This window comes from Plantibacter sp. H53, from assembly GCF_001650455.1.
GTDB classification, from domain to species: domain Bacteria; phylum Actinomycetota; class Actinomycetes; order Actinomycetales; family Microbacteriaceae; genus Plantibacter; species Plantibacter flavus_A.
In genome coordinates this window covers 1-230,686 of sequence record NZ_LWCT01000013.1, presented here as the reverse complement: position 1 = coordinate 230,686, position 230,686 = coordinate 1, and the positions used below count along the sequence as shown (strand labels likewise).

The 230,686-nt window shown below is 69.9% G+C and carries 198 protein-coding genes and 1 tRNA gene (1 of these 199 cut by a window edge); 79 read left to right on the top strand and 120 right to left on the bottom strand.

Annotated elements, in window-relative coordinates:
• On the bottom strand, positions 1-338 hold the beginning of the coding sequence (locus tag A4X17_RS09105) for an FKBP-type peptidyl-prolyl cis-trans isomerase (RefSeq protein WP_064295331.1). It extends 661 nt beyond the left edge of the window; 338 of the gene's 999 nt are visible here — the first part of the coding sequence; the start codon lies at positions 336-338; the stop codon falls past the left edge of the window.
• Between the two features lie 146 nt (positions 339-484).
• On the opposite strand from A4X17_RS09105, the gene A4X17_RS09100 reads away from it, so the two are divergent.
• A complete protein-coding gene (locus tag A4X17_RS09100) occupies positions 485-1,297 on the top strand; it encodes a 1-acyl-sn-glycerol-3-phosphate acyltransferase (protein WP_082916044.1) in 813 nt (270 codons plus the stop codon).
• Between the two features lie 21 nt (positions 1,298-1,318).
• Here the strand turns inward: A4X17_RS09100 and A4X17_RS09095 are convergent, their stop codons facing one another.
• Entirely contained in the window at positions 1,319-1,798 is a 480-nt protein-coding gene (locus tag A4X17_RS09095; protein ID WP_064295377.1) for an OsmC family protein, read from the bottom strand.
• 85 nt (positions 1,799-1,883) lie between these two features.
• On the opposite strand from A4X17_RS09095, the gene gabT reads away from it, so the two are divergent.
• Both gabT and A4X17_RS09085 read left to right on the top strand, forming a co-directional pair.
• Entirely contained in the window at positions 1,884-3,257 is a 1,374-nt protein-coding gene (gene gabT, locus A4X17_RS09090) for a 4-aminobutyrate--2-oxoglutarate transaminase (protein ID WP_064295330.1), read from the top strand.
• Complete coding sequence (locus tag A4X17_RS09085; protein ID WP_064295329.1) at positions 3,254-4,258, top strand: asparaginase; 1,005 nt, start codon at positions 3,254-3,256, stop codon at positions 4,256-4,258. The genes gabT and A4X17_RS09085 overlap by 4 nt, the downstream gene beginning before the upstream one ends.
• A 31-nt stretch (positions 4,259-4,289) precedes the next feature.
• On the opposite strand, the gene A4X17_RS09080 is transcribed toward A4X17_RS09085, so the two are convergent.
• Both A4X17_RS09080 and A4X17_RS09075 read right to left on the bottom strand, forming a co-directional pair.
• A complete protein-coding gene (locus tag A4X17_RS09080; RefSeq protein ID WP_064295328.1) occupies positions 4,290-7,343 on the bottom strand; it encodes an FtsK/SpoIIIE domain-containing protein in 3,054 nt (1,017 codons plus the stop codon).
• A 91-nt stretch (positions 7,344-7,434) separates the two neighbouring features.
• Positions 7,435-8,241 carry a PP2C family serine/threonine-protein phosphatase gene (locus tag A4X17_RS09075; RefSeq protein WP_064295327.1) on the bottom strand — a complete coding sequence of 269 codons (807 nt, stop codon included), beginning with the start codon at positions 8,239-8,241 and terminating at the stop codon, positions 7,435-7,437.
• Between the two features lie 193 nt (positions 8,242-8,434).
• On the opposite strand from A4X17_RS09075, the gene A4X17_RS09070 reads away from it, so the two are divergent.
• The 3 genes from A4X17_RS09070 (at position 8,435) to A4X17_RS09060 (ending at position 11,899) form a co-directional block, all read left to right on the top strand.
• On the top strand, positions 8,435-8,917 hold the full coding sequence (locus A4X17_RS09070; protein WP_064295326.1) for an Lrp/AsnC family transcriptional regulator: 483 nt from the start codon (positions 8,435-8,437) through the stop codon (positions 8,915-8,917).
• A 76-nt stretch (positions 8,918-8,993) separates the two neighbouring features.
• On the top strand, positions 8,994-10,730 hold the full coding sequence (locus tag A4X17_RS09065) for a cell wall metabolism sensor histidine kinase WalK (RefSeq protein WP_064295325.1): 1,737 nt from the start codon (positions 8,994-8,996) through the stop codon (positions 10,728-10,730).
• Positions 10,727-11,899 carry a diguanylate cyclase domain-containing protein gene (locus A4X17_RS09060; RefSeq protein ID WP_064295324.1) on the top strand — a complete coding sequence of 391 codons (1,173 nt, stop codon included), beginning with the start codon at positions 10,727-10,729 and terminating at the stop codon, positions 11,897-11,899. The genes A4X17_RS09065 and A4X17_RS09060 overlap by 4 nt, the downstream gene beginning before the upstream one ends.
• 19 nt (positions 11,900-11,918) lie before the next feature.
• On the opposite strand, the gene A4X17_RS09055 is transcribed toward A4X17_RS09060, so the two are convergent.
• Positions 11,919-12,557, bottom strand: a complete 639-nt coding sequence (locus tag A4X17_RS09055) for a hypothetical protein (protein ID WP_064295375.1) — start codon at positions 12,555-12,557, stop codon at positions 11,919-11,921.
• A gap of 199 nt (positions 12,558-12,756) precedes the next feature.
• On the opposite strand from A4X17_RS09055, the gene A4X17_RS09050 reads away from it, so the two are divergent.
• Complete coding sequence (locus tag A4X17_RS09050) at positions 12,757-14,253, top strand: glycosyltransferase family 2 protein (RefSeq protein WP_064295323.1); 1,497 nt, start codon at positions 12,757-12,759, stop codon at positions 14,251-14,253.
• Positions 14,250-14,627, top strand: a complete 378-nt coding sequence (locus A4X17_RS09045; protein ID WP_064295322.1) for a hypothetical protein — start codon at positions 14,250-14,252, stop codon at positions 14,625-14,627. The genes A4X17_RS09050 and A4X17_RS09045 overlap by 4 nt, the downstream gene beginning before the upstream one ends.
• 64 nt (positions 14,628-14,691) lie before the next feature.
• Here A4X17_RS09045 and A4X17_RS09040 read toward each other — a convergent pair whose 3' ends face one another.
• Together A4X17_RS09040 and A4X17_RS09035 are read right to left on the bottom strand one after the other, a co-directional pair.
• On the bottom strand, positions 14,692-15,645 hold the full coding sequence (locus tag A4X17_RS09040) for a response regulator transcription factor (protein WP_369808451.1): 954 nt from the start codon (positions 15,643-15,645) through the stop codon (positions 14,692-14,694).
• Between the two features lie 55 nt (positions 15,646-15,700).
• Positions 15,701-16,762, bottom strand: a complete 1,062-nt coding sequence (locus A4X17_RS09035) for a glycoside hydrolase family 6 protein (RefSeq protein ID WP_064295321.1) — start codon at positions 16,760-16,762, stop codon at positions 15,701-15,703.
• Positions 16,763-16,979: 217 nt separating this feature from the next.
• Between A4X17_RS09035 and A4X17_RS09030 the strand changes: the two genes are divergently transcribed.
• Positions 16,980-18,794, top strand: a complete 1,815-nt coding sequence (locus A4X17_RS09030; protein ID WP_082916043.1) for a BCCT family transporter — start codon at positions 16,980-16,982, stop codon at positions 18,792-18,794.
• Between the two features lie 9 nt (positions 18,795-18,803).
• Here A4X17_RS09030 and A4X17_RS09025 read toward each other — a convergent pair whose 3' ends face one another.
• Positions 18,804-19,772, bottom strand: coding sequence for an aldo/keto reductase (locus A4X17_RS09025; RefSeq protein ID WP_064295319.1), 969 nt, complete (start codon positions 19,770-19,772; stop codon positions 18,804-18,806).
• Between the two features lie 108 nt (positions 19,773-19,880).
• Between A4X17_RS09025 and A4X17_RS09020 the strand changes: the two genes are divergently transcribed.
• Both A4X17_RS09020 and A4X17_RS09015 read left to right on the top strand, forming a co-directional pair.
• Entirely contained in the window at positions 19,881-20,429 is a 549-nt protein-coding gene (locus A4X17_RS09020; protein WP_231884338.1) for a methylated-DNA--[protein]-cysteine S-methyltransferase, read from the top strand.
• Positions 20,426-21,013, top strand: coding sequence for a DNA-3-methyladenine glycosylase I (locus tag A4X17_RS09015; protein WP_064295318.1), 588 nt, complete (start codon positions 20,426-20,428; stop codon positions 21,011-21,013). Before A4X17_RS09020 ends, A4X17_RS09015 begins: the two co-directional genes overlap by 4 nt.
• A 10-nt stretch (positions 21,014-21,023) precedes the next feature.
• Here A4X17_RS09015 and A4X17_RS09010 read toward each other — a convergent pair whose 3' ends face one another.
• The 16 genes from A4X17_RS09010 to A4X17_RS08935 all read right to left on the bottom strand — a co-directional run bounded on the left by A4X17_RS09010 (position 21,024) and on the right by A4X17_RS08935 (position 35,999).
• Positions 21,024-21,785: a YaaA family protein gene (locus tag A4X17_RS09010; RefSeq protein WP_064295317.1), complete on the bottom strand. Its 762-nt coding sequence runs from the start codon at positions 21,783-21,785 to the stop codon at positions 21,024-21,026.
• Between the two features lie 4 nt (positions 21,786-21,789).
• Entirely contained in the window at positions 21,790-22,065 is a 276-nt protein-coding gene (locus A4X17_RS09005; RefSeq protein ID WP_064295316.1) for a F0F1 ATP synthase subunit epsilon, read from the bottom strand.
• Positions 22,066-22,067: 2 nt separating this feature from the next.
• Positions 22,068-23,534 (bottom strand): F0F1 ATP synthase subunit beta, encoded by a 1,467-nt coding sequence (atpD, locus tag A4X17_RS09000; protein ID WP_064295315.1) that lies wholly within the window; start codon positions 23,532-23,534, stop codon positions 22,068-22,070.
• Positions 23,535-23,581: 47 nt separating this feature from the next.
• Positions 23,582-24,475, bottom strand: a complete 894-nt coding sequence (locus A4X17_RS08995) for a F0F1 ATP synthase subunit gamma (protein WP_064295314.1) — start codon at positions 24,473-24,475, stop codon at positions 23,582-23,584.
• 3 nt (positions 24,476-24,478) lie between these two features.
• Positions 24,479-26,107: a F0F1 ATP synthase subunit alpha gene (gene atpA / locus A4X17_RS08990; protein ID WP_064295313.1), complete on the bottom strand. Its 1,629-nt coding sequence runs from the start codon at positions 26,105-26,107 to the stop codon at positions 24,479-24,481.
• A 109-nt stretch (positions 26,108-26,216) separates the two neighbouring features.
• Entirely contained in the window at positions 26,217-27,014 is a 798-nt protein-coding gene (locus A4X17_RS08985) for a F0F1 ATP synthase subunit delta (RefSeq protein WP_064295312.1), read from the bottom strand.
• Complete coding sequence (locus tag A4X17_RS08980; RefSeq protein WP_064295311.1) at positions 27,014-27,565, bottom strand: F0F1 ATP synthase subunit B; 552 nt, start codon at positions 27,563-27,565, stop codon at positions 27,014-27,016. Before A4X17_RS08980 ends, A4X17_RS08985 begins: the two co-directional genes overlap by 1 nt.
• Positions 27,566-27,595: 30 nt before the next feature.
• The gene (gene atpE, locus A4X17_RS08975) at positions 27,596-27,829 is read right to left on the bottom strand and encodes an ATP synthase F0 subunit C (RefSeq protein WP_064295310.1); all 234 of its coding nucleotides are present in this window, start codon (positions 27,827-27,829) and stop codon (positions 27,596-27,598) included.
• 46 nt (positions 27,830-27,875) lie between these two features.
• Positions 27,876-28,655: a F0F1 ATP synthase subunit A gene (gene atpB / locus A4X17_RS08970; RefSeq protein ID WP_175117868.1), complete on the bottom strand. Its 780-nt coding sequence runs from the start codon at positions 28,653-28,655 to the stop codon at positions 27,876-27,878.
• A 276-nt stretch (positions 28,656-28,931) separates the two neighbouring features.
• Entirely contained in the window at positions 28,932-29,417 is a 486-nt protein-coding gene (locus tag A4X17_RS08965) for a hypothetical protein (RefSeq protein ID WP_064295309.1), read from the bottom strand.
• Positions 29,414-30,679, bottom strand: a complete 1,266-nt coding sequence (locus tag A4X17_RS08960; RefSeq protein ID WP_064295308.1) for an MraY family glycosyltransferase — start codon at positions 30,677-30,679, stop codon at positions 29,414-29,416. Before A4X17_RS08960 ends, A4X17_RS08965 begins: the two co-directional genes overlap by 4 nt.
• Entirely contained in the window at positions 30,676-31,344 is a 669-nt protein-coding gene (locus A4X17_RS08955) for an L-threonylcarbamoyladenylate synthase (RefSeq protein ID WP_064295307.1), read from the bottom strand. The genes A4X17_RS08960 and A4X17_RS08955 overlap by 4 nt, the downstream gene beginning before the upstream one ends.
• Before the next feature lie 73 nt (positions 31,345-31,417).
• Positions 31,418-32,404 carry a glycosyltransferase family 4 protein gene (locus A4X17_RS08950; protein WP_064295306.1) on the bottom strand — a complete coding sequence of 329 codons (987 nt, stop codon included), beginning with the start codon at positions 32,402-32,404 and terminating at the stop codon, positions 31,418-31,420.
• Positions 32,401-34,221, bottom strand: coding sequence for a nucleoside-diphosphate sugar epimerase/dehydratase (locus tag A4X17_RS08945; protein ID WP_064295305.1), 1,821 nt, complete (start codon positions 34,219-34,221; stop codon positions 32,401-32,403). Before A4X17_RS08945 ends, A4X17_RS08950 begins: the two co-directional genes overlap by 4 nt.
• 12 nt (positions 34,222-34,233) lie before the next feature.
• The gene (locus tag A4X17_RS08940; protein WP_071262372.1) at positions 34,234-35,205 is read right to left on the bottom strand and encodes an NAD-dependent epimerase/dehydratase family protein; all 972 of its coding nucleotides are present in this window, start codon (positions 35,203-35,205) and stop codon (positions 34,234-34,236) included.
• Positions 35,202-35,999, bottom strand: coding sequence for a glycosyltransferase family 2 protein (locus A4X17_RS08935; RefSeq protein ID WP_139205496.1), 798 nt, complete (start codon positions 35,997-35,999; stop codon positions 35,202-35,204). Before A4X17_RS08935 ends, A4X17_RS08940 begins: the two co-directional genes overlap by 4 nt.
• 125 nt (positions 36,000-36,124) lie before the next feature.
• On the opposite strand from A4X17_RS08935, the gene A4X17_RS08930 reads away from it, so the two are divergent.
• Entirely contained in the window at positions 36,125-36,763 is a 639-nt protein-coding gene (locus A4X17_RS08930; RefSeq protein ID WP_231884337.1) for an HAD-IA family hydrolase, read from the top strand.
• 22 nt (positions 36,764-36,785) lie between these two features.
• Here the strand turns inward: A4X17_RS08930 and prmC are convergent, their stop codons facing one another.
• The gene (prmC, locus tag A4X17_RS08925; RefSeq protein ID WP_228501986.1) at positions 36,786-37,694 is read right to left on the bottom strand and encodes a peptide chain release factor N(5)-glutamine methyltransferase; all 909 of its coding nucleotides are present in this window, start codon (positions 37,692-37,694) and stop codon (positions 36,786-36,788) included.
• 163 nt (positions 37,695-37,857) lie between these two features.
• On the opposite strand from prmC, the gene cysK reads away from it, so the two are divergent.
• The 3 genes from cysK (at position 37,858) to A4X17_RS08910 (ending at position 41,020) form a co-directional block, all read left to right on the top strand.
• Positions 37,858-38,796 (top strand): cysteine synthase A, encoded by a 939-nt coding sequence (gene cysK, locus A4X17_RS08920; protein WP_064295302.1) that lies wholly within the window; start codon positions 37,858-37,860, stop codon positions 38,794-38,796.
• 9 nt (positions 38,797-38,805) lie between these two features.
• A complete protein-coding gene (gene epsC, locus A4X17_RS08915; protein ID WP_064295301.1) occupies positions 38,806-39,372 on the top strand; it encodes a serine O-acetyltransferase EpsC in 567 nt (188 codons plus the stop codon).
• A 91-nt stretch (positions 39,373-39,463) separates the two neighbouring features.
• A complete protein-coding gene (locus A4X17_RS08910) occupies positions 39,464-41,020 on the top strand; it encodes an ABC-F family ATP-binding cassette domain-containing protein (protein ID WP_064295300.1) in 1,557 nt (518 codons plus the stop codon).
• Between the two features lie 65 nt (positions 41,021-41,085).
• Here the strand turns inward: A4X17_RS08910 and prfA are convergent, their stop codons facing one another.
• The 9 genes from prfA to A4X17_RS08865 all read right to left on the bottom strand — a co-directional run bounded on the left by prfA (position 41,086) and on the right by A4X17_RS08865 (position 52,845).
• Positions 41,086-42,165, bottom strand: coding sequence for a peptide chain release factor 1 (gene prfA, locus A4X17_RS08905; protein ID WP_064295299.1), 1,080 nt, complete (start codon positions 42,163-42,165; stop codon positions 41,086-41,088).
• Positions 42,166-42,274: 109 nt separating this feature from the next.
• Positions 42,275-44,479, bottom strand: coding sequence for a transcription termination factor Rho (rho, locus tag A4X17_RS08900; RefSeq protein ID WP_064295298.1), 2,205 nt, complete (start codon positions 44,477-44,479; stop codon positions 42,275-42,277).
• A 232-nt stretch (positions 44,480-44,711) separates the two neighbouring features.
• Positions 44,712-45,668 (bottom strand): homoserine kinase, encoded by a 957-nt coding sequence (gene thrB, locus A4X17_RS08895; protein ID WP_064295297.1) that lies wholly within the window; start codon positions 45,666-45,668, stop codon positions 44,712-44,714.
• Between the two features lie 65 nt (positions 45,669-45,733).
• On the bottom strand, positions 45,734-47,053 hold the full coding sequence (locus A4X17_RS08890; RefSeq protein WP_064295296.1) for a homoserine dehydrogenase: 1,320 nt from the start codon (positions 47,051-47,053) through the stop codon (positions 45,734-45,736).
• Positions 47,050-48,456, bottom strand: a complete 1,407-nt coding sequence (lysA, locus tag A4X17_RS08885) for a diaminopimelate decarboxylase (RefSeq protein WP_064295295.1) — start codon at positions 48,454-48,456, stop codon at positions 47,050-47,052. Before lysA ends, A4X17_RS08890 begins: the two co-directional genes overlap by 4 nt.
• Before the next feature lie 323 nt (positions 48,457-48,779).
• On the bottom strand, positions 48,780-49,547 hold the full coding sequence (locus tag A4X17_RS08880; protein WP_064295294.1) for a DUF2993 domain-containing protein: 768 nt from the start codon (positions 49,545-49,547) through the stop codon (positions 48,780-48,782).
• 36 nt (positions 49,548-49,583) lie between these two features.
• Entirely contained in the window at positions 49,584-50,165 is a 582-nt protein-coding gene (locus A4X17_RS08875) for a hypothetical protein (protein WP_064295293.1), read from the bottom strand.
• A gap of 115 nt (positions 50,166-50,280) precedes the next feature.
• A complete protein-coding gene (locus A4X17_RS08870; protein WP_064295369.1) occupies positions 50,281-51,951 on the bottom strand; it encodes an arginine--tRNA ligase in 1,671 nt (556 codons plus the stop codon).
• Positions 51,952-52,011: 60 nt separating this feature from the next.
• On the bottom strand, positions 52,012-52,845 hold the full coding sequence (locus A4X17_RS08865; protein WP_064295292.1) for a transglutaminase family protein: 834 nt from the start codon (positions 52,843-52,845) through the stop codon (positions 52,012-52,014).
• Positions 52,846-52,935: 90 nt separating this feature from the next.
• On the opposite strand from A4X17_RS08865, the gene A4X17_RS08860 reads away from it, so the two are divergent.
• Together A4X17_RS08860 and A4X17_RS08855 are read left to right on the top strand one after the other, a co-directional pair.
• Positions 52,936-53,010, top strand: a tRNA-Arg gene (locus A4X17_RS08860).
• A gap of 55 nt (positions 53,011-53,065) precedes the next feature.
• Complete coding sequence (locus tag A4X17_RS08855) at positions 53,066-53,734, top strand: 4'-phosphopantetheinyl transferase superfamily protein (RefSeq protein WP_064295291.1); 669 nt, start codon at positions 53,066-53,068, stop codon at positions 53,732-53,734.
• Between the two features lie 6 nt (positions 53,735-53,740).
• Here the strand turns inward: A4X17_RS08855 and A4X17_RS08850 are convergent, their stop codons facing one another.
• Both A4X17_RS08850 and A4X17_RS08845 read right to left on the bottom strand, forming a co-directional pair.
• Positions 53,741-55,075 carry a M1 family metallopeptidase gene (locus A4X17_RS08850; protein ID WP_064295290.1) on the bottom strand — a complete coding sequence of 445 codons (1,335 nt, stop codon included), beginning with the start codon at positions 55,073-55,075 and terminating at the stop codon, positions 53,741-53,743.
• Positions 55,075-59,079 carry a Pls/PosA family non-ribosomal peptide synthetase gene (locus tag A4X17_RS08845; RefSeq protein WP_064295289.1) on the bottom strand — a complete coding sequence of 1,335 codons (4,005 nt, stop codon included), beginning with the start codon at positions 59,077-59,079 and terminating at the stop codon, positions 55,075-55,077. The genes A4X17_RS08850 and A4X17_RS08845 overlap by 1 nt, the downstream gene beginning before the upstream one ends.
• Positions 59,080-59,238: 159 nt before the next feature.
• Here A4X17_RS08845 and A4X17_RS08840 point away from each other — a divergent pair, with 159 nt between their 5' ends.
• Positions 59,239-60,582: an aminotransferase class III-fold pyridoxal phosphate-dependent enzyme gene (locus tag A4X17_RS08840; protein ID WP_369808450.1), complete on the top strand. Its 1,344-nt coding sequence runs from the start codon at positions 59,239-59,241 to the stop codon at positions 60,580-60,582.
• A gap of 230 nt (positions 60,583-60,812) precedes the next feature.
• On the opposite strand, the gene A4X17_RS08835 is transcribed toward A4X17_RS08840, so the two are convergent.
• Both A4X17_RS08835 and A4X17_RS08830 read right to left on the bottom strand, forming a co-directional pair.
• Positions 60,813-61,643, bottom strand: a complete 831-nt coding sequence (locus A4X17_RS08835) for a DUF3097 domain-containing protein (protein ID WP_064295287.1) — start codon at positions 61,641-61,643, stop codon at positions 60,813-60,815.
• A 119-nt stretch (positions 61,644-61,762) separates the two neighbouring features.
• Positions 61,763-62,509 carry a gamma-glutamyl-gamma-aminobutyrate hydrolase family protein gene (locus A4X17_RS08830; RefSeq protein ID WP_064295286.1) on the bottom strand — a complete coding sequence of 249 codons (747 nt, stop codon included), beginning with the start codon at positions 62,507-62,509 and terminating at the stop codon, positions 61,763-61,765.
• A 255-nt stretch (positions 62,510-62,764) separates the two neighbouring features.
• On the opposite strand from A4X17_RS08830, the gene A4X17_RS08825 reads away from it, so the two are divergent.
• The 5 genes from A4X17_RS08825 (at position 62,765) to A4X17_RS08805 (ending at position 68,441) form a co-directional block, all read left to right on the top strand.
• Entirely contained in the window at positions 62,765-64,834 is a 2,070-nt protein-coding gene (locus A4X17_RS08825; protein ID WP_064295285.1) for a TPM domain-containing protein, read from the top strand.
• 74 nt (positions 64,835-64,908) lie between these two features.
• A complete protein-coding gene (locus A4X17_RS08820) occupies positions 64,909-65,682 on the top strand; it encodes a PspA/IM30 family protein (RefSeq protein ID WP_064295284.1) in 774 nt (257 codons plus the stop codon).
• A 79-nt stretch (positions 65,683-65,761) separates the two neighbouring features.
• Complete coding sequence (locus A4X17_RS08815) at positions 65,762-66,622, top strand: arginase family protein (RefSeq protein WP_064295283.1); 861 nt, start codon at positions 65,762-65,764, stop codon at positions 66,620-66,622.
• Positions 66,619-68,034: an NAD(P)/FAD-dependent oxidoreductase gene (locus A4X17_RS08810; RefSeq protein WP_064295282.1), complete on the top strand. Its 1,416-nt coding sequence runs from the start codon at positions 66,619-66,621 to the stop codon at positions 68,032-68,034. Before A4X17_RS08815 ends, A4X17_RS08810 begins: the two co-directional genes overlap by 4 nt.
• Complete coding sequence (locus A4X17_RS08805) at positions 68,031-68,441, top strand: hypothetical protein (RefSeq protein ID WP_064295281.1); 411 nt, start codon at positions 68,031-68,033, stop codon at positions 68,439-68,441. The genes A4X17_RS08810 and A4X17_RS08805 overlap by 4 nt, the downstream gene beginning before the upstream one ends.
• A 46-nt stretch (positions 68,442-68,487) precedes the next feature.
• Here A4X17_RS08805 and A4X17_RS08800 read toward each other — a convergent pair whose 3' ends face one another.
• Complete coding sequence (locus A4X17_RS08800; RefSeq protein WP_064295280.1) at positions 68,488-68,943, bottom strand: SIP domain-containing protein; 456 nt, start codon at positions 68,941-68,943, stop codon at positions 68,488-68,490.
• A gap of 273 nt (positions 68,944-69,216) precedes the next feature.
• Between A4X17_RS08800 and A4X17_RS08795 the strand changes: the two genes are divergently transcribed.
• From A4X17_RS08795 to A4X17_RS08775, 5 genes are read left to right on the top strand one after another with little or no spacing between them, the layout of a single operon-like run.
• The gene (locus tag A4X17_RS08795) at positions 69,217-70,725 is read left to right on the top strand and encodes an ABC transporter substrate-binding protein (protein WP_064295279.1); all 1,509 of its coding nucleotides are present in this window, start codon (positions 69,217-69,219) and stop codon (positions 70,723-70,725) included.
• Positions 70,722-71,681 (top strand): ABC transporter permease, encoded by a 960-nt coding sequence (locus A4X17_RS08790; protein WP_064295278.1) that lies wholly within the window; start codon positions 70,722-70,724, stop codon positions 71,679-71,681. The genes A4X17_RS08795 and A4X17_RS08790 overlap by 4 nt, the downstream gene beginning before the upstream one ends.
• Positions 71,678-72,589 (top strand): ABC transporter permease, encoded by a 912-nt coding sequence (locus A4X17_RS08785; protein WP_082916040.1) that lies wholly within the window; start codon positions 71,678-71,680, stop codon positions 72,587-72,589. Before A4X17_RS08790 ends, A4X17_RS08785 begins: the two co-directional genes overlap by 4 nt.
• Entirely contained in the window at positions 72,586-73,374 is a 789-nt protein-coding gene (locus A4X17_RS08780) for an ABC transporter ATP-binding protein (protein ID WP_064295277.1), read from the top strand. Before A4X17_RS08785 ends, A4X17_RS08780 begins: the two co-directional genes overlap by 4 nt.
• The gene (locus A4X17_RS08775) at positions 73,367-74,152 is read left to right on the top strand and encodes an ABC transporter ATP-binding protein (protein ID WP_064295276.1); all 786 of its coding nucleotides are present in this window, start codon (positions 73,367-73,369) and stop codon (positions 74,150-74,152) included. The genes A4X17_RS08780 and A4X17_RS08775 overlap by 8 nt, the downstream gene beginning before the upstream one ends.
• 33 nt (positions 74,153-74,185) lie before the next feature.
• Here the strand turns inward: A4X17_RS08775 and A4X17_RS08770 are convergent, their stop codons facing one another.
• From A4X17_RS08770 to A4X17_RS08715, 12 genes are all read right to left on the bottom strand, one after another.
• Positions 74,186-75,139, bottom strand: coding sequence for an oxygenase MpaB family protein (locus A4X17_RS08770; protein ID WP_231884336.1), 954 nt, complete (start codon positions 75,137-75,139; stop codon positions 74,186-74,188).
• Positions 75,140-75,268: 129 nt separating this feature from the next.
• Positions 75,269-76,072: a hypothetical protein gene (locus A4X17_RS08765; RefSeq protein ID WP_064295275.1), complete on the bottom strand. Its 804-nt coding sequence runs from the start codon at positions 76,070-76,072 to the stop codon at positions 75,269-75,271.
• Complete coding sequence (locus A4X17_RS08760) at positions 76,069-77,787, bottom strand: ABC transporter ATP-binding protein (protein ID WP_064295274.1); 1,719 nt, start codon at positions 77,785-77,787, stop codon at positions 76,069-76,071. Before A4X17_RS08760 ends, A4X17_RS08765 begins: the two co-directional genes overlap by 4 nt.
• Complete coding sequence (locus A4X17_RS08755; RefSeq protein WP_082916039.1) at positions 77,784-78,656, bottom strand: ABC transporter permease; 873 nt, start codon at positions 78,654-78,656, stop codon at positions 77,784-77,786. The genes A4X17_RS08760 and A4X17_RS08755 overlap by 4 nt, the downstream gene beginning before the upstream one ends.
• A complete protein-coding gene (locus A4X17_RS08750; RefSeq protein ID WP_064295273.1) occupies positions 78,653-79,744 on the bottom strand; it encodes an ABC transporter permease in 1,092 nt (363 codons plus the stop codon). The genes A4X17_RS08755 and A4X17_RS08750 overlap by 4 nt, the downstream gene beginning before the upstream one ends.
• A gap of 72 nt (positions 79,745-79,816) precedes the next feature.
• Positions 79,817-81,439, bottom strand: coding sequence for an ABC transporter substrate-binding protein (locus tag A4X17_RS08745; protein WP_064295272.1), 1,623 nt, complete (start codon positions 81,437-81,439; stop codon positions 79,817-79,819).
• Between the two features lie 90 nt (positions 81,440-81,529).
• Positions 81,530-83,050, bottom strand: a complete 1,521-nt coding sequence (locus tag A4X17_RS08740; protein ID WP_231884335.1) for an NtaA/DmoA family FMN-dependent monooxygenase — start codon at positions 83,048-83,050, stop codon at positions 81,530-81,532.
• Positions 83,051-83,152: 102 nt separating this feature from the next.
• Positions 83,153-84,583 (bottom strand): amidase, encoded by a 1,431-nt coding sequence (locus A4X17_RS08735; protein WP_064295271.1) that lies wholly within the window; start codon positions 84,581-84,583, stop codon positions 83,153-83,155.
• Between the two features lie 109 nt (positions 84,584-84,692).
• On the bottom strand, positions 84,693-85,274 hold the full coding sequence (locus A4X17_RS08730; protein WP_064295270.1) for a GNAT family N-acetyltransferase: 582 nt from the start codon (positions 85,272-85,274) through the stop codon (positions 84,693-84,695).
• 65 nt (positions 85,275-85,339) lie between these two features.
• Complete coding sequence (locus A4X17_RS08725; RefSeq protein ID WP_064295269.1) at positions 85,340-86,059, bottom strand: uracil-DNA glycosylase; 720 nt, start codon at positions 86,057-86,059, stop codon at positions 85,340-85,342.
• 3 nt (positions 86,060-86,062) lie between these two features.
• On the bottom strand, positions 86,063-86,800 hold the full coding sequence (locus A4X17_RS08720; protein ID WP_064295268.1) for a Type 1 glutamine amidotransferase-like domain-containing protein: 738 nt from the start codon (positions 86,798-86,800) through the stop codon (positions 86,063-86,065).
• Between the two features lie 40 nt (positions 86,801-86,840).
• Entirely contained in the window at positions 86,841-87,338 is a 498-nt protein-coding gene (locus A4X17_RS08715; protein WP_064295267.1) for a phosphoribosyltransferase, read from the bottom strand.
• A gap of 45 nt (positions 87,339-87,383) precedes the next feature.
• Between A4X17_RS08715 and A4X17_RS08710 the strand changes: the two genes are divergently transcribed.
• Positions 87,384-88,922, top strand: a complete 1,539-nt coding sequence (locus A4X17_RS08710) for an MFS transporter (protein WP_064295266.1) — start codon at positions 87,384-87,386, stop codon at positions 88,920-88,922.
• Positions 88,923-88,973: 51 nt separating this feature from the next.
• On the opposite strand, the gene A4X17_RS08705 is transcribed toward A4X17_RS08710, so the two are convergent.
• Positions 88,974-89,750: an SDR family oxidoreductase gene (locus A4X17_RS08705; protein ID WP_197479044.1), complete on the bottom strand. Its 777-nt coding sequence runs from the start codon at positions 89,748-89,750 to the stop codon at positions 88,974-88,976.
• Between the two features lie 204 nt (positions 89,751-89,954).
• Here A4X17_RS08705 and A4X17_RS08700 point away from each other — a divergent pair, with 204 nt between their 5' ends.
• From A4X17_RS08700 to A4X17_RS08680, 5 genes are all read left to right on the top strand, one after another.
• Positions 89,955-91,280, top strand: a complete 1,326-nt coding sequence (locus A4X17_RS08700; RefSeq protein WP_064295265.1) for a bifunctional o-acetylhomoserine/o-acetylserine sulfhydrylase — start codon at positions 89,955-89,957, stop codon at positions 91,278-91,280.
• 285 nt (positions 91,281-91,565) lie between these two features.
• Positions 91,566-92,771: a homoserine O-acetyltransferase gene (locus A4X17_RS08695; RefSeq protein WP_064295264.1), complete on the top strand. Its 1,206-nt coding sequence runs from the start codon at positions 91,566-91,568 to the stop codon at positions 92,769-92,771.
• A gap of 89 nt (positions 92,772-92,860) precedes the next feature.
• A complete protein-coding gene (locus tag A4X17_RS08690; protein ID WP_139205503.1) occupies positions 92,861-94,018 on the top strand; it encodes a sensor histidine kinase in 1,158 nt (385 codons plus the stop codon).
• A complete protein-coding gene (locus A4X17_RS08685; protein ID WP_064295262.1) occupies positions 94,015-95,247 on the top strand; it encodes a hypothetical protein in 1,233 nt (410 codons plus the stop codon). The genes A4X17_RS08690 and A4X17_RS08685 overlap by 4 nt, the downstream gene beginning before the upstream one ends.
• Positions 95,244-95,894, top strand: coding sequence for a response regulator transcription factor (locus tag A4X17_RS08680; RefSeq protein ID WP_056012577.1), 651 nt, complete (start codon positions 95,244-95,246; stop codon positions 95,892-95,894). Before A4X17_RS08685 ends, A4X17_RS08680 begins: the two co-directional genes overlap by 4 nt.
• A gap of 213 nt (positions 95,895-96,107) precedes the next feature.
• Here the strand turns inward: A4X17_RS08680 and A4X17_RS08675 are convergent, their stop codons facing one another.
• The 7 genes from A4X17_RS08675 to A4X17_RS08645 all read right to left on the bottom strand — a co-directional run bounded on the left by A4X17_RS08675 (position 96,108) and on the right by A4X17_RS08645 (position 103,163).
• Positions 96,108-97,409 (bottom strand): MFS transporter, encoded by a 1,302-nt coding sequence (locus tag A4X17_RS08675; RefSeq protein WP_064295261.1) that lies wholly within the window; start codon positions 97,407-97,409, stop codon positions 96,108-96,110.
• A 75-nt stretch (positions 97,410-97,484) separates the two neighbouring features.
• Complete coding sequence (locus A4X17_RS08670) at positions 97,485-97,793, bottom strand: thiamine-binding protein (protein WP_064295260.1); 309 nt, start codon at positions 97,791-97,793, stop codon at positions 97,485-97,487.
• 2 nt (positions 97,794-97,795) lie between these two features.
• Entirely contained in the window at positions 97,796-99,025 is a 1,230-nt protein-coding gene (locus A4X17_RS08665) for a glycosyltransferase 87 family protein (protein ID WP_064295259.1), read from the bottom strand.
• A gap of 89 nt (positions 99,026-99,114) precedes the next feature.
• Positions 99,115-100,656: an FAD-dependent oxidoreductase gene (locus A4X17_RS08660; protein ID WP_064295258.1), complete on the bottom strand. Its 1,542-nt coding sequence runs from the start codon at positions 100,654-100,656 to the stop codon at positions 99,115-99,117.
• Between the two features lie 58 nt (positions 100,657-100,714).
• Positions 100,715-101,602: an FAD:protein FMN transferase gene (locus tag A4X17_RS08655; protein WP_064295257.1), complete on the bottom strand. Its 888-nt coding sequence runs from the start codon at positions 101,600-101,602 to the stop codon at positions 100,715-100,717.
• A gap of 20 nt (positions 101,603-101,622) precedes the next feature.
• Positions 101,623-102,150 (bottom strand): FMN-binding protein, encoded by a 528-nt coding sequence (locus A4X17_RS08650; RefSeq protein WP_157583405.1) that lies wholly within the window; start codon positions 102,148-102,150, stop codon positions 101,623-101,625.
• A gap of 149 nt (positions 102,151-102,299) precedes the next feature.
• Positions 102,300-103,163 (bottom strand): ADP/ATP-dependent (S)-NAD(P)H-hydrate dehydratase, encoded by an 864-nt coding sequence (locus A4X17_RS08645; RefSeq protein WP_064295256.1) that lies wholly within the window; start codon positions 103,161-103,163, stop codon positions 102,300-102,302.
• A 140-nt stretch (positions 103,164-103,303) separates the two neighbouring features.
• Here A4X17_RS08645 and A4X17_RS08640 point away from each other — a divergent pair, with 140 nt between their 5' ends.
• Positions 103,304-104,380: an NADH:flavin oxidoreductase/NADH oxidase gene (locus tag A4X17_RS08640; RefSeq protein WP_064295255.1), complete on the top strand. Its 1,077-nt coding sequence runs from the start codon at positions 103,304-103,306 to the stop codon at positions 104,378-104,380.
• 75 nt (positions 104,381-104,455) lie between these two features.
• On the opposite strand, the gene A4X17_RS08635 is transcribed toward A4X17_RS08640, so the two are convergent.
• The 3 genes from A4X17_RS08635 to A4X17_RS08625 form a co-directional block, all read right to left on the bottom strand.
• Complete coding sequence (locus A4X17_RS08635) at positions 104,456-105,505, bottom strand: hemolysin family protein (protein ID WP_064295254.1); 1,050 nt, start codon at positions 105,503-105,505, stop codon at positions 104,456-104,458.
• On the bottom strand, positions 105,502-106,821 hold the full coding sequence (locus A4X17_RS08630) for a hemolysin family protein (RefSeq protein WP_064295253.1): 1,320 nt from the start codon (positions 106,819-106,821) through the stop codon (positions 105,502-105,504). Before A4X17_RS08630 ends, A4X17_RS08635 begins: the two co-directional genes overlap by 4 nt.
• A gap of 149 nt (positions 106,822-106,970) precedes the next feature.
• The gene (locus A4X17_RS08625; protein WP_064295252.1) at positions 106,971-108,284 is read right to left on the bottom strand and encodes an MFS transporter; all 1,314 of its coding nucleotides are present in this window, start codon (positions 108,282-108,284) and stop codon (positions 106,971-106,973) included.
• Between the two features lie 203 nt (positions 108,285-108,487).
• Here A4X17_RS08625 and A4X17_RS08620 point away from each other — a divergent pair, with 203 nt between their 5' ends.
• Entirely contained in the window at positions 108,488-109,333 is an 846-nt protein-coding gene (locus A4X17_RS08620; protein WP_064295362.1) for a LysR substrate-binding domain-containing protein, read from the top strand.
• A gap of 15 nt (positions 109,334-109,348) precedes the next feature.
• On the opposite strand, the gene A4X17_RS08615 is transcribed toward A4X17_RS08620, so the two are convergent.
• Both A4X17_RS08615 and A4X17_RS08610 read right to left on the bottom strand, forming a co-directional pair.
• The gene (locus A4X17_RS08615) at positions 109,349-109,648 is read right to left on the bottom strand and encodes a hypothetical protein (RefSeq protein WP_064295251.1); all 300 of its coding nucleotides are present in this window, start codon (positions 109,646-109,648) and stop codon (positions 109,349-109,351) included.
• Positions 109,649-109,696: 48 nt separating this feature from the next.
• Positions 109,697-111,136 (bottom strand): GuaB1 family IMP dehydrogenase-related protein, encoded by a 1,440-nt coding sequence (locus A4X17_RS08610; protein ID WP_064295250.1) that lies wholly within the window; start codon positions 111,134-111,136, stop codon positions 109,697-109,699.
• A gap of 146 nt (positions 111,137-111,282) precedes the next feature.
• Between A4X17_RS08610 and A4X17_RS08605 the strand changes: the two genes are divergently transcribed.
• Complete coding sequence (locus A4X17_RS08605) at positions 111,283-115,038, top strand: multifunctional oxoglutarate decarboxylase/oxoglutarate dehydrogenase thiamine pyrophosphate-binding subunit/dihydrolipoyllysine-residue succinyltransferase subunit (protein ID WP_064295249.1); 3,756 nt, start codon at positions 111,283-111,285, stop codon at positions 115,036-115,038.
• A gap of 136 nt (positions 115,039-115,174) precedes the next feature.
• Entirely contained in the window at positions 115,175-116,878 is a 1,704-nt protein-coding gene (locus A4X17_RS08600) for a sodium:proton antiporter (RefSeq protein WP_064295248.1), read from the top strand.
• A gap of 16 nt (positions 116,879-116,894) precedes the next feature.
• On the opposite strand, the gene A4X17_RS08595 is transcribed toward A4X17_RS08600, so the two are convergent.
• Positions 116,895-117,146, bottom strand: coding sequence for a zf-HC2 domain-containing protein (locus A4X17_RS08595; RefSeq protein WP_064295247.1), 252 nt, complete (start codon positions 117,144-117,146; stop codon positions 116,895-116,897).
• Positions 117,143-117,832 (bottom strand): sigma-70 family RNA polymerase sigma factor, encoded by a 690-nt coding sequence (locus tag A4X17_RS08590; RefSeq protein ID WP_079002798.1) that lies wholly within the window; start codon positions 117,830-117,832, stop codon positions 117,143-117,145. The genes A4X17_RS08595 and A4X17_RS08590 overlap by 4 nt, the downstream gene beginning before the upstream one ends.
• Positions 117,833-117,875: 43 nt before the next feature.
• On the opposite strand from A4X17_RS08590, the gene aroA reads away from it, so the two are divergent.
• The 3 genes from aroA to bcp are packed head-to-tail and all read left to right on the top strand — an operon-like array spanning position 117,876 to position 120,784.
• Positions 117,876-119,225, top strand: coding sequence for a 3-phosphoshikimate 1-carboxyvinyltransferase (gene aroA, locus A4X17_RS08585; RefSeq protein ID WP_064295246.1), 1,350 nt, complete (start codon positions 117,876-117,878; stop codon positions 119,223-119,225).
• A gap of 4 nt (positions 119,226-119,229) precedes the next feature.
• Complete coding sequence (rsgA, locus tag A4X17_RS08580; protein WP_064295360.1) at positions 119,230-120,291, top strand: ribosome small subunit-dependent GTPase A; 1,062 nt, start codon at positions 119,230-119,232, stop codon at positions 120,289-120,291.
• A 13-nt stretch (positions 120,292-120,304) separates the two neighbouring features.
• On the top strand, positions 120,305-120,784 hold the full coding sequence (gene bcp / locus A4X17_RS08575) for a thioredoxin-dependent thiol peroxidase (RefSeq protein ID WP_064295245.1): 480 nt from the start codon (positions 120,305-120,307) through the stop codon (positions 120,782-120,784).
• Positions 120,785-120,794: 10 nt separating this feature from the next.
• Here the strand turns inward: bcp and A4X17_RS08570 are convergent, their stop codons facing one another.
• Positions 120,795-121,220, bottom strand: a complete 426-nt coding sequence (locus A4X17_RS08570) for a hypothetical protein (protein ID WP_064295244.1) — start codon at positions 121,218-121,220, stop codon at positions 120,795-120,797.
• Positions 121,221-121,413: 193 nt separating this feature from the next.
• Here A4X17_RS08570 and A4X17_RS08565 point away from each other — a divergent pair, with 193 nt between their 5' ends.
• Positions 121,414-121,662 carry a WhiB family transcriptional regulator gene (locus A4X17_RS08565; RefSeq protein WP_056012627.1) on the top strand — a complete coding sequence of 83 codons (249 nt, stop codon included), beginning with the start codon at positions 121,414-121,416 and terminating at the stop codon, positions 121,660-121,662.
• Positions 121,663-121,739: 77 nt separating this feature from the next.
• Here the strand turns inward: A4X17_RS08565 and A4X17_RS08560 are convergent, their stop codons facing one another.
• The 4 genes from A4X17_RS08560 to A4X17_RS08545 form a co-directional block, all read right to left on the bottom strand.
• Complete coding sequence (locus A4X17_RS08560) at positions 121,740-123,239, bottom strand: sensor histidine kinase (protein ID WP_064295243.1); 1,500 nt, start codon at positions 123,237-123,239, stop codon at positions 121,740-121,742.
• A 140-nt stretch (positions 123,240-123,379) separates the two neighbouring features.
• Positions 123,380-123,715 (bottom strand): Lsr2 family protein, encoded by a 336-nt coding sequence (locus tag A4X17_RS08555; protein WP_064295242.1) that lies wholly within the window; start codon positions 123,713-123,715, stop codon positions 123,380-123,382.
• A 208-nt stretch (positions 123,716-123,923) separates the two neighbouring features.
• The gene (locus tag A4X17_RS08550) at positions 123,924-125,189 is read right to left on the bottom strand and encodes a P-loop NTPase (RefSeq protein WP_064295241.1); all 1,266 of its coding nucleotides are present in this window, start codon (positions 125,187-125,189) and stop codon (positions 123,924-123,926) included.
• The gene (locus A4X17_RS08545; RefSeq protein ID WP_064295240.1) at positions 125,189-125,845 is read right to left on the bottom strand and encodes a hypothetical protein; all 657 of its coding nucleotides are present in this window, start codon (positions 125,843-125,845) and stop codon (positions 125,189-125,191) included. The genes A4X17_RS08550 and A4X17_RS08545 overlap by 1 nt, the downstream gene beginning before the upstream one ends.
• Before the next feature lie 189 nt (positions 125,846-126,034).
• On the opposite strand from A4X17_RS08545, the gene A4X17_RS08540 reads away from it, so the two are divergent.
• The gene (locus A4X17_RS08540; RefSeq protein WP_064295239.1) at positions 126,035-126,331 is read left to right on the top strand and encodes a helix-turn-helix domain-containing protein; all 297 of its coding nucleotides are present in this window, start codon (positions 126,035-126,037) and stop codon (positions 126,329-126,331) included.
• 33 nt (positions 126,332-126,364) lie between these two features.
• Here the strand turns inward: A4X17_RS08540 and A4X17_RS08535 are convergent, their stop codons facing one another.
• On the bottom strand, positions 126,365-126,955 hold the full coding sequence (locus tag A4X17_RS08535; protein WP_064295238.1) for a hypothetical protein: 591 nt from the start codon (positions 126,953-126,955) through the stop codon (positions 126,365-126,367).
• A gap of 147 nt (positions 126,956-127,102) precedes the next feature.
• Between A4X17_RS08535 and A4X17_RS08530 the strand changes: the two genes are divergently transcribed.
• Positions 127,103-127,603 carry an Rv3235 family protein gene (locus A4X17_RS08530; RefSeq protein ID WP_175484438.1) on the top strand — a complete coding sequence of 167 codons (501 nt, stop codon included), beginning with the start codon at positions 127,103-127,105 and terminating at the stop codon, positions 127,601-127,603.
• A gap of 95 nt (positions 127,604-127,698) precedes the next feature.
• On the opposite strand, the gene secA is transcribed toward A4X17_RS08530, so the two are convergent.
• The gene (gene secA / locus A4X17_RS08525; protein ID WP_064295237.1) at positions 127,699-130,527 is read right to left on the bottom strand and encodes a preprotein translocase subunit SecA; all 2,829 of its coding nucleotides are present in this window, start codon (positions 130,525-130,527) and stop codon (positions 127,699-127,701) included.
• 227 nt (positions 130,528-130,754) lie between these two features.
• Between secA and A4X17_RS08520 the strand changes: the two genes are divergently transcribed.
• Positions 130,755-131,375 carry a PadR family transcriptional regulator gene (locus A4X17_RS08520; protein WP_064295236.1) on the top strand — a complete coding sequence of 207 codons (621 nt, stop codon included), beginning with the start codon at positions 130,755-130,757 and terminating at the stop codon, positions 131,373-131,375.
• On the opposite strand, the gene hpf is transcribed toward A4X17_RS08520, so the two are convergent.
• The 5 genes from hpf to mtrA form a co-directional block, all read right to left on the bottom strand.
• Positions 131,350-131,994: a ribosome hibernation-promoting factor, HPF/YfiA family gene (gene hpf / locus A4X17_RS08515; RefSeq protein WP_064295235.1), complete on the bottom strand. Its 645-nt coding sequence runs from the start codon at positions 131,992-131,994 to the stop codon at positions 131,350-131,352. The genes A4X17_RS08520 and hpf overlap by 26 nt on opposite strands.
• A gap of 141 nt (positions 131,995-132,135) precedes the next feature.
• Positions 132,136-132,657, bottom strand: coding sequence for a ComF family protein (locus A4X17_RS08510; RefSeq protein ID WP_197479042.1), 522 nt, complete (start codon positions 132,655-132,657; stop codon positions 132,136-132,138).
• A gap of 275 nt (positions 132,658-132,932) precedes the next feature.
• A complete protein-coding gene (locus A4X17_RS08505; protein WP_157583403.1) occupies positions 132,933-134,666 on the bottom strand; it encodes an LpqB family beta-propeller domain-containing protein in 1,734 nt (577 codons plus the stop codon).
• Positions 134,659-136,350 (bottom strand): MtrAB system histidine kinase MtrB, encoded by a 1,692-nt coding sequence (gene mtrB / locus A4X17_RS08500; protein WP_064295233.1) that lies wholly within the window; start codon positions 136,348-136,350, stop codon positions 134,659-134,661. Before mtrB ends, A4X17_RS08505 begins: the two co-directional genes overlap by 8 nt.
• A 6-nt stretch (positions 136,351-136,356) precedes the next feature.
• Positions 136,357-137,040 (bottom strand): MtrAB system response regulator MtrA, encoded by a 684-nt coding sequence (gene mtrA / locus A4X17_RS08495; protein ID WP_064295232.1) that lies wholly within the window; start codon positions 137,038-137,040, stop codon positions 136,357-136,359.
• Positions 137,041-137,203: 163 nt separating this feature from the next.
• On the opposite strand from mtrA, the gene A4X17_RS19225 reads away from it, so the two are divergent.
• The 5 genes from A4X17_RS19225 to A4X17_RS08470 are packed head-to-tail and all read left to right on the top strand — an operon-like array spanning position 137,204 to position 142,912.
• Positions 137,204-138,739, top strand: coding sequence for a hypothetical protein (locus A4X17_RS19225; RefSeq protein ID WP_157583401.1), 1,536 nt, complete (start codon positions 137,204-137,206; stop codon positions 138,737-138,739).
• On the top strand, positions 138,736-139,404 hold the full coding sequence (locus tag A4X17_RS19220) for a DUF4129 domain-containing protein (RefSeq protein ID WP_064295231.1): 669 nt from the start codon (positions 138,736-138,738) through the stop codon (positions 139,402-139,404). Before A4X17_RS19225 ends, A4X17_RS19220 begins: the two co-directional genes overlap by 4 nt.
• Positions 139,401-140,618 carry a DUF4350 domain-containing protein gene (locus A4X17_RS08480; protein ID WP_139205506.1) on the top strand — a complete coding sequence of 406 codons (1,218 nt, stop codon included), beginning with the start codon at positions 139,401-139,403 and terminating at the stop codon, positions 140,616-140,618. The genes A4X17_RS19220 and A4X17_RS08480 overlap by 4 nt, the downstream gene beginning before the upstream one ends.
• Positions 140,615-141,604 carry a MoxR family ATPase gene (locus A4X17_RS08475; protein ID WP_064295230.1) on the top strand — a complete coding sequence of 330 codons (990 nt, stop codon included), beginning with the start codon at positions 140,615-140,617 and terminating at the stop codon, positions 141,602-141,604. The genes A4X17_RS08480 and A4X17_RS08475 overlap by 4 nt, the downstream gene beginning before the upstream one ends.
• Positions 141,605-142,912: a DUF58 domain-containing protein gene (locus tag A4X17_RS08470; protein WP_064295229.1), complete on the top strand. Its 1,308-nt coding sequence runs from the start codon at positions 141,605-141,607 to the stop codon at positions 142,910-142,912.
• Positions 142,913-142,972: 60 nt separating this feature from the next.
• Here A4X17_RS08470 and A4X17_RS08465 read toward each other — a convergent pair whose 3' ends face one another.
• Positions 142,973-143,839, bottom strand: a complete 867-nt coding sequence (locus A4X17_RS08465) for a LysR family substrate-binding domain-containing protein (RefSeq protein ID WP_064295228.1) — start codon at positions 143,837-143,839, stop codon at positions 142,973-142,975.
• Between the two features lie 98 nt (positions 143,840-143,937).
• On the opposite strand from A4X17_RS08465, the gene A4X17_RS08460 reads away from it, so the two are divergent.
• Positions 143,938-144,333: a DUF5997 family protein gene (locus tag A4X17_RS08460; RefSeq protein WP_056012681.1), complete on the top strand. Its 396-nt coding sequence runs from the start codon at positions 143,938-143,940 to the stop codon at positions 144,331-144,333.
• 3 nt (positions 144,334-144,336) lie between these two features.
• Here A4X17_RS08460 and A4X17_RS08455 read toward each other — a convergent pair whose 3' ends face one another.
• Positions 144,337-145,332 (bottom strand): stage II sporulation protein M, encoded by a 996-nt coding sequence (locus A4X17_RS08455; protein ID WP_064295227.1) that lies wholly within the window; start codon positions 145,330-145,332, stop codon positions 144,337-144,339.
• A gap of 67 nt (positions 145,333-145,399) precedes the next feature.
• Here A4X17_RS08455 and A4X17_RS08450 point away from each other — a divergent pair, with 67 nt between their 5' ends.
• Positions 145,400-146,260: an RDD family protein gene (locus A4X17_RS08450; protein WP_064295226.1), complete on the top strand. Its 861-nt coding sequence runs from the start codon at positions 145,400-145,402 to the stop codon at positions 146,258-146,260.
• Positions 146,261-146,282: 22 nt separating this feature from the next.
• Here A4X17_RS08450 and ahcY read toward each other — a convergent pair whose 3' ends face one another.
• Complete coding sequence (gene ahcY, locus A4X17_RS08445) at positions 146,283-147,773, bottom strand: adenosylhomocysteinase (protein ID WP_064295225.1); 1,491 nt, start codon at positions 147,771-147,773, stop codon at positions 146,283-146,285.
• Between the two features lie 82 nt (positions 147,774-147,855).
• The gene (locus A4X17_RS08440) at positions 147,856-148,065 is read right to left on the bottom strand and encodes a DUF3499 family protein (RefSeq protein WP_369808449.1); all 210 of its coding nucleotides are present in this window, start codon (positions 148,063-148,065) and stop codon (positions 147,856-147,858) included.
• A gap of 107 nt (positions 148,066-148,172) precedes the next feature.
• Here A4X17_RS08440 and A4X17_RS08435 point away from each other — a divergent pair, with 107 nt between their 5' ends.
• Entirely contained in the window at positions 148,173-148,610 is a 438-nt protein-coding gene (locus tag A4X17_RS08435) for a metallopeptidase family protein (RefSeq protein ID WP_064295223.1), read from the top strand.
• A gap of 16 nt (positions 148,611-148,626) precedes the next feature.
• On the opposite strand, the gene A4X17_RS08430 is transcribed toward A4X17_RS08435, so the two are convergent.
• The 5 genes from A4X17_RS08430 to A4X17_RS19215 form a co-directional block, all read right to left on the bottom strand.
• Positions 148,627-150,060 (bottom strand): DUF5719 family protein, encoded by a 1,434-nt coding sequence (locus tag A4X17_RS08430; protein WP_064295222.1) that lies wholly within the window; start codon positions 150,058-150,060, stop codon positions 148,627-148,629.
• Entirely contained in the window at positions 150,050-153,418 is a 3,369-nt protein-coding gene (locus A4X17_RS08425; RefSeq protein WP_082916035.1) for a glycosyltransferase, read from the bottom strand. The genes A4X17_RS08430 and A4X17_RS08425 overlap by 11 nt, the downstream gene beginning before the upstream one ends.
• 111 nt (positions 153,419-153,529) lie before the next feature.
• Complete coding sequence (locus A4X17_RS08420) at positions 153,530-153,859, bottom strand: WhiB family transcriptional regulator (RefSeq protein WP_079002812.1); 330 nt, start codon at positions 153,857-153,859, stop codon at positions 153,530-153,532.
• A gap of 186 nt (positions 153,860-154,045) precedes the next feature.
• Positions 154,046-155,008, bottom strand: coding sequence for a UDP-glucose 4-epimerase GalE (gene galE, locus A4X17_RS08415; RefSeq protein ID WP_064295220.1), 963 nt, complete (start codon positions 155,006-155,008; stop codon positions 154,046-154,048).
• 54 nt (positions 155,009-155,062) lie between these two features.
• Positions 155,063-155,206, bottom strand: a complete 144-nt coding sequence (locus A4X17_RS19215; protein ID WP_153303456.1) for a hypothetical protein — start codon at positions 155,204-155,206, stop codon at positions 155,063-155,065.
• 93 nt (positions 155,207-155,299) lie between these two features.
• On the opposite strand from A4X17_RS19215, the gene A4X17_RS08410 reads away from it, so the two are divergent.
• Positions 155,300-156,280 (top strand): GlxA family transcriptional regulator, encoded by a 981-nt coding sequence (locus A4X17_RS08410; RefSeq protein WP_064295219.1) that lies wholly within the window; start codon positions 155,300-155,302, stop codon positions 156,278-156,280.
• 31 nt (positions 156,281-156,311) lie between these two features.
• Here the strand turns inward: A4X17_RS08410 and manA are convergent, their stop codons facing one another.
• Positions 156,312-157,511: a mannose-6-phosphate isomerase, class I gene (manA, locus tag A4X17_RS08405; RefSeq protein WP_064295218.1), complete on the bottom strand. Its 1,200-nt coding sequence runs from the start codon at positions 157,509-157,511 to the stop codon at positions 156,312-156,314.
• A gap of 196 nt (positions 157,512-157,707) precedes the next feature.
• Here manA and A4X17_RS08400 point away from each other — a divergent pair, with 196 nt between their 5' ends.
• Genes A4X17_RS08400 through A4X17_RS08390 form a run of 3 tightly spaced genes read left to right on the top strand, consistent with a single transcriptional unit; the run spans position 157,708 to position 161,655 of the window.
• Positions 157,708-158,886: an acyl-CoA dehydrogenase family protein gene (locus A4X17_RS08400; protein ID WP_064295217.1), complete on the top strand. Its 1,179-nt coding sequence runs from the start codon at positions 157,708-157,710 to the stop codon at positions 158,884-158,886.
• Between the two features lie 56 nt (positions 158,887-158,942).
• Complete coding sequence (locus A4X17_RS08395) at positions 158,943-160,370, top strand: O-antigen ligase (protein WP_082916034.1); 1,428 nt, start codon at positions 158,943-158,945, stop codon at positions 160,368-160,370.
• Positions 160,371-160,377: 7 nt separating this feature from the next.
• On the top strand, positions 160,378-161,655 hold the full coding sequence (locus A4X17_RS08390; RefSeq protein WP_064295215.1) for an O-antigen ligase family protein: 1,278 nt from the start codon (positions 160,378-160,380) through the stop codon (positions 161,653-161,655).
• Positions 161,656-161,678: 23 nt separating this feature from the next.
• On the opposite strand, the gene A4X17_RS08385 is transcribed toward A4X17_RS08390, so the two are convergent.
• Positions 161,679-163,124 (bottom strand): sugar transferase, encoded by a 1,446-nt coding sequence (locus tag A4X17_RS08385; RefSeq protein WP_064295355.1) that lies wholly within the window; start codon positions 163,122-163,124, stop codon positions 161,679-161,681.
• Positions 163,125-163,309: 185 nt separating this feature from the next.
• On the opposite strand from A4X17_RS08385, the gene A4X17_RS08380 reads away from it, so the two are divergent.
• Both A4X17_RS08380 and A4X17_RS19210 read left to right on the top strand, forming a co-directional pair.
• Entirely contained in the window at positions 163,310-164,230 is a 921-nt protein-coding gene (locus tag A4X17_RS08380; RefSeq protein ID WP_064295214.1) for a polysaccharide pyruvyl transferase family protein, read from the top strand.
• Positions 164,227-165,564, top strand: coding sequence for a hypothetical protein (locus A4X17_RS19210; RefSeq protein ID WP_064295213.1), 1,338 nt, complete (start codon positions 164,227-164,229; stop codon positions 165,562-165,564). Before A4X17_RS08380 ends, A4X17_RS19210 begins: the two co-directional genes overlap by 4 nt.
• On the opposite strand, the gene A4X17_RS18900 is transcribed toward A4X17_RS19210, so the two are convergent.
• Together A4X17_RS18900 and A4X17_RS08370 are read right to left on the bottom strand one after the other, a co-directional pair.
• Positions 165,450-166,562, bottom strand: a complete 1,113-nt coding sequence (locus A4X17_RS18900) for a glycosyltransferase family 4 protein (RefSeq protein WP_082916032.1) — start codon at positions 166,560-166,562, stop codon at positions 165,450-165,452. The genes A4X17_RS19210 and A4X17_RS18900 overlap by 115 nt on opposite strands.
• Positions 166,562-167,623 (bottom strand): glycosyltransferase family 4 protein, encoded by a 1,062-nt coding sequence (locus A4X17_RS08370; protein WP_064295212.1) that lies wholly within the window; start codon positions 167,621-167,623, stop codon positions 166,562-166,564. Before A4X17_RS08370 ends, A4X17_RS18900 begins: the two co-directional genes overlap by 1 nt.
• A gap of 123 nt (positions 167,624-167,746) precedes the next feature.
• Here A4X17_RS08370 and A4X17_RS08365 point away from each other — a divergent pair, with 123 nt between their 5' ends.
• On the top strand, positions 167,747-168,592 hold the full coding sequence (locus A4X17_RS08365; protein ID WP_064295211.1) for a glycosyltransferase family 2 protein: 846 nt from the start codon (positions 167,747-167,749) through the stop codon (positions 168,590-168,592).
• Positions 168,593-168,694: 102 nt separating this feature from the next.
• Positions 168,695-169,975, top strand: coding sequence for a lipopolysaccharide biosynthesis protein (locus A4X17_RS08360; RefSeq protein WP_064295210.1), 1,281 nt, complete (start codon positions 168,695-168,697; stop codon positions 169,973-169,975).
• Here A4X17_RS08360 and A4X17_RS08355 read toward each other — a convergent pair.
• On the bottom strand, positions 169,972-170,964 hold the full coding sequence (locus A4X17_RS08355; RefSeq protein ID WP_064295209.1) for a glycosyltransferase family 2 protein: 993 nt from the start codon (positions 170,962-170,964) through the stop codon (positions 169,972-169,974). The two genes, A4X17_RS08360 and A4X17_RS08355, sit on opposite strands and share 4 nt — an antisense overlap.
• Positions 170,965-171,036: 72 nt before the next feature.
• Between A4X17_RS08355 and A4X17_RS08350 the strand changes: the two genes are divergently transcribed.
• Positions 171,037-172,125 carry a glycosyltransferase family 1 protein gene (locus tag A4X17_RS08350; protein ID WP_082916029.1) on the top strand — a complete coding sequence of 363 codons (1,089 nt, stop codon included), beginning with the start codon at positions 171,037-171,039 and terminating at the stop codon, positions 172,123-172,125.
• A gap of 46 nt (positions 172,126-172,171) precedes the next feature.
• Here the strand turns inward: A4X17_RS08350 and A4X17_RS08345 are convergent, their stop codons facing one another.
• From A4X17_RS08345 to gmd, 5 genes are all read right to left on the bottom strand, one after another.
• Positions 172,172-174,691, bottom strand: a complete 2,520-nt coding sequence (locus A4X17_RS08345; RefSeq protein ID WP_064295207.1) for a glycoside hydrolase family 65 protein — start codon at positions 174,689-174,691, stop codon at positions 172,172-172,174.
• On the bottom strand, positions 174,688-175,515 hold the full coding sequence (locus A4X17_RS08340) for a beta-phosphoglucomutase family hydrolase (RefSeq protein WP_082916052.1): 828 nt from the start codon (positions 175,513-175,515) through the stop codon (positions 174,688-174,690). The genes A4X17_RS08345 and A4X17_RS08340 overlap by 4 nt, the downstream gene beginning before the upstream one ends.
• A gap of 124 nt (positions 175,516-175,639) precedes the next feature.
• On the bottom strand, positions 175,640-176,827 hold the full coding sequence (locus A4X17_RS08335) for a DegT/DnrJ/EryC1/StrS aminotransferase family protein (protein ID WP_064295205.1): 1,188 nt from the start codon (positions 176,825-176,827) through the stop codon (positions 175,640-175,642).
• On the bottom strand, positions 176,824-177,759 hold the full coding sequence (locus A4X17_RS08330) for an NAD-dependent epimerase/dehydratase family protein (RefSeq protein ID WP_082916028.1): 936 nt from the start codon (positions 177,757-177,759) through the stop codon (positions 176,824-176,826). Before A4X17_RS08330 ends, A4X17_RS08335 begins: the two co-directional genes overlap by 4 nt.
• Positions 177,760-177,764: 5 nt before the next feature.
• Positions 177,765-178,829, bottom strand: a complete 1,065-nt coding sequence (gmd, locus tag A4X17_RS08325; protein ID WP_064295204.1) for a GDP-mannose 4,6-dehydratase — start codon at positions 178,827-178,829, stop codon at positions 177,765-177,767.
• Between the two features lie 74 nt (positions 178,830-178,903).
• Between gmd and A4X17_RS08320 the strand changes: the two genes are divergently transcribed.
• The 3 genes from A4X17_RS08320 to A4X17_RS08310 are packed head-to-tail and all read left to right on the top strand — an operon-like array spanning position 178,904 to position 180,961.
• Entirely contained in the window at positions 178,904-179,785 is an 882-nt protein-coding gene (locus A4X17_RS08320) for a glycosyltransferase (RefSeq protein WP_064295203.1), read from the top strand.
• Positions 179,786-179,834: 49 nt separating this feature from the next.
• Positions 179,835-180,572 carry a glycosyltransferase family 2 protein gene (locus tag A4X17_RS08315; RefSeq protein WP_064295202.1) on the top strand — a complete coding sequence of 246 codons (738 nt, stop codon included), beginning with the start codon at positions 179,835-179,837 and terminating at the stop codon, positions 180,570-180,572.
• Positions 180,572-180,961 carry a DUF2304 domain-containing protein gene (locus A4X17_RS08310; RefSeq protein WP_064295353.1) on the top strand — a complete coding sequence of 130 codons (390 nt, stop codon included), beginning with the start codon at positions 180,572-180,574 and terminating at the stop codon, positions 180,959-180,961. Before A4X17_RS08315 ends, A4X17_RS08310 begins: the two co-directional genes overlap by 1 nt.
• 23 nt (positions 180,962-180,984) lie before the next feature.
• On the opposite strand, the gene A4X17_RS08305 is transcribed toward A4X17_RS08310, so the two are convergent.
• The gene (locus A4X17_RS08305) at positions 180,985-182,250 is read right to left on the bottom strand and encodes a hypothetical protein (protein WP_064295201.1); all 1,266 of its coding nucleotides are present in this window, start codon (positions 182,248-182,250) and stop codon (positions 180,985-180,987) included.
• 184 nt (positions 182,251-182,434) lie between these two features.
• Here A4X17_RS08305 and A4X17_RS08300 point away from each other — a divergent pair, with 184 nt between their 5' ends.
• Positions 182,435-184,015: a DUF2142 domain-containing protein gene (locus tag A4X17_RS08300; RefSeq protein ID WP_064295200.1), complete on the top strand. Its 1,581-nt coding sequence runs from the start codon at positions 182,435-182,437 to the stop codon at positions 184,013-184,015.
• A gap of 78 nt (positions 184,016-184,093) precedes the next feature.
• Here A4X17_RS08300 and A4X17_RS08295 read toward each other — a convergent pair whose 3' ends face one another.
• From A4X17_RS08295 to A4X17_RS08260, 8 genes are all read right to left on the bottom strand, one after another.
• Entirely contained in the window at positions 184,094-186,295 is a 2,202-nt protein-coding gene (locus tag A4X17_RS08295; protein WP_064295199.1) for a hypothetical protein, read from the bottom strand.
• On the bottom strand, positions 186,292-186,768 hold the full coding sequence (locus A4X17_RS08290; RefSeq protein WP_157583397.1) for a hypothetical protein: 477 nt from the start codon (positions 186,766-186,768) through the stop codon (positions 186,292-186,294). Before A4X17_RS08290 ends, A4X17_RS08295 begins: the two co-directional genes overlap by 4 nt.
• Positions 186,769-186,859: 91 nt before the next feature.
• On the bottom strand, positions 186,860-188,485 hold the full coding sequence (locus A4X17_RS08285) for a glycosyltransferase (RefSeq protein ID WP_064295197.1): 1,626 nt from the start codon (positions 188,483-188,485) through the stop codon (positions 186,860-186,862).
• Entirely contained in the window at positions 188,482-188,907 is a 426-nt protein-coding gene (locus A4X17_RS08280; protein WP_139205509.1) for a hypothetical protein, read from the bottom strand. Before A4X17_RS08280 ends, A4X17_RS08285 begins: the two co-directional genes overlap by 4 nt.
• Before the next feature lie 43 nt (positions 188,908-188,950).
• Positions 188,951-191,470: a glycosyltransferase gene (locus tag A4X17_RS08275; RefSeq protein ID WP_064295195.1), complete on the bottom strand. Its 2,520-nt coding sequence runs from the start codon at positions 191,468-191,470 to the stop codon at positions 188,951-188,953.
• A 90-nt stretch (positions 191,471-191,560) separates the two neighbouring features.
• Positions 191,561-192,304, bottom strand: coding sequence for an ABC transporter ATP-binding protein (locus A4X17_RS08270; RefSeq protein WP_229939008.1), 744 nt, complete (start codon positions 192,302-192,304; stop codon positions 191,561-191,563).
• Positions 192,301-193,137 (bottom strand): ABC transporter permease, encoded by an 837-nt coding sequence (locus tag A4X17_RS08265; protein WP_064295194.1) that lies wholly within the window; start codon positions 193,135-193,137, stop codon positions 192,301-192,303. The genes A4X17_RS08270 and A4X17_RS08265 overlap by 4 nt, the downstream gene beginning before the upstream one ends.
• Positions 193,138-193,176: 39 nt before the next feature.
• Positions 193,177-195,996, bottom strand: a complete 2,820-nt coding sequence (locus A4X17_RS08260; RefSeq protein WP_064295193.1) for a hypothetical protein — start codon at positions 195,994-195,996, stop codon at positions 193,177-193,179.
• 223 nt (positions 195,997-196,219) lie between these two features.
• Here A4X17_RS08260 and A4X17_RS08255 point away from each other — a divergent pair, with 223 nt between their 5' ends.
• Together A4X17_RS08255 and A4X17_RS08250 are read left to right on the top strand one after the other, a co-directional pair.
• On the top strand, positions 196,220-197,161 hold the full coding sequence (locus A4X17_RS08255; protein ID WP_064295192.1) for a glycosyltransferase family 2 protein: 942 nt from the start codon (positions 196,220-196,222) through the stop codon (positions 197,159-197,161).
• Positions 197,162-197,164: 3 nt separating this feature from the next.
• Entirely contained in the window at positions 197,165-198,082 is a 918-nt protein-coding gene (locus A4X17_RS08250) for an NAD-dependent epimerase/dehydratase family protein (RefSeq protein ID WP_064295191.1), read from the top strand.
• 4 nt (positions 198,083-198,086) lie between these two features.
• On the opposite strand, the gene A4X17_RS08245 is transcribed toward A4X17_RS08250, so the two are convergent.
• Complete coding sequence (locus tag A4X17_RS08245) at positions 198,087-199,301, bottom strand: glycosyltransferase (protein WP_197479041.1); 1,215 nt, start codon at positions 199,299-199,301, stop codon at positions 198,087-198,089.
• A 93-nt stretch (positions 199,302-199,394) separates the two neighbouring features.
• Here A4X17_RS08245 and A4X17_RS08240 point away from each other — a divergent pair, with 93 nt between their 5' ends.
• Positions 199,395-200,348: a lysylphosphatidylglycerol synthase domain-containing protein gene (locus A4X17_RS08240; protein ID WP_064295189.1), complete on the top strand. Its 954-nt coding sequence runs from the start codon at positions 199,395-199,397 to the stop codon at positions 200,346-200,348.
• 32 nt (positions 200,349-200,380) lie between these two features.
• Here A4X17_RS08240 and rfbA read toward each other — a convergent pair whose 3' ends face one another.
• The 3 genes from rfbA to A4X17_RS08225 form a co-directional block, all read right to left on the bottom strand.
• On the bottom strand, positions 200,381-201,247 hold the full coding sequence (gene rfbA / locus A4X17_RS08235; protein ID WP_064295188.1) for a glucose-1-phosphate thymidylyltransferase RfbA: 867 nt from the start codon (positions 201,245-201,247) through the stop codon (positions 200,381-200,383).
• 70 nt (positions 201,248-201,317) lie between these two features.
• Entirely contained in the window at positions 201,318-202,286 is a 969-nt protein-coding gene (locus A4X17_RS08230) for a class I SAM-dependent methyltransferase (RefSeq protein ID WP_064295187.1), read from the bottom strand.
• 4 nt (positions 202,287-202,290) lie between these two features.
• Positions 202,291-202,896, bottom strand: a complete 606-nt coding sequence (locus A4X17_RS08225) for a dTDP-4-dehydrorhamnose 3,5-epimerase family protein (RefSeq protein WP_064295186.1) — start codon at positions 202,894-202,896, stop codon at positions 202,291-202,293.
• Between the two features lie 114 nt (positions 202,897-203,010).
• Between A4X17_RS08225 and A4X17_RS08220 the strand changes: the two genes are divergently transcribed.
• The 3 genes from A4X17_RS08220 to A4X17_RS08210 all read left to right on the top strand — a co-directional run bounded on the left by A4X17_RS08220 (position 203,011) and on the right by A4X17_RS08210 (position 205,676).
• Positions 203,011-203,583, top strand: coding sequence for a GtrA family protein (locus A4X17_RS08220; RefSeq protein WP_064295185.1), 573 nt, complete (start codon positions 203,011-203,013; stop codon positions 203,581-203,583).
• Positions 203,584-203,691: 108 nt separating this feature from the next.
• Positions 203,692-204,543 (top strand): dTDP-4-dehydrorhamnose reductase, encoded by an 852-nt coding sequence (gene rfbD / locus A4X17_RS08215; RefSeq protein WP_082916026.1) that lies wholly within the window; start codon positions 203,692-203,694, stop codon positions 204,541-204,543.
• Entirely contained in the window at positions 204,540-205,676 is a 1,137-nt protein-coding gene (locus tag A4X17_RS08210) for a glycosyltransferase family 1 protein (protein WP_064295183.1), read from the top strand. Before rfbD ends, A4X17_RS08210 begins: the two co-directional genes overlap by 4 nt.
• A gap of 26 nt (positions 205,677-205,702) precedes the next feature.
• Here A4X17_RS08210 and A4X17_RS08205 read toward each other — a convergent pair whose 3' ends face one another.
• Together A4X17_RS08205 and purE are read right to left on the bottom strand one after the other, a co-directional pair.
• Positions 205,703-207,082 carry an LCP family protein gene (locus A4X17_RS08205; RefSeq protein ID WP_064295182.1) on the bottom strand — a complete coding sequence of 460 codons (1,380 nt, stop codon included), beginning with the start codon at positions 207,080-207,082 and terminating at the stop codon, positions 205,703-205,705.
• A complete protein-coding gene (gene purE, locus A4X17_RS08200; RefSeq protein WP_082916048.1) occupies positions 207,079-207,600 on the bottom strand; it encodes a 5-(carboxyamino)imidazole ribonucleotide mutase in 522 nt (173 codons plus the stop codon). Before purE ends, A4X17_RS08205 begins: the two co-directional genes overlap by 4 nt.
• 145 nt (positions 207,601-207,745) lie before the next feature.
• Here purE and A4X17_RS08195 point away from each other — a divergent pair, with 145 nt between their 5' ends.
• A complete protein-coding gene (locus tag A4X17_RS08195; protein ID WP_064295180.1) occupies positions 207,746-208,849 on the top strand; it encodes a VIT1/CCC1 family protein in 1,104 nt (367 codons plus the stop codon).
• Between the two features lie 131 nt (positions 208,850-208,980).
• Positions 208,981-211,074, top strand: a complete 2,094-nt coding sequence (locus tag A4X17_RS08190) for an acyltransferase family protein (RefSeq protein WP_064295179.1) — start codon at positions 208,981-208,983, stop codon at positions 211,072-211,074.
• A 212-nt stretch (positions 211,075-211,286) separates the two neighbouring features.
• On the opposite strand, the gene A4X17_RS08185 is transcribed toward A4X17_RS08190, so the two are convergent.
• The 5 genes from A4X17_RS08185 to mvk are packed head-to-tail and all read right to left on the bottom strand — an operon-like array spanning position 211,287 to position 216,811.
• Entirely contained in the window at positions 211,287-212,480 is a 1,194-nt protein-coding gene (locus tag A4X17_RS08185; RefSeq protein WP_064295178.1) for a hydroxymethylglutaryl-CoA synthase, read from the bottom strand.
• A 59-nt stretch (positions 212,481-212,539) separates the two neighbouring features.
• On the bottom strand, positions 212,540-213,607 hold the full coding sequence (locus tag A4X17_RS08180; RefSeq protein ID WP_064295177.1) for a hydroxymethylglutaryl-CoA reductase: 1,068 nt from the start codon (positions 213,605-213,607) through the stop codon (positions 212,540-212,542).
• Entirely contained in the window at positions 213,604-214,821 is a 1,218-nt protein-coding gene (locus tag A4X17_RS08175; protein ID WP_064295176.1) for a phosphomevalonate kinase, read from the bottom strand. Before A4X17_RS08175 ends, A4X17_RS08180 begins: the two co-directional genes overlap by 4 nt.
• Complete coding sequence (mvaD, locus tag A4X17_RS08170) at positions 214,818-215,876, bottom strand: diphosphomevalonate decarboxylase (protein ID WP_064295175.1); 1,059 nt, start codon at positions 215,874-215,876, stop codon at positions 214,818-214,820. Before mvaD ends, A4X17_RS08175 begins: the two co-directional genes overlap by 4 nt.
• Positions 215,873-216,811, bottom strand: a complete 939-nt coding sequence (gene mvk / locus A4X17_RS08165) for a mevalonate kinase (RefSeq protein ID WP_064295174.1) — start codon at positions 216,809-216,811, stop codon at positions 215,873-215,875. Before mvk ends, mvaD begins: the two co-directional genes overlap by 4 nt.
• A 389-nt stretch (positions 216,812-217,200) precedes the next feature.
• Here mvk and A4X17_RS08160 point away from each other — a divergent pair, with 389 nt between their 5' ends.
• Together A4X17_RS08160 and A4X17_RS08155 are read left to right on the top strand one after the other, a co-directional pair.
• Positions 217,201-222,783, top strand: coding sequence for a glutamate synthase-related protein (locus A4X17_RS08160; RefSeq protein WP_231884332.1), 5,583 nt, complete (start codon positions 217,201-217,203; stop codon positions 222,781-222,783).
• Positions 222,784-222,806: 23 nt separating this feature from the next.
• On the top strand, positions 222,807-224,639 hold the full coding sequence (locus tag A4X17_RS08155) for a sulfite reductase subunit alpha (protein ID WP_082916047.1): 1,833 nt from the start codon (positions 222,807-222,809) through the stop codon (positions 224,637-224,639).
• A 118-nt stretch (positions 224,640-224,757) separates the two neighbouring features.
• Here A4X17_RS08155 and A4X17_RS08150 read toward each other — a convergent pair whose 3' ends face one another.
• Positions 224,758-225,903, bottom strand: a complete 1,146-nt coding sequence (locus A4X17_RS08150) for a 5-(carboxyamino)imidazole ribonucleotide synthase (RefSeq protein ID WP_064295173.1) — start codon at positions 225,901-225,903, stop codon at positions 224,758-224,760.
• Between the two features lie 129 nt (positions 225,904-226,032).
• Positions 226,033-226,590, bottom strand: a complete 558-nt coding sequence (locus tag A4X17_RS08145; protein ID WP_231884331.1) for a PH domain-containing protein — start codon at positions 226,588-226,590, stop codon at positions 226,033-226,035.
• 101 nt (positions 226,591-226,691) lie between these two features.
• Here A4X17_RS08145 and A4X17_RS08140 point away from each other — a divergent pair, with 101 nt between their 5' ends.
• Positions 226,692-227,504 carry an EI24 domain-containing protein gene (locus A4X17_RS08140; protein ID WP_064295171.1) on the top strand — a complete coding sequence of 271 codons (813 nt, stop codon included), beginning with the start codon at positions 226,692-226,694 and terminating at the stop codon, positions 227,502-227,504.
• On the opposite strand, the gene A4X17_RS08135 is transcribed toward A4X17_RS08140, so the two are convergent.
• Positions 227,488-228,279, bottom strand: coding sequence for a biotin--[acetyl-CoA-carboxylase] ligase (locus A4X17_RS08135; protein WP_064295170.1), 792 nt, complete (start codon positions 228,277-228,279; stop codon positions 227,488-227,490). The two genes, A4X17_RS08140 and A4X17_RS08135, sit on opposite strands and share 17 nt — an antisense overlap.
• Before the next feature lie 139 nt (positions 228,280-228,418).
• On the opposite strand from A4X17_RS08135, the gene A4X17_RS08130 reads away from it, so the two are divergent.
• Both A4X17_RS08130 and A4X17_RS08125 read left to right on the top strand, forming a co-directional pair.
• Complete coding sequence (locus tag A4X17_RS08130) at positions 228,419-230,020, top strand: acyl-CoA carboxylase subunit beta (protein WP_064295169.1); 1,602 nt, start codon at positions 228,419-228,421, stop codon at positions 230,018-230,020.
• Positions 230,017-230,268, top strand: a complete 252-nt coding sequence (locus A4X17_RS08125; protein WP_083397471.1) for an acyl-CoA carboxylase subunit epsilon — start codon at positions 230,017-230,019, stop codon at positions 230,266-230,268. The genes A4X17_RS08130 and A4X17_RS08125 overlap by 4 nt, the downstream gene beginning before the upstream one ends.
• The last annotated feature ends 418 nt before the right edge of the window (positions 230,269-230,686 follow it).

The window sequence follows — 230,686 nt, the reverse complement described above, 5'->3', positions numbered from 1 at the left end:
GCGCCGTAGGCGGTCTGCGCGACGATCGAACCGGTCACGGCGTTGTAGATGGACATCTCGACGAACGTCGTGTCGCCGGGATCGATCCGCTCGCCGTCGCCCTTCGCCACGATCGTGCGTTCTGTGGTCTCTGCGGAGAGCGTGCCCTTGGCGAAGGTGACCTCGGGGATCGAGCCGAAGTCACCGCTCACGTTGATCGCCTTGGACGCCTTGCCTGCGCTCGTATCGGCGCACTCCCCCGGGCTGGCCAGCGCTTGCGACTGCGACGTCGCCGAACTGCACGCGGTCAGCGACACGAGGGACGCGATGACGGCCAGAAGGCAGAGGCTCTTGCGCACAGGGGAACTTTCGGTCGTTGCTGAGGGGTCGGTCCAGTCTCACCCACCAGGCTCCATGCTGGCTGACAGCGCGCCGAACATCCTCGGTGCACCGGCGCGCGTCAGTATGCCGGGTCGCGCATGCGTCGGCGGGTACAGTCGTGCGCATGGCCGATGAGGAGCAGACGCAGCGACGCGCCCAGGAACCTTCCGACCAGGCCACCGTCGAGCCGACGACGGCCGACACGGTGGCCACGCCCTCGAAACCCGGTGTCGTCTACTACTTCGGACGAGCCGTCCTGAACACGACGGCGAAGCTGCTCTACCGCCCCAAGATCATCGGCCGGAAGAACGTCCCGAAGCGTGGGCCGGTCATCCTGGCGAGCAACCACCTCTCCTTCATCGACAGTATCGCGATCCCCATCAGCGCCCCACGCCGGGTGCAGTTCCTGGCGAAGTCCGACTACTTCACCGGACGCGGCCTGAAGGGCTGGGTCTCGCGCACGTTCTTCACCTCGATCGGCGCTGTCGGGGTCGAACGTGGTGTCGGGCAGGCAGCGCAGGAAGCCCTCGACCAGGGACGCCGGATCCTCGAGAGCGGGGAGGCCTTCGCCATCTACCCCGAGGGCACCCGGTCGCTCGACGGACGGTTGTACCGCGGCAGGACCGGTGTCGCCTGGCTGGCACTCACCACGGGTGCGAGGGTCGTCCCGGTGGGGCTCATCGGCACCGACGACCTCATGCCGGTGGGCACGACGATCCCGAAGTTCAAACCGGTCACGGTGATCTTCGGTGAACCCATCGACGTGAGCCACCATGGACCGGCGACCTCAGGACGCGCCAGACGCAAGGCGACGGACGAGATCATGGCGGCGATCCACGCCCTCACCGGCCAGGAGCTCGCGAACGCCTACAACGAGTCGCCGCCCGCCGACACCGTCGAGCGCATCAAGCGCGCCCTCCGCCCCGAGCGGCTCTGAGCCGCGGCATCGTCCCGTTCCTCAGGCGGTCGCCGCGACCACGATCATCGGCTCATGACGGACCGGGAAGTTCACCGAATTGGCGATGAAGCACAGCTCGTTCGCGCGGGCGTGCCCGGCTCGCGCCGCCTCGACCATCGATGCATCGGCGACCGTGACCTGCGGACGCAGGACCACCTCCGTGAACGCACCGCTCCCCGCGCCGTCCTCGACCATGGTCCCGACGGCGTCGTCCGTGTAGGCCGTCACCACGACACCGAGGGTCACGGCGACGTGCAGGTACGACAGGAGATGGCACTGCGCGAGGGCCGCCAGGAGCAGCTCCTCAGGGTTCCACCGACCTGCGTCGCCGCGGAACGGTTTGTCGGCCGAGCCCTCGAGGTCGTGCTTCCCGGCGGCCGTCACCGTGAGCTCCCGGGAGTAGTCCCGGTACCCGCTCGTGCCCGTCCCGAGGTCTCCGTCCCAGCGGACGCCGATGGTGTAGTCGTGGTGGCCCGTGATCATGCCACCAGTATCCCACTGGCCTCTCCACCGCGGCCCGCGTTCGCGGCCCCGCTGTCGGGAGGTCGCGCTACGCTGGAGGACTATGACTGACACGCTCGACACCACGGACCAGACGACCGCCTCCGCCCCCAGCGTGACGCAGGAGCGTCGCATCGTGACGGCCGTCCCGGGCCCGCGCTCACAGGCGCTGCACGCCCGCCGGACCGCAGTCGTGTCCGATGGCGTGTCGAGTGTCCTCCCGGTGTACATCGAGCGCGCGCACGGCGCCATCGTCGTCGACGTCGACGGCAACCAGTTCATCGACCTCGGTGCCGGCATCGGCGTCACCACCATCGGCCACACGGAGTCCTCCGTGGTCGACGCCGTCCAGGACCAGGCGGCCGACGTCCTGCACACCCTGTTCACGATCACCCCCTACGAGGAGTACGTGCGCGTCGCGGAGCTCCTCGCCGAGCACACCCCGGGCGACTTCGCGAAGAAGTCGGTGCTCGTGAACTCGGGCGCCGAGGCGGTCGAGAACGGCGTGAAGATCGCCCGCAAGTACACCGGTCGGCGGGCTGTCGCGGTGCTCGACCACGGCTACCACGGTCGCACCAACCTGACCATGGCGATGAACTACAAGGCCGCCCCGTACGCGACCGGCTACGGCCCGTTCGCCGGCGACGTCTACCACGCCCCCAACTCCTACCCCTACCACGACGGCCTGTCCGGAGCGGCGGCTGCTGCCCGCACCATCGCCTACCTCGAGAAGCGCATCGGCGCCACCGACCTCGCGTGCCTCGTGGTCGAGCCGATCCAGGGCGAGGGCGGCTTCGTCGTCCCCGCGGAGGGCTACCTCCCCGCGCTCCAGGAGTGGTGCACGGCCAACGGCGTCGTGTTCATCGCCGACGAGATCCAGAGCGGCATGGCGCGCACCGGCGAGTACTTCGCGAGCTCGCACTTCGGCCTCGTCCCCGACCTCGTGCTGAGCGCGAAGGGCATCGCCGGCGGTCTGCCGCTCGCTGCGGTCACGGGGCGTGCCGAGATCATGGACGCGAGCCAGCCCGGCGGCCTCGGCGGCACCTTCGGTGGCAACCCCGTCGCGTGTGCCGCGTCGGTCGCGGTCTTCGAGTCGATCGAGTCCCGTGGCCTGCTGGCCGAAGCGGATCGCATCGGCGCCACCCTGACGGCGGCGCTGCTCGAACTCCAGGGCAAGTACGACATCATCGGCGACGTCCGCGGCATCGGTGCGATGATCGCGATGGAACTCGTCCAGCCGGGTACCGCCTCGACGACGAAGGAGCCCAACCCGGCCGCCGTCAGCGCCATCGCCGCAGCCGCCGCGCAGCAGGGCGTGCTCGTCCTCACCGCCGGCACCTACGGCAACGTCCTCCGCTTCCTCCCGAGCCTCGCGGTCTCCGACGAGCTCATCGCCGACGCGATGACGGTCATCGATCAGGCGCTCGCAGCACTGTGAGCACGGCGGTCCCCCAGACCTTCGGTGTCTCGGACGCGGTGGAGTTGGCCGTCGTCGAGCGCAGCGGCTTCATCGAGTCACGACACGCCGGGTCGGCGATCGTCCTCGGGCCGGAGGGCGAAGTGCTCGCGAGTCTCGGAGCACCGGACGCACCCGTCTTCCCCCGTTCGTGCCTCAAGCCCTTCCAGGCCATCACGATCATGAACGCCGGGGTGTCCCTCGAGGGCGCTCAGGCAGTGCTCGCCACCGCGAGCCATGCGGGGACCCGGAAGCACGTCCAGGTCGTCCGCAGCATGCTCGGCCGGGCCCGGATAGAAGACTCGGCGTTGCAGTGCCCGGCCGATTGGCCCGGTGATCGCGTATCCCGCGACGAGCTGGTCCGGGACGGCCTCGGCACGAGCCCCCTGTACATGAACTGCTCCGGGAAGCACGCGGCCATGCTGCTCGCCTGCGCGCAGAACGGGTGGGACCAGGCGACGTACCTCGAGCCCGACCACCCGTTGCAGCTCGCCGTCCGCGACACCGTCGAGCGCTTCACCGGCGAGAAGCCCGCCGCCAGCGGGGTCGACGGCTGCGGGGCGCCGGTCTACGCGATCTCCCTGACCGGACTCGCACGCGGCATCGGACGCGTCGTCAACTCCTCCCCCACCTCGCCGTTCGCCCTGTACCGGAATGCCGGCCTGCTCACAGCGGCGGTGCTCGCCAACGGCTGGGCACTCGACGGACCGGGGCGGGCGAACACGCTCGTCATCGAGCGCCTCGGCCTGTTCGCGAAGCTCGGGGCGGAAGGCGTGATGGTCATGTCGGCACCCGGCGGCGCGACCGTCGCGCTGAAGGTCCTCGACGGCTCGCTCCGGGCCTCGACGATCGTCGCCCTCCGGCTGCTCGTCTCGGTCGGAGCGCTCGATGCGGCCGCCGTCGACGCCCTCGAACCGGAACTCGACCTGGCCATCCACGGTGGAGCCGCCGTCGTCGGGCGGATCGCCGTCACCGCGGTCTGACCACCCGGCCGACAGCCTCGGTGCCTTCGGGTCAGGAACCGAGCAGGTCCACACGCATCGCCTCCTGTCCGACTCGCCACCACCAGGCACGGCCGCTCGCGTAGCCGAGGAGCGGTGGGAGTTCACGGCTCCTGGTCACCTGTCGGAAGTCGGCGGCGGAGCAGCCGTGGACCACCAGGTCAGCACCGGCGGTGCTCGGCGGAAGGTCTCGCCCGACGACCAACCGGCCCGACAGCCACGTCTCGGGGTCGACGAGGACGACGATCGCGGCGTCGTCCTCCAGGACGTCGCTCTCGATGCCCGCGACGCCCGCGAGCGGTGCAGACGGGAACAGGTGCGCCGCCGGTTCGATGAGCCGCACGCGTTGCTCCGTACCGGTCGACCGCTGCAGCATCGCCCGGACCGCACCGGTCGCGCGCGTGACGATGACGGTCGCGCGTGCCGGGCTCGGCCGCCAGCGGTGGACCCCGGGCGCCGAGGACGGAGACGCCGGAGACGGTGGAGCGAGCGCGATCTGCACTTCCGCGTCCTGCCAGTGCGCGCGGCCGGCGGGTCGGCGTGGATCGAAGCAGGAGGCGGGTGCGCCGGCGACGAGATGATCCTGCCGATCGGCGAGGCGGAGGACGAGCGTGCTGCTCAGCTGAGCCGAGAACCGGTGGACCACACCGCCGAGCCGGGAGGCGGCGAGGACGACGCTGATACCGCGGCGGCCGCCGTCTCGAAGCAGGCCCAGCAGTGCGTCGCGGAGGGCGGCGCCGTGCTCGTCCCCGGCGGTGGCGAGGAGCGACTCCACGTCGTCGACGAGAAGGAGGGTGCGCTCGGTCGGGCGGAGCGGATCCGACAGCGCCATGACGGTGTCCCAGGCCTGCTCGGCATCCTGGCCGACGCGCTCCACGCGGAAGCGATCGCACGCGCCGACCTCGAGCGTGTCCAGCAGGGTCGTTCGACCGGAACGTCCGGTGCCGAGCACCAGCAGCGAGCCGTCGTGCTCCGGACACCACACCGCGGGGCGTTGCGCCTGCTCCTCGGGGAGGTCCGCGAGGCCGAACACGATGCCCTCCCCGGGAGGACAGTCGACACCGGTGCTCTCCGAGCCTCCGGCACGTCCCGCCTCGATCGCCGAGACGGCATCCAAGGCCAGGCGTGCCGGCAGGGGGTCGAGCCATGGTCGCCGAGGTGCAGGCGCGTCGCGCCACCGCTCACGCACCGCGAGGACGTCGTCGGACGACGTGACCGCGGATTGGAACACGAGTCGTCGGTCGCCGTTCCAGACGATGCAGCGGCCCGGTGTTCCGGCCGGGATCGCAGCTGCATCGGGCACACCGAGGATCGCGGCGCTGTCGGGGCGCGAGGTGACCCGGAGCGAGAGACGGAGCGTGCAGTTCGCGAGGATGGCATCGGCGGCGACCGCCGCCGGACGCTGACTGCAGAGGATCAGGTGCAGGCCGAGCGATCTCCCGCGGGCCGCGAGGTCTGCGAACACCTGATGGAGGTGCGGGCTGGCGTCGAGCAGCGCCTGGAACTCGTCGACGACGACGACGAGCCGTGCCGGGCGATGCTCCGGCAGAAGCACGGGGTCGAGCAGATGCCGAGCCCCGTGTCCGGCGAGCACACGCTCGCGGTGGCGGAGCTCGGCGCGCAGACTCGACACGACCCGGTCCGCCGCTCCCGGTTCGAGGTCGGTCACCATCCCGACCACGTGCGGCAGGGCTTCCACCGCTTGGAAGGAGGCGCCGCCCTTGCAGTCGACGAGGAGCAGGGAGAGCTCCTGCGGCGAGCACTGCGCGGCGAGAGCCGTGATCCAGGTGATGAGCAGCTCGCTCTTCCCGCTCCCGGTCGTGCCGCCGACCAGCGCATGGGGCCCGTCCGCCCCGAGGTCCAGCAGCTGCACGCCCTCGACGCCGGTGCCGACGGCGACCCGGAGCGCATCCGGCCGCCAGTCGGATCCCGCCGGCGGGCGACGGCCCCGCACCGGATGCACCTGCGCGAAGGCGACGTCGGTCGGCAGACTCGAGAGGGCCGGGGACTCCCCCGTCGTGAGTGCGGCTGCGGTGAGCGCCCCGACGACGTGCTCCGCCTCGGCTTCCGCGAGCAGGGTCGGCGACACCGACACGGACGAGGAGGCGCCGGTCCCGTCGGCGAGGACGGTCTGCCCGTCGGCGCCGAGCACGAGCAGGTGTCGGCAGCGGGTGGGGATGAGCTCGACGGTGTCGGACAGGGCGACGAGCACACCGCCGGTCGGTGGGCGTCCTCCCGAGCGCCCCGCGGCGGCCCCGACCGCTTCCCAACGCTCGACGACCGAGACGAGGGTCGTCGGGTCCGCCGCGCCCCCGTCGCGCACCGGCTCCACCGGGTCCGAGACCGCGCGGTGCGGGAGGTCCTCCAGGAACGCCCAGGTGCGGTCGTCGGGAGCCGCGGGGTCCCCGGAGAACTGCGCTGCCTGCGGCGGGAACTGTCGGGCGAGCTGCAGGAGGATGCTGCGGGCCACCGCGCGCGCGAACACCTTGCCACCGACGATGCCGATCCCCTCGACCGCGTCGACCACGACCGGCGCCTCGGACAGCCGTGCCGCCCACGCCCACTGGTCGTCGTCGGCCCCGGCATCCACCCGGACGGCACTCTTCGTCTCCCCTCGCCCGATGCAGACGAGCGTGCGGCGGGCCTCCGGTACCCGCCACCTGGCGCGATCAGGTCCGTCGAGGACGTCGAGGAGCCGACCGGCAGGGTGGAGTGCTCGCAGTTCCTCGCGTTCCTCGGCATGCGCTCGCGCGACGTCCTGTTCCAGCTCCTGCGTCGCAGCGTCGTACGCCGCACGCGCCCGTCGTCCGCGCCGCCGTCTGGTCCAGCGTGCGTCGATGTAACCGGCGACGGCGATGAGGGGCCCGAGCGCGGCGAAGACGAGGGTCACGGGTGAGCCGGTGATCGCGAACAGGGCGACCGACCCGACGACCGGGGCGAGACTTGCGAGGATCGGGAGCGACCCGTTGGGCGGCTCTGCCGGTGGGCTGGGGGCACGGAGGCGGGCCGACGTCGTCGCGGGCCGGTGCGAGTTGGTCGCGGAGGGCGTCACGTCCGAAGAGCTCATGGCTCCAGTGGAGCACCCAGCGGCCGTGACCGGCTGACGGGACGGTCCGACCGGGCGCGAAGCCCGCGCGAGCAGCGGCTGTGGAGCGGGCTCAGGAGGCGGGCTGCTCGACGCTCTCGTCCACGGCCTCGTCGATCGCCGCGATATCGAGCACGATGACCGAGACGTTGTCGCGTCCGCCGTTGTCGAGGGCGGCACGTAGGAGGAGTTCGGCCGCGTCGACCGGCGTGGCCCCCTCCGTCAGGAAGTACCAGATCCCGTGGTCGGTGAGTTCCTTCGTAAGCCCGTCCGAGCAGACGAGCCATCGGGCACCGGTCTCGATCGGGAAGAGCTCGACGTCAGGTACGGGGTCGTCCGACGGACCGACGGCCCGGGTGATCATGTTGCTGTTCGGGTGGAACTCCGCCTCCTCCGGGCTGATCGCCCCTGCGCGGATCAGCTCCTGGACGATCGAGTGGTCCTCGGTGACCTGGACCAGCTCGCCTTCCTGCAGGCGGTACACCCGGGAGTCGCCGATGTTGAAGACCGCGACGCGACCCTCGCCCTCGTCCGCCGTCAACACGACACCGGTGACGGTCGTACCCATGCCGAGTTCGCCCTCCTCCGCGGTGTCGATCATGTCCGCGACGGCCATGCGCAGCGCGTCGACGAGACCGTCGACGGTGAGGATCTCGGCTCCCTCGGTGGCCTTGGTGAGGCGGTGCGCGACCGCCGCACTCGCGACCTCGCCGGCGGAGTGCCCACCCATGCCGTCGGCCACGGCGAACACGGGAGGGAGCGCCACGAAGGCGTCCTCGTTCAATTCGCGCCGCTTGCCGACATCGGTCATGCCGGCCCACGCGAGTGAGACTCGACGCCCGCCGGGCAGCGTGACGGTCCGTTGCCCGTGCTCGGTCACGTCTGCTCCTCTAATACGGCTGGCGGTGGCTGATGCACCCTCGACGATAGTACGGTACCGGCCGACCGCAGGTCCGCCCCACCCGGCTCGGCGGATTCCGTCCGGGGATCGGCGACGACGGATCCGCACGCCAGGATCGGTCGGGCCTGCGGATCCGCTTGCCGCGACCCGTCTGCGCTGTCATGATCGACGCATGACACGAGCGAGCTCCGATGCACCGGCGAAGGCGGCGCCGCCCGACGACACGTCGAAGGCGATCATCGAGCAGCTCCAGACCGACGGACGTCGCTCCTACGCCGAGATCGGGAAGGCCGTCGGGCTCAGTGAGGCCGCCGTACGGCAACGGGTGCAGAAACTCACGGAGTCCGGCGTCATCCAGATCGTCGCGGTGACCGACCCGATGCAGCTGGGCTTCACCCGGCAGGCGATGATCGGTGTCCGTGTGACCGGTGACACGCGAGTGGTCGCGGACCGCCTGTCCGCGTTGTCCGCCGTCGACTACGTCGTCCTGACCGCCGGCTCCTTCGATCTGCTGGTCGAAGTGGTCTGCGAGGACGACGAGGAACTGATCGCGCTGCTGAACGACGAGATCCGCACCGTCGACGGCGTCTCCGGAACCGAGACCTTCGTCTATCTGCGCCTGCACAAGCAGCTCTACGACTGGGGCACCCGCTAGGGGGATTCTCCCGCGCCAGCGCAAGCCGTCCCTCGTATCACGCTCCGCCACCCCCCGACAGAGGTACGCTCGACCCATGCCCGCGAAGCCGACCGGAGAACGGACTCCCCCGTCCGGCCCGTCGACGTCGGGTGACACCGCCTCGGCACCGGGTCGCGCGGACACCGGCCCCACGAGAACGGGCCCGCACGCGGTCGAGGTCCCCCGACGCGTCGGCCGGATGACCGGCTACAGTGCCTTCCCACAGCTGCTCTTCGGCCTCGCGGTCGTCGCGATCCTGTTCGCCACGCTCCTGTTCCAAGGCGTCGACGACAACTCGGTCCTGTTCTACGTCGGCGTGATCCTGGCGTTCATCGCCACGGCACTCGCACCGATCGTGCCCTGGCACCAGGCACCGCGCCTGCTCATCGTGCTTCCCATCCTCGACATCATCGCCATCGCACTCATCCGGCAGGGCGAGCCACTGATCGGTGCGGGCCTCCTCTGGGTCTTCCCGACCATCTGGATGGCGACGGCCTTCGGCCTCGCCGGCGCCGTCACCGCCATCGTGCTCGTGTGCACGTCGAGCTGGTCCACCCTGGCGATGACACCGGGGCAGATCACGATCGCCAACCTGCCGGCGCTCGTCATCCTGCCGACGGTCCTCGCGTTCGTCGCCGTCTCCACCGCGATGACGGCGAAGCGGACGGAGGCGCAGCGCGTGCTGCTGAACAAGCAGGCCGGCCAGCTCGAGACCGCCCTGGGTCGCGCGCAAGACCAGGAGAGCCGCCTCGCGGAGATCCTGAACGCCGTGAACTTCGGCGTCGTCCGCTTCGACCGCATCGGAGCCAGAGCGATGGTGAACCGGTTCCAGACGCGGCTGCAGGACGAGGTCGGCGAGCTGTCCGACGTCAATCCTGCACTCCCGGTGTGGGCCGAGGACGGACTGACCCTCCTCCAGCCGCAGGACAAGCCGTACATCCGCGCACGTCGTGGTGAGGAGTTCGAGAACCTCACGGTGTGGCTCGGCGCCCCCGGCACCGAGCGGATCGCCCTCGCCCTCACCTCCCGCCGCCTCTACGACCACGAAGGCGGATACGACGGCACGGTGCTCGTCTCGCGCAACGTCACGAGCGAGATCAACGCGATCCGCGCCAGGGACGACCTGGTCGCCTCCGTCTCGCACGAACTCCGGACGCCGCTGACGTCCATCCTCGGCTACCTCGACCTCGCCCTCGACGACCCCGGCCTCCCCCCGCGGGTCGCGAAGCAGCTCACGATCGCCCAGACGAACGGCGATCGACTCCTCGAACTCATCGCGGACATCCTCGCCGCCTCGCGCGACGTGAACCGGACCATGGTGCTCGAACGCTCCGAGTGCGAGCTCCGGGAGATCGTCGACCGGTCGGTCGAGTCGTTGGCGCACCTGGCCGCCGAACGGAGCATCAGCATCGTACGCCACGACGAGGAGACCGTGCCGCTCTTCGCCGACCCGTTCCGCCTCCGGCAGGTCGTCGACAATCTGCTCTCGAACGGCATCAAGTACAACCGCGACGGCGGGGAGCTGAGCGTCGGCGTCACCGCGGAGGGCGACACCGCCTGGGTCATCGTGCGCGACACCGGCATCGGCATCTCCGAGGAGGATCAGCCGAAGCTCTTCGAGCGGTTCTTCCGCTCCGACCTCGTCCGCAACTCCACGGTGCACGGCAGCGGTCTCGGCCTCGCGATCAGTCGGGACATCGTCCGCTTGCACGGCGGCGACCTCACCGTCCACAGCGTGCTCGGTGAGGGCACGACCGCGGTCGTCCGTATTCCGAGAGGCGGCACCGAATGACCTTCGACAGCGAGACCGTCGCGGTGATCAACGCGCTCGTGATCTTCGTCTGCGGCGCCACGTTCATCGTCAACACCTTCATGCGGAAGGACGACGCGAGCGGGCGGGTGTGGTCCGTGTCCTACATGGCCGGGATGTTCACCAGCTTCTCCTACGTCGTCAGCGCGCTCAGCCAGGAGGCCTGGTGGGCGACCGCCGCCGGGAACGGTGGCTACGTGCTGAGCATCGCCGCCCTGTGGTCCGGCGCACGGCTCTTCAACGGCAAATCGAGTCTGCTCTGGGTCTCGCTCGTCGGAACGGCGGTCACGATCGTCGCCGCGCTCGCTGCCGGGCCCTCGGGAGGCCCCTGGGCGGGCGCGCCTGCGACGTTCCTGTGCATCGCCCTGTTCGCGGGCCTCGGCACCGCGGAGACGCTCGTCGGCGCGATGCGGGACAACCCGACCACCCGTGGCTTCACCATCGTGCTCGGCATCGCGTCCCTGTTCTTCGCAGCCCGGCTGATCACACTCCTCGTGGAGGGGCCGGACGGTGCGTTGTTCACGACGCTCTTCGGGACCGTGGCCGCCTCGCTGCTGCTGATCGCGCTCCTGATCGTCGCGACCGTGGTGCTCTCAGTACTGCGTGCGGAGCGGGCCGCGCCGGCGAGCCGACGGCACGGGAGCATCGTCGCGTACACGGGTGACGACGTCCTCCTCCAGGAGTCCTTCGTCCGCATCGTCGAGGACTGGCTGGAGCGGGCCAACTTCCACGACGAGCAGCTCGCGATCCTCCACGTCCGACTCGACGACCTCGATGAGATGACGACGGCGTTCGGAGCGGCGTTCAGCAGCGAGGTCGCCGAGGGGTTCATCTCCTCGGTCCGTCGATACGGTCCGACGCTCTCCGACATCGGCGAGGACGGCGCCGGGTGTCTCCTGATCGCGACCCCCGCGGTGGATGCCGACGTCGCGCTCCAGGCGGCCAAGAGCATCCAGGACGGTCTGCTCGACCACCCGGTCGAGACCACACCGCGCCTGCGCCCGACGGCGAGCATCGGGATCGCGTTGACCGACTACCTCGGATACGACGTCGCCGTCCTCACGCGCGCCGCCGGCGACGCCAGCCTGCGTGCCGCGGCAGCCGGCGGGAACCGCACGGTCCTCGCCTCATCGTCGCCGACGGGCCGCTGACGGCTCCGCGGGACTGCGGTCAGGCGCGCGGGGCGATCGCGATCGTGAGGGTGTCCACCGCAGTCTGCTTCGCATACTCGGCGGACGTCGGCGTCGCCTGCACCAGCAGCTCGTAGGTGATCGTCAAGGTGACGCCGGTCGCCGCGCTGTCCACCTCGGGCAGGACGAACGTCTGGCTGTAGCTGTACGGCGCCTTGATGAGATATCCCGGCGCCACCGTCGACTGGTCGGTGAACGGCGCAGGCGACTCCAGCTGCCCCTTCGGCCCGTGGACCGTCGTGGTCAGCGTCACACGCGACAGGTAGAGCGCCTGGAGGTCGTCGGGGTTGAGCACGCCGCTGAGCGAGAAGCTCACGGGCTTGTTGACGTCGGCGGTCCACGCGTCCATCGACAGGGTGGACCAGTAGTCGACCGTGAGGGTCGCTGCTCCGGCGGTCAGCGTGTGCTTGGCGCTGCCGCTCGCGAGCTCGTTCGTGATGGCGCTGACCGTGGGCCTCGGCGTCTTCGAGGCGCTCGGCGAGGTCGTGGGCTGCGCACCCGGTTCCTCCCAGGGCGGCGTACCGCACGCGCTCAGACCGAGGACGAGCACGGCGGCGGTCGCAGCCTGGAGCACGTGCTGCACGCGCCGGTTCCGGGCCGGGCTGGGGTGGATCGACATGAGACTCCTGACGGGTTTCGGAGGGATGATCGAGTGGTCCTCGCGGGTCCGCATGACCCACGAACTGGGGCCAGGGCGAATCTTGAGGAAATCCTGAGGCGACGCTATCGCATTCACGCGCGAAAGCCGCGCCGAACGCGGCAGAGTTGCAACTGCAGCGCGACCCGCTGCACTCGACCCTCTCGGAACAGGACCCCTGATGTCAGAACTCGAAGCGCGACCGGACAACGCTCGGCCCAACGCCCAGCAGCCTGACCCTCGGTACATTCAGACGCAGCCGCTTCTCGCACCCGAACTTGAAGCGTACGCCAACGAGTTCATCGACTCGGTCAACTCGCTCCCCGAGTACCGCGCGACCATCGGGTGCATCATCCCCGCCTACAACGAGGAGGAGTCGCTGCCGGCCGTGCTCGCCTCCCTCCTCGAGCAGACGCGGATGCCCGACGTGATCCACGTGGTCATCAACAACACGACGGACCGGTCGGTGGACGTCGCCGCGCCCTACGCCGGCCCGCACTCCCGCGTCGACGAGGACGGCTACGAGCAGTTCACCGAGGTGTTCATCCACGACATCGGGAAGAACCCCGACAAGAAGGTGGGCGCGCTCAACTACGGCTTCACGCTCGTCGAGGGCTACGACTACCTGCTCGGCGTCGACGGTGACACGGTCGCCGACCCGACCGCGATCGAGTCGCTCGAAGCCGAGATCGTCTCGGACAGTCGCATCGGCGGCATCTCCGCAATTTTCTCGATCGATGACGAGCCGTTCAAGAAGCAGATCGTCCCGGCGTTCCTCATCGCCGGCCAGCGCACGCAGTTCGCCGCGTTCAACATGCAGAACATGCTCCGGGGCCGCAACATGGCCGTGCTCGGCGGACAGTACTCGATCTTCTCCGTCCAGGCGCTGCGCGACGCCATGGAGCAGAACCACCAGTCCACCCCGTGGGTCAAGGACTCCGAGGTGGAGGACTCGCTCCTGTCGCTGCAGATCAAGAGCGCGGGCTACCTCACGAAGATCAGCGCCCGCGCCCGTGCCGACGTCGGTGGCATGACCACCGTCCGCTCGCTCGACGCCCAGCAGGTCAAGTGGAACTACGGCGCGATCGAGCTCATGTGGCCCGGCCAGCGCGGCGACACCAAAGGACAGCCGCTCCACCCGAACCTCCGACTGCGGTGGCTCGAGAACGCGGAGATGCTCCTCAACATGGTCACGCGCATCCTCTTCGTCGTGCTGCTCGCCGGCTCGCTGTCGATCCACGCCTTCGTGTTCAGCCCGGTGTGGCTCATCCCACCGCTGATCGCGATCCTCCTCAACCTGCGTATCGCGCTGTCGATGAAGAAGCGGAACGTGCGCGACATCCTCTTCGCGGTCCTCGTCTTCCCGGCCGAGTTCTACATGTGGATCCGCATGGGGCACTTCATCCGAGCCTGGTCGAAGTTCGCGTCGAACAAGAAGGTCGACAACTGGGCCGAGCAGGCGAAGGCCGAGCGAGGCTCGGGCAACGCGCACCTCGCGCCGCTCCTGTTCGTCCTCGCCGCCATCATCGCCATCGTCGCAGCCTGGACCCAGCTCTCCCCCGTCGTCCAGTCCACGATCCTCTGGGCGGGCTGGCCGGTCCTCGGCGTCATCACCGTGCTGCAGACGCTCAGCATGTTCGGCAAGCTCATCCGTCGTCAGCGCGGCTACCGGGTGTGACCTCCCCCGACCCGGGCACGGTCGACGCCGACGAACTGCGCAGGTTGCTCCGAGAACTCTCGGGCGACCTGCGCAGTCGTCGTCGCTTCGTCCAGACCTACGTCGAGATGTGGCCCATCCGTCTGGCGCGTCTGCGAGCGGCTCTCGACGCCGACGACGCCGACGAGGCCAAGGTCGTGCTCCTGAGCATCCGCTCCTCCAGCGTCATGCTCGGCGTGATCGGGGTGTCCGGACTCGCGAGTGCCGGGCTCCGGGCGATCGAGCAGGGGCAGTTCGAACGCGCGCGCGAGATCCACGGCGCGCTCGACGAGGTCGGCCGTCGAAGCTGCGACCGGCTGCTCGAACTCGACGCGGCGGACGCGGCGGAATCCTGAGCTCCGGCCACCCGGCGTCGTTCGTCGCCGGTGAGCCTGCGTCGCGGTCGGAACCGCGGCGTTCTCAGTCGTCGGAGGTCATGCGGTAGCCGACGCCGCGTACCGTCTCGATGAACCGCGGCGCCACCGTGCTGTCCGCGAGCTTCCGTCGCAGGTTGGCGAGATGCACCTCGATCGCACGCTTGTCGGCTTCGCTGACGTAGTAGGCCGTGATGTAACTCTCGCCACGGAGCATGAGCGCGAGATCAGCCTTGCTGCGCACCCGACGACGGGACTCCATCAGTGCCTGCAACAGGTCGAACTCGCTCCGGGTGAGGTCCACTTCGGTGCCGTCGACCTCGACGATGCGGGTCGCCGAGCTGAGCTTCAGACCGCGGTGGACGAGCCACCCCTCGCCGTCGTCAGGCGCCGCGGCGGCCGGTTGCATGATGATCGGGACGACCGACTGACCGACGGGCGCGACATGACGCGCGACGGTCTCGTGCACGATCGTGGGGTCGGGCGACGACATCTGCTGCTGCAGCGGCGGCGTGGCGACCTGGGCCGGCGCGGCCGGAGCGGCTGCAGCCGGCGCCACCGCGGTCGGAGCCGGTTGTGCCGGTGCCACAGCGGCGACGGCCGGAGCATCCCCGTTCGCGCGAGGCCGACGGAGCATCGCCTCGATGCGGGCACGGAGCTCGCGCGGACGGAACGGCTTGGTCATGTAGTCGTCGGCGCCGGAGTCGAGGCCCTGCAGGGTGTCGATCTCGTCGCCGCGCGCGGTGAGCATGACGATGTAGGTGGAACTGATGGCGCGGATGCGCTTGGCAGCCTCGAACCCGTCGATACCCGGCATGCTGACGTCGAGGGTCGTGACGAGGGGGTTGTGCGTCCGGACCGCCTCCACTCCGTCGAGACCGTTCGCTGCGGACACCGTCTCGAAGCCGGCCTGCTCCAGGACGGTCTCGAGCAGTTGGCGGATGTCCGCGTCGTCTTCGATGACGACCGCGGTACGACGTTCGCTCAGCTCTTCGGTCACGATGCCCCTACCCGTTCCACCCGTCAGCGACGTGCCGGATGTGGCCGGTCCCGACTCACCACGCGCTGAATCCCTTGGCCAGTTGCACGGCCTGCTCCGGCCACCATACCCCAGCAAGGGGGCCACCGTTGCACGCTCCGTCGCTCTCTCCGGGGGCTTTCACCCAGAGGTTCGCGTCGAGGTGTTCGGCCTGCGCGGTGAGGGGCTGCTGCCCGACCGTCCGGCCGGACGGATTGCACCACTCGCCGTTCGAGCCGCTGCCGTTCCGAGAGGTGTCGATCACGTAATGGGCGCCGTCGAGGAGGCCGCTCAGCTCCTCCGCATAGGCGATCTCGTCCTCGGTCGTGTTGTAGTTGGAGACGTTGGTGGCGAAGCCGGTGGCGTCGGCGACACCGGCCTCCCGGAGGAGCTCGGCCATCTCGGCGGGCGGACGCCAGTCGGAGTGCCCACCGTCGAGGTAGACGGGGACGGTCGCGTCCGCGAACTGCTCGGTCGCGGCTGCCAGTTGCCGCATCCGCGCGGTGCGGTCACCGCAGTCCGGTGCAAGCGCGACGGCATCCGGTTCGAGGATCACGGCGACGCGGTGATCCGCGACGGCGGCGACGATCTCGGCGACCCAGTCCTGGTACTCGTCACTCGACAGCCCACCTGCGGACTGGTTGCCGCAATCCCGCTCCGGGATGCCGTAGACCGTGAAGACCGGCATGGAACCGGAGCGTTCCGCGGACCGGACGATCTCGGAGACGGTGTCCCGGACGGTTCCCATCGGGTAGCGCTCCGGCACGAGCCAGATCGCGGTCGGCTCCGCCGCGAGCCGCTCCGCCGCTGCGAGCTGTTGGGCGACATCGGTCGGGTCGCCGCTCGAACCGCCGCTCGTCCCGGCCGTGGCGGAACTCGTCGGTTCCTCGGTCGCGTCCGCCGGGCCGGCCGCGGCGGCGCGAGCGGCCAGCGAGGACGGATCGACGTACAACTGCGCTCCGTCGAACGGGCCGGCGGCGGCGTTCGGGACACGGCTCACGAGCGACACCGCGAGTGCACCGCCGGCGAGGAGGACGGCGACGACGCCGAGGGCGACGGCCGTCCGGGCACGTCGTCGGTCGCGGGGTGTTCTCGGCACGGATCCTCCTGCATGGTCATCCGCAATTGTGCCCGACATTCCCGCGGTACGGTGTCGATTCCCGCGAATCCGTGCCCCGAGTGGGGGACGGATTCGCTCAGTGGCCGCATGGACGGCCCCACGACGCGCCGAGCTCCGCGAGCGACCCGCCCACTGGGACTGCACACCAGGGCTCCCACCGCAATGTTGTCCGGATCGCCGCTGCTCCCTACCCTTGATGATCGGGGCGACGCAAGGTCGCCCGCCCGGCCCGAGGAGCGCACACGTGAGCACGAAGACCATCCCCACCTCCGACGCGGCGGCCGGTGACGCCCCCGCGAAGGTCATCCCCTGGGTGCTCGGGCCCTCCCTCGTCGTCATCCTCGGTGTCGCGCTGTTCTCGATCCTGCTTCCGAAGCAGGCAGAGTCCGTCTTCAACGCGATCCAGTCCGGCATCATCGGTGGCCTCGGGTGGTACTACGTCCTCCTCGTCGCGGCCTTCGTCATCGTCGCGATCGTCTTCGCCGTGTCGAAGTTCGGCGACATCAAGCTCGGCAAGGACGACGACGAACCGGAGTTCTCACTCCTGTCCTGGTTCTCCATGCTCTTCGCGGCCGGCATGGGCATCGGCCTCGTCTTCTACGGCGTCGGTGAACCGTTGACACACTTCCTCGAGCCGCGTCCCGGCGTCACGGGGTCCGAGCAGTCCCTCGCCCAGCAGGCGATGAGTCAGACGTACCTGCACTGGGGCCTGCACGCTTGGTCGATCTATGCGGTCGTCGGCGTGGCCCTGGCCTACGCCGTGCACCGGAAGGGACGACCGATGTCGATCCGCTGGGCGATCGAACCGCTCCTCGGCAAGCGCGTGCAGGGCGGCTGGGGCAACGCGATCGACACCATCGCCGTCATCGGCACCGTCTTCGGCGTCGCGACCTCACTCGGACTCGGTGTGCTGCAGATCTCTGCTGGACTCGGCTACACGGGCATCGCCGAGCCGAACATCCTCACCCAGGTCATCCTCATCCTCGTGATCACCGGGGTCACGATCTTCTCCCTCGTCTCCGGTGTGCACAAGGGCATGAAGTGGCTCTCGAACACCAACCTCATCCTCGCCGGGCTCCTCCTGTTCTTCGTCCTGTTCGCCGGCCCGACGCTGTTCCTCCTGCGCGAATGGGTGCAGTCGATGGGCGCCTACCTCCAGAACGTGGTCGGACTCACCTTCAACGTCTCCGCGTACCAGGGTGCTGCGGGCGAGGCCTGGCAGTCCTCGTGGACGACCTTCTACTGGGGATGGTGGATGTCGTGGGCGCCCTTCGTCGGCGTCTTCATCGCCCGCATCTCGAAGGGGCGCACCGTGCGGCAGTTCGTGCTCGGCGTCCTGCTCGTCCCGACCCTCGTCACCTTCCTCTGGTTCGCCGTGCTCGGTGGCACCGCCATCATGCAGTCGCTCGAGGGTCGTGACTTCAGCGGTGCCGACGGCCCGGTGGATCTCAACACCGCCCTGTTCAACATGCTCGCAGGCCTCCCCGGCGGATCGATCGCGACCGTCGGCGCCCTGCTGCTGATCCTCCTGTTCTTCGTGACCTCGGCCGACTCGGGATCGCTCGTGATGGGCATGCTCACCACCGGCGGCACGGAGCCGCGGAACCGGGTCCGGATCGCCTGGGCACTCGTGACGAGCCTCCTGGCCATCTCGCTGCTCATCGCGGGCGGGCTCGCGTCGATGCAGACGGCGGCCATCATCACGGCGCTGCCGTTCAGCGTCGTGATCATCCTCATGTGCGTCTCCTCGTTCAAGGCATTCGGCATCGAGGTGCGACGGGAGCAGCGGGCGAAACGTCGCCTGTTCGCCGCAGAGCTCACCGAGAGCGTGTCAGCGGACGTGAGCGAACAGCTGTCCGATCAGGTCTCCGAACAGGTCACGGAGCACTTCGGGACGATGACCGCCCAGCTCGACCTCCGGCAGCTCGCCTCCCCGGACGCCCCGGGAACATCGGCCCCGTCCCCGGACCCGCAGCAGCAGGACCCGAAGCAGCGCCGCTCGAAGGACTGACCAGGCGGCTCAACCGACGGGGAAGCGGTCCGAGATCCAGGCCGCTTCCTCGGCGGTCGGCGACCACGCCGAACCGGCTGCGGCGTTCGCGCGGATCTGCTGCGGAGTGGTCGCGCCGGCGATGACACTCGAGAGTCCGTCCTGGGCGAGCAACCAGCCGAACGTCGCCTCCAGCATGGAGATGCCGCGTTCGTCGCAGAAGGCCCGGTAGGCCTCGATCGCGTCCCAGGGCGCCGTGTCGAGCAGGTGCTTGCGCTGGCGCATGATGCGGCTGTCCGCCGGCCCGCCGTCGCGGGAGAACTTCCCCGTGAACAGGCCGTTGTAGAGCGGGAAATACGGAAGGAAGCCGACGCCGGCGGCGCGCATGGCCGGGAACAGCTCGCGCTCGGCGCCCCGGACGAGCAGGCTGTACTCGTTCTGGGCCGAGATGAAGGCCGGGTGGCCGGCGGTGCGAGCCGCCCAGTCCGCCTCGGTCAGCTGCCAACCGGCGAAGTTCGAGTGGCCGGCGTAGCGGATCTTCCCCTCGTGGACGAGTTCGTCCAGGGCGGCGATCGTCTCCTCGATGGGCGTGAACGGGTCTGGGGTGTGCAGCTGGTAGAGGTCGATCCAGTCGGTGCCCAGGCGGCGGAGCGAACCCTCGACGGCGAGCCGCACGTAGCGACGGGAGCCCTTGGCGCCCCAGTTCGGGATCGGGCTCTCGTAGTCCACATGGCCGAACTTGGTCGCGAGGACGATCTCATCCCGCCGTCCGGCGATCGCCTGCCCGAGGAGTCGTTCGCTCAGCCCGTACTCCCGGCCGTAGATGTCGGCGGTGTCGAAGAGGGTGATTCCGGCGTCGATCGCGGCGTCGACGACGGCTCGCGTGCCGTCCAGGCTCTCGGTGACCGTGCCCTCGCGGCCGAAATTGTTGCAGCCGATGCCGACCGCTGAGACGAGGAGGCCGCTGCGACCGAGTGGGCGATAGCTGAGATCAGACATGCGTCCAGGCTAGCCCGACCGTCCTCCACAGGCACCCGTCGGCCCCCGACGTCACGGTCACGGCCGTGTGACGCATCGCGCCGATCACGGGCTTCCTACGCTCGGTGCATGACCACACACCTCACCGTCACCGATCCCGTACTCCCCTGCTCCGTCATCGCCGAACCGTCCGCCGAGGGCTTCCTCCGGATGCCGACGCCGGTGGGGCGGATCGAGCTCCGCTCGGTCGACGACGCGGTCTCAGCCGTGCGCTTCGAACGCCACGGCCGACTCCCGCTCGACGGAACGGACGAACGCCCCACCGCGGTCCTCCTCGACGCCGCGGAGCAGATCGACGAGTACTTCCGCGGACGACGCACCGTGTTCGACCTCCCGATCGTCACGACCGGCACGCCGTTCCAGCAGGCGGTCTGGTCGGCGCTCGGCGAAGTGCCGTTCGGCGACACCACCGGGTACGGCGCCCTCGCGGCCGCGGCCGGTGCCCCGCAGGGCGGCCGGGCGGCCGGCCAGGCGGTTCGGGCGAACACCATCGCGCTCCTCATCCCCTGTCATCGCGTCCTCGGAACCGGGCGGATCGTGACGGGCTATTCTGGCGGAGACGGACCAGCCACCAAACGCTGGCTCCTCGACCACGAAGGGATCCCGTACCGCCGATGAGTCCAGTCTCCCCGACCATCGTCGGCACCGACGGCCTGACCCGCTGCGCTTGGGCCGGGACGGACACGGAGTACCAGCGCTATCACGACGAGGAGTGGGGCGTGCCGCTCCACGGACAGCGGCAGGTCTTCGAGAAGATCAGTCTCGAAGGGTTCCAGGCGGGGCTCTCCTGGATCACGATCCTTCGGAAGCGACCGGCTTTCCGGGAACGGTTCCACGGCTTCGACCTCGACGCCGTCGCAGCCATGACGGAAGCTGATGTCGAGAGCCTGCTCGATGACGCCCGGATCATCCGGCACCGCGGGAAGATCAACGCGGTCATCGGCAATGCCCGCACCGCCCTCGAGCTGGGCGACGACCTGGACGAGCTCCTCTGGAGCTTCGCTCCCCCGTCACGGCCGGCCCGGTTCGCCCAGTGGACCGAGGTGCCTGCGGTGACCCCCGAGTCCACCGCGCTCAGCGCCCACCTGCGGAAGCGCGGCTACCGGTTCGTCGGCCCGACGACGATGTACGCCCTCATGCAGTCCGGAGGGCTCGTCGACGACCACCTCGTCGGCTGCTGGCGCTCGGAGAGCGCTCCCTGATCCGAAGGGGTCAGACGACGAGGGCGAGCTCGGTCACCCGACCGTCGTCGGCACGGGCGTGGACGTCGAGCACCCACCCGGTCGATCGCGCCCAGTCGAGCAACGAGTCGACATCAGGGTGGTCGACACCGGCCTCCAACAGCGCGCGGGTGAAACGGCCCTTGCCCTGCTTGTTGAAGTGGTTGAGCGCGCGACGGCGGCCATCGTCGCCGACCGTGAGCACGCGCAGGTAGACGGCACCGGCGCGGTCCGGCAACGGCCCGAGCGCCGCGTAGCCTTCCGAGCGCAGGTCCAACAGGACACCCGGGACGGCGTTCAACTCGCGGGCGACGGGCCCCGCCCAGTGCCGCTTGAGCACGAACCCCGGGAGCCTGGAGTCGTGGGAGAGCCGATAGGCCGGAATGGGATCGAGCGCGCCGACCGGGCCGAGCAACGCCGAGTGCACGACCAGGTGCTGAGCGGCGAAGCGTCGGGCGTCTGCTGGGAGTGTGGCGGCTTCGAGCGCGTCGTACAGCACCCCCGTGTACCGGTCGATCGCCGGCATGGTCGCGGACGTCGCCGCCACGCGGTTGCGCTGGACCTCGCCGAGCTGCTTGGGACCGAGCTTCAGAGCCTTCACCGTCGCAGCCTCATCGGCGGCGAGCGACACCAGGGCGTCGAGGCAATCGTTCCGGGACGAGGAGAGCCCTGGAAACCGCAGCAGGGCGGTGTCCAGGGCTCGTCCGTCGCCGCCGTCCCGCTTCGTCTCCGAAGGGGGAAGGAGGATCAGCACCGAATCAGGAGCTGGTCACGAGCGTGGCGTTGCCGGCCACGACGGTGACGGTGTTGTTCTCGACCGACAGGAAGCCGTCTTCAGCGTTCGCGACGATCTTCGAGCCGTCTTCGAGCGTGACACGGACCTCACCGGCGGCGAGGATGGCCAGCATCGGCTCGTGGCCGGGCAGGATTCCGATCTCGCCGTCGACGGTCTTCGCGATCAGCTGGCGTGCCGGGCCCGACCACACTTCGTGGTCGGCCGCGACGACGCTCACGGTCAGAGGAGCGGAGGCCATGACTAGCCGTTCTCCTTCTGGATCTGAGCCCACTTCTCTTCGACGTCGGAGATGGCACCGACGTTGAAGAAGGCCTGCTCGGCCACGTGGTCGAACTCACCCTTGGCGATGGCGTCGAACGACTCGATCGTCTCCTTGAGCGGAACGGTCGAACCCTCGACACCGGTGAACTTCTTCGCCATGTAGGTGTTCTGCGAGAGGAACTGCTGGATCCGGCGCGCACGCGACACCGTGATCTTGTCTTCCTCGGAGAGCTCGTCGACACCGAGGATGGCGATGATCTCCTGCAGTTCCTTGTTCTTCTGGAGGATCTGCTTGACCGTGGTGGCGACGCGGTAGTGGTCGGCACCCAGGTAGCGGGGGTCGAGGATACGGCTCGTCGAGGTCAGCGGGTCGACGGCCGGGTAGAGACCCTTCGACGCGATCTCACGGGAGAGCTCGGTCGTCGCGTCGAGGTGCGCGAAGGTGGTCGCCGGTGCCGGATCGGTGTAGTCATCGGCGGGGACGTAGATCGCCTGCAGCGAGGTGATCGAGTGGCCGCGCGTCGAGGTGATGCGCTCCTGGAGGAGACCCATCTCGTCGGCGAGGTTCGGCTGGTAACCCACGGCGGACGGCATGCGACCGAGCAGGGTCGACACCTCAGAACCGGCCTGGGTGAAGCGGAAGATGTTGTCGATGAAGAGCAGCACGTCCTGCTTCTGGACATCGCGGAAGTACTCCGCCATCGTCAGCGCCGAGAGGGCGACCCGGAGACGCGTTCCCGGCGGCTCGTCCATCTGGCCGAACACGAGGGCCGTCTTCTCGAAGACACCCGCCTCCTCCATCTCGTGGATGAGGTCGTTGCCCTCACGGGTGCGCTCACCGACACCGGCGAACACCGACACACCACCGTGGTCCTGCGCGACGCGCTGGATCATCTCCTGGATGAGGACGGTCTTGCCGACACCGGCACCACCGAAGAGGCCGATCTTGCCACCGAGGACGTACGGCGTCAGGAGGTCGATGACCTTGATGCCGGTCTCGAAGAGCTGCGTCTTCGACTCGAGCTGGTCGAACGACGGCGGCTGGCGGTGGATCGGCCAGCGCTCGGTGATCTCGATCTGCTCGCCGGGCTCGGCGTTGAGCACCTCGCCGATGACGTTGAAGACCTTGCCCTTGGTGACGTCGCCGACGGGCACCGAGATGGGCGAACCCGTGTCGGTGACCTCCTGGCCGCGGACGAGGCCGTCCGTCGGGTTCAGGGCGATGGCGCGCACGAGGTCGTCGCCGAGGTGCTGTGCGACCTCGAGCGTGAGGACCATCGTCTGCTCGCCGATCACGACGCTGGTCTTCAGGGCGTTGTAGATGCCCGGGATCGCGTCGTGCGGGAACTCGATGTCGACGACCGGGCCGGTGACGCGGGAGATGCGGCCGACGGCGCCGGCCTTCACCTCTGCAGCGCCCTGCTCGGCAGTTGCGGTGGGAGTCATGTTCTTCTCTTCTCTGTCTCTACAGATACGTGTGCGTGTTGCGATGACTAGGACGAGAGCGCGTCTGCGCCGCCAACGATTTCGGAAATCTGCTGGGTGATCTCGGCCTGCCTCGCGTTGTTGCGGAGGCGGGTGTAGTCGGTGATGAGCTTGTCGGCGTTGTCGCTGGCCGACTTCATCGCCTTCTGCGTCGCGGCGTGCTTCGCGGCGGAGGACTGCAACAGCGCGTTGAAGATCCGGCTCTCGATGTAGTTCGGGAGCAGCGCATCGAGCACGCTCTCGGCATCCGGCTCGAACTCGTACAGCGGCAGCACAGCGGTGTCGGTGGGCTCCTCGACGCCTTCGACGACCTCGAGCGGCAGGAGACGGACGACCTCGGGGGTCTGCGTCATCATGCTCACGAGGCGGTTGTAGACGATGTGGATCTCGTCGACGCCACCTTCAGAGGCGTCCGTGAGGAACGCCTTGAGGATGGACTCGCTGATCTCCTGCGCGGTGGCGAAGTCGGGGTTCTCCGTGTTGCCGACCCACTCCCCTGCAGCCTGCATCCGACGGAACGTGAAGTAGGCGACGGCCTTCCGGCCCACGAGGTAGTGCGTGACGTCCTTGCCCTGGCTGCGCAGGAGCTCGGTCAGCTCGGCGGCCTCACGGAGGACCTGCGAGTTGAAGGCGCCGGCGAGGCCTCGGTCGGATGCGAACACGACGACCGCAGCCCGCTCAACCTTCTCCGGCTCGGTCGTGAGCACGTGGTCGACGTTGGAGTACGTCGCGACGGCGGACACGGCACGAGTGATCGCACGAGAATAGGGTCCGGATGCCGCCACCCGCGCCTGCGCCTTCTGGATGCGCGACGCGGCGATGAGCTCCATCGCCTTCGTGATCTTCTTGGTCGTCTGCGCAGACTTGATCTTCTGCGTGTAGACCCGGAGTTGAGCGCCCATGGACTAGCGGCGACCCTTCACGATCTTCTCCTGGTTGACGTCTTCAACCGGGAGCTCCTCGACCTGCTCCGAACCGAGGGCAGAGCCCTCGCCCGTCTGGAACTCGAGCTTGAACTGGTCGACAGCGGCATCGAGCTTCGAGACGGTGTCGTCGTCGAGCACGTTCGTGTCGCGCAGCGTGGTGAGGACCTCGGTCTTCCGACCCAGGTAGTCGAGCAGTTCGCGCTCGAAGCGGAGGACGTCCTCGACCGGAACGTCGTCCAGCTTGCCCTTGGTTCCGGCCCAGATCGAGACGACCTGCTCTTCGACGGGGTACGGCGAGTACTGCGGCTGCTTGAGCAGCTCGGTGAGGCGAGCGCCACGGGCGAGCTGACGGCGGCTGGCCGCGTCGAGGTCGGATGCGAACATCGCGAAGGCCTCGAGCGAGCGGTACTGCGCCAGCTCGAGCTTCAGCGTTCCGGAGACCTTCTTGATGCTCTTCACCTGAGCATCGCCACCGACGCGCGAGACGGAGATACCGACGTCGACCGCGGGGCGCTGGTTCGAGTTGAAGAGGTCGGACTGCAGGAAGATCTGGCCGTCGGTGATCGAGATCACGTTGGTCGGGATGTACGCCGAGACGTCGTTGGCCTTGGTCTCGATGATGGGCAGACCCGTCATCGAACCGGCGCCGAGCTCGTCGGACAGCTTCGCGCAGCGCTCCAGCAGACGGGAGTGGAGGTAGAAGACGTCACCCGGGTACGCCTCGCGTCCCGGCGGACGACGGAGGAGGAGGGAGACGGCACGGTAGGCCTCGGCCTGCTTCGACAGGTCGTCGAAGATGATCAGGACGTGCTTGCCCTCGTACATCCAGTGCTGACCGATGGCCGAACCGGTGTACGGAGCGAGGTACTTGAAGCCGGCCGGGTCGGACGCAGGCGAGGCGACGATCGTCGTGTACTCGAGCGCGCCGGCCTCTTCCAGCGCACCCTTGACGGAGGCGATGGTCGAGCCCTTCTGGCCGATGGCGACGTAGATGCAGCGGACCTGCTTGTTGACGTCGCCCGACTCCCAGTTGGCCTTCTGGTTGATGATGGTGTCGATCGCGATCGCGGTCTTGCCGGTCTGGCGGTCGCCGATGATCAGCTGGCGCTGGCCACGGCCGACGGGGATCATGGCGTCGATCGCCTTGATGCCGGTCTGGAGCGGCTCGTGCACCGACTTGCGCTGCATGACGCCGGGAGCCTGGAGCTCCAGTGCGCGGCGGCCGGTGCTGGCGATCTCGCCGAGGCCGTCGATCGGGTTGCCGAGCGTGTCGACGACACGTCCGAGGTAGCCGTCGCCGACGGGGACCGAGAGGACTTCGCCCGTGCGGGTGACGTCCATGCCTTCGACGATCTCGTCGAACTCACCGAGGACGACGACGCCGATCTCGTGCTCGTCGAGGTTGAGCGCGAGGCCGAGGGTGCCGTTCGCGAAGCGGAGGAGCTCGTTCGCCATGGCGCCCGGGAGGCCCTCGACGTGGGCGATGCCGTCAGCGGCATCGATCACGCGTCCGACCTCGGTGGCCGCGGCGGTGCCGGGCTCGTAGGCCTTGACGAAGTCCTTGAGAGCATCCCGGATCTCGTCTGGGCTGATCGTGAGTTCTGCCATCATGTTCCTTTTGGTTGTGGAACCCGGGGGTTCCGAGAGGTGCGATCCGTCAGGATCAACGTCTTGAGTTGTGGAGACCGTCGGGCCGGTCTCCGCGCTGCACGGGCCGTTAGCCGGCCAGTTGCAGACGGAGGTCGTTCAGTCGGGCAGCGAGGCTGCCGTCGATGACGTCGTCCCCGAGCTGCACGCGCAGTCCACCGACGACGGCGGGGTCGATCACCTGGTTGATCTTCACCTGACGGCCGTAGGCCGTGGCGAGGTGGCGCTCGAGGCGCTGGAGCTGCGACGCCTCGATCGGTGCGGCTGCCGTGACCGTGGCGACCGCGAGGCCCTGCTGGTCGGCGACGATGCCTGATGCGTACCGGAGCAGTTCTCCGATCCGACGGTCTCGCGGCTGCCGCACGAGCTGACCGACGATGCTGACGGTCTGCGGGCTCGCCTTGCCCGCGAGGAGGGACGCCGCGAGGGCACCCTTCGCAGCGGACGAGCCGAGCTTGCTGCTGAGGGCCAGTTCGAGCTCGTGGTTGCTCGACACGAGCTTCCCGAACTCGAACAACTCGGCCTCGATGTCGCCCTGCGCACCGGCGGAGATCGAGGCGGCCCGGAGGCCGAGCTCCTCGATGCCCGCGAGCAGGTCGGCCTCGCTGGACCAGCGGCCGGAGACGACGGTCTGCAGCAGGCCGAGCGCCTGAGCGCTCAGCTGGGTGCCGAAGATCCGCTCGACGACGGTGCGCTTGGCACCGGCGTCGGCTGCGGGGTCGCTGAGCGCCGCGCTCAGGTGGCTCGAGCCGCCGATGGCCCGGCCCGCTGCGAACAGTCCGTCCGCGGTGGCCAGATCGGCCCCGGCGCCGAGGGCGGCGAGGGCCTCCTTCGACGAGGCGAGTGCTTCTCTGGTCGCGCTTCCCATTACTTGGCTGCCTTCTCCGACGCTTCGAGGTCCGCGAGGAACCGGTCGACGACCGCCGTGGCCTTCGCGTCGTCGTTCAGCGTCTCGCCGATGACGCCACTGGCGAGGTCGAGCGCGAGCGTGCCCACCTCGGCACGCAGCGACACGACGGCCGCCTGACGCTCGGCTTCGATCTGTGCCTGAGCGCTCGCGGTGACGCGAGCGGCTTCGACCGTGGCCTGCTCCTTGAGCTCGGCGAGGATCGTCTGACCCTCGACACGAGCCTGCTCGCGGATGCGGCCGGCTTCCTGACGGGCCTCGGCGAGCTGAGCGTTGTACTGCTCGAGCGCCGCTTCGGCCTGCTTCTGCGCTTCATCGGCCTTGGCGATGTTGCCCTCGATGGCCGCTGCGCGGTCGTCGAGGAGCTTCTGCACCTTCGGCAGGACCAGCTTCCAGAAGAAGCCGAGGATGATGATGAAGACGACGGCAGACCAGACGATGTCGTAGACCGCTGGGATGAGAGGGTTCGTCGGTGCGCCCTCTTCAGCAGCGATGATCACTGCATCAAACATCTTGCCTCCTTCGGAGATGTGAAAGGGGGCTTAGACGAAGATGAAGTAGGTCGCGATGCCGATGAAGGCGAGCGCCTCGGTGAAGGCGATACCGATCCACATGAGGACCTGGAGACGACCACCCAGCTCGGGCTGACGCGCGGTGCCTTCGATCGTCTTGCCGACGACGATACCCACGCCGATGGCGGGGCCGATGGCTGCGAGACCGTAACCGACCGTCGCGATGTTTCCTTCAAGGGCGGCGAGAACGGTAGTTGCGTCCACGTTTGTTTCCTTCCGTTGGGTGAGACCTGGCGGCTGCCGGGCTCGATTAGTGCTCTTCTGCGACCGCGAGCTGGATGTAGACCGCGGTGAGGAGGGTGAAGACGTAGGCCTGGAGGACTGCGACCAGGAGTTCGAAGAGGGTGAAGACGAGGCCGAAGGCCAGCGTCCCGACACCCATCAGGGCGAACCATCCGCCGAGGTTCACGATGAAGAACTGCGTCGCCGCGAAGAACAGGACGAGGAGCAGGTGCCCGACGATCATGTTCATGAGGAGTCGGAGCGTCAGCGTGAGCGGGCGGATGACGAAGGTCGAGATGAGCTCGATCGGCGTGACGATGATGTACACCGGCCACGGCACCCCGGAGGGGAAGAGGGAGTTCTTGAAGAACTTGCCCGGGCTCTTCTTGATACCGGCGTAGATGAAGGTGACGTAGGACACCAGCGCGAGCACCAGCGGGACACCGATGACCGAGGTACCGGCCAGGTTCAGCCCGGGGATGATGCCCGTCAGGTTCATCGCGAGGACCATGAAGAAGATGGTCGTCAGGATCGGCAGGAACCGGAGGCCGTCCTTCTTGCCGAGCAGGTCTTCCGCGATGTTGACGCGGACGAAGCCGAGCCCCATCTCGGCGAGGCTCTGTGCGCGGCCGGGGACGAGGCGCATCTTGCGCGTCGACAGCCAGAAGAACAGGAGGAGCGCGATCACCGCGATGAACCGGATCAGGATGACCCGGTTGATCGCGAAGGGCGTGCCCTCGAAGAGGATGATGTCGGGGAAGAACTCGTCGATCGACGGACCGTGGAACTCGCCATCTTCGGCGGCCATCGGTGCGATCAGGTGCACGGCGTTAGCGAACAGCACGTATCTCCAGTTTCGGGGGCGTGGAGCAGAGCTCTCGCGGCGACGAACAGGGGGGATGTCTCCTCGCCGCACGCCGAAGCGGTGCTAGTGGGAGGATTCGTTGACGAGTCTAGCAAGGAAACCCGGCCCCGACGAACCCAGGGGTGGTATTCCACGGCTATATTCCGAGGTGCGACCTTCCGCTGTGGCCCGGATACCGGTTCCGGCATGCTCCCGCGCGACCTGGATGTGTCCGCAGCGTCAGCCCTGGTCGGAGTCCTGCGGCGACGCCTTCGGGAGGATGTCGTCCGAGACGTAGGGCACCCGCACCTTCGCCGCCACGACGGCGTCGATCACGAGCGATCCGACGACACCGACGATGACGCTCCCGAACAGGATCGGTGCGTTGACCCACGGCTGGTCCTTCAGGATGAAGCCGAGCACGAGGAAGATGACGAACTTCACGAGCCAGCTGCCCATCACCACCCCGAACAGGATGCCGACGAAGAACTCCTGGCCGGACCAGCGGTTGGCGAAGAGGATGCTCACCGAGGTGATGCCGAGGAACACGAGCGCCATCGCGGTGCCGATGAGCGCACTCGTCAGCCCGCGGGAACCGTCGACGCTCCAGCCGACCACTCCCCCGACGACGGCGATCACGAGCGCGAGGAGCGCGCTGTACCGGAGTGCCGTGCGGAAGACCCGGTTGGCGCTCACGTGCGAGCCGGCCTGGGCGGGAGGAGTCATGGGTGCTGGTCCTTCTTGGCGAGAGAGTCGAGGGTGTCGAGGGTGGCGCCGCTCACGGGCGCCTCGGGGTCGCGCTGCCCGGAGGCCTCGTCGAGCCGATCGTACAGCGCCGACCCGGGAGCCCCCTCAGCGCCGGCGGCCACGCGCTGCGCGAGCCGGTCGGCCCGCCTGCGGCGACCGATCGGCAGGAGCGTGAACGCCGTGCAGGTGACGACGCCCACGGAGACGAAGAGCACGGCCAGCCACGTCGGGGCGGCGAAGAACGCCAGGCATCCGACGGAGATGACCACCGTCCAGCCGTAGAAGATCAGGACGGCGTGCACCTGGCTGTGACCGAGGTCGAGCAGCCGGTGGTGCAGGTGCATCCGGTCCGCGCTGAACGGCGACTTGCCGGCCCGGAGACGACGGAGGACGGCCAGGACGAAGTCGGCGAGCGGCACGACCAGGATGGCGAACGGCAGCAGGATGGGGATGAACGCGGGCAACAGTTGCGTGCGGCCCAGGGCGGCCGGGTCGACCTGGCCGGTCACGGCGGCTGCGGAGGTCGCCATGAGCAGCCCGACGAGCAGCGCACCGGCGTCGCCCATGAACAGTCGGGCGGGGTGCCAGTTGAGCGGGAGGAAGCCGAGACAGGCGCCGACGAGGATCGCGGCGATCAGCGAAGCGAGGTTGAAGTAGTCGCTCGCCCCGGTGGAGGTCACGAGCAGCTGCGTGTAGACGAAGAACACGGTATTCGCGATGACGGCGACACCGGCGACGAGCCCGTCGAGACCGTCGACGAAGTTGATCGCGTTCATCACGAGCACGATGGCGAAGACCGTCATCGAGAAGGACACCCACGACGAGCCGACCGTCAGGCCACCGATGGGCAAGGAGTAGATCTGCACACCGAGCCAGGCGACGAGCCCTGCCGCCATGAACTGTGCGGCGAGCTTGATCATCCAGTCGAGGTCCCACAGGTCGTCTGCGACGCCGATCCCGACGATGAACAGGGCGGCACCGAGGATCGCGAGCACCGGCTCCGGATCGGCGAACACGAGGTCGAAGAAGGGCAGCTGCCAGGCCACACCGAACGCGACGAGGATGCCGATGAACATCGCGACCCCGCCGAGGCGCGGCGTCGGCGTCTGGTGGACGTCCCGCTCGCGGATCGGTGGGTGGAGACCGTACTTCACACCGACGCGCCGCGCGAGGTGGGCGAAGCCGAAGGTGATGCCCGCGCTCACGACGAGCACGATGAGGTACCCGGAGAACTGGTTCATGGTTCGCGCGACTCGGGGAGCAGATCGCCCACCACGTCGCGGATCGCCTCGCGGGAGACGGCTCCGTCGCGCAGGACGACGATCCGTTCGTCGGCCGTGCCGAGTCGGGTCGCGTCGATGATCGTCGACGACTGCTCGCCGCTCTCGCCGCCGTCGAGGTAGACCGAGACCGAATCGCCGAGCATCTCGAGCGCGGCAGCGGCGGACGTCGCGGCCGGTCGGCCGGTGAGGTTCGCCGAGGAGACCGCGAGCGGGCCGGTGTCCTGCAGGAGTTCGAGGGTCACCGGGTTCGACGGCATCCGGAGCGCGACCGTGCCTGCGGTCTCGCCGAGGTCCCAGGCGAGCGACGGCTGGGCCTCGAGCACGATGGTCAGGCCTCCGGGCCAGAACGCCTCGACGAGCCGGTGCACGGCATCGGGCACGGACGCCGCCAAGGCCTCGAGCGTGTTCACACCGGAGACGAGGACGGGCGGCGGTGACTGCCGGGTCCGACCCTTCGCGTCGAGCAGGCGCTGCACCGCGGCCGGGGAGAACGCGTCGGCGGCCACCCCGTAGACCGTGTCGGTCGGGAGCACGACCAGCTCACCCCTCGCCAGGGCCGTCCGCGCCAGGCGCATCCCGGCGAGCAGCTGCGCGTGATCCTGGCAATCGAAGGTCTGCGGCATGTGGTGGGTCCTGGCTGAACGGGGCCGCCGATCGGTGATCAGTCGGCCGGATGATCGGGGTGACGACGCTCAATCATAGCCTCGGGCGTCTTCCGAGCAGTCTGGGCAGGCACAGGTAGACGGCGAGGACGAGCAGGATGCCGAGGACGGCGAGGACCTGGAGGGGCCACGCGCCCGTCGCGACGACCACCCCGAGGATCCCGGTGGCGAGGGTCGCGACGCTGACGACGGCGGTGGACCCGAGGTGGCCGAGTCCACCGGCGGCGAGACGCTGGTACACGTGGCTGCGATGCGCCTCGTGCAGCGGCTCCCCCCGCCGCCAGCGCGCGATGATCGTCGTGCCGGTGTCGGCGACGTACACGAGGACCGGGCCGATCAGCGCGACGAAGGAGATGCCGCTGAAGGCCGCGTAGATGGCGACCGCGACGAGGGAGCCGCCGAGGAGGTAGCTGCCGACGTCGCCCAGGAACATCCGGCGCCGAGCGAGGTTCCACGGCAGGAACCCGAGGAACGCTGCCGCCACGACGAGGCCTGCTGCCGTGACGCCCGGGAGACCGGCCACGGCGCCGAGACCGGCGTAGAACCCGCCGACGACCGCGCCGTGCATCGAGGAGATGCCGTTGACGCCGTCCATGAAGTTCGCGATGTTCGTGTAGGCGACGAGCGCCACGATCCCGAGCGGGATCCACCAGAAACTCGCGGCCATCGAGACGACGAGCACCCAGGTCGCCACGAGTCCGAGCACGACCTGCAAGCCGAAGCGCACCCGGACGGGGAGTCCGCGGACGTCCTCCACGGCTCCGATGGCCGCGTTCACGATCGACACGGCGGCGACGATCCAGAGCGGCAGGCTGTGGAGCAGGACCGCGGCCGTACCGAGACCGACGGCGACCGCGAGCGCGACGCCGATCCCTCCCCCGCGGATCGTCGGGGTGACGTGCATGGATCGGTGGTTCGGGGTGTCGACGACCGCCCGACGGATGAGGATCGGGCGGATGGCGAGCTGGGACAGCAGGCTCACGACGAGCGCGAGCACCCCCGCCAGGATGGCAACCGTCATTGCACCAGGTGGCGGGTTCCGGCGCCCTCGTCGGCGATGGTCTCCCGCCAGACGGCGATGTCGAGGAGTGCCGGGTCGAGCGGCTGGATCCGCGTGTGCGAGACCTTCGGGTGCTTCGAGCGGTCGGCGATCTCGTCGGTGTCGATGAGGACCTCGTGCAGCTTCTCGCCGTGCCGCAGACCGGTGTACACGATCTCGACGTCCTTGCCGGACGCGGCGATCATGCGCTTGGCGACGTCGAGGATCCGGACCGGACGGCCCATGTCGAGGATGAGGACCTCGCCCGGGTCGCCGATCGCGCCGGCCTGGATGACGAGCTTCGACGCCTCGGGGATCGTCATGAAGAAGCGGGTGACGTCGGGGTGCGTGACCGTGACCGGGCCACCGGCCTCGATCTGGGCGGTGAACGCCGGGATGGCGGAGCCACGGCTGCCGATGACGTTGCCGAACCGGACCGAGAGGTACCGTGCGTCGGTCTCCTGGGCGCTCATCCAGGCGGTGAGCTTCTCGGCGATGCGTTTGCTGTAGCCGAGGACGGTCGTCGGGTTCGCGGCCTTGTCGGTCGAGATGTTGACGAAGGTGCCGACGCCCACGGCTCGTGCCGCGTTCAGCACGTTCAGGGTGCCGAGGACGTTGTTCTTCCAAGCCTCGTCGGGGTACTGCTCGAGCATCGGAGCGTGCTTCAGCGCTGCCGCGTGGAACACGACGTCGGGACGGCGGTCCTCGAAGATCTCCATGAGCGAGGGGAGGTCGCGGATGTCGGCGAGCACGACCTCCTTGGTGTCGAGCAGACCGTGTCCGGAGATCGAGAGCTGCGTGGTGTGGAGCCCCGTCTCGTCGCGGTCGAGCAGGACGAGCTCCGCCGGACCGAACTGGTTGACCTGCCGGGCGATCTCGGAGCCGATGGATCCGCCGGCACCGGTGACGAGCACGCGCTTGCCGGTCAGGTACCCCGCGATGCTCTCGACCTGCAGGTCGACGGTGTTGCGGCCGATGAAGTCCTCGACGTTGAGGTCGCGCAGGCTCGGCGCGCTCTCGCCCGTCCCGGGAGCCAGCATCGTGTCGATGGGAGGGACGACGAGCACTCGGAGCTTCGCCTCGTCGGCGCGCTCACTGACCTGGCGGATAAAGTCGTTGTCGACGTCCGCGATGCTGATGATGAGCGCCTGCGCCCCGGTGCGCTTGACGGCCGCCACCAGGTCGGCTCCTGTGCCGACCACGGCGACGGAGGCGATGCGGAAGTTGCGCTTCGAGGGGTCGTCGTCGATGACACCCACCGGGAGGTAGGGCGACTGCGGGTCGCGCATGAGCCGAGGGATGATCGACATCCCGAGCGCACCGGCTCCGTAGACGAGGACGCGCTGCGCCTCGATCGGCCGGCTGCGGCTGTCGACGAAGAGTCGCTTGACGTAGCGCGTGATGCCCATGAAGACGATCGCGAACGGGAACGCGATCACCGTGGTGGACCGTGGAACCCCCCACGCGACGCCGAACACCGCGTTGACCGCGATGAGGATCGCCGTGACGATCAGCGCGACGACGATGAGCTGTTTCGCCTCATAGAAGCTGCCGAAGCTGTGCAGGCCGTGGTAGTAGCTCCACAGGTAGGCCACGACGAGCTGGGCGACCACGGCGATGACGCACAGGAGGACCGTCCCCACGAGGGCCACGCGCTCGTACTCGAGCTCGAACCGGACGAGCTGGGCGACCACGATGGCGAGCACCCAGCACAGTGCGTCGAGGGCGGTCTTCGCGGCGAAACGAGGACCGGGCGCCTGCGTCCATCTACGGGGGGCGTCGGGGAGCGTGGAGGTCATAACGTGTCGATCCTACCGATCGCCGGCTCCGCGTTGGCTGCGCACGGACTGCGCGTCGGGGCCGGGCGCACCGCGCTCCGCGGCGAGGGCTGCGATCGAGGACCGGAGACCGTCGTCCGTCGCCGTCGGCATACGCTCGTGCCCGAGTGCACCGAGCAGTCGGGCACCGGAGACGCGGTAGTCCTCGGTGAGCTTGGCGAGACGCCCGGAGTTGAGCGGCACGGCGGGGACGCGATCGCCGACGGCGGCCGCCAACCGCACGAGGGCCGGTGGGAGCGCCAGGCGACGGACCCGGCGACCGGTGACCTCGGCGATGAGGGTGACGAGGTGCCCCGTCGACACGGGCTCGTCGTCGGCGACGAGGTACACACCCGTCGTGACGGTGGGCGTGTCGATGATGCTCGTGATCGCCCACGTGAGGTTCTGGATCGACACGAAGCTGCGCTCGTTGCGGAAGGCGTCGAGCGGGTACGGGATGCCGCGGGAGAGCAGACCGAACAGGAGGCGCAGGTTGCCCTTGTCCCCCGGCCCGTGCACCATCGTCGGACGGAGGACGATCGTCCGGCGACCGGCGGGCGGCTCGACGGCGAGCAGGAGCCGCTCGGCTGCGAGCTTCGACTTCCCGTACGGGGTCACCGGGTGGGGCTCGGCGGACTCGTCGAGCACGCCGTCGACCGTCGCCTCGTTCACCGCGGCGACGCTGCTCAGCTGGATGAAGGTGGTGGCGTCCGACGCGAGGAAGGCGACGTACGCACGTTCGGCGAGGTCGGTGTTGATCCTGCGGTACACCTCGGGAGAGGCGGTGCCGTCGAGGTCGTGCGCCTTCCCGGCGAGGTTCACCACGACGTCGACGTCCGCGGGGAAGGGCTCCCCCGTCCACCCGCGTAACGAGAACGGCACGACCTCATGGCCGGCCGCCTCGAGGACGGGGACGAGGTTCGTCCCGATGAAGCCGGTCGCACCGGTCACGAGCACCCGGCTCATCGTCCGAACCATCCCCACGTGCGGAAGTACACGAAGGCCCCCTGGATCGAGTACCACATCAGCTTCCGGTTGTGATGCGAGCCCTTCGCGAAGTGGTGGTGGATCGTCGCTCCGGGGTAATACGCGGTCCGGGACACCTGGAGGAAGCGTCGGGTGAGGTCGGCGTCCTCGATGTACATGAAGATCCGCTCGTCGAAGAAGCCGACGCGGTGCAGGGTCGAGGTCCGGAGGAACATGAAGCACCCCGAGAGGTAGGGCACGTCGAACATCGTCTTGTTGTAGTCGTGCGCCGGGTTCTCGTCGATGTCGCGGTACTCGTAGCGGGCCATGCGCTTCGCGACGAGCGGCTTCAGCGGACCGGGCAGGAACCGGCGGGCGAAGAGGTCGAAGACGGAGGGGTTCCGCTTCACCAGGTACTGGAGGGAGCCGTCGGGGTACAGCACCTTCGGCATGACGTGCCCGACCTCGGGGTGCTCGAGCATGAACTCGTGGAGCTCCTCGATCGCCTCCGGCTCGAAGTACACGTCCGGGTTGACCACCATGTGGAACTTCGAGCGCCCGAGGACCTTCGCGATCGCGAGGTTGTGGGCTGCGCCGAAGCCGGGGTTCGAGGGGTTGTGCAGGTACTCGATCCGCGGGTCGTCCACGAGGTCGCGGAGCTCGTCCGTCGGCGAGTTGTCGACGAGGTAGAGCGTCTCGACGAGCGGGCTTCCGAGGGTCGAGTCGATGGCCGCACGCAGCTTGTCGCGATCGTTCCGGTACATGACGATGCAGGCGGTCACAGGACGGTCCACGGTTCACCCTCTCCGGCGGCGGGGACGGCACCGCCGAGGCACGACGGACGTGGGCCCGACGCGCCTGGTCAGTCTACGTGCTGCCCGCGTGCGGTCCCGGGAGCCCGGGGCCGCATACTGGAGTGGTGCCAGAGCGTGTGTTCTTCTTCGACTGCGACAAGACCCTGTACGACTACGACTTCCGGAAACGCCTTCCGGCGCTCTCGCGGTTGACTGGCGTGAGCCAGTACCGGCTCGCGAAGCAGTGGTGGGTCGGCGGGCACGAGGCCGCGGCCAACATCGGCGAGTACCCGACCAGTGACGACTACCTGGCGGTGTTCGCCGAGGTCACCGGATACCCGCTGACCCTCGCGGAGTGGCGCGAGGCCCGTGCGGCGGCGATGACACCGGTTCCCGGCGTCCTGGCCACCCTCGCCCGCGCCTCGACCCTCGGCACGGTCTCCCTGCTGTCGAACAATCCGATCCCGTTCCGGGACTCCTTCGCGCAGCTGGCTCCCGAAGCCGCAGCCCTCCTCGGCGAGAACGACCTCGTGTCCGCCGTCCTCGGAGCGGAGAAGCCGGAGCCCCGTGTCTACACCCGGGCGCTCAGCCGGTACGGCGTCGCGCCCGGTCGCACCATGCTCATCGACGACTCCGCGGCGAACTGCGCGGGTGCCGAGGCCGTGGGGATGCACGCCTTCCGATTGACGAAGGACGCCTCAGGTGCCTTCGACGTCGCGGGACTCGACGCCGCCGTCGACGCGTTCGTGGCTGCCACCCCCTGACCCGACCTCCGGCCGCGACGGGTCAGCGGATCGCGATGGTGGTGCGGTCGCGGGTGGTGAGGTCGCGGTGCGTCGCCGCAGCGTGCCAGCCGTCGGCCGTGAGCAGCTCGCGGATGGCCTGCCCCTGGAGTTCACCGTGCTCGATGATGAGCGTGCCGCCCCGGTGGAGCAGTCGCTGCGCGGTCGCGGACACCTGGCGCACCACGTCGAGACCGTCCGGTCCGCCGTACAGCGCGGCCGAGGGGTCGTGGAGACGCACTTCGGGATCGCGTGGGATCGCGTCGTCCGGGACGTACGGGGGGTTCGAGATCACGACGTCCACCGAGCCGTCGAGCTCGTGGAAGGCGTCGGCGAGGTGCTCGAAGACGACGGTGGCGTTGTCGGCACCGGACTCGGCGAAGTTCCGTCTCGCCCAGATGAACGCCTCGACCGAGTTCTCGGTCGCGTAGATCGCCGCGTTCGGGACTTCGGTCGCCATCGCCAGCGCGATCGCTCCACTGCCGGTGCCGAGGTCGACGCCGATGGGCCGAGGGATCGGCACCGCCCGGAGCGCGTCGATGGCGAACTGCACGACCGACTCGGTCTCGGGGCGCGGCACGAAGACGCCTGGTCCGACCGCGAGTTCCATCGAACGGAACGCGGCACGACCCGTGATGTGCTGCAGCGGTTCACGCGCGGCCCGACGTTCGACCAGCTCGGCGAACACGGTGCGCTCTTCGGCGTCGAGCACGCGACCGGTGATCGCCGCGGCCTGCACGGCACCGCGACCGAGGCCGAGCACGTGTCCGAGGAGGAGCTCCGCGTCGACGTCGGGTGACGGCACGGCCGCGCGGGTGAGGATCTCGACGGCGTGTTGGCGCGCGAGTTCGACGGTCGCAGGGTGGCCGGCTGACGGGGTGTCTGCGGCGGCGGCGGAAGGGGTGCTGGGCATGAGCGAGGTCATCATCTGGGGCGGCCTGGTCGGGTGGGCCGCACCGAGCCTACCCCACCGCCTCGATGCGGCCGCGGGCCGTCGACCCTCCTCGTCACACGGGAGACCGCTGATCGACCAGGTCGTAGGCTGAACCGAGCCCCGTTCGAGGAAGAGGAACACCGTGACCGGCACCGTCTACACCGACATCACCCAGGCCTACGGCCGCACCCCGCTCGTCCGCCTGAACCGCATCGCCGAGGGCGTCGGCGCGACCGTCCTGGCGAAGCTGGAGTTCTACAACCCCGGATCGAGTGTCAAGGACCGCCTGGGCATCGCGCTCGTCGATGCGGCGGAGGCCTCGGGCCAGCTGCAGCCCGGAGGGACCATCGTCGAGTCGACGAGCGGGAACACCGGTATCGCGCTCGCCCTCGTGGGAGCCGCGCGGGGCTACCGGGTCATCCTCACGATGCCCGCCTCGATGAGCAAGGAACGCCGGACCCTCCTCCGTGCCTACGGTGCCGAGCTCGTCCTCACCGATCCGACGAAGGGGATGGCGAACGCCGTGCAGGAGGCGCAGCGCATCGTCGCCGAGAACCCCGGCGCCGTCTGGGTCAGGCAGTTCGAGAACGAAGCGAACCCCGCCATCCACCGACGGACGACCGCGCCCGAGATCTGGGAGGACACCGCCGGCACGGTCGACGCGTTCGTCGCGGGCATCGGGACGGGCGGGACCATCACCGGCGTCGGCGGCTGGCTCCGTGAGCACAACCCCGACGTGCAGATCATCGCGGTCGAGCCCGCGGACTCCCCGCTGCTCAGCGAGGGTCGTGCCGGTGGACACAAGATCCAGGGCATCGGCCCGAACTTCGTGCCCGACATCCTCGACACCTCCTTGTTCAGCGAGATCATCCCGGTCGAGACCGACACGGCCTACGCGACCGCACGACGCCTCGCGACCGACGACGGCATCATCGGCGGCATGTCCTCCGGCGCCGCTGTCTGGGCCGCCCTCGAGGTCGGACGCCGTCCGGAGATGGCCGGCAAGACGATCGTCGTCATCATCCCCGACGCGGGCGAGCGCTACCTGTCGACGACGATGTACGACGACCTGCGCGACTAGGCTCGACGCATGGGAATGCTGTCGCGGGTCCGCGAGGACATCGGTGCCGCACGCGCACACGATCCGGCGGCCCGCGGCACCATCGAGATCGCGCTCAGCTACTCCGGCCTGCACGCCGTCTGGGCGTACCGGCTGCACCATCGCCTGTGGCGGCGCGGCTTCCGCACCTTCGCCCGGTTCGGCTCGCAGTTCACCCGGTTCCTCACCGGGATCGAGATCCACCCGGGCGCCCGGATCGGCAGGCGGTTCTTCATCGACCACGGTATGGGCGTCGTCATCGGTGAGACGGCCGAGGTGGGCGACGACGTCATGATCTTCCACGGCGTGACCCTCGGCGGGAAGAGCCGCGGCGTCGGCAAGCGCCACCCGACCATCGGTGACGGCGTCGCCGTCGGTGCCGGGGCGAAGATCCTCGGGCCCATCCGGATCGGTGCGGGCACCATCGTCGGCGCGAACGCCGTCGTCACCAAGGCCTGCCCACCCCGCAGTCTGCTGCTCGGCGTCCCCGCGGTCGAGCGCCCGCGCGGGAGCGGCGCCCACGGCCTCGCGTTGCTCGATCCCGAGTACCACATCTGATCCGCGAGCGGTGAGGCGATCCGTCGCCCGCGCCTCCCCCGGACGACGAACTCCCGCATCCCACCCGCATCCCGCTCCTCGAGAGGTCCCCATGAGTCTCATCCGCCTGCACGACGTCACCGTCCGGTTCGAGGAACGCCCGGTGCTCCGCGACGTCTTCTTCCGGCTTGAGCCAGGCGACCGGGTCGGGCTCATCGGCAGGAACGGTTCAGGCAAGTCCACCCTCCTGAAGCTCGCGCTCGACCAGCTCCAGCCGGACTCGGGCACGGTGACCATCGAGGACGGGACGCGGATCGGGTACTTCTCGCAGTTCTCGGAGCTCGACGGCAGCGCCACCATCACCGAGGTCCTCGAAGGACTCTTCGGTCACATCCACGCCATCGAGGCGGAACTCGCATCCATCGACGCCGCGATCGCCGCCGACCCGAACGACCTCGACGGGATGACGAAGCTCATCGAACGGCAGGCCGAGCTCTTCGAGGAGATGGAGCGCCAGGACGGCTGGGACTACCAGCGCCACATCGACACCGCCCTCACCACGCTCGGCTTCGACGCCGTGCGCCGGGTGCTCCCCATCGACTCGCTCTCCGGGGGTTGGCGCAACCGCGCGGCGCTCGCGAAGATCCTCCTCGAGCGCCCGGACGTCCTGCTCCTCGACGAGCCGACGAACTTCCTCGACGTCGCGGGGGTCGAGTGGCTCGAATCCTGGTTCGGCTCGTTCCGCGGCGCGGCGATCGTCGTCTCTCACGACCGGACCTTCCTCGACGCCGTGGTCACCCGCATCGTCGAGGTCGAGAACTTCCACCTCCACGAGTACCCCGGCAGCTTCGACGAGTACGTCGTCCAGAAGCAGTTCCGGCTCAAGAGCCTCGAGGCGCAGTTCGTCCACGAGTCCGAACTGCTCGCCTTCGAGGCCGAGGGCATCTCGGACCGTCGCGAGGCGGCCAAGGCCGCCGGGAAGAAGGACCTCTCCTCGCAGCTGGCGAAGATCAAGAAGGCCAGGCCGCCGCGTCCGGTCGACGACATCATCACCGACATCTACGGCGGCCTGCACATCAAGGACACGCTCTGCCGGATCCAGGGGCTCACGAAGGCCTACGGCGACCACACGCTGTTCGACGGACTCGACCTCGAGATCGGCCGCCGCGAACGCATCGTCGTCCACGGACCGAACGGTGCGGGCAAGTCCACGTTCCTCCGGATCCTCGAGGGCGACGAACGCCCCGACGCCGGTCACGTCACGTGGACCGGCGGGGTCCGATACGCGTCCTACAACCAGATGGTCGACGAGCTGGACCTCACCGACACGGTCGCGCACGCCGTCGGCGCCATGCCCGACAGCCTCGCCTTCGCGGCGACGAAGAAGTCGGTGAACCGCTTCCTCGGCATGTTCCAGTTCTCGGACGCCGACCTCAAGCAGAAGATCGGCATGCTCTCGGGTGGGCAGCGCGCCCGCGTCGCCATGGCCCAGTGCCTGCTCTCCGGAGCTTCGGTGCTCCTCCTCGACGAGCCGACGAACCACCTGGACCTCGCGAGCACGCAGGTGATGGAGCGCGCACTCGTGCACTTCCCCGGGGCCATCGTCGTGGTCAGCCACGACCGGTTCTTCGCCGACAAGGTCGCGACGAAGCGACTGCGCATCGGCTGAACGACGAAAGCGCGGTCGTGGTCGTCATCCGAGAGGGATGACGACCACGACTGCGCTCTCGAGTCCTAGTCCTGGTCGCCGATTTCGGCCAGGCGCGCTTCCTCGTCGGCGGTGATCGCCGATTCGATGATCGGCCCGAGCGCGCCGTTCATGACGCCGTCGAGGTTGTAGGCCTTGTACCCGGTCCGGTGGTCGGCGATGCGGTTCTCGGGGAAGTTGTAGGTGCGGATGCGCTCGGAGCGGTCCATGGTGCGGATCTGTGTCTTGCGGGCAGCGCTGTCGAGAGCGGCCTGCTCCTCCTGCTGACGCGCGAGGATTCGGGCGCGGAGCACGCGCATACCGGCCTCACGGTTCTGCAGCTGGCTCTTCTCGTTCTGCATCGACACCACGATGCCGGTCGGCAGGTGGGTGATGCGCACCGCGGAGTCCGTGGTGTTGACCGACTGACCGCCGGGGCCGCTCGACCGGTAGACGTCGATCTTCAGGTCGTTCTGGCTGATCTCGACCTCCTCCGGCTCATCGACCTCGGGGAAGACGAGGACTCCCGTCGTGGAGGTGTGGATGCGGCCCTGAGACTCGGTGGCAGGCACACGCTGCACGCGGTGCACGCCGCCCTCGTACTTGAGGTGCGCCCAGACCCCCTGCGACGGGTCGGTCGCGTTCGACTTGATCGCCACCTGGACGTCCTTGTAGCCGCCGAGGTCGCTCTCGGTGCGTTCGAGGAGCTCGGTCTTCCACCCCTTGGACTCCGCGTAGTGCAGGTACATCCGGAGCAGGTCGGCGGCGAAGAGCGCGCTCTCCGCGCCGCCCTCGCCACCCTTGATCTCCATGATGACATCGCGGCCGTCGTCGGGGTCGCGCGGGATGAGGAGACGGCGGAGCTTCTCCTGGTTGGTCACCAGCAGTTCTTCGAGCACCGGCACCTCCTCGGCGAACGCCTCGTCCTCCTTGGCGAGTTCGCGAGCGGCGTCGAGGTCCTCCTGCGTCGCCTGCCAGGTGTGGTAGGCCGCGATGATCTTCGACAGCTCGGCGTAGCGGCGGTTGATCTTCTTCGACCGCGCGGGGTCGGCGTGGACCGCCGGGTCGGCGAGCTGATCCTGGAGATCCTTGTGCTCGGCGACGAGCGTCTCAACTGATTCGAACATCGTTCTCTTCCTTCATCACCATCATGCGGCACCGGGGGCGAAACGGGACCGACCCCACCCGTTCCCGATGCCGGTGCGGCGCGGGTACGGATGGGGTCGGTCGGGACCGCTAGCGGTGGTTGTTCTCGTGTCCGTGGCTGTGCGAGGTCGGTGCGGGCATCGACTTCTGCATCTGGACGAGGAACTCCACGTTGGACGTGGTCTCCTTCAGCTTGCCGAGGACGACCTCGAGGGCCTGCTGCTGGTCGAGGCCGGCGAGGGCACGACGCAGCTTCCAGGTGACCTTGACCTCGTCGGGGGCGAGCAGCATCTCCTCGCGGCGGGTCGAGGACGCGTTGACGTCCACGGCCGGGAAGATCCGCTTGTCGGCGAGCTGGCGCGAGAGCCGGAGCTCCGAGTTGCCGGTGCCCTTGAACTCCTCGAAGATGACCTCGTCCATCTTGGAACCGGTCTCGACGAGCGCGGTCGCGAGGATCGTGAGGGATCCGCCGTTCTCGATGTTGCGAGCGGCACCGAAGAAGCGCTTCGGCGGGTACAGCGCCGCGGCGTCGACACCACCGGAGAGGATCCGACCCGAGGCGGGTGCGGCCAGGTTGTAGGCACGACCGAGACGCGTGATCGAGTCGAGCAGCACGACGACGTCGTGGCCGAGCTCGACGAGACGCTTGGCGCGCTCGATCGCGAGTTCGGCGACCGTCGTGTGGTCCTCGGCCGGCCGGTCGAAGGTGGAGGCGATGACCTCACCCTTCACCGTGCGCTGCATGTCGGTGACCTCTTCGGGACGCTCGTCGACGAGCACGACCATGAGGTGGACCTCAGGGTTGTTGATCGAGATCGCGTTGGCGATCTGCTGCAGGACGATGGTCTTCCCGGCCTTCGGCGGGGCGACGATCAGGCCGCGCTGACCCTTGCCGATCGGTGCGACGAGATCGATGATGCGCTGCGTGAGCTTCGTCTGCTCCGTCTCGAGACGGAGGCGCTCCTGCGGGTACAGCGGGGTCAGCTTGCCGAACTCGACGCGGGCGCCGGCCTCGTCGACGGACAGGCCGTTGACGGAGTCGACCTTGACGATCGCGTTGTACTTCTGGCGGCTGCTGCTGTCGTTGTCGCGCGGCTGACGGATGGCCCCGACGACGGCGTCGCCCTTGCGCAGGTGGTACTTCTTCACCTGGCCGAGGGAGACGTAGACGTCGTTGGTGCCCGGGAGGTAGCCGGAGGTGCGCACGAAGGCGTAGTTGTCGAGGACGTCGAGGATGCCGGCGACCGGGATGAGGACGTCGTCCTCGGCGATCTCGGGCTCGACGTCGTCGTTCTGCACGGATCCGCGACGCTTGCGGTCACGGTAGCGGCTGCGGCCGCCACGACCCTCGGACTCGTCGCCCGGTGCGCCCTGGTTGCCCTGACCGCCCTGGTTGCCGCGGTTCTGCCCCTGCTGCTCCTGCTTGGCGTCGGCCTTCTGGCCGGCATCGGCGTTCTGGTTGCCGTTGTTCTGGCCACCGTTGTTCTGGTTGCGCCCACGGCCGCGACCGCGACGTCCGCCGGACGACTGGCCGTCCTGCTGCTCGCCGTCCTGGGTGTCGTCGGCGTCCGTGTTCGCGGCGTCGTCGTTCGAGTCCTGCTCGGAGGCGTTCTGTGCGGCGCGGCGCTGCTCGCCGCCGGCCTGCTCGCCGGTGCCCTGCTCAGCCGTGTTCTGCTCGGCGTCGTCGGCGTTGCGGTCGCGATCGCGTCCGCGACCACGGCGGTTGCCGCGCGAACGCCTGGGCGTCTGCTCGGGGGTCGTCTCGTCGGCGCTCTGCGACGCAGCGGTCGCGGCGGCGTCGTCGGACTGCTCGGCGGGAGCCGCGTCGGCCGGAGCGGACGGCGCCTCGGCCTCGACCGGGGCGGGTGCGGCGGCCGGCGCAGCCGGTGCCTCGACGACGGGGGCGCCGACGATCGGGGTCGCGTTCGGGGCGACGGTGGCCGTCGTGGCCCGGCGGGACTTGCGTCGCGCCGGCGGGGCCGCCTTCTCGGCACCGAAGGCCTGGTCGAGCGCGAGGTCGAGCTCGGGCAGCTTGGACTGCACCGGTGCCTCCGGCGCGACTTCGAGCGCGGAGACCGACTCGATGACGTCGGCGGTCTCGGTGGCCGCGGCGTCGGTGTCGGTGTCGGTGCTGTTCTGGATGGTCTGGATGGCTTCGACCAGCTCGCCCTTGCGGAGCTTCGAGGCTCCGGCCACTCCGAGAGCGGCGGCGAGACGCTGCAGGTCGGCGACCTTGAGCGTCTTCGGGTCGGCATCCAGCGAGACGCCCGAGGCGCCTTCGTTGACGTCTGTCACGTGTGTCTTCCTTCCCTTGCGTCGAGACAGAGCTGTCTCGCGCAGGCGGCGATCGCACCGGGATCCTGTGCGGCGGGTGGGTGATGTTCACACGACGCAGAGCCTGTGCGGATAGCCCGGTGCGACGACCCGGCGGAGCGCTGCTCAGCAGGATGGAAACACGGTGGGACCCGAACAGACGCGATCAATTGGTGCGAAAGCGATGATTGTGCGGAATTGCCCCGGAAGCCGGTTACGCCGAAGAGGCGGGGTGGGCCGGGTGCCCTCCCACTGTAGCACCCTTGAAGTCGACCGCGAGCATGAGCGACTGCCACGGGGTGGTGGCGTGCTCGGCGACCAGCGCGGTGGCTTCGAGGCGTCGTCCGGGATCGTCCGCGAGGACGAGGATCGACGGACCGGCGCCGGACACGACGGCGGCGAAGCCGCGCTCGCGCAGCAGCGTGATGAGGGTGTTCGTCTCGGGCATCGCGGCGGCGCGGTAGCTCTGGTGGAGCCGGTCCTCGGTGGCCGCGAGCAGGAGCTCGGGGCTCTGCGTGAGCGCGGCGACGAGGAGGGCCGAACGCGAGACGTTGAACGCCGCATCGGCGTGTGGCACGTTGGCGGGCTGCAGACTGCGGGCGAGCTCCGTGGACATCGTGTGCTCGGGGACGAGCACGAGCGGCGAGACCCCGCGGTGCACGATGAGCTTCTTGTGCTGTGGGCCGTCGTCCGTCGTCCACGCGATCGTCAGGCCGCCGAACAGCGCCGGAGCGACGTTGTCGGGGTGACCCTCCATCTCCGTCGCGAGCCGGAGGAGGTCGTCCGGACCGAGCTCGACCCGACCCTCGAGGAGCCCCTTCGCCGCCATGATGCCGGAGACGATCGCGGCGCCCGAGGAACCGAGGCCGCGGCCGTGCGGGATGACGTTCCGGGCGACGACGTCGAGACCGGGGAGGTCGTGGCCGTAGGCACGCAGAGCGTGCGCGATCGCGGTGATCACGAGGTTCGAGGCGTCGGTCGGCACCTCGCCGGCGCCGACACCGATGACCTCCACGAACACGCCGGGCTCCTCGCGGACCGTGACGGTCAGCTCGTCGTACAGGGCGAGCGCCAGACCGAGCGTGTCGAAGCCGGGGCCGAGGTTGGCGGTGGTCGCCGGCACCTTCACGGTGACGGTGCGTCCGATCGCAAGCGGTTCGGTGTGACTCATAGGGATGCCTGCAATCTGGTGAGAGGTCGTCGAGCGACGCGGTCGGGGGTCGTGCGGTTCGGCACCTACTCGGCTCCTTCGACCCGGAGCACGGACACGACCCGCTCGACGTGGGCGTTCGAGGCGAGCTGCTCGACCGTGGCCGCGAGGGCCGATTCGAGCGCCCGGTGGGTGCCGATGACCAGGGTAGCGGTCGACAGCGTCCCATCCGAGGAGGCCACGGACTGCTGGAAGGTCTCGACCGAGACGCCGCCGTCGCTGAGGATCCCCGCGACCGCGGCGAGCACGCCGGGTTCGTCGGCCACCTCGAGGGTGACCTGGTATCGCGTCGTGACGCGGCCGATCTCGAGGACCGGCAGGTCGGCGTGCGTGGACTCGCCGACACCGGGGCCGCCGGCGACGTGACGACGGGCCGCGGAGACGAGGTCGCCGAGGACCGCGGAGGCGGTCTCCTTACCGCCGGCGCCGGCCCCGTAGAACATCAGGCTTCCGGCGTTCTCGGCCTCCACGAAGACGGCGTTGTTGCCGCCGTGCACGGCGGCCAGTGGGTGCTCGCGACCGATCAGCGCCGGGTAGACACGGGCGGACAGGCCTTCCTCGCCGGTCGTCTCATCGACGATCCGCTCCGCGATCGCGAGCAGCTTGATGACGTAGCCCTCGCTGCGGGCGAGGTCGACCTGGGCCTTCGTGATGCCGGTGATGCCCTCACGGTGGACGGCCTCGACGGGCACGGTGGTGTGGAAGGCGAGACTCGCGAGGATGGTCGCCTTCTGCGCCGCGTCGTAGCCCTCGACGTCGAGGGTCGGGTCGGCCTCGAGGTACCCGAGCTCGCTCGCGACGGCTGCCGCGTCCTCCATCGTGTCGCCGAAGCGGTCCATCCGGTCGAGCATGTAGTTCGTGCTGCCGTTGACGATGCCGAGCACCCGGTTGATGCGGTCGCCCGCGAGGCTCTCCCGCAGGGGTCGGATGATCGGGATCGCCGCGGCGACGGCCGCCTCGTAGTACAGCTGGGCGCCGACCTGCTCAGCGGCGTCGAACAGTTCCGGGCCGTGCGTCGCGAGCAGCGCCTTGTTGGCGGTGACGATGTCGGCACCGGCGTTGATGGCCTGCAGGATGTGGCTGCGCGCCGGCTCGATGCCGCCGATGAGTTCGATCACGATGTCGGCGCTCAGGATGAGCTGCTCGGCCTCGGTCGTGTACAGCTCTTTCGGCAGGTCGACGTCGCGAGGTGCGTCGACGTCGCGCACGGCGATGCCGATGAGCTCGAGGCTCGCTCCGGCGCGGGACGCCAGTTCGTCGGCGTGCTCGAGCAGCAGACGCGCCACCTGCGAGCCCACCGATCCGGCGCCCAGCAGGGCGACCTTCAGTCCGCGGTATTCGATCATTCCGTGTCCAATCCCGCATCGCGGCTGAGGAGGTCGTGCTCGGTCTCGCCCCGCACGATGACGCGGGCAGCGCCACCCGACACGGCGACGACGGCCGGGCGACCGAGGTAGTTGTAGTTGCTCGCGAGGGACCAGCAGTAGGCCCCGGTCGCGGGGACGGCCAGGAGGTCGCCGTCGCGGACGTCGGCCGGCAGGTAGTCGGCGTTCACGACGATGTCGCCCGACTCGCAGTGCTTGCCGGCGATCCGGACGAGCGCAGGAGGCGCCTCACTCACGCGGTCGGCGATCCGGACCGTGTAGTCCGCGCCGTACAGCGACGGCCGGGCGTTGTCGCTCATTCCACCGTCGACGCTGACGTAGCGTCGAACGGCCGTCTCACCCTCGTCGTTCCAGGCGACCACGACGTCCTTGATCGTGCCGACCTCGTAGAGCGTGATGCCGGCGCCGCCGATGATCGCGCGTCCCGGTTCGAAGGCGAGCTTCGGGATCCGGACGCCGTGGAGGTCTGCCGCAGCCTGGACACCGGCGAGGATGTCCGCCGCGAGCTGCTCGATCGGCGTCGGGTCGTCGGCGCTGGTGTAGGCGATGCCGAAGCCACCACCGAGGTTGAGCTCGGGCACGGGACCGCCCTCGAGCAGGCGCGCGTGCACGGCGAGCAGGCGGGCGGCGGATTCGGCGAATCCGTCGGACCCGAAGATCTGCGAGCCGATGTGGCAGTGGAGTCCGAGGAAGTCGAGCGAGGCGTGGGACCGGATGCGCGCGACGGCGTCGGCGGCGTCCTCGAGCGGCAGGCCGAACTTCTGGTCCTCGTGGGCGGTCGCGAGGTACTCGTGCGTGTGGGCGTGGACGCCGCTGTTCACGCGCAGACGCACCGACTGGACCCGGCCGGCGCGCTCGGCCGCGGCGGCGACGCGGTCGATCTCGGTGAGGCTGTCGAGCACGATGGCGCCGATCCCGACACCCACGGCTCGCTCGATCTCCGCGACCGACTTGTTGTTGCCGTGGAAGCCCAGCTGGGCCGGATCGGTTCCGGCGGCGAGTGCGACGGCGAGTTCTCCACCGCTGCAGATGTCGATGCGGAGGCCCTCCGCCGTCATCCAGCGCGCGACCTCGGCCGAGAGGAACGCCTTCCCCGCGTAGTAGACGGCGACACTCGTGCCGCGGGCCGCCGCTTCACGCTCGAACGCCTCTCTCAGCGTGCGGGCGCGGGCCCGGGCGTCGTCCTCGTCGACGACGTAGAGGGGCGTGCCGAAGCGCTCCTGGAGCGTGCGGACGTCGACGCCGCCGAGCTGCAGGAGGCCGTCGGTGTCGCGGGCGGCCGAGGCCGGCCACACGGACGGATCGAGCGCGTTCGGATCGACGGGCTCGGCGAGCCAGTCGGGGGCGAGGGGGTTTCTGGCCACGGGGGTGTCCTGAGTCCTGTTGAGCGGAAAAGGAGGTTCTCGTTGGGCGAGCGGACCCGGTTTGGCCCCTGAAGCACCGATTTGCAGAGCACCGATGAAGGTGGATGCGCACGACCCGGTGGTTGGTGATCCCGGTCGTCCGCACCCATCGCCGCTCGGTTGGAACGACTGTGGTGGAACACGGGCCCGAGGGCCCGACGGCACACCTCACCGCCCGGTCGGAGCAGTGGGTGTGTGGAAAGTCTAGCGAGCCGCGCGTGACCGTGCAGCATCGTGACGTCGGGTGGCCAGCTCCCCTCCGCCGCCGGGTGGCGGGGCGAGGTTCAGTCGCAGCCGCCGAGCGTCTGCAGCGACGCCTCGTCGAGGCGGAGCGTCGTCGACGTCAGGGTGGCGGTCGCCGCCTCCGGCGTCACCGCGAGTCCATCGAGGTCGACCCCCTCGGGCAGGTACTGGGCGACGCAGATGCTCGGCGGGTCGCCCTGCAGGAAGCCGGTCACGAGCGCCCGCAGGTCGATGACGCCGAGGAGCCCGGTGTCGACGTTCACGGACGTCGGCATGAGGTTCACCCGGTCGGCCGTGGTGGTCGGCGCCACGGAGAAGTCGTACGGGATCGTGAACCCGAGGACGGTCGCCTCACCCGCGTACCCGATCTCGTCGGCGCCGAGGGTGAGCGTGCCAGGGAGCCCGGCCGTCTTGGCGAGGTCCGCCGCTCCGGCGGCATCGATCCTGATGGTCGCCACCACCCGACCGATGGTCTGCTCCGGGTCGAGGGGGACCCGGTCCGCGCTGACACGGAGATCCAGCGGGATGCCGTCGACGCTCGCGTCCGGAGCACGCAGGTCGACGTGCTCGAACGTTCCGGTGAGGTACTGGGCGATGACCGAGGCACCGCCGATCGACACGGAGACGTCCGCGTCGACGTCGTCGGGCAGGCTCTGCTCGATCTGCGTCGCGACGCGCTCCTCGGCGACGCCGCGCACGATCGTGTCGGCGATCAGGAACGCGCCGACGAGGACGACGAGCACCCCGACGACGATGACGATCGGAAGCCAGGGACGCCTGCGCTTGCCCGACGGTTGCTGCTCACTCATGTTCCGAGGGTAGCGAACCGTCGTCTCCGGGCCGCGTCAGCAGACCTGGTCGAGCTCGACCTCCGGCATGTCGAGCACCCTGCCACTGAATCGCTCCCAGTCGGCAGCCGAGGTGGGATACAAGGCCGCCAGTGTGAACCCTTCCAGCTCGGTGAGGTTGGAGTCCTCCAGGGAACTCTTCGTCAGGACGTCCGGTGAGATGAACGCCGCACGAACCGGGTCACCGGGGATGACGAACGCCGGCGCGACCGTCTTCCCGCCCTCGCCCCGGACGACGACGGAGAGTGCCCCGTCGATCTGCAGCGTGCTCGTGCCCACCTCCTCGAGCTCGATCTCGAACGGCGCGCACTGCACGGGAGGCGAGACGATGTTCTGGAGGTAGTCCATGGTGCCCACACTGCCGGCGCGCAGGCCGTCGGGGAACTGCAGGCGGATCGAGACGCCGGACCCTTCCGTTCCGAACGGTGCGAAAGCGCGGAGGTCCACGGCCGACGCGGAGGTCGCGCTCGGCGCCGCGGTGCCGGGAACGCCCGAGCCCTGGCCGACACAGCCGGAGAGCGACACGGCCGCCGCGATCACGACGACGACGAGGGACGGGCGGGACGTGAGGCTGCGCATCCTGTCACGCTACCGAAGGACTCGCTCGGACAGCGCACACCGGAGATCGGAGCGAGCGCAGGACCGTTCCCGGGGAACCGTCCTGCGCTCGCGCGGATCTCCTGCTGCGGGGACGCTACATGCGCTCCGGCGCGGAGACGCCGAGGAGCGCCAGCCCGTTCCGGATGACGGTGCCGGTAGCGTCGTTCAGCCAGAGACGCGTGCGGTGCAGGTCGGTGACCGGCTCCTCCCCCATCGGGACGACCCGGCAGCTGTCGTACCACTTGTGGTACAGGCTCGCGGTCTCCTCCAGGTGCCGGGCGACGCGGTGCGGCTCGCGCAGCTGTGCGGCCTGCGCGACGATCCGCGGGAACTCCTGGAGGACGCCGAGGAGCGCCGACTCCGTCTCGTGGACGAGCAGCTCCGGTGCGAAGGCGCTGCGGTCGACCCCGGCCGAGGCGGCGTTGCGCGCCACCGAGTTCGTGCGGGCGTGGGCGTACTGGACGTAGAAGACGGGGTTGTCGTTCGTCCGGCTGCGGAGCTGCTCCGGGTCGAGGGCCAACGGCGAATCGGCCGGGTAGCGACCGAGCGAGTACCGCAGGGCGTCCGTCCCGATCCAGGCCTGCAGGTCGTCCAGCTCGATGATGTTGCCGGCCCGCTTGGAGAGCCGGGCGCCGTTCACGCTCACGAGCTGCCCGATGAGCACCTCGATGTCGCGGTCCGGGTCGTCTCCGGCCGCGCCCGCGAGCGCCTTCAGCCGGTGGACGTACCCGTGGTGGTCGGCACCGAGCAGGTAGATCTTGTGCTGGAAGCCGCGGTCGCCCTTGTTCAGGTAGTACGCGGCGTCGGCGGCGAAGTAGGTGTAGACGCCGTTGGAGCGACGGATGACGCGGTTCTTGTCGTCGCCGAAGTCCGTCGTGCGCACCCAGACGGCGCCCTCCTCGTCGAACACGTGCCCCTGCTCGCGCAACCGGTCCACGGCCTGGTCGATGAGGCTCGTGCCGTCCTCGCCCGTCGCGTGCAGGGTGCGCTCGCTGAACCAGACGTCGAAGTGGACGTTGAAGCGCTCGAGGGACGCGCGGATCTCACCGAGCTGCAGGGCGTAGGCGCGTTCCCGCGCGACCTCGCGGGCGTCCGGACGCTCGAGGAGGTCGGGGATCTCGGCCAGCACGGTCTTCGCGAGGTCGCCGATGTACGCCCCGGGATAGCCGCCCTCCGGCGTCGGCTCCCCCTTGGCCGCGGCGAGGATCGAGTCCGCGAACGTGTCCATCTGGTTGCCTGCGTCGTTGATGTAGTACTCGCTGACGAGCGTCGCGCCGGACGCGCTCAGGACGCGGGCCAGGGAGTCGCCGAGCGCGGCCCAGCGCGTGTGGCCGATGTGGAGCGGGCCGGTCGGGTTGGCCGAGACGAACTCGATGTTGATGGTCTGACCGGCGAGGCTGTCGTTGCGACCGAACGCGTCACCGGCGTCGACGATCACCTTCGCGAGCGCACCCGCGGCAGCGGCGTCGAGGCGCACGTTGATGAACCCGGGACCCGCGACCTCGACCGAGGCGACACCGTCGACCTGCACCAGCGCGTCGGCGAACTCCTGCGCGAGTTCGCGCGGGTTCGCGCCCACCCGCTTCGCGAGCTTCATCGCGATGTTGCAGGCCCAGTCGCCGTGATCGCGGTTCTTCGGCCGCTCCAGCACCACGTCGTCGACCGACACCGCGACCTCGTCGGTGATGCCCGCCGCCTCGCGTCGTCGTTCGACGATCGGAACGACGATGGCGTGCAGGGCGGAGGCGAGGTCTTCAGGAGTCACGAGGAGCGATTCTACCCGGGCGCGTCGCAGCAGCGACACGGCGGTCCTCGGGGGCGACCGTCAGGCGAGCACGACCGCCTGCGCCGGGTCGTCGGCGGGCAGGACGTCGATCAGGGCGTCGATCCGCATGTCTTCGACGGTCACGTTGCCGTGGTGGTTGCTCAACCAGGCAACGTCCGCGGCGTCGCGTCCGGTGGCGATGCGGACGAGCGACTGGCGCGGTGCCAGACCCGTCGCGTCGACCACATGCCAGGCGCCGTCGACGAAGCCCTCGGCCACCGCGTGGAAGTCCATGGGCACGAGACCCGGAGCGTAGACCGCGGCGTACCTGGCCGGGATGTCGAGCGCCCGCAGCATCGCGATGGTCAGGTGTGCGAAGTCCCGGCACACGCCACGCCCCGCGGCCAGGGTCGACACCGCACTGTCCGACACGGTCGTGGAGCCGGAGACGTAGGAGAGGTGTCGTCCGACCCAGGCCGCCACCCATGGAAGCACCTGCAGACCGCCGGAGACCGTGCCGTCCTCGTGCAGACGACGGTGCTCGAGCAGGTAACCGAGCTCGGAACGCGCGAGCGAGAACAGCGCGTCCGACTCGCAGTACCGGCTGGGACGGAGGTACGTCACGGTCTCCAAAGCGTCCACGGGACGCGGCACGGCCTGCCCGACGACCACCGCCTCGTAGTCGACCTGCAATCGGCCGGGCTCGGCGATGACCCGGTGGAGTCGTGTGTCGTCCGGACCCGCGATCTCGGTCACGGCGCACGGGCCGTCCGAGGAGCACACCTGCAGTCGCTCGCTCGCCAGCGGGGTGCCGCCGGCTGCAGCGATGGAGAAGATGAGGTCGGCTCGATCGTGCACCCGCAGATCGAGCGACGCGGTCAGGGTGCGCTGCATGACCTCATTGTTCCACGCGACGGGCGACGCGGATCCCGCACGCCTCCGGTACCGGCGTGGGTCCCGACTCTGGTAGCTTGGACGTGTTCCGCCTTCGTAGCTCAGCGGAAGAGCGCTTCCCTCCGGAGGAAGAAGTCGCTGGTTCGAATCCAGTCGAGGGCACCATCACCATCTCGCGAGGTCCTGCTTCGCATCGCTCCGACTCCGGGACGCGGGGGCCATGCACCGAGCCGATCCCCTGCCGCAGCCGACGGTCCGCTTCCTGCGCTGGGCCAGCGCCGTCGAGCTCGACCTCGCCGGCACGGCCGCCCTGCTGGACGCGCCCGCCCGAGACCGCCTCGACACTTCCTCCGCGACCTCGGCCCGGCGGTTCCTGTTCGGTCGCGCACTGCTCGTGCGCACCGTCGCGGAGACGATCGGCGCCGACCCCGAGCGGATCGAGGTCACGGCGGTCTGCCCGGATTGCGGTCTCGCGCACGGACGACCACGGGTGCGCGCGGGAGGCCGGACCGTCCACGTGAGTGTCTCCCACACCGCCGACGCCTCCGCGGTGGCGGTGTCGACCGAGCACCCCGTCGGTGTCGACGTCGAACGGCTCGACGCGGCCCGGTTCGCCGGGGTCGAAGCCGTCGCCCTCACCCCCGCGGAACGGGAGCAGTGGCAGCGCCTGCCGGACCGACGACGCCTGCGGGCGCTCGCCGAGCGTTGGACGGCGAAGGAGGCCGTGACGAAGGCTCTCGGTACGGGCCTCACGACCGATCCCGCGACGATCGACCTCGGGCCGGATGCCGCACCGCACGTCACCGAGACCGCTGGCCACCGCTTCGTCATCGACCACCAGGAGCGTGCGCCGGGATTCGTCGTCGCGACGGCCCTCCTGCTCCCCTGACCCGGTTCAGCCGACGGGGAACGGCGGGAGCGCCTCCTGGAAGAGCCACGCGTCGAGGAGCGGCTCGACCGGTGCCGGCGCATGTCGATCAGCCGTCCGGACGAAGTCGTCCGTCGACACGCTCGAGTGCCGGAAGGACGCCACCCAGTCACGCAGGAGGTCGAAGAACGCCTCGTCACCGAGCAGTCGGCGCACGGCGTGCAGGGCGATCGCACCCCGCTTGTAGACCCGGTCGTCGAACATGTCCGCGGGTCCCGGGTCGCCGACGACGAGGTCCTGCGGTGCCCGTCGGAGCGCCGCGTAGTGCGCCCGGGCACAGGCGTCGGCCGTCTCAGCGCCCGACTCCTCCGACCACAGCCACTCGGCGTAGCAGGCGAAGCCCTCGTGCAACCAGATGTCCCGCCAGGTGGCGATCGTCAGGCTGTTCCCGAACCACTGGTGGGCGAGCTCGTGCGCGATCAACCGCTCCGAACCGCTGACGCCGTCGACGTGGTTGCGGCCGAACACGCTCATCCCCTGCGCCTCGAGGGGGATCTCCAGCACGTCGTCGGTGACGACGACGCCGTAGGCGCCGAAGGGGTAGGGGCCGAAGGCGCGCTCGAAGCACGCCAGCATGTCGACCTGCTCGGCGAAGTCGTGTCGGAACCGCGCGGTGAGGTCGCGTGGCAGGTGTGCGACGACCGGCACCGTGCTCGTCGCGACCCGAGCGCTGACGGTGAGCCGCTGGTACCGGCCGATCTGCACCGTCGCGAGGTAGGCGGCCATCGGTTCGGGCTGCTCGTAGACCCACGTGGTCCGGCTCGCGCGGGCGACCCGCGACACCAGCTCCCCGGGGGCGACGACCGTGTACGCCGATGACGCCGTGACACTGATCCGATAGGACGACTTGTCCGAGGGGTGGTCGTTGCAGGGGAACCAACTCGATGCGCCGCACGGCTGGGACGCCACGATGACGCCGTCCTCGAGTTCCTCCCAGCCGATCTCGCCCCACGGGCTGCGCACGGGACGGGGCGCACCCGAGTACCGGACGAGCACGGAGAACTCGGCGCCGTCCGCGATGGTGTTCCGGGGCGTCAGCGTGAGCTTGCCCGAGCCGTGCGTCCGCTTCGCCTCGGCCCCGTCGACCTGGACACGGGTGACGCGCAGCGCGGCGAGGTCGAGCGAGAACCGTGTGAGCTCCTCCGTCGCGACGGCGGTGAGTCGAGCCGTCCCGGACAGGGCGTTGCGGTCGACGTCGTAGTCGAGATCCAGCTCGTACCGGACGACGCGGTAGCCACGGTTCCCGCTGGAGGGCGTGTAGGGGTCGCCTGCGCTCCGCAGACGGGCGAGAGCCTCCCCCATCAGGACGCGACCTGGGGCTCCCGGTACTCCGCCGTCGTCACCTCGCGCCACGGGCCGATCGGGTTGCCGCTCCACCGGGTGCCGGCCGGGACGCGTTCTCCGCGCATGACGAGCGAGGCCGGTCCGACCGTCGCGTCGTCGTCGATCCGCGCCCCGGGGAGGATGACGCTGTGCGGCCCGAGCGTGGCGCCCGATGCGAGTTCGACCTGATCCATACTCATGATTCGATCATGGAACAGGTGCGTTTGCACAACGCAGCCCCGGTTGACCGTCGCGCCGTCGCCGAGTCGGACGAGGTCGGCCTCCGGCAGCCAGTAGCTCTCGCACCAGACCCCACGACCGATGCGGGCGCCGAGCGAGCGCAACCACCAGGTGAGGGCGGGGGTGCCGGTGGCGGGTGCCGCGAACCAGGGCGCCGCGACCATCTCGACGAAGGTGTCGGACACCTCGTTGCGCCAGATGAACGAGGACCAGAGCGGGTGCTCCCCCGTGCGGATCGGTCCGACGATCACCCACTTGGCGACGGTCGTGATCCCCGCCGCGACCGCGCCGGCCGCCAGGAGCACGGCTCCGCTGACGGCGATCGCGACACCGAGACCCCAGGTGTCGGCGAACCAGGCGAGCGCGAGGAGCACCAGGAGCGCGATGCCGGTCGTCACCATGACGGGGACGATGCGGCAGAGCTCCCACAGCGCGCGGGCGATCCGGAGCCGGAGCGGCGGGTCGTAGGTCCGGTCGAGATCGGCGTCGGACACCTGCCGCCGGAGTCGCATCGGCGGGCTCCCGAGCCAGGACGAGCCGGACTTGGCCTTCCGCGGTGCGGCCGACAGCACGGCGACGAGGCCGTTCTTCGGCACGTGCATGCCGGGGCCCGCCATGCCGGAGTTGCCGAGGAAGGCGCGCTTGCCGACGGACGCACCGGCGATCCGCATCCACCCGCCACCGAGCTCGTAGGAGGCCACCATCGTGTCGTCCGCGAGGAACGCGCCGTCGCCGACGGTCGTCATCCGCGGGAGGAGGAGGACCGTCGAGGCCTCCACGTTGCGTCCGACCTTCGCCCCGAGCAGACGGAGCCAGACGGGCGTGAAGAGGCTCGCGTACAGGGGGAAGAGGAGGGTGCGCGCGGCGTCCAGGAGCCGCTCCGTTGCCCACACCTGCCAACCGACCCGACTGCGTACCGGGAAGTAGCCCTCGCTGAGACCGAGGCCGAGCAGACGGACGAGGCCGATCGTGCTGATCGCCAGGACGACGAACCACACGAGGGTGGCGATGGGCACCCAGAGGAGCGCGCGCCAGGAGAAGTCGAGCAGGCTGGTCGCGCCCGACGCGCCCGCCGCCACGACCGCCGCCGCCAGCACGAAGGCGAGGAACGGCAGCACCGACAGCAGCGCCGATCCCGCGCCGTACGCGAACAGCCAGCGTCGGCGACGCGGGGGTCGCTCGGTCGGCCAGACCGGTTTCGCCTTACCCACTCGGACGGCGGGCGACCCCGACCACAGGTGTCCGGAGGGGACGCGGCCGAAGACGGACGATCCCGGGGCGATCTCCGCACGCTTGCCGATCCGGGTGCCGGCGAGCAGGGTGCTGCGAGCGCCGACCGTGCTCTCCGCGCCGATGTGGACGTGGCCGAGTCGGAGCGTGTCGCCGTCGACCCAGTAGCCGCGGAGGTCGACCTCGGGCTCGATCGATGCGCGCGCCCCGACGGTGAGGAACCCGGTGACGGGCGGCACGCTGTGGAGGTCCGCGTCGGCACCGATCTTCGCGCCGAGCGCCCTGGCGTAGCTCGAGATCCACGGGGCACCGGCGAGACTCACCGCGCCGACCGTGTCGGCGACGCGTTCGGCGAGCCAGAGCCGCACATGGACCGAGCCGCCGCGCGGGTAGTCGCCCGGGCGGACGCCGACGAGGAGGAGCTTCGCCGCGACGATGGAGATCGCCATGCGTCCGATCGGGGTGATGACCACGAGGAACCCGAGGGCGATCCACCACCAGGAGACCATGGGGAGGTACGGGACGTCCGCGACGAGGCCGAGGACCCGACTGCCGGCGAGCAGGTACACGAGCCACCGGAGTCCGACGAGGATGAGGAGCGGGACACCCAGGAGGGTCTGTGCCCACTGGGTCGCGAGCGGCGTCGGGAGCACGGGGTCCGCGACGGCCGCCCGACTGCGACGCTCGGGGCGTCGGCCGTCGAGTTCGGCGGCCATCGCGCCGAGTCGGGGGTGGCCGTAGATGTCGGCGACGGTGAACTCGGCATCGCGGGTGCGGATGAGCGAGACGAGCTGCGCGGCCGCCAGGCTCCCGCCGCCCAGGCTGAAGAAGTTGTCGCTCTCGGCCGTGACCCGGACCCCGAGGACGGCCGTCCACTGCTCGGCGAGCCACGCGGCGGTGCCCGACAGGGTCGAGGCGTCCTCCCCGTCGGCGGCGTCGAGCGGCCACGGAAGCGCGGCTCGGTCGACCTTGCCGGAGGTGCGGGTGGGCAGCTCGCCGACGACGGCGAGGAGCGGGACGAGCGGTGCCGGGAGCTGCTCACGGAGGGTGTCGAGCGCCCGCTCGAGGGAGAACCCGTCGCGGTCGGGCACTGCGAGGTACCCCACGAGGACGGCGTTCCCGGCGGCGGTGCGCTGGACGGCTGCTGCCGCACCCGAGACGCCCGGCAGCGCCTGCAGGGCGGCCTCGATCTCCCCGAGTTCCACGCGCCGACCGCCGATCTTGACCTGATCGTCCGCGCGCCCCTGGAACACGAGTCCTGCGGCCTCGTAGCGGACGAGGTCGCCGCTCCGGTACGCCCGCGACCACCCGATGCTCGGCATGGGCGCATACCGTTCGGCGTCCTTGGCTGGGTCGAGGTACCGGGCGAGTCCGACGCCGCCGATGATGAGTTCGCCGACGCCGCCCTCCTCGACCGGGACGCCCTCGGCGTCGACCACGGCGAGGTCCCAGCCGTCGAGCGGCAGTCCGATCCGCACGGGCTGCTCGCCGGTCAGCAGCGCGGCGCAGGCGACGACGGTGGCCTCGGTCGGTCCGTAGGTGTTCCAGACCTCTCGGCCGTCCACGGCCAGCCGGGCGGCGAGCTCCGGCGGGCAGGCCTCGCCGCCGAAGATGAGCATGCGGATGTTCTCGAGGGATTCGGCGGGCCACATCGCCGCCAGCGTGGGCACCGTCGACACGACGGTGATGCCCTTCGCGGTGAGCCAGGGTCCGAGGTCCATGCCGCTGCGGACGAGCGAGCGCGGCGCCGGGACCAGGCACGCGCCGTGTCCCCAGGCGAGCCACATCTCCTCGCAGGACGCGTCGAAGGCGACGGACAGGCCGGCCAGCACACGATCACCGGGGCCGAGCGGTTCCGCCTGGAGGAAGAGCCGCGCCTCGGCGTCGACGAACGCGGCGGCAGAGCGGTGCGAGACGGCGACGCCCTTCGGCGTGCCCGTCGAGCCGGAGGTGAAGATGATCCAGGAGTCGTCGCCCGGTCGCGGCGGTTCGAGGACCGGGATCGCCCGGGTGCCCGGGTGGGGTGCCGCACCCGTCGCGAGTTGCACCCGGTCGGGGTCGGCGGCGTCGTCGGCCGGGTCCTCCGTTCCGCGGCGCGAGCGCTCGAAGACACCGCCGTCGACCAGCACGCCGACGACGGCCGCCTCACCGAACACGAGTCGTGCCCGCTCCTCCGGGTCGTCGGCATCGACGGGGACGTAGGCCGCTCCGGTGAACAGGATCCCGAGGATCCCGAGGTAGAGGTCGCGGGTGCCCGAGGCGATCCGGACACCGACCCGGTCACCGCGGCGGACCCCGGCGGCGAACAGCCCGGCCGCGACCCGCTCGGCACTGAGGACGAGCTCGCGGTAGCTGAGCGCGCCCTCCGCGTCCTCGATCGCCGAGGCCTCGGGATGCGACTCGGCAACGTCACGGAGGACGTCGAGGAGGGTGCGTTCGGCCGGTGCGCGCGCGCCACCGAGCAGCACGGACTGCCGCTCGATGAGGAGGGCGGTGCTGGTGTCGGCGTCCATACGCGATCCCCTGTCGTCCGGCTGTTCAGCGCCGCCAACGGTAGGCAGCGCGCATGGACGGTTGGTGAACACCAGTCAACCGCCAGATGTCGTGGAATCGTCGGCGACGCTCCGCCGACCCCCGGCATCCTCGGAGGACGCGCGCCTACCATGGCCTGCATGACCATCGACTACTCCGTGCCCCAGGAACGCCAGCTCGTGACCGCCATCCCCGGCCCCCGATCGCTCGCCCTCACGGAACGGCGCCGCCGGGCGGTGTCGCGCGGTGCCGGCAACCTCGCGCCGGTCTGGATGGACCGCGGCTCCGGCGGCATCCTCGTGGACGTCGACGGCAACCACATCATCGACCTCGGAACGGGCATCGGCGTCACGACCATCGGACACGCCAACCCCGACGTCGCCGCGGCAGCAGCCGAGCAGGCCACGAAGCTCACGCACACGCTCTTCACCGTGACGCCGTACGAGAACTATCTGCGCGTCGCGGAGAAGCTGTCCGAGATCACGCCGGGCGACTTCGAGAAGCGCTCCATCCTCCTGAACTCCGGTGCCGAGGCCGTCGAGAACGCCGTGAAGATCGCGAAGAAGTACACCGGTCGCCGCGCGATCGTCGCCCTCGACCACGCCTTCCACGGACGCACGAACCTGACGATGGCGATGACCTACCGGCCGGCGCCCGAGCGCCTCGGGTTCGGTCCGTTCCCCGGCGAGATCTACAGCGTCCCGCTCTCCTACCCCTTCCGCGACGGACTCGACGGACCGGCGGCCGCCGAAGTGACGATCGACTACATCGAGCGGCACATCGGTGCGAGTGAGGTCGCCGCGTTCTTCGCCGAACCGGTCCTCGGCGACGGCGGCATCGTCATCCCCGCGCCCGGCTACTTCGCGCGCATCAGCGAATGGTGCACCGAGAACGGGATCGTGTTCGTCGCCGACGAGATCCAGGCCGGCATCGGACGCACCGGCGCCTGGTACTCGATCGAGCACCACGGTGTCGTACCCGATCTCATCACGAGCGCCAAGGGCATCGCCGGCGGCTTCCCGCTGTCGGCCGTGACCGGGCGCGCCGAGATCATGGACGCCGTCCAGCCCGGTGGCATCGGCGGCACCTTCGGTGGCAACCCGGTGTCCACGGCGGCCGCGCTCGCGACGTTCGAGGTCATCGAGCGCGAGGACCTGTTGGGCGAGGCCCGTCGGGTGGAGGCGACCCTGCGATCGCTCATGGGTGACTGGGCCGAGCGCTTCGACATCGTCGGCGAGGTCCGGATCATCGGTGCGATGGCCGGCGTCGAGTTCGTCGTCCCCGGCACGAAGCAACAGCACCCCACGGCACTGCAGACCGTCATCGACGCGGCGATCGCCCAGGGCGTGCTCGTGCTCGACGCCGGCTCCTGGGACTCGGTACTCCGACTCCTCCCGAGCGCGGTCATGTCCGACGAGCTCCTCCGCGACGCGGTGTCCGTCCTCGAAAACGCCCTGGGTCAGGTCGCCAGCGCGGTGCGCTGACGCGAGCGCGGGTCTCTGCGCACGGAACCCTTCGGCCAGCGCGGTGCGCTGACGCGAGCGCGGGTCTCTGCGCGCTGGGGCCTTCCGCCAACGCGGTGCGCTCACGCGAACCCGCCCGAATCGGCGCGGGCGCGGCCCGCGCGCGTGAGCGCGGGTCTCCAGAGGGGCGCGCTCGCGGCTGTGCCCCGCGGTGACGTCAGCGCACCGCGCTGGCGCAACCGACGAACGGGTCAGTCGACGGTGACGAAGTCGATGAGCTGCTCGACGCGACCGAGGAGCTCCGGCTCGAGGTCGTTGAAGGTCCGGACCTGACCGAGGATGCGCTTCCAGGCACGGGCGATGTCGGCTTGCGAGTCGTGCGGCCAGCCGAAGGCCTGGCAGATGCCCTTCTTCCACTCGATGGAGCGAGGGATGGTCGGCCACTCGCGCAGGCCGACCCTCGCGGGCTTCACGGCCTGCCAGACGTCGACGTACGGGTGTCCGACGATGAGGACGTTCCGGCCGTTCGGTCCGGCCATGACGGCGTCGGCGATCCGCTGCTCCTTCGAGCCGGGGACCAGATGGTCGACGAGGACGCCGACACGACGGTCGGGGCCGGGCCGGAACTCGGCGAGCGCGGCGTCGAGGTGGTCGACGCCTGCGAGGTATTCGACGACGACGCCCTCCACGCGGAGGTCGTCACCCCAGACCCGCTCGACGAGTTCCGCGTCGTGGCGGCCCTCGACGAAGATCCGGCTCGCGCGAGCCACCCGAGCGGTCGTCTCCACCGCGAAGGAGCCGGAAGCGGTGCGCGCCCGCCCGGTCGGTGCACGCTTCGGCACGACGAGGACGACGGGCTCACCCTCGAGGAGGAACCCCGCCCCCATCGGGAACACGCGCCGCTTGCCGCGGTAGTCCTCGAGCTCGACCGTCTTCACCTCGACGCGTGTGATCGCGCCGCAGAAGCCGCCGAGTTCCTCGACCACGAGGTCGGTCACCGCCTCGACCTCACGGGCCACCACGCGGTTCTTCTTCCGCCAGTCCCCCGCGAGGACGTCCTGACCGTACCTGTCTTCGAACACCCGTCAACGCTACGACAGCACCGTTCACAACTCAGGATCACCGCGGCGTGGCGGCGGCACCTGCCGCCTCGGGCCGACGACACTCCGAGGTCGTCCTGAATTGCGAACCGCGCCGGTACTCAGGCTGCGGCGCGCTCGGCCTCGCGGGCGAGACCGCCGAGCAGGAGCCCGAGCTGGTCGTCCACGGTGCCGGGGTCCTCCGGGTGCCACTGCACGCCCGTGATCGGCAGGGTGCGGTGCTCGATCGCCTCGACGGTGCCGTCGGAGGCCCAGGCGACGGCACGCAGACCCTCGCCGAGCTCGCCGACCGACTGGTGGTGGGCGCTCTGCACCTGGAGGTGACGGGCGCCGAGTCGGAATGCGAGGGCGCTCGAGGGGTCGAGTTCGACCTCGTGCGGGGTCATGCTCTCATCGACCGGGACGCCCTCGTTGCGGTGGGCGCTGTGCTCACCGAGGTCCTGCACGAGCGTCCCGCCGAGGGCGACGTTGATGATCTGGTGACCGCGGCAGATTCCGAGCAGCGGCGTGCCTCGCTCGGCGGCGCGACGGGCGACCGCCAGCTGGGCGCGGTCGGCCTCGGGGAAGTGCTGGCCCTCGGCGCGGTAGCCGGTGGTCCCGCCGTACTGGGCGGGATCGATGTCGGCTCCGCCCATGATGACGACGGCGGAGGCCCCGTCGGTCGAGGCGAGGAGCGCATCGGTGCCGAGGTCGTGCGCGGCCAACCGGGTCACGCGCCAGCCTGCCCGTTCGGCGGCGGCGATCGTCCGTCCGACGAGGATCTGCACGTACTCGTGGTACGCCTGGTCGTCCTCACGGAACCTGGTGACCTCGACGAGCGCCAGCATGGGTGAGACGTGTCCTTGCATGATGCTCCTTCCAGGGGTTCCGCGAGGTGACTCCACCAGTCTCACCGGGCGGATGCCCTCGCGCGAGCTGCCGCGTCACGGTCGGTAACAGAGTCCCGGTGGGCGTCGGTGAAGCCCGGTCACCGCCGTATAGCACAGCTGTGGTTCGGCACGCTCGCTGGGAGCCCGCTGTAGAGATGTCGAGGGCCCGGACCTAGACTCGGAATCGAGCCGCGGGGTGGGGCTCCAGGGTCCGAACGAGTGACGAGGTGGCCGATGCGGGTTCGCTGGGCGGTATCGATCTGGGCCTGCTGCGTGGCCGTGCTCCTCGGAGTGGGAGCCACCGCCGCCTGGGCGGAGAGCCCGGTGCAGCTCGGGGCCGGACGCGTGTCCGACAGCGCAGGTGTCCTCAGCAGCGGTGAGGCCACCGAGATCACGACGGCCGTCGACGAGCTGGCCGCGGATCACGGCGTCGACCTCTGGGTGGTCTACGTGCCGACCTTCACCGACCCGAGTGACGCCGAGTCCTGGGCGAACCAGACCGCGAAGGACAACAACCTCGGACCGAACCAGTACCTGCTGGCCGTGGCGACCGAGGACCGCGCCTACTACCTCTCCGGCGACTCCAGCGGACCGGTGAGCGGTGACCAGCTGACCGAGATCGAGCAGCAGCGGATCCTGCCGCAGCTGCGTGATGACGACTGGACCGGCGCCGGCGTCGCTGCCGCCGAAGGCCTGGGTGCCGCCGTCGGCGGCGGGTCGATCGGGGGCACCGGTAGCGGATCAGGTGGCTCGACCGGGTGGCTGACCATCCTGCTGATCGTGGTCGTCGCCGTCGTGGCCGTCGTCCTCCTGGTCGTCTTCCTCCGCCGGCGCCGCGCTGCGAACGGCGACGACGCGGTGACCGCGGGCCGGCAGGGGGCGCCGGTCGACCCGCTGACCATCGCCCCGATCCCCGAGCTCGAACGACTCGCCGGCAGTGCGCTCGTCCAGACCGACGACGCGGTCCGGACGAGCGAGGAGGAGCTCGGCTTCGCGACCGCCTCCTACGGCGAACCGGCCACGGCCGCGTTCACCGCTGCCCTCGCCGGAGCGAAGGACGACCTCTCGCACGCCTTCGCACTCAAGCAGCGGCTCGACGACGCCGAGCCGGACACGGAGCAGCAACAACGCGACTGGAACCTCCAGATCATCCGGCTCTGCGAGCACGCGAACCACGTGCTCGACGAACAGGCCGCCTCGTTCGACGAGCTCCGCGCGCTCGAGAAGAACGCGCCCGCGGCGGTCGAGGAGCTGCGAGCCAGGGCGGCCGCAGCCGGACCGACGGTGACGGCCGCGCAAGACGCGGTACACGCCCTGCAGACGCGCTACAGCCCCGACGCCCTCATCACCGTGATCGACAACCCGGCGCAGGCGACCGAGCGACTCGCCTTCGCCACCGCGGCGATCTCGGACGCAGCTGCGCGGCTCGCCGCCGGAGACTCGGGCGAGGCCGCCGTCGGCATCCGCGCCGCGGAGGAAGCGCTCGACCAGGCCACCCAGCTCACCGGGGCCGTGAAGCGGCTGCAGGCGGATCTGACGACCGCCGAGCAGCACCTCGCCGCCCGACTGGCCGAATTGGACGGGGACGTCGCCGCGGCGGGCGGCCAATCCGACCCGACCGGCACCCTCGCCGCAGCGGTCGCGAGCACCACCGCGACGGTCTCCCAGGTGCGCGGCGCGTTCGGCGCACCGAACAACCCGATCGCCCTCCTCGCCCGCCTGGATGCGGCGAACACGCAGATCGACGGCGCTCTCCAGGGGGTGCGCACCGCGGCGGAGCAGCGACAACGCGCCGCGGCCGCCCTCGGACAGACCCTGCAGACGGCGGGCGCGCAGGTGTCGGCTGCAGAGGACTTCATCGTCTCGCGGCGCGGAGCCGTCGGCCCGGAGGCCCGGACGCGCCTCGCCGAGGCCGGCCGAACCCTCGTGCAGGCCCAGGGCCTCGCCGCCACCGACCCGACGCAGGCGCTCCCCCTCGCCCAGCGCGCCAACTCGCTCGCGAGCCAAGCGGTGCAGCTCGCCCAGGCCGACCTCGGGCAGTTCCAGAGCCAGTCGGCGGGCGGACTCGACGGCATGTTCGGCGGCGGCCAGGGTCAGCAGGGCGGCAACGGGATGCTCGGTGCGGTCCTCGGCGGCATCCTGATCAACTCCGTCCTCGGCGGCGGGTCCCGTTCCGGCGGCGGCATGTTCGGCGGCGGCGGATCGAGCGGCGGCATGTTCGGCGGCGGCTCCGGTCGCTCACGCAGCGCCGGCAGCTTCGGCGGCGGCGGCACCCGATCCCGACGCGGCGGCGGTCGCTTCTGATCCGCTGCACCACCCATCTCATCACCAGACACCGACCGACACGACCCAGCAGGACACGAGAGAGGAACCACACCATGGCAGAGAAGCAGTCCATCTTCGGACGCATCGCCCAGCTGACCAAGGCCAACATCAACGCGCTGCTCGACTCCGCCGAGGACCCGCAGAAGATGCTCGACCAGATGGTCCGGGACTACACGAACTCGATCGCCGACGCCGAGAGCGCGATCGCCGAGACGATCGGCAACCTCCGGCTCCTCGAACAGGACCACCAGCAGGACGTCGAGGCGGCCTCCGAGTGGGGCACGAAGGCGCTGGCCGCGAGTCGCAAGGCCGACGAATACCGTCAGGCGGGCAACGCCGCAGACGCCGACAAGTTCGACAACCTCGCGAAGATCGCGCTCCAGCGCCAGATCGGCGCCGAGAACGAGGCCAAGCAGGCCGAGCCGCAGCTGGCGTCCCAGACGAAGGTCGTCGAGCAGCTGAAGAACGGCCTCAACGGCATGAAGACGAAGCTCGAGCAGCTGAAGACGAAGCGCAGCGAGCTGGTCGCCCGGGCCAAGACCGCCGAGGCGCAGCGCAAGGTCGCGGACGCGGTCGGCAGCATCGACATCATGGATCCGACGAGCGACCTCAGCCGCTACGAGGACAAGATCCGTCGCGAGGAGGCGAAGGTGCTCGGCCAGCAGGAGCTCGCCGCCTCGAGTCTCGACGCGCAGTTCAACGACCTCGAGGACCTCGGCGAGCTGACCGAGGTCGAGGCCCGCCTCGCCGCGCTGAAGGGCGGCGGTTCCGCGTCGCCCGCGATCGAGTCCTCCGGCCCCGAGTACACGCCGAACGCCGGACAGTAGTACCGATCCGACGGGCCCTCGGGACAGCCCGAGGGCCCGTCGACCTCGCCCCCTCGCACCATCTCCAGGAAGGCACCGCATGACGAAGTTCGTCGTCGTCCCCCAGTGGCAGGGCTCCGGCTCGTCCAGGGCCATGCAGTTGATCGATGGAGCCGAGGCGATCCGTGGCGACCTGCCGACGGCGGCCACGACACTCGTCCACGTGCCGACCGAGGCCGGCGAGGCACTCGACACCGACATCCGGCGCGCCAGTTCCCTCGTGACGACCGCGGAACTCCAACGTCAGGCGCTCGTCGGGATCGACGAGCCCGTCATCACCATCGGTGGGGACTGCGGCGTCGAACTCGCCTCGGTCGGTGAGGCCCTCCGACGCGACCCCGGCATCGCCGTCGTCTGGTTCGACGCCCACGGCGACCTCAACACCCCGCTCAGCTCGCCGTCCGGGTCGTTCAGCGGCATGGTCGCCCGGGCACTGACCGGCGAAGGCGCCGCGATGCTCCTGCCCGAGGCCCCGCTCGATCCCGCCCGACTCGTCCTCGTGGGGGTGCGCGACCTCGACGACGGTGAACTCGCCCACATCGAGGAGCGTGGCATCCCCATGGTCTCCTCGGTGATGACGAGCGCCGCCGAGGTGGTCGCGGCCGTCGAGGCGACGGGCGCCGACCGCGTCTACCTGCACGTGGACGTCGACGTCCTCGACCCCGCGGTCATCGCCGGCGTCAGCTCGGCCGTCCCCTTCGGTCTCGAACTCGGCACCCTGCTCGACTGCATCACCGCCCTCAGGGCACGGTTCGGCTTCGCCGGGGCCGGGGTCACGGGCTTCTCGCCCGGCTCCCCCGACGCCGCAGCCGACGACCTCGGCACCATCCTCCGCATCATCGGCGCGATCAGTCGCGAACCGAAACCCGACAGCACCAACCCGACAGGAGTCACCCCATGAGCCGTACCGTCGATCTCGTCGTCATCGGAGCCGGACCCGTCGGCGAGAACGTCGCCGACTACGCCCACAAGGGCGGTCTGAGCGTCGTCATCGTCGAGAGCGAACTGGTCGGCGGTGAGTGCTCCTACTGGGCCTGCATGCCGTCCAAGGCCCTCATCCGCTCGGGAGCCGCCCTGCGGGCCGCCAAGCGCACGGGGGGAGCAATCCCCGAGGACACCGCGCTCGATCCGCTCAAGGTCCTCGCGCGACGGGACTCGTTCACGAGCGACTGGTCGGACGACGGCCAGGTCGAGTGGCTCGAGGGCGCCGGCATCGAGCTGGTGCGTGGGCACGGTCGCCTGACCGGCGAGCGCGAGGTCACCGTGACGGCCGCCGACGGCTCGACGACGGTGCTCACGGCGACGCACGCCGTCGCGGTCTGCACCGGCTCCGCGGCGCTCCTTCCCGACATCCCCGGGCTGTCGGCGGTGGAGCCGTGGACGAGCCGCGAGGCCACGAGCGTCCAGACCCTGCCCGAGTCCGTCGCCTTCCTCGGTGGCGGCGTCGTCGCCGTCGAGCTCGCGACCGCCTACCGCTCGCTCGGGGTCGACGTCACGCTCGTCGCCCGCAGCGGCCTGCTCGGCAACACCGAGCCGTTCGCCGGCGAGCTCGTCGAGTCCTCCCTGCGTGAACTCGGCGTGACGATCGTGCACGCCTCCCCCACCGCCGTCTCCCGTGCCGCCGACGGCGCCGTCACGCTCGAGTTCGACGACCGGGACGCGGTGACGACGGCGGAACTCGTCGTGGCCACCGGCCGGACGCCCCGGACGGACGACCTCGGGCTCGAGACCGTCGGCCTGGAACCGGGTGCCTGGATCGAGGTCGACGATCAGCTCCTCGCCCACGGCAGCGACTGGCTCTACGCCGTCGGCGACGTCAACCACCGGGCGCTCCTGACGCACCAGGGCAAGTACCAGGCACGCGCCGCGGGAGCGGTCATCGCAGCACGGGCGAACGGCGAGGACGTCGACACCAGCCCGTGGAGCGACCACGCGGCGACCGCCGACCACCGTGCCGTGCCGCAGGTCGTCTTCTCCGAGCCCGAGGTCGCAGCCGTCGGACTCACGGCCGCGCAGGCCGAGGCGGCGGGGATCGCCCACCGGGTGGTCGACTACGACCTCGGTGGCATCGCGGGCTCGAGCCTCCACGCCGACGGCTACACCGGGCGGGCGAGGATGGTCGTCGACGAGGATCGCGGCGTGATCATCGGGATGACCTTCGTGGGTCAGGACGTCGCCGAACTCGTCCACGCCGCGACGATCGCCGTCGTCGGTGAGGTGCCGCTGCACCGCCTCTGGCACGCGGTGCCGTCCTACCCGACGATGAGCGAGATCTGGCTGCGACTCCTCGAGACCTACCGGAGCGGTGCGTGACCCGTCCCGGCGACGTCGACGAGCCGCGGAGCCGTCGTTCCGGCGGCCCGTGGCTCGACTCACCCCTGAGCCGGATCGGGTACTGGTACGCCACGCTCACCGGGCTCGTCTGGGGCGCGCTCTGGAGCACCGGCCCGGTCGAACGGCGGGGCGGGATGATCGTCTTCCGCGGGATGCCGTCGTGGACGTTCGGCCGAGGTGGCTCATGCGTCGGCGGGGTGTACCTCACCGACCGGAACGTGTCGACCCGGGTGCTCGAACACGAGGCGGTGCACAAACGGCAGTGGCAGCGGTACGGCATGCTCTTCCCGCTGATGTACGCGATCGCCGGTCGAGATCCGCTCCGGAACCGCTTCGAGATCGAAGCCGGTCTCGAAGCGGGAGGCTACCTGCCGAAGCGCCGCTGACGAGCGTCGCGGTGTCCGCGCGATGCCGAGCCGGTTCGAGGGCGTGTCAGTGCGATGCGCGCTCGACCGAGCTCGAGCGCTGACGCACGCCGATGCTCGCCAGGGTCATCCTGAGGTCGTTCCGGAGACCCGTCAGGTGCTCCGTCTCGCCGCCGATCCACACGTGGTAGTCGGCCGCGTCGTGTCCGTCGACGTCGAGCATCTCGCTCGCCCAGGCCCGGGTCGCTCGCGCGACGGCCTGACCGCGTGCGCACCGGCTGCCCGTTCCGGGTTCCCCCGAACGCGCTGCGCGGACGAGCCACGTCACGACGACGCGTCCCGGCGAGTCGAGGGTGGTGATCGACGCGGCGTCGTCGACCTCGACGAAGACCTGACCGCGGGCGCAGATGGGGAGCAGCGCGAGGACCTCGGCCAGCTCGCCGACCGACGACTCGTCGCCCGCGAGCAGCACGTGGCGTGCGTCCGCGACGGCGAACTCCGCCGGATCCTCGAAATAGCTCACGCGATCAGTATAGGCGAGCCTAAGCTCACTTCGATCCCCTGCGCAGGGTCTTCCAAGGCGGCGGAGCACATCACGATCCGATCACTCTGTGACGCCCCCTGACACCGTGGCTGGCACCACACACGTCGACTGGGTACGCTCGCTGGAGCCCCAGCGATGCGGCTTTCCGGACGCGGTCCAGTATTCACGCGGCCCAGGCGGGAATGCCCGCTGCCCGGAACCGGTTGTGCGTCTCCAGATGCCGGCCACTCCAGCATCCCCGAAAGGACCTCCATGCGTCATCGTCAGCTGCGTCGTCAGCTCCTCACCGCCGCGATCGCGGTCACCGGCGCCGCCCTCGTCCTCACCGGCTGCGCAGGCCCGGCCGCGACACCGACGCCCGACGCCGACGCGACCCTGCGGGTCGGTCTCGTCCTGGAGCCCTCCGACCTCAACATCCGCACCACCTCGGGCGCCGCGCTCGATCAGATCCTCATCGACAACGTCTACCAGGGCCTCGTGTCCCGCACCGAGGACAACCAGATCGTCGACACGCTCGCCAAGAGCCATGACATCAGCGCCGACGGTCTCACCTACACCTTCGTCCTCCGCGACGGCGTGACCTTCCACGACGGCGCCGCCCTGACCGCGGCCGACGTCGTCGACTCCATCACCCAGGTGCAGCAGGACCCGACCTTCGTCGACAACGTGGCGCTCCAGAAGGTCGCCTCGATCACGGCCGTCGACGACTCGACCGTGCAGCTGCAGCTCACCTCGCCCGACTCCAACCTGTTGTGGACCCTGACCGGTCGCGCAGGACTCGTGCTGGAGTCGGGCGCCACCAACGACCTGTCGACGACCGCCAACGGCACCGGGCCGTTCACCCTGAAGACCTGGAAGCAGGGCGACAGCATCACCTTCGACCGGAACGCGAAGTACTGGGGCGACGCTCCGAAGGTCAAGGAGGTCGTCTTCAGCTACATCCCCGACGCCTCCTCCGCCGTCAACGCCACCCTCGCCGGTGAACTCGACGTGCAGACGGCGCTCGACGCGAACCTCAAGGACCAGATCACCCGCGCCGACGGGTTCAGCATCACCGAAGGCAAGACGACCGACAAGTACACCCTCGCCTTCAACAACCAGCGTGCTCCCCTGAACGACCCCCTCGTCCGGCAGGCGCTCCGCTCCGCCATCGACCACGCCGCGATCGTCGAGGCCGTCGGCGGCGCCGCGGTCGAGCAGTACGGGCCGATCCCCGAGCTCGACCCGGGCTACGAGAACCTCAGCGAGCTGGTGAAGTACGACCCGGACCAGGCGAAGGCGCTGCTCGCCCAGGCCGGCCAGGAGAACCTGACGCTGACGCTCACGATCCCGAGCTTCTACGGCACCTCGGTGGCCAACGTCCTGGTGTCCGAGTTCAAGGCCATCGGCGTCACCCTCACCGTGAAGAGCGTCGAGTTCCCGACCTGGCTCAACGACGTCTACACGAACAAGGACTACGACCTCAGCTACGTGAACCACGTCGAGGCGCGCGACTTCCAGAACTGGGCGAACCCGAACTACTATTTCGGCTACGACAACGCGCAGGTCCAGTCGCTCTATGCTGAATCCGTAGCGGCGACCGACCCGGCCGTCGCAGCCCAGAAGCTCAAGGAGGCGGCGTACCTCGTGTCGAAGGACAACGCCGCCGACTGGCTCTACACCGCGATCACCCTCACGGTGGTGCGCGACGGCGTGACCGGCTTCCCCGTGGACTCGGTCAACTCGCGCATCGACCTGGCGAAGGTCGCCGTGACCGGGTGACCCGCTTCATCCTGACGAGGCTGGTGCTCCTCCTCGTCGGGCTGCTCGCCGCGAGCGCCCTGATCTTCTTCACCATCAGGGTGCTCCCGGGCGACGTCGCCCAGGTCATCGCCGGAACGGACGCGACGCCCGAAGCGGTCGCCGCGATCCGCGAACAGTTGGGACTCGGCCAGCCCGTCCTCCTGCAGTACCTCGACTGGATCGGCGGGTTGCTCCGCGGCGATCTCGGGAACTCGCTCATCACGGGCACCCCCGTCGCCAGCGAACTCGCCCAGAAGGCGCAGGTCACCGTTCCGCTCGGCATCATGGCGCTCGTGATCGCGCTCGCGTTCAGCGTGCCGCTCGGGGTGTTGGCCGCCGTCCGGCGTACCCGCGCGACGGGCGTCGTCATCTCCTTCGCGTCACAGGGGCTCGCCGCCGTCCCGGTCGTCTGGGCCGGCATGATGCTCGTGCTCCTCTTCGCCGTCGTGCTCGGTTGGCTCCCGGCGCAGGGCTTCCCGCGCGCGGGCTGGAACGATCCGCTGGCGGCGGTCCGCGCCCTCCTCCTCCCGGCACTCACGATCGGCGTCGTCGAGGGCGCGGTCCTGCTGCGCTTCGTCCGTTCCGCCGCCCTCGACGCGATCGGCCAGGACTACGTCCGGACGGCGGCGGCCAAGGGGCTGACCCGTTCGCAGGCACTCATCCGCCATGGTCTGCCGAACGTGGCCCTCTCGGTCGTCACCGTGCTCGGGCTCCAGATCGCCGGGCTCATCGTCGGCAGCGTCATCATCGAACAGCTCTTCACCCTGCCCGGCATCGGGCGCATGCTCGTCGCCGACGTCGGCAACCGCGACCTCGTGAAAGTGCAGGGCGAGCTCCTCGTCCTCACCGGGGTGGTCCTCGTGATCGGTGCCGTCGTGGACGTCGTCCACCGTCTCGCGGACCCGCGACTCCGAGAACGGGAGCGCAGCGCATGACCGCTCGTCAGGATCACCCGCGTCGGCGCGCGGGATCAGGCGGACTCCGCACCCTCGTGTCCGGCCCGGCCGGCGTGTTCGGGCTCGTCGTGGTCACCCTGCTCCTCCTGAGCGCCGGCGTCTCCTTCCTCTGGACGCCCTACGACCCCCAGCTCACCGATCCGTTCGCGAAGTGGCTGGCTCCGTCGCCGGCCCATCTGCTCGGCACGGACGAGGTCGGACGCGACATCTTCAGCCTGCTGCTCGTCGGTGCGCGAGTGACCGTGGCCGTCGCGATCGGTTCCGCCGTGGTCTCGACGGTCATCGGGGTCGCCCTCGCCGCCCTCGGTTCACTCACTCGGCGCTGGGTCCGGGAGACGGTCGCGGTGCTGATCGACATCCTCATCGCGTTCCCGACCCTCCTCATCGCCATGATGATCGCCTCGGTCTTCGGCGGCTCGCTGTGGGTCGTCATCTGGGCGGTGGGCATCAGCTTCGGCGTGAACATCGCCCGGGTGACCCGCCCCGAGATCCGCCGGGTCTCGCACAGCGAGTACGTGCTCGCCGGCAAGGCCGCCGGTCTCGGGCCGGTGAGGAACCTGACGCGACATCTCCTGCCGAACGTCGCACCGGTGTTCATCGTCCAGCTGTCATGGTCGATGGCGGTCGCGGTCCTCGCCGAGGCGGGCCTGTCGTACCTCGGCTACGGCGCCCCCTCCAGCGTCCCCTCGTGGGGTCGCATGCTCAGTGAGCTGCAGACCTACCTCGCCGTGCACCCGTTGTCTGTGCTGTGGCCGGGGCTCGCCATCACCGTCACCGTCCTCGCCCTCAACCTGCTGGGTGACGCCCTGCGGGACGCGACCGATCCGACCCTCGGTCGCCGAGGACCCGCCTCGACCCCCACCTCGCCCCAGGGGGTGACCGCATGAGTCTCGACGTCCAGGACCTCGTGGTCACGCTCGGCGGCCGCCGGGTCGTCGACGGCGTGAGTTTCAGCGTGCCGGCGGGCGCACGGTTCGGCCTCATCGGCGAGTCCGGATCCGGGAAGTCGCTGACGGCGCTGGCGATCCTCGGACTCCTCCCCGACGGCGCTTCGGTGAGCGGCAGCATCCGCTGGCAGGGCGAGGAACTCCTCGGCCGTGACGACCGCGAACTCGCGCGGATCCGCGGGCGTGAGATCGGGATCGTGTTCCAGGAGCCTCGGACGGCGCTCAACCCGATCCGCACCATCGGACGACAGATCGGCGAGCCGCTGCGCATCCACGAGGGGCTCTCGAAACGGCAAGCGCTCGACCGGGCCGTCGAACTCGCCGCGCGGGTCCGTCTACCCGACCCCGAGCGCATCGTCCGGCGGTACCCGCACCAGCTGTCCGGCGGGCAACGCCAGCGGGTCGCGGCCGCCATCGCCCTCGCCTGCGGACCCTCCCTGCTCATCGCGGACGAACCGACCACGGCGCTCGACGTCACCATCCAGTCGGAGATCCTGGGCCTCTTCGAGCGTCTCGTGAACGAGACCGGGGCGTCCCTCGTCTTCATCACGCACGACCTCGCGGTCCTCTCCCGGATCGCCAGCGATGCCGTGGTGCTCGCGCAGGGCAAGGTCGTCGAGGCCGGGCCCGTCGCACAGCTGCTCTCGACGCCGGTCTCTCCCGTGACGCAGCGGCTGTTGGCCGCCGCGAAGACCATGAGCTGGAAGGGCGAGGACGATGACTGAGCCGCTGCTCCGCGCCCAGGGCCTCGGACGGGTCTACACGAACCCGCGGGAGTCGCTCTTCCAGCGGCCGAGCCGCACCGCCGCCCTCCACCCGAGCGACCTCGTCGTCGCCCCGGGTGAGGCCGTCGGCATCATCGGCGAATCGGGGTCGGGCAAGTCGACGCTCGTCCGCCTCCTGCTCGCGCTCGACACCCCGAGCTCCGGCACGGTCGAGTTCGACGGCCGTCCGGTCAGCGCCGCGGCGAGCGCCAGGAGTCTGCACTGGTTCCGTCGACAGACAGGTGTGGTGTTCCAGGACCCGTACGCATCACTCGACCCGCGCATGAGCGTCGGGCGGATCGTCGCCGAGCCGCTCTCGGCGCTCGGGATCGAGGGCGACCACCGTTCGCGGGTCCGCGCGGTGCTCCGGCTCGTCGGGCTCGACGCCGACGCGGCCGACCGCTTCCCGCACGAGTTCTCCGGCGGTCAGCGCCAGCGCATCGCCCTCTCGCGCGCGATCGTGCACCGCCCGCGCCTCCTCGTCGGCGACGAACCGCTCAGCGCGCTCGACGTCACCGTCCGCGCGCAGATCCTCGAGTTGCTCGGCGGGCTGCGTCAGGAGCTCGGGCTGGCGATCGTGCTCGTCTCGCACGACATCGGCGTGGTGCAGCATCTCTGCGACCGGGTCGTCGTCATGCGCGACGGAGCGATCGTCGAGGAGGGCCCGGTCGCCAAGGTCCTCAGTCGGCCGTCGCATCCGTACACGACCCAGTTGCTCGCCTCGGTCCCCCGCCTCTGACACCGCCCCGATCCCTGAGCCTGTCGAAGGGCCTCAGGCCGGCGGGTCCGCCAGGCGCCGGTGCCGGCGCAGGGCCGCGCGCTGGCTCGGCGACTCTCCGTGCAGGACGAGCCCCACGATCCACAGGACCACCCGGGTCGCCGTCACGACCGGCAGCGGGATCGGGCCGAGATGGGCGGTGCGGAGCCCGAGGATGCGGCGGTACTCGGGTGGGATCGTCGCGACGGCTCCCGCGAAGAGGATCCCGTAGGCGGGGAGCAGCGAGCGGTCGAGCGGCGGTCGACGGAGGAACGCCAGGGTCTCGTCCACCCGCGGGCCGCCGGTCAGCTCGCCGGCGTCGAGGTACCCGCGCAGCTGTCGGGCCAGCTCAGCCTCGGAGCGGGGCGGGTCGACGACGCCCATGAGTTCGCCCGCGAGTGCCCAGTCGGCCACATAGGCGTCCGCACCACCGGGGATCCGACCGCCCCAGGTCTGTCGCACGCTCAAGAAGGCGTCGGTGAACGCCAGGTGCACCCAGCGCAGGAGATCCGGGTCGTTGGCCGCGTACGGGCGCACCACGCCATGGGCGTCGAGGTACTCCCCGACGACGCGTTCGTGGAGCTTGAGCACGTAGTCGCTCGTCCGACGGGCCGTGTCGCGATCGCCGTAGGTGACGGTGAAGATCCAGCGGATGGTGCCGTCCAGCCGTCCGAGCGGGTCCTCCCGGTACCGGGACCAGTCGTGCACGCCGGCGAGCGCCCCGGGGTGGGCCGCCTGCAGGAGGAGCGCCCGGATGCCGGCGACCATGGTCTCGACACCGCCGTGCACCGTCCAGGCCGCGGAGTCAGGCGTGAAGAACCCCGCGTCGGTGCCGTCCTCGAGATCGAGCGTCCACTGCGGCGGGCGGTCCTGCTCCACCGCGAAGACCGCGAGGATGCGGGAGCGGAGCCCGGCGAGCAGGCGGGTGCGCAGGCGCGAGACCGGTCGCCGTCCGGTGCCGACATCCACCACTCGATCGTCCTCCACTCGCCGTCACGACGAGCCTACGTCGGGATGCCGGTGGCCCCACCCGTAGGGGGATCATCTCCTCTATCCCGGTCCCTGAGGCTGTCGAAGGGCGCCTCGGCAGGGCCCCGGTCACCGGGCGGGCTTGCGCGCTTCGATGAGGGTTCGGGAGGAGTGCGCGACGAACGGGCCGTCCTCCTGCAGGGAACGGTGCAGCTCCCGCAGGCGGTCGAGGTACCGCCCGGAGGTGAATCCGGGCACCATCCAGATCACCTTGCGCAGGAACCAGACGATCGCACCGACGTCGTGGAACTCGATCCGCAGCCGTTCGGTCCGCAAGCACACGATCTCGAGTCCGGCGGCGCGGGCGGCGTCGGCCTCGTCGTCAGGGTGACGTGCTCGACGGACGGCTTCGGGCTGCGGGCCGAGGAAGGCCTCGACGAGTTCGAACACGCTCGCCGGTCCGACGTGCTGGGCGAGGTAGCCTCCTCCCGGCGCGATCACCCGCGCCACGTCGCCCCAGTCCACAGCGACGGGATGCCGGCTCGACACGAGCGCGAACGAGTCGTCCGCGAACGGCAGTGGAGCACCCTCCTCCGTGCGAACGACGACAACCCCGCGCGGGTGCAGGCGGGCGGCGGCTCGGGCGAGGTTCGGTGGCCAGGACTCGGTGGCGGCCGCGAGCGGTGGAAGCACCGGCGCCGTGTCGAGCACCTCTCCCCCGCCGGTCTCGAGGTCGAGCGAGGACGGGACGTCGGCCAGACGTCTCCCGAGCAGCTCCGAGAACCGCCAGGAGGGGCGCGCCTCACTGGCCCGGCCGTCGAGCCACGAGAAGTCCCATCCGTCGACCGAGGCGGCGTCGGCCTCGGCGACGAGGTCGTCGAACGATCGTGACAGGGTCTCCTCCGTGCGTGGCTCCGTGGTCGGTGCGCTCATCCGACGGCCTCGAACCGGCTCGGATCGAGCCGCTCGACGTCGAACCGCGGCACCGCGTCGAGCAGCTCCCGAGTGCACGCGTGCTGCGGATGCCCGAGGACGGCCGAGGCCGGGCCCGACTCGACGACGCGCCCGGTCGACAGCACCGTCACCTCGTCGGCGATCTGCCGGACGAGACCGAGGTCGTGCGAGATGAACAGGTAGCTGAGCGCGTGCTCGTCCCGGAGGTCGAGGAGCAGTTCGACGATCTGCGCCTGCACCGAGACGTCGAGCGCCGAGGTGGGCTCGTCGAGGACGAGCACCGACGGCGCGAGGACGAGCGTCCTCGCGAGTGCGACCCGCTGGCGCTGACCGCCCGACACCTCCCGTGCACGACGCCCCAGCGCACTCGCGGGGAGGGCGACCTGGTCGAGGATGGTCGCGACGCGGCGCCGGCGTTCGGCGGCGCTCCGCACCCCGTGGATCCGCAGGGGCTCCTCGATGATCTGTCCGACGGTGTACCGCGGATCTACCGCCGAGAGCGGGTTCTGGTAGACCAGCTGGAGGTCGCGCGCGAAGGGGTTGGCGACGGCGTTGTCCCGCGGGAGTGCCCGGCCGGCGACCCGCACCGAGCCGTCGTCGAAGGAGGTGAGCCCGGCGACGATGCGCGCGAGCGTCGATTTGCCCGACCCGGACTCGCCGACGAGCGCGTGGATCGAACGCGGACGGAGGACGAGCGACGCGCCGTCGAGTGCGGGCGGCGCCTGCGGATCGCGTCCGAACCGTTTGGACACGTGCGACACCTCGACCACCGCGGGCGCCGCGTTCGTCTCGCCGCGCTGCTCCGCCTGCACCTGCTCGGCCGCAGCGCGGATGCGTTCCCGGTAGCGCAAGGGCGAGGACGCGGGTGAGTCCGAGAGCAGCCCCACCGTGTAGGGGTGCCGCGGTGCGAGCAACACCTCCTCGGCCGGGCCCGACTCGCGGACGTTCCCGTCCTGCAGGACCACGATCGCGTCGCTGCGCTCCTGCGCCAGCGCCAGGTCGTGGGTGATGAAGAGTATCCCGAGCCCGAGCTCCTGCCGGAGGCCGTCGAGGAGGTCGAGGATGCGCCGCTGGACGGTCACGTCGAGCGCGGACGTCGGCTCGTCGGCGATGAGCAGCTTGGGCCTCGCCGCGATGGCGATCGCGATGAGCACCCGCTGCAACTGCCCGCCCGAGAGCTCATGCGGGTAGGACCGCACGCGGGCCGAGGCCTGACGGATGCCCACGTGCTCGAGCAACTCGATCACGCGCGCGGGGACCTCCGAGCGCGGGGTGTCGCCCGCCACCTGGACCGCCTGGGCGATCTGCACGCCGATCCGCTGCAGCGGGTCGAGCGAACTCAGCGGATCCTGCGGGATGAAACCGAGCGTCGAGCCGCGCAGGGGGCGCCACTGCTTCCGGGAGAAATCGGCGACCTCGTGTCCGGCGACCGCGACCCGACCGGCGGTGACCGAGCCGTTGCCCGGGAGGAGCCCCGCGACCGCCCGGGCGATCGTGCTCTTCCCCGAACCGGACTGGCCCACGAGCGACACCGTCTCGCCGCGCCCGACCTGGAACGACACGTCGCGCACCGTGTCGGTCGGCCCCCTCGAACCACGCGTCCGGTACCCGACGGCGAGTCCGTCGACGAGCAACGGCACGGGAGCCGCGTCGACGACGTGGAGTGCGCTGTGCTGCAGGGCTGCCTGGTTCATGCGGTGGTCCTCTCGTGGGTGAGTCGGCTGAGACGGCTGATGGCGAGCACGGTGACGGCGATCACGAGGCCCGGCACGACGACGAGCCACGGCGAGGACACGACGTACTGACGACCCTCGGAGACGAGCAGGCCCCACTCCGGGTCGGGCGGCGGAGCTCCGTACCCGAGGAAGCTGAGCGAGGAGATCCAGATGATCGCGAGTCCGAACTGGAGGGCCGTGAGCGACAGCACCGCAGAGTACGAGTTCGGGAAGACGTGCTTGGCGAGGACGTACGCCCGCGAACCGCCGAGATGGTGACTCGCCTCGACGAACGGCAGGTCCTTCACCGTCAACACCTCGGAGCGCATGATCCTCGTGAACGCCGCGATCGAGGAGATCCCCACGGCGACGGCCGCGTTCAGGGTGCCGAAGCCGAGCGCCACGACGACGACCATCGCGAGGAGCAGCCCGGGGATCGAGAGCAGCACGTCGACGATCCGGCTGATGACGGCGTCGACGAGACCGCCGAACGACGCGGCGACGAGCCCGAGGACCGTGCCGGCGCCGAGACCGATGAGGACGGCGACCGCCGAGCCGAGCAGGGTCCGACCGGTGCCGTGGATCACCCGCGACAGCAGGTCGCGACCGAGGGAGTCGGTTCCGAACCAGTGCGCGACCGATGGAGCGGCGAGCGCGTTGGCGTCGTCGGGCTCGAGCGGGTCGTACGGCGTGAGGAGGCCGGGTGCGACCACGGACACGAGGACGAGACCGACCACGATGATCGCCAGGACGTCAGCGACCCCGAGGCGGCCGAGGAGTCGACGGAACGCGTCCGGTCCGTCGTCGGCCGCGGTGACGTCGCGGTCCGGTCGGAGTCGGAGGCTCATGCGTCCACGCTCGCTTTCGTCGGGATACCGTCGGGCACCGCCGTCCCCGTCGCCGCCGCTGTCGCGACCGTCGGCCTGGCGAGGCGGGATCGTCGGGACCGCCCATGCCCCGGGCGGACGATGCGCGGGTCGAGGACGGGGTAGACGAGGTCGGTCACGAGATTGATGCCGACGTAGATGGAGGAGATGAGGATGACGACGGCCAGGATCACCGGGGTGTCCTGATCGCGCACGCTCTCGAAGGTGATGAATCCGAGGCCGGTGCGGGTGAACACGGCCTCGACGACGACGGCACCGGCCAGCAGCTCTCCGACGACGAGGGCGAGCATCGTGATCGACGGGATCGCACCGTTCTTCAGGACGTGGCCGAGGGCGATCCTGACCTCGCTCGTCCCCTTCGCGCGGAACACGGTGACGAAGGGTTCGTCCGCGGCCTTACGGAGTCCCTGGATCAACACCTGCGTCAACGGACCGTTGACGGCGAGCGCCAGGGTCAGTGCCGGGAGCACGTAGGACACGAAGCCCTGATCGCGCACCGACGACACCCAGCCGAGCTGGAAGGAGAAGATCGCGAGGAGCACGAAGCCGATGAGGAAGCTCGGCGCGGAGATGGAGGCGATGGGCGCTGAGGCCGCGATGCTCCTGATCGCCCTGACGGGGGCGTACACGGCGGTGAGTGCGATGGCGAGCGACAGCACGATCGTCATGACGAACGCCACGCCTGCGAGCACGATGGTGTCCGAGAAGCCCTGCGCGACGAGGTCCGAGACGGCACGACCGCTGACCAGCGAGTACCCCAGGTCTCCCTGGAAGAGTCGGCTCACGGTGAGCACGAACTGTTCGATCGGCGACAGGTCGAAGTGGTAGTAGGCCCGCAGTGCTTCGCCGGCGGACGGGGGCAGTGGGTTGAGCGGGCTCGTCAGCTTGTTCTCGATGGGGTCGCCGGGCAGGACGAAGAGGGTGAAGAAGACGAGCGTGTAGACGAGGGCGATCACGAGGAGCGCCTGGGCGACGCGCCTGATCACGTACTCGCGGTACTGCCGGCGTCGCGTGTCCGCCGCGCTGGCGTTCGGATGCTGGTTGGACATGTGGGGCCTCCTCTCGGAAAGGGACGGGACCGGAGACGTGAGGGCCGTCCGGTCGACGGCCCTCACGCTCGCTCAGTCCTCGATCGAGGTGTTGTAGAACTCCGGCAGGGCGCCGTCGGTGAGGGAGAAGCCCTTCACCCGCTGCTGGGTGACGAACACCTGGCTGTCGTTGAGGATCGGGACGACGTAGGCCTGGTCGATCAGGTGGTCCTGGATCTGTCCGAGGATCGCCGCACGGGTGTCGTCGTCGGTCGCCGCGTTCTGCGCGTCGAGCAGCGACTGCAGGGTCGTGTCGGAGCCGGCGAGACCGAGGAGGTCGGAGCCGTCCTTGCTGTAGTACTCGCTGAGGCCCTTCGAGGGGTCAGGGTGCGGCCAACCGACTCGGAGCGCTCCGACCTCCGGGTCCGCGAACGCGGTCGCCCAGTAGGTGGAGTAGTCGAGCTCGTTGAGTGACAGCTCGATCCCGACGTCCTTGAACTGGTTCTGGATCTGCTGGAAGAGGCTCTTCGCCGTGTTGTCGTAGACGTCGATGTAGGTCTTCACCGTGAGCCGCTCGCCGCCCTTCGTGCGGTAGCCGTCCGCGTCGCGCTCGGTCCAGCCGGCGCCGTCGAGGAGGCGGTTCGCCGCATCCGGGTCGTAGGCGAACTTCGCCGATTCGTCGACGTAGCCGAAGGTGCCAGGCGACAGGACCGACGTCGCGGGCGTCCAGCTGTCGGTGTACTGCGTCTCGATGATCTGCTCACGGTCGATCGCGTGCAGCAGCGCCTTGCGGACGTTGACGTCGTCGAGGAACGGCGCCTGGCTGCGGAGGAACCACTGGTTGCTGAGACCGACACCCGTCTTGGACACGATGTCGTAGCCGGCGTCGACGAGCCCCTGCTCCTCGCTCGGTTGGACGTAGCGGATGACGTCCGCCTCGCCCGACTTCAGGGTGCCGAGCCGGACGCTGTCCTCCTGCACGGGGATGACCGTGACCGAGGCAAGGTGCGCCTCGCCCTGGTTCGGGGAGGACGGCGGGGCCCACGCGTACCCCTCACGACGGTCGAGCACGATCTCCTTGCCGTAGGTCTCGGAGGCGACGACGAAGGGACCGGAGCCGATGAGGTTCACGAACTTCGACTGCTCCTCCTTGCTCGCGTCGATCGTGGCGTCGGCGACGAGCCCGGATCCCCACCCGGTGAGCACGTTGAGGAAGGGCGCGTAGGGTGCGGCGAGGACGACGGTGACGGTGCTGGTCGCGTCGTCCGGCGTCGCCACGAGACCGGACGGGAACTGTGCGTTCGGGGTCGTCCCCTTCGCCTCGTCGCCGGTCGACTGCCAGTTCAGGTTCTTCGCGACGCTCGCGGCGTCGACGGCGGTGCCGTCGCTGTAGGTGACGCCGTCACGGATCACGAAGGTGTACGTGAGACCGTCGGGGCTGACGGTCCAGGAGTCGGCGATCCACGGTTCGAGTTCGCCCGTCTCCGCGTTCCGGTAGAGCAGGCGGTCGGTGATGTTCTGCTGCAGCGCACGGGTCTGCCACGTGCCCGCCTCCTGCACCTGCGCCGAGGTGGGGATCTCCGCATCGAGGTAGGTGAGGCTGCCACCGTCCGCGTCGGACGAGGCCGACGCCGCCGAGCAGCCGGTCAGCGCGATGCTCACGGCGACGAGGGCTGCGGCGGCGAGTCGTGCTCGCCGTCTGGTGGTTCGAGTCATGACGGGTACTCCTGTGGGTCGGGGTGGTCCGGTGCTGCGCCGGCGTGGTTGCCCATCCTGGACGGCGCACCGGGCCACCCCGCTGCTCTGTTACGACAGGTTTCCCGCGGGTTCCCTCGATGACGCCGTGTGACCGTCGATGGTCCCCTCGTGCCGGTCGCCGAGGTTCCGTCCTCCGCGGTATCGTGCGGCCGGGTGGTCGTCGGGGAGCCGGGCCGCCCCGCCGGTCAGGCGCTCGCGGAGCGTCTCCCCCGGTCGATACGCGTCGCGCAGCCGCCCACGGCGACGCAGCTCCGGCACGACGAGTTCGACGAAGTCGGTGAGCGTGTCGAGGCTGTGGTACTGCCGCAGGTTGATGCCGTCGATACCGACCTCGTCCAACCATCGCTCGATCTCGTCGGCCACGACCTCGGGGGTGCCGACGGCGAAGAAGTCCCGCTCGAGGTCGCTGCCGACCCGGCTGATGAACTCGCCGACGGTGCCGGCCGTCACCTGGGGCGGGAGCGCGTCGGCCGGGACCCCCTCTGCGGCGAGCGCCTCGGCGACCGTCCGGTCCTCCGGGTGCGCCTCCGGGTCGAACGGCAGCCCGGCGTGGACGAACCGGCCGACGATGCTCGCGTGCTCCCGGTACTGCGCGGCCTTCGCCTCGGCCTCCTCCTGCGTCGGCGCGACGATGACGGCGGCCTGGACGACGATCTTGAGCGCGGCCCCGTCGCGTCCGTTGTCGGCCGCCGCCGCACGGAACCGTTCCAAGAGCGGTCCTGCACCGCCGGGACCCCGTACGCCCGTGAACACCGCCTCGGCGTGCCGTCCGGCGAACGCGATGCCGGCCGGCGAGGCGGTCGCGGTGTAGAGCAGCGGTGTCCGCTGCGCGCTGGGCTCGGACAGGTGCGGTCCGGCGACCTGGAAGTAGCGCCCGACGTGGTCGATGTACCGCACCTTGTCGGGGTCCGAGTAGACGCCGGCCTCCCGGTCACGGATGACGGCGTCGTCGTCCCAGGACCCCTCCCAGAGCTTGTAGAGGACGTCCAGGTACTCCTCGGCGATCGCGAACCGCTCGTCGTGCGGGATCTCCTCGGCGAGGCCGAAGTTGCGTGCGGCGTTGGGCAGGTACGAAGTGACGATGTTCCACGCGACGCGGCCGTTCGTCAGGTGGTCGAGGGTGCTCATGCGACGGGCGAAGGCGAACGGCGGCTCGTAGCTCGTCGAGAAGGTGATGCCGAAGCCGAGGTGCTCGGTCACGGCGGCCATCGCGGGGACGACGAGCAGGGGGTCGTTGTTCGGGATCTGCAGGCCCTCGCGCAGGGCGTCGGCCGGGCCGCCACGGAACACGTCGTAGGCGCCGACCACGTCGGCGATGAAGATCGCGTCGAACCCGCCCGCCTCCGCCGTCCGGGCGAGCGTCGTCCAGTACCGGATGCCGGTGTACTGGTCGCGTCGGTTGTCCGGCAGGCGCCAGAGGCCGTGGGTGATGTGGCTCACGCAGTTCATCTCGAACAGGTTGAGGATGAGCTGCTTGGGGTGGGACTGCGTCGGGCTGGACGGTGCGTTGATGATCGACTCCTCCGGTGCGGCGGCGATCGGTCCGTCCGGACCGGGCCGTCTGAGCACCCTAGGCGCAGCGGGAGGGGCGAGGTCCGGCCGCGGTGTCACATCACGTCATACGGAGCGCTGCGACGCGGGGTCCACGTCGATCGGTCAGCGGGCGTCGGGTCAGTGGGCGATCGGCGGGATGCGGTCCTGCCAGCGCAGGCGCCGCTCCAGTTGCGCACCGAGGGCGAGCAGGGTCGCCTCACCGCCGGGACGCCCGATCAGCTGAACGCCCATCGGCAGTCCCTCGGACGTCTCGTGCACCGGGAGCGTGATGGCCGGCAGGCCGGTCGCGTTCACGAAGGAGGTGTGCGGCGCGTAGCGCACCTGCTGCTCGAAGTTCAGCTCGGGCGAGTCCTGGTCGTACCATCCGATGGGACGTGGCGTCTGGGCGAGGGCCGGCGTGATGATCGCGTCGAAGGGTGCGAACTGCGCGAGGACGCTGCGTTCGAACCGGTGGAGACTGGCGAGCGTCTCCATCAGCCGGGTCGCCGGCAGGGCCCGACCGCGCTCGACGAGGGACCTCGTGATGGGTTCGAGGAGCGTCAGCTCCGCCTCCGAGGTCGCCGGCACACCGGCCGCCGAGGCCTGCCAGATCGTCGTGAAGTCGGCCGGGTACCGTTCGGCGTCGCGGAGGGTGAGCTCCTCCAGGCCGTGCCCCATCGCGGCGAACGCCCGGGTGGCGACGTCGACGGCCGCGAGGGCCTCAGGGTCGACCGCCAGCTCGAAGGCGCTGTCCCAGGGCGAGCCGGTGAGGACCGCCAGCTGGAACCGGCCCTCGCCGCGCACGGCGTGCCCGAGCAGCGGTCCGTCGTCGGCGTCGGGTGCGCGCAGCGTGAAGTGGTGGTCGATGCGTCCGTGGACGCGCTCGATCATCGCGTCGAGCAGGAGGGCCGCGTCGGCGACGGTCCGGGCGATCGGCCCGGGGACGACGAGGCCGGCGAGTCGGTCGACACCGGAGCCCGCGGGGACGAGCCCCCGCGTGGGCTTCAGACCGACGAGCCCGCAGGCGGCCGCAGGGATGCGGACGGAGCCGCCGCCGTCGGAGCCGGGGGCGAACGGGAGGAGCCGCGCGGCGACGGCGGCTGCGGCCCCGCCACTCGACCCGGCCGCCCCACGGTCGAGGGCCCACGGGTTCCGGGTCGGTGTCCCGTCGAGCGGCTCCGTGTAGCCGTAGAGCCCGAACTCCGGGGTCGCGGTCTTCCCGAGGCTCACCGCACCGGCCCGGTCGAGGACGCCGACGAGCTCGTCGTCGGTCGTCGCCACGAGATCCGCTGTGAGCCGCGACCCGAAGCGGACGGGCTGACCGGCACGGGACACGAGGTCCTTGTCGCCGATCGGGAGTCCCCAGAGCGGTGCGGTCCGAGGTAGTGCCTCGACCGCCTCCACCCGCTCCGCGAGCGATCCGGCGGCGACCGAGGTGAAGGCGCCGATCGCATCGTCGAGCCGCTCGATGCGGTCGAGGTAGTGCCGGGCGAGCTCCGTCGGTGAGACCTCGTCCCGCTGCAACGCCTGCCACTGCTCGAGCGCCGTCAGCTCGTGGAGTTCCGCCATGCGACCAGCCTAGAGGCGGCGCTCTCCCGTGGTCTCCGTTCTCCGGCCGTTCCGGTCCCTGTTCCCTGTCCGTTCCGGTCCCTGAGCCTGCCGAAGGGCGTCGACCGGCTCAGCGCTTCAGGGACTTCTGGAGGAGGACCGTGCCGATCCAGCGGTCGAACTTGAACCCGACACGACCCATGCGGCCCACCTCGGTGAACCCGAACTTCTCGTGCAGGGCGATCGACGACTCGGCGCCCTTGTCGGCGATGACGGCCAGCATCTCCTTGAGCCCGGCGGCCTTCGAGCGCTCGATGAGCTCACCGAGCAGATCGGTGCCGAGGCCCTTGCCGGTCGCCGCGGCTCCGAGGTAGATCGAGCTCTCCACGGTGAAGCGGTAGGCGCGCTTCTGCTTCCACGGCGCGCACAGCGCGTACCCGAGGATCTGTCCGGTCGGGTTGACGGCGACGATGAACGGGAGCTGCAGCCGCTGCAGGTAGGCGAACTTGGAGCGCCACTCGGCGAGGGTCATCGCGTCCTCGTCGAAGGTGACCATGCTGTTGGCGACGTAGTGGTTGTAGATCGCCCGGACGTCGGGCAGGTCGGCCGCAGTGGCGTCGCGCATGGTGAATGCGAAGGGGGTCTCGGGGGTCGGCGGCTTGCGCAGGTGCGGCGGCAGCCGTCGCCTCGGCTCGTACTCCTCTTCCAACATCCCCCAAGCCTAACCAGGGGGTGGGTCGGCGGACAGCCCTTGCGGTCGACCCCACGACCCGGTCGTCAGTCGAGCGACCAGTCGATCGGGTCTCCGCCGCGGGAGACGAGGAAGTCGTTGGTGCGGCTGAACGGCTTCGAGCCGAAGAACCCGCGTGAGGCGGAGAGCGGACTCGGGTGCGCCGAGACGATGACGTGACGGTCGGGGTCGCTCGATGATTCGAGCAGCGGGGCCAGTCGTTCGGCGTCCTTGCCCCAGAGGATGGACACGAGCGGTGCGGGGCGTGCGGCGAGCGCCCGGATCGCCTGTTCCGTGACCGCCTCCCAGCCGTGTCGGCGGTGGGAACCGGCGGAACCCGCCTCGACCGTGAGGACGCGGTTGAGGAGCAGCACGCCCTGTCCGGTCCACGGACTGAGGTCGCCGTGTTCCGGCGTCGGGACACCGAGGTCGTCGCGGAGTTCCCGGTGGATGTTCGCGAGGCTGCGTGGCAGCGGGCGCACGTCCCGGTCCGCGGCGAACGACAGGCCGATCGGATGACCCGGTGTCGGGTACGGGTCCTGCCCGACGATGAGGACCCGGACCGCGCTGAACGGCGTGTGGAAGGCCCGCAGGACGAGCTCGGGGGCCGGCAACCATCGGGCACCGTCCGCCGCTTGCGCCGCGAGCCAGTGGTCGATCGTCGCAAGACGGTCGGCCACAGGCGCGAGTGCGTCGGCCCAGCCCTCGTCCATCGACCCCGCCGCGGCGAGCTGTGCCGGGCTACCGCCGAGGATCCCGTTCGTCATGGCCTACTGCTGCTGCGGCTGCTCGGCACCGATCGTGCGGACGACGACCCCGTGCTCGGCGGTGAAGACCTGCCAGACGCTGCCGCCACCGAGGACGGAGAGCGCCCCCTGCCCGACGACGAGCGCCGTGTTCTCGTCGATCGCGACCCCGCCGTCGACGACCCCGGCCTCCGTCGCGGCGACGAGCCGCCCGAGAGTGCCCCACTGAGCGGCGTGCGCCTCGACGGCGATGTCGACGAGCCCGAGACCGTCGCCGATCGTGACCTCGTCGAGTTCCTCGGACGCCGCCTCGGGGCTCACAGGGACCTCGCCGACACGCCATCCGCCGATGATCGCGTGCTCGGCGGCGATCATCGCGCCGGCCGAGATGCCGAGGTAGGGCAGACCGGACGCGACGAGGCGTCGGATGTCGGTGGCGACCGGCGCGACCGCCTCCGCGTAGGCCGAGGGCAGCCCGCCGCCGACGACGATCCCGTCGACCTCGGCCAGCTGAGCCTGCGCGACCACGCCGCCCTCGCGGACGACCACGCGGATCGCCTCGATCTCACCGGAGCGTGCGACGGCACGTTCCAGGGCGGCGGACTGCTCGAGTCCATCGCCGTCGTGCACGACGACGATCGCGATGCGCGGGGCCAACCGACCGGCGACGACCGCGAGCGCGGCCGCCTCGGCGATGAACGCTGCGTAGACGGTCGACTCGGTCTCTGGGGCGGCCGGACCGCCGAGGAGGAAAACACTCACCCTGAGACCCTACCCGGCACCCCGGATCAGGCGGGGACGATCAGGCCGTGATCGTCGGCAGCGTCGACCAGGGGAAGGATATCCAGCGGTCGACGCGCTTCCACACGTAGTCGGGACGGAGCACCGTCTGCGGCTTCTCGTACAGCGTCACCGTGCGGACCTCCGCGCCGCTCGCCTGCATGAGTTCCAGCACCATCGCGAGCGTGCGACCCGAGTCGGACACGTCGTCGACGAGCAGCAGCCGGCTCCCCGGCAACCCGGCCACGTCGAGCAGCGGCGGGAGCACGACGGGCTCGGGGAGACGCGCGTCGACCCCGGTGTAGAACTCGACGTTCAGCGCGCCGCACGCCTTCACGTCGAGGGCGTAGGCGATGGCACCGGCGAGCAGGAGCCCCCCGCGCGCGATCGCGACGACGGAGTCGGGCCGGAACCCGCTCGCGACGATCGCACTGGACAGTTCGCGGGCCGCGTCACCGAACGTGGGCCAGTCGAGGACCTCTCGCTCCGGGGACGCTGCGCTGGGGTTCTCGGTCGACATCCCCCAACGCTATCCTGCCGGCCGGGCCGCCTGTACCATCCCCACATGGCGCGAGACAGCACGACGACCGGCGGAGCCTCGGCGACCGGATGGCGGACGTCGATCCGTGGGTCGGCAGCTGGTATCACCGCAGGACTCATCGGCTGGTTGTTCCTCGTCGAGATCACGAGCGGTGTCCTGCAGGGCTACTACGTCCCACTCATCCCCGACCTCGTCGAGCACCTGGGCATCCACGACGCGGACTTCAACTGGTTCGAGGCCGCGCAGCTGCTGTTGTCGGCACTCGTCGTCCCTATCCTCGCGAAGCTCGGCGACATGTTCGGACACAAGCGGGTCCTCCTCGTCTCCACCGTGTTGACGGCCGGTGCCAGCTGGTGGCTCGTCGTCGCCGGGGACTTCTGGTCGTTCCTCGCGGCCTGGGCGCTGCAGGGCTTCTACGTCGTCTGGCTGCCCCTCGAGATCGCACTCATCTTCGAGCGGGGCCGTCGCTCCGGCACCGGGGCCTCGCAGACCCGGCGGGCCGCCGGCCTCCTCGTCGTGGCGCTCGAGGCCGGGGCCATCATCGGTGCGCTGTCGAGTGGACGCATCCTCACCGCCCTCGGCGGCGACATCCCACTCACGATGATGCTGCCGGCCGTCGCGGTGACCCTCGTCTTCTTCGCCATCCTGTTCGGCGTCCCCGAGTCCGAACCCCTGCCGGGCAGGACCCTGGATTTCGCGGGCTTCGTGCTCCTCAGCCTCGCGCTCCTCCTCATCACCTCGGGGCTCACCTTCCTGCGACTCAACGGTCCGCAGACGTGGTGGGTGTGGGGGCTCATCGCGATCGGCGTGCTCGCGTTCCTGCCGTTCGGGCGTCATGAACTGCGGCAGCCCGACCCGGCGATCGACCTCCGGGTGCTCCGGCAACCCAACATGTGGCCGGTGCAACTGACCGCGGGGCTCATCGGGATCAGCCTGCTCGGCGCCCAGGCCCCGCTCAGCACCTATGCGGGGACACCGCGGGAGAACGGATACGGCCTCGGGCTCGACGCCGGTGACATCTCCACGCTCATCGGCGCCTACCTGATCTCGATGATCGTCGGTGCGCTCCTGTTCCCACTCGTGTCGCGCTGGGCGACGCCTCGGATCGCGCTCATCGTCGCCGCCTCACTCGTCGCGGTCGGGTACCTGCTGTTCCTCCCGTTCCACCTCGAGACGTGGCAGGTCTTCCTGAACATGGCGATCGCGGGTCTCGGCTCCGGTGCCCTCGTCGGCGCCATGCCGGCTGCGGCTGCGGCCGCCGCACCGCGCGGGCAGACGGGCGTCGCGTCGGCACTGACCAACACGACGAAGACGATCGGTGGCTCCTTCGCCTCGGCCGTCTTCGGCGTGGTCCTGTTCGCCGGCGCCGCGCAGGCCGTCACGGCCGGAGCGTCGAGCCTGTCCGGCTATCTCACGGTCTGGGCGATCTGCGGGGCGGGCGCGCTCGTCGCCGCCGTCCTGCTCTGCTTCGTCCCGAAACTCGCCTTCGCGGACGCGGCCCCGGTCGACACAGGACCCGAGCCACGCATCGATCCCGCTGCTGAGCACCCGACCGGTCACTGACCTCCCGACCGGTCCCTGAGCCCCCGACCGGTCCCTGAGCCTGTCGAACGGTTACTCCGCGACGCGCAACGGCCCCTTCGCCAGGCGGTACGGGGCGGCCTGGGCGACCGGCTTGATCGTGATGAGGTCGAGGTTGACGTGCGGCGGCAGCGAGGTCGCGTGGACGATGGCCTCGGCGACGTCGTCGGCCGAGAGCGGATCCGGCACGTCCTCGTAGACGGCGTCGGCGCGGTCCTGGTCGCCACCGAAGCGCACGAGCGAGAACTCCTCCGTGTGCACCATGCCCGGCGCCACCTCGATCACCCGGATCGGTTCGCCGTTGAGCTCGAGCCGCAGCACCTCGAAGAGCGCGCGCTCCGCGAACTTCGCCGCGTTGTACCCGCCGCCACCCACGTAGGCGACGTGGCCCGCGATCGAGGTGACACCGACGATGGTGGCGGCACCACCCTCCGGGATGCTCCGACGGAGGATCGGCAGGAGCGCCTGGACCACGCGCTTCGTGCCGAGGACGTTGATGTCGAACATGCGCCGCCAGTCCTCCGCGTCGCCGTCCTCGACGGACGCGAGGCCGAAGGCACCGCCCGCGTTGTTGACGAGCGCCTGGGCGCCGCCGAGCTCCTCCACCTGGGCGGCGAGCGCGTCGACGTCCGCCTGCACGGTCAGGTCGGCGACGACCGCGGTGCCGCCGATGTCCGCGACGAGCGCCTCCAGCCGCTCCGCACGGCGGGCCACCGCCACGACCTCCCAACCGTCGGCCGCGAAACGCCTCGCCGTCGCCTCCCCGATCCCTGAACTCGCACCGGTCACCACCACACGTCTCGTCGTCATGCCTCCAGGGTAGCCACCGGGCCGAGCCGTTACGCCGTGTGTCCGCGCGGTTGGCGCGTGCAGGCGGGGCCGGTAGCCTCGGGGTCACGACGGAGCACCACCCGGAGCCACGCCCGGCGACATCGCTGTCGGACCGAGCGGCCTCACCGGCGGCACCCATCACCCGAGCAGCACCGACCACCCGAGCAGAGGGGACCATCCACCATGAGCGATGCCACGAACGACTGGAAGTTCGAGACGAAGCAGATCCACTCCGGAGCAGCGCCCGACCCGGTCACGAAGGCTCGGGCCACGCCGATCTACCAGACCACGAGCTACGTGTTCGACAACGCCGACCACGCCAAGAACCTCTTCGCCCTCGCGGAGTTCGGCAACATCTACACGCGCATCCAGAACCCGACGCAGGCCGTCGTCGAGGAGCGCCTCAGCGCGCTCGAGGGCGGCAGCGGCGCCCTCCTCCTCGCCTCCGGGCAGGCGGCGGAGGCCTCGGCGGTCCTCAACATCGCGCAGGCGGGCGACCACATCGTGTCGTCCTCGTCGATCTACGGCGGCACGTACAACCTCTTCAAGTACACGCTCGCGAAGCTCGGCATCGAGACCACCTTCGTGGAGAACCAGGACGACGCCGAGGAGTGGCGGCGTGCGGTGCGCCCGAACACGAAGCTGTTCTTCGCGGAGACCATCGGCAACCCGAAGATCAACATCCTCGACATCCGCCTCGTCGCCGACGTCGCACACGAGGCCGGCGTCCCGCTGATCGTCGACAACACGATCGCCACGCCGTACCTCATCCGACCCTTCGAGCACGGAGCAGACATCATCGTCCACTCGGCGACGAAGTTCCTCGGCGGTCACGGCACGGTCATCGGCGGGGTCATCGTCGACGGCGGCACCTTCTCCTGGACCGGGCACGCGGACAAGTTCCCAGGCCTCACGACGCCGGACCCCTCGTACCACGGGGCGGTCTACACCGACGCCGTGGGCGACTCGCTCGCCTACATCATCAAGGCGCGCGTGCAGCTCCTGCGCGACCTGGGTGCGGCCATCGCCCCGGCGAGCGCCTGGCAGCTCATCCAGGGCATCGAGACGCTCAGCCTCCGCATCGAGCGCCACGTGCAGAACGCCCAGCAGGTCGCCGAGTGGCTCGACGCCCACCCCGACATCGCCAGCGTCAACTACTCGGGGCTGCCGTCCAGCCCCTGGTACGCGGCTGCCAACCAGTACGCGCCGAAGGGCGTCGGAGCGGTCCTGTCGTTCGAGCTGAAGGGCGGGGTCGACGCCGGCCGCGCCTTCGTGAACTCCCTGCAGTTGTTCTCACACCTCGCGAACATCGGCGACGTCCGTTCGCTCGTCATCCACCCGGCGTCGACGACGCACTCGCAACTCACCCCGGAGCAGCAGCTCACGGCCGGCGTCACCCCCGGGCTCGTGCGGCTCTCGGTGGGACTCGAGAACATCGACGACATCACGGCCGACCTCCAGGCCGGTCTGACCGCAGCGAAGCAGGTCGTCGAGGCCGCCCGGGTCTGAGCCCGTCCCGAGGCGTCTCCCTCCCGGGTTGCGCCAGCGCGGTGCGCTGACGCGAGCGCACCCCACGACCGCGAGCGCGGGTCTCCAGAGACCCGCGCTCGCGTCGTTCGTTGCGCAGTCGGGCCGGTTCCCCGTCACTCGAGCCCGTTCCCCGTCACTCGAGCCCGTTCCGGCGCGCCGAGGCCGACGGGAGCACACTCGCGTCAGCGCACCGCGCTGACCTCGACCGATCGGGTGACGTAACACGGCCGGTCGACGCTCGCGGGCACGCCACAATGGAGACCTATGGACTGGCAGACCCCGGAAGACAGCGTGCCCTCCCGCTTCGTGACCGAAGCCGAGGTCGGCGCTCTGCTCGCGAACCCGCCCTCGAGCGGCGCCTGGCGCGACGGCGATCGGCCGGGCGACCGACTCTTCGCCCCACTCGGCCGCCTCGACTTCGAGCACGGCGGGAGCATCCCGCACGCCAGACTCGCCTACGAGACCTGGGGCACGCTCGACGACGACGGCGGCAACGCGGTCCTCGTCCTCCATGCGCTCACGGGAGACAGCCACGTCCTCGGTGGCGCCGGCAACGGGCATGCGACCGCCGGGTGGTGGGCCGGCATCGTCGGTCCGGGACTCGCCGTCGACACGGACCGCTGGTTCGTCGTCGCGCCGAACATGATCGGCGGCTGCCAGGGCAGCACCGGCCCCTCCTCCTTCGCGCCCGACGGCGTCGAGTGGGGTTCGCGGTTCCCGTACACCTCGATCCGCGACCAGGTCGAGGCCCAGCACCGACTGCTCGGCCACCTCGGACTCGACCGCTGGGCCGCGGTGATCGGCGGGTCGATGGGCGGCATGCACGCACTCGAGTGGGCCGCCACCCACCCCGAGCTCGTCGACCGACTGGCCGTGATCGCCGCACCCCCGGTCACGACGGCGGACCAGATCTCCCTGAACTTCGTGCAGCTCGAAGCGGTCCGGACGGACCCGCACTTCCAGGGAGGCGACTACTACGACGCCCCGGACGGTGAGGGCCCGCACCGCGGCCTCGCCCTCGCCCGACGGATGGCTCTGCTCAACTACCGCAGCCCGGGTGAGTTGAACGCCCGCTTCGAACGCAGCTGGCAGTCGAGTGTGAGCCCGCTCGGGCATGGTGGACGCTTCGCCGTCGAGTCCTACCTCGACTTCCACGGCAATAAGTTCACCCGACGCTTCGACGCCGGGAGCTATGTGACCCTCGTCGAGGCGATGAACTCGCACGACGTCGGACGCGATCGCGGCGGCGTCGGCGCGGCGCTGCGGGCCTACGCCGGTCCGTCGCTCGTGCTCGGGATCGACAGCGACCGGCTCTTCCCGGTCAGTGGGCAGGAGGAGATCGCCCTCCACCTCGCCGGCAACCTCGACGGCACCCGACCGTCGGTCCTCCGGTCCGATTTCGGCCACGACGGCTTCCTCATCGAGAACGCGCTGGTCGCGCCGCATCTCAGCCGGCTCCTCGCCGTCTGACAGCCGCGCTCCGTCTGTCCGACAACCGTTCCGTGGCGCCCGTGTCACCCGATAAGGTGACTCCTCAGAGGAGCGTGAGCATGGATCGGGTGGCGAGGACCCAGCGACGGCTGCTGCTGCGTACGACGCGCCTCTTCGGGCTCGCGGGCTGCGTCACGGCCGCGATGATCCTCAGCGTCCCGGGCGTCGTCTCGGGCGGTCGGTACGCCGTCCTCCTCGTCCTCGTCGCCGTCCTCGCCCTCACCCACGTGGCCGCCGAGCAGTACGACGGTCAGCGGTGGGTCCTGCTGGTGTTCCTCGTCGGTGTCGGCGTCGTCGTCGTCATCGGTCTGTCCGACGGGAACACCGGCCAGGTCGGCTCCGCGAGCGCGATCGCCGCGATCACCTCCCTCGGGATGGGTGCTGTCGCGGCCCGACTGGTGCCGATCCGTCGCACCTGGCCGCTGCTCCTGACCGCGTTCGTCGTGACGGCGGTCACCATCGTCGTCGTCACCGGGCCCACCGCGCTCACGATCCCGACCATCGGCCTGACCGCGGTCGTGTGGATCGCGATCGGCGCCTTCGGCGGGTGGCTCGACACGAGCATCCCCCGACTCATCCGTCGGGTCGACACCATCGGCAACGCCTACAACGCTGAGCGGCTCGCGAGTCAGGCCGAGTCGCAACGGCGACAGGACGCACGCCTCCTGCACGACACCGCACTCGCGACCCTCACCATGCTCGCCCACTCCGGTCGGGGCGTCGATGGCGCCGCCCTCCGCTCGCAGGCCGGGAACGATGCGCATCTGCTCCGCAGCCTCCGCCTCGGCGAGGAGCTGACCCCCGTCTCCTCCGGCTCGTACATCCTGCAGCGCGGTGTCGACTTCACCCTCGACGAAGGGATCGAGGCCGTGACGGACCGGTTCGCCGGGCTCGGCCTCACGGTCAACGTCTACGGCGGTGGACAGGCGAACCTCGACCCACGCGTGCGCGAGGCGTTCCTCCTCGCTCTCGGGGAGTGCCTGGAGAACGTCCGGCGTCACTCCGGCGTGGATTCGGCCGACGTCACGGTGTCGATCGACGAGCTGACGGCCCGACTCCTCATCACCGACACCGGCACCGGGTTCGACCCGTCGGCAGTGCCGGACGGCCATCTCGGCGTCGCGGAATCGGTCGTCGCGCGCATTCAGGAGGTCGGCGGACAGGCGCGCGTCTTCTCCGCCCCCGGGGCCGGGACGACGGTCATCCTGGAGGTCCCGCAAGCATGAGTGTCGACGCCCTCGAGGAGGCCACCGGACCGACCCGTCGCTACCGTCATCGTCGCGCCATCGACCGGCAGCGTTCGTCACTCGGAACGACACAGCTGGGCATCGGTCTCTCGGTGTCCGGCGTCATCCTCGTCGTCTACGCCGCGATCCGCTTCGTCAGCTCGGTCCACCACTACCCGCGACCACTGCTCAGCGTCGTCGCCTGGCTGCTGCTCACCGCGGCGATCGTGTCGACCTTCCTCCTCCTCCGCCGCTCCGCGTTCCACCTCTCGGATCGGCTGTTCGTCGCGCTGCTGATCCAGCTGGTGGTGGTCGCCGCGCTCGACCTGGCGAGCGTCTGGAGTCGCGACGCCGTGGGCGTCTATCCGACGGCGGCCGCGGCGGTCGGCGGCGTCCTGCTCGCGGTCGTCACCCTCCGCCCGGTGCGCGACGTCGCCGCCGCGACCGTGGTGCTCGGGCTGATGCTCGTGGGCTCGATCCTCACCGTCACGCGGACCCAGACCGCGACCCTCGGTGCGGAGCTGCTCTTCGCCGCGGTCGCCGTCGTCCCACCGCTCATCGCCTGCGCGATCGTCTCCCAGTACCGCCGGATCGTCCGCCTCGAACTCGACCGGGTCATGGTCGCCTCCACCGTCGCGAGCGTCCGGGACGCACTCGGGTTCTTCGACTCGGAGGAACTCGTGACCCTCGACCTCGAAGCGGAGGAGCTGTTCGTCGGTGTCGCCGACGGCTCGGTCGACCTCCCGCTCAGCCCCGAGCTCGCGGCGCGCGCCTCCCGCCTCGCGACCGAGCTTCGGCGTCATCTCATGTCCGAGGGCAAGGAGTCCTGGCTCGAGCACGCGTTCCAGGAGTCGTCCGTGTTGTCGGACAGCGCGACCCTGCGCGACCCCGAGCGACTTGCGACGTATCTCGCAACGGATCAGCGGGATGGACTGCTCTCTGCAGTATGGTTGCTCCTCGGGGAAGCAGATGCGCAGAGTGCCAGAGCTGTGCTGACGCTCGGACCGGTCGACCGCTCCGAACGACCGGGCCGATCAGGTGCGCTCGTCATCCCGATCGTCCTCGAAGCGGTCGGAGTGCAACGCGCCAAGGTGGATCCCGCGGTGTGGGAAGCGCTCGGACGAGTGGGCAGCTCTACGGACACGTACCAGAAATCCCGGATCAGGATCGAGATCGACAGCACCGTCGACAATCCTGCTGCGGGCCAGCGGAAAGGGGAACGTCAATGACGTCACAGGAGTCTCGCATCAGGGTCGGCATCGTCGATGACCACCGGATGCTGCTCGGTGCGCTCACCGAGTGGATCAGGAGCGTCGCCGACGACATCGAACTCGTCGTCGTGACCCCGTCCTGGCCGGAGCTGCTGACGCACCCCGCCTTCCCCGTCGACGTCCTGCTGCTCGACGTCGACCTCAAGGACAATGTGCCGGTCGCCGTGAAGCTCGCGACGCTGAAGACCACGGGCGTCACGACCGTCCTCATGAGCACCTACAGCGACCCGGCAGTGGTCCGTGAAGCCCTGGCCGCGGGCGCTCTGGGCTACCTCGCGAAGAGCGAGGACGCCGAGACCATCGTGCACGCCCTGCGTGCGGCGTCACGCGGCGAGTCCTACATCTCCCCCGAGCTCGACCTCGCCCTCGCGAGCGGAGCCTCCGGGACCGGCCCCCGCCTCAGCGCGCAGGAGCGTCGTGTCATGGCGCTGTACGCCGCCGGTGAGCCCGTGAAGATGGTCGCCGAGAGCCTCGGCATCTCCGACGAGACCGCGAAGAGCTACCTCAAGCGCATCCGCGAGAAGTACCGCAACGCCGGCATCGACGTCGGTACCAAGGTCGCCCTGCGCAAGCGGGCGATCCTCGACGGCATCATCGTCGACTAGCAGCGCGGTGCGCTGACGCGAGCGCGCGGGTGTCGGCGTCAGCGCGGTGCGCTGACGCGAGACCGCACGGTGCGGCGTGAGCGCCACTCGGATACGTGAGCGCGGGTCTCCGGAGACCCGCGCTCACGCGTATGGGGCGCGCTCGCGTGAGCGCACCGCGCTGGCACTACGCCAGACCGCACCCCACGGGCCGGGATGGGCGACGGGTATCGGTCAGACGGGGATCGGAGCCGTCGGCGGGTTGCGGTCCGCGATCCGGCGTTCCTCGGCGTCGTTCGCCCGCAGGAGTTCGCGACGAAGCTGCCGACGTTCGACCGTGAAGCTCGTGATGACGATCCCGAGGCCGATCACGGTCAGCACCACACCGGTCCAGACCGGGGCGAGGTAGCCGAGGCCACCGGCGATGACCACACCGCCGAGGAAGGCCCCGAGCGCGTTGCCGATGTTGAGCGCCGAGTGGTTGAGCGCTGCAGCGAGGGACTGGCTGTCGCCGGCGACGTCCATGAGCCTCGTCTGGATGGCCGGGCCGAGGCCCTGCGACGCGAAGCCGACGGCGAAGACGAACAGGAACATCGTCGGAGTCCACGTCGCGGTGAGTGCCAGGGCCGTCAGGACCACGATCATGAGCGCGAAGAAGACGATCAGGGCCCGCCTCACCCCACGGTCCGCGAGATGCCCACCGACCAGGTTGCCGATCGTCATGCCGACCCCCATGGTCGCGAGCGCCCATGGGACGAGTGTCGCCGACTCCTCCGCGACCTCGGTCACGAGAGGCGCGAGATAGCTGTACACGGCGAAGAGCCCGCCGAACCCGATCGACCCGAACCCGAGCACGAACCACACCTGGCCGCGCCGGAAGACGCGGAGTTCACGACGCATCGTCTGCTGCGGGTTGCCCGCCTGCACCGGCACGGCGAACCAGATGGTCACGGTCGCGAGCGCGAAGATGCCGGTGACGATGAGGTAGGCGGAGCGCCATCCGAACTCCTGGCCCACCCAGGTCGCGAACGGCACGCCCACGACGTTGGCGATCGTCAGCCCGGTCATGACGAGCGCGACGCCCTTGCCGCGCTTCCCCGGCCCCATGAGACTCGCGGCGACGAGGGCGGCCATGCCGAAGTAGGCGCCGTGCGGCAGCGCCGCGACGAACCGGGCGAGGAGGACAAGGCCGAAGCTCGGCAGGACCGCCGACGCGAGCGTGCCGACGGTGAACGCGACGCCCAACCAGAGCAGGACGGTCTTGCGCCGGTACCGCGCGACGAGCGCGGCGATCGTCGGCGCACCGACGACGACGCCGAGCGCGTACGCCGTGATCAACCAGGCGGCCTGCGCGTTCGCCTGTTCCTGGCTGCGAGCAGCCAGCTCTGGCAGGAGGTCGGTCGCGATGTTCGGCAGCAGACCCATCGCCACGAACTCGGTCGTGCCGATGCCGAAGGCCCCGACGGCGAGCGCGAGGATGGCAAGACGAACACGGGTCGGCGACAGCTGCGTCGACCCGTCCAGGATGGTGGGCATGGATCGAGTGTACGGGAATCCTCGAATCGATTCGAGTCCCGACCGACGAAACCCGACGACCGCCTCCCGATGGGCTCAGCCGTCGTTCTCGAGCGCGGCGTCGAGCCGGTCGAGCTTGGCGGTCAGCTCACCCGTGTAGCCGGGGCGGATGTCGGCCTTCAGCACGAGCGAGACCCGGCTGCCATAGGCGCCGACCGCCTCGGTGGCGTCCTTGATGACCGCGAACACCTCGTCCCACTCCCCCTCGATGGTCGTGAACATGGAGTCGGTCCGGTTGGGCAGGCCGGACTCGCGGACGATCCGCACGGCCGCGGCGACCGCATCGTGGACGGAACCGTCCGAGTTGCCGGTGCCGCTGGGGGCGACGGAGAAGGCGACGAGCATGGTCACTCCTTGTGGGTTCGAGCGGGGACGGGGATGGAGACCGAGGAGACGTCCTCGTCGTGGCGGTGCGGCGAGAACAACGCGTGGACGGCCCAGCCGGCGAGGACCAGGTAGGCGAGGTTGCGGACCGTCAGCACCGTCACGAGGACCGGGTCGACGTTGAGCAACCACAGGTACAAGTAGGGGTAGACGAGCTGCGTGAGCGCGGCGATCATCAACGCGAGGACGGCCGGCGCGAGGAAACGCCGACGCTGCAGGACGATCCCGAGGATCACCGGTGCAGCCAACCACATCGCGAACTGCGGCGACCCGACCTTGTTGAAGATGATGAGCGTGAGCACGAAGAGGAGCGACAACGGCGCGAGCACCTGCACGAGCGGGCGTCCGGACCGCACCGCGAGTACCCCGAGGAGCACCGCGCCGGCGACGGCGAGGCCGAGGAGCGGCGTCATGACGGCGATCGCGGTGTCGACGCCCGGGCCCGTCACCTGGAAGGTCAGGATGTCGCGGTCGTAGTAGACGAAGCTCTGCGGGACCCCCAGGACGGCGAGCCACAGGTAGGCGTTGCCGATGGGCGACTCGATCTGGAGACCACGTCCGGTCTGCTCCGTCACGAAGCTGACCGCGTTCGCACCGCCGAGCACGAGGCCGACCCCGAGGACCACGACCGACGTCGCCGCCGCCGCGATCAGCACCTGTCCGCGGTGGCGGTGCGCCAGGACGATCGCGCCGATCAGGGCCGCCGGCCAGATCTTCATCCAGGCGGCGAGCGTCAGGAGGACCGCGGCGACCCGCGGGCGGCCGGCGACCCAGAGGAGCCCGACGATCGCGATGGGGACGGTCACGGAGTCGATCCGGGCGAGCGCGATCGGTCCGAGCAGGAGGAGGAACGCGAGCCACCACCATGCCGCGATCAACCGTGGGCGCGAGTGGCCGTTGCCGAGGAGGACCGCGAACGCCCCGGCGTTCATCGCGGTCACCAGCAGGAGCCAGCCGACGCCGTACCCGGCGCTGCCGAGCAGCAGCGGGATCAGCATCGGGACGATCGCGAGGATCGGATAGACCCAGGGCTCGTCGATGGCGGGGATCGGGCCGCCGGATGTCGCCTGTTCGACCCACGGCCGGTACACGAGGACGACGTCGCCGAGCGGGAGACCCTCCGCCACGAGGCACAGCCACCCGACGAGGAGGTGCACGAGGCCGAACCCGCACCAGAGGAGCCAACGCCGCATCACGTGGACCATCCTAGGCTCGCGCCGCCTGTGGAACCCGTCCGCCACTCGCTCGACGCCCGAGCGGGTCGGGTCCGCGAGCCTGCTGATCAGTACCCGCTGAAGGCGTCGGTGCGGACGTGTCCGACGCCGATCCCGCGCAGGGCGGGCTTCAGGGCCTCGATCATCGCGGGCGGCCCGGAGATGAAGACCTCACGCTCGGCCAGATCCGGGACGGCCTCGGCGAGGCGCTCGTGGTCGAGGCGCCCGGGTCCGAGGCCACGCCAGCCGTCCGGCAGCCGGACGTCGTCCGTCGGTCCCACGACGAGCACCGGTGTCCCCCAGATCTCGAGCTCGGCCGCGTAGGCGAGCTCCTGCGCGTCTGACACGACGTAGACGAGGACGACGTCACGCTTGTCGGTGCGGAGGTGCAGGCGGGACAGCTGACTGGCGAACGGGGTGATCCCGATGCCGGCGGCGATGAGCAGGATCGGCTTGCTCGCGTCCTTCGGCAGGACGAAGTCGCCCCACACGCCGGTCGCCGAGAGGCTCGCGCCGACCGGCAGCGCACTCAGCGCCCGTTTGAAGCTACTGGCCCGCTCGGGCACACGCATCGCCACGCGGATCGTGCGGTCGTCGTCGGGTGGCGAGGAGATGCTGAAGACGCGCCTCGAGCCGCGGACGTCGGCTCCGCGGTGCGGCAACGACAGCTCGAGGTACTGGCCGGCCGCGAACGGGATCGTCCGCTTCGAGCTGAACCGGTACTCGACCGCCGTCGGGGTGAGGGCGCGGGTGCCTTCGAGCGTCAGACGCATCCCCCGACGACGGGCGACGGCGAACGCGAGCACGTTGCCGACGATGAGCGCGAGCTCCGGGGTCGACGCCACCTGGCCGAGCATGAACGGGATGGAGAACAGCACCGCGACGATCGCCGCCTCGGCGAGCTGCTGCCAGCGCCGCGGCGGGAGCGTGAGCGGCTCGGTGAGCATGAACGCCGCGAGGAAGAGGATCGGGTACGACGTGAGCGGAGCCAGCAGTGCCGGTCCCAGTTCTTGACCGCCGGTGACGAGCCGGACGGTGACGAGCGCCCAGGAGAGCACGATGAAGACGAGCGCCATGGTGAGTCGCTTCGTCCGGATGAGGACGAGGCCGCCGAGGATGACCACACCGGGCAGCAGCCACGGGTTGGCGACCCACCAGACCGACGGTGACACGCCCGGGAGGGTGACGTAGCTCGCCAATACGCTCATCACCAGTGCAGCGATGGCCGCCGGATTGAGGACGTGCCGACCCCGGATCGCGAGCAGGTACTTCGACGCCGAGGCGACCGTGGCGGCGAGGGCGATCCAGGCCAGCGCGGCGGTCTCGCTCGTCGGCCACAGGATGAAGAACAGCAGGAGGGAGGTGATGACGGACGACTCGCTGTGCGGCTGCACCTGGAACAGCGCACCGAACAGGCGGTTCGTCAGGTAGCCGACGAGGAGCAGCGTCACCAGGGTGGCGAGGAGCTCGAGCGGCTTGTAGAACACCTGCCCGAACAGCGACAGCACGAAGGCGTAGATCGCGAGGGTGCCGAGTGACAGCGTCACGAGGCGGTACATGGTGACCCGCCCGAGGACGGTGCCGAAGAAGGAGCCGGTACGGCCGTTCATGTGCGGTCTGCTTTCTGGGAGATGGTGCCGACCGGGCTCGGGCCCTGTGGCGCGTGACTCAGGTGAAGAGTTCGCCGGGGAACCCGACGGACCGGTCGGTGAGACCGGACGTGAACATGCGGACGCTCTCGAAGGTGAACGCCTCCGCCAGGGTCTCGTGATCGGTGAAGAACAGCGCGGTGGCCAGTCCGTCGGCCACCATCGCCTCCCGGGCGGTGACCCAGGTCGCCGCGACGGTCCTCGTCGGTTCGCCGGTCCGGCCGTCGATGACGTGGTGGAGGCCGTCGCCCCAGGCACGACGATTGGTGGCGGAGGCGCAGAGGGCTCCGTCGTCGATCGTCGCGACCCCGATGGCCTTGCTGGGATCGTACGGATGCTCGAGCGCGATGCGGAGCGGGTCCGACGTGCGGGACCCGTGCTCGTGACGCAGGTCGCCCGAGGCGTCGACCGTGAAGGACTCGTGGCCGTGGCTGCGGAGGAGGTCCGCGACGAGGTCGACGAGCCGCCCCTTGCCGGCCGCACCGATGTCGATCACGAGCGGAACGCTCGTCTCGAGCACCTCGCCGTCCCACCGGGCCACGTCGTCCCAGTGCGGGGCGGCCACCGCCGGGCCCTGGGGGACGAGCGAGTAGGAGGCGTCGTAGCCGAGCCGTTCGAGCGAGGTGCCGATGAACGGCGTCACGGCTCCGGCGGTGGCATCGTGCAGACGCCGGTACGTGTCGAGCAGTGCGACCGCGTCCTCGCGCGCGTCGTCGGGGAAGGCGGTCGAGACCGGGCCGGCGGCGAACCGCGCGATGAACGCGTCGTCCCGGAACCTCGACCAGGTCCGGTCGAACCGGTCGATGCACGTGGCGACGGCCTCGGCGGTCTCGGGCTCGAGCGGCAGAGCCGTGTCGAGCTCCCATCCGGTGCCGATCGCCTCGAAGCGCAGTGTCGTCTCGCTCATCGTCGGTCCGGCCCCGCGGCTCAGCCCTTCGCTTCGGTCTTGATCGTGTCGATGGCCGCGTTGAAGCCGCCGCTCGTGAGCGAGGAACCGGCGACCTTGGAGACCTTGAGGCTGTCGATGTCCTTGCCGACCACCTCGGCGGCGATCCCGGAGATGAACTCCGCCTGGTAGCGCTTGCTGTTCGCGCTCTCGGCGTGCGAGACGACGTCGACCGCCGTGACCGTGTCCGCGGCGAGGGTGACGGTCACCGTGATCGACTCGGTGCCGTTCGGCGACTGGTAGCTGCCGTCCGCGGTGTAGGAGCCGTCCTGGTAGTCGGTGGCGCCCGAGCCCGCCGCGGCGTCGGTGGAGGTGGTCGCCTCCGGCGCCGCCGTGCTCTTCGTCTCGGGCGACGTGGTTGTGGTCGAACTGCCGGCGTCGGCCGCCGAGCAACCGGCCAGGCTGCCGACGAGGGTGAGGCCGGTCAGTGCCGCGAACGTCGTCTTCTTCGCCGCCACGGACAGCCGTGGCGTGCGGACGGGAGGCTGGGTGGTGGTGGGGTTGCGCATCGTTCAATCTCCTCGGGCGATGTGTGGGCCGCGGTGCGGCGGCCGCCGCGGCGAGGTCTCCGCCGCGGTGGCACCAGTGTCCTGAGCTTCCCTATGGGCGAGCTATGAGCGTTCTGGGAGTTGTCCTTCGTCCACCGGTGAACGCTCGTTCAGCGGAGGAGACCATCGACGATACCGCGCACCGCTTCGGCCACGTCGAGCGCGGCCAGCGGGCCGTCGGCTGCGGCGGCGTCCCCTGCGGCCGCGTGCAGGAGCACCCCGCTCGCGGCGACGCTCGCCAGGCAGCCGGGGTCGGCGAGCACGCGCTCGGCGTTCGTGGCGACGAGCGCCCCGATGATCCCGGCCAGGGCGTCGCCGGTGCCGGCGGTCGCGAGCCAGGGCGATCCGCCGGAGACCGTGATGGCGTCGCCGTCCGGCGCGACCACGTGGGTCGTGCCGCCCTTCAGCACCACGATGATGCCGAGGCGGGCGGCGACGTCGGCCGCGTACGACACGGGGTCGGCGCGGATGTCCCCGACCTCGGCCGGGCTCCCCAGGCCGCTCAACATGGTCGCCAGTTCACCGACGTGGGGTGTGGCCACGATGCGCCACGACTCGTCGACACCGAACGCCCGCTGGTGGGCACCCGCGGCGACGCGACGGAGCGACCCGGCATCGGCGACGACCGGCTCGCCCCCGTGCAGGGCTGCGTCGAGCAGCGAGCTCTCCTCGCGGGTCAGCTTGCCGGGGTCCATGCCGGAGCCGATGAGCCAGGCCTGCACGCGCCCCTCCGCCGTCACGATCTCGGGACGTCGCTGCAACACGAGGTTCGCCGCTCGGTCCGCTCCGAGGTAGCGGACCATGCCGACGCCGGTGCGGATCGCCGCCTCGACACCGATCACGGCGGCACCCGGGTAGCGGTCGGACCCGGTCACGACACCGAGGACCCCCCGGGAGTACTTGTCCGATTCGGCATCGGGCACGGCGATCCAGTCGCGTGCGTCGGCAGGGGTCCAGAGTCGCGGTTCGGCCATGCCATCACCCTAGGCCAGTCGCCGCGGCGACCCGGCTCTGAGCCGTCGATCGTCGGTCATCCCGGTGTCGGGAATCCGAGCGCACCCGGGGACGTTGAGCCGGGTGTCGACGCCCGTCGCCCCGAGACCCGAGGAGTTCCGTGCCCCAGCTGTTCGATCCGATCACCATCCGCGACCTCACCGTCCCCAACCGCCTGTGGATCGCCCCGATGTGCCAGTACAGCGTCACCGCCCGGGACGGCGTCCCGACCGATTGGCACCTCATGCACCTCGGCCAGTTCGCGGCGGGCGGCTTCGGCCTCGTCATCTCCGAGGCGGCGGCGATCAGCCCCGAGGGTCGGATCACCCCCCAGGACGCAGGCATCTGGAACGACGAACAGCGCGACGCTTGGCGACGGATCACCGCGTTCATCACCGATCAGGGTGCCGTCCCCGGCATCCAGCTCGCGCACGCCGGCCGGAAGGCCTCCACGTTCGCCCCCTGGGGCACCGACGGGCACGGCAGCGTGCCGATCGAAGAGGGCGGCTGGTCGACCGTCGCTCCGTCGCCCGAGGCCTTCCCGGGCTACGCCGTCCCGGAGGCCCTCGACGAGGAGGGGATCGACCGCGTCGTCGACGACTTCCGGACGGCGGCCGTCCGGTCGGTCGACGCCGGCTTCCAGGTCCTCGAACTCCACGCCGCGCACGGCTACCTGCTCCACCAGTTCCTCTCCCCGCTCGTCAACCACCGCGAGGACGGCTACGGCGGCTCGCTCGAGAACCGGGCCAAGCTCCTCCTCCGCGTCGTCGAGGCGGTGCGCGGGGTCCTCCCAGCCGGTCTGCCGTTGTTCGTCCGGTTCTCGGCCACGGACTGGGTGGACGACGGATGGGACGAGCACCAGACCGCGACCGTCGCCGCCTGGTGCGCCGAGCGCGGCGCCGACTTCTTCGACATCTCGACCGGTGGAGCCGTCGGCGGCGTCCGCATCCCGCTCTCCCCCGGGTACCAGGTCCCGTTCGCGGCGCACATCGGATCGACAGGTGTCGACACGAGCGCCGTCGGGCTCATCACCGACGCCCAGCAGGCCGCGGCCATCGTCGCCGACGGGCAGGCGGAGGCGGTCATGGTCGCCCGCGAGGCGCTCCGTGATCCGCACTTCGCGTTGCGCGCCGCGACCGAGCTCGGCGTGGAGGTCGCCTGGCCGGGCCAGTACGAGCGGGCCAAGCCGCGCGCCTGAGCGCTACCCCGACACGACGACGGCCCGCACGCGATCGCGTGCGGGCCGTCGTCGTGTCGGGGCTCCGGCGTCCGATCAGCGACGCCGGGTGGCGTCCTGGACCTCGCCGACGAGCTCCTCGATGATGTCCTCGAGGAAGAGGACCCCGGTGGTGGCGCCCGCTTCGTCGAACACCCGGGCGACGTGTGCTCCCGAGCGGCGCATCGTGGTCAGTGCGTCTTCGACGTCCGAATCCTCGAACACCGACACGAGCTGCCTGATGTGCTTCGCGGGCACCGGCCGCTCCTCGTCGCCACTGCCGTCGAGGTCGTCGTACCGCAGCACGTCCTTCAGGTGCAGGTAGCCGATCGGCACCGACTCGTCGTCGACGATCACGTACCGCGAGTAGCCGTACTTGGCGACGGCGCGCTCGACGTCCGAGGGGGTGGCCTCCTCCGTCAGCGTGATCAGGCTGCCGAGCGGCAGGGCCACGTCGTGGACCTTCTTCTCGGTGAACTCGAACGCCGCAACGAGCGCACCCGTCGAGTCGGTGAGCACACCCTCGCGGGTGGACTGGTCCACGATGGTCGCCACCTCGTCCAGCGTGAACGCGCTCGCGGCCTCGTTCTTCGGCTCCACCCGGAACAGGCGGAGGACGGCGTTCGCGGTCGCATTGAGGGACACGATGATCGGGCGGAAGACGCGCGCCACGAAGACGAGCGGCGGCGCGAGCAGCAGGACCGCGCGATCCGGGATCGAGAAGGAGAGGTTCTTCGGGACCATCTCACCGAAGACCACGTGCAGGTAGGAGACGAGCAGCAGCGCGATGATGAACGCCACCGTGCCGATGGTCTCCTCAGGCCAGCCGGTGAGCGCCAACGGCACCTCCAGCAGGTGGTGGATCGCCGGTTCGGAGACGTTCAGGATGAGCAGCGAGCAGACGGTGATGCCCAACTGACTCGTCGCCAACATGAGCGTGGCGTGTTCCATGGCCCACAGTGCGGTCTTGGCGCTCCGGCTCCCCTGCTCGGCGAGGGGTTCGATCTGCGATCGACGCGCGGAGATGACCGCGAACTCGGCACCCACGAAGAAGGCGTTCGCGAGCAGCAGCACCACGAGCCAGGCGATTCCTGCCCAGTCGCTCATACGTCACCACCGTCCTCCGACACGACGGGTCTCGGGGTGAATCGGATCCGATCGATCCGTCGGCCGTCGAGTCGCTCGACGCGGAGCGTTCCGTCTTCGAGCTCGAGTTCGTCGCCTGAGACCGCGAGCCGTCCGAGCTCGCTCATGACGTAGCCCGCGACCGTCTCGTACGGGCCGTCCTCGGGGACGCGCACGCCGGCGCGCTCGAGGAGTTCGTCGGGACGCAGGCTGCCCGGGAAGGTCGTGGAGTCGCGTCCGCGGACCACCCCGGCACGCGAACGGTCGTGCTCGTCGGCGACCTCGCCCACGAGTTCCTCGACGAGGTCCTCGAGGGTGGTCACGCCGGCGGTGCCGCCGTACTCGTCGACCACGACGGCCATCTGGTAGCCGCGTCCGCGCAGCTGCGAGAGCAGCACGTCCAGCTTCATCGTCTCCGGGACGCGCAGCGCCGGTGACTGCAGGGCCGAGACGGGCACCTCGCCGCGGCGGTCGCGCGGGACTGCGATGGCCTGCTTCACGTGCACCACACCGGTGATGTCGTCGACGTCGGCATCGGTGACGGGGAAGCGCGAGTGGCCGGTCGACCTCGCGAGGGCGAGCACCGCCTGGGCGGGTTCGCCGCGCTGGATCGACGCGATGCGCGGCCTGGGCGTCATGACGTCCGACGCGTCGTGGCTCGAGAAGCGGAGGGTGCGGTTGAGCAGGGTCGCGGTGTCGGCCTCGAGTGTGCCCTCGAGTGCCGATCGACGCACGAGGGACGACAGCTCCTCGGCCGTCCGTGCTCCCGACAGCTCCTCCTTGGGCTCGATGCCCATCGACCGCAGCAGGCCGTTGGCGCTGCCGTTGAGGACCACGATGGCGGGCTTGAACACCCAGGTGAAGGCCGTCTGGAACGGGACGACGAACTTGGCCGTCTGTCGGGGCAACGCGAGCGCGAAGTTCTTCGGGACGAGCTCGCCGATGATCATGCTGAGCAGCGTGGCGAGGGTGATCGCGACGATCGTCGCCACGACGGCGACGACGCCCTCGGGGATCCCGATGGCGCCGAGCGGACCGGCGAGCATCGACGACAGCGCCGGCTCCATGGTGTAACCGGTGAGGAGGGTGGTCAGGGTGATCCCGAGCTGCGCGCTCGACAGGTGCGTCGAGGTGATCTTGAGCGCTGCGATCGTCATCGTCAGGCGGGTCTCACCACGGTCGCGGCGGGCCTCGAGATCGGCGCGGTCGAGGTTCACGAGCGCGAACTCGGAGGCGACGAAGAAGCCCGTGCCGATGGTCAGTACGAGGCCGACGCCGAGCATGATCCACTCAGACATGACGATCCCGTCCGTGCTGAGCGGTCGATGCCGGAGTGGGGGATCCGTCGCCCGGATGGGCGGTCGTCTCCCGTGATCGGGTCAGCACGGGGCTGGGATGGTGGCCGGGGGATCTGTCTGAAGGAGGGTCGTCCATTGTGCGGACGAGTCTATCGGACATCCGCGGCTGTGGACCCCGGATTTCCGGGGTTCTTCTCAGCCTCCGTCTGCCGCTGGCGATCCTCGGCCGCGCGACGCTTCCGACGCCGCAAGAGGAGGAACCGTGCTCCGATGCACGCCGCGGCGAGCGCCGGGACCCCACCCGAGACGATCATGCCCGCGTGTGGCCCGGCGACCTCGACGAGCCAGCCCATGAGCGGACCGCCGATCGACTGCCCGCCGAGCAGCACGAGGATGTACAGCGACATCACCCGTCCGCGGATCGCCACGTTGGACGATAGCTGGACGAGCGAGTTCGCCGCCGTGATGAAGAGGAGGTTCGCGACCCCGCCCGCGACGAGCAGGAGGGCGAAGGGCAGGAGCACGGGCATCGCGCCGGCGGCCGCCTGCAGGACACCGACCGCCGCCGCCGCGACGATCACGATGCGCAGATCCACACCCCCACGCCTCGTCGACGCGAGCGCCCCGGTCAGCGCTCCGACGGCGACGAGGGCGTTGAGGAACCCGTAGCCGCTCGCGCCGATGTCGAAGACGTCCGAGGCGTAGGCGGCGAGCAGGACCGGCAGGTTGAAGGCGAACACCGACATGAACGCGACCATGATGACCGTCCACCGGATGGCCGGTTTCCGCATGGCGTAGCCGAGCCCCTCCTTGAGCTGGCCCTTCGCCTTCGCGACGACCGGGGTCGGAACGAGTTCCGAGACGCGCATGAGCGCCAGGGTGAGCACGACGCCGGAACAGGCGAGGGCGTTGATCGCGAAGGACCACCCGGAACCGACGGCGGTGATGAGGACACCGCCGACGGCCGGACCGACGAGCTGCCCGAGCTGGAAGACGGCGGAGTTGAGGCTGATGGCGTTCCGCAGCCTGGCCGGGCCCACGAGCTCGTTCACGAACACCTGTCGCGCCGGGTTGTCGACGACGGTGACGAGGCCGAGCATGAAGGCGATGACGTAGATGTGCCACACCTCGACCGCGCCGCTGAGCGTGAGGATCGACAGCGCGACCGCGAGGACGGCGGCGAGCGACTGCGTGATCATGAGCAGCACGCGCTTCGAGTAGCGGTCCGCGATCACGCCGCCGAGCAGTCCGAACAGCAGCATGGGCGCGAACTGCATCGCGACCGTGATCCCGACGGCGGCGACGCTGCCGGAGAGCTCGAGGACGAGCCAGTCCTGCGCGATGCGCTGCATCCCGATCGCGGTCGTCGCGACGATGTGCCCGATCGTGAAGAGCCGGAAGTTCGGGACGCGGAGCGAGGAGAAGGTGTCCCGCCAGGCGGGACGCTCCCCCACGATCGGCATGGGGGCGGTGGGCGGCGGCGGAGCGACGGCGGTGTCGGATGGAGGGGTCACGGAGAGAGCCAGCGTTTCGTATGTCGAGTGCGTGTCGTATGGGTGGAGCCGCGGAGGCCGTCGGCTCCCGTCCACGCTATTGCCGACGCGGCCATTTCCGAGCAGGATGATCCCTATCAGTCCTATTCGATTCCTGAATGATCGGCTCACGCATGTTCGACCCCGCCCTGCTGCGCACCTTCCTGGCCGTCGCCGAGACGAAGAACTTCACGCGTGCCGCCGCGCAGCTCGGGTTGAGCCAGCCGACGGTCAGTCAGCAGATCCGACGGCTCGAGGAGGCCGCCGGCCGATGGCTCGTCGTCCGGGACACGAGGGCGGTCCGCCTGACCGACAACGGTGATGCGATGGCCGGGTTCGCGCGGACCATCCTCGCTGCACACGCCTCGGCGGAGAGCTACTTCACCGGCTCGGCGATGAGCGGTCGCCTCCGTTTCGGGGCCGCCGACGACCTCGCGATGACCCAGCTCCCCCGGATCCTGCGACACTTCCGGCAGGGTCACCCGCAGCTGAACCTCGAACTCACGGTGAACCAGAGCGGGCCGCTGTACCGCCGGCTGAAGGCGGGCGCCCTCGACCTCATCTTCATCAAGATGCACCCCGGCCAGAACGAGGGCAAGCTCGTACGGACCGACTCGATGGTCTGGGTCGGCCTCGAGAAGACCACCATCGAGCCGGGCCAGCCCGTCCCCCTCATCGCCTACCAGGACCCGAGTCTCTCCCGGCAGCTGGCGATCGACGCCCTGGAAGCCGCCGGGCGCACCTGGCGGATCACCTGCAGTACGCGGGAGGTGAACGGCGTCCTCGCGGCGGTGCGGGCCGGGCTCGGCGTCGCGGTCTTCCCGCGCAGCCTGATCCCGAGCGACCTCGTCATGCTGAGCAACCGGCTGGAACTCCCGGCCCTGGGCGGCGTCGACTTCACCCTGCTCGCGAACCCGTTGGCGGCCGCCGGCCCGGTGGAGGCGCTCTCCTCGGCCATCATGGACCGGTCGCTCGCCTGAGCAAGCACACAGCGGTCAGGCGTCGACGGACTCCGACTCCTCGGCGAACGGCGCCGGGATGAGGTAGGTCTCGCGGACCTCGGCCGATTCGTGCGGGCCGCTGCCGTCGGGCGCGGTGAAGGGTTCGTCGAACTCGACGATCCACGTCGTCAGCTGTTCGGTCCACACCGAGACGAACGCCGCGGCGCGCTGGCGGCCGGGTGCGACGATGACCCCGGAGGCACGCTCCCCCGTCGAGGGATCGGATGCCGGGTCCACGAGCACGAGGACCTGCATGCCGACACCGAACCCGCGCGTCCCACCGTTCACCGCCATGGGCCCATCATCCCACCGCGGTCGTGCGAGCCGCACCAGCGCCCCGGCTCACCAGGACACGGGCAGCGCCTTGCCCTCCTCGTAGCCGGCGGCCGACTGGACGCCGACGATGGCGCGCTCGTGGAAGCCGGGGACCGAGTCGGCACCCGCATAGGTGAACGACGAGCGCACACCGGCGGTGATCATGTCGAGGAGGTCCTCGACCGAGGGCCGGAGCGGGTCGATCGTGATGCGGGAGGACGAGATGCCCTCGGCGAAGAGCGTCTTCCGCGCGAGTTCGAAGGGATCGAGTCGACCGAAGCGCTCATGCACGGCCTTCGTCGACGCCATGCCCCAGCTCTCCTTGTAGAGCGACCCGTCGGCGGCGCGCTGCAGCTCACCGGGGGCTTCGATCGTGCCGGCGAACCACGAACCGATCATGACCGAGGACGCACCGGCCGCGAGGGCGAGGGCGACGTCGCGGGGGTAGCGGACGCCACCGTCCGCCCAGACCTTCGCGCCGAGTGCGCGGGCGGTCGCGGCCGTCTCGAGCACGGCCGAGAACTGCGGACGTCCGACCGCCGTCATCATCCGCGTGGTGCACATCGCACCGGGTCCGACACCGACTTTGAGGATGTCGGCACCGGCGTCGACGAGGTCTTGCACCGCGACGGCGGACACGACGTTGCCGGCAACGATCGGGAGGCCCAGACCGAGCGCACGGACGGCCGCGATCGCCCGGAGCATGCCCTCCTGGTGCCCGTGGGCGGTGTCGATCACGAGGACGTCCACCCCGGCGGCGGCGAGCGCCTGCGCCTTGACGGCGACGTCACCGTTGATCCCGATCGCCGCGGCGACCCGGAGTCGGCCCGACGCGTCGAGCGCCGGCGTGTAGATGGTCGACCGGAGCGCGCTCGTCCGGCTGAGGGTGCCGACCACCGCTCCGTGGTGCAGCACGGGCGCGAACTCGAGGTCGGCGGCCACCATGAGGTCGAACGCGGCCCGGCCACCGGTCACGTCGTCGGCGTCGATCGAGGCGAGCGATCCGCGCGCGAGGTCGCCGAGCCGTGCGTCGGGCAGCGCCGTGGCGAGACGCGCGGCCGGGATGCAGCCGGCGAAGGCGCCGCGCTCGTCGTGGAGCACGATGCCGTGACCGGCGACCGCGGGGATCAGGCGCAGGGCGTCGGCCGCGGTCTGATCGGCGCGCATGATCAGCGGGGTGTCGAAGGCGACCGGCTGCTCCTTGACCCAGCGGATCGCCGCGTCGAGCTCCTGGAGCGGCATGTCCTGCGGCAGGACGCCGAGTCCGCCGCGCCGCGCCAGGGCCGCCGCGAGGCGTGGCCCGGTGACGGAGTTCATGTTGGCGGAGACGATCGGGATCGTGGCGCCGGTGCCGTCATCCGGAGCCAGGTCGACGTCGAGTCGACTCGTGATCCCGGAGCGGCTGGGGACGAGGAACACGTCCGAGTACGTCAGGTCGTGGCTGGGGATCTCACCGATGAACCGCATGAGAACACCGTATCCCGAGCGGCGTCCGAGCCGCACCGACGACGGAATGGGTTTAGGCTTGATGACTGGATCGTGCGGGCATGTTCCCTGCCTGCAAACAGTGAGAATTCAACGGAGAGAGTGGGCGATCGACGGTGTCGAGCCAGATGACCGGAGTGGGCGCCGATGACGGCGCAACGAACGAATTCGGAGCCAATGAATGGCTCGTCGACGAGATGTACGAGCAGTACCTCGTCGACAAGGATTCCGTGGACCGCTCCTGGTGGCCGATCCTCGAGCACTACCGGCCGGTGAACGGCGCAGCCCAGGGGACGACGGGCGGCCAGTCGGACGACGGTGCGGCGTCCGTCGGCACCACGGCGCCGGCCCCCGCCCCTGCGGCGTCTGACGAGGCGGCCCGGGTCAACCCGCCGACGGCCCCGATCCAGGTCATCGGTGCGCAGCCGGTCGCCCGCACCACCTCGGTCCAGGCGAAGCCGGCCCCGATCCCGGCCGACGCCCCGATGACGAGCCCGAACCAGGTCCAGCAGCCGAAGAGCGACCAGACCGAACCCGCTCCGGAGGACGTCGACAGGGTCACCGTGCTGAAGGGCATGGCCAAGTCGCTCGCCACCAACATGGACGCGAGCCTGACGGTCCCGACCGCGACGAGCGTGCGCACCATCCCGGCGAAGCTGATGATCGACAACCGCATCGTCATCAACAACCACCTGAAGCGCGCCCGAGGCGGCAAGGTCAGCTTCACCCACCTCATCGGCTGGGCCCTCATCCAGGCATTGAAGGACTTCCCGAGCCAGAACGTCTACTACGAGGAGACCGACGGCAAGCCCACGGTCGTCGCGCCGGCGCACATCAACCTCGGCATCGCCATCGACCTCCCGAAGCCCGACGGCTCCCGCGCCCTCATGGTGCCGGGCATCAAGCGTGCCGACACCCTCACGTTCAACGAGTACCTCTCGGCCTACGAGGACCTCGTGACCCGCGCCCGCAAGGGCAAGCTCACCGGAGCCGACTTCCAGGGCGTCACGATCTCGCTCACGAACCCCGGTGGCATCGGGACCGTGCACTCGGTCCCCCGCCTCATGAAGGGCCAGGGCTGCATCATCGGCGCCGGTGCCCTCGAGTACCCGGCCGAGTTCCAGGGCGCCTCCGAGCGCACGCTCAACGAGCTCGCGATCGGCAAGACGATCACGCTCACGAGCACCTACGACCACCGCGTCATCCAGGGCGCCGGCTCGGGCGAGTTCCTCAAGGTCGTCCACGAGCTGCTCATCGGCAGCCGCAGCTTCTACCAGGACATCTTCGCCGCGCTCCGCATCCCGTACGACCCGATCCACTGGTCGCCCGACATCAGCGTCGACCTCGCCGACGCCGTCGACAAGACCGCCCGCGTCCAGGAGCTCATCAACGCGTTCCGCGTCCGCGGCCACCTCATGGCCGACATCGACCCGCTGGAGTACGTGCAGCGGTCGCACCCCGACCTCGAGATCGAGACCCACGGCCTGACCTTCTGGGACCTCGACCGCGAGTTCGTCACGGGCGCCTTCGGCTCGGCCCGCACGGCCAAGCTGCGCGACATCCTCGGCGTCCTCCGCGACTCGTACTGCCGCACCACGGGCATCGAGTACATGCACATCCAGGACCCCGCGCAGCGCAAGTGGATCCAGAGCAAGGTCGAGCGCAAGTACGAGAAGCCGACGCACGACGAGCAGATGCGCATCCTCGGCAAGCTCAACGAGGCCGAGGCCTTCGAGACCTTCCTGCAGACGAAGTACGTCGGCCAGAAACGCTTCAGCCTCGAGGGCGGCGAGTCCACCATCGCCCTCCTCGACACGATCCTCCAGGGTGCGTCGCAGGCCCAGCTCGACGAGGTCGCGATCGGTATGGCCCACCGCGGCCGCCTCAACGTCCTCACGAACATCGCCGGTAAGACATACGGTCAGATCTTCCGCGAGTTCGAGGGCACGCAGGACCCGGCGAGCCACGGCTCCGGCGACGTGAAGTACCACCTCGGCACCGAGGGCACCTTCAAGGCCGAGGACGGCCGCGAGATCCCGGTCTACCTGGCCGCGAACCCCTCGCACCTCGAGGCCGTCAACGGCGTGCTCGAGGGCATCGTCCGCGCGAAGCAGGACCGGGGGCCGATCGGCGCGTTCGGCACCCTCCCGATCCTCATCCACGGCGACGCGGCGATGGCCGGTCAGGGCGTCGTCCTCGAGACGATGCAGCTGTCCCAGCTCCGCGGCTACCGCACCGGCGGCACGGTCCACGTCGTCATCAACAACCAGGTCGGGTTCACGACGCCTCCTGGCGAGGGCCGCTCCTCCATCTACAACACCGACGTCGCGAAGACCATCCAGGCGCCGATCTTCCACGTGAACGGCGACGACCCCGAGGCCGTCGTGCGGGTCGCGGAGCTCGCCTTCGAGTACCGCCAGGAGTTCAAGCGCGACGTCGTCATCGACCTCGTGTGCTACCGCCGACGCGGCCACAACGAGGGCGACGACCCGTCGATGACGCAGCCGCTCATGTACAGCCTCATCGAGGCGAAGCGCTCCGTGCGCAAGCTGTACACCGAGGCGCTCGTCGGCCGTGGCGACATCACCGAGGAGGAGTACGAGGCCGCGCACCGCGACTTCCAGGACCGCCTCGAACGCGCCTTCATGGAGACGCACGCCGAGCAGACCTCGCCGACGCCGATCCCGACCGAGGTCCTCGACGAGGACGGCTACTCCGGCGAACTCGAGACGACCGGCGTCTCCGAGGGCGTCGTGCAGCTCATCGGCGACGCGTTCAACAACAAGCCCGCCGGGTTCACCGTGCACCCGAAGGTGCAGCAGCTCCTCGAGAAGCGTCTCGACATGAGCCGCAACGGCAACATCGACTGGGGCTTCGGAGAACTGCTCGCACTCGGATCGGTGCTCATCGAGGGCACCCCGGTGCGGATGTCCGGACAGGACTCCCGCCGCGGCACCTTCGTGCAGCGCCACGCCGTCCTCCACGACCGGGTCAACGGCCAGGAGTGGCTGCCGCTCGCGAACCTCAGCGACAACCAGGCCCGCTTCTGGATCTACGACTCGCTCCTCAGCGAGTACGCGGTCATGGGCTTCGAGTACGGCTATTCGGTCGAACGCGCCGACGCGCTCGTGCTGTGGGAGGCGCAGTTCGGCGACTTCACCAACGGCGCGCAGACGATCATCGACGAGTTCATCTCCTCCGCCGAGCAGAAGTGGTCGCAGCGGTCGAGTGTCACGCTCCTCCTCCCCCACGGCTACGAAGGCCAGGGCCCCGACCACTCGTCCGCGCGGATCGAGCGGTTCCTGCAGCTCTGCGCCGAGGACAACATGACCGTCGCACGGCCGTCGACCCCCGCGTCGTACTTCCACCTGCTGCGTCGCCAGGCGTACGCCCGCCCGCGTCGGCCGCTCGTCGTCTTCACCCCGAAGGCGATGCTGCGTCTGCGTGGCGCGACGAGCCCGGTGGCGGACTTCACCTCGGGCCGCTTCGAGCCGGTGATCGACGACGCGCGGATCACCGACAAGGCCGCGGTCAAGCGGGTGCTCCTGCACTCCGGGAAGATCCACTACGACCTCCTCAGCGAGCTGCAGAAGCAGCCGAACGACGAGATCGCCCTCGTCCGCGTCGAGCAGTTCTACCCGGTCCCGGTGGCCGAGCTGAACGCCGTGGTCGCGCAGTACCCGAACGCCGAACTGGTGTGGGTGCAGGACGAGCCGGAGAACCAGGGCGCGTGGCCGTTCATCTGCCTGGAGGCCGCCAAGCACCTCGAGGGTCGGACGATCCGCAACGTGTCGCGCACCGCGTCCGCCTCCCCCGCCACGGGTTCGGCGAAGCGTCACGCCGCCGAGCAGGCGGAACTCCTCCGCACCGCGCTGGCGCTCTGACCCCAGCCGCACGATCGACGACCGCCCGTTCCGACGGGCGGTCGTCGTCGTCTGCGTCGTCGTCTGGGCGCGGGTGGTCAGCACGGCGACAGTGATCCGTGCGTGGGCGGTGAGCCGCCGCCAATAGGCTGACGCCATGGACTTCGCATTCCTCGCCGTCGTCGCGGTGGTGACCATCGTCGCGGTGGCCCGCTTCGCGAACAAGCTGCGCGTGGCAGCCCCGCTCATCCTCGTCCTGGTCGGGCTCGCCCTCAGCTATCTGCCGTTCGTGCCGGACGTCGAGGTCAAGCCGGAGTGGATCCTCGCCGGCGTGCTGCCGCCGCTCCTCTATTCCGCCGCGGTCAACGTTCCCCTGGTCGACTTCCGCCGCAATCTCAAAGCGATCTCCGGACTCTCGGTCGTCCTCGTCGTGGTGTCGTCGGTCCTCATCGGCTGGATCCTGTCGACGATCCTCCCCGACCTGAGCCTGGCCGCCGGCATCGCCCTCGGTGCCGTCGTCAGTCCGACCGACGCGGTCGCCGCGACCTCCATCGGTAAGCGGCTGGGCATGCCGTCACGACTCGTGAGCGTCCTCGAGGGCGAGAGCCTCGTGAACGACGCCTCGGCCCTGGTCCTCCTGCGCTCCGCCATCGCCGCGACCGCCGGCACGGTCTCGCTGTGGGGTGTCCTGGGCGACTTCGCCTATGCCGTGGCGCTCGCGATCGCGATCGGGATCGTCGTCGGGTTCATCACGGTCCGGATCCGGTCCCGCCTCGGCGACCCGGTCCTCACGACGGTCATCTCCTTCGCCGTGCCGTTCATCGCGTATCTGCCCGCCGAGCACTTCCACGCTTCGGGCGTCCTGTCGGTCGTCGTCGCCGGACTCTACACCGGGCATCAGAGCGCGAAGTACTTCACCGCTCAGGACCGCATCAGCGAGCGCATCAACTGGCGGACGACGCAGTTCCTCCTCGAGAACGGGGTGTTCCTGCTCATGGGCCTCGAGCTCGAGGCCATCGTCTCGCAGGTGGAACAGGACGACCTCGGCATCTGGTCGTCGATCGGCCTGGGGTTGCTGACCGCCAGCACCCTCATCGTCGTCCGCATCGTGTTCGTCGGCGTCCTCGTCTGGTCGTTGCGACGCGACGAACGGGAGGCCCTCGCCCGGCGCCCGAGGCTGGCGGAGGTCTCAGCACGTCTCGAGGAGCATCCGACGGAGAACGCGCGCTCAGCCAAGCGCAAGGCCGCCTTCTCGAGGTCGATCGCCCGGCGGAGCGCCGACCTGGACTTCCTGCAACGCGAGGGACTCGGGTGGCGCGGCGGCGCGGTGCTCGCCTGGGCGGGTATGCGTGGGGTCGTCACGATCGCCGCCGCGCAGTCGTTGCCGCTCGAAACCCCGTATCGGGCGGAGCTGGTCCTCATCGCGTTCACGGTCGCGATCGTCACCCTCCTGCTCCAGGGCGGTTCCCTCCCGCTCGTCATCCGCCTGTCCCGGGTCGGCGGGACGGACGAGCAGGCCGCGATGGCGGAACTGGCCGGTCTCGTCGAGGAGATCTCGACCGTCGGTGTGGCCGCCCTCGACGACCCGCAGCTGCGCACGGACGGTGGCGAGCCGTTCGACACCGCGGTCGTCGACCGGGTGCGTACGAGCAGCCTCATCCGCGTCGAGTCGGCGGCGGAACGCACCGACGCCGGCGTGGGCCCGCACGAGCAGTTCCGACAACTGCGACGCCGGGTGCTCGACGCCGAACGCGACGCGCTCCTCGATGCGCGGGCGACCGGCAGCTACTCCTCAGAGGTGCTGGCGAAGGCGCAGCGGATGCTGGACGTCGAGGAGTCACGCCTCGACGGTGCCGGCTGATGCCGTCGGTCGGCCGTCAGGCGCTCTCGTGGGTGGCCTGGGTGGCCCGGAGCGACGCGAGGACCTGGTTCTTCAGGTCTTCGGGTGCCGTCTCCTTGCACGCCCGCTGCACGGCCTCGGTGAGGGTCTGGGCGACGAGCGCCTCGTTCTGACACTCCGGGCAGTTCGCGAGGTGCTCGCGGATGTCGGCGGCCTCCGTCTTGCACACCTCGTGACGGAGGTACTCCTCCAGGTCTCGCTTGGCCTTGTCGCAGCCGCAGTCGCTCATTTCTTGCTCCCCTGCTTCGTCACGGTGAACCCCCGGGACGAGGCGTAGTCGGCCAACAGGTCGCGGAGGAGTCGTCGGCCACGGTGCAGACGACTCATCACGGTCCCGATGGGCGTTTTCATGATGTCGGCGATCTCCTGGTAGGCGAAGCCCTCCACGTCGGCGAGGTACACCGCGAGGCGGAAGTCCTCCGGGATGGCCTGCAACGCGTTCTTCACGTCGCTGTCCGGCAGGTGATCGATCGCTTCGGCCTCGGCGGATCGGCTGGAGGTGGCGCTGATCGACTCGGCACCGCCCAACTGCCAGTCCTCGAGGTCGTCGATGGTGCCCTGGTACGGCTCGCGCTGCTTCTTCCGATACGTGTTGATGTACGTGTTCGTGAGGATGCGGTAGAGCCACGCCTTGAGGTTGGTGCCCTGTTCGAACTGCGCGAACGCGGCGAAGGCCTTCACGAACGTCTCCTGGACGAGGTCCTGAGCGTCCGACGGGTTCTTCGTCATGCGCATGGCAGCGCCGTACAACTGATCGATGAACGGCAGTGCCTGTGCTTCGAACAGTGATCGGGGGTCCGGCTCGGCCGGAAGGGCTTCTGGGTCGACGGAGGTCATCACCGGCCAGTCTACGGCCAGCGCCAGACGGCCGTGATCGGCCTCCGTCACCGGTCGTTCCAGTACCGCTGTGGACATCCGCTCCTCCTTCTGCTCTCGACCCCGACTACTGTTGGAACCAATGTTGACCAATCCGTATTCCGCACCAGATTTCGACGTGTACGGCGATGCCGAACCCGAGCACGACGACGCAGCCTGGCCGGCGCCCGTCGCGGGCGGTCCGGTCGATGCGACCGTCTCGCTTCCGGGCTCGAAGTCGCTCACGAACCGCGAGCTCGTCCTGGCCGCTCTGGCCGACGGGCCCTCCCTCCTGCGCGCCCCGCTCCACTCGATGGACAGCACCAACATGGTCGAGGCGCTGCGCGCACTCGGGACCACCATCGTCGAGCGACCGGCCTCGGGCGCCTTCGGTAAGGACTGGCTCGTCACGCCGGGCGAGCTGTTCGGCAGCACGACCGTCGAGTGCGGGCTCGCCGGCACCGTCATGCGGTTCGTCCCGCCGCTGGCCGCCCTCGCCCTCGGGCCGACCGTGTTCGACGCCGACCCCTCGGCCAGGAACCGGCCGATGGCCACCATGATCGGCTCGCTCCAGGCGCTCGGCGTCGACATCAGCGACGACGGCCGGAAGGCGCTCCCCTTCACGGTGCACGGCACGGGCACGGTCGCGGGTGGCAAGCTCACCATCGACGCGTCGTCGTCGAGCCAGTTCGTGTCAGGTCTCCTGCTGGCCGCAGCACGCTTCGAGCAGGGGCTCCACCTCGTCCACGAGGGCGAGCGTCTGCCGAGCCTGCCGCACATCGAGATGACCATCGCGGCCCTCGCGGCCAGAGGGGTCACCGTGGAACAGCCCGCCGTCGGTGAGTGGGTCGTCGCCCCCGGCACGATCGCCGCGCTCGACGTCGACCTCGAGCCCGACCTCTCCAACGCTGCACCGTTCCTCGCCGCGGCGCTCGTCACCGGCGGAAGCGTCACGCTCCGCGGGTGGCCCACCTCCACCACCCAGGTCGGTGCCGACCTGGCGGACCTCCTGCCCCGCTTCGGTGCGACGGTCACCCTGGACGGCGACCGCCTCACCGTCACCGGCGGCGAGCGGATCACCGCGGTCGACCTCGACCTGACCACCGGCGGTGAGCTCGCGCCCGCCCTCACCGCACTCGCGGCACTCGCCGACGGGCCGTCGACCATCACGGGCATCGGGCACATCCGTCACCACGAGACCGACCGCCTCGCGGCCCTCGCGACGGAGATCAACAAGCTGGGTGGCGCCGTCACGGAGCTCCCGGACGGTCTCCGCATCGAGCCGCGCCCGCTCCACGGCGGCGAGTGGTCGAGCTACCACGACCACCGCATGGCGACCACGGGAGCGATCCTCGGTCTCGTCGTGCCCGGGGTCACCATCGAGAACGTCGCCACGACCGCGAAGACGCTGCCGCAGTTCACCGAACTGTGGCATGCGATGGTCGGGGGCTGAACCGATGAGCTGGTGGGACGACGGCGTCGACGACGACGAACCGGAACTCGACGAGTCGAGCATCAGGATGCGGCCGAACCCGAAGGCGAACCGCCCACGGACGAAGACGCGGCCCGAGCACCTCGATGCACTGACCGCCCGCGTCCTCGCGGTCGACCGCGGTCGCTACACCGTGCTCCTCGACGAAGGCACGCCCGAGGAGCGCGTCCTGACGTCGACTCGCGCTCGTGAACTCCGCAAGCAGGCCATCGTGACCGGCGACCGGGTTGACGTCGTCGGCGACACCTCGGGCGCCGAGGGCACGCTGTCGCGCATCGTACGGATCGTGCCGCGCACGACGCTGCTCCGCCGCAGCGGCGACGACACCGACGCCATGGAGCGCGTCGTCGTCGCCAACGCCGACCAGATGCTCATCGTCGTCGCCGCTGCGAACCCCGAACCACGGGCCCGCCTCGTCGATCGCTACCTCGTCGCCGCCTACGACGCGGGCATCACCCCGATCCTCTGCATCACGAAGACGGACCTCCAGGACCCCGACGAGTTCCTCGCGAACTTCGCCGGGCTCGGCCTGCGGGTGTTCCGCAGCCGGGAGGACGACGTCCCTCTCGCAGAGATCACCGAGGCCCTCATCGGTCACGACACGGTCTTCGTGGGCCACTCGGGCGTCGGCAAGTCCACCCTCGTCAACGCCCTCGTCCCCACCGCGGAGCGCGCCACGGGGCATGTGAACGTCGTCACCGGACGTGGCCGTCACACCTCCTCGTCGACCGTCTCGTTGCGCATCGAGGCGCCCGGAGGATCCGGATGGGTCATCGACACCCCGGGCGTCCGCTCGTTCGGTCTCGGACACGTCGACACCGCCAACATCCTGAAGTCGTTCACCGACCTCGCGGAGATCGCGCTCGAGTGCCCACGCGGCTGCACCCATCTGCCCGACGCCCCCGACTGCGCGATCATCGAGGCCGTCGCAGAGGGGCGGCTCGGGGAGAACGGCCCGGCACGCCTCGACTCGCTCCAGCGGCTGCTGGGGACCTTCGCGACGATCAAAGCAGACCAGTACTCCTGACTAGGCTTGGGGTATGCCTGAACCCCTCCGTCTCTCTGCCGGCGACCCGGCCCCCGCGTTCACCCTCACCGACCAGGACGGCACCAGCGTGTCCCTGTCGGACTTCGCCGGACGACGGGTGATCCTCTACTTCTACCCCGCCGCCATGACGCCCGGCTGCACCACCCAGGCGTGCGACTTCCGCGACAACCTCGCATCGCTCGGCGGAGCCGGGTACGTGGTGCTCGGTGTCTCGAAGGACTCCGTCGAGAAGCTCAAGGCCTTCCAGGAGGAGGACGGGCTCACGTTCCCGCTCCTCAGCGACCCGGAGTTGACGGTCCATCAGGCGTACGGAGCCTACGGCGAGAAGAACTCCTACGGACGCATCGTCACGGGAGTCCTCCGCTCGACGTTCGTCATCGACGAGACGGGCACCCTCACCCTCGCCCGGTACAACGTCAAGGCCACCGGCCACGTGAAGAGCCTCCGCAAGGCCCTCGGCCTCGACGCCTGACGCGTCGCGTTCAGATCTCGCGTCGGGTCACGGCGGCGACCGCCGGCGTGAACAGGAGCCCGAGGACGGCCAGCGACGGCAGCAGCAAGAACCACCCGATCGCGGGTTGCGCGAAGACCCCCTGGAACGCGCCGACGGCGACGGCGATCTGCACGAGCTGCCAGGTGACCGCTCCCCCGCGGATCCAGCTCCGTCCGCGGATCGCGCCGAGGGCGAGCGCCGTGACGAACGTCGTGGCGATGAGCAGGATCACGAAGATCGCCAGTGCGCTCGTGAACGAGGCCGGCGTCGCCGCGACCAGCTCGAAGAGGAACCAGGCCGAGAGCCCGATCATGAGCAACGCCTCGGCGACGAGCAGGACGATGAAGGCCAGCACCGCCGGATGACGACGCTCCTCCGGGTTCGGAGCGGAGGTGGCGTTTCGATCGGTACTCACAGGGTTCACCCAAACTTGGCTATTGATTTGCTCTTACCGATATGAAACCATGTTTGAGGCCGACATGAGGTCCACGAGGGTGTGGACAGATCCCGAATCCCGGACGATCATCCCCCTCGCATTTCGGCTTTCGCTTCCCGATACCCCTCACTCGGTTGAAGAAATCTCACCATGCAATAAAAGGAGCTCCCCTATGGATTGGCGCGATAAAGCTGCCTGCCTGACCGTCGACCCGGAATTGTTCTTCCCGGTCGGGAACACCGGTCCGGCGGTCGATCAGATCGACAAGGCGAAGGCCGTGTGCGCCACCTGCAGTGTCACGGAGCTGTGCCTCCAGTACGCGCTCGAGACCGGCCAGGATTCCGGCGTGTGGGGCGGCCTCAGCGAGGACGAGCGTCGCGCTCTCAAGCGTCGCGCGGCCCGCGCCCGCCGCGCCTCCTAGTCGCGGACGAGAACCCCGGGTGCCGAACGGCCCCGGGGTTCTCGCATGCCCGCGGCCGTTCGCGACGGACCAGCACCTCAGCCCTTGGCGACCCAGCGCATCGGGATCGCGATCGTGACCTCGGTGCCGCTCCCCATGAGCGTGTGCCAGTCGATCGTCCCGCCCAGTTCCCCCTGGATGAGCGTCCGCACGATCTGGGTGCCGAGACCGGACCCGACCTTCCCCTCCGGGAGCCCCACGCCGTTGTCGCGGACCTGCACGCTCAGCAGCTCGTCCGTGCGGTCGGCCGTGATCTCCACGTCGCCGTCGCGGCCGTTCAAGCCGTGCTCCACCGCGTTGGTGACGAGTTCGGTGAGCGCGAGGGCGAGTGGCGTCGCGTACTCGCTCGGGAGCACGCCGAACGAGCCGGAGGACTTCGGGCGGACCGTGGTGTTGTGGGAGCTCGCCACTTCGGCGATGAGCAGGAGCACGCGCTCGAAGACCTCGTCGAAATCGACGTTCTGATTGAGCCCCTCGGACAGCGTGTCGTGCACGACCGCGATGGCGGCCACGCGCCGCATGGCCTGCGTGAGGGCGTCGTGGGCGTCCTCCGAGTGCGTCCGCCTGGCCTGGATCCGCAGGAGCGACGCGACCGTCTGGAGGTTGTTCTTCACCCGGTGGTGGATCTCGCGGATCGTCGCGTCCTTGGTGATGAGTTCCTGCTCCTGGTGACGCAGTTCGCTGACGTCACGGCAGAGCACGATCGCGCCGACCCGCTCGCCGCGGCTCCGCAACGGGATCGCCCGGAGGGAGACCGTCACGCCCTTGTCCTCGATGTCGGTCCGCCACGGCGCCCGACCGGTGACGACGAGTGGCAGGGACTCGTCGACGGTGACGGTCCCCGTCCCGGAGAGCAGATGGGTCGTGACGTCCGCGAGCGACTCGCCCTCGAGTTCCTCGGCGAATCCGATCCGGTTGAAGGCCGAGAGCGCGTTGGGGCTGGCGAAGGTGACGGTACCGTCGACATCGAGACGGATCAGGCCGTCGCTCGCGCGCGGCGCGCCTCGGCGTGGTCCGGTCGGCGCTCCGAGATCGGGGAAGTCACCCACCGCGATCATCTCGAACAGGTCGCTCGCGCAGTCGTTGAAGGTGAGTTCCTGGCGGCTCGGCGTACGAGCCTCACCGAGATTGGTGTGACGGGTGATGACCGCGATGGGTCCATCGGCATTGGTCGTCTCGGTCGGCGATATCCGCCGGGCGACGGGCACGGCACGAACCCTGGTCGGGGTCTCCTCGTACCAGTCCGGTGCGGACGACTCGATGATCCGTCCACTCTCGAAACAGTCGGTGACCTGCTTGCGCCATTCCTGCTTGATGGATTGACCGACGAAGTCGCGATAGAAGAGTGTCGCGGCACTCGACGGACGCGAATGCGCGACCGCGATGAAACTGCCGGAATCGGTCGGCACCCAGATGACGATATCGGCGAACGCCAGATCCGCGAGGAGTTGGCTGTCCGCGAGCAGCATGTGCAGCCACTCCACGTCGGCCGCACTGGAGCGGCCCTGGGCGAGAACGAGATCACTGAGCGTCGACACGATGCCAGTCTAGGCTCGGCCGACCGGCACCGAGTGCGCCGGGCGTCCCCGGACGACCTCTTGTCGGGCAGGCACGGAACGACGACGGCGCTCAGCGGCCCGCCTGGGGCCGCTGAGCGCCGTCGATCGGACGTGATGCGTCAGTTGGCCGCGCGATAGGCGTCCTGGACCGCCTGGGGGATGCGTCCGCGCGACGACACGGCGTGCCCGTTCTTCGCGGCCCACTCGCGGATCGCGGCGAGGTTCTCGGCGCTGTTGCGGGTGCTGGTGCTCGAGGTGCGGCGCCCACGCTTGACCGGGCGTCCGGCTCCGATGTAAGGCTTCAGCGACTCGCGGAGGTTCTTCGCGTTGTCCGCACCGAGATCGATCTCGTATTCGGTTCCGTCGATCGCGAACCGGACGGTCTCTCCTGATCCGGAAGCGAGTTCGCTGCCGTCGAGATCGTCGATGTATGTGGTGATGACTTTCTGAGCCATGGGGGTCCTCCTGAAGATATCCGTGGTGAGTCCGACGGTTATCCGATCATATCGAACACCACCAAGCGAATCTGAATACCGACACGATATCGGAGTAATTCATCACCCAACGGATAGCGATGCATCGGAGGAGAATGCAGATGCATATATCGGCGTGCAAATGCGTATTCGGTTGATCACCCAATTGTATTGAGTGACTCCGTCGAGACTATTCCGCGCGGCGTGACCGACTCCGCGCACGACGCCCACGCACTCCACCCGCCGAGCGCCGCGAGCGGTCCCGCACCGGCGTCGACTGTTGGTCGAGGACGGTGGACACGAACCGCCGCAGCGCGACCGGAAGCGCCCCTCGCGGGGCCTGGTCGCGCAAGCTCCTCCCCGCGATCACCGCAGCGTCCACCACCCGCTGGTCCTCCGGCAGGAGCGCGGCCGCTTCGATCCCGCCGAAGCGCGAGAGCGTGGACGCCAGCTGGCCGGCCGGACCGGTACCGAGCGCGACGCCACGCAGCCGGTTCACGACCACCGAGATGCGCGACGGGTCGACGAGTTCGACGAGTTCCGCGTGCCCGCGGAGCAGCCTCGTGACCCCGACCGGGTCGGCCGCGCCGACCTCCACCACCCGGTCTGCGGCCCCGAGGACGGCGAACGCCGCCCCGTTCCGTCTGGGCGCGAACAGGTCGCTCGAGATCTCCTCGTCCGCCTCCAGGCAGAATGCCGTGTCGATCACGATGTCGTCCATCCACGCCCGGCACCGTTCGATGGTCGTCGCGACGCGCTCCGTCGACAGTTCCGTCCAGCGCGCCGCACGGGAGATGCCGGTCAGGACCCGGAACGCCCCGGACGGCGACGGATGGACGACCGCGATCCGCTCGAGCTGCTCGACGTCGAGCGCTCCACTTCCGGCCAGCCGGCAGGCCGCGGCGAACCCGGGTGCCTCGTCGAGGAGGCCGAGCATGGCCGCGACCGATGACCCGTAGGTGTCCGCGTCGATGAGGACGACCCGGCGTCCGCGCGCGGCGAGTTCACTGGCGATGCCCGCGGCGACGGTGGTCGTGCCGGGCGACCCGGCCGCGCCCCACACCGCGATGACCCGCCCGGCGGCCTGGGCGACCGGACGAGGGCCGTCACCGCCGAGGTCGAGCGGCGCGATGGCCCGATCCAGCTCCTCGGGATCGACCGGCAGGAGGACGATGTCGACCAGGCCCAGCCCCGCCGCATGGCGACGCTCGGACTCACCGGACGCGAGCGCCACGACCCTCGTACCCACGCGGTCCGCGAGGTCGATGAGTTCGGCGCTCAGGCGGTCGACCCCGGGTGACACGAGCAGCACGTCGACGGGCGTCCCGGCACCGATGCGCTCGTCGAGTTCGGCGCCGTCGTGACAGCGCCAGGCGACGCGGTGTCCGAGGTCGAGCATCGTCGCGAGGATCTCGCCCTCGACCCGCGGATCGAGGGCGAGTCCGACACGCAGCATCAGCGTTCGCCGGGCTCGGTGGGGACCACGGACAGCAGGTGCGCTGCAGCCGTCGCCGAGAGGACCGTCGCGACGGCCGAGCGTGGGACCGCGAGCTCGAGCGCGACCGAGCCGCGGCCGGACAGGAGCCCTTCGTCCTCGCCGACCCGGACGACCGTCGCGGCCGAGACCAGCACCTCCGGCACTCCGTACCCGTCGCTTTCCGGCGCGGTCGCCCAGAGGTCGACGACGGTCCCCGGCACGACGTCGGCGCCGAGCCGGCCGGCCGGTTCGACGACGAGCGTGGTCACGCCGACGGCGCTCGCCTCGCCGAGCGCGTCGAGCGGTACGAGCTCCCCCGCCGCGATCGTCCGCGTGACGACGATTCCCGCCGGCGGCGCCGCTCCGGCTCCGAGGTACCCGCTTTCGACCGATCCCAGACGTGCGTCGATCACCTGGAGTGAGGAGCGGTCGAGCCGCGTTCCGGGCGTCAGCGTCTCGGAGGCCGCATACACCGGGGTCGTCCGACTCGAGGTCGTGACGAGCCACCACACCCCCAGGATCGACGCGACCACCAGCATGAGGCCCACGAGGAAGCGTGGGTCCACCCAGATGCGCGACCGGGACACCGGCCGTCCGCCGACACCATGACGCAGTCCGGCGAGACGGTCGCTCATCCGCTCGTCGCCGTCGCTTCGCGCCCCTCCGCCTTCCGATCCGTGTCCCCGCTCGCTTCCCCGCACCGTCTCCTCCTTCATGGGCACCCCGCGCGCCGCTTCCGGCCCCATGCTGCCCGGGCTCCGGACATCGCGCCGAAGTTATCCACAGCCCGACGGACGATGCTCGCGCGAGAGGATAATCGAGGAATGGAATCGCAGCGCGATGCGGCCCCGCTCGGTCGCTTCCTCACCGTCGCCGACACGGCCGAGGTCTTGAACGTCTCGGCCCAGCACGTGGCCGAGCTCATCTCGAGCGGTGAGCTGCCCGCCATCCGGATCGGGCGCAGCGGACCGTGGCGCATCGAGTTCCCGGCACTCGAAGCCTTCATCAGCGGTCAGTACGAGGAGGCACGTCGTGCAGGCCTCTGGCATCAGGCCCAGCTCACCGAACTCGCCGAGTTCTCCGGCGCACCGATGCTCCGGCCCGTGCCTCCCCTCGGCTGAGCCCCGGCCCCGGCGGGCGCCCGCCGAAACGCCTCAGGCAGCACGCTCGACGATGACGACCTCCGAGAGCACGACGACGCGGATCTGTTCGACGCTCCGGCTCCGGCGCGGCGACCCCGGCTCGTGGACGGCCAGATCGAGATGATCGCGGCCCACCCGGTCGATCGTGCCCGTCCAGCTGCCCGCCCGGGTCCGCACGACCACCGCAGCACGGCGCCGGCACAGATCACGGAGCAGGAATGAGACGGTCAGGCGGTCGAGCAGTCGCGGTTCGCGGACCGCGACGTCGTCGAGACTCCAATCGACCTGGGTCTGCGTCATGGCGACTGCCGCGATCGCATCGAACGGGACGACGACCTCCCGGCCGCCCGGGCTGCCGGAATCGGCCTGCAACCAGTCCTTCCCGATGCTCCGGACCCGCAGCCGCCAGGTCGTCCCGTCGACGAGTTCGACGACGAGCGGTCCCGGTGCGCCGGCATCGCCGCAGAGGGCGACCAGCCGCTCACGGAGGGTGAGACGCCCACGCCGGAGCCGCTCGGCCTCGATGCGGACGGCGTCGTCGTCGACGGCGAGCTCGTCGTCGAGCTGACCGGCGAGATCGTCGAACAGGCTGTCCCAACGCATACGCCGACGGTAGTGCGCCGAGAGCGGCCTCGTCCGGCGTTCTCCACAGACCCCTGGTCCTGGACGCGGGGTACCTGACATGATGAGTGTGACATTTCAGATTCCGGTCGCCCGACTCGTGGCGCCCGCGCACCCCTCGGAGGCCCCATGAGCACCGCTGCCCGGCACGACGACGACGAGCCCGAAGCACGCACGGCTCGCCTCCGGCCCGCGCCTCCGCTCCCCGAGCGACGCACGCGAGAGGTACGGGCGGCCGCCCGGACCGGTGCGGACGACTACTTCGCGCCCCAACCGGCGCCCCGAGCCGAGCTCCCCGATCCGCGACCACTGCTCGAGAACCTGACTCGGAGCGTGATCGAGGTGATCGCCGGAGCCCGCGACCTCACGCAGCTCGCGCGCTGGATCACCGCCGACGTGCACACCGTCCTACTGAAGCGCGTGATCCTCGCCGAACGGGCACGACGCGTCCGCGGCGTCCCGGGCACCGTCCCGGTCGTCTCGATCGGCACCGTGACCGTCTCCGAGCCACGCGACGGCGTCGTGGAGTCCGTGGTCGTCGTCCACGGACGAGCCCGGTCCCGAGCCGTGGCCATCCGACTGGAGGGCTTGGACGGCCGCTGGAGGGCGACCTCGGTGAGCGTGCTCTGACCGCCGCGGCACGTCCGCCCGCACCCGACAGACGGGAGCCCTCCGAACCGATGTCGCCATGGTCCGGAGGGCCCCCGTTTCGTGCCGGCGTGGGCCTACTTCTTCTTGCCCTGCTTGCGACGGTCCGAACGGTTGCTCGGAGCAGCCGCAGGGGCTTCTGACTGCTGACCGAAGGCCCCGCGCGACGCCTTCGCGGCCGGGGCCGCCTTCGTCGCGGGAGCCGCGTCGCCGGCGGGACGGTTCGTCTGCTGGAGGCGCTGTGCGCGTTCGGTGGCCGCCTTCTCGATCTGCCCGCGCTGATTGCGGACCTCGACCCCGCCCTGCTCGGTCGGTGCGGAGTAGCTGAGCTTCTCGGTGTCTGGGGTCTCCTGCGTGAGGCCCTTGGCCGTGATCGCCGGTGCGGCGGTGCCGGCATCGACCTCGCCGGCGACCTCGACCTCGAGGTTGAACAGGAAGCCGACGCTCTCCTCACGGATCTGGCCCATCATCTGCTGGAACATCGCGTAGCCCTCGCGCTGGTACTCGACCAGCGGATCGCGCTGCGCCATGGCCCGGAGACCGATGCCGTCCTTCAGGTAGTCCATCTCGTACAGGTGGTCGCGCCAGCGGCGGTCGATCACCTGGAGGACGACGCGGCGCTCGAGCTCGCGCATCGCCGGGGCACCGAGCGACTCCTCGCGGTTGGTGTAGGCGAGTTTGGCGTCGGAGAGGATCTCGCGGCGCATGAAGTCGCGGTTGATCCGCCCCTTCGTCCCGGCCTCCTGGACGACCTCGTCGATTGTCAGGCCGACGGGGTAGAGCGTCTTCAGTTCTGCCCAGAGTGCGTCGAAGTCCCAGTCGTCGCCGTTACCCTCGCCGGTGTGCTCGTCGAGGACGTCGTCGACGACGCTCTCCAGGAACTGCTGCGCACGATCGTGGAGGTCGTCTCCCTCGAGGATGTGGCGGCGGTCGGAGTAGATCGCCTCACGCTGCCGGTTGAGGACGTCGTCGTACTTGAGCACGTTCTTGCGGATCTCCGCGTTCCGCGCCTCGACTTGCGACTGGGCACTGCGGATCGCGCGGCTCACGATCTTCGACTCGATCGCGAGATCGTCGGGCACGTTCTGGCGCCCCATGAGGCTCTCCGCGGCTCCGGCGTTGAAGAGGCGCATGAGGTCGTCGGTGAGGGACAGGTAGAACCGGCTCTCGCCCGGGTCTCCCTGACGACCGGAGCGACCGCGCAGCTGGTTGTCGATGCGGCGCGACTCGTGGCGTTCGGTACCGAGGACGTAGAGTCCACCGGCGTCGATGACCTTGTCGGCCTCCTCCTTGACTGCGGCCTTCACCTCGGTGAAGACCTCGTCCCACGCGGCCTCGTACTCCTCGGGGGTGTCGATCGGGCTGAGGCCCTTGGCGTTCATCTCCGCGACAGCGAGGAACTCGGCGTTGCCGCCGAGCATGATGTCGGTTCCACGACCGGCCATGTTGGTGGCGACGGTGACCGAGCCGAGTCGACCGGCCTGGGCGATGATCGCGGCTTCACGCGCGTGGTTCTTCGCGTTGAGGACCTCGTGCTTGACGCCCTTCTTGGCGAGGAGCCGCGACAGGTACTCGCTCTTCTCGACGCTCGTGGTGCCCACGAGGACCGGCTGGCCCTGCTCGTGGCGCTCGACGATGTCCTCGACGACCTGTGCGAACTTCGCCTCCTCGTTCTTGTACACGAGGTCCGACTGGTCGATGCGCTGCATGGGGCGGTTGGTCGGGATCGGGACGACGCCGAGCTTGTACGTCGACATGAACTCCGCCGCCTCGGTCTCGGCCGTACCGGTCATGCCGGACAGCTTCTCGTAGAGACGGAAGTAGTTCTGGAGCGTCACGGTGGCGAGGGTCTGGTTCTCGGCCTGGACGGCGACGCCCTCCTTGGCCTCGATCGCCTGGTGGATGCCCTCGTTGTAGCGACGTCCGACCAGGATGCGACCGGTGTGCTCGTCGACGATGAGCACCTCGCCGTTCATCACGACGTAGTCCTTGTCCTTCTTGAAGAGCGCGCGGGCCTTGATCGCGTTGTTCAGGAAGGAGATGAGCGGGGTGTTGGCGGACTCGTAGAGGTTGTCGATGCCGAGGTAGTCCTCGACCTTCTCGATGCCGGGCTCGAGCACGCCGACGGTGCGCTTCTTCTCGTCGACCTCGAAGTCCTCACCGGGCTCGAGTCGTACCGCGAGCCGGGCGAACTCCTGGAACCAGCGGTTCGCCTCACCGGAGGCCTTCCCGGAGATGATGAGCGGGGTCCGTGCCTCGTCGATGAGGATGGAGTCGACCTCGTCGACGACGGCGAAGAAGTGACCGCGCTGGACCATGTCCTTGGCCTGCCACGCCATGTTGTCGCGGAGGTAGTCGAAACCGAACTGGTTGTTCGTGCCGTAGGTGATGTCGGCCGCGTACTGCTCGCGACGCTGCTCCGGCGTCTGCCCCTCGACGATCACACCGGTCGTCATGCCGAGCGCACGGAAGACGCGCCCCATGATCTCCGACTGGTACGACGCGAGGTAGTCGTTCACCGTGACGATGTGCACGCCTTTGCCGGCGATGGCGTTGAGGTAGGCCGGAAGGGTCGCGACGAGCGTCTTGCCCTCACCGGTCTTCATCTCGGCGATGTTGCCGAGGTGGAGCGCGGCCCCACCCATGATCTGGACGTCGAAGTGGCGCATGCCGATCGTGCGGCGTGCAGCTTCGCGCACCGCGGCGAAGGCCTCGGGGAGGAGGTCGTCGAGGGTCTCGCCGTTCTCGAAGCGCTCGCGCAGCTCGACGGTCTCGCTCTTCAGCTCCTCGTCGCTCAACTCCGTGAAGTCGTCCTCGAGGGCATTGACCGCCTTCGTGAGGCTGGTCAGCTTCCGGAGGATGCGACCTTCGCCGACGCGAAGGATCTTCTCAAGTGGTGAGGCCACGAATTGCTCTCCATTACGTGTTCCTGATCTCCGTCCTGGTCGACTGACCGGGACGGACGGGGTGCACCAGAACGGGGCAGTCCTCTGAACATGTTAGCGGGGAGTCCCTTGAGTGGACGCTGTGTATCGAGGGGCGGACGGATGTCGACGGAGCGCCGCCGCAGTGCGGGACGGACGGCTCACTAGGCTGGCGACACCCTACCGCGTAGGTAATTCATGGAGGTTCGATGTCGGTCAAGCACGGTCTGCTCGCGATCCTCGCGCTCGGTGACGACTACGGGTACCGTCTGCGTGGCGAGTTCGACCGGCGGACGACGCCCGACACACCGCTCAACGTCGGCCAGGCCTATGCGACCCTCGATCGTCTCGAGCGGGACGGGCTCGTCGAGCGCGCCGCCGTGGACGCACAGGGGCATGTCTTCTACCGCATCACCGCCGACGGGCGCGACGTGCTCGAACGCTGGTGGGCGACACCCGTCACGGCGAGCGCCTCGCGCGACGAGCTCCCGAACAAGGTCGCCCTCGCGGCGTCACTCGAGGGCGTCGACGTGTTCGGGGTGATCGCCGTCCAACGCGCGTGGGCACTCGATCTCGTGCAGCAGCTCGACGAGGACCTCTCGGCGCTCCCCCCGACGCCGCAGGGTGACATCGCGTGGATCGGGCTCGAAGCCAGACGGCGACGCTCCCTGGCCGAGCTCGACTGGCTCGAGGCGACCTCGGCACGCCTGCGCGTGCACGACGCCGTCTTCGAGGTCGGCACCGACATGCCACGACGCGGCCGCCCGGCGAACCGGGCGACCGCGTCGGTCGGGGTGCAGGACGCTAGTTCGAGCCGTCCTCGAGGCTGATCACGCCGTAGTCCCAGCCCTTGCGGCGGTAGACGACGCTCGCCCGCTCCGACGAGGCGTCGATGAACAGGAAGAAGTCGTGGCCGACGAGTTCCATGCGGTCGACGGCGTCCTCGACGCTCATCCACTCCGCGGGGAACTCCTTCGTGCGGATGACGACGGGAGAGTACGCCTCCTGCTCCTCGTCCTCGTGGGTCAGCGTCGCGACGCTGCCGGTCGCGACCTGCTCGAGCAGCTCCGGCGCAGCAGGCGTGATGTCGACGCCGCTGAACCCCTCGCTGCTGGCGGCGTGCAGCGACGTGCGGTGCTTGCCACGGTGCTCCTTCTTGCGGTCCTTCGAGCGGCGGACGCGCTCGAGCATCCGCGCGATCGCGAGATCGAAGGCCACGTACTTGTCGGAGCCGGTCGACTCCGCACGAACCAACGGTCCGGGGCCGACGAGCGTCAGCTCGACACGGTCCTCGCCCTTGCGCCCGTTGGCGTCGTGATGGCGGGACACCTTGATGTCGAGCGACTGCGCCTGCTCGACCAGATGGGCGACCTTCTCCGCCTTCTCGGTCGCGTACTCGCGGAACCGATCGGTGATGCCGAGTCCAAGTCCGACGATGTTGATATCCACGTTCGACCTCCTCATCCGGCTGACCACCCGGTCCCGGGCGGTCCTTTCACGCCGTTCTGCCACCGTAGTGCCCGAGCCTGCGGAAGTCATCAGCGGTGTTCAGGGAACGTTCATCTTCCGGCCTCGTGACCCGCCGTCCGTTCACGGTCCGACCCTGGCGAGGGCCACGACACCGACCACGAGACCACCACCGTCGCGCATCGCCCGAACGGCCTCCCCGACGGTGGCCCCCGTCGTGACGACGTCCTCCACGAGGAGGAATCGGCGCCCGTCGAGCCGCCGCGCCGCGACGAGTGCCCCGGCGAGGTTCTCCAGACGCTCAGCCCGACCGAAGTCCCGCTGGTCGGCTGGCTGCCGCGCCCACCGCAGCGGGCGCGACGGTCTGGTGCCGAGCCGACGCACGAGCTGCTCCACCGGATGGAAGCCCCGATCGCGGGCGGCGCATCGCCTGGCCGGGATCGTCGCGATCTCCGGCGAGACGCCGCCCATCGCCCGGCTCGCCTCGAGCACGGCGGACCGGAACGCCGGTTCGAGCGCGGCGGCCAGCGGACGGACGAGGCCGGTCCGGGCGTCCTCCTTGTAGGCGAGGAGGACGGCGCCGACGAACTCGTCGTACCGACGGGCGGCGAGACCGGGGGTACCGCCCGCATCGCTCCACCGCACGAGGTGGGCATCGTCGTCGGAGGCCGCCGGCCGGACCAGCCGCCCGAGGCAGTCGTCGCACAGCCCACGGTCCGGCGCACCGCATCCGGCGCACGTGACCGGGACCAGCAGGGCCCACGCGTCCAGGCAGGCTTCGCGGACATGAGCGAGGGGCGCACTTCGACTCGACGAGGATCGCATCATCCGATGGTCGCGCCCACGCAGCGCGTCCGGTGGCGCATCGTCCGAGACGCAGACGGCTCCGGGACTTCGGACGCGCTGTGGAGCGCGCTCACTCAGTCCGGCGACCCCAGCTGGGTCGCGATGAACCGGACGTCGCTGCCCGCCTCCTGCCAGCTCGATCCACGGGGCAACAGCAGCCGGCCGTCACTCGTGAGGGCGCGCAGTTGCGTCGGTCCGTTGCCCCCGACCAGGTTCGTGACGTCCGCCAGCTTGGGCACGGGCGCGGAGCGGCCGCCGATCTGCTGCGTGACGATCGTCGTCCCGTCACCGCCGCCCAGCAGGACGGCGACCGTGATGTCGTCGACCCAGGTGACGGTCGTCGCCTCCGTGGACATCACCCGGAGCTCCACCGGGTCGCCGAGTCGCAACGGCGCGTTCCGGTCACCGCGGATGATCGCGGCGGCCACGAGCCGCGACTGCGTCCCGTCCCTGAGCAGCGCGACGAGGCGCGTTCCCTCCCGGGACACCTGGATCGAATCGATCGTGGACGCGCCGGTCCAGCTCGTCGCGACCTGCACCGTGCCACCCGCGGCGTCGTGCGCGAGCAGTGCGGACGGCGCCGCTGCCGGGACCGTCCAGGTGAAGCCGAACGGGTCCATCGTCGGCGGGAGGAGGCCCTGGCGGTTGTCGACGAGCCGGACGTCGCCGTCCGCCTGGATCACCGTGACGCCGGCGGCGGAACGGACCGCGGCCTGGTCATGGTCGGCGGACAACACGGCCGCGTCGGCCCCGGCCGCCACGACCGCCGCCGATATCCCCGGCACGGCCTCGAGCCGGTTCCCAGAGGCGAATCCGAACTCGTCCCCGCGCTGGACGAGCGCGCGGGGGTCGACCCGCGGTGCGGCGAGCGACAGCGGCGAGACCGTCTGCGTGGAGTTGCCCACGACGGTGATCGCGACGTTGGAGACGGCGGCGACCCCGCCGACGCTCCCCGACAGCTGCACCAGGCTGCTGGTCAGCTGGAGCTGCATCCGCTGGAGGGTGACCGCGTCCGCTTGCAGGGCCGGTTTGGTCAGGTCCACGCGCGCGGTCCCGGCCTCGACCGGAACGGCGTCGCTCGTGAGCGAGGTCCCCTCGGGGAACGCCGTCGCCACCGCGCCCTTCAACCACTCCGCCGGTCCGTCGAGCAGCGCCCCGACGATCCTCGTCGCGGTCGATGCCCGCGAGGGGAACCAGCGCTGGTCGGGGACGAGTCGGGTGAAACTCGGGTCGAAGTAGCTCAGGGAGTAGGCCGCGAAGACGTCGGCGAACGTCGAGGACTCGAGGACGATGCCCGGCGGAGCGGCTGCGATCCGCCACTCACCCCGCACCTGCTCGAAGGAGTAGGTCCAGCTCAGCGGCGACGAGTTCCCCGATTCGCGGTACTCACCCCGATCGTCGACCGCCGCGACGGGGCTGACGGTGAGTTGCACCGTGTCGGCGACCGGGGCGAACGTGCGGCCGCCCTGGTCGATGGTCACTCCGGCATCGGGATCCCAGTCGGACCGGAGCGCCGGTGCGAGGAACTCCCGCGCGATCTCGTAGTTGTTCTGCGGGCTCGCGGCGGCGTCGATGAAGCCCCGGAGGATCTGCTCCGGCGTCGCCCCCTCGGCGGGGCCCGGCGCGATGAAGTTGACGTCGACGTCGCCGCCGTCCCCCTCGACCGTGCCGCCGTCCTGCACGGAACCGCCCCGCGGGATGCCCACGCAGGCGGTGAGCACCACCACGAGGAGCATCGGCAGCGCCGCCGCAGCGATCCGACGTACTGCGGACCGTCGTCTCGGCGATCGTGCGGGGAGGTCAACCACGAGCATCCTCCTTGTCGTCGTCCGTCGAACGCACGGTCGGGAGTGAGCGGGTCGTCGGCGCGGTGAGCTCGTCGACGATGGACTCGATCGCATCGTCGGGCGGCAGGCTGATGGGCGAGCGGACGATCTCCGTCCCGGGTTCGCGTGGGATGGTGAGGCGGAAGGACGAGCCGGCGGCGGGCTCCGACCAGACCTCCAGCCACCCCTCGTGCAGGACCGCGTCCTCGAGGGAGATCGCGAGCCCGAGCCCGGTCCCGCCGATGGTGCGCTTGCGCGACGGGTCCGCGCGCCAGAAGCGGTCGAACACGCGCTCGGTCGCCTCGCGCGTCATGCCCTGGCCGTAGTCGCGCACCGCGATCGCGACCGAGGACTCGTTGCTGTCCACCGACACCACGATCGGTTTGCCCTCGCCGTGCTCGATGGCGTTGCCGACGAGGTTGCGCACGATCCGTCGGATACGCCGAGGGTCCATCGGGACCGCAGAGTAGCCACCCGGTGCGACGATCCGGAGGTCCGAACCGGTGGGCTCCGCGAGCGGGCGGAGCTCCTCCACGACCTCTTCGGCGAGATGGACGAGACTCGTCGGTTCCAATTCGAGTTCGATGCTGCCCGCGTCGTAGCGGCTGATCTCCAGCAGATCGGCCAGCAGGATCTCGAACCGCCCGACCTGGTCGTGGAGGAGTTCGGCCGTCCGCTCGGTGGCCGGTGGGAAGGAGTCGCGCTGGTCGTAGAGCACGTCGCCGGCCAGGCGGATGGTCGTCAGGGGCGTGCGCAGCTCGTGCGAGACGTCCGAGACGAACCGTTGCTGCACGAGCGAGAGCTCCGCGAGTTCCTTGATCTGCTTCTGCATGCTGGCGGCCATCCCGTTGAAGGAGCGGGCGAGGATGGCGAGCTCGTCCTCGCCCTTCTCGGGCATCCGCACGTCCAGGTCACCGCCGGCGAGACGTTGACTCGTCTCGGCGGCGGACCGGATCGGTGTCGCGACGAAGCGGACGATGAACCACGCGGCACCACCGACGAGGATCATGAGGCCGACGCCCGCGACGAAGAGGGTCCGTTGCACGAAGCCGAGCGTCTGCTCCGATTCGCTCAGGTCGTAGCCGAGGTAGATCTCGTAGGAGCCGGCGGTCGGCATCGAGACCTCCGAGCCCACGACGATGCCGGCTGTCGACGAGCCGTCGGCCGCGGTGAGGGTGACCGACTGCCATTGGAGGGTGTCCGGGTCGGCCCGGACCGCCTCGGTCAGCGCGTCGGAGATGACACCGCCGCCGAGCCCCGGCGACTCGAAGCCCGGGGGTGTGACCTGACTGAAGTCCTGGCCCGGTGCTCGGTAGGCGGCGATGAGGCTGCTGCCGGAAGTCGTCTGGAGATCGGTCCGCACGGTCCCCATGAGCTGTTGCAGGGCGACCCGCTCGCTGGCGTCGGACGCGTCGAGGATGCTCTGCGCGGACGCGATGGCGCGACCGGAGCCGCCGAGCGCCTGCTGCAGCCGGGATTGGAAGAGGTCGTTGCCGATGCTGAACGAGAGGTATGCGCCGGTCAGGAGGATGGCGAGTCCCGAGAGGCCGACCGTGATGGCGACCGTCCGGAACTGCAGCGAGCGCCGCCACTGCGAGCGCACCTGCTGCGGCCACCTCCGCCACAGCCGCCAGTCGGCCGCCCAGCCGGCGAGTCGGGAGGCCATGTCGGATCAGCCGGTGACCGCGCCGGCGCGGTATCCGACGCCACGCACCGTCATGACGATCTTCGGGTTGTCGGGGTCTTCCTCGACCTTGGCGCGGAGCCGCTGCACGTGGACGTTCACGAGTCGGGTGTCGGCCTTGTAGTGGTATCCCCAGACCTGTTCGAGCAGCATCTCGCGGGTGAAGACCTGCTGGGGTTTGCTGGCCAGTGCGAGGAGGAGGTCGAACTCCAGCGGCGTGAGCCCGATGACGCCGTCGGCGCGACGGACCTCGTGGCCCGCGACGTCAACGGTGAGGTCGCCGATGCGGAGGGTCTCCGCGAGGTCGGCGGCCGGCGCGCGCAGCCGCGTGCGGATCCGGGCGACGAGCTCCTTCGGGTTGAACGGCTTCACCATGTAGTCGTCGGCGCCGGACTCGAGCCCCTTCACCACGTCCGCCGTGTCGGACTTCGCGGTCAGCATGATGACCGGGACGCCGGACTCCTGACGGATCAGGCGGCACACCTCGATCCCGTCGATCCCCGGGAGCATGAGGTCGAGGAGGACGAGGTCGGGCTTGGTGTCGCGGAACGCCTGGAGCGCGCCGCCGCCGTCCGCGCAGAACGACGGCTCGAAACCCTCGGTGCGCAGCACGATGCCGATCATCTCGGCGAGTGCGGTGTCGTCGTCGACGACGAGAATGCGTGCGTTCATAGCTCCGTCTCGGGTGTGACCGGCCGGCCGCGCTGCCTGACCGGTGTCCTTACGTCTCGCCTCAGCGTAGTCGAAGTGTCCAGGAGAACCGCCGAACCGCCGGTCGCGGGCAGGCTCGGTGTGACAACATGGAGGGGTTCGAGACGGCGAGGGGGTGTTGCTGATGGACACGGAACAGCGAGCCGGGGGCGAGATGGGCGATCAGGATCCGAACCCGTGGGCGACGCCGCAGGGGCCACAGCAGCCGGTGGCGCCGGAGCAGGCGACACCGCAGCCGTCCCCACCGCAGCAGGGGTATCCGCAGCAGCCCGGCTCTCCGCCGCTAGTCCCACAGGGAGCCCCACAGCAACCCGGCTATCCGCCGCAGCAGGGATACCCGCAGCAGCCCGGGTACCCGCCGCAGCAGGGATACCCGCAGCAGCCCGGGTACCCGCCGCAGCAGGGATACCCGCAGCAGCCCGGGTATCCGGCGCAGGCGGCGTACCCACAGCCGGGATACGGCCAGCAGCCGTATCCGCAGCAGGTCCCGCCCCAGTACACCAAGCCGTACCCCCAGGCTCAGCAGCCCGGGTACGGGACCCCTCCCTCGGCTCCGACCGCCGCCTACGACGCGAATCCCTACGCGACCGGTGCGTCCTGGGCCCCGGGTCCCCAGCAGGGATGGGCACCACCGCCGAAGCCGGGGCTCATCCCGCTCCGGCCGCTGTCCTTCAGCGACCTGTTCGGCGCGCCCTTCCTCGTGCTGCGCCGCAACCCGAAGGCGACGTTCGGGAGCGCCCTGCTGCTGCAGGGTCTCACCGCCGTCCTCTCCCTCGTCATCGTCGGCGTCGTCACCTGGCTCTCGTTGAGCCGGCTGTCGCAGGCGGCCCCTGGCGAGGAGGACGCCATCAGCGCCGGGGCCATCATGGCCATCATCCTGTCCTTCCTCATCCCGGTGGCGGTCTCGATCGCCGGCAGCGCGATCCTGCAGGGCATCATCGCGCAAGAGGTCGCTCGCGGCACCCTCTGCGAGAAGCTGCCACTCGGCGTGCTCTGGCGACGCACGAAAGCGCGATTCCTGCCGCTCATCGGCTACACCTTCCTCCTGATCGGTGTCGTGACGGTGTTCATCGCCGTCGCCGTGGGCCTCGGATTCGTGCTGACCGGTCTCGGCGGGACCACGGGCGTGGTCCTGACGGTGGTCATGGGCATCGGCGCCCTGCTCGTCCTGATCGCCGCTTCCGTGTGGCTCGGGACGAAGTTCTCCCTCACACCGAGCATCATCGTCCTCGAGAACGGCAAGGTGTTCCCCTCGCTCGCTCGCTCCTGGCGCCTGACCGACGGCTACTTCTGGCGGACCTTCGGCGTCCAGTTCCTCGTCTCCTCGGTCGTCAGTGTCGCGTCGCAGGTCGTCGCGACCCCGATCAGCCTGCTCGCGAGTCTCGTCCCCGTGCTGTTCGTCGGGGTGGACTCGGAGGCGACCATGATCGTCGCCACCATCGCCGCGCAGGGCCTGTCATTGCTCGTCTCCGTCATCATCGGCGCGATCACGGTCGTCGTCATCAGTGCCACGTCGGCGGTCATCTATGTGGACCTGCGGATGCGCAAGGAGGGGCTCGACCTCGACCTCGCGCGGTTCGTCGAGGCACGCGCGGGCGGCCGCGAGACGGTCGACAACCCCTTCGACGCCGCCGCTGCCGGAGGCAAAGCGACCCGATGAGCCCGCTGTTCCTCGCGTCGCGCCTCGACGTCCCGCTCGTCCCGGATGCACCGGGCGCCCGGGACCTTTTGCAGCGTGAGCTGTCGAAGCCCGAGTACCAGACGGCGCAACCGTCGTTGTGGGACATCGTGTCGAAGGCGTTCTGGGACTGGGTGAACTCCCTCCGGGTGCCGGGTGAGGGCCCCTTCACGGGCCTGTTCCCGATCATCGCGATGACCGTGGTCGTCGTCGGGATCGTCATCGCGTTCATCGTGTGGGGCGTCCCCCGCCTCAACCGGCGGAGCGCCCGTCAGCTCGACCTCTTCGGCGAACGCGACGATCGGACCGCCGAGCGGTTGCGCCAGGACGCGAGGACCGCCGCCGCGGCCGGCGACTGGACCCTCGCGCTCCAGGAGCTGTATCGGGCGATCGCTCGCGGACTGTCCGAGCGGACGATCGTCGTGGTCACCCCCGGCACGACGGCGCACAGTTTCGCCGCCCGGGCGGCGGCCGCGTTCCCGCAGGACGGGCGCGCGCTCGCGGAGGCCGCGGACGTCTTCGACGCCGTCCGCTACCTCGAGGCGACGGGTACCGAGGCGCAGTACCGGGAGCTCGAAGCGCTCGACGCGCGGCTCTCCGTCGCCGCGCCGCAGCTCCTCGCCGACCCCGAGGAGCTGGTCCGGTGACGCTCACGGCGAAGCCCACGGGGCATGGGCAGCCCGAGCCCGACGTCGCCACACCACGGCTGCGGACCCGGCTGCGACGGAACCGGTTCTGGATCATCGCGGCGGTCTTCGCGGTCGGGATCGCCCTCGTGCTCATGTTCGCGACGCGAGGCGCGTCGATCGACGCGGCGCTGCTCAGTCCGGGCAACCAGACCCCGAACGGCGGACGCGCGCTCGCGCAGGTGCTCCGTCAGGAGGGCGTCACCGTGACGGAGACGACCACGCTCGATGCGACGCTCGAGGCGGTCGAGGACACCGACAGCACCGTCCTCCTGTTCGATCCCAGCGGGCTGCTCGAGGCCTCGCAGCTCGAGCGGTTGGGCGACGCCGACGCCGGACTCGTCGTCGTCACCCCCCGGGCCGCGGCGCTCCGCACCCTGTTCCCCGGCGTCTCGTTCGCGGGCAGCTCGGATGCCACCGACGTCCTCTCGTCCGACTGCGGCGACCCCACCGCCGAGCGGGCGGGGACGGTCACCGGTGGCTGGACGCTGTACACGACCACCGACGCCGACGCCGACGGCTGCTTCACGGCCGACAGCGGCGGGAGCGCGGTCGTGACGCAGGCGGACGGCGCACGGGTGCTCCTCGGCTCGGCCGACGCGCTGACGAACGACGTCGTCGACCGTGCGGGGAACGCCGCCCTCGCGCTCGGCCTGCTCGGCTCGACCGAGCAGTTGATCTGGTACCTGCCGAGCCTCGCCGACGTGCCCGTCACCGGCCCCCCGAGCCTCGACGCGCTGACGCCGAGCTGGGTCGCCGGGGTCACCGGCACCGTCGTCATCACGGCGATCCTGGCCATGTTCTGGCGCGGGCGCCGCTTCGGCCCGCTCGTCATCGAGGACCTGCCCGTCGCGGTCCGCGCGAGCGAGACGATGGAGGGGCGCGCACGCCTCTACCAGCGGTCCGGCAACCGTCAGCGGGCGCTGGACGCGCTGCGGATCGGTACCGTGTCCCGCCTCGCGGTCGCCGCAGGCCTCTCCCGCCACGCCTCGGTCGTCGAGGTCGCCGACACGGTCGCCGGACTCGCCGGACTCGACCCTCGGCACGTGCGGTCCGTCCTGCTCGACGCCGTACCGACGAGCGACGCCGAGCTCGTCTCCCTGTCCGATCACCTGCTCGATCTCGAAGCCGCCGTCGCGCGCGCCACGGACCTCACCGGAAGGAACCATCCATGACCGACGCCCCCGTGCCAGGATCCACCGCACCGAACCCGGACGACCTCCGGCGAGCACTCGCCCAGGTCCGCGTCGAGGTCGGCAAGGCCGTGGTGGGTCAGGACGCCGCCGTCACCGGGCTCGTCATCGCGCTCCTCGCCAAGGGCCACGCGCTCCTCGAGGGTGTGCCCGGCGTCGCGAAGACGCTGCTCGTCCGATCACTCAGCCACGCGCTCAGTCTGGACACGAAGCGTGTGCAGTTCACGCCCGACCTCATGCCCGGCGACGTCACGGGCTCCCTCGTCTACGACGCCAAGACCGGGGAGTTCGAGTTCCGCGAGGGCCCGGTGTTCACGAACATCCTGCTGGCCGACGAGATCAACCGCACACCCCCGAAGACCCAGTCCGCCCTGCTGGAGGCGATGGAGGAGCGCCAGGTCAGCGTCGACGGCCGTTCGCTCCCACTCCCGGACCCGTTCATCGTGGCCGCCACGCAGAACCCGATCGAGTACGAGGGCACCTACACGCTCCCCGAGGCGCAGCTCGACCGCTTCCTGCTGAAGCTCGTCCTCGACGTGCCCGAACGCGACGTCGAGGTGGAGGTGCTCCGACGGCATTCCGCCGGGTTCAGCCCACGCGACCTCACGGCTGCGGGCGTCCGCCCGGTCATGGGCGCGGCCGATCTGCGGGCGGCGCAGCTCGAGGTCGGACGCGTGGGTGCCAGCGCCGACGTCCTCGCCTACATCGTCGACCTCGCACGCGCCACGCGGCGCAGCCCGTCCGTCCGGCTCGGGGTCAGCCCGCGAGGGACGACCGCCCTCCTCGCCGCGGCGAAGGCCTGGGCCTGGCTGAGCGGCTACCAGTCGATCACCCCCGACCACGTGCAGACGATGGTCCTCCCGGTGTGGCGCCACCGCATGCAGCTGCGGCCCGAGGCCGAGCTCGAGGGTGTCTCGGTCGACGCGATCCTGCGTTCGATCATGCAGCAGGTGCAGGTGCCCATCTAGATGGCCGTCACCGGGAGGTTCGTCGCGCTCGTCGCGTTCGGCATCGTGCCGATCGTGGTGCTCGGCGTGCTCACGGGCGACGCAGCTCCGGCGTTCATCGCGTGGCTCGTGCTCGCCGCCGCGCTCGGAGCGCTCGACCTCGCGGTCGCCGGTTCGCCTCGTGACATCGTCCTGCAGCGGCAGCTGCCGTCCCGGGTCAGGCTCGGTGACTCGGCGACGAGCACCCTCTTCCTGACGAACCGCGGAGGTCGCCGCGTCCGGGCGCTGGTGCGCGACGCCTGGCAGCCATCGGCCGGCGCGCCCACCGAGCGGCTCCGCGTCGACCTCCCGCCCGGTGAGCGGCGGAGCCTCAGCCTGGTGCTCACCCCGTTCCGTCGGGGCGAGCGACGGGTGTCCCAGGTCACGGTGCGGTCGTTCGGTCCGCTCGGTCTCCTCGCTCGACAGGCGACGCTGAACAGCACCGGGCACCTCCGGGTCCTGCCGGCGTTCACTTCCCGGAAGCACCTCCCGAGCCGGATCGCACGCCTCCGCGAGCTCGACGGCGCGACGAGCGTCATGGTCCGCGGTCAGGGCACCGAGTTCGACTCCCTCCGCGAATACGTGCGAGGTGACGACGTGCGTTCGATCGACTGGCGTGCCACGGCACGACGCGGCGACGTCATGATCCGCACCTGGCGGCCCGAGCGTGACCGCCGGGTCGTCATCGTCACCGACACCGGCCGCACTTCGGCTGCCCGCATCGCCGATGAGCCGCGCATCGACACGGCGTTCGAAGCCGCGCTCCTGTTGGCCGCCCTCGCCACGAGAGCCGGGGACCGCATCGACTATCTCGCCTACGACCGGCGGGTGCGTGGTCGCGTCCAGGGCGCGACCGGTGCCGAACTCCTCTCGAGGATGGTCGACGCGATGGCGCTCGTCGACCCGGAACTCATCGAGACCGACTGGGACGCCGTCCCCGGCCAGGTCAGACAGATCACGAACCAGCGCGCCCTCGTCGTCCTGCAGACCTCGATCGACGCCCCCGGGGCCGCGCGCGGGCTCCTCGCCGTCCTCCCCCAGCTCACACAGCGCCACACGGTGGTCGTGACGAGCGTCGTCGACCCGGCGACCCTCGAGGCCACGCGCGACCGCGGCGACCGCGAGACCGTGTACCGCGCCGCTGCGGCCGAACGCGCCCTGCTCGACATCGAACGCGTGTCGGCGGCGATCAGACAGCTCGGGGCCGACGTCGTCACCGGTTCACCCGAGACCCTGCCTCCGGCGCTCGCCGACGCCTACATCGCGCTCAAGGCCTCCGGTCGACTCTGACCCGATCCGTCGCCGATCGACGGGGTCCCTCCGCGTGCCGGCGGGACCCGGGAGAACGGATCAGCGGCCCTTGCGCTTCTTGCGGCGTTCCCGGGCGAGCTCCTCCTGCTTGGCCTTCCGCGCGGCGAGCTGGGCGCCCCGGCTCGTCCCGGCGGCGGTGCCCTGGGTCGAGCCGGCCTTCGGCTTCTTCCGTCGTCTCGCGGCCTGCTGCGGTGCAGGAGCGGCGGCCTGCTCGGTCGGGGCGGACCGTCGCGAACTGTTGGCCGTGCGTCCGCGCACGATGCCGATGAACTCCTCCACGGCTTCGTCCTCGCGGTCCTGAGGCCACACCAGCACGACCGGGATGGATGGAAGATCGGCGATCGGACGGTACTCCACGTCCTTCCGCTGGTGCAGTCGCGCGACCGACTGCGGGACCACGACGATTCCGACCTCGGACGCGGCCAGCTCGACCGCGGCCTCCGGGTCGTCGGTCAACGGCGCCGCCGAGGCCTCGAACCCGAGCGCGGCGGCACGTTCGGCCCACTCGAGGACGAGCGGCGTCATGATCAGCTGCTCGTCGGCGAGCGCGGCCATCCCGACCGTGTCCTCGGCTCCGAGGGCAGCGCCCTTGGCGAAGACGACGACGGGGAGCTCCTCGAACAGGGCGATCGTGTTCAGCCCGTCATGGTCGATCGGGACCCGGGCGAGCACGACGTCCGCCGCACCGGAGGCCAGGACCGCTCGCTGCTCGTCGAGGTCCACCCGGATCAGGCGGAGTTCGTCGTCCGGACGGCGCTCGCTCCAGATGCGCGCCCACTTCCCCGGGTTCACGCCGCGTGCGTAGGCGACGGTCAGCGCCGGCGGAACGATCTCCGGCACCGTGTCGGCGCCGATCCCGTCGTCGCCGACCTCGATCCCGTCGACCTGGTCGTCCTGCCTGTCCATCGAAGCCTCCACTGCTCGGCTTGCCACACTACTGCAGCTCAGTCGACGGGTGATCCGGCCGGTTGGGCGAGGACACCGCAGCGAGGTACGCTGAGCGGATGGGTGCGAGCGAACAGATCATGAAACCGGCGACCGCGGCGAAGAAGCTCGGGGTCTACCTGCCGGCGACCCCGGCGTCGTTCCAGGAGGAGCCGATCACGCGGTCGGCGTTCCTCGAACTGCAGGCGAACCCGGCGGACTGGCTCGTCGAGCTCCGCAAGAACGGACCGCACCCGCGCGACGTCGTCGCCCGCAAGCTGGGCGTGTCGACCTCCGGTCTGGCTCGCGCCGAGATCACCGAGGCGTTGACCACCGAACAGATCCAGGAGCTGCTCCGCACGCTGCCCGCCTGGCTCGTGCAGGAGCGTGCCGTCCACGCCGAGGTGAACGCCGAGAACGCCCGGGTCAACGCCAGGAACGCCGAGCGCCGCGCACGATCCGAAGCCGGCGAGTAACCGTCAGCCGGCGACGATCCGCTTCGCGCCGGCCTCGAACGCAGCCAGGTCGCCGCGCTCACCCGAGCGGTACGCGCGACCGCCCCACCAGCACATGTAGGTCAGGAACGCGGCGAGCGCTCCCCCGCCGATGAGCATCTTGACCGCCCACGGCCACGGTGCCGGCGTCACGAAGCCCTCGACGAGCCCCGAGACGAAGAGCACGATCACCAGCCCGATGGCGATCGTGAACAGCGCTCGGCCCTCCTCGGCAAGCGCCTGGCCCCTCGTCCGTGGCCCTGGTGCCACCCAGGCCCAGAAGATGCGGAGACCCGCCGCTGCCGCGACGAACACCGCCGTGAGCTCGAGCATGCCGTGCGGGAGGATGTACTCGAAGAACACGTCGCCCTTGCCGTAGGCGAACATGACGCCCGCGGCCTGCCCGACCCCCTGGGCGTTGGTGACGATGATGTACGGGACCCAGACGCCGCTGATACCGAACGCCACGCATTGCGCTGCGATCCACGCGTTGTTGGTCCACACCTGGCCGGCGAAGCTCGCGGCCGGGTTGTCGGAGTAGTAGGCGACGAAGTCGTCCTCGACGTACTGCTTGAGCTGGGCGTCGGTACCGAGGTTCGCGAGGACCTGTGGGTTGCCGGCGATCCACACGGCGTACAGGGTCGCGATGACGACGGTCGCGACCGCTACCGCGAGGGTCACCCACCGGACCCGGTAGAGCGCGGCCGGCAGCGCCAGGACGAAGAACCGCGGGACACTCGACAACACGTTCGCACTGGCCCCGGTGAACCGGAGGCGTGCCCGCGACAGCGACACCGAGAGACGGTCGCCGACGAGCGTCGATCCGGCCGTCGTCTTGATCGCGGAGAGCTGGGTCGCCCCGGCTTGATAGCGGTCGATCAACTCATCGGCCTCAGGCCCGCTGAAGAACCGCTGCTTGCCGAGCGCGTCGAGGCGGTCCCATTCCTGGCGGTGGGCTGCGGAGTAGGCGTCGAGGTCCATCGCAGCCATGCTACGCGGTGGCGGCGCTCCATGGCCGGTCCCCCGCGCATCTGCTTGAATGGAGCACATGTCCGAACCGGCCAGGGTCCCGCTGCACGAGACGACGCTGGACGACGGCACCGAGCTCATCACCGGCGAGGCGGTCGCCCTCGACGTGCGGCCCACCGGATTCATCCTGCGCGCGGCGGGTGCCATCATCGACTACGTAGTGTCGATCCTCGTGTTCGTCGGCCTCATGCTCGCGATGTTCTCCTGGATCCTGTCGGGAGTCGCCATGGACACCGCGATGTTCACCGCCATCGTGCTCGGCCTGACGGTGCTCTGCCTCGTCGTCCTGCCGGCAGCGGTCGAGATCGCCACCCGCGGACGGTCGCTCGGCAGACTGGTCGTCGGTGCGCGGATCGTCCGAGACGACGGGGGTGCACCCGGCTTCCGGCACGCGTTCATCCGTGCGCTCACCGGGTACTTCGAGATCTACGCCACAGCTGGCGGCATCGCCGCACTCACCGGCCTGCTCAGTGCTCGCTCGAAGCGCCTGGGCGACGTGCTCGCCGGGACCTACAGCCAACGTGAGCGTCTGCCGCGGGTGGTGGAGCCCGTGGCGATGATCCCGCCGCAGCTCGCCGCCTGGGCCGGCGGTGCGGACGTCGCCCGACTGCCCGACCCGCTGGCGCGGCGCGTCACCCAGTTCCTCAAGCAGGCCGGCTCGCTCACCCCGGCCACGAGGACCCGATTGGCGGCCGAACTCGCGGCAGAGGTGTCCCGATTCGTGTCGCCCCTGCCGATCGCTCCGCCGGAGGCGTTCCTCGTCGGGGTCGCCGTCATCCGCCGGGAGCGCGAGTACCAGGCCCAGCTCGCGGCCCGTCAGCGACTGTCGCTCCTCCAGCCGGTGCTGAGCGGTCAGCCGCACCGGTTCCCCGACCGCTGAGGCGGGGAACCGGCGACACCGCCTAGTAGCGGTAGTGGTCGACCTTGTACGGGCCCTCGACCGGCACACCGATGTAGTCGGCCTGCTCGCCCGTGAGCGTCGTCAGCTGCACGCCGAGCGCGTCGAGGTGCAGGCGAGCGACCTTCTCGTCGAGGTGCTTCGGCAGCACGTACACGCCGATCGGGTACTCCTCGATCCGCGTCCAGAGCTCGAGCTGTGCGAGCACCTGGTTCGTGAAGGAGTTGCTCATCACGAACGAGGGGTGCCCCGTCGCGTTCCCGAGGTTCATGAGGCGTCCCTCGCTGAGCACGAGGACGCTGCGCCCCGTGGGGAGGCGCCACTCGTGGACCTGGGGCTTGATCTCGATCTTCTCGGCGCCCTCGAGCGCCTCGAGCGAGGCCATGTCGATCTCGTTGTCGAAGTGCCCGACGTTCGAGACGATCGCGAGGTGCTTGAGCGCGAGGATGTGGTCGAGGGTGACGACGTTGAAGTTGCCGGTGCACGTCACGATGATGTCGACCTGCTCGGCGACGCTCTCGAGGGTCGCGACCTGGAAGCCGTCCATCGACGCTTGGAGGGCGCAGATCGGGTCGACCTCGGAGACGATGACCCGAGCGCCCTGGCCGCGGAGGGCCTCGGCCGCGCCCTTCCCGACGTCGCCGTAGCCCGCGACGAAGACGACCTTGCCACCGATGAGCACGTCGGTCGCGCGGTTGAGGCCGTCCGGCAGCGAGTGCCGGATGCCGTACTTGTTGTCGAACTTGCTCTTCGTGACCGAGTCGTTCACGTTGATCGCGGGGAACAGCAGCTCACCCTGCTTCGCCAGCTCGTAGAGGCGGTGGACACCGGTGGTGGTCTCCTCGGTCACGCCGAGGATGTCGGCGGCGACCTTCGTCCAGCGGTCGCTGCTGCCGGCGAGCGAACGGCGGAGCACGTCGAGGACGATGCTGTACTCGTGGCTGTCGGCGTCGGTCGTGTCGGGGACCGCTCCAGCCAGCTCGAACCGACGGCCCTGGTGGACGAGCATGCTCGCGTCGCCACCGTCGTCGAGGATGAGGTTGGGGCCGGTCCACTCGGCTCCGGCCGTGGCCGCTTCGGTCGACCAGTCGAAGATCTGCTCGGTGCACCACCAGTACTCCTCGAGCGTCTCGCCCTTCCAGGCGAAGACCGGCACACCGGCCGGTGCCTCGACGGTCCCGTGCGGACCGACGGCGACGGCGGCCGCCGCCTCGTCCTGGGTCGAGAAGATGTTGCAGCTCGCCCAGCGCACCTGGGCGCCGAGCGCGACGAGTGTCTCGATGAGCACCGCGGTCTGCACCGTCATGTGCAGCGAACCGGCAATACGGGCGCCGGCGAGGGGCTGGCTCGCGCCGAACTCCTCGCGGAGGGCCATCAGGCCGGGCATCTCGTTCTCGGCGAGGCGGAGCTGGTGTCGGCCGGCCTCGGCGAGCGACAGGTCGGCCACCTTGTAGGGCAGGGTGGTCGTGGGGGCAGACGGTGCGGAAGAACTCATGACGCCATTCTCGCAGACCGTCACGCGTCGTGGACCTTCATGTCGGCCCCGAGATCGGCAAGGCGCGGTGGGATGCCGCTGGTCAGGAGCCGTAGCCGACGTCGCCGAGGACGCTGTGCTTCACGACGCTCCAGCCCTGCGGCACGCTCAGCCGTACGGCATGGATGGAGCAGAGGTCGTAGCTGTGTGGACTCTTCTCGATGCTCAGCGGCCCGAGGACGGCCATCGAGTCACGGTAGTCATAAGTCAGCGTCGCTACGGGCTCGCGCGAGCAGCCGACCTTCGAACACATCCTGTCCACCATTTGCCCCAGCGTAGCCCGGCGGCGCCGGCGGCACCGTCCGGCTCGCCGGTCGAGCGGGTCTGAACCAGGCCGCCGACGACACCTAGACTGGACGCATGGCGCAGGCTGACGAGGAGACGCGAGGCGCCCTCTCGCGCCGCCGATCACGGCACGGTCGCAACGGTCGTTCGAGCGTCGTCGGACCGGACGTGCCACCGATCGACACCCGGATCGACCAGTTCGACCTGACGGTCGCCACCACCGCCGACTACCTCCGCGGAGCCTGGCCCGCCGAACTCGCCGACGTCCGGTTCGAGGTCGGCGCGATGCCGGCGCAGAACTCCGGGACGGACGGCGTCGACCGTTGGTTCGTCGACCGAGCACGCCGACGGATCATCCTGTACCGGCTGCCCATCCAGCGGATGAGCAAGCTCCACCGGAACGACGAGCTGCATCAGCGCATGATGGTGGAGAGCTGCGTGTTCCGCGCCGTCGCCGAGCTCCTCGGCAAGGACCCCTGGGACCTCGGGCCGGAACGCTACCGGTTCCTCTGACCCGCGGCCGCCGCGGTCACCGCGGGTAGACGCTGATCGGCGCAGCCAGCGGGTTCGGCGGTGTGACCGGCAGTGATGTGAGCCGCCCCGCCGCAGCGAGACTGATCGAGGCGTGGAGGCCGTCGCCCCCGGCGAGGACGTAACTCTGACCCGGGCCGACGCCGAGCGTCACCGCGGCTCCGGCTCCGACCTTCGCCGTGGTCTCCTTGCCGTCAGCCCCCGTCAACGTGAGTTCGGCGTCGGTGCCGGTCGGGTTGAAGACGTGGAGCTTCTGTCCCGGCCCGGTCGGGACGGTGAAGGCCGCGGTGTCGTCGAGTGCGGGTGTCGCTCCGAACCAGGCGAAATCCTCGAGCGTTCCGCCGCGCGAGTTCGTCCTGGCCGCGGCGACCACCGGTCGGGTCGAGGTGACCTCCAGCGAGAACTCACCGGCCGGGAGGTCGGCCAGGGCGATCTCGCCGGGAACGCCCGGCTGGATGGTGGCGTCGATGACGATCGGCTCGTCCTTCGCGTTCTCGCGGGTGGCGGTGATGACGACGTCGGCGGCATCGGATCCCGGCGCGAACAGTCTGAGGGCCGTGGCCCGGTCGTCGACGGACGCGGTGTCGGAGCTCGCCCCTGCGGCCGCCGGGGCGGTGACGACGACGCCCGGGATGACGAGGTCGGTCGAGGGCGACGCGGTCGGCCCCTGGACCTCCACGCCGCCGGGGGTCAGGACGCGGACCGTGCTCTGCTGGAGCGCGGCCACCACCTGACCGCCCTCGCTCGACACGTGCACGACGGGGGTCGGCTCGTTGGGCGCGAGGCCGGTGAGGGCGATCACGCGCTGCGTGCCGGTGGCGACGACGATCCCGGCGGCACCCGGAGCGTCGATCCGCCCGGCAGCACCGAAGACCTCGAGGGTCACGTTCGCATCGACGGCCGACGGATTGCTCAGCAGGACCAGCGTGGTGCGACCGATGTCACTCGACCCGCCGACGAGCCAGCTCTCGGCCGAGGCCGGCGTGCAGGCGGCGGCCGCCAGACCGGCGACCTCGGCTTCGGCGGCGATCTGCGACTGCGCGCCACTCAGTGGGGTCACCGTCCCGTCGGTCGCGCCGGGGACGGTGATCACCGTGGGTCCGCCGTCCGCCGCGCCGCTCGTGTTGTCGGGTGCGGCCAGCTCACGCGTCGTGGGCGTCACCCCGTTCGCTCCGAAGTCGACACTCGCCGGGCCGAAGGAGCCGGCTGCCGTGGCGGCCGTCGCGTCCTGGGCCAGGGCGAGCAGCGGCCCAGGGCACACGACCGACTGGTCGCCGGCCACCGGGGTGACTCGGATGTCCTGAGGGGCGATCTCGACCGTCGGGAGGGGCAGTTGCCCGGCCGCTGCGATCGTGACCGCGGCGATCCCGATCCCGACGAGGCCGGTGACGATCCGACCGGAGGTGATGGCGACTCCGCGCTTACTGGGCATGCGGCTGCTCCGTTCCCGGGGTGTCCCGGCGGGTGGTATCGGTATCCGGCGTCGTCTCGGTCGAGTCGCTCGGATCCGCCTCGGACACGACGGCATCGCCCGTGGCGATCGCCGGTTCGTCGGGGACCTGGTCGGCCGTGGTGTTCGAGTCCACGACCGCGTCGGCGGCCGGCGTCGATCCGGTCACGTCGGGGTCCGGGTCGACGGCGTCTTCCACCACCACCCCGGTTCCATCGCGAGCGACGGTGTCATCGGCCGACGCGGCGTCGGGGGTCGACGGAGCGTCATCGACCGATACGGCGTCATCGGTTGCCTCGGCCGGTGCCGACGCGGGAGCGGGTGCCCCGGCGGAGGCCTGACCCCGGCGCCACCAACGCGGCTTGGAGGGACGGGTCGACCCGTCGGCGGTGTCGGCCGACGCGGATCCCTCCGCCTCGTCGTCGAGATCGGCGGTCGGTTCCTCGTCGTCATAGGTGCCGGTCGCGTCGTCGTCGATCACCGCGACCGTCGCCCCAGACGCGGCCGCCTTGCGAGCGGCACGGCCCTTCAGCTTCGCCGGCTTCCTGGATCCCGCGCGGTACCCGTCGCGGGACGCACCGTTGGGGATGCTCAGGAGCAGCGTGATGAGGAACACGACGCCCAGGCCGACACCGATGAGGGTGCCGAGCACGTTGGACGTGGGGAGCTCGGGGCCGGTGCCGACGTCCGCGACGGTGCGCCAGAGCGTCCCGCTCGTCGTGTCACCGACGGCGACCAGCGCTGCGTTGGCGTCGAGCGCACTCGTCGCGCGGCCGGCGGTCTGACCCGCCACCGTCTGCTCCTCGCCGTCGGCGACCGGCGACAGCAGCACGAAGGCGATGCCGTGCTCGACGAGGGTCTCCGTCGGGTCCAGTCCGCTCTGCGACGCGAGGTTGCCGGCGAGCTCGGCGACGACGCGGTCGTCCGAGGACACGCCGGGGGCCGTCTGGGCGATGGTCGACTGGCCGTCGAGCGTCTCCCCCTGGCCACGGATGACGACCGCGGTGATGGTGCCGTCGTCACCGGGTGTGATGACGAGGGTGCCGAGCCGAGGATCGGTCTGCGTCGCGGCCGTCACGTAGGCGGGCAGCTGGCGGCCGGAGCTCTCACGGACCACCGAGGTGCCGAGGGGCTGGGCGAGGGCGAGTGGGAGGGCGATCACCGCGGCGGCGAGGACCATGACGAGGGCCGGGACCGCCCGGAACCGTGGGATGCGGTCGAGGCCGAGGGTCGCAGCGCCCACGATCCCGAGCCAGTAGAGGCTGATCGCCGCACCGGCCCACACGGGGACGGCCGTTCCGGCGGCGGAGGCGAGCAGGAGGTGTGTGGCGAACACCGCCGACACGAGTCCGAGGAATGCCGCGATGAGCAACGGGACGGCCCGTCGGGACCCTGGGAGGAACAGGGCCAGCAGGGCGACGATCGCGAGCGGCGCGAGCAGCGCGGGCACCACGATGGCGGGAGCAGCACCCGGCAGCCCGAGCGCCGCGCCGAGCTGGCTCCATCCACCCAGGCTGCCGCCGGGGAAGCCGAGGGACAGTTGCCAGCCGGACGCCGCGGTCGCAGGTGTCGCGACGCCCGGATCCGCGAGGAGTCCGAGCCAGTTGTTGCGATGGATCCCCTGCTGCCAGATGAGCGGGGCGAACAGCGCGATGGCGGGTATCGGGACGAGTCCCACCCTCGCGACTCCCCGACCGGCGAAGACCATCGCCACGAGCCAGATGACGAGCAACGCCGGGGCCAGGGACGGCGAGCTCGCGACGATCGCGGCGAAGAGGAAGGCGCTCGTGCCGGCTGCGGCCCACGACCGGGAAGCGACCACACCCGCATAGAACAGCCAGGGCAACAGGACGTGGACGATGACGGCCGCGGGACGACCGTCGGCCAGCGCCGTCAGGAGCGTCGGGGCGAGCGCCCAGAGCAGCGCCGCCACCGCACGGGGTCCGCTGCGCTCCGTGAGCCGGGTGGCGGCGAACCAGGCGCCGAGCGCGGAGAGCGGCAACGCGAGCAGGAAGAGCAGGACCAGGGAGAACGAGGGCTGCCAGAAGGTGACGGTCCCGAGCACCGCGAGGACGGCGCTGAACGGGTCGGCGGCACCGACGAACCCGAGGCCGACGTCGCGCCACCCGAAGCCGATGTGCTGCCAGAGGTCGCCGACCGTCGCCGAGAGCGGGAGGAGTCCCCCGCCGGTGAGGTAGGTGGCGCCGAGGAGCGGGGCGAGGATCGCCGCTCCGATGACCGCCGTCGCGAGGACGACCCAGGCGCCTCCGCCGGAGAAGAAGCGGAGGTCGCGTTCCTCGCCGATGAAGCCGATCTGCGTCGCCTCCCGCGCGAGCGCGCGTTTGCGTCGCACCTCGTCGAGTCGCATCCGCAAGCCGGCGATGCTCGACCAGCCCAAGGTCCGGTTCTTCGCGAGCTGGCGCCGGGCGCTCCCGACCTTCGTCCCGGAGAACGCGACGGCGAACGCCGCCGAGAGCTCGCCCAGCACGAGCTCGGGCTGCTTCTTCACGAAGTGCCCGATGACCCGCAGGATGGCGAGGGGCACGAGGCTGAGCCAGTGCACCGGGACCATGATCCCGGGCGCATAGACGAGACGGCGGTGGAGCTGTGCGGCGCGGGCCTGACGGTGGCGGCGGCGACGCGCGCCGAGCCGGTTCGACCAGGAGGGCCCGGCGATGCCTTCGCCGGCGGAGGCGACCCGCGCCGTCGGCACGACCGCGACCAGGTAGCCCGCGAGGCGGGTCCTGATGCAGAAGTCGAGGGCGTCGTCCGCCACGAGGGCCTGGTCGAAGCCGCCCAACTGGTCCCACAGCTGATGGCGGACGAGCATGCCGGCCGGACCGACCGCCATCACGTCGTTCATGGTGTCGTGCTGGGCCTGGTCGAGCTCGTCCTCGACCACGGGGACCGCCGCACCGAGGGTGGTGATCGTCTCGCCGTAGCGACGGAGGAACGACGCGTCGTCCCAGTCGAGGATCTTCGGGCCGGCCACACCGACGGACGGTGAGACCTCGAGGGCGCCCAACAGTGCGGCGAGCGCCGTCGGCTCCGGAGCCGTGTCCTCCGAGAGCAACCAGAGCATCTGCTCGGCGTCCTCAGGCTGATCGGTGACGCGGACGCCGGCGGCCACGGCCTGCGCGAAGCTGAGGTCCTCGGTCGAGGTCACGAGCTTCATGCCGGGGACGCGGCCGAGTTCCTCGATCGTCGCCTCACTCGCGCGGGTGGCGACGGCGATGATCCCGTCCGCCGGACGGGTCTGGGCACGGAGGGCGTCGAGCGTGCGTGCGAGCGGCTCTGAGCCGTCGCGCACCACGAGAATCGCCGTTACTCGGGGAGACATCGGATTCAGACTAAGCGGGTCCGGCCGGAAGAGCGGGAACCGAGCGGGCGCGCCCCGAATCGGGGGCGTTCCGGTGAGCCGGGAGCGGCTCGGTCGGCGTTCGAAGAAGCGTCAGACGGCGCGTTTGCGCAGCTTCCGGCGCTCGCGCTCGGAGAGGCCGCCCCAGATGCCGAAGCGCTCATCGTTCGCGAGCGCGTACTCCAGGCACTGCGACTTGACGTCGCAGCTGGTGCAGATCCGCTTCGCGTCGCGCGTGGATCCACCCTTCTCGGGGAAGAACGCCTCGGGGTCGGTCTGCGCGCACAGCGCATCGGTCTGCCAGGAGAGCTGGGTGTCGTCCTCGCCCTCCGCAGCGGGCTGACGGACGCCGGGGACTCCCAGATTGACCGGATCGACGAACCAGTCGTCGGGTACTCCGGCACGATACTCAGGAATCGCCATACCGTCTCCCCACCTACTCGTACCCTGCGCCACGCGGCGCGATACATAATTACACCCTTGTAGTTATGGTCGAGTCAAGTCGCACATCGTAAAGCCTCAATCACGAGGTGAGGGTTCGCGACGCGCCGCGTGTGACCCGAACTGGGTGTCGGGGCCAGTCGGGGCGGATCGTGCGGCCGCGCGACGTCAGTCGGCGGCGCGCCTGGCCCGCCATGCGCTCTCCACCATCTGGCGCAGATCGTGTCGCATCCGCCAGTCGAGGTCGCGCGCTGCGAGCGCGCCGGACGCGACGATCCGTGCGGGATCGCCCGCCCTCCGCGGCATGATCTCGGGGGTGAAGTCGATCCCGGTCACCTCCGCCATCGCGGTCATGATCTCGCCGACGCTCGACCCGTCCCCGCTTCCGAGGTTGTACGCCGCCTCGAGGGGCTCACCCGCATCGAGCCGCTTGGCTGCGGCGACGTGCGCGGCCGCGAGATCCGCGACGTGCAGGTAGTCGCGGACGCAGGTGCCGTCCGGCGTCGGGTAGTCGTCGCCGTTGATGCGGGGGGTGCGTCCGGCGAGGAGCGCATCGAAGACGAGCGGGAAGAGGTTGTGCGGGCTCGTGTCGTAGACCTCGTCCGTCCCGGAGCCGACGACGTTGAAGTACCGCAGCGACGTGTGGCGCAGCCCGGTGGCGACACCCTGGTCGCGGAGCAGCCACTCACCGATGAGCTTGGACTCGCCGTAGGGCGACTCGGGTGCTTTCGGGGTGTCTTCGGTGACGAGGTCGACGTCCGTGGTCCCGTACACCGCGGCGCTCGACGAGAAGACGATGCGCTCCACCCGGTGCTCCTCCATCGCGGCGAGCAGCATCGCGGTGGCCGTGACGTTCTGGGCGTACGTGTGGAGCGGGCGCTGCACGGAGACACCCGCGTACTTGTACCCGGCGACGTGGACGACACCGCTCAGCTCGAACTCGGAGAAGGTGCGCTCGAGGACCGAGCCGTCGAGCAGGGTTCCGCGGACGAACGGCACACCCGCAGGAACGAAGCGTTCGTGTCCGCTCGACAGGTCGTCGAGGACGACGACGTCGATCCCCTCCGCTTGGAAGGCCCGCACCACATGGGCTCCGATGTATCCGGCTCCGCCCGTCACCAGCCACGCCACGATGCTTCCTCCAGGGAGTCCTCCACCTGCCGTGCTGCAGACGGAGTGACCAGACTACTGGAGGCGCGTGCGTCGTGCGCCGGCACGGCTGGGGACACGGCGATAGCCGTCGGTCAGGACGGCACGGAGGGTCGCGGCGGAAGCCACGACGGCGATGAGGACGGTGAGGATGCCGATGACGAGTGCGATGATGGACATGTCTGAAACTCTAGGAATGGCGAAAAACTGCCACCAGTGGCAGGATGGACGCAAATGAGCACATTCCTGCCAAATCGATCATCCGGAGGTCCCATGCTGTCGAAGGTCGCCCTGCTCGCCATCCCGGGGCTGCAACCGTTCGAGTTCAGCGTCGTCTGCGAGGTCTTCGGCATCGACCGGTCGGACCAGGGCGGTCCCGCCTTCGACCTCCGCATCGTCACGAAGGACCCCGGTCCGGTCCGGATGAACCTGAGCGACGACGGTGCGCGGGGCTTCGACATGATCGTCGACGACGACCTGTCGTTCGCGGCCGAGGCGGACCTCGTGGTGATCACCGGTCGTGGTGGATCGCGCGCCGGAGCGGTCGACGAGGCCTACCTCGACGTCCTCCGAGCGGCTGAGGCACGGGGTGCCTGGGTCCTCAGCGTGTGCAGCGGGTCGTTCGTCCTCGGTCAGGCAGGGCTGCTCGACGGTCGGCGCAGCACGACCCACTGGATGTACACGAGCGAGCAGCAGATGACGTTCCCGGGCACCACCGTCGACCCGGACGTGCTGTTCGTCGAGGACCGCAAGGTCATCACGGGCGCGGGGACCGCTGCCGGCATCGACGCGTGTCTGCACCTGGTACGACAGGAGTACGGCGCGGCGAGCGCGAACGTCATCGCCCGCCGGATGGTCGTCCCGCCACAGCGTGACGGCGGTCAGGCGCAATACGTCCTCTCCCCCGTCGCGGCGCAGCAGTGCGAGTCGCTCGCACCGGTCGTCGACTGGATGCTCGACCACCTCGCCGAGGACCTGCCCATCGGGCGTCTCGCGCGGCAGGCGCACATGTCCGAGCGGACCTTCGCACGCCGCTTCCGCTCGGAGCTCGGCAGCACGCCGGCCGCCTGGCTGAACCGGCAACGCCTGTTCCGAGCCCAGGAGATGCTCGAACGGACCGACCACGGTGTCGAGCGGATCGCGGCGGACACTGGGTTCGGCACCGCAGCCGTCCTCCGTCACCACTTCGACCGTGTCCTCGGGACCACGCCTGCCGCCTACCGGCGGAGTTTCGGGGTGCGGGAGAGCGCCTGAGCCGCGTGGACCGGGCCACCCGGCCGGGCGGTCAGCCTTGGGTGGTCGCGAGGAAGAGGGTTCCGGTCCCGGAGAAGCGCAGCTCCGCCTCGTCGGGCGTGATGAAGGCGTAGCCACCTCGACCGAGCTCGATGGACGAGGTGGCTCCGGTGATCCGCACCGAGCCGTCGACCACGATCGCGATCCCGGGGCCGGGGAGGTGGAACGAGGGATCCTGCTCGGACGGCTCATCGGACAGGTCCACCCGCAGCAGCTCGAAGTCCGGCACGTCGGGGACGAAGAGGCTGAGCCCCCCGCCCAGGTCCGTCGGGGTGAGCCACGGCACCGGCCGCGGCTCGAACTCCAGGACCTCGAGCAGCTCGGGCACGTCGACGTGCTTCGGGGTGAGCCCGCCGCGCAGGACGTTGTCACTCGCGGCCATGAGCTCGACGCCGATGCCGCGGAGATAGGCGTGGATGTTCCCGGCTGGGAGGTACAGCGCTTCGCCGGCTCGCAACGTGACGAGATTGAGGAGGAGTGCGACCGCGATGCCGGGATCGCCCGGATACTCCTGGGCGAGCCGTCCGACCAGGGTCCGCTCGGCGTCGAATGCACCCGAACCGGGAGCAGCGGCGGACGCGACGAGGGCGTCGAGCAGCCCGCCGGGGAGCTGCTCGAGCAGGGTTCGCACGGTGTCGCGGAGCCCGTCGGGGGCGGCCAGCATCCCGCGGAGCATGGTGATGCGCGCCGCAGCAGCCGGATCGGGCGCCGAGGCCACCAGCTCGGCGAGCAGCGCATCGGTCGCATCGAGCTCGCGGAACCCGCAGAGCGCCTCGAAGCCGTCCCGGAGGGCGACGATGAGTTCCGGCTTGTGGAGCGCGTCCTTGTAGTTGCGGTGCGGAGCGTCGAGCGGCACCCCTCGCGCGTTCTCGGCGGCGAAGCCCGCGGCGGCGCGCTGCAGGTCGGGGTGGGCCTGCAGCGAGAGCGGATGGGCCGCTGCGAGGATCTTGAGGAGGAACGGCAGCGAGCCGTGCCCGCCGAGCGCGGAGGGATCGGCGGCGAGCCAGCGCTCGAGGTCGGCGTGTCCCCCCACCGTCGACGGATCCGCGATCGGCGTCGGCGCCCCGGGGTGTGCGCCGAGCCAGAGTTCCGCCTCCGGACGTCCTGAGCGCTCGGACCCGAGCACCTCCGCGATCGCCGTCGACGACCCCCACGCGTAGTCACGAGGAGTGGCACGGAGCGGCACGAACATGGTGGGGCCCTTTCGACGGACGAGGGTGACGCGCCAGCCGGACCCTGGGGCCGCTTGGCGTCGTCCTACAAGCCGTGCGACGCGGTCGCCCGGCACCGTGCACCAAACTACCAAGCCGTTGTCCGCGCCGAGCGCACCTGCCTAGGCTGGCCGGGACGCCGATCCGGCGCCAGCGGACGCAATGGAGCAACGGACCATGATCTTCGAACCCCTCGCCAGCGACTTCTACGGCTTCGAGAGCCTTCTGACGGCTCCCGAGCAGGAGGCCATCGCCCGCCTTCGAGCCTGGGCCGAGACGGAGGCGAAGCCGATCGTGAACGAGTACTGGGAGCGAGCCGAGTTCCCGAAGCACCTCATCACCCCGCTCCTCGAGCTCGACGTCGCCCGATGGGCCTGGCCGGAGACGACGCCGTTCGAGAACAGCGCCGTGTTCCGCGGCCTCGCCTCGATGGAGCTCTCCCGGATCGACGCGTCGATCTCCACCTTCGTCGGGGTGCAGGACGGTCTCACCATGGGCTCGATCAGCGAGTGCGGCTCCCAGGAGCAGCAGGACGAATGGCTCCCGAAGCTCGCCTCCGGCGTGGTCCTCGGTGCCTTCGGTCTCACCGAACCGCAATCGGGGTCGGACAGCGCACAGGGGCTTCGCACCACGGCGACCAGGGACGGCGACGACTGGATCCTGTCCGGCTCGAAACGGTGGATCGGCAATGCGACCTTCAGCGACATCACGATCATCTGGGCGAAGGACACGGCAGACGGTCAGGTGAAGGGCTTCATCGTGCCGACCGACTCCCCCGGCTACTCCGCGACCAAGATCGAGGGCAAGATCAGCCTGCGCATGGTGCAGAACGCCGACATCACCCTCGACAACGTCCGGGTCCCCGAGCGCCTCCGGCTGCAGCACGCGAACTCCTTCCGCGACACGGCGAAGGTACTGCGACTCACGCGCGCCGGCGTCGCCTGGTCGAGTGTCGGCGTCGCTGTCGGCGCGTACGAGGCGGCGGTCGCCTACGCCAAGGAGCGCGTGCAGTTCGGCAAGCCGATCGCGGGCCACCAGCTGATCCAGGACCTCCTCTCGAAGTGCCTCGGGAACATCACGGCATCGATGGCGATGTGCGTCCGGGTCTCGCAGATGCTCGACGAGGGCACCCAGCGCGACGAGCACTCCGCGCTCGCCAAGGCGTTCTGCACCGCGCGGATGCGCGAGACGGTCGCGTGGGCACGGGAGATCATGGGCGGGAACGGCATCGTGCTGGACTACCACGCCGCCCGGTTCTTCGCGGATGCCGAAGCCCTCTACAGCTATGAGGGCACGCGGGAGATGAACGCGCTCATCGTCGGGCGGGCCATTACCGGCACTGCGGCGTTCGTCTGACCACCGCGCTGGACCAGGGCCTCGGCGGCGGCCGCAGCCGCTACCCTGGGGGCACGATGCTGTCCACCGAACCCGCCCCGCCCCGCCCGCCGGCAGCGCTGACGACACGCGCACTCGTCGTCAGGCACGTCGCGGTGTTCGCGACGTTCGCGGTGCTCGCCGGGACGTTCTGGACGAACCTCTTCACCATCTGGGGCTACACGGCGGTGGCACTCGTCTCAGGTGGTGCCGCCCTCGCGTGCCTGATGGTCGTCCGCCCGAACTGGCGGCGCACCCGGGTGCCGTGGTCACTCGTCGGCTACGGGGTGCTGTCGGTCGTCTCGCTCGCCTGGTCCGCCTACCCCAGCGGCACGGCCGCGACCCTGCTCGGTGCGGCGCTGTGCACCATCCTCGGCGTGACCCTCGCGGGCTGTTTCTCCTGGCCCGAGGTCATCCGCGTCCTCGGCCGTGCCGTGACGTGGGTGCTGTCACTCTCCCTCCTCTTCGAGTTCGTCGTCGCGGCGATCATCCGACACCCGGTGCTCCCGAACTTCTACGCCGGGGACTCGGCGGACCCGCCCCTGCTCGACTATTGGTCGAGGGACCTCCTGTTCTCCGGAGGACGTGTCCAGGGCATCTCGGGGAACGCCAACCTCCTCGCCGTGGTGGCGCTGCTCGGGATCATCGTCTTCGGGCTCCGGCTGGCGGCGCGCCGCGACGAGCCCGGCGCAGCCGGGCTGGCCGGCCCGGAACGTCGCTGGACCCTGCTCATCCGTCTCGGTCTCTCCATCGTGATGTTCCTCCTGAGCTTCTCGACCACCATCCTGCTCGCTGCCGTGGTGACGGCGGTGGTCCTCGCCGCTGCACTGGCGATCCGTCGGGCACCTCGCCCGGAGGCGAGGACGCCGGTGTACCTCGGCTTCCTCGGCATCGGGGTCGTCGGTGCGATGGGAGCGGTCGTCTTCCGGACGCAACTCCTCGGCCTGCTCGGGAAGAGCCCGGACCTCACCGGTCGACTCGACATCTGGGCGACCGTGTGGCGCCTCATCGAACAACGGCCGGTCTTCGGATGGGGCTTCTCGAGTCCGTGGGCACCGTGGGAGCCGCTCTTCACCGACCTGGTCATCCGACGCGGCGTCCGACAGCTCCAGGCGCACAACGCCTGGCTCGACGTCTGGTTCCAACTCGGCGTCGTCGGCCTGGTGCTCTTCGCCGCGGTCGTCCTGTCCATGTTGACCCGCACCTGGTTCCTGGCCGTCGACCGTCCGCGCGTCGACCTCGACGCACAGCGGCCGTACACGGCCCTGTCGCTCGCCCCCGTCCTCATCGCGGTCTCCCTCGTCGTGCAGTCGGTCGCGGAGAGCCGGATACTCATCGAATCCGGCTGGGTCCTCCTCGTGCTCCTCGTGGTGAAGACCAAGCAGGAACCCGCCTGGCCTGTTCCCACCGTCGCGGCCTCCTCCGACCTCGCACCCGCGCACCGGCGCGACGTCGTCGGCGGATGAGCCCAGCGTGAGACCGGCGGACTTCGACGCGTTCTCCGTCGCCGCGCGCGTCCTGTCGTCGGCGCCGCTGGCCGCCGCGTTCGCCACCATCGCCGTCGCGACCGCCTTCGGTGAGCACCTCGTCACGAGCCTGATCGGTGTCGCCGGGTTCAGCGCGATGCTCGTCGGCCTCGCGACGATCGGCACGGGCATCCTCCTCGCGCGCCTCCCCATCATCGAGTGGCGTGGCCTCCTGCCGATCTCGGTCCTGCTGTTCCTCGCCTGGAGCGCGGTGTCGGTGGTGTGGAGCGCCACGCCGCTCGCGACCCTGCCCGCCATCGGCGGACAGCTCGCGTGGGCCTTCATCGCCATCGTGATCGCGCTGACCCGCGACACCATCCAGATCGTCCGGGCGACGGGCACCGCCTTCCGCGCGCTCCTCGGCACGTCCCTGGCGCTGGAGGTCGTGAGCGGCGTCCTCATCGACACCCCGCTGCCGTTCCTCGGGATCAGCGGGAACCTCGCCTTCGGCGGTCCGTTGGAGGGGGTCTTCGGAACCCGGAGCGCCCTCGGGATCGCGGCCCTGCTCGGTCTCGTCACCTTCGTCGTCGAATGGCGGACCCGTTCCGTGCGGCACGGGGTGACGATCGGTTCCATCGCCCTCGCCGCCGGGCTCATCCTCGGCACGCGCTCGCCGAGCATCGCGCTCCTCGCCGCGGCCCTCGGCATCGCGACCGCCGTGCTCTACGTCTTCCGGCAACTCCGACCGGAACCGCGCCGCACCTGGCAGTTCGTCCTCCTCGCCGTCCTCGCGCTCGTCGGCCTCATCGGGTACCTGTTCCGATCCGAGGTGTTCCGCGCCCTCGGTCTCGGGCTCGAGATCGAGCAGCGCTACGCACTCTGGCAGGAGACCCTGCGACGCCTGGCCCCGACCGAGCTCAACGGCTGGGGATGGACGGGCGGCTGGGTCTCCGATGCGGTCCCGTACCGGTTCATCGACGCGAGCCTCGGCCGCACGAACGACTCGGCGCTGAACGCCTACCTGGACGTGTACCTGCAGCTCGGACTGATCGGGCTCGCCCTGTTCCTCCTCCTCGGCGGTCTGGCGCTCGTGCGGACCTGGCTCATCGCGACCAACCGGCGCAGCGTCGTGCACGTCTGGGCTGCCCTCATCGTCGTGACCCTGCTCGCATCGGGCGCCGCCGAGAGCAGCCTGCTGCTGAACGGCGGCTGGTTGCTCCTCGTCGTCTGCGCGGTCATCGGTGCCGGCGGACTGAGCTGGCGGCACAAGCTTCCGGAACGCTGAACCCGGCCCCGAGCGGCGCCGGATCACCGTGCATCGGTTCCCGGGGCGACGACCGCTCGCACCGTCTGCGCGAGGATCTTCAGGTCGATCGCGGCCGACCGGTTCTCCACGTAGTACAGGTCGAGGTCGACCGAGTCGTCCCAGGAGAGGTTGGACCGCCCGCTGACCTGCCACAGTCCGCTCATGCCCGGCTTGACCAGGAGGCGTCGCCGGGCGAGCAGGTCGTAGCGTTCGACCTCCCACCCTCGGTGCGGCCGCGGACCGACGAGGCTCATCGAACCCCCCAGGACGTTCAACAACTGCGGGAGCTCGTCGAGCGAGTACTTCCGGAGGATCCGTCCGATCGGGGTCACGAGTGGATTGTCCGGAGCCTTCGTCAGGAGTTCGCCCGCATGCTGCTGCACCGCGAGGGCTGCTCCGGTGTCGGCGTTGGCGGCCATCGAGCGGAACTTCAGGATCTGGAAGGGGCGGCCACGCAGGCCGACGCGCTCCTGCCGGTACAGCACAGTCCCCCGACTCGTCGTCTTCACCGCGAGCGCGACCGCGAGCATGATCGGGGCCAGCAGCAGGAGCAGCGTCGCGGAACCGATGACGTCGAACGCCCGCTTCGCCGCCGCCTCCAGCCGGGACAGCTCCACGTGGTCGACATGGATGAGCGGGATGCCGGCCACCGCCTGGAGGTACAGGCGGGTCGAGGCCACCCCCGTGAGCGTCGGCGCGATGATGAACTTCACCCCGCGCTCACTGAGGTCCCAACCCAGGCGGCGGAGCTCGGCGGGGGTGAGTTCGACGGGGCCGACGAGGATCACCGTGTCCGCTTCGACCTCCTCGGCGGCATCGACGATCGAGGGCCGCCCGGTGAGGACGGGGGCACCCACGATGCGGTCATCGTCGACGATGCCCGGGGTCGCGACGCCCACCACCCGATGCCCTGCCCAGTCGCCCCGGCGCATGAGCTCGGCGACATGCACCGCCTGGTCGCGGTCCCCCACGAGCAGCGTGCGATAGACGAGTGCGCTTCCGCGTCGCCGCGCACGGAGGTGTCGACGGGCGCCCCATCTGACCGCCAGGAGGAGGGCGACCCCGAGCGGCATGGCGGTGAGCAGGAACCCGCGTCCGATCTCGAGCTTGAGGAGATAGGACGCCATCGCCACCGTGCCGAAGACCGTCGTCGTCACCACCACGACCCGTCGATAGGGCGTCCAACCGTCCGCAAGGACCCGCGGGTGGCGCGATCGGGCCGCTGCCAGGGGCGACCACCACGCGACGGCGAGCGCGAGGGTGACCGCCGGGTAGCCGAGGTCTCGGCGTCCGAACGGCCCCACGACCTCCACGGTCCCGCGCCAGTACGCGTCCCACCACAGGAGCTGGGTCACGGTGAGCGCCAGGGTGACGGCCAGGAGGTCGAGGACGAGGACCATGCGCGAGTACCGTCGCTCCCAGCAGCGGCGGGCTTCGACGAAGGGCATGACGGTGGCCTCCCTGGGGATGTTCTGGTGTGCATCGCATCGAGCCTCGGCGCGCACGAGGCGCGGTGGGCGAGGTCGATCGCCGACGTGCGAGACGACCCGGCGACAATCGAGCATAATGTATTCGACCAACTGAAGTATCCGATTCCAGCGCAACGCTCGGTGTCGATCCGGACGGAGCACCCATGCCCTACCTCGAGACCATGCGACGGCGCGCCGAAACCTCCTTCGTCGAGCTGCATCGCGGCGTCACCGAACTCCACTACACCCAGTTCCCCGATCACCGGAACTCGGGCGATTCAGCCATCGCCCTCGGACAGGCCAGGTTCTGGCGCGCACACGGCATCGACGTGCGCACGACCTCGAGCGCCGGCAGTATGCCCGAGCGGGTCCGGGACGCGTCGATCCCGGTCCTCATCCAGGGCGGCGGCAACCTCGGAGGCCTCTACCCCGTGCTGAGCGAGGCTCGCTACGAACTCGCGGAGCGCCTCCCAGCCGACACCTTGCTCATCCAGGCACCGCAGTCGGTCGTCTTCCCCACGGATGCAGACCGCCGGGCGTTCTCCCGACGGTTCGCCGCCCGGCTCAACCTGCGGGTCGCCGTCCGCGACCAGACCTCCTACGACCTCCTCCGCGACGAGGTCGAGGACCTCAGCCTCTCGCCGGACGCGGTGCACCTCCTCGGCCCGATCAGCGCCCCCGAACCGACCCAGCGGCGCATCGTCATCGCCCGGACTGACGGCGAGAGCGCGGGTGGGCTCGTGGGCTCCGAGAGCGCCGACTGGCCGGCCGACCCCCTGGACCTCCGGGCGCACGAGTGGCTCGGCTGGCGGGCGGCGAAGCACCCGGTGTTGAAACCGCTCATGGAGCGCGATCATGCCGCGTGGTTGCGGCGAGCCGAACGTCGATTCGATGCCGCCGTCCGGCTGATCGCCCGCGGCGAGGTGGTCGTCACCGATCGCCTCCACGCCATGCTCATCGGGCTGCAGATGGGCCGCCGGGTCGTCGCGCTCGACAACAACAACCGCAAGCTGTCGAACTACGCGGAGACCTGGTTCGGCGACCTCCAGCCGAGGTTGCGCTTCGAGCACACGATCCGTCCGTGACCTCCGGGCAGCCTTTCGCGCACCTGACGCGGCGGGACGCGGCCAGGGCCCGCGCGGAGGCCAGCGCCCACCGGGCCGCGTGGCGCCGGCAGCTGACGCAACGGACGCCCGATATCAGCGGGCGGGAACGTGACCGCCCGCTCGTCGGCGGTTCGCTCCTCCTGATCGCCTCGCTCCTCGCCCTCGCCTGGGTGGCAGCCGAGCAACCAGGACTGCCCGGGCACTTCGCGAACGACGAGGGCACGATCATCAGCGTGAATCGGGGGACGTTCACCGAGGCCGACTCGTCGTTCCGGCTCATCGCCGCGGTCTACCGCTGGATGGGCCTGGCCGAGCTGCAGACGCTCGCCGCCCTCGTCGGTGTCGCGAGCTATCTGCTCGTCCTGACGGCGGCGATCTCACGCACCCGGACGACGACGGCCGAGTGGGTGGACTGGGCCATCATCATCAGCTGCGTCGCGCTCGCCGCGGTCTACCACGGCGCGTACACGAAGGACCTGCTGACCGTGGGCGCGGTACTCGCCCTCATCGCCCACCGCGGACGAGGTCTGTTGGCCGAGCTGGTGCCGGTGGCCGCGATGCTGCTGTACGCCCAGGGGTTCCGCACGTACTGGTTCCTCGTGGCCGGCCTCTATCTGGCGCTCCGTCTCGCCCTGCGAGCACGGCGCGGCTGGACAGCCACCCTGGCCGTCGTCCTCGTGCTCTACGCCGGGCTCTCCGTCGTCTTCCCGCTGGTCGTCGGTGTCGACCTCGACCACTACCGTCTGACGGTGAACGAGCACCGCACCGCGGAATCGGTCAACACCCTGATCGTGCAGTTCTTCCCCGGTGCCGGCCCCGTGTCCGGGTTCGTCAACAGTGTCCTCACCTTCGCCTCGTTCATCATCCCGATCCCGCTGATGCTCCGCGGCGGGGCGATCTACCTCGTCGTGGCGCTCGTCCTGCTCGTCATCTGGGGATCACTCATCACCTCGATCCGGTCGGCGAGGCTCCGAGCACCCCGCGGCTCGTCGGTCCTCACGGCGTTCCAGAACCGGTTGTTCGCGGCGATCCTCGCGTTCCTGATCGTGCAGTCGATCTTCGAGCCGGACTACGGCTCGTTCCTCCGGCATCTCACGCCGATGCTGATCGTCGCCGTGTGCCTCCTCCTGAGCCTGCGGCCCGGCGCGGCGGCGTTCTCGGCTCGGCGGATGCCGACATCCCCTGCGTCCCACCCGGATCAGCGACGAACGGGCACGACGGATGCTGCCGCGACACGCACGTCGGCTGCGACGCGCGCCCAGGAGAACGGACCCGCCGCAGCGAGGACCCCCGCCGCGGAGAGCGCCTGGTAACGACCGGCGTCGGCGAGGACCTGCTCCAGCGCGTCGGCGAGCGCGGTCGACGTCACCGCAGTGGCCACGATGCCCGATCCTGACGCGATCGCCTGCTCGGCGAGGCCGCCGACCGGCGTCACGACGGTGGGCACCCCGAGCGCCATCGCGTAGGCGAGCACACCGGACTGACTGGCCTCGGTGTAGGGCAGCAGGGCGATGTCGAACCCGCCGACCACCTGTGCGATCTCCTCCTGACCGACCCAGCGGTTCTCGAGCTCGTCGTCCTCGTGTCGGAGGAGGTCGAGAGCGTCGTCGGTCCCGGACCCGACGACCCGCAATCGGACCCGGATCCCGCGACGTCGCAGTTCGGTGATCGCTCCCACCCCGAGACCGAGCCCCTTGTACGCCGACAGCCGACCGAAGCATCCGACGACCGGAACACCCTCCCGGTACGTCGACCGGACCACGGCACAGTCCGCGTCGACCTGGTACGCGGCGTGGACGGTTTGATGGACACGGTCCGCGCTGAATTCACCACGCGACGTGAGCGCAGCGGCGACCGGCTCGGAGAACACGATCGCGCCGTCCGCAGCTCGGCGCTCGGCACGACGCAGGAGGTGTTCGAGCCGCGAGAAGTCCCCGGGGTGCATCGTCGCGTCATGGACGCAGAGCAGGCTCCGACGACCGCCGAAGCGGAACACGGGCGCGACCACTCCCTGCCAGAGCTGCTCCATGGCGATGACGACGACGTCGATGCGATGCCGCCGGAGGAACCGGTCGAGCCGGAACGCCGCCCAGAGCAGACGCGGGAGACCGAGCACCGCGCCGCGCTTGTCGCGATACGTGCGGATCGGGAAGTGCGGCACACCGAGTGCCACGAACCGGTCGGCCACCTCGGCGTCGAGGGAATAGGACACGACGACATCGCAGCCGTCCTCCTGAAGCGCCAGAGCCAGTTCCTGGGCGAAGAGCGGGCCCGCACCGGTGCGGCCCCACTGCACCACGGCGACCCGCATCAGGCCACCTGCGGTATCCGGTAGGCCTCGGCGAGCGCCGTCCGCTGATGGGCGGGCGTGTGGCCCCGAAGGCGATCCGACCAGCGGGCGACGTTCGTGTCGGCCCACGCGGCGAAGGCCCGGGGTCCGGCCAGCCTGCTGGCGATGAGCGCCTCGAGACCACCGTCGAGCGTGAGGACCTCCGGGAGCGTCCCGAATGCGGCGATCGGGCGGACGAGCGTCGGGACACCAGCCTGCACCGCCTCCAGGACGGCGAGCGGGAACCCCTCCCAGGCGGCGGTATGGAGGTAGACGTCGCTCTGCGCGAGCCGCCTGCCCACCTCGCCGTGCGGAATCCACCCGGTGACGTGTACACCGGAGGCCTCCAACCGGGTGACGTCGTCGTCCGCGCCACCACCCATCCAGACCGGGACCACCTCGATCCCTCGCGCACGGATCGACGCCGCGGCGTCGGCGAACCGCATCGGGTCCTTCTGCGGAGCGATCCGCCCGAGGCTCGCGACCAGCAGCGGCCGGTGCCCCTCCGGGCCGTCTCGGCGGGCATCGCACAGCGGAACCGCGACCACGTTCGGCACGTGGACGACGCGCGGTCGGAGGGGCCCGCGCCGTTGCGCTGCGGCGGCCTCGCCCTCGGAACAGGCGGCGATGGTCTCGACGTTGAACGAGAGCAGCCACTCCACGGCCCGGAACGCACGGCGGCTCCAGACCGAGAGGTCGGCGCGCTCGAACGCGTAGCAGTGCGGGGTGTAGACGATGCGGGTCCGCGGCGAGCTTCGCAGGGCCACGCGGGCGTACGCGCCGGCGAAGCTCGAGTGGGCGTGCACGATGTCGGCCGCGGTCCGACGGCGCACACGGCGGATCGCTCGCACGGCAGCGAGCGGTCGCCGTCCGAGGGCGGTCACGGACGTGAAGCAGTCGGACAGCGCGTCGTCGACGGGGGCGCCGTCCGGGATCTGCGCGAGCAGGTGGTGTTCGACACCCGGCGGCGAATTCCGCACGTACGCCTCGATCGCCACGGGGATGCCACCCGCATAGCAGTCGGTGACGTGGAGCACGGTCACTCTGGCGGCTGCTCGCCGAACGGGAGGTGGGGGTGGACGACGGTCATCAGTCTCGTATGTCACATGTTGTATGTTAGACGACGGAAAAGTTGGTCACCTCGCTCATGCCAGATCCGGAGGCCCGTGTACTCGATCGTCATCCCCTGCCGAAACGGCTCGGGCACCCTCGCCACGCAACTCGAAGCTCTGCTCGCCCAACGCTCGTCCGGCGACATCGAGATCGTCGTCGCCGACAACGGCTCCGTCGACGACACCGCAGCACTCGTCCGCCGGTTCAGTGAGGTGGACGGGCGCGTCCGCCTCGTCGACGCGAGCGGCAGGCCAGGTATCAACCACGCTCGCAACACCGGTGTCCGGGCATCACGGGGTTCGGCGGTGCTGCTCTGCGACGCCGACGACGTCGTCCAGGTCGGCTGGATCGAGGCTCACCGGCGCGCCCTGGAAACCGGCGCGGACTGCGTCGGCGGCGCGCTCGAGCGGACCCTCCCGGACGGTACGAAGTTGGGGAGGCAGGAGGCGGTCAGCACCGTGCACGGCTTCCATCCATGGCCGGCGGGAGCGAACTGTGGTTTCCAACGACGGGTGTTCGACCGGCTCGGTGGATTCGACGAGACCCTGCTCGGCGGCGGCGACGAGACGGATTTCTTCTGGCGGGCGGCGGCGGCCGGCCACCCGACCACCGCAGTCCCTGAGGCCGTGGTCGAGTACCGACTTCGCGGTGACCTCCGAGCCGTGGCTCGGCAGTTCTTCGGCTACGGCCGGGGAACGGTGCGGTTGTTCCGACGACACCGCGGGCTGGGCATGCCGCGATCATTCGGCTGGGAGCTCCCGATCGTCCTGGTCGTCGGAGCGCTGCAGGTCATCATCCCGAGCCGCGACGGCACGCGGCGTCGACGCGGTGTCGAGCGGCTCTCGTCGAGAGCAGGACGCGTGGTCGAGAGCCTGCGATCGAGGACGTGGTACCTGTGATCACGACGATCGAGGCCGCCGACGGCGACGTAGACCCCGCCGACGCGACGACCGCTCTCGCCTACCGACGCTCGGGTCGACCGCCATGCGGCTGAACGGCCGATGATCCATCTCGCCTGGGCGATCCTCGAGCGGATCCTGCCCCGGGTGGCGTCGGCGCTCATTATGCTCGCCCTCGCGGCCCGGCTCACGCCGTCCCTCGTCGGCATGTACGCGTGGATGGTCCTCGCCCTCACGCTCGTCCAGACCGTCGGCGATACGGCCGCCCGGCAGACCGCCGTCGTCCACGGTGGCACCGAGGCCGGGGACCGGTTCGTCCACCGGTTCCGGGTCTGGTCCGCCCTGATCGGAGGCGCCGTGCTCGCAGCGACCGTCGGAGCCCTGCTGCTGACGTCTGGCGGGCCGGACCGATGGCAGGCGATCGCCCTCGCGCCGTTCGTCCTCGTCCCGGCGGCTTCGGCCGTGGGAATCGACGCCCTGGTCCGCCTGCAGCGAGCCGGGAGATGGAAGGAGATCGCATCGCATCAGGCATGGTCGTCGACAGCCTCCCTGCTCTGCAGCGTGCCGACCCTCCTGGCGACGGGATCGCTGCTCGCCAGCGCCCTGCAGGCGATGCTCGCGGAGGCGGGGTTCGCCCTGCTCAACCGGCGACGCGCAGCGCGACTCCCCCGCGCGTCCGCCGCCGACGCGCATTCCCGCGAACCGACCGTGAACGTCCTGGGCGACTACCTCCACACGGCACTGTTCTCGCTGCTCGGCTGGGGACAGGGACAGACCGACCGCCTCTCGATCGGGGCTCTCGCCGGCGGGGCACGTCTGGGCCAGTACGCGTTCGCCATGTCGCTGTCGCGGAGCATCGGCGACGCGGCGGCGCTGGCTGCGATCAACGTCCTCCGGCCGGTCCTTGCCGAAGCGGCACGTGACGGCCGAGGGTCCGAGATCGTCGCGCTCACGGAGGCTTCGCTTCGACGATCCCTGGTCCTGGCGGTCGTGGCCGCCATGGCGACGAGCATCGGGGCTGAGCTGGTCGTGGGCCCCTTCCTCGCAGACGACTGGGACCCCGCCCTGGCACTCGTCCCAGTCCTCACGCTGTCGGTCGCCCCCTCGGTCGTCGCCTGGTCGGTCACGGCAGTCCTCCAGGCCGAGAGCCGGATGCGCTGGGCGAGTCCCATCAAGGCGGTCGGTGTGCTGCTGTCCCTCCCGGTCGGCGTCGTCGCCCTCCACGACCTGCAGCTCGCAGCCTGGCTCGTGAACGCCCGGGAACTCGTCGTGATGGCACTGCTCCTCCTCGCCGCGCGTCATCGGGCGCCGTGGCGGGGCGGCCTCCTCGCGCTCGGCGTGGTCGTGGCCGGCGCGGCCCTGTGGCATCTGACCCGAGGCTAGGCCGGCTGCAGCAGATCCCGCACGATGTCGAGAGCCCCCTGGCTCGCATACCGCTGGTACTCGCCGCGTCGGGCACGGAGCAGGACGGGGATGATCCGCCGCCACCGGGCCGGAGGGAGATCGGCCCGGAACCGCTCGAAGGCCGCTTTGGCGACGACGGCCGAGGGATCGGCGAGCGGCGCGTGGGCACGAGGCTCATCGAGCCACGACGCGAGCCCTGCGACGCGGTCGGCGATGTCCCGATTGCGCTGACGCCCCGGCTGCATCAGCCTCGAGATCTTGTACGCCAGCGTCGGCTCGACGATCCCGATCTGGTTCGCGCCGTGCTGCCGGTAGTCGACGAGCGATTCGTCCAACAGCTCGACGGGTCCGCGCGATGCGGCGACGATCGCCAACCACTCGTCGTGGACCCATGGAGCCGGGAACGGCACGGCCGCGTCGAAGACCTCTCGTCGGAGCATCGCGGTCGCACCGGTGACCAGATTGCGCCGCAACAGCACGCCGAACGCGTCACCAGCCCGGATCCCGTCGCGTTCGTGCGGGCCGATCGACAGCGACGCGAAGAGCGTGGTGCCGAGGGACGCCCCATCGGCTCCGACGAGACGGGCGTCGGAGCACACCATCTGGAGCTCCGGACGCGCGTCGAAGGCGGCCGACGCACGCTCGAGGCGGTCAGGCCGCCAGACGTCGTCCTGATCGGAGAGGACGATGAGGCTCCCCGTGGTCGCGCGGATCGCCCCCTCGAAGTTCTTCGTCACGCCGAGTGGACTCGGATTCCGGAGGAGGCGCACCGGAACGGACGACTCAGCGGCGAAGCGTTCGACGATGGCGGATGTCCCGTCAGTCGAACCGTCGTCGCTGACCACGATCTCCCCAGGGAGCACGGTCTGCGCGAGCATGCTGGCCAACTGCTCTTCGAGGAACACGGCGCCGTTGTAGGTGCACAGGGCGACGGAGACGCGTCCGTCGACTGCTGCTGTTGCTGGCATGGACCCGCCCCTCACCGCTCATGGACCGCGGACCAGCCTATCCCGACCGCCCCACTGGTATCCTCGTGCCTTATGCCCCGCGTAGCCGTCGACCTCCTCTCGTACACCGGAACGAAAGGCGGTATGGAGACCTACGCCCGCGAGCTGTACCGCGAGATCGGCCGCCTCGGCAGTGAATTCGAGTTCGTCGGACTCGCCAGCAAGGAGGGATATCAGCTCGACCGTTCCTGGTTCCCCGGGGACATGATCGACACCGGTATCAGCGGAGAGAACCGCTTCCGGTGGGCGATCGGCGAGCTCTGGTCGATCGGTCGCATCGCCAAGCGTCACCGTGCGGATCTGTTGCACTGCCCGGCTCTGCTCGGTCCCGCCCGGAGCAGCATGCCCACCGTGATCTCCATGCACGACATGCTCTACTGGAGCCAGCCCCAGATGATGAGCACCCCGGCGTTCACCGAACCCGTGAAGTTCATGGAGCGCCTGGGTGCACGGAACGCCAGCCGGATGATCACCATCAGTGAGGTGTCCCGGCGCGAGATCATCACCTACCTCGGCTTCCCGGCGGACCGCATCGACCTCATCCCCCTCGCCGGCACCGCCCTGCCGATGGGCGAACGACGACCGGACACGGAGCACCCCTTCATCCTGGCGACGGGCAACCGGCGCCCGCACAAGAACTGGGCTGGTCTCATCAGGGCGTTGCCGCTCGTGGACGAGGCGATCCGTCCTCGGGTGGTCATCACCGGCAGCCACGGGGAGGACCCGCTGCGCGCCGTCGTCGACGAGGTCGGCATGCACGACTGGGTCGAACTGCGATCGTGGTTGAGCAGCGAGGAACTCGGCCACCTCTACGAGACGGCGACCGCGCTCGCCATGCCGTCCTTCCACGACGGTTTCAGCCTGCCGGCACTCGAGGCCATGATGGCCGGGCTCCCTGTGCTCATCTCCGACATCCCCGTGTACCGGGAGGTCGCGGGCGATGCGGCCGAGTACTTCGACCCGCACTCCTTGGAGTCGATCGCCAACGCCATGACGACGGCGGTCAGCGACCCCGCACGGATGGCAGAACTCACCGATCAGGGCAGGGAGCGCGCCAAGCAGTTCTCCTGGGAACGCGTGGCGACACGCACACTCGAGACCTTCCGGACCACACTCGCCTGACGCGACGCGGCTGGATGGCGAGCGACCGCCATCCAGCCGCGTCGCGCTACTCCGACTGCGGCTGGATGACCGGGATCGACTCGGTGTCGGCCGGGCCGAGCGCGATCGTCGGCATCGACACCGTGATGAGCGAGCCGTCGGCGCGGCGGCTGCCCTCGATGTCGCTCGCGCTCGGCTCGCCGACGAGGTGCGGACCCTGGTTGTCGAGCGGAACGGTGACCGTCGTCCCTGCCTCGACGAGCACGTTACCGCCGCCGACGACGAACGACGCGGAATCGCCCTCTTCGACGGTGAACCGCATCTCGGTGCGCCGGACGGAGATACGCACCCGCGTGCCCTTGACCGTGAGTCGGAAGGTGATGCCCTGCCAGTCGACCGGCAGGCGCGGCGAGAAGGAGATCACGCCGCCGTGGTCGCGCATGCCCGCGAAGCCGAGCACGAGCGCACTCCACACGCCGCCGGTGGAGGCGACGTGCACACCGTCAGGGGTGTTGCGGTGCAGGTTCGCGAGGTCGACGAACAGCGCCGACCAGAAGTACTTGAGCGCGAGCCGCTGGTACCCGACCTCGGCGGCGATGATCGACTGCACGACCGCCGACAGGGTCGAGTCGCCCGTCGTCAGCGGGTCGTAGTAGTCGAAGTCGGCGAGCTTCTCCTCGTCGGTGAAGTGGTCGCCCTGCAGGAGCAGTGCCAGCACGACGTCCGCCTGCTTGAGCACCTGGAAGCGGTAGATGACGAGCGGGTGGAAGTGTAGGAGGAGCGGAAGGTGCTCCGGAGGCGTGTGATCGAGGTCCCACAGCTCCTTCTCGAGGAACTGGGCGTCCTGTGGGTGGATGCCGAGCCGCTTGTCGAAGGGGATGTGCATGTGCTCGGCGGCGCGCTGCCACTCGCGGACCTCGGCGTCGTCGAGCGACAGCCGCGTGACCAAGCGCTCGAAGGAGGCCGGGTCGTCCTCGCGGAGGCGCTCCACGGCCTCGACGGCCGACAGCAGGTTCGCCCGTGCCATGACGTTCGTATAGAGGTTGTCGTTCACGACGGTGGTGTACTCGTCGGGCCCCGTGACCCCGTAGATGTGGAACGAGTCCTTGCCGTTCGCGCGCCAGAAGCCCAGGTCGGCCCACATGCGGGCCGTCTCGACGAAGATGTCGACGGCTCCGCGGGCGAGGAAGTCCTCGTCCCCCGTCGCCGCGACGTACTGCCGTAGCGCGTAGGAGATGTCGGCGTCGATGTGGTACTGCGCCGTGCCGGCCGCGTAGTACGCGGACGACTCGAGCCCGTTGATCGTGCGCCACGGGAACAGGGCGCCGTGCTGGTTGAGCTCGGTCGCGCGGGAGCGGGCGGCGTCGAGCATGTTCTGGCGGAACCGGAGGGCGTTCCGTGCGACGAGCGGCGCCGTGTAGCTGAGGAACGGGAGGACGTAGACCTCGGTGTCCCAGAAGTAGTGGCCACCGTACCCGGACCCGGACACACCCTTCGCCGCGACACCGCCGCCGTCCGTGCGTGCGGACGCCTGCGCCAGCTGGAAGAGGTTCCAGCGCGTCGCCTGCTGGATGGCAGGCTGTCCGTGGACCTCGACATCGGAGCGCGCCCAGAAGTCCTCCAGCCACAGCTCCTGGTTGCGGATCGCCGATTCGATGCCGTTCTCGGCGGAACGGTCGAGCGTGCGGGCGCAGCGGTCGGCGAGTTCCTTCGGCGGGACGGCGTTCGAGGTGTGGTAGCTGATGATCTTGGTGAGCTTCGTGGGCACGCCCGCGCGACCGCGGATCGTGTACACGTGCTTCGCGAGGTCGGACTCGATGTGCGTCGAGACCTCGTACTCGTTCTCGGTCTCGATCGTGTGGTCGGCGCCGGCGACGATCGTCATGCCGGAGTTCGTCGTCTGGTACCCGAGCATCGCTCGTGGACCGTCGATGAGCTTGTAGCGAGGCTGCAGCACCCGCTCGGTGAGGGACTCCGCCTTGCGCGGGTCGCCCATCCCCGGCTCGGGTGCGTTCGTCAGGTAGTCGTCCTGACGGTCCTGGCGGTTGATGATCTGACTGGAGAGCACGAGCGACGCGTCCGCGTCGAGCAACGTGACCTCGTAGTCGAGGACCGCGAGGTGGCGGTCGGTGAAGGACACCATGCGACGGGAACGGATGTGGACCCGCTTCCCGGAGGGCGTCCGCCATTCGAGTTCGCGGCTGAGGACGCCGGTCTTGAAGTCGAGGCGACGTTCGAAGCTCAGGAGGTCGGCGTCGTTGAGGATCAGCGGCTCGTCGTCGACATAGAGGCGGACGACCTTCGTGTCGGGCGCGTTGACGATCGTCTGGCCGACGCGCGCGAAGCCGAACGCCTCCTCGGCGTGACGGATCGGCCAGGTCTCGTGGAACCCGTTGATGAACGTGCCGTGGACGTGGCCGTCGCGGCCCTCCTCGACGTTGCCGCGGAACCCGAGGTAGCCGTTGCCGAGCGCGAACAGGGTCTCGGTCGTGCCCTCGTCGTCCGCGTCGACGTGCGTCTCGACGAGCGCCCAGTCGTCGAGCGGGAACCGGTGACGGTCGAGCGGGTCGCTGGTGATGTGGTTCATGCCTGGTCCTCGGAGAAGTCGTGGGGTGCCGTGGGGGTCTGTGAGTCGGCCGGCGCGTCCGGCCCGGCTGTTCGCGAGGCCGACCGCAGTGGGTCGACGAGCTCGGCGAGGTCATCGACCACGATGTCCGCACCCGCATCGATGAGCGCCTGGTGTCCGATACCGCGGTCGACGCCGAGCACGAGACCGAAGTCGCCGCGGCGGCCGGCCTCGACCCCGGAGTGCGCGTCCTCGACGACGACGCACTCCGACGGAGCGTAGCCGAGCAGGCGACCGGCCTCGACGTAGGTGTCCGGTGCGGGCTTGCCGGCGATCCCCTCGCGCGCAGCGACGACGCCGTCCATCACGACCGGGAACCGCTCACGGAGCCCTGCCGCTCGGAGGACGACCTCGGCGTTCTTGGAACTCGACACCACGGCGACCTCGAGCCCTGCCTGCTCGACCGTGTCGAGGAAGGTCAACGATCCCGGGTACGCGGCGATGCCGTCCGCTTCCAGGACGGCCGTGAACACCGAGTTCTTCCGGTTGCCGAGACCGCACACGGTCTCCAGCTCAGGCGCGTCGGTCGGTGAACCCTCAGGGAGCGTGATGCCGCGTGACGCGAGCATCGCGCGCACCCCGTCGTACCGCGGCTTGCCGTCGATGTACTGGAAGTAGTCGGCGTCGGTGTACGGCTCGGTGATCCCGTGGGCGAGGAGCTCGTCGGTGAAGAGCTTCGCCCAGGCGTGCATGTGGATCTCGGCGGTCGGGGTGATGACGCCGTCGAGGTCGAACAGCACCGCCCGGCAGCCGAGGAGCCGCGCGGCCGCCTCGTCGAGGGTCAGGACGTCGTTCGATGGCGCGTTGATCGGCTGGGTCACGGTGCACGGTCCTCGTCGGTTTGGGGGAAGAGGTGGACAGTGGAACGGAAGCTGCTGCGGACCGGTGGGGCGGCCGCGCAGACCCAGCCTAGGAGAGTTTGGCCACCACGTCGTACACGCGGTCGATACCGGCGTGGACCGGGAAGTGGTGGTTGCCGACGAACAGCCCGTCCTCGTGGATCTTGTCGGCGGCGGGGAGTTCGGCCGGGACCTTCGCGTCGAGGTACTTCATGACCGGGTTCTTCGTGAAGTTGCCCGCCACGATGGGCCGTGACTCGATCCCTGCGGCGGCGAACGCCTGCACGACCTCCTTGCGGCGGCCGGCGAGCGCGCCCTCGAGCACGAGGGAGAAGCCGAACCAGCTGCTCTCGCCCTGCTCGCGCTGGATGCGCACGGAATCGAGGTCGGCGAAGCGTTCCGTCCAGTACACGGCGTTCTCCCGACGGCCGGCGATGAGCTGTGGGACCTTCTGGATCTGCTCGATGCCGATCGCGCCGGACATCTCGAGCGGGCGGACGTTGTACCCGGGAAGGACGAAACGGAAGAGGTCGTCCCACTCGTCGCCCGACTTGTCGTGGACGGCGTTCTTCTCGGGGAGTCCGCGGGTCCAGCCGTGAGCCCGCAGCGAGATGAGCATCTGCGCCGTGGCCTCGTCGTCCGTCAGGATCATCCCGCCCTCCATCGTCGAGATGTGGTGGGAGAAGAAGGCGCTGAACGTCCCCATCGCACCGACCGTGCCGGCGAACCGACCGTCGTCCTTCGCGCCGAGGGACTCGCAGTTGTCCTCCAGCAGGAGGAGACCGTGACGTTCGGCGAGTGCCGTGAGCGCCGCGAAGTCGTTCGGGTTGCCGAGGAGGTTGACCGCGAAGATCGCCTTGGTGCGCGGGGTGATGGCGGCCTCGGCGAGCGACAGGTCCATGTTGAGGGTGTCGACGTCGATGTCGACGAAGCTCGGGATGAGGCCGTACTGCTGGAGCGGGTAGTAGGTGGTGGCCCAGGACACGGCGGGGACCAGGACCTCGTCCCCCGCCTGCAGGTCGACCCGGTCGTCGAGGACGGCAGCGGCGATCGCGAGGAGGTTCGCGCTCGAACCGGAGTTGACCATGACGCCGAAGCCGGCGCCGAACGCACTGGCGAAATCGCGCTCGAACTGCGCGACCAGCGGCCCCATGGTGAAGCGGCCGCTGTCGACGACGCGCTGGATGGCGGCGTACTCCGCGGCGTCCCAGGAGGAGGTCGCGAGGGGGAAACCGGAGTCGAAGGTGTCGTCGGTCATGCTGTCTGGGGCTCCTGAGCTGCGAGGTAGGCGTGGTAGCTCGCGGCGACGCCGGCCGCGAGCGGGGTGGTGGGGTTCCAGCCGAGCGCACGGGCGGCGGCTGAGTCGAGCAGGCGCTGGTGCACGCCGGAAGGCTTGGTGGCGTCGTACCGGAAGCGACCGGTGAAGCCGGCGGCGCGACCGGCTGCTTCGTAGTACTCGGTGATGCTGTGGTCGACACCCGGCCCGAGGTTGAGCGTGACGGGCCACGCCGCGAGTGAGCCGAGCTGCGTGACGAGCCACGCCGCGAGGTCGGGCGTGTAGGTGAACTCGCGTCGGGCGGTGCCGTCGCCCCAGACCTCGACCTCGTCGGAGCCGCTCGCCACGGCGGCGTGGACCTTGCCGAGGGCGGCGGCGATGAGGTGCGCCTGACCGTGGGTGTAGTCGTCGCCCGGGCCGTAGAGGTTCGACGGCACTGCTGCGCGATAGGCGAACCCGTACTGCCGACTCGCGTACTCGCAGAGCTTCGTCCCGGCGATCTTCGCGAGCGCATACCCCTCGTTCGCGCCCTCCAGCGTGCCGCTGAGGAGAGCGCCCTCACCGATCGGCTGTGGGAGCCCCTCGGGGTAGATCGCCGCGCTCGACACGTAGAGCAGCTCGGGGACACCGGCATCGATCGCGCCTCGGACGACCGAGGTGTCGATCAGGAGGTTGTCGAGCAGGAAGTCGGTGGGACGCTGCAGCTTCGCCTGGATGCCGGCGACCTTGGCGGCGGCGTGCACGATCGCGTCCGGCGCCGTCCGGCCGATGAGGGCTGCGACGGCGGCTCGATCGGTGAGGTCGGCGTCCGCACGCGTCGCCACGATCAGCTCGTCGGCGGCGCGGAGCGTGGGCCAGACCGCGGCGATGCTCGAACCGAGCATGCCGGCACCACCGGTGAGGAGAACGCGCACCGCGCCTAGACCTCCGCGGTGTCGATGTAGGGCTTGCCCGACGCCTCGAGCTCGGCGACGTCGGAGTCGACCATGATCTGCGCGAGGCGCGGCGGGAGCACCTTCGGGGTCCAGCCGAGGACGGACTCGGCCTTCGCGTAGTCACCGATGAGCGCGTCGACCTCGGTGGGACGGAGGTAGCGCTCGTCGAACTTGACGTACTTCTCCCAGTCGAGGTCGAGCCGCTCGAAGGAGAACTGCAGGAAGTCCTTGACGGTGTACGCGGTGTTGGTGGCGAGCACGAAGTCGGTCGGTTCGTCGGCCTGCAGCATCCGCCACATGCCCTCGACGTAGTCGGGCGCGTAGCCCCAGTCGCGGACGGCGTCGAGGTTGCCCATGTACAGGAAGTCCTGCTGGCCAGCGGCGATGCGCGCGGCGGCGCGGGTGATCTTGCGGGTCACGAAGGTGCCACCGCGTCGCGGCGACTCGTGGTTGAACAGGATGCCGTTGACCGCGAACATCCCGTAGGCCTCGCGGTAGTTGCGGGTGATCCAGTAGGAGTAGACCTTCGCGACGCCGTAGGGCGAACGCGGGTAGAACGGGGTCTCCTCGTTCTGCGGCGGCGGCGTCGCCCCGAACATCTCGGAACTGGACGCCTGGTAGAAGCGGCAGTGGAGACCGATCTGGCGGATGGCCTCGAGGAGCCGGACCGTCCCGATGCCGGTCGTGTCGCCGGTGTACTCCGGCTCGTCGAAGCTGACCCGTACGTGCGACTGCGCGGCGAGGTTGTACACCTCGTCGGGCTGGATCTCCGCGAGCAGTGTCGCCAGGCGCGAGCCGTCGGCCAGGTCGGCGAAGTGCAACTGGAGCCTGGGCGAACCGTCGTGGGTCGCCTCGGGGTCGTAGATGTGGTCGATCCGCCCGGTGTTGAAGGTCGACGCGCGACGCACGAAACCGTGCACCTCGTACCCCTTCGACAGCAGGAGTTCTGCGAGGTAGCTGCCGTCCTGGCCGGTGATACCGGTGATGACGGCCTTCTTGGTGGTGACGCCTGTCGTGGCCGGGGCCGCCGGGGCTGATGTCTCAGTCATGGAAGACCACTCTACCCGGGCCGTGGTCTCCTTCGGGCGGCCCTCCCGCTCCGGAAGCTTGCTACCGTACCGGGGTGACGCTCGACATCATGATGCCTTTCTACGGCCGCTTCGACCACTTCCGCACGGCGGTGCTGAGTGTGCTCGCGCAGACCGATCCGGACTGGCGGTTGGTCGTCGTCGATGACGTGTATCCCGACACGGCGCCGGGCGAGTGGCTGCAGTCGCTCGGCGACGATCGCATCGTGTACCTCCGCAACGAACGGAACCTCGGGGTGAGCGGCAACTTCGACCGCTGCATCGAACTCGTGACGGCGGAACGGTGTGTCCTCATGGGGTGCGACGACGAGCTCCTCCCGGAGTACGTGGCGCGGATGGCGACCATCGCGGCGAGATTCCCCGACGTCGACCTCATCCAGCCCGGTGTGGAAGTGATCGACGAGGCCGGGCAGGTCGTCCGACCACTGGGCGACCGGATCAAGGCGATCCTCCGACCGGCCGCACCCGAGCCGGTCCGGCTCGCCGGCGAGCGACTCACGGCCAGCCTGCTCCGCGGCAACTGGGCGTACTTCCCGTCCGTGTGCTGGCGCGTCGATTCGGTTCGGCGCTTCGGGTTCCGGGCCGACCTCCACGTGGTCCAGGATCTCGCCCTGATGATGGAGATCTTCCGCGGCGGCGGCACGCTCGTGCTCGACGACACCACGGTCTTCCGGTATCGCCGACACGGCGGGAGTGTGTCCTCCTACACCGCCGTGGACGGCAAGCGCTTCCAACAGGAGCGCACGGTGTTCGCCGAGGAAGCCGCCCGACAGGCGGCGCTCGGTTGGAACCGGGCTTCTCGAGTCGCCCGCGCGCACGTCACCTCGCGGCTGAACGCGGCCCTGCAACTCCCGAAGGCGGCGCTCGCCCGCGACACCGCGGGACTGCGCATCCTGCTCCGGCACACCTTCGTCTGATCAGCCCGTCGCACGGATCGACCAGGCTCTCCCTGAGTAGGATTGGCTCATGCCGCACCAGCTCGAACGCACGCTCATCGTCATGCCGGCGCTCAACGAGGAGGCGTCCGTCGCCGCCGTGGTGCGTGAGGTCCAGGACAAGCTGCCGGGTGTCGCGATCCTCGTCGTGAACGACGGCTCGACCGACGACACGACCGTCCAGGCGAGGTCTGCGGGCGCCGTCGTTGCCGAGCTCCCGTTCAACCTCGGGGTCGGCGGTGCGATGCGGGTCGGCTTCAAGTACGCGCTCGAGCATGGGTACCGCAACGTCGTGCAGGTCGATTCGGACGGACAGCACGACCCGGCCGGCGTGCTGCAGCTCCTCGATGAACTGGCGACCGCCGACCTCGTCCTCGGCGCGCGGTTCGCGGGTGCGGGCAACTACGAGGTGCGAGGACCCCGCAAGTGGGCGATGGTCGTGCTCTCCGGCGTCCTCAGCCGCGTCGCACGGACGAAGCTCACCGACACGACGAGTGGTTTCCGCGCGACGGGACCTCGGGCGGTCCGGCTCTTCGCCGAGCACTACCCTGCCGAATACCTCGGTGACACGATCGAGTCGCTCGTGATCGCCGCGCGCGCCGGTTGCGTCATCCGCCAGGTGCCCGTGGCCATGCGGCCCCGCGCTGGCGGCACCCCGTCGCACAACCCGTTCAAAGCCGCGACCTACCTGGCGCGCGCCGGCCTCGCGCTCGTGTTCGCACTCATCCGACCGCCGGTCGCGCTCCAAGGAGAGGTGGTGACCGCATGATGCCCCTCGGCACCTACATCCTGGGCATCGTCGCCGCCCTGTTCACGCTCGGGGTCGTCATCGAGATGCTCCGACGCCGCAGGATGCGCGAGCGCCACGCCGTGTGGTGGCTCGTGGCCGGCTGCCTCGCGCTCATCATCGGTGTCTTCCCCCAGGTGCTCGCCGGTGTCGCCGTCGCGATCGGCGTGGAGATCCCGACGAACCTCGTGTTCTTCGTGAGCATCCTCGTCCTGTTCCTCGTGAGCATCCAGCACAGCTCGGAACTGACCACACTCGAGCAGCGGAGTCGGACGCTCGCCGAGGAGAGCGCTCTGCAGGACCTGCGCATCACCGAGCTTGAACGCCGACTCGCCGACGGCGCACCGGACGGGGGCAACGGCACCGCCTGACGCCGGCAGCGCCTGAGCGCCCCTCAGGAAGCGACCGGGCGTCCGCGCAGGAGTCCGACCACGTGCACGACGAGCCCGGCGACCGGTCCGACCGTGAGCGCCAGGAGCGTGCGCTCGTGGAGGCCGAGCGGAAGCAGCAGCGTGGCGACCATCGCGAGCGCGGCGACGATCCATCCCGCCGCGAAAGCGGTGTGCTGCGATCGTGAGAGCGTCGCGGACCCGGTCACGCACAGTGCGCCGACGAGCCCGGCCGTCGCGACGAGCAGCCCGATGGTCCCTCCCGCGAGGACATCGGAGCGCCCGAACACGATGGAGAGCGCCCACGGACCGAGCCACCACGCGAGCAGGCCCAGCACCCCTGCCGCCACGATGACGAGGACGACCATCCGGAGGACCCACCCGAGCACGGCGTCCGCGTGGGAACGGAACACGATGACGAGGTAACTCTGCAGCGCCAGGACGACGATGACGATGGGCGCCCGGGTCAGCGTGATGGCGTAGGTGAGCGATCCGAAGGCGTTCGGCGAGACGGTGTCGCCCGTGGCCTGGATGACGAGGGGCAGCCCACTCACCATCACGCCCGTCGCCGCGGAGGCGACCACCGTCCGCAGCACGTTCCAGCTGAGGGCCGTCGGACCGACGTCGATGCCGAACCGGCCGACCACCCCGCGGCGGACGAAGGGCCACAGGATGAGCGGTGTCAGCACGAACGGCGCGGCGACACCCCAGGCGAGCAGCGTCGTGTCGTCGGTCACCAGGAGGAGGCCACCGACGATCGCGAACCGCAGGAGCCCGTCGACGATCGTCAATGCCGCAACCGAGGTCCAGAGCGAGAGGCCGTACAGGACGCCGGCCGTCGCAGCCACGATCACGTAGGCGGCGAGTCCGACGACGAGCTGCGGGACCAGTGCCCACCCCGCGTCGGGGAAGACCGCCCCGACCCACAGCCAGGCGGTCGCGGCGACGAGCACGGCAGCGACCGCGGACGCGGCGAGGGCGAAGTTCCGCACGACCGGCGCGCGCGTCGACGTCTCGACGGTGACGGGATCCGGGTGCGTCGCGCGGGCCACCTCCTGCTGCACCCCGGAGAGGGCGCTGACCAGGAGGTAGAGCGCGGACCAGAAGACGGAGAACGGCGCGTACGCCGCCGTTCCGAGCGCCGCCCCGGTCACGATCTGCAACAGGTAGCCCGCGCCACCTCCGACAGCCGTCGCCACGAGGATGAGGACGGCGCCATTGGGTCCGCGACGCGCGGCGTCGGCGGGCGTGGCGCTACCGGGAGCCGACACGCCGGTCCTCGACGGGAGGGTGCAGAACGAGAGGCACGGAGCGGGATCCTTCGCTTGGGACGGACGACATTCGATGGTACCGCCGCACCGGCCGCCGCCCAGGTCGGCGGGTAGACTGACGCAGCAGACCAGACCGAACGCGCGGCCAGATGCAGCGTGTGCTCCCTGATTGGACCAGCCGCCCATGGCCTCAGCCCCTTCCGTCCCACCGATCGACGACCGGGAACGGGGGGCACGCCAGGCTCATGGCCTCGTCCGCCGCTTCCTCATCGTGTTCGCGTTCGCGTGGATCGTCTGCACGGCGATCACGAGCGCCTGGGCGCTGACGACCCCGCTCGCGGCAGCACCCGACGAGCCGGCGCACATCGTCAAGGCCGCTTCGGTGGCTCGCGGGCAGCTCGTCGGACCCTCGACGCCGAAGGGCAACGTGGTGCAGGTGCCGTCGTACATCGCCTGGACCAACAATCAGACCTGCACCGCCTTCACCGAGACGGTCACGGCCGACTGTGTCACGCAGGTGCCGGGCGACCCGACCACCCTCGTCGACATCACCACCACGGCCGGACTCTACAACCCGCTGTACTACGTCCTCGTGGGGTGGCCGTCGCTCGTCTTCGACGACTCCACGGGCATCTTCGCCATGCGGCTCATGAGCGCACTGGTCTGCTCGTTCTTCCTCGCCGTCGGCTTCGCGCTCATCGCCACCTGGCGCCACCGTGCCCTGCCCATCGTCGCCTTCCTGACCGCGGCGACACCGGTCACCCTGTTCCTGGCGGGGACGATCAACCCGAACGGCCTCGAGGTCACCGCGATGATGGCGGCCGTCGTCGGACTGCTGACGATCACGACGAGACAGTCCGCGGCCCCGCTGTGGCTCCCCTTGAGCACTCTCGTGGTCGGCGGCGTCTTTGCAGCCAACACGCGTGGTCTGTCTCCCTTGTGGCTCGCGATGGCCATCGCTGCGGCACTCGTGCTGCTACCCGGTCGGGACCTCCTCGCGCTGTTGAAGCGCCGTTCGGTGCAGGTGACGATCGTCCTCGTCGCGCTCGGCACCGCCGCCGCCGCCGCATGGTTGCTCGGCTCGAACTCGCTCGCCATGGCGGTCGACCCCAATGCGCCGCCTCCCCCGTACCCGCACGTCGGTGACGCGCCCATCGTCGGGGTCGCGGTCATCCTCGACCTCACCTTCTACTACGGTGCGCAGATGATCGGCGAGTTCGGCTGGCTCGACACGCCCGCCCCCGACGCGGTGTTCTTCATCTGGCCGGCCGTCATCGGCCTGCTGCTCCTCGGTGCCGGTGTCCTCCTCCGCGGGCGTCGACTGGTCGTCGCCGTCCTCCTCATGGCGGCCGTCGTCTTCGTCCCCGCGCTCCTCCAGGGCGTGTGGGTGACCTCGGGAGGGATCATCTGGCAGGGCCGGTACACGCTGCCGCTGTTCGCGCTCATGCTCCTCACCATCGGCGCACTGCTCGCCGAGCACGGCTCGGCGCTCGGCCGCTCGATCCAGCGGCGACTCGTCGTGATCCTGATCGCCGCGCTCGGATTCGCCCAGTTCCTCAGCTACATCGGGGCGCTGCGCCGGTACAGCATCGGCGACACCGGTGGGAGCTGGCTCGCGATGATCACCCGGCCGGAGTGGGCGCCGCCGGGCGGCATGACGCTCTGGCTCGCCATCGGCGTCCTCACGATCGGAGCGGCCTGCTTCGGAGCAGCACGACTCGCCTTGCGCGCGCGGGCCGAGGACGAGCTCGTGACCGTTCGCTGACACCCCTCCCCCGCTGCGGACGACGAAGGCGCCGACACCCTGGAGAGTGTCGGCGCCTTCGTCGTCGCATCGGCGTGGTCAGTTCACGCGGACCGTGGTGCAACCGAAGAGCACGTTCTTGCCGGTGTTGAACACCGCGGTCCCGATCCCGTAGCCACAGACCTTGTAATCACCAGCGGCCGTCACCGGTATGGACTCGCTGAGCCCGTGCGCACCGCCGTAGGCGGGATAGATCCGTGCAATGTCCGAACGCACCTTGTCAGCCTGGAACGCGTACCCCTTCACCGTCCCGTCGGGCGCCGTGACATAGACGTGCATCTGGATCGGCGTCTTCGGAAGCTGTGCGTCGACCGTCCACCCGGAGACGGACAGCGAGGCGTTCCCGGCCGTCGTCGAACCGGACACCTGGGCTCCGTCGAACGACCCGACCGGGTAACTCGTCCCCACGGTCACGGTGCGGCACCCGATCGTGGAGTTCATCCCGACGCTGAGCGGCGACACCGCGATGCCGTAGGCGCACACCTGGTAGTCGCCGGGGGCCGTGACGGGGAAGGACTCGGAGAAACCATGCGGTCCGGTGGCCCCGTAGACACGATTCACGTCATCACGCTGGCCGCCGGACCCGCGCACATAGCCGGAGCGCTTCCCGGTCGGATCGGTGATGTAGACGTGTACCGGGATCGCTGTTCCGAGTGCGCCACGATCAAGCGTCCATCCACCCACGTTGATCGACGCGCCTGTGGCTGACTGACTGACGTCGACGAGATCCAAGCTGCCGGCCGGGAAGTCCTTCACGAGGTCGACCGCCACACAGCCGAGCTCCGTGTTCACTCCGACGTTCTGCCAGAACTTGGCGATGCTGTAAGCACAGACCTCATACCGCCCGCCTGCAGACACCGGGAAGCTCTGGCTGAACCCGTGGGCAGCGCCCGCCCCAGGGTACACGTTGGCGACATCGGGGCGTGATGCGGACGCCGTCATGGCGGTTCCCGGACGTTGCCCGTCGGGTTGCCTCACGTAGATGTGCACGTCGTTCGAAACCGACTTGGCGTCAGGATCCATCGCCCACCCCGCGACGTAGAGCGCCGTCGTCGAACCGCTTCCGGTAACCCGGACCGCGTCGAGTGAACCGATCGGCGCATCCTGCGGCACGCTCACCGACTTGCATCCGAGCAACCGGTTGGCGCTCAAACCGATCCCGTATACGCAAGCGGTGTAGGTCCCCCCACGGGTGACGGTGATGTTGGTGCTGTAGCCGTGGGCCTCACCGGCGCCCGGGTACGCGCGCGCGACATCCGGTCTGGACTTGTTCGCCTGCATGACCGACCCCTTGGTCGAGCCGTCAGGGTAGGTCAAGTACACATGCGCCTCAAGCGATGCGGAGGTGCGGTTGAGGTCCAGGGTCCAGCCCGACAGGGAGATGGTCGCATCATTCGCCCCGACGTTGACGCTCAACGCGTCGTAGGCGCCTGCAGGGTTCAACACCCCGTTGGTCGGTCCGAACCAGTCGGTGTAGATGCGGAAGAAGTTCCGGTTGCCGTACGCACTGCAGCCGTCGCCCGTGCCGTAGAGGTTCGCGAGCGCCGCGGCGTTCGGCTGGTACGGCGTGTAGTTGTACAACCCTGCGGTCGCGGCGTTCTCGATGAAGACGTTGCTGGACCCGCACGAGGCGGTCGGCGAGAACCGGACGGCGTTGACGCGCCCAGGAACATGGTTCCACCGGGTCGGGTTCGCCTGGTAGTTCTTGAACTGCAGGGCGGCCGCGTACACCTGGTTGAAGAACCCGTAGTAGGTCGTATCGCAGTCGGCCGTGTCCGGGCACCCGTAGCCGGTCGCGCTGCGGTACTGCCGATCGCTCGGCCAGGTGTCGGTGATGAGTCCCTGTTCCTTCTCGATGAGGACGATCATGGCCTTCTGGCTGATCCCGCAGGCCGCTCCCACCTTGGAGATGATGCTCGCCGCCGATTCCCGACCGGAACCCGCATAGGCGGCACAGCGACCGGAGACAGCGGCCCGGGAAGGAGTCGCCTGAGCGTAGTCCTTGAGGCAGGTGTAACCGGCACGACAGCTCGGCACAGCTCGATTCAGGAAGTCCTGGACCGCAGGCGCGCTCATGGCGCCGCCGTCGTAGAAGAGCTGGTCGCTGATGATCGAACCGGCTCGGAAGTCGGACCCGTTGGCGGCCTCGGCGCTCGGGGCGACGGCCGGGGCGACCGTCAACACGCCGACGAGGAGAGCGAAGACCGTCGCGATGACGATGAGTGGGCTGCGGCGCGTCATGGTACCTCCACCGTCAGCGGCTCAGAGGTGAGCGCTCCGGTCTTGTCCGATTGGTAGGAGAGGACGGCCGTCCACGTCCCGCTGGTGAAGTCGCTGATCTGGGTTTGAACGGTGCCGCACGAGGTGGTCTTCGAGTCGGCGAGTCCCTCGCTGGTGACGACCACGTCCGGGCCCGAGCCGGAGAACGTGAACGTGCAGGTCCCGCCGTTCTCGATGACGCCGGCGATGTAGCCGGATGCCGAGACCGTCGTTCCGTCGGGGTCGACACCGGCGAACACCATGACCGCGTCGAGCGGGATCGGTTCCGGATCCGCGGTTTTGAAGGTGGGTTCGACGCCTGGAAGCAGGGTCTGGCTCGGGGTCGGGCTTGCGCTCGACTCGGCCGGATCACCGCCGAAGCAGCCGGTCAGACCGACGCCGACGAGCAGAGCCGTCACCACGCAGGCCGCTGGGCGTATGCGCCACTCGGTCATCAGTCCTCCTCGGCACGCCGGATGTGCCCCTTTCAGGGTACCGGGTTCGAAACAGCTGTCGATGACCTGAATGTCGGCGCGTCGATGGTGCTCAGGCCGAATCGGGCGTCCACGAGCGCGATCGCGAACGTCGGGAAGCGTAGGGGTGGTAGGCGTCGTCCGGGTGTTCGGGAAGGTACGGGTCACGGTAGATCACGCCCCAGCGAGCACGTACCGTCCTCAGTTCCCACTCGTGCACGATCGCGATCCGGGTCTTCGACTCGTAGTGGTAGAGGTGCACCCGAGCGAGATACAGGATACGAAGTCCCAGGGAGCGCACTTTCAGAGACAGGTCGACGTCGTTGAAGTTCAACGGCAGCGACTCAGTGACGCCGCCGACGCGAGCGTAGGTGTCGCGGCGCAGCGCGGCGCACGCGGCGGTCACGCCCGAAACCTCGCGGTCGATCTTGAGAGCGGCGTGCGGCGCCGAATCACCGAAGCGGTAGGCGGTGAGCGGATGCGAGAACCCTCGATTCGCGTAACGGTGACCGGCGTGCTGGATGAGCCCGTCCTCGTACACGAGCTGCGCGCCGGTCATTCCGACGTCCGCTTGGAGCAAAGGTGCGACCAGCTCGACCAGGAAGTCGTCCGAGATGACCTCGACGTCATCGTTGAGCAGGACGATCATCTCGCCGCGGCTCTCGACGAACCCGACGTTGCACTTCTCCCCGTAGTTGAACGGCCGGTCGAACGGCACCAGGGTGAGCCGATCGCCGGCGATCTCGCGCAGGAGGTCGAGGACGGTCGCCGGCGTCGTCAGGTCGTAGACCACGACGATCTCGAGATCGACGTCTCCGGCATGCTCGAGCACGGACCGGACGGCACCGATCACGAACACGCGCTCGACGTCGTCGATGACTCCCGAACTGCCGCGCGTGGGGATGATCACGCTGACCGAGGTCGCCGGGTCCAACGCGCGGCGGACGCGAGCGGTGTTCGGCCAGTCACCACGCTCGGCGGTCGCGTCGATACCGACCCGTTGGAGATGCGCATCGACCGCACGGACACCCGCATCCCAGGTGTATGGTTTCGCCCCGCTCGACGAGGCGGTCGACTCAGGAAGGGCCCTCCAGTGGTACAGGACCTCGGGGATGTGGTGCACCACCCGTGCGCGTTCGGTGACCTTCAGCGCGAGGTCGTGGTCCTGCGATCCGTCGTAGGTGCTGTCGAATCCACCGACCGCTCGGACGAGGTCAAGACGCATGACCGACAGGTGCCCGAGGTACATGTGCGAGCGGAGCCGCTCGGGCGACCAGTCCGGCTTCTTGAAGACGTCGTAGTGGTACCCGTCGAGGTCCACCTTGTCCTCGTCGGTGTACACGTAATCGATCCGATCGTCCGCGGCGATCGCCTGCGCGACCTGCGCGAGCGCCCCGTGGCCGAGGAGGTCGTCGTGGTCGAGCAGGACCAGGAACCGCCCGGTCGCCGCGGCGACGCCGTCGTTCGATGCAGCGGAGATTCCGCCGTTCGATTCACGGGTGACGACGACGATCCGGTCGTCCTCCGCCGCGAAGCCGCGAAGTGCCTCGAGGACCCGGGGATCCGGCGAGACGTCGTCGACGAGGATGAACTCCCAGTCGCGGAACGCCTGCCGCCGGACCGATTCGACCATCTGCCGCAGCATGTCGATCGGAGGATTGTAGACCGGGGTGACGACGCTGAACAGTGGAGCGGTCACGAGCGGCGCACCACCGAGCGGATGCCGCTGATGGGCTTGATGACGGCGGAGCCCAGCTTCCAGGTGGTCGACGCCAGGATCTGGTCGACCTCGGTACGGGTCCGCTCGTCGCGCAGTTCGAGCGCGAGACGGTGGTCTCGCAGCAGCTTGTGCACCTCGTGCACGAGCCCCTCGCGTTCGTCCTCGAGCTGGTCCACCCGCGCGAAGGCGACGGCGAGCTCGGTCTCGGCGAACCGATCGACCTCAGCACGCAGGGTGTCGCGCTCCGCCGCCAGACCGACGAGGCGGTCGGCGTCGAGCAGCACGCGGTGTTGGAGCGCCTTGACCTGCGCCACGAGCTCCTCAGTGCTCCGCCCAGCGGGCTGCACCCACAGGGCGCCGTCGTCCGCGGTCCCCGCCTCGTGTTCCGTCTCGTCAACCATGTCCATGCAACCTTCCTGAGCGACGCCGTCACGACGCCGATATCTACACGTTGTCGGCGTCGCGCTTACGTTGCTGACGCGCGGCGAACCGCTCGACGACGACCTTCGGGCCGCCGTTCTTGAGGTAGTACGCCACCCGGTCGACGTCACGCCGCATGCCGGTGCGCCGCGGCGGCGTCTGCTGCTGACGCGAGGACGACAGGACGACCGGTTTCGCACCGGCCTCGGCGGGGGCCTTGTCCGCGGCGAGCCGGGGGTTCCGGACGAACTCGACGAGCGGGGCGAGCGCGCTCGACCAGACGAACCGCTCGCGGACGAGCTGCACGTTCGCCCTCGCCGCCTCGCGGGACGCATCGTCGAAGAGCACGTGCTCGATCGCGTCCATGAGCGCGCGCTGGTCGCGCTCCGGAACGGAAACGCCCAGTGTCTCCTCGCGGACGAGGTCACCGAACGAGTCGCCCTCGGTCGTCACGATCGGCAGTCCGGCCCACAGGTAGTCGAGGATGCGGGTGCGGAAGGAGAACGTGGTCTCGACGTGCTGGAAGTGGGTCGAGATCCCGAGGTCCGCCTCGAGGAGGTAGTTGTGGCGGTCGTCGTATGCGACCCACGAGTCATTGAAGAACACGTGGGTCCCCGTGAGGCCCAGTTCGTCGCTCAGCGCACGGGCTGCCACCACAGCGGGCATCTCGGGGACGGAGGGGTTCGGGTGCTTCGTACCCATGAAGAACAACCGCAGGTCCGGGTGCTGCTTGGCGAGCTCGCCGACCGCACGGATCACGATTCCCGGGTCGAACCAGTCGTAGATGCCGCCACCCCAGATGATGACCTTGTCGTCGACACCGATGCCCGGGACGACACCGCGCAACGCGGGACGGGTGTGCTCGGGACGGCCGGCCGGAATGCCGAACGGAGCGATCGCGATGAGGGTCTCGAGATCCTCGTCGCGGGTGTACGTGTACGGGTTGATACGCCCGAGTGCCGCCATCTGGCCGAGCCAGAAGTGTCGCTGGCGCTCGCTCGCGCACAGGAAGAAGTCTCCGCGGGCCAGCTGGTGGTTGAGCACGTCGGTGGCGTCGGAGACCTGATCGCCCCAGGTGACGAGGTTGTCGCTCTTGCCCTGCTCGAGCTGTTCGAGGTGGAGCGGGTCGTACACGTCGATGACGAGCACCTTGGTCGTCGTCTCGAGCGCCGGGAACAGTGCGAGTGCGTGCCCCTGCAGGATGATGACGTCGGCCCACTTCTCGTGCGGCTTCATGCTCGCCGGGCGGTGGTGCGAAACCACGTCGAGTTCAAAGCGCTCGCTCTCGACGGAGACACCGGTCATGCTAACGAGACGGACGTCGTGCTCGTCGGCGAGGGTGTCGGCCATGTTCCAGGCGCGGATCGCCGGACCGGCCATCTTGGCACCGATCGGGTCGCCGGTGATGATGAGCACGCGGCGTCGAAGCGGCTCGTCGAGGACGTTCAGCGAGGAGACGATCTTGTCGTACCCCTCGAGGTAGCTCTCGATCGGGTACGCGGGCTCGTCGATGTTGCCGAGCAGGAGCCGCAACTGGCGGTCGGAACGGGTACGGGTCGCCTGCACCAGCGCGCGGTCCTTCGCGAGCTCCGGCAGGTTCTCCACGACCTGGTCGATGGCGTTGACACCGGCGAGGAGCTGCTTGGAGAGCATCGAGGCCGGGCTGCCGTCGTCGTCCTTCGACTTGCGCAGATCGAGCGCCGTGGTGTCGAGCTTCGCCCGACCCGTGGCGCGACGCGTCGCCAGCAGCACCGCTGCCGCGAACGAGCGGCTGAGGGCCTCGTCGTCGAGGTTCTTGTAGAGCGTGTAGAGGGCGTTGCGCTCGAGCAGGTAGGTCTCGAAGTAGTTGCCGAACTTCTCCATCGACGCGTGGTGTTTGTGGAACGCCAGCGACTTCGGCTGGAACCGGAACCGGTAGCCGAGGAGGTTCAATCGCCAGCCGAGGTCGACGTCCTCGTAGAACATGAAGTAGCGGTCGTCGAACCCTCCGAGTTGTTCGAAGAGCTCGGCCCGGACGAACATCGCCGCGCCGGTGCCGAACAGGACGTCCTTCTCGACGCTCCATTCGGGTCGGTCGTGTTCACCGGCGTGCGGTTTGTACCCCATGCCGTACCACGTGAGCGCCGAGCCGACATAGTCGACGCGTTCACCTTCCCAGTCGAGCACCTTGCTCGCGACGGCGCCGATGTCCTTGCTCTCGGCGAAGGTGTCCATCGCCGCGTTGATCCACTGGTCGTCGGGGCGTGCATCGTTGTTGAGGAAGGCGACGAATTCACCGCTCGACTTCGAGACGCCGAGGTTGCAACCACCGGTGAAGCCGCCGTTGACCTTGGAGGGCACGATCGTCGCGAGGTCCCCCAGGGTGGCGAGCTGCTCGAGGCTGTCGTCGCCGGAGCCGTTCTCGACCACGATGATCTCGAGGCGGTCCTGCGGGAAGTCGATTTCGCGGAGCGTCCGCACGCACTGGATCGTATCCGCGGATCCGCGGTAGTTCACCAGGATGACGGATACGACGCCCGGACGTCTCTTACGTGTGTTCTTCACTCTTGCTCCTCGACATATCCTGTCCTCGACAGACCTGCCGAGTGTATCGTTCCGCACCTGAGCGGCGGTTCGGACCGCCGCTCGCTCCATTCAGCCGGCGTTCTCACCGAGGCTGTTGAGGTAGGCGGCGATCGTCGGAGCGGCCTCACCGCTCTCCACGAGTTCGCCGTGCCGCAACCAGGCCGCGTGATCGCACATCTGCTGCACCGTGTCCATCGAGTGGCTCACCAGGATCACCGTCTTGCCCTGCTGCTTGTACTCGACGAACTTCTGACGGCACTTCTCTTGGAACTCCGCGTCACCGACCGCGAGGACCTCGTCGACGACGAGGACGTCGGGGTCGACGTTGATCGCGACGGAGAAGCCCAGACGCACGTACATGCCGGACGAGTAGTTCTTCACCGGCTGGTCGATGAACTGCTCGACGCCGGAGAAGTCGATGATCGTGTCGAGTTTGCGCTCGATCTCCTTGCGCGACATCCCGAGGATCGACCCGTTCAGGAAGATGTTGTCCCGCCCGGAGAGTTCCGGGTGGAATCCCGAGCCGACCTCGAGCAGCGCGGCGAGCTTGCCGCGCGCGGTGATCGACCCCTGCTCGGGATAGTAGATCTTGGCGAGGCACTTGAGCAGCGTCGACTTGCCCGAGCCGTTCGACCCGATGAGACCGAAGGTCGATCCTTCAGGCACCTCGAACCCGACGTTCTTGAGGGCCCAGAAGTCCTCGTGGACGGAACGACGTCGGCGCATGATGGCCGACTTGATGCTCTGGTTGCGCTCGTGGTAGAGCCGGAACTTCTTGCTGACGTCGTCCACGACGACTGCTGCGGTGCTCACAGGGCCTCCGCCAATCTCTTCTCGTGCCGGCGGAAGACGAGCAGGCCCACGGTGAAGGACACGAGCGCCCAGGCGGCGATGGTGAGCAGGTCGGCGGGGTCGGGGAACCGGTTGTCGTACAGGAGGTTCCGGAACACGGCCACGAAGTGCTCGAGCGGGTTGATGCGGTAGATGTCGATGATCGTGATCGGCGTCCCGAACAGCGGGCCGTACTTGTCGGACTGCGCTTGCACGAGCGAGATCGGGTAGATGATCGGCGTCGCGTACATCCAGATCTGCATGATGATGCCCATGAAGTACTGCGTGTCGCGGAAGTAGACGTTGGCGATGGACAGCATCAGTGCGAGGCCCGCGGCGAAGATCGCCAGGAGGACCATGGTGAGCACGACGAGCGGCAGCCACGGCAAGACGAACGCACCGAGCAGGCTCAGCGCGATGCAGAGCACGGCCATCTCGAACAACCAGTTGAAGCCGATGGCACCGACCGCGGAGATCGGGAGCACGATGCGCGAGAAGTACACCTTCTGGATCAGTCCGGTGTTCGCGATGAGCGAGCCCATGCCGGTGTTCACCACGTTCGAGAAGAACATCCAGGGCAGGAGCCCGCAGAGGAGCCAGAGCGCGAAGATGTGCAGCCCACTCGGGTCGCCCGTCTGCAGCGGAACCTGGAAGATGAACGAGAACACGAAGGTGTAGATGAGCATCTGCGCCAGCGGGTTCGCCAAGGACCACAGCTGGCCGAAGATGGTTCGCTTGTACTGGCCGCGGATGTCGCGGAGGGTGAGGTTCGCGAGGAGCTCGCGGGATCCGAGGATCTCCTTGACGTAGCTCATCGCACCCCGGGGGTCGGGCGTGAAGACATGCTGACCAATCTAACCTAGAAGTCCTGGGTCACCACTCAGGAGCGATCGCCGGCGGCGGCGGACGAGGAACGCGTCCACGACGACGAGGACCACGACGACGAGCGACGACGCCGCGGTCACCCCCAGACCGACTTGCTGCCCGGGGACCGTGTACTGCAGGACGACACGGTGCTCGCCGGTCGGGACCGCGATGGCCGCGCCGGCATGCTCGGCCGGCAGCAGCTCGACGGGCTTCCCGTCAACCGTCGCCGCCCAGCCCGGTCGGCGAAGCGAGTCCGCGACCACGACCCAGCCTGCTCCATCGGCGACCACCTCGACCTCCATGCGACTGGTGTCGCTGGGAAGGACCGTGACCGCGGCGGTCGAGGCCGCTCGGTCGCTCGCGACCTCCCGAGCATCCTCCGGACGCTCCAGCAGGACGGCCGTGCTCGGAAGGGAGCCGTCCGCCATCGTCGCCACCTGCTCGGCAGGGTCAGTCTCCGTCACCGCGGTCGACGCCCATCTGATCCGATCGAGTGCCGTCGTCCGTTCATAGACGGTGGCGTCGCCCGTGTGCGCGACGCGGAGCCCGTCGTCGGCGGGACGGACGAGCGAGATCCCCAATCGACCGGAGGGATCGGCTGCGACCGGAGCCGGAATGCCGATGCCGTCGAACCGCAGCTCTGCCACCCAGGCTCGGTCGGCTGGGATGTCCTCGCCTTCCACCGCGACCGACTGGTCGGCGGTCAGCGCGGGAAACCAGGTCGACGTCGTCGCGATCCGTTCATCGGTCACCGCGTCGCGGATGTCGAGGGTGACGGTCACTCCGTCGGGGTCGTCCTGCCCCACGACGCTGTCCGGCAACGCGAACACGACGCCTCGCACCGGGCCGGACTGCACCGCGGAACGGACTCGGTCCCCGTCGGCAACCTGCACCCGGCCGGTGCGGTCGATCGTGCCTTCCGGTTGGCCGAGCACCGTGGCCTCCGGATTGTCGACGACGTATTTGACGGCGAGCCGGTCCAGGATCGGTGAGCGGATCGAGGTCGCGAGATCCCCGGAACGCAGAGCGGAGTACGTCCGGCTGAAGAACGCGTCCGGCTCGACCGCCTCCAGGAGATCCTGCCACTCGCTCGTGTGGAACGCGTGCCCGCCGACGGAGCGGAGCCGGTCGATCGTGTTCGTCCCCGGGAGCATCGTCTGGTCTACGGACGCGTACCGGCTCTCCCCGAGTCCGCGCTCCAGGAACCGATGTGTCGCCGTGGTCGGGTAGACCGTCTCCGGGGGCGACTGCGGCCACCACTCGTTCGCGACCACGATCGCCGGCACGACGAGCATGACCGGGAGGATGCAGCCCGCCAGAATGCCGACACGTCGACCACCGACCCAGGCGGCGACGACGACGAGGACGGCGAAGGCCGCGAAGGCTCCGACCACGCCGATGTGCTCGCGCATCGCGGGGATGACGTCGGCGGGCAGCGTCCAGAGCGTGTCGCGAACGGTGAACGCCGCGACGCACCCGATGGCGATCACGACGACGAGCGCCAGGATCCGCCACCAGAGATGACGTCTCGTCCGAGCGCGCCGCAGGAGACGCACCTCCGCTCGCAGCGAGGTCGGATCGATCACCGCGGCGAAGCCGGCCGCCGCGAGCAGCGCCAGGAAGAACCCGACGAGGACCCGCAGCCGCGCGATCGGGTTGTTGGAGAAGACCGGAAGCTCCTGGAACGCCGCGAGGATCGGACCGCCCACGAAGGTGAGGACGACACTGAGCGCGAGCGCGACGACGACGAAGGTCAAACTCGGGCGGAGTCGCCGGCTCCGGGGGACGATGAGACCGGCGGCGGCGACCAGGGCCAGTGCTCCGACGCCGATGTAGGACAAGCGCTCGATCGGATTCCCGGCTCCCCAGGTGAGCCCGGCGTCGACATCTCCGACAACCTCCGGTACGAGGAGCGACGCGAGGTCGCCCCAGTGCAGTGACGCGCCGGATGTTGCCGCGCGGGCAGACAGATCGAGGACACTCGACGCGTTCACCGCGAACGGGACGAGCTGCCAAGCGGAGAGCCCGACACCGAGCACGACACCGGCGGCACCGGTGCCGACTGCTGACAGCACCCCCTGCCATCGCCGCCGGACGACGATCGACCTCACGAGCAGGTAGGCGCCTCCCGCATAGAGCGCGTAGCCGGCGACCGCCGGGAAGCCACCGAGGAGGAGCGAGGCGACCACGAGCCCGAGGATGGCCACGTCGACCGGTCGGGGACGGATCGCAACGCGGTCGAGCGCCCAGAACAACAACGGCAGCAGGGCCGCCACACGGGTCTGCGGCCAGTTCGTCCAGGAGATCATGAATCCGGACGACGCGAAGATGAGGCTCGCGACCGCCCAGCTCGCGTTCGGCAGCCTCCAGCGCCGCAGGAGCAAGGACATGCCGAGGGTGATGACGATGATCTCGAGGAGCTTCACGTAGCCGGGTGCGGCGCTCACCGGGAGGAACCACCACGGCAGCGACAGCGGGGAGTACACGCCCGAGTTCGGCAGGCCGGCAAGCTCGGCACCACCCGCCGCGTACGGATTCCACGCCGCGAACGAGCCCTCCCGTGCGGCCTCGACGATCAAGGCGGTCTGCGGTACCACGGTGTCGATGGTGTCGCCGATGAAGCGGTTCGTCGGATCCTGCGGCAACCCGATCGACGACTGCCACGGGGCGAAGGAGACCAGCAGGTCGGTGCCGAGGAAACTCGTGACACCGACGAGCGCGGGCCCGATCGTGCACACGACGAAGGCCACCAGTGCAGCCCACGCGATCACGGACACCGCCGACGACCCGAGACTCGGGCCGAGCATCGAGGGATTCCGAGGCGCGGACACGCCGTCGCGAGGTCGCGATCGTTGCACGGCACTCCTCGGGCTCGTCAGGGTCAAAGCCCCCAGTATGCCTCAACCCTCGTGCTGCAACCGGTGACCGCATGGCCCGACGGACCTGCTCGGGTCGGCTCCGAGCAGCGACCCGACGGATCCGACGGTACTCTGGGACCGGTCGTATCGCCTACAGTTCCGGAAGTCGCCTATGAAGCTCTTTGTCCAGATCCCGTGCCTGAACGAAGAGGAGACCCTCCCGCTCGTCCTCGAGTCGATTCCGACCTCGATCCCGGGCATCGACGAGATCGAGATCCTCATCATCGACGACGGGTCGACCGACCGCACGATCGAGGTCGCCAAGTCCTACGGCGTGAAGCACTTCGTGAAGCACTCGACGAACATGGGACTGGCCCGGTCGTTCCGCGACGGCGTCGACTACGCCCTGCTCCACGGCGCCGACATCGTGGTGAACACGGACGGCGACAACCAGTACCCGCAGGAGCGCATCGGCGACCTGGTCCAGCCCATCCTCGCGGGTGAGGCCGAGATCGTCGTGGCGGACCGGCAGACGGCACTCATCGAGCACTTCTCCCCGTTCAAGAAGGCGATGCAGCGCTTCGGGAGCTTCATCGTCAACAAGGCGGCGAAGACGACGCTCCCGGATGCGGCCAGCGGGTTCCGCGCGTACTCGAAGTACTCCCTCATCCGGCTCAACGTGGTCACGAAGTTCAGCTACTGCATGGAGACGATCATCCAGGCGGGCAACAAACGCCTGGCGATCACGAGCATCCCGGTCACGACGAACCCGAAGACGCGCGAGTCACGACTGTTCCGATCCATCGGCGAGCACATGTACCAGTCGGGCGTCGCGATCGTGCGGGCCTTCCTGATGTACCGGCCATATGTCGTGTTCGCCGGGCTCGGACTCCTGCTGCTGATCGCGGGGCTCACCCCGTTCGTCAGGTACCTCATCCTCACGATCGTCCAGGACGAGGGGAACCACCTCCAGAGCCTGCTCGTCGGGGCGACGCTGCTGATGGGCGCGCTCCTGTCCTTCGCCATCGGTGTGGTCGCCGACCTCACCAGAATCAACCGCACGCTCAACGAGGAGATGCTCGACTACCTCAAGCTGCAGCGGTACGGCGGCTGAGCCATGGTGCGCAGCCTCGTCATCGGCGGCAACGGGTTCCTCGGCGGACCACTCGTGGACGCCCTCGTCGGACGCGGTCATGACGTGACGGTGTTCGACCGGTTCCGATCCCCGCGGAACTTCGACACGCGCGACGCGACGATCCTGGCCGGAGACTTCTTCGACCGCAGCGACCTCGCAGCCGCGGTCCGCGGTCAGGACCTCGTGTTCCACTTCCTCTCCACGACCGCGCCGGCGACCTCTGAGAACGACCCTTCGCTCGATCTCCGCACCAACGTGGGACAGACCGTCGAGCTCCTGGGTCTGTGTGCCGACGCCGAGATCGAACGGTTCTACTTCGCCTCCACCGGTGGCGCGATCTACGGCGATCAGGGTCTCGAACGATACCGGGAGACCGACCCGGCCCTCCCCCGCTCCCCGTACGCCATCGGGAAGCTCACGATCGAGCACTACCTCCGGTACTTCCGTGTCAAGCGTGGGCTCGACGCGGTGTCACTCCGCATCTCGAATCCGTACGGGCCCGGTCAGCACCCCGGCCGCCGCCAGGGGCTCATCCCCATCGCGCTCGCGAACATCGCCGCGGGCGACGCCATCGTCCGCTACGGCGACGGCAGCATGGTGCGCGACTACCTCTACATCGACGACGCGATCGAGATGATCGCCCGGATCGTCGCCGGTGACCCGGCACACTCGGTCTACAACATCGGGAGTGGCGTCGGACACACGGTCTCGGAGGTCCTGGACGCCATCGCACGGGTCGTCGGCCAACCGCTGGACGTCGCTCCGCGACCTGTCCCGAGCACGTTCGTCGAGACCGTCGTGCTCGAGACCGCACGCTACCGCTCCGAGTTCGGCGCCCCTCCGACGACCCCCCTGGAGCGCGGCATCGCCTCGACCTGGGAACAGCTCGGACGACGCTGACCGATCAGTCGGACGAACGACGACCGACGGCACCCAGCACGTCGTGCAGCAGCGTGCGGTATCGGGAGCCGATCGCCTCGATCGAGAACTGCTCGGCGTGCGTCGCGGCTGCCGCGCCGAGTCGTTCCCGGAGGTCTGGATCGTCAGCGAGCCGCTGGATCGCTCGGAGCAGGGCAGCAGTATCCCGATCGGGTACGACCAAGCCGGTCGCGTCGTCGAGCACGACCTCGTTCAACCCCGGCAGATCCGTCGCGATGATGGCCCGGCCGGCACGCATCGCCTCGAGCAGAGCGACCGGAAGACCGTCCTGATCGCCGGAGGTGGACGCGACCGAGGGGAAGACGACCACGTCGGCACGGCGGTACGCAGCGAACAGCTCGGTGCGCCCCTGCTGACCGATGAAGACCACGGGTAGGCCGGATGCCTCCGTCTCGAGGGCGGTCCGCAGCGGTCCGTCGCCCACGATCTCGAGCTCCAGCGACCCGGCCGGTGCCCGGCGGACGGCCTCGATGAGGTAGGACAGACCCTTCTTCTCGACGAGTCGCCCGACGAACATCAAGCGGGCGGGCACCACGCCTGGAGCCGGTACGGCCTCGTCCGCCCCTGCCGGCTCCGACGCAGGGAGCGGAGGCAGATCGGCACCCATCGGGATGACCTGGACGCTTGCAGGCGCTGCGCCCAACGCGATCACGCGGTCACGCATGTCGGCGTTCATGACGGTCACCGCGCCCGCCCGACGCACGATCCGCGCCTTCAGCGCACGCAGCGGAGCGGCGTTCAGCGCGTACAGGTCGCCGCCGAGGGTCGTCACGAGCTGCGGGACGCGTCGGCCGCCGAGCAGGGCCACGACCCCCTGGGGGATGATCCAATGCACATGGAGGACGTCGGGACGGAACTCACGGAGAACACGTCGGAGCGCAATCAGTTGGGCCAGGAACAGCCCTGGAACCTGCAGCCAGCGAATCGGCTTCGCACGCAGGTTCTCGATGATGGCGCCGTCTGCGAGGTCCTCCCAATGCTTCGGAAAATACGGGTATCGCGTGATGTGCAGGTCACCGTCCTGCTCATCCGATGCGGCCCCTGGCACCCGTGGTACCAGGACCCTGGTGTCGAAGTCGAGGGATTCCTGCAGAGCCAGATCCCTCACGAACGCCGGCACGCCGTCGCCGGCACGGGCGGGGAACGTGGAGGCGAGGACGAGGAGACGGGGACGTGGCACGGGACCTCCGGATCGGGCGGGTGCTCCCATCGACGTGCGGCGATCGCCGCACGCACCGGCTGTGGACGCCGTGGGAGATAATGGGCATCTGCCATGAACAAGCTTACCCAGGTCAAACGGCCCCTCCAGATCGCCTTCGCGGTGGTCGTCATCGGCTTCATCACGTGGACCGTCATCCGCAGCTGGGACGACTTCGTCTCGAGCGTGCTCACGATGCAACCGGTCTGGCTGCTCGGTTCTCTCGTGGCCGGCTTCCTCGGCGTCTTCTTCTCGATGCTCGCCTGGCGGGCCGTCGTCATCGCCTTCGGCTACCGCATCTCGGTGCGGGACGCCTCGCACGTCGTGTTCGTGTCCCAGATCGGCAAGTACCTGCCGGGCGGTGTCTGGCCCATCGTCGCCGGCAGCCAGCTCGGCGCGCGCGCGGGCATCCCGACGGGGGTCACGGCGATCACCCTCACAGCCCAGCTGTTGGTGAGCCTCATCGCCGGCTCAACCGTCGCCGCCGGCACGTTCCTCGCGTTTCCGGCACTGGCCGCTTCCTACGGCTGGCTCGTCGTCCTCGCGATCGCCGTCGGCGTCATCGCCCTCCTGCCACCGGTCCTCACGAGGATCATCGGGTTCGCCTTCCGACTCCTCCGCCGGAAGGACCCTCTACCGCCCATCCGGGCCCTCCCGTTGACCGCAGCCATCGGATGGTCGCTCATCAGCTGGGTGTGCTTCGGCGTCCATCTCTGGACCATCGTCACGTCGCTGGGCACATTCGATCCGGGTCTGCTGCCGCTCGCGACCTCGGGCTACGCCCTGGCCTGGGTCGCGGGGTTCCTCGCGATCATCGCGCCCGCCGGCGCTGGCGTCCGGGAGGCGATCCTCGCCCTCGTGCTCACCAGTGTCGTCCCGGTCGGCTCGGTCCTCGGTATCGTGCTCGTGAGCCGGTTCGGACTCATCGTCATCGACGTCGCCGTGTGCCTGTACGCGCTCGCCGTCGCACGGATCAGGCCCGGCACCCCAGCGGTCGGACGACCTACTGCGGCACCGGGCCCGGAGTGACGATCAGTGCGCTCAGCGCGAGGTGACGAGCGTCATGCCTGCGCGAGCAGGGTCTGCAGGTAACGTCCGTATCCGCTCTTGACCAGAGGAGCGGCGAGGACGGCCAGCTGCTTGTCGTCGATCCACCCGGCGCGCCATGCGATCTCCTCGATGCACCCGACCTTGAACCCCTGACGGTCCTCGATGACCCGGACGTACTCGGATGCCTGCATCATCGACTCGAAGGTGCCGGTGTCGAGCCAGGCGGTGCCGCGATCGAGGACCTGGACCTGCAGCGATCCCTGCTCGAGGTAGCGCTCGTTGACGGTCGAGATCTCGAGCTCGCCGCGAGCGGATGGCTCGATCGTCTTCGCGATCTCGACGACCGAGTTGTCGTAGAAGTACAGACCGGGGACGGCGTAGTTGCTCTTCGGCTTCGCCGGCTTCTCCTCGATCGAGATCGCCGTGAAGTCGTCGTCGAACTCGACGACGCCGTAGGCGGTCGGGTCGGCGACCTGATAGGCGAAGATCAGCGCACCGTCGATGCTGTTGTGATTGCGGAGGGCGGAGCCGAGTCCCGTGCCGTGGAAGATGTTGTCGCCGAGGACGAGCGCGACGCTCTCGTCGCCGATGAACTCCTCACCGATGATGAACGCCTGGGCGAGGCCGTCGGGCGAGGGCTGGACCGCGTACTCGATGCGGATGCCGAGCTCGGCCCCGGTCCCGAGGAGCGCGCGGAACTGCTCGTTGTACTCCGGCGTGGTGATGATGAGGATCTCGTCGATCCCGGCCATCATCAGCGTCGACAGGGGGTAGTAGATCATCGGTTTGTCGTAGATGGGCATCAACTGCTTCGAGATGCCCTTGGTGATCGGCCACAGTCGCGTGCCGGATCCTCCGGCCAGAATGATTCCTCGCATAACTCATGCAGTCTAGTCGGAGTTCGCCACGGCGATCCGACGCCGCCGAGACGGTCGTGGTCGGCGCGATTCAGTCCGCGCGACGCCTCACCACTCCGCTGACCTTGCGCACGGGAGCCGTGAGCTTCCAGCTGGTACTTGCTCGCACCGCTTCGAGCTGCTGGCGGAGGCCGAGGTTTTCGGCTTCAGCGGCCGCGACGAGCTGTTCGGCATGCTCGAGTTCGGCCCCTCGTTCCTCGAGGGCAGCCCCTCGTTCCTCGAGAGCCACCCGCACAGCGGCATCGTCGTCCCGCCCCGCGACGATGGCGGACAAGTCCGCACCGAGCCGCGCGTAGGCGTCGCGGACGCGTTCAGGTTCCCGAGCCGCGACCTCGAAGAACCGGACCATCGTCTCGGGCAGCTCGGAACCGACGCCCAGGACACCGAGGCCGTGATTGTGCTCGAAGGTGAACGAGGGGTGGCGGGTCTTGATCTCGTCCCAGAACCGCCAGACGCCGAACCCCTCCTGGTGCTCCGCGATGTCGTGGAAGAGGACCACGGCGCGCTCAGAGAGCTTGGGCCGCCAGGACTCGTAGTCGTGCAGGACGTCCTCGTAGCCGTGACGCCCGTCGATGTGGAGGAGGTCGATGGTGCCGTCGGCGAACTGGTCGACGGAGTCGTCGAAGTACCCTCGCAGCAGGGTCGATGAGGATCCGAACTCCCGGTCGTTCACGCCCGTGACGTACTCGTAGACCTCTTCACCGTAAGCACCCGCGTGGTCGTCGCCCTGCCAGGTGTCGAGCGCGAAGGATTTCGTCTCCAAGCCGAGGCGACGGAACGCCTCGCAGAAGGTGAAGTAGGAGTAACCGTAGTGCGTGCCGAGTTCGGCGAAGACACGTGGTCGGACGGCATCGGCGATCCAGAAGGCGAATGGCGCGTGCTCGACCCACGCCGAGAGCGGGAAGAACCTCGGCTGCCAGAAGGCCGTGGGACCGAGCCAGTCGGGCTCGATCACCACGGGTGCCGAGCCGACGAGCGACCGGTTGGCGGGCTCGCTCATGCGATCAGCTCGACCGGAGCGACGCGTAGAACGCGCGGGCGTCGTCCCACGTCGGCAGCAGGCCGGCCGCTGCCGCCTCCGACAGGCCGGGAGCCTCGGTGTCCTTCGGCGACAGGAGCGGTGTTCCTGCCGCGTCCGGGATGACGAGTCCGATCTCCGGGTCGAGCGGGTTGATGCCATGCTCGCGGTCAGGACGGTACACGTCGGTGACGAGGTAGCTGACGGTCGCATCGTCGGTCAGCGCCACGAAGCAGTGCCCGAGCCCCTCGGAGATGAAGATCGCCTTGCGGTCGGTGTCGTCGAGCAGCACCGAGTCGACCTGGCCGAACGTCGGCGAACCGACGCGGATGTCGATGACGTAGTCGAGGACCGCGCCACGCGTCGCCGTGACGTACTTCGCCTGCCCGATCGGGATGTCGGCGAAGTGGATGCCACGGACGGAGCCGCGCTTGGACACGGACGTGTTCGACTGGGCGAGCTTGATCGAGCGACCGCTCGCCTCCTCGAGCTTGTCGAAGCGGTACCACTCCAGGAAGACACCTCGGTCGTCGCCGAACTGCTTCGGCGTGATCTCGTAGCTGTCTGGGACGTTCAGTTCTCGGATCTGCACCCGGCGATCCTACCAATCCGTCGACTGCCGCGGCACTCTGTGACAACGCTCACAGCGCACGGAGCGGCGTCCCCTGTGATACTCGAACGATCGGTTTCGTCGTTTGGGAGCAACATGGAGCGCCTCAAGAGGCTCGCAGAGCGCGTCTGGTTCGGCATCGCGCAGTACGCGCTCAAGTTCGGCGTCGTCGGGCTCATCGGGTTCGGCATCGACATCGCCCTGTTCAACCTGCTGCGGCTCGGCGTGTTCGGACACGATCACGCCCTGCAGTCGCCCATCGGGGCGAAGGCCGTCAGCGTCTCGGTCGCCATCGTCTTCAACTGGATCGGCAATCGCTACTGGACGTTCCGTGAGCACCGTCGCAAGAACTTCGTCCTCGAGCTCGTCGAGTACGTGGTCGTGTCGCTCGGCGGCATGGGGATCGCGCTCCTCTGCCTCTACATCAGCCACTACGTTCTCGGGTACGACACGCTCCTCGCCGACAACATCGCGAGCAACGTCATCGGGCTGGGCCTCGGCACGCTGTTCCGGTTCGCCTTGTACCGCTACTGGGTCTACGGGCACCATCGTAAGGACGGTCTCGCATCGGCAGCCCGCGTCGAGGAAGCACAGCGGACGATCTTCGAAGAACCCCCATCGCGGACCGGCACGGTCAGGGAGCCGACAGACCGCCCTTCCCTCGGCTGAGGCGGACACCGGTTCCGCGGCGGCTCGGGGTGTCCGGTCCCGACCGTCCAGACCTCCCGAAGCCCCACACGTTACGATGACTTCGCCCCATCGGAGAGGAACCACACCTTGTCTTATCTCATCACCGGAGCCTCCGGCATGCTCGGCCATGACCTGCAGGAGGCCCTCGTGGGCCGTCCGGTCACCGCCCTCGGCCGCGCCGAGCTCGACGTGACGGATCTCGAGGCCGTCCGCGCCGCCGTCGCCGGCCACTCGGCGGTCATCAACGCTGCCGCATACACGAAGGTGGACGACGCCGAATCGAACGAGGCCGACGCGGCCGCGGTGAACGCCGTCGGAGCCCGCAACCTCGCGGTGGCCGCTCGTGAGGCCGGTGCGAAGTTGGTCCAGGTGTCCACCGACTACGTCTTCGACGGCTCCGCCACCTCGCCGTACCAGGAGGACCACCCGCTCGCTCCGATCAGCGCCTACGGCCGGACGAAGGCCGACGGTGAGCGTGCCGTCCTCGCGGAACACCCGGACGGGTCGTACATCGTCCGTACGGCCTGGCTGTACGGGAAGAACGGACCGAACTTCGCCGCGACGATGGCGAAGCTGGCGGCGAACGGCGTCGATCCGGGCGTCGTGACCGACCAGCTGGGACAGCCGACCTGGACGGCGGACCTGGCTGCGCAGATCGTCGCGCTGCTCGATGCTGACGCGCCGGCTGGGGTGTACCACGGCACGAACGGTGGGCAGGCCTCCTGGTACGAGTTCGCACAGGCCGTCTTCGCGGCGGTCGGCGCGGACCCTGCCCGGGTCTCCCCCACCGACAGCTCCGCCTTCGTCCGTCCTGCGCCGCGCCCCGCCTACTCGGTGCTGGGCCACGACGCCTGGGCCGTCGCAGGTCTGGCGCCGATGCGCGACTGGCGCGAGGCCTTCGAAGCAGCGACGCAGCACGGCGTCGTGACGGCACCGTGACGACACTCCGGGTCGTCGTCGACCAGATCGTCGCTCCGGTGGCAGGTGGTGTCGGCCGGTACTCCGAGGAACTCACCCGCGAGATCATCGCGAGCGCACCTCCCGGCTGCGACGTCGAAGGCATCGTGTCCGCGGTGTCGAAGGAGAAGGTCGACCTCCTCGAATCGAAGCTGCCGGGCCTCGCAGCCCTGCACCGCACGACGCTGCCTCGGCGTGAACTCAGCGCCGCCTGGCAGCTCGGTATCGTGACGCCCGGCGCCGGCACCGGCATGGTGCACGCGCCGGGTCTCCTCGCTCCGCTCAGCAGGCACGACCGCATCAACGACGGCAATCAGATCGTCGTCACCATCCATGACACGCTCGCCTGGTCACACCCGTCCTCGCTGACACCGTTGTCGGTCAGCTGGCAGAAGGCCATGGTGAAACGCGCCCGAAAACACGCAGACGCCATCGTCGTCCCGACCCACGCCGTGGCAGACGAACTGCGTCAGATCATCGACCTCGGCGACCGGGTCCGCGTCATCGGAGGCGCCGCCGCATCCACCCTCGCCCTCCCCACGGATGCCGACGGCCGAGCACGGACGCTCGACCTCCCCTCCGAGTACCTCGTCTCGGTCGGCTCGCTCGACCCGCGTCGCGGTATCACCGAACTCATCACCGGGCTCGGTCGTCCGGGAGCGCCTGACCTGCCGCTGCTCATCGTCGGTACCGACAGTTGGGGAGACGTCACGCTCGCGCAGGTCGCCGACGAGGCCGGTCTTCCGGAGGGCCGCGTGCGAGCACTCGGATTCCTCGACGACGCCGACCTGGCCGTCGTCCTCGACCGTGCCACCGCACTCGTATACCCGAGTCTGGCCGAGGGTTTCGGCCTCCCGCTCGTCGAGGCCTTCCGCTTCGGCACGCCCGTCATCCACTCCGACGTGCCCGCGCTCGTCGAGGTCGGCGGCGGAGCCGGTGTCGTCGTCGAGTCCGGTGCGAAGGGCTACGCGGACCGTCTCATCGCCACCATCAACGACGTCGTCGGTGACACCGAACGACTCGCTCGACTGCGGATCCTCGGCATGGACCGCGAGCAGGCGTTCAGCTGGCGCGACTCCGCAGAGCGCGTCTGGCAGTTGCACGCCGAGATCTGACCGGTCCCGGTGGGCCGGTCGCGGGGTCAACCCGCGTCGGTCGGATCCGCGGTCGGTGTCGGCGGCCAGAGCGTGTCCTGGACGGTCTGCTTGATGAGCCCGTAGTCAGGTTCGGTGGGGTCGATGAGCGGCGGCACGAACTCCACGCTCGCGAGACCTGCGGCCTTCGTCTTCCCGGCGAGGTTCACGAAGTACCCGAGCATCGACTGCGGGACATCCGTCTTCACGACGTCCGGGCTCGCCGCGGCGATCTCCTGGAAGCGCAACAGAACGTTCGTCGGGTTGAACTGCTTGAGCATCGCGTCCTGAAGTTCGCGCTGGCGCGCGATCCGGTCGTAGTCGCTCGTCGAGTGCCTGGAGCGCGCGTACATGAGTGCCGTCCGACCGTCCATGACCTGCTTACCGGGCTCGATCCACTCGGTGACGTCGTTGAGGTCCTCATCGCCGTCCATCGGGAGCCGCTGCGTCGGCGTCATGGTGATGCCGCCGAGCGCGTCGATGAGCGTCGCGAAGCCCTGCATGTCCACGAGCACGTAGTACTGGATCTTCAGACCGGTCGCGCCCTCGGCCGCCTGCTTCATGGCCTCGATGCCCGGCTCACTTCCTGCGGCCTCGGCCTTCGGGAACAGCTCGGGGTTCTTGAGCTGGATCTCGGTATAGATGGAGTTCAGCTGGCAGACGTCGACGTCGCAGTCGTCCTCGTAGCCGTAGCCGTTCGGATACAGCGAGGCCATCTCGGAGCCCTCCGGGAACGGGACGGGGTCGAGGTCGCGCGGGAGCCCGAATGCGGTCGCTTTGCCCGTTTCGGCGTTGACGGCGACGACCGAGGTGCTGTCGGGTCGCAGTCCCTCGCGGTCGGCGCCGGCGTCACCCCCGAGGAGGAGGAACGTGTAGTACCCGTCGACCGGTTCGACCGGTGCGGTCTGGGCGAAGATCGAGCCGATCGTGCCACGTGCGGAGCCCGCCACGACCGCACCATAGCCCGCTGTCCCGGCGACCGCGACGAGTGCCAACGTCGCGAAGAGCGCGACGCCGAGCCGCGCGTTCGGAGAGGCCCGCACGAGGCGGACGAGGCGCAGCGTGTCGAGGGTGAGGACGACCCACAGGACGGCGTAGAGAGCGAGGAGCACCTGCACGGCGGTCAGGGTGAACCAGTTCGTCGCGATGGTGATGACCGGGGCGGGCCAGAGCAGGTAGGCGACGACGGCCACGATCGCCACCACCCAGAGGGACAGGGTGCAGAAGAGTCCGAACCGCCCGAGCTTCCGGTTGCCGGCGAGCACCTGAGCTGAGCCGGGGATCAGGAGGTTGAGGACGACGAGCCACCAGGCACGCTTGGTCATCACCTCGCGTGAACGGGTGTCGGGATACCGCATCGGCTTCGCGGCGGTGGCTGCACTCGTCATAGCTGCGCTTTGAGGTTCCGGTTCTTCTCCTCGACCGAGTCGGCGAGGGCCTCGGCGTAGGCGACGAGCGCCTGGTGCAGGGCGTCGTCGGCCGTGGCGAGGATCTTGACGGCGATCAGCGCCGCGTTCTTCGCGCCGCCGATCGACACGGTCGCGACCGGCACGCCCGCGGGCATCTGCACGATCGACAGCAGTGAGTCGAGACCGTCGAGGCGTGACAGTGGGACCGGGACGCCGACCACCGGGAGGGTGGTGACGGAGGCGAGCATCCCGGGCAGGTGGGCTGCACCACCGGCACCGGCGATGACCACCTTCACCCCGCGACCGTGGGCCGCTTTGCCGTAGGCGATCATCTTCTCGGGCGTGCGGTGGGCCGACAGCACCTCGACCTCGAACGGCACGCCGAAGTCGCGGAGCACCTGCGCCGCATCGCTCATGACGTTCCAGTCGGAGTCCGAGCCCATCACGACGCCGACGAGCGGCGGGGCGTCAAGGGACGGGGCGGGGTTCTCGGGCATGAGCACCATCGTAGATCGCAGTGTCTGAAGATCGGCTCAGGACGCACCGCAGCTGCTGGACAAGCCCTCGCCCGGCGACCCCAGTCCGGGGACGGCTCCGTGGCGCGCTGCGCACCGGTCGACGGGCGTCTGGGACAATCGGCGGATGAGCGAGTCGACCACGAACGGATCCGCGTCCCGCCAGGAACCACCCAGCCAGCGCGAGCTGCGGCGCTGGCGCGGGTACCTCGCCGACGAACGCGCCGAGGCCGCCGTCTACCGGGATCTCGCTGGCCGGCGGAGCGGTGAGGAGCGCGACATCCTGCTCGCGCTCGCCGAGGCCGAGAAACGCCACGAGTCGCACTGGATCGCCCTGCTCGGCGACGACGCCGGCAAGCCGCAACGCGGTGACCTGCGGACCCGACTGCTGGGCTGGCTCGCGAGGCGGTTCGGATCCGTCTTCGTCCTGGCGCTCGTCCAGCGAGCCGAGTCGCGCTCGCCCTATGCGACCGAACGGGCGGCCACCGAGCGGATGGCCGCCGACGAGCAGATCCACGAGGAGGTCGTCCGGGGCCTGGCCGCCCGTGGACGCAACCGCCTGTCCGGAACCTTCCGGGCGGCCGTGTTCGGAGCGAACGACGGACTCGTCTCGAACCTCGCGCTCGTCATCGGCATGAGCGCCACCGGGGTCGGCAACGGCGTCGTCCTCGCCGCCGGGCTCGCGGGCCTCCTGGCGGGTGCGCTGTCGATGGGAGCCGGTGAGTACGTCTCGGTCCGGTCGCAGCGCGAGCTGCTCGAGGCGTCCAGCCCCAACCCGGCGGCCGACGACGCCCTCCCCCACCTCGACGTCGACGCGAACGAACTCGCCCTCGTCTATCGCGCACGCGGAATGGACGTCGGGGAAGCCGAGGCCCACGCCGCGGACGTCCTGGCCCGCGTCGGTGCCGGGACCTACGAGCGCGAGGCCCGTGCCGCGCTGGAGCACGAGGCCATCGGGACCGGACTCGGAGCTGCACTCTCGAGCTTCTGCTTCTTCGCATCGGGCGCCGTCATCCCGGTCCTGCCCTACCTGTTCGGGCTGCAGGGTGTCGCCGCACTGCTCGTCGCCGCACTCCTGGTCGGGGTGGCCCTGCTCGGAACCGGCGCCGTCGTCGGGCTCCTCTCCGGCGGTCCACCGCTCCGCCGGGCACTGCGGCAACTCGCGATCGGATACGGGGCGGCCGCGGCGACCTACGTGCTCGGCCTGCTCTTCGGCGCGAACGTCGGCTGACCCGATCGTCGGCCGTCCGCCGTCGACACCCGAAGCCGAAGCGAACCGGTCATCTGCCGTCCACGAGTGCGTCACCGGCGTTCCCTACGCTGAGCCCGCCGTCCGTCGACCCGGACGGCGGAGGAGACCGCGTGAGGCAGGTGCAGGAGCGGACCGGCGCGTCTCCCCTCCTCGGTGCGGTTCCGCGCACACAACCCGACATCCAGCTGCTCCGCGCGATCGCCGTCCTGTCCGTCGTGGTCTTCCACCTGTCGTCGAGCCTCCTGCCCGGTGGGTACGTCGGCGTCGACGTGTTCTTCGTCGTCAGCGGCTATCTGATCACGAGCCACCTCGCACGCCAGGCCACCGAGACGGGCCGCATCGACCTCCCGGCGTTCTGGGCCCGCCGCATCCGGCGACTCCTGCCGGCCGCGCTGCTCGTCCTCGCCGTCACCGCGATCCTCGTCTGGCGGTTCGCTCCGCCGAGCGCCTGGACGCAGTTCTTCACCGAGACCGTGGCGGCCGGGACCTCCTGGGAGAACTGGTTCCTGGCCGGGAGCTCCGTCGACTACCTCGCGCAGGGAAGCGCCGCGTCGCCGGTCCAGCACTTCTGGTCGCTGTCCGTCGAAGAGCAGTTCTACCTCGCCTGGCCACTCGTCGTCGTGCTGTGCGTGTGGCTCACCCGGCGGCGAGCGTCGGACCTCCGCCGCACCCTCGGTGTGGCGCTCGGGATCATCGGTGCCGCCTCACTCCTGTGCTCGATCCTGTACACGGCGGCGGATCCGGCGCCGGCGTACTTCGCCACACCGACACGTGCCTGGGAATTCGCGGCCGGAGGGCTGCTCGCGCTCCTCGGGCCGGTCGTGGTCGTGCACCGCACCCGCTGGCGGACGGCCTCCGGCGTCCTCGGCGTCGTCCTCCTGGCGGTCGCGCTGATCGCATTCACCGAGCGGACGGCCTTCCCCGGCATCGCCGCCGCCCTCCCGGTCCTCGGGACGCTCCTCGTGATCGTCGGTGGGTCGTCGACCCACCGGTGGTCCGTGACGACCATTGCGCGCACACGTGCGTCGCTCCTGCTCGGCGATCTCTCCTATTCGCTGTATCTGTGGCACTGGCCGCTCATCGTGGTCGCGCCGTGGGTGCTCGGCGTGCCCGTCGCGCTCGGCGATCCGCTCGGTTGGGCGATCGCTGCCGCACTCCTGGTCGTCGCCGTGGTCCTCGCCGCGCTGACGAAACGGTTCGTCGAGGACCCCGTCCGACGAGCCCCCGTCCTCGCGCACGCGCGCTCCACACGGACCGTCCTGCTGGCTGGCGCGGCGACCGCACTCGTGCTCTGCATCCCGACGGCGGGGTTGCTGACCGTCGCCGCCGAGGAACGCACCCTCGCGAGCACCGTGGACACCTATGTCACGGACGGCGAGCCGTGTTTCGGGGCCGACGCGGCCGTCTCGGGCTGCACCAATCCGGCATTGGCGGACGAACTGCTGCCGCCGCTCTCGGTGCGGACCGAGGACACGGGTGACACCTTCCGGTGTTCCGCAGCCGCCGATGCGCCGGACTTCCCCGGCTGCACCTTCGGTTCCGAGCGCCCGGACGCCACACGGGTCGCGCTCACCGGGAACTCCCACGCCACGATGCTCATCCCCGGTCTCGTCGATCAGCTCGAGGCACGGAACTGGCGGCTCGACGTGTACGTCGGCAAAGGCTGCGAGTGGCGGGAGCCGGGACCGGACGACTCGGCGGCCTGTGTCGCCCGGCGGACCCTCATGCAGCGGGCGTTCACGGGTGGGCGGCCGTACGACATCATCCTGGTGACCTCCAAGAGTCCGGACGAGACCTCGGTGGCCGAACAGGCCGCGATCCGGGGCGCAACGCTCGCAGCTTGGGGACCGGTGCTCGAGCAGGGGACGTCGATCGTCGTGCTGCGGGACAATCCCCGTGTACCGACCGAAGCGGCGGCGTGCGTCGACCGCACGAGCGCGGCCGAGCTCATCGCGGGGGCGTGCGCCTTCCCCGTGGCCGAGGCGTACCCGACGTTCGACCTGAACACCGCCACGGCGGCGATGACCGACGGTGCCGTGCCGGTCGTGGACCTCGGCGAGCTGTACTGCGCCGCCGGGACCTGTCCGCTCGCCGTCGGGAACGTGCTCGTCTATCGCGATCTGCACCACATCACGGCCACCTGGTCGCGGACCCTGGGCCCGTTCCTCGTCGACCGGATCCGAGCCGCCACCTCCCGAGGGTGACCAGCCCCTGACCTGGTGGAGTGCCAACGCGGTGCGCTGACGCGAGGGTGTCGAACCCGGCGTCGGCGCGGTGCGCTGATGCGAGCGCGGGGGAACCGGCACGACCGCGGGGCACACGCGTGGGTGCGCCCCTCTGGAGACCCGCGCTCACGTCCCCGACCCGCGGTGACGTCAGCGCACCGCGCTGGCGACCACCCAAGACAGCCGGGGGGTCAGGCGGAGGTGGGCTCGTACTGCCGGCGATCGCCGACGACGCCCGCGAAACGGAACGGCGCTCCGGTCTCGCGCGGACGGTCGGAGTCGTGGACGTCGGCCGACGCCGCGTCCTCGAGGAGCTGCAGGTAGCGGGCGTCGTCGACGACCGTCCGCGCATCCAGCTGCGCACGGTTCGCGTCGCTCCGCAGCGCCGAGCGGTAGCCCGGTCGCACGATGCCGCTGAAGCACTCCGCGACCGCACCCGATCCGTAGCTGAGGAACGCGATGCGCCGACCGGTGAGGTCGTCGTCACCGTCGAGCAGCGCGAGCAGCGCGAGGTACACGGAGGCCGTGTAGCTGTTCCCGATCCGGCGGTTGTACCCGGTCGTCGGCTCGATCTGTGCGTCCAACTCCTCCTGGGTGCGCCCTGCGCCGAGCGACTTGGCCAGGTGCCGGTGCGCCTTGATCGCCATCTTCGTGAACGGCTGGTGGTAGCAGAAGTGGTCGACCTCGGAGAAGTCCGCTCCGCCGCGTGACCGGTAGTCCGCCCAGGCACCCTCGATCGCGTCCTGGTAGGCGGAGATCGACAGCTTGCCGTCGACGATCGCCGTCGCACTATGGTTCGGGCGCCAGAAGTCCATGACGTCCTGCGTGTAGACGCCGGTCGCGGTCTCGAGCTCGAGGATGGCCGGATCTGCGGCCACGAGCATGGCGACGGCCCCGGCGCCCTGCGTCGGCTCGGCATTGGAGTGCAGTTCGTACCGCGCGATGTCGCTCGCGATCACCAGTACCGTCTCCTCGGGGTTCCGCGCCACGAGCGCCGCCGCGAACTGCAGCGCCGCCGTGGCCGAGTAGCAGGCCTGCTTGAGCTCGACCACGCGGACCGCCTGCGGCAGGCCGAGGAGCCGGTGCACGTAGACGCCCGCGGATTTCGACTGGTCGATCCCGGACTCGGTGGCGAACAGGACGGTCCGGAGCCGGTCGCTGCCGTGCCGTTCGATGATCGGCGCTGCGGCGGCGGCGGCCATCGTCACGATGTCCTCGTCGGCGGCCGGGACGCTCATCTCGCTCTGGCCGAGACCGACGTAATACTTGGCGGGCTCGACGCCGAAGCGCCCCGCGAGCTCGGCGAGGTCGATGCGGTTCGCACCGGTCGCGAAGGCGATGTCGTCGATGCCGACGGCGGGGCTGGTGGTCTGGTTGGTGTTCACGTGCGGGGTGCTCCGTTCGAGCGTCGACGATGCACCGGTCCCCCGGTGCGGTGGGAGGGTCAGGCGGGCGCGCCGGCCGCGGTCTGCGCGCTGCGTTCGAGCTTCAGGTGGGCGGCCATGAGTTCACCGGGGTTGGTCTGCGCGGCGAGGAGTGACAGTTCGCCACACCAGACGGCGGCAGCGCACAGGACGGCGAGTCGCCGGGCGTTGGCGCCGGGTTCACGGTCCTCGCGGCATCCGAGGCGGGTGAGGTTCTCCTCGACGAAGCCGAGCCCCTTGCCGTTGCCGACCGTGCCGACGATGAGGTTCGGCAGGGTGCAGGAGAAGTAGAGGTCGCCGTCGTGGACCTCGGCGTGCGTGACGCCCTGCGAGCCCTCGACGATGTTCGCCGCGTCCTGGCCGGTCGCCAGGTAGAACGCGAGCAGCATGTTGGCGTAGTGGGCGTTCGCGCTGCGCAGACCGCCGGCGAGGATCGTCCCGACGAGGTTCTTGCGCACGTTCAGCTGCACGATCTGCTCGGGCGTCGTGTGCAGGAACCGCTCGACGATCGCCCGCGGGATCGTCATCTCCGTGACGACGTTCTTGCCACGGCCCAGGATGCCGTTGACCGCGGTCGCCTTCTTGTCGGAGCAGAAGTTGCCGGAGATCGAACCGTACCGGAGCATCGGCCAACGCTCGATGATGTACGGCATGAGACGGTCCGCCGCGAGCGTGACCATGTTGTGCCCGGACGCGTCACCCGTGCGGAACTCGAGGCGCAGGAAGAGCAGGTTGCCGGCGATCTGCGAGTTGATCTCGATGAGTTCTGCGAAGTGGCTCGACCGGGCGACGACGGCCTGCAGCTCGGGCAGGCTGCGCTCGATCTCGCGGAGCGCCTGCAGGGCGTCGCCGGCGGAGTCGACCTCGAACAGGACGGAGCGGCTCATCCGCTCGTCGACGAGCGTCGCGCGGATGCCGCCGGGGACCATGGAGGAGATGCGGGCGCCCCGTCGGACCGACGGCCAGAGCGGGCTCTCGTAGGTGGCGAGCGGGACCTCCTGCTCGCCCTCCATGACGTTGCCGCTCAGGTGGAGCGGACCGATCCACTTGAGTGGGACCGGTGCGACGCCGTCGGGTTCGTTGCTCATGCGTGGTGTTCCGTTCCGCCCCGGAGGACGTCGTGCTGCTCGGCGAAGGCACGAGCGTAGGTGGATCTGATGGATTCGACCGCGTCGTCGTCGGTACGGCTGATCTCCGACGGCCCCCACGGGCTGTGGGCGGCGTCGATGAGTCCGGTCGGCGGGTGCACCGTGAGCGGGAGCCGCTCGATGCCGTGCGCCGACCAGTCGTCTTCGAGGGCGGCGGTGGAGACGGACTGGCCGATGAACGCGATCCCGCAGTCGCCACCACCGGCACCGGACGACTTGGCCGCCCCGCCGAGGCGTTCGGCGGCGTCGCAGAGTTGCGCGAGCGCGGCGGTCTCGATGTCGACACCGGCGTCGCGGCCGAGACCGGCGAGCGTCGCGCGCGCGGAGCGGACGGCGCCGAGCACGAGGGCCGGGTCCTCGTCGTTCAAGCCGATCGTGAGGGCGTCGACGGCGGCGCGACTGGCCGCGAGGAACGAGGTGTAGTGGGCGGTCTCCGCCCACTTGCGGGACTGCAGCTCGTCGACGAGACGTGTGGTCGAGGCGGGCTCGCCGGTCCAGCCGACGAGGAGCCGGAGGGAGGTCGGTGGCGACAGACGCTCGAGCCCCAGCTCGGCCCAGGGGTCGCGGAGGGCTGCGAGCACCCCTTCGCGGTGGCGCACCTCCCGCAGCCGCGCCCGGTCGGGCGAGGTGTAGCGGAGCCAGCCGCCGAACATGCTCGCCGCGAGGTCGCCCCCGGAGGCTGCCGGCGCGACGTCGATGGTGGCGAGGATCGCGAGCTTGAGCATCTGCGTCCGGGTCAGGTCGAGCTGGTAGAACTCGTCGAGGGCGCGGATGGTGGCGGTCGTCACGGCGGCACTCGAGCCGAGGCCGAACTTCCTGCCGCTCGCGTCGTCGAGCTCACTGGTGATGGACAGTGCGGAGAACCGCTGCGCCACGCCGAGCTCGGCGACGAGGGTCTCCATCGTGCTCACGGCGGAGAGGACGTGGTCGAGCGGGCGTTCCTCGTGCTCGACGACGACCCCGTTGCGGTTGCGACGCCAGATGATGGGCGCTCGGCCGTACTGGTCGGAGAAGATGCGGCCCTCGTGCTCGCTCGCCTCGAGTCGGACGGTGACGCACCGGTCGACCGCGACGAGGATGGAGGGGTGCCCTGGTTCGACGACGGCGTACTCGCCGGCCACGAAGAGCTTGCCGGGCGCATTGATCTCGATCATCGCGCTCCTTCCGTTGTCTGCTCGCCCGCCGATCCGCCGGGCTCCGAGGTGATGAGCCTCGCGCCCCGTCCGGCTCTGGCGGGGATGACGCCGATGTCGGGCTGCGCCTCGAGGATCCGAGTCGCGAGCTCGTCGACCGCGTCGGCTCGACACAGGATCTTCACGTTCGGGCCGGCGTCCATCGTCGCATAGCATTCGAGGCCGTTGCCTCTGAGGTTTGCGACGAGGTCGAGCAGTTCCACGCTCGCCGGTCCCCAGTACCGGACCGGCGGCTCGGCGCCGAGCATCGTGGCGTGCATCCGCATCGCGTTCCGCTCGGCGATCGTGCCCACGGCGGTGAAGTCGGCGCGGGCGATCGCGGCGAGCATCTCCTCGAGTTCGACGGGGGTGCGTTCCACCCAGGCGGGGTAGTACGGCGAGGTGTCGACCGTGCGCCGCATGCCGTCGCGGCTGGAGACCGACTTGGCCCGGGCGTCGAGGACGGTGAGGACCATGCCGAGCTCGAGTCCGGGCGCGGGCACCGCCTCGGCGAAGGAGCTCTCGTCATCGTGGCCGGCGTGCCAGACGGCGATCCCGTCGAAGATCGAGCGGGAGGCCGACCCCGAGCCACGGCGGGCCAGGCGGGAGAGGGCACGGCGATCGAGGTCGAGTCCGAACGCGGTCGATGCGGCGAGCGCCAGCGCGGCGAAGCCCGAGGCCGAGGAGGCGAGGCCGGCCCCCGTCGGGATCTCGTTGTGGGAGTCGACGGTGACGCGCTCGTCTCGGTCGGCGAGCGCGCGCACGAGGTCGATGAAGCGTGTGACACGGGAGCGGGCGGTGCCCTCGAGGGGGCGTCCGCCGAGGAGCACGACGTCGTCGGCTGCGTCCGTCAGTCGCACCGTCGTCGTCGTGGGCGCTGCGTCGAGGGTCAGTGAGAGGCTTCCAGTCCACGGGAGGATGAGCGCCTCGTCCCGCTTGCCCCAGTACTTGACGAGGGCGATGTTGGGGTTGGCCAGCGCGGTCGCGGCGCCGTCGGCCGACGCGGTCTCGGCGTGCTGCTGTGGGGTCGGGGTCACGCGTAGTCCTCCGCGTCGATCGTCCAGGTGCCGAGTGCTCCGGCCTCGAGGAGGGCTTGCGAGATGCGTCGGGCTGACGCGGGGTCCGCGGCGAGGGTGATGATGCATCCACCCTGCCCGCCGCCCGTGAGCTTCGCGCCGAGGGCGCCGTTCGCCGCGGCGACCGCGATGAGCGCCGTGATGGCGGGGTGACCGGCGCCGAGTTCGTCGAGGACCACCTGCGCCGCGTTCATGCGGGTCCCGAGGTCATCGCGGCGGTCCGCGGCGAGGTCGGCGACGCCCTCCACGGTCCCGCGTTCGAGCTCGGCCAGCAGCGCCCGGCCGCGCTCGGGGTGCAGCTCGACGAAGGTGCGGACGTCGGCGACCGCCTTCCGGGTCGATCCGCGCGCACCGGTGTCGGCCACGACGAAGCTGCCGCCGAAGCGGATCGGCGGATGCTCGACGCGGCCGGCGGTGAAGAGGATGGGCGTCGAGGCGCTCGTCGCCCGGGCGTCGAGACCGCTGGGCGTCCCGTGGGCGACGCGTTCGCCACGCTGCACGAGCTCGAACCGGTCGGCGTCGTCGAGCGCCACACCGTGGAGGTCGGCGACGGCGTCGACGATCGCGTTGGCCGCTGCGGCACTCGAGCCGAGGCCTCTGCCGATCGGCAGCGTCCCGCGGACGACGACCTCGACGCCGGCCGGTGCCGCACCGACGTGCGCGAGGGTCTCGAGGACGGTGGTCCCGAGCGGATCGGAGGCGTCGAGCGGGCCGAGCGAGATCTCGGTGTCGAGGACCGAGGCCCCGTCGATGCGCCGGGCGGTCGCCTCGACCCGGAGCGACGGGATGGGCAGGGCGACGGCTGGAGAACCGTAGACGACGGCGTGCTCGCCCAGCAGGATCGCTTTGGCGTGCGCGAAGCCGCGACCGGTCGCAGCCGTGTGCTCTGTCGTCATCTCACCATTCTGGTCCGAAAAACATGCAGCTGGCTGCACATCGGTCGTCCGGTCGCGATCCGATCCACCACGGGCCGGCCCGTGAGCCGCCCCGCAGCGCATCCGGGCGCTGCGCGATGGGCCGTCGACGGGAGCCGCCGGAGCGCTCACGGCGTGTCCCATACGTACCGGAAACACCCAGCCTACGCCGATCGGCCGGGTTCGGCTCGTTACGGTTGAGTGGGCCGGACGGCCCGGTTAGGATCGGAACACCTCCATTCATGCAGACGACGGCCGCCGCACCCAGCGCCCGCGTCGACACGGACCCACCCTCCAGCGACGTAGATCCGGTCCCGTCATCTCACCGTCTCCGGGCCGTCCAGCGCCCGCATTCCGAGGGGTACCCCGTCGTGATCTCGTCTTCCGTTCCACCGCGCCCGCGCACCGCAGCACCATCGCCCCTGCCCGACCTCGTCGATCGCCAGACCGACAAGAGCGACTGCGGCGTCGGCTTCATCACCCGTAAGGACGGCGTGCAGAGCCACGACGTCATCGCCCTCGGCGACACCGCCCTGTGCGCCATCCCCCACCGCGGCGGCATGTCCTCCGAGGGTGTCGGCGACGGAGCGGGCGTGCAGATCGACCTCTCGGTCGACTTCTTCAGCTCCCTCGTCGGCAAGCCGCTCGTCGCCGGGCGGTTCGGCGTCGCGAACGTCTTCCTCCCGGTCGACCACGGTCGGATCGGCGACGCCGAGGCGCTCATCGAACGCTCGCTCGCCGAGGCCGGCTTCACCGTGCTGCTCACGCGTGCCGTGCCGACGGTCGACGCCGTCCTGCGCCCGAAGGCCGTGCAGTACCAGCTGCCGATCCGGCAGTGGATCTTCGAGCCGTCGGACGACGCCTCCACGGAGGACCTCGACCGGCGCGCGCACGCGGCCCTGCTCGCGATCGAGGCCACCGCCTACACGGACCTCACCCTCGACGGCCTGTACCCGCTGTCGCTCAGCACGCGCACGCAGGTCCTGAAGGGACGCCTCAACTCCGGCGAGGTCATCCCCTACTTCGCCGACCTGGCCGACCCCCTGCACCGGGTGAGGACCCTCGCCTTCCACACCAGGTTCTCGACGAACACCGCTCCCCACCCGTCGATGGCGCAGCCCTTCCGCCTCATGGCGCACAACGGCGAGCTCAACACCGACCGCAAGAACCGTCTGTCCGAGACGGCGCTGGCGGCATCGCGGGGCCGGAAGATCATCCGGGCCAGGGGTCAGTCGGACAGCTCGCGCCTCGACCAGACGCTGCACAGCCGCGTCGTCGAGGACGGCCTCGAACTGCTCGAGGCGGTCGTATCGGTCATGCCCCCGGCCTGGGAGAACGATCGCACGCTGAGCCGCGAGGTTCGGGCGATGCTCGAGTACTTCTCGCTCGTCGAGGAGAAGAACGACGGCCCGGCCGCCCTCATCTTCAACGACGGCACGACCGTGGGCGCCCGGCTCGACCGCCTCGGCCTGCGCCCACTGCGCAGCGTCGAGACGGCGGACTACCTCTGCGTCACCTCCGAGGCGGGGCAGCTGCCGTTCCCGGACGACGAGGTGGTCCACCGCGGTCGCATCGAGGCCGGTGGCATGCTCGCCTACGACCACCGCACGGGCACGCGCCTCCGAACGGGCGAGGCGCTCGAGCTCCTCGCGGCACGCAAGGACTACCCGGCGATGCTCGCCGCATCGGCCACCGACCTCGACGCGCTCGAGGACCGGGGCGTCCCGGTGTCGGCACCGACGGCCTCGGCGGACGACGCGTTCGCCTACCGCGGTGGGCTGAGTCAGGTGCAGCGCTACGTCGCCTACTCCCTCAACCAGGAGAGCTTCCGGTTCATGACGGACCCGATGCTCGCCTCGGGCAAGGAGCGGATCTCGGCGATGGGCTACGGCAACGCCATCAACGCCCTGTCCGACCAGGAGGGCGGCCTGGCGAAGTACTTCTCCCAGCGCTTCGCCCAGGTGACCAACCCGCCGCTCGACAGCATCCGTGAGGCTGACGGCATGACCCTGCGGGTCGCGCTCGGTCCGAAGCCCGGTAGCGGCACGGTCGGCACGAAGCAGCTCGTCCTCCGATCCCCCATCGTCAGCGAAGACGAACTGCGGCGCCTCAGCGCTCAGCACGAGTCGCCGGTCGCGTGGTTCGACATCCTCTACCGGCCCGAGGTGGACGCGCAGGCGAACGCCGACGCGCTCGAGGCCGCCGTCGAGCGCGTGGCCGCGGAGGTCGCCGGGTTCGCCGCAGAGAACGGCGGCATCGCGATCCTCAGCGACCGCGGCGTCCACGCGGAGGGTGCTGCCCTGCCGCTCATCCTCGTCGTGGCGGCCGTCAACCAGCGACTCATCGACGACGGCCTCCGGCTCCGCGTGTCGCTCGTGGTCGACAGCGGCCAGCTGCCGTCCTCGCACCACGTCGCCTCCGCCCTCGGCTTCGGTGCATCGGCGGTGCACCCGCTCGCGGTCCGTCTCCGCGCCGAACAGCAGCACCCCGACGACGTGGAAGCCGCGTTCCGACGGTTCGCGTACGCCGCCGAGAAGTCGCTCCTGAAGACCATGGGTCGGGTCGGCCTGTGCACCGTCGAGAGCTACATCGGCGGCGAGTTCTTCGAGCCGAACTACCTCGACACGAGCGACCCCGTGCTCGCGCGCGCCTTCCCGCACCTCCGCGCCCCCGTCGGCGGCGTCGGGTTCGCCGGGATCGCCCGGACGGCGAGCGCCTGGCACCAGCGCGCCCTGACGACGTCGAGCGACGCGGACGTCCCGCTCCTCGGCCTGTTCAAGGAACGCGCCGAGGGCGCCGGCCACTCCTACGGGACGACCGCGGTCCGCGGCTTCGTCGACCTCACCGAGGAGCCCGTGCAGCTGCCGCGAGCGGGCACGACCGCCGTCGACCGCGACGGCGGCATGCTCGGCGACGACCCGCTGCGCCTCCACACCATCGGGAACCTCGAGGACGCGTTCGGGATCGACGACGACGCCTACCAGCACACCTCCTTCGACGCCCTCGACGACGACGAGATCGACGCCTTCACCATCACGCCCGGCTACCGCTCCTTCGTCCAGTCGATGACCACCGAGCGGCGCCGTCGCCCGGCCGCCCTCCGCGACGTGCTCGTGCTGCCGGAGGACATCACCCGGCTGACCACCCCGGAGGAGTTCGCGCGCGAGCTCGATCGGCTCGGCCCCGTCGGCAACTCCTCGATCGTCGTCCGCGGCCTGCGCGCGACGCGGACCGAACAGGGGCGGCACCGGCTGCAGCTCACGGGACCGCTCGCGGGCGACCTCACGCGGGTCTCGGCGCTCGGCGAGTACTACGTCCACCGCTTCGGTGGCGAGGTGACGGGGCACTGGATCTCCGGTGGCGACCTCATCGTCGAGGCGACGGGGTCCGCCGACGACTACTTCTCGATGCTCGTCGAGGGTGCCGAGAGCATCTCGACCGACCTCGTCCAGCCGGCGAGCGAAATCACCCGATCCCTCGCATCCGGGGCGATGAGCCACGGCGCGCTCGTGGCGACCGCCCACGAGGCGGTGGCCCACGGCACCAACATGGTCGGTGGGATGTCGAACAGTGGCGAGGGCGGCGAACACCTGTCCCGCTACGGGACCATCCGCGGCTCACGCATCAAGCAGTTCGCCTCCGGGCGCTTCGGCGTCTGGGCCGGCTACCTCGCCGACCCGATGCTCCAGGAGCTCGAGATCAAGATCGGCCAGGGCGCCAAGCCCGGCGAGGGCGGTCAGCTCCCGGCTCCCAAGGTGACGGTGGACATCGCCGCCGCCCGGGGTGGCACGCCCGGCATCGAGCTCGTCTCGCCGCCACCGCACCACGACACCTACTCGATCGAGGACCTCGCGCAGCTCATCCACGACTGCAAGGCGGCACGGGTCCGCGTCGTCGTCAAGCTCGTCTCCTCCGAGGGCATCGGCACGATCGCCGTCGGCGTCGCCAAGGCCGGTGCCGACGTCATCAACGTGGCCGGCAACACCGGAGGGACCGGCGCAGCCGCCGTGACGAGCCTCAAGTACGCCGGACGCAGCGCCGAGATCGGCATCGCCGAGGTCCACCAGGCCCTCAGCGCGAACGGTCTGCGGTCGAAGGTCACCCTGCGCTGCTCCGGCGCGCACCAGACCGGTCGCGACGTCGTCATCTCCGCCCTGCTCGGCGGCGACAGCTTCGAGTTCGGGACCACCGCGCTCATGATGCTCAAGTGCGTCATGGCGAAGAACTGCAACGTGAAGTGTCCGGCCGGTCTCACGACCAACCCGGAGACCTTCGACGGCGACCCACGCGCGCTCGCGCAGTACCTCCTGAACATCGCGCACGACGTCCGCGAGCGGCTCGCCATCCTCGGCCTCCGCTCGCTCCGCGAAGCCCGCGGTCGCACCGACCTCCTCCACCTCGTCGACCACCCGGCCGCCGTCGCGGACCTCGACCTGCGGGCCATGCTCGCGGTCGTCCCCGAGGTCGTCGTCACCGACCCCGTCTACCTGGAGAAGGACTTCACGCTCGACGACGCCCTCATCGAGCGGGTACGGGCAGGACTCTTCGACGACGGCCGGACGACGCTCGACCTCGGAGCCGAGGACGCCGACGGCGGGATCCGCCTCGGCAACCGCTGGCGTTCCGTGGGCGGGCAGCTCGCGATCGACCTCGAGCGCATCCTCAACCACGAGCTCGACGACGCCCAGGCGGCGGCGATCCCGTCCGTCGTCACCGACGACCGCGGCCACCGTTCGCTCGCCGCCGACACCGTGACCATCCGTACCGAACACTCCGCGGGGCAGTCGTACGCGGCGTTCTGCGTCGACGGCCTGCACTGGCGGCACACCGGCACCTGCAACGACGGCGTCGGGAAGAGCGCCTCCGGTGGCACCATCGCGATCCTCTCCCCCGGCGGCGGCAGCTCGGAGGACGGCGGCAACGTCCTCATCGGCAACTTCGCGCTCTTCGGGGCGACCGGCGGACGCACCTTCGTCCAGGGCGAGGCCGGCGACCGCTTCGCCGTCCGCAACTCGGGCGCAACCGCGGTCGTCGAAGGCGTCGGCGACTACGCCTGCGAGTACATGACCAACGGCGCCGTGCTGAACCTCGGCGGCTTCGGTATCGGCTTCGGCAACGGGATGAGCGGTGGCTTCGTCTACCAGTACGACCCGCGGGGCGAACTGCCGAGCAAGGTCAGCGCGGACTCGCTCCTCCTCGGATCGATCACCGAGGGCGAGCAGGCCGCGTTCCACGAGGCCGCCGTGCTCCTGCTGCTGGAATGGCACGTCGAGGCGACCGGTTCGCCGCTCGCCTCCCGGTTGCTCGCCGAGTGGGACACGGCGAGGCACCAGTTCGTGTTCGGCATGCCGCGCGCACTGCTCCTCTACCAGGACAGCGACGCGATCCTCGCGGCCAAGAGCCGGAAGGAACTCCTCGACGAGCTCGGCGCGGCCCTCGCGGCGCAGCAGCTCCGCACCTTCAAGCTCGACTACCGCGACCGCCGGCCGGTCCGCGGCGGTCGTGCCCCCGGACTCGGCGAACCGGCGGCGGACCCGCAGGACGTCTACGCACTCCTCACGAGCTACACGGTGCTGAAGCTCGCCCAGGAGGTCGCGCTGTCCCGCACCCCCGGCGTCGACGACCCGTCGCACCCGCTCGTGCAGGCGAGCGTGCGCACGCTCATCCTCACCGAGGACTTCTTCGTCATGCAGCGGGTGCAGCGGGCGGCTCGAGAGCTGCTCGAACGGTACGACGACGGGGCGCTCGCCGCCATGATCGCGGCGAAGCGACTCCACGACTACACGGAGGCCCTGCGGCTGCGGAACGTGCGGTCGATCGACCACCCGGGCACCACGGGGTGGATCATGCACCAGCACGCCAAGAACCGTGCCCGATCCGCAGTGACCGGTGGCACCGAAGCACTCCTTGCATCGGCCGCTCTGGCCGAACTGACGCTGGCGGGTGGCCGATGAACGCGCCCGGCCCGGAGGGGATCATGACCGAGACACGGACACCGACGGCGATCGGATCGAGCCCGGTGCTCTTCGAGGCGCTCGCCGCGCTCGGCAGCAGCGCCGACGACCCGTTCATCCCGGCGGACGCACCGTTCAGCCCCGAGCAGCGTGTCTGGCTCGCCGGTTTCCTGGCCGGTGTCCGCTCCAGCGCGATCGACGCCACCGACGCAGGTGGCCGCACGCCGCAGCTCGCCCTGCACGTGCTCGTCGGGACGCAGACGGGCACCGCGGAGGCCATCGCGGAGGATCTCGGCCGAGCCGCCTCCGGCTACGGTGTGGCGGTGACGACGATCGGGCTCGACGACGTCGAGGTCGACCGGCTCCCGACGATGGGACACGTCGTCGTCATCACCTCCACGTACGGCGAAGGTGAGATGCCCGACAACGCCGAACTGTTCTGGGAGACGCTTCAGGCGAGCACCGCACCACGCCTCGACGGCCTGAAGTTCTCCGTGCTCGCGCTCGGCGACTCCGGATACGACGGGTTCTGCCAGGCGGGCAAGCTCATCGACACGCGTCTGGAGCAGCTCGGCGCGGAACGCATCCTCGCCCGCGTGGACTGCGACGTCGACTACGAGGAGCCCGCCGCGGCGTGGACCACGCAGGCGCTGTCGCTGTTCGGCGCCCTCGCCCCGACGGACGCCGATGCGGCACCCGCTCCCGCGCCGGCGGCCAAACCGGCGAAGAAGCCCGGCCGCACGCGTTCACCGTGGACCCGCAAGACGCCGTACGGCGCGACCCTCGCCGTCAACCGCGTCCTGTCCGGGCCCGCCTCGTCGAAGGAGATCCGGCACTACGAGTTCGACCTTGGCGACAGCGGCATCGAATACGCGGCCGGCGACGCCCTCGGCGTCATGCCGAGCAACGACCCGGCGCTCGTCGACGCCATCATCGCCGAACTGGACGCGACCGCGGACGAGTCGGTCGACGGCTCGACCCTGGCGGACCGGCTCACCCACGGGTTCGAGATCCGCACCCCGTCGAAGGACCTCGTGGCCGAGCTCGCCGACCGCGCGCCGGACTCGGAGCTGGCGGGGATCCTCGCGCTCGCCCAGGCGGAGACGCTCGACTCCTGGTTGCGCGACCGCGACATCCTCGACCTCCTGCGCTCCACCGCGGTCCGGTTCGACGCCGCCTCGCTCCTCGACGTGCTGCGTCCGCTCCAGCACCGCGCGTACTCGATCTCGTCCAGTCCGCTGGCGGCCGACGGGCGCGTGCACCTCACCGTCGCGAGCGTCCGGTACGCGGTCGGCGACCGTCTGCACGGCGGCGTCGCGTCGACGCATCTCGCCGACCGGGTCGCGGAGGGTGCCACGAGCGGGATCTTCGTCTCCGCGAACGCGGGCTTCCGGGTGCCGTCGGACGACGATGCACCGCTCATCATGGTCGGCCCGGGAACCGGGATCGCGCCGTTCCGCTCGTTCCTCCAGGAGCGCCGCGAGCGCGGGGCGACGGGTCGGAACTGGCTGTTCTTCGGCGACCAGCACCGCGCGCACGACTTCATCTACGAGGACGAACTCGGCGAGCTGCTCACCGGAGGGGTGCTGGACCGTCTGGACCTCGCGTTCTCCCGCGACCAGCGCGAGAAGGTGTACGTCCAGACCCGGATGCGCGAGAACGGCAAGGAGCTCTACGCCTGGCTCGAAGAGGGCGGCCACTTCGCCGTCTGCGGTGACGCCTCACGGATGGCGAAGGACGTCGACCAGGCGTTGCACGAGCTCATCGCCGAACACGGCGGGCGTTCGACGGAGGCCGCGGCCGAGTACGTGCACACGCTGAAGCGCGAGAAGCGCTATATCCGCGACGTGTACTGAGGCGCTCCGGGGTCGAGGGCGAGGCCCTTCGACAGGCTCAGGGACCGGTCATCGGTCCCTGAGCCCAGCCCTCGGTCCCTGAGGCCCTCACCCGGCCCCTGAGCTTGTCGAAGGGCGGTCAGGCGTTCTCGGCTCCAAGCAATGCCGCGGCGGCGCGTGCCTCGTACACGACGTCGTCGAGATCGTCGCCCGCGACGTTGACGTGGCCGACCTTGCGCCCGGGGCGGGGGTCCTTGCCGTAGTTGTGCACCTTCGCCAGCGGGTGCGCACCGAGGACCTGCGGGTAACGGTCGTCGAGCGTCCCTTCCGCGGGCCCGCCGAGAACGTTCACCATGACGGTCCAATCGCGGTGGCAGCCCGTCCAGCCGAGGGGCAGGTCGAGGACGGCGCGCAGGTGCTGCTCGAACTGGCTCGTGACGCTGCCGTCCTGCGTCCAGTGCCCGCTGTTGTGCGGACGCATGGCGAGTTCGTTGATGAGCAGGCGGTCGTCGTCGGTCTCGAAGAGTTCGACGGCCAGGACGCCCGTCACCCCGAGCGCGGTCGCGACGGTCACGGCGATCTCCTCCGCGGTGTCGGCGAGCCGACCGGCCGAGCCGGGCGCCGGAGCGATGACCTCGCTGCACACCCCGCCGAGTTGGACGGTCTCGACGACGCGCCACGGCACCACCTCGCCGGACGGGCGCCGGGCGACGAGCTGGGCGAGCTCGCGCCGGAACGACACCAGCTCCTCGACGAGCAGTGCTCCGCCGTTGGCGTCCTCGGAGAGCGCTGTGAACCAGTCGTCGACCTCGTTCGGTCCGTGGACGACGCGGACGCCCTTGCCGTCGTAGCCACCACGTGGCGTCTTCACGACGCCCTTCCCGCCGTGCTCGGCGAGGAAGGCGGCGAGCTCCTCCTGATCGTGCACGCGCGCCCAGTCGGGCACCGGCAGTCCGAGCTCCGTGAGGCGTTCGCGCATGAGCAGCTTGTCCTGGGCGACGGCGAGCGCGTCCGGTCCCGGGTGTACCTGCACACCGGCATCGACGAGCGCCCGCAGGACGTGCTGTGGCACGTGCTCGTGGTCGAAGGTGATGACGTCGACCGTCTCGGCGAAGGCGAGCACCGTGTCGGCGTCGCGGTAGTCGCCCACCTCGACGGTGGCGAGCCGGGCAGACATGCCCTCCTGCTCGGCGAGCACCCGGATGTCGAGTCCGAGGTTCACGGCCGCGGGCACCATCATCCTGGCCAGCTGACCACCGCCGATCACTCCGACGCGAATGCTCATGGGTTCACTCCAGCTCTCCGGCGACCGGCCGGCGGGTCTCGTTTCGGCAGGCGGGACGGGCGGATCCTGAGGCGGATCGGCGGGTGCCCCGACTCGAACATCGTACCGGCCGGGCGCGCCCCGCACCGGTCAGCGTCGGACCGGTGGCTGCTGCATCGGAGGCGGTGCTGCCGGGTACGGCGCGGCGATGCTCTGGTTCTCCGCGACGAGCTCGTGCAGGGCGTTCTGGACGAGGACCGCACCGGGGACGTCCCGTAGGACGACCGGCACCTCGCCACCGCTCGTCACCCGGACGTTGCCGCTCCCGAAGGCGCTCTGCACCCAGCTCTTGTGCACCGTGATGCCGTAGCCGCGGGCGTGGTAGAGCTCCTGGCGCGTCCGCACGAAGAACCCGCGACGGACGATCAGTCGCCGGGTCGTGATCACGTAGCGGACCGACAGCCAGGCGATGAACGGCAGGACGCAGGCGACCAGCACGATCACCCCGCCGCCGATGAGGACGGCCCAGTTCTGCCACTCGAGGTCGAACGAGCCGAAGAAGTACGCACCGGCGCCGCTCACCGCGATGAGCAGGAGGGCGGGGAGCAGGAGCCGCCGGGCATGCGGACGCAGGCGTGCGACCACACGTTCGGTCGCCGCCGCGGGAGGAGCCGGCCTGCCCGGCCCCGTCATACCGGGATCAGCCATACTCCCATTCTTAGCAGTCGCGGCAACCCGCCGCCTGCTCCCACCCCGCCCGTCGGCGATCCCGAGCATCCGTACATCGGCCGCCCGGCTAGCATGAAGGCGTGAAACCGGCCGACAGCACCGCACCGACGGCGCAGCACCCCGGCGTCGTCGGGTCGTTCCTCGAGGGGATCGGCATCCTCTTCGGCGGGTTCCGCCTCTGGGGTACCTCGCCAAAGCGCATGCTGCTCGGCATGGTCCCCGCCGCGATCGTGGGCGTCGTGTTCATCGCGCTGCTCGTCCTCCTCGGCGTCAACGCCGCCACGATCGTCGACTGGGCGACACCGTTCGCCGACACCTGGGACGAGCCGTACCGCTCGTCCATCCGGGTGGCCGCAGCGGTGGCATTGGTGGCCGTCGCCGTCGTGGTGATGCTGTACGCCTACGCCGCAGCGACGCTCCTCGTCGGCGACCCCTTCTACGAGCGGATCTGGGCCGACGTCGAACGCACCCTCGGCGACGCTCCTCCGGAGTCGGGTGAGTCCGCCTGGCGCGGACTCCTCACCGGTGTCACCCGGGCACTCGGCCTGCTCATGCTCACCATCCCGACGGCGGCCGTCCTCTTCCTCCTCGGCTTCGTCCCGGTGATCGGCCAGACGGTGGTCCCGGTGCTCGGGCTCGCCATGAGCGGTTGGTTCCTCGCCCTCGAGCTGACGGGCTACGCGTTCGACGCGAGGGGATTGTCGTTGCGCGACCGCCGCCGGACCCTCGCGAGGAGACGCGCCCGCACCCTGGGCTTCGGGATGACGGTCGCGGTCCTCTTCCTCGTGCCGGTCCTGTCCGTGCTGGTCATGCCGGCAGCCGTCTCCGGCGCGACGGTACTCGCACGCCGGTCCCTCACCGAACAGGCGGGAACGCTCAGCGCACGTGCGTGACGTCGCCGGCCGCCACCGCGACCGGCGCACCACCGTCGGTCGGTCGGACGACGAGCCGCCCGTCGGCGTCGATCCGCTCGGCCGTCCCGGTCAGGACGTCGCCGCCGGGGAGTTCCACCCGCACCGAGCTGTCCAACGTCACGCATCGCTCGGTGACCGCAGCTCGGAGCCCGCTGGCCTCGGCGTCACCGGACGCCGCCAGGTAGGCGTCGTACAGCGTGCCGAACGCGCGCAGGTAGCCGACGAGGACGGTGTCCGGGTCAGGATCGACGAGACCGGCGAGCGCGAGCGAGGTGGACCGGTCGGTCGGCAGTTCCTCGGCACGCTGACGGAGGTTGACACCGGTCCCGAGGATCACCGCGTCCCCACTCGGCAGCAGCTCGGCGAGGATGCCGGACACCTTCCGACCGCCGATGAGCACGTCGTTCGGCCACTTCACGTCGGCGGGCACCCCGAGCTCCCGGAGCGACTCCGCGAGCGCCGCACCCGCGAGGAGCGGGAGCCAGCCGTAGGCCTGCAGCGGGAGCGGATCACCCGAGGGAGTGACCGGCCGGAGCAGGACCGAGACGGCGAGTGACGTGCCAGGTGGCACTGTCCACACGCGACCGAGGCGGCCTCGTCCCCCGCGCTGGTCGTCGGTGACGACGACCGAGCGGTCCGGCCATGCGTCGCCGCCGTCCTCGCGCACGCGTCGAGCGAGTTCGTCGTTGGTGGAGCCGGCGTGGGCGAGGATCTCGAGGCGTGGGACGAGGGCGGCGGCGAGGGGCAGATCCATGGCACAACCCTACTGAGGCCGGTCGTCGGTGCCCGCGTCGCCCACCGGCGTGCTTGGACGATGCCGACAACGGATCGGCGCGCCGCTTGTACCCGATCGTCAACGGGTCGGCCGGGGGACCACCGGGTAAGGTGAAAGCGTGACCGACGAAACCACCTCCGGCCCTGACCTGTACACGACGGCCGGGAAGCTCGCCGACCTCAAGAACCGCTATCACGAGGCCGTGACGGCGAGCGGCGAAGCCGCCATCGAGAAGCAGCACAGGAAGGGCAAGCTCACCGCACGGGAGCGCATCGAGCAGCTGCTCGATCACGGCAGCTTCGTCGAACTCGACGAGTTCGTGCGGCACCGCACGACCGCCTTCGGCATGGACCGCTCACGGCCGTACGGCGATGCCGTCGTCACCGGCACCGGCACCATCCACGGCCGCCAGGTCGCCGTGTACTCGCAGGACTTCACCATCTTCGGCGGTTCGCTCGGTGAGGTCGCCGGCGACAAGATCATCAAGATCATGGACCTCGCGTTGAAGACGGGCGTCCCGATCATCGGCATGCTCGACTCCGGCGGCGCGCGCATCCAGGAGGGCGTCGTCGCGCTCGGCAAGTACGGCGAGATCTTCCGACGCAACACGCAGGCTTCCGGGGTCATCCCGCAGATCTCCATCATCATGGGTCCGGCGGCCGGCGGCGCCGTCTACTCCCCCGCACTCACCGATTTCGTCATCATGGTCGACAAGACCAGCCAGATGTTCGTCACGGGCCCCGACGTCATCAAGACCGTCACGGGCGAGGACGTCGGCATGGAGGAGCTCGGCGGCGGGTACACGCACAACACCCGCTCGGGCGTCGCCCACTACCTCGCGAGCGACGAGCCGGACGCGCTCGACTACGCCCGGACCCTCGTCGGCTTCCTGCCCGACAACAACCTGTCCGAGGCCACGGTCTTCGACGTCGAGGTGGAGCTGGAGACGACGGACGAGGACCGCCGACTCAACACCCTCATCCCCGACTCGCCGAATCAGCCCTACGACGTGAAGACCGTCATCGAGCACGTCGTCGACGACGCCGACTTCCTCGAGGTCCAGCCGCTCTTCGCGCCGAACATCGTCATCGGTTTCGCGCGCGTCGAGGGACGGTCGGTCGGTGTCATCGCCAACCAGCCCTCCCAGATGGCCGGGACGCTCAACATCGAAGCGGGCGAGAAGGCGAGTCGGTTCGTCCGGTTCTGCGACGCGTTCAGCATCCCGATCCTCACCCTGGTCGACGTCCCCGGCTACCTGCCCGGCACCGACCAGGAGTGGACCGGCGTCATCCGCCGCGGCGCGAAGCTCCTCTACGCCTACGCCGAGGCCACGGTGCCCCTGGTGACCGTCATCCTGCGTAAGGCCTACGGCGGCGCCTACATCGTCATGGGCTCGAAGCAGCTCGGAGCCGACATCAACCTCGCCTGGCCCACGGCCGAGATCGCGGTCATGGGCGGCCAGGGCGCCGTCAACATCCTGTACCGCGGCGAGATCAAGCGGGCCGAGGAGGCCGGCGAGGACGTCGCCGCCGTGCGCACGCGCCTCGCGAACGAGTACACCTACAACGTGGCGAGCCCGTTCCTCGCCGCCGAGCGCGGCGAGCTGGACGGCGTCATCGAGCCGGCTGCGACGCGGGTCTCGGTCATCAAGGCGCTCCGCGCACTCCGGACGAAGCGTGCGAGCCTGCCCGCCAAGAAGCACGGGAACATCCCGCTGTGAGCACCGGCACCGAGCCGAGCACGACCGAGCCGTCGTCGATCGATCTGCGGATCGTGCGCGGTGCGCCCACAGACGAGGAGCTGGCTGCGCTGACCGCGGTGCTGAGCGTCGCGATCGCCGAACAGGCGCTGCGCGACGCCGACACCGCCCCGGCGCCCCGTGTCCCGTCGACGTGGGAGCGGACGAGGCGGAACCTCCGTACGGGGATCACCGCGGGCCCCGGACACTGGCGCGCGTTCACGGGCTGAGCCGCCTGGGCGGACGACCCACCGGTTGCCCCTCGTGGCGCGCGGTGCTGTCCCCCGTTCGTGTCCTCCATAGTGCCGACTGTCGGGGGTACCCCTGATGGGGGATGATCATTCTCGACAGTTGAGTCTCATCGAGACCACTTCACCAGCTCCTGCTCCATCTAGGGTAAGCGGGCAGGAGTTCGGGGGCGGGTCAGAGCGGTATTCGGGTTACCGCTCTGACCCACGAACGTCACGGAGGGCCAGCATCGGGTGCTGGCCCTCCTTTCGTTCGTTCAGGACCAGGCGCGTCGACAGGCTCAGTGACCGGGCGAGGTGCGCTCGGATGCGTTCCCGTCCGTGCGCTTGCCGAGGGGCACAGAGAGAACCCTCGCTCCGCTGACCTCTCCCGCCCCCTGCGCGACTTCCCCCGGGCCCC

Bases quoted from the DNA above. Each gene is read 5' to 3' on its own strand.
- A4X17_RS08220 (WP_064295185.1), top strand. From the start codon at position 203,011: ATGGAGCGCCTCAAGAGGCTCGCAGAGCGCGTCTGGTTCGGCATCGCG.
- A4X17_RS08460 (WP_056012681.1), top strand. From the start codon at position 143,938: ATGGGTGCGAGCGAACAGATCATGAAACCGGCGACCGCGGCGAAGAAG.
- A4X17_RS08295 (WP_064295199.1), bottom strand. From the start codon at position 186,295: ATGACGCGCCGCAGCCCACTCATCGTCATCGCGACGGTCTTCGCTCTC.
- A4X17_RS08290 (WP_157583397.1), bottom strand. From the start codon at position 186,768: ATGACCGAGTGGCGCATACGCCCAGCGGCCTGCGTGGTGACGGCTCTG.
- gmd (WP_064295204.1), bottom strand. From the start codon at position 178,829: ATGACTGAGACATCAGCCCCGGCGGCCCCGGCCACGACAGGCGTCACC.
- A4X17_RS08595 (WP_064295247.1), bottom strand. From the start codon at position 117,146: ATGAGCGACTGCGGCTGCGACAAGGCCAAGCGAGACCTGGAGGAGTAC.
- A4X17_RS08265 (WP_064295194.1), bottom strand. From the start codon at position 193,137: ATGAGCTACGTCAAGGAGATCCTCGGATCCCGCGAGCTCCTCGCGAAC.
- A4X17_RS09080 (WP_064295328.1), bottom strand. From the start codon at position 7,343: ATGAGCTCTTCGGACGTGACGCCCTCCGCGACCAACTCGCACCGGCCC.
- A4X17_RS08300 (WP_064295200.1), top strand. From the start codon at position 182,435: ATGGCCTCAGCCCCTTCCGTCCCACCGATCGACGACCGGGAACGGGGG.
- A4X17_RS09030 (WP_082916043.1), top strand. From the start codon at position 16,980: ATGATCGGGGCGACGCAAGGTCGCCCGCCCGGCCCGAGGAGCGCACAC.
- A4X17_RS08605 (WP_064295249.1), top strand. From the start codon at position 111,283: ATGACCGGAGTGGGCGCCGATGACGGCGCAACGAACGAATTCGGAGCC.
- mtrB (WP_064295233.1), bottom strand. From the start codon at position 136,350: ATGGCCTCCCGACTCGCCGGCTGGGCGGCCGACTGGCGGCTGTGGCGG.
- A4X17_RS08550 (WP_064295241.1), bottom strand. From the start codon at position 125,189: ATGCTGCGTGTCGGACTCGCCCTCGATCCGCGGGTCGAGGGCGAGATC.
- A4X17_RS08815 (WP_064295283.1), top strand. From the start codon at position 65,762: ATGACGAAGTTCGTCGTCGTCCCCCAGTGGCAGGGCTCCGGCTCGTCC.
- A4X17_RS08670 (WP_064295260.1), bottom strand. From the start codon at position 97,793: ATGCTCGTCGCCTTCTCCGTCGCCCCCAGCGGCACCGGCAACTCGGAC.
- A4X17_RS08775 (WP_064295276.1), top strand. From the start codon at position 73,367: ATGACTGAGCCGCTGCTCCGCGCCCAGGGCCTCGGACGGGTCTACACG.
- A4X17_RS09050 (WP_064295323.1), top strand. From the start codon at position 12,757: ATGTCAGAACTCGAAGCGCGACCGGACAACGCTCGGCCCAACGCCCAG.
- A4X17_RS09055 (WP_064295375.1), bottom strand. From the start codon at position 12,557: ATGTCGATCCACCCCAGCCCGGCCCGGAACCGGCGCGTGCAGCACGTG.
- A4X17_RS08600 (WP_064295248.1), top strand. From the start codon at position 115,175: ATGGACTTCGCATTCCTCGCCGTCGTCGCGGTGGTGACCATCGTCGCG.
- manA (WP_064295218.1), bottom strand. From the start codon at position 157,511: ATGTTCGTGCCGCTCCGTGCCACTCCTCGTGACTACGCGTGGGGGTCG.
- A4X17_RS08725 (WP_064295269.1), bottom strand. From the start codon at position 86,059: ATGACGAACGGGATCCTCGGCGGTAGCCCGGCACAGCTCGCCGCGGCG.
- A4X17_RS09060 (WP_064295324.1), top strand. From the start codon at position 10,727: ATGACCTTCGACAGCGAGACCGTCGCGGTGATCAACGCGCTCGTGATC.
- A4X17_RS08205 (WP_064295182.1), bottom strand. From the start codon at position 207,082: ATGACGAGTGCAGCCACCGCCGCGAAGCCGATGCGGTATCCCGACACC.
- A4X17_RS09005 (WP_064295316.1), bottom strand. From the start codon at position 22,065: ATGGCCTCCGCTCCTCTGACCGTGAGCGTCGTCGCGGCCGACCACGAA.
- A4X17_RS08685 (WP_064295262.1), top strand. From the start codon at position 94,015: ATGAGTGTCGACGCCCTCGAGGAGGCCACCGGACCGACCCGTCGCTAC.
- A4X17_RS08980 (WP_064295311.1), bottom strand. From the start codon at position 27,565: ATGTTTGATGCAGTGATCATCGCTGCTGAAGAGGGCGCACCGACGAAC.
- rfbA (WP_064295188.1), bottom strand. From the start codon at position 201,247: ATGCGAGGAATCATTCTGGCCGGAGGATCCGGCACGCGACTGTGGCCG.
- A4X17_RS08590 (WP_079002798.1), bottom strand. From the start codon at position 117,832: ATGTCCACAGCGGTACTGGAACGACCGGTGACGGAGGCCGATCACGGC.
- A4X17_RS08850 (WP_064295290.1), bottom strand. From the start codon at position 55,075: ATGGGGGAGGCTCTCGCCCGTCTGCGGAGCGCAGGCGACCCCTACACG.
- A4X17_RS08195 (WP_064295180.1), top strand. From the start codon at position 207,746: ATGAGCGAGTCGACCACGAACGGATCCGCGTCCCGCCAGGAACCACCC.
- A4X17_RS08555 (WP_064295242.1), bottom strand. From the start codon at position 123,715: ATGGCTCAGAAAGTCATCACCACATACATCGACGATCTCGACGGCAGC.
- A4X17_RS08250 (WP_064295191.1), top strand. From the start codon at position 197,165: ATGGTGCGCAGCCTCGTCATCGGCGGCAACGGGTTCCTCGGCGGACCA.
- atpD (WP_064295315.1), bottom strand. From the start codon at position 23,534: ATGACTCCCACCGCAACTGCCGAGCAGGGCGCTGCAGAGGTGAAGGCC.
- A4X17_RS09070 (WP_064295326.1), top strand. From the start codon at position 8,435: ATGACACGAGCGAGCTCCGATGCACCGGCGAAGGCGGCGCCGCCCGAC.
- A4X17_RS08625 (WP_064295252.1), bottom strand. From the start codon at position 108,284: ATGCCGATCGTGGGGGAGCGTCCCGCCTGGCGGGACACCTTCTCCTCG.
- A4X17_RS08680 (WP_056012577.1), top strand. From the start codon at position 95,244: ATGACGTCACAGGAGTCTCGCATCAGGGTCGGCATCGTCGATGACCAC.
- A4X17_RS08820 (WP_064295284.1), top strand. From the start codon at position 64,909: ATGGCAGAGAAGCAGTCCATCTTCGGACGCATCGCCCAGCTGACCAAG.
- A4X17_RS08540 (WP_064295239.1), top strand. From the start codon at position 126,035: ATGGAATCGCAGCGCGATGCGGCCCCGCTCGGTCGCTTCCTCACCGTC.
- A4X17_RS08355 (WP_064295209.1), bottom strand. From the start codon at position 170,964: ATGCCAGCAACAGCAGCAGTCGACGGACGCGTCTCCGTCGCCCTGTGC.
- A4X17_RS08865 (WP_064295292.1), bottom strand. From the start codon at position 52,845: ATGCAGCGCACCCTGACCGCGTCGCTCGATCTGCGGGTGCACGATCGA.
- A4X17_RS08650 (WP_157583405.1), bottom strand. From the start codon at position 102,150: ATGCGCAACCCCACCACCACCCAGCCTCCCGTCCGCACGCCACGGCTG.
- A4X17_RS08175 (WP_064295176.1), bottom strand. From the start codon at position 214,821: ATGATCGAGATCAATGCGCCCGGCAAGCTCTTCGTGGCCGGCGAGTAC.
- epsC (WP_064295301.1), top strand. From the start codon at position 38,806: ATGGGAATGCTGTCGCGGGTCCGCGAGGACATCGGTGCCGCACGCGCA.
- gabT (WP_064295330.1), top strand. From the start codon at position 1,884: ATGACTGACACGCTCGACACCACGGACCAGACGACCGCCTCCGCCCCC.
- A4X17_RS08410 (WP_064295219.1), top strand. From the start codon at position 155,300: ATGCTGTCGAAGGTCGCCCTGCTCGCCATCCCGGGGCTGCAACCGTTC.
- aroA (WP_064295246.1), top strand. From the start codon at position 117,876: ATGTTGACCAATCCGTATTCCGCACCAGATTTCGACGTGTACGGCGAT.
- A4X17_RS08155 (WP_082916047.1), top strand. From the start codon at position 222,807: ATGACCGAGACACGGACACCGACGGCGATCGGATCGAGCCCGGTGCTC.
- A4X17_RS08315 (WP_064295202.1), top strand. From the start codon at position 179,835: ATGCCGCACCAGCTCGAACGCACGCTCATCGTCATGCCGGCGCTCAAC.
- A4X17_RS08995 (WP_064295314.1), bottom strand. From the start codon at position 24,475: ATGGGCGCTCAACTCCGGGTCTACACGCAGAAGATCAAGTCTGCGCAG.
- thrB (WP_064295297.1), bottom strand. From the start codon at position 45,668: ATGAGTCACACCGAACCGCTTGCGATCGGACGCACCGTCACCGTGAAG.
- A4X17_RS19215 (WP_153303456.1), bottom strand. From the start codon at position 155,206: ATGTCCATCATCGCACTCGTCATCGGCATCCTCACCGTCCTCATCGCC.
- A4X17_RS08430 (WP_064295222.1), bottom strand. From the start codon at position 150,060: ATGCCCAGTAAGCGCGGAGTCGCCATCACCTCCGGTCGGATCGTCACC.
- A4X17_RS08910 (WP_064295300.1), top strand. From the start codon at position 39,464: ATGAGTCTCATCCGCCTGCACGACGTCACCGTCCGGTTCGAGGAACGC.
- A4X17_RS08360 (WP_064295210.1), top strand. From the start codon at position 168,695: ATGATCCATCTCGCCTGGGCGATCCTCGAGCGGATCCTGCCCCGGGTG.
- A4X17_RS08730 (WP_064295270.1), bottom strand. From the start codon at position 85,274: ATGTTGGAAGAGGAGTACGAGCCGAGGCGACGGCTGCCGCCGCACCTG.
- A4X17_RS18900 (WP_082916032.1), bottom strand. From the start codon at position 166,562: ATGCGGGTCGCCGTGGTGCAGTGGGGCCGCACCGGTGCGGGCCCGCTC.
- A4X17_RS08750 (WP_064295273.1), bottom strand. From the start codon at position 79,744: ATGTCCAACCAGCATCCGAACGCCAGCGCGGCGGACACGCGACGCCGG.
- A4X17_RS08310 (WP_064295353.1), top strand. From the start codon at position 180,572: ATGCCCCTCGGCACCTACATCCTGGGCATCGTCGCCGCCCTGTTCACG.
- A4X17_RS08150 (WP_064295173.1), bottom strand. From the start codon at position 225,903: ATGAGCATTCGCGTCGGAGTGATCGGCGGTGGTCAGCTGGCCAGGATG.
- A4X17_RS08795 (WP_064295279.1), top strand. From the start codon at position 69,217: ATGCGTCATCGTCAGCTGCGTCGTCAGCTCCTCACCGCCGCGATCGCG.
- mtrA (WP_064295232.1), bottom strand. From the start codon at position 137,040: ATGAACGCACGCATTCTCGTCGTCGACGACGACACCGCACTCGCCGAG.
- purE (WP_082916048.1), bottom strand. From the start codon at position 207,600: ATGCCCGAGAACCCCGCCCCGTCCCTTGACGCCCCGCCGCTCGTCGGC.
- A4X17_RS08675 (WP_064295261.1), bottom strand. From the start codon at position 97,409: ATGCCCACCATCCTGGACGGGTCGACGCAGCTGTCGCCGACCCGTGTT.
- A4X17_RS08755 (WP_082916039.1), bottom strand. From the start codon at position 78,656: ATGAGCCTCCGACTCCGACCGGACCGCGACGTCACCGCGGCCGACGAC.
- A4X17_RS08950 (WP_064295306.1), bottom strand. From the start codon at position 32,404: ATGACGGTTGCCATCCTGGCGGGGGTGCTCGCGCTCGTCGTGAGCCTG.
- A4X17_RS19220 (WP_064295231.1), top strand. From the start codon at position 138,736: ATGAGCCCGCTGTTCCTCGCGTCGCGCCTCGACGTCCCGCTCGTCCCG.
- A4X17_RS08745 (WP_064295272.1), bottom strand. From the start codon at position 81,439: ATGACTCGAACCACCAGACGGCGAGCACGACTCGCCGCCGCAGCCCTC.
- A4X17_RS08240 (WP_064295189.1), top strand. From the start codon at position 199,395: ATGAACAAGCTTACCCAGGTCAAACGGCCCCTCCAGATCGCCTTCGCG.
- A4X17_RS08955 (WP_064295307.1), bottom strand. From the start codon at position 31,344: ATGCCGCAGACCTTCGATTGCCAGGATCACGCGCAGCTGCTCGCCGGG.
- atpB (WP_175117868.1), bottom strand. From the start codon at position 28,655: ATGGCCGCCGAAGATGGCGAGTTCCACGGTCCGTCGATCGACGAGTTC.
- A4X17_RS08260 (WP_064295193.1), bottom strand. From the start codon at position 195,996: ATGCTCGGCCCGAGTCTCGGGTCGTCGGCGGTGTCCGTGATCGCGTGG.
- A4X17_RS08945 (WP_064295305.1), bottom strand. From the start codon at position 34,221: ATGACCTCCACGCTCCCCGACGCCCCCCGTAGATGGACGCAGGCGCCC.
- A4X17_RS08760 (WP_064295274.1), bottom strand. From the start codon at position 77,787: ATGAACCAGGCAGCCCTGCAGCACAGCGCACTCCACGTCGTCGACGCG.
- A4X17_RS08345 (WP_064295207.1), bottom strand. From the start codon at position 174,691: ATGAACCACATCACCAGCGACCCGCTCGACCGTCACCGGTTCCCGCTC.
- prmC (WP_228501986.1), bottom strand. From the start codon at position 37,694: ATGCCCAGCACCCCTTCCGCCGCCGCCGCAGACACCCCGTCAGCCGGC.
- A4X17_RS08840 (WP_369808450.1), top strand. From the start codon at position 59,239: ATGACCATCGACTACTCCGTGCCCCAGGAACGCCAGCTCGTGACCGCC.
- A4X17_RS08520 (WP_064295236.1), top strand. From the start codon at position 130,755: ATGTCGGTCAAGCACGGTCTGCTCGCGATCCTCGCGCTCGGTGACGAC.
- A4X17_RS08880 (WP_064295294.1), bottom strand. From the start codon at position 49,547: ATGAGTGAGCAGCAACCGTCGGGCAAGCGCAGGCGTCCCTGGCTTCCG.
- A4X17_RS08425 (WP_082916035.1), bottom strand. From the start codon at position 153,418: ATGTCTCCCCGAGTAACGGCGATTCTCGTGGTGCGCGACGGCTCAGAG.
- A4X17_RS08255 (WP_064295192.1), top strand. From the start codon at position 196,220: ATGAAGCTCTTTGTCCAGATCCCGTGCCTGAACGAAGAGGAGACCCTC.
- A4X17_RS08965 (WP_064295309.1), bottom strand. From the start codon at position 29,417: ATGACTCCTCCCGCCCAGGCCGGCTCGCACGTGAGCGCCAACCGGGTC.
- A4X17_RS08645 (WP_064295256.1), bottom strand. From the start codon at position 103,163: ATGGCCGAACCGCGACTCTGGACCCCTGCCGACGCACGCGACTGGATC.
- atpA (WP_064295313.1), bottom strand. From the start codon at position 26,107: ATGGCAGAACTCACGATCAGCCCAGACGAGATCCGGGATGCTCTCAAG.
- A4X17_RS08765 (WP_064295275.1), bottom strand. From the start codon at position 76,072: ATGAGCGCACCGACCACGGAGCCACGCACGGAGGAGACCCTGTCACGA.
- A4X17_RS08845 (WP_064295289.1), bottom strand. From the start codon at position 59,079: ATGGACGCCGACACCAGCACCGCCCTCCTCATCGAGCGGCAGTCCGTG.
- A4X17_RS08455 (WP_064295227.1), bottom strand. From the start codon at position 145,332: ATGGACCTCGACGCCTACTCCGCAGCCCACCGCCAGGAATGGGACCGC.
- bcp (WP_064295245.1), top strand. From the start codon at position 120,305: ATGCCTGAACCCCTCCGTCTCTCTGCCGGCGACCCGGCCCCCGCGTTC.
- A4X17_RS08890 (WP_064295296.1), bottom strand. From the start codon at position 47,053: ATGATCGAATACCGCGGACTGAAGGTCGCCCTGCTGGGCGCCGGATCG.
- A4X17_RS08400 (WP_064295217.1), top strand. From the start codon at position 157,708: ATGATCTTCGAACCCCTCGCCAGCGACTTCTACGGCTTCGAGAGCCTT.
- A4X17_RS08660 (WP_064295258.1), bottom strand. From the start codon at position 100,656: ATGAACGGCCGTACCGGCTCCTTCTTCGGCACCGTCCTCGGGCGGGTC.
- A4X17_RS08875 (WP_064295293.1), bottom strand. From the start codon at position 50,165: ATGCGCAGCCTCACGTCCCGCCCGTCCCTCGTCGTCGTCGTGATCGCG.
- A4X17_RS08145 (WP_231884331.1), bottom strand. From the start codon at position 226,590: ATGGCTGATCCCGGTATGACGGGGCCGGGCAGGCCGGCTCCTCCCGCG.
- A4X17_RS08705 (WP_197479044.1), bottom strand. From the start codon at position 89,750: ATGACGACGAGACGTGTGGTGGTGACCGGTGCGAGTTCAGGGATCGGG.
- A4X17_RS08635 (WP_064295254.1), bottom strand. From the start codon at position 105,505: ATGAGCGACTGGGCAGGAATCGCCTGGCTCGTGGTGCTGCTGCTCGCG.
- A4X17_RS08435 (WP_064295223.1), top strand. From the start codon at position 148,173: ATGGCGCAGGCTGACGAGGAGACGCGAGGCGCCCTCTCGCGCCGCCGA.
- A4X17_RS08230 (WP_064295187.1), bottom strand. From the start codon at position 202,286: ATGAGCGAGCCCGCCAACCGGTCGCTCGTCGGCTCGGCACCCGTGGTG.
- A4X17_RS08545 (WP_064295240.1), bottom strand. From the start codon at position 125,845: ATGAGCGACCGTCTCGCCGGACTGCGTCATGGTGTCGGCGGACGGCCG.
- A4X17_RS08655 (WP_064295257.1), bottom strand. From the start codon at position 101,602: ATGAGCGAGACGACACTGCGCTTCGAGGCGATCGGCACCGGATGGGAG.
- A4X17_RS08735 (WP_064295271.1), bottom strand. From the start codon at position 84,583: ATGGCGGAACTCCACGAGCTGACGGCGCTCGAGCAGTGGCAGGCGTTG.
- A4X17_RS08470 (WP_064295229.1), top strand. From the start codon at position 141,605: ATGGCCGTCACCGGGAGGTTCGTCGCGCTCGTCGCGTTCGGCATCGTG.
- prfA (WP_064295299.1), bottom strand. From the start codon at position 42,165: ATGTTCGAATCAGTTGAGACGCTCGTCGCCGAGCACAAGGATCTCCAG.
- A4X17_RS08350 (WP_082916029.1), top strand. From the start codon at position 171,037: ATGCCCCGCGTAGCCGTCGACCTCCTCTCGTACACCGGAACGAAAGGC.
- A4X17_RS08665 (WP_064295259.1), bottom strand. From the start codon at position 99,025: ATGCGGCGTTGGCTCCTCTGGTGCGGGTTCGGCCTCGTGCACCTCCTC.
- A4X17_RS08565 (WP_056012627.1), top strand. From the start codon at position 121,414: ATGGATTGGCGCGATAAAGCTGCCTGCCTGACCGTCGACCCGGAATTG.
- A4X17_RS08985 (WP_064295312.1), bottom strand. From the start codon at position 27,014: ATGGGAAGCGCGACCAGAGAAGCACTCGCCTCGTCGAAGGAGGCCCTC.
- A4X17_RS08940 (WP_071262372.1), bottom strand. From the start codon at position 35,205: ATGAGCCGGGTGCTCGTGACCGGTGCGACCGGCTTCATCGGGACGAAC.
- A4X17_RS08530 (WP_175484438.1), top strand. From the start codon at position 127,103: ATGAGCACCGCTGCCCGGCACGACGACGACGAGCCCGAAGCACGCACG.
- A4X17_RS08855 (WP_064295291.1), top strand. From the start codon at position 53,066: ATGCACCGAGCCGATCCCCTGCCGCAGCCGACGGTCCGCTTCCTGCGC.
- A4X17_RS08630 (WP_064295253.1), bottom strand. From the start codon at position 106,821: ATGTCTGAGTGGATCATGCTCGGCGTCGGCCTCGTACTGACCATCGGC.
- A4X17_RS08830 (WP_064295286.1), bottom strand. From the start codon at position 62,509: ATGCAAGGACACGTCTCACCCATGCTGGCGCTCGTCGAGGTCACCAGG.
- A4X17_RS08135 (WP_064295170.1), bottom strand. From the start codon at position 228,279: ATGGATCTGCCCCTCGCCGCCGCCCTCGTCCCACGCCTCGAGATCCTC.
- A4X17_RS08280 (WP_139205509.1), bottom strand. From the start codon at position 188,907: ATGGTTGACGAGACGGAACACGAGGCGGGGACCGCGGACGACGGCGCC.
- A4X17_RS08610 (WP_064295250.1), bottom strand. From the start codon at position 111,136: ATGCGGTTCATCGGTGAGATCCCCAGCCACGACCTGACGTACTCGGAC.
- A4X17_RS09065 (WP_064295325.1), top strand. From the start codon at position 8,994: ATGCCCGCGAAGCCGACCGGAGAACGGACTCCCCCGTCCGGCCCGTCG.
- rsgA (WP_064295360.1), top strand. From the start codon at position 119,230: ATGAGCTGGTGGGACGACGGCGTCGACGACGACGAACCGGAACTCGAC.
- A4X17_RS08810 (WP_064295282.1), top strand. From the start codon at position 66,619: ATGAGCCGTACCGTCGATCTCGTCGTCATCGGAGCCGGACCCGTCGGC.
- A4X17_RS08335 (WP_064295205.1), bottom strand. From the start codon at position 176,827: ATGACCGACGACACCTTCGACTCCGGTTTCCCCCTCGCGACCTCCTCC.
- A4X17_RS08465 (WP_064295228.1), bottom strand. From the start codon at position 143,839: ATGGACAGGCAGGACGACCAGGTCGACGGGATCGAGGTCGGCGACGAC.
- A4X17_RS08780 (WP_064295277.1), top strand. From the start codon at position 72,586: ATGAGTCTCGACGTCCAGGACCTCGTGGTCACGCTCGGCGGCCGCCGG.
- A4X17_RS08180 (WP_064295177.1), bottom strand. From the start codon at position 213,607: ATGAGCAACGAACCCGACGGCGTCGCACCGGTCCCACTCAAGTGGATC.
- A4X17_RS09015 (WP_064295318.1), top strand. From the start codon at position 20,426: ATGAGTCCAGTCTCCCCGACCATCGTCGGCACCGACGGCCTGACCCGC.
- A4X17_RS08615 (WP_064295251.1), bottom strand. From the start codon at position 109,648: ATGGCGGTGAACGGTGGGACGCGCGGGTTCGGTGTCGGCATGCAGGTC.
- A4X17_RS08395 (WP_082916034.1), top strand. From the start codon at position 158,943: ATGCTGTCCACCGAACCCGCCCCGCCCCGCCCGCCGGCAGCGCTGACG.
- A4X17_RS09025 (WP_064295319.1), bottom strand. From the start codon at position 19,772: ATGTCTGATCTCAGCTATCGCCCACTCGGTCGCAGCGGCCTCCTCGTC.
- ahcY (WP_064295225.1), bottom strand. From the start codon at position 147,773: ATGAGTTCTTCCGCACCGTCTGCCCCCACGACCACCCTGCCCTACAAG.
- A4X17_RS08475 (WP_064295230.1), top strand. From the start codon at position 140,615: ATGACCGACGCCCCCGTGCCAGGATCCACCGCACCGAACCCGGACGAC.
- A4X17_RS09100 (WP_082916044.1), top strand. From the start codon at position 485: ATGGCCGATGAGGAGCAGACGCAGCGACGCGCCCAGGAACCTTCCGAC.
- A4X17_RS08695 (WP_064295264.1), top strand. From the start codon at position 91,566: ATGGACTGGCAGACCCCGGAAGACAGCGTGCCCTCCCGCTTCGTGACC.
- A4X17_RS08825 (WP_064295285.1), top strand. From the start codon at position 62,765: ATGCGGGTTCGCTGGGCGGTATCGATCTGGGCCTGCTGCGTGGCCGTG.
- A4X17_RS08380 (WP_064295214.1), top strand. From the start codon at position 163,310: ATGCCCTACCTCGAGACCATGCGACGGCGCGCCGAAACCTCCTTCGTC.
- A4X17_RS08785 (WP_082916040.1), top strand. From the start codon at position 71,678: ATGACCGCTCGTCAGGATCACCCGCGTCGGCGCGCGGGATCAGGCGGA.
- A4X17_RS08450 (WP_064295226.1), top strand. From the start codon at position 145,400: ATGTCCGAACCGGCCAGGGTCCCGCTGCACGAGACGACGCTGGACGAC.
- A4X17_RS08440 (WP_369808449.1), bottom strand. From the start codon at position 148,065: ATGTGTTCGAAGGTCGGCTGCTCGCGCGAGCCCGTAGCGACGCTGACT.
- A4X17_RS08710 (WP_064295266.1), top strand. From the start codon at position 87,384: ATGGCGCGAGACAGCACGACGACCGGCGGAGCCTCGGCGACCGGATGG.
- A4X17_RS08420 (WP_079002812.1), bottom strand. From the start codon at position 153,859: ATGGCGATTCCTGAGTATCGTGCCGGAGTACCCGACGACTGGTTCGTC.
- A4X17_RS19225 (WP_157583401.1), top strand. From the start codon at position 137,204: ATGGACACGGAACAGCGAGCCGGGGGCGAGATGGGCGATCAGGATCCG.
- A4X17_RS08700 (WP_064295265.1), top strand. From the start codon at position 89,955: ATGAGCGATGCCACGAACGACTGGAAGTTCGAGACGAAGCAGATCCAC.
- mvk (WP_064295174.1), bottom strand. From the start codon at position 216,811: ATGACGACAGAGCACACGGCTGCGACCGGTCGCGGCTTCGCGCACGCC.
- A4X17_RS08535 (WP_064295238.1), bottom strand. From the start codon at position 126,955: ATGCGTTGGGACAGCCTGTTCGACGATCTCGCCGGTCAGCTCGACGAC.
- A4X17_RS08960 (WP_064295308.1), bottom strand. From the start codon at position 30,679: ATGAACCAGTTCTCCGGGTACCTCATCGTGCTCGTCGTGAGCGCGGGC.
- A4X17_RS08715 (WP_064295267.1), bottom strand. From the start codon at position 87,338: ATGTCGACCGAGAACCCCAGCGCAGCGTCCCCGGAGCGAGAGGTCCTC.
- A4X17_RS08385 (WP_064295355.1), bottom strand. From the start codon at position 163,124: ATGCCCTTCGTCGAAGCCCGCCGCTGCTGGGAGCGACGGTACTCGCGC.
- A4X17_RS09020 (WP_231884338.1), top strand. From the start codon at position 19,881: ATGACCACACACCTCACCGTCACCGATCCCGTACTCCCCTGCTCCGTC.
- A4X17_RS08620 (WP_064295362.1), top strand. From the start codon at position 108,488: ATGTTCGACCCCGCCCTGCTGCGCACCTTCCTGGCCGTCGCCGAGACG.